This is a genomic window from Pseudomonas sp. X4 (assembly GCF_040784925.1).
In the GTDB taxonomy this organism is placed as follows: Bacteria; Pseudomonadota; Gammaproteobacteria; order Pseudomonadales; family Pseudomonadaceae; genus Aquipseudomonas; species Aquipseudomonas putida_Z.
The window spans coordinates 3,779,531-4,009,181 of record NZ_CP160798.1; the positions used below are offsets into that span (position 1 = coordinate 3,779,531).

At 61.6% G+C, this 229,651-nt stretch carries 196 protein-coding genes, 10 tRNA genes and 1 pseudogene (2 of these 207 cut by a window edge); 123 read left to right on the forward strand and 84 right to left on the reverse strand.

Annotated elements, in window-relative coordinates; all coding sequences use genetic code 11:
- The 11 genes from ABX298_RS16865 to ABX298_RS16915 all read left to right on the forward strand — a co-directional run.
- On the forward strand, positions 1-118 hold the final stretch of the coding sequence (locus ABX298_RS16865; protein WP_085721795.1) for a cobyric acid synthase. The gene continues 1,337 nt to the left of window position 1, outside the view; 118 of the gene's 1,455 nt are visible here — the last part of the coding sequence; its start codon lies off the left edge, out of view; the stop codon is at positions 116-118.
- A 1-nt stretch (position 119) separates the two neighbouring features.
- A complete protein-coding gene (cobU, locus tag ABX298_RS16870; RefSeq protein ID WP_039615361.1) occupies positions 120-641 on the forward strand; it encodes a bifunctional adenosylcobinamide kinase/adenosylcobinamide-phosphate guanylyltransferase in 522 nt (173 codons plus the stop codon).
- A complete protein-coding gene (gene cobT / locus ABX298_RS16875) occupies positions 638-1,693 on the forward strand; it encodes a nicotinate-nucleotide--dimethylbenzimidazole phosphoribosyltransferase (protein ID WP_182328617.1) in 1,056 nt (351 codons plus the stop codon). Before cobU ends, cobT begins: the two co-directional genes overlap by 4 nt.
- The gene (locus tag ABX298_RS16880) at positions 1,690-2,256 is read left to right on the forward strand and encodes a histidine phosphatase family protein (RefSeq protein ID WP_367393356.1); all 567 of its coding nucleotides are present in this window, start codon (positions 1,690-1,692) and stop codon (positions 2,254-2,256) included. Before cobT ends, ABX298_RS16880 begins: the two co-directional genes overlap by 4 nt.
- Position 2,257: 1 nt before the next feature.
- Positions 2,258-2,980, forward strand: a complete 723-nt coding sequence (locus tag ABX298_RS16885) for an adenosylcobinamide-GDP ribazoletransferase (RefSeq protein ID WP_367393357.1) — start codon at positions 2,258-2,260, stop codon at positions 2,978-2,980.
- Between the two features lie 223 nt (positions 2,981-3,203).
- Positions 3,204-4,322, forward strand: coding sequence for a glycoside hydrolase family 5 protein (locus ABX298_RS16890; RefSeq protein ID WP_367394484.1), 1,119 nt, complete (start codon positions 3,204-3,206; stop codon positions 4,320-4,322).
- Between the two features lie 213 nt (positions 4,323-4,535).
- Positions 4,536-4,940 carry a MarR family winged helix-turn-helix transcriptional regulator gene (locus ABX298_RS16895; RefSeq protein ID WP_025338032.1) on the forward strand — a complete coding sequence of 135 codons (405 nt, stop codon included), beginning with the start codon at positions 4,536-4,538 and terminating at the stop codon, positions 4,938-4,940.
- 72 nt (positions 4,941-5,012) lie between these two features.
- A complete protein-coding gene (locus ABX298_RS16900) occupies positions 5,013-6,206 on the forward strand; it encodes an MFS transporter (RefSeq protein WP_204249926.1) in 1,194 nt (397 codons plus the stop codon).
- Positions 6,203-6,325: a hypothetical protein gene (locus ABX298_RS16905; protein WP_075044023.1), complete on the forward strand. Its 123-nt coding sequence runs from the start codon at positions 6,203-6,205 to the stop codon at positions 6,323-6,325. The genes ABX298_RS16900 and ABX298_RS16905 overlap by 4 nt, the downstream gene beginning before the upstream one ends.
- Positions 6,326-6,371: 46 nt before the next feature.
- Positions 6,372-6,923: a glutathione peroxidase gene (locus tag ABX298_RS16910; RefSeq protein WP_286101190.1), complete on the forward strand. Its 552-nt coding sequence runs from the start codon at positions 6,372-6,374 to the stop codon at positions 6,921-6,923.
- A 611-nt stretch (positions 6,924-7,534) separates the two neighbouring features.
- A complete protein-coding gene (locus tag ABX298_RS16915) occupies positions 7,535-7,849 on the forward strand; it encodes a hypothetical protein (protein ID WP_367393358.1) in 315 nt (104 codons plus the stop codon).
- Here ABX298_RS16915 and ABX298_RS16920 read toward each other — a convergent pair.
- On the reverse strand, positions 7,830-8,090 hold the full coding sequence (locus ABX298_RS16920) for a DUF2798 domain-containing protein (RefSeq protein WP_317410098.1): 261 nt from the start codon (positions 8,088-8,090) through the stop codon (positions 7,830-7,832). The two genes, ABX298_RS16915 and ABX298_RS16920, sit on opposite strands and share 20 nt — an antisense overlap.
- Before the next feature lie 114 nt (positions 8,091-8,204).
- On the opposite strand from ABX298_RS16920, the gene ABX298_RS16925 reads away from it, so the two are divergent.
- Positions 8,205-9,134, forward strand: a complete 930-nt coding sequence (locus ABX298_RS16925) for a LysR family transcriptional regulator (RefSeq protein ID WP_317410097.1) — start codon at positions 8,205-8,207, stop codon at positions 9,132-9,134.
- Positions 9,135-9,285: 151 nt separating this feature from the next.
- Here ABX298_RS16925 and ABX298_RS16930 read toward each other — a convergent pair whose 3' ends face one another.
- The 3 genes from ABX298_RS16930 to ABX298_RS16940 form a co-directional block, all read right to left on the reverse strand.
- The gene (locus ABX298_RS16930; protein WP_137163195.1) at positions 9,286-10,572 is read right to left on the reverse strand and encodes an OmpP1/FadL family transporter; all 1,287 of its coding nucleotides are present in this window, start codon (positions 10,570-10,572) and stop codon (positions 9,286-9,288) included.
- Positions 10,573-10,719: 147 nt separating this feature from the next.
- Entirely contained in the window at positions 10,720-11,202 is a 483-nt protein-coding gene (locus ABX298_RS16935; protein WP_025338041.1) for a hypothetical protein, read from the reverse strand.
- A gap of 249 nt (positions 11,203-11,451) precedes the next feature.
- Complete coding sequence (locus tag ABX298_RS16940; RefSeq protein WP_003257337.1) at positions 11,452-11,676, reverse strand: hypothetical protein; 225 nt, start codon at positions 11,674-11,676, stop codon at positions 11,452-11,454.
- Positions 11,677-12,628: 952 nt separating this feature from the next.
- On the opposite strand from ABX298_RS16940, the gene ABX298_RS16945 reads away from it, so the two are divergent.
- Complete coding sequence (locus ABX298_RS16945; RefSeq protein WP_025338042.1) at positions 12,629-13,048, forward strand: tetratricopeptide repeat protein; 420 nt, start codon at positions 12,629-12,631, stop codon at positions 13,046-13,048.
- 293 nt (positions 13,049-13,341) lie between these two features.
- Entirely contained in the window at positions 13,342-14,715 is a 1,374-nt protein-coding gene (gene rmuC, locus ABX298_RS16950) for a DNA recombination protein RmuC (protein ID WP_162276782.1), read from the forward strand.
- Here rmuC and ABX298_RS16955 read toward each other — a convergent pair.
- On the reverse strand, positions 14,687-18,163 hold the full coding sequence (locus tag ABX298_RS16955; protein ID WP_025338044.1) for a hybrid sensor histidine kinase/response regulator: 3,477 nt from the start codon (positions 18,161-18,163) through the stop codon (positions 14,687-14,689). The genes rmuC and ABX298_RS16955 overlap by 29 nt on opposite strands.
- 231 nt (positions 18,164-18,394) lie before the next feature.
- Entirely contained in the window at positions 18,395-19,573 is a 1,179-nt protein-coding gene (locus tag ABX298_RS16960) for an MFS transporter (RefSeq protein ID WP_367393359.1), read from the reverse strand.
- Positions 19,574-19,784: 211 nt separating this feature from the next.
- Here ABX298_RS16960 and ABX298_RS16965 point away from each other — a divergent pair, with 211 nt between their 5' ends.
- Positions 19,785-21,662: an MFS transporter gene (locus tag ABX298_RS16965; RefSeq protein ID WP_015269262.1), complete on the forward strand. Its 1,878-nt coding sequence runs from the start codon at positions 19,785-19,787 to the stop codon at positions 21,660-21,662.
- A gap of 9 nt (positions 21,663-21,671) precedes the next feature.
- Here ABX298_RS16965 and sugE read toward each other — a convergent pair whose 3' ends face one another.
- The 3 genes from sugE to rdgC form a co-directional block, all read right to left on the reverse strand.
- Positions 21,672-21,989 carry a quaternary ammonium compound efflux SMR transporter SugE gene (sugE, locus tag ABX298_RS16970; protein ID WP_009686221.1) on the reverse strand — a complete coding sequence of 106 codons (318 nt, stop codon included), beginning with the start codon at positions 21,987-21,989 and terminating at the stop codon, positions 21,672-21,674.
- A gap of 230 nt (positions 21,990-22,219) precedes the next feature.
- Positions 22,220-23,185, reverse strand: a complete 966-nt coding sequence (locus ABX298_RS16975; RefSeq protein ID WP_025338048.1) for a bile acid:sodium symporter family protein — start codon at positions 23,183-23,185, stop codon at positions 22,220-22,222.
- 215 nt (positions 23,186-23,400) lie between these two features.
- Positions 23,401-24,321 (reverse strand): recombination-associated protein RdgC, encoded by a 921-nt coding sequence (gene rdgC, locus ABX298_RS16980; protein WP_013971401.1) that lies wholly within the window; start codon positions 24,319-24,321, stop codon positions 23,401-23,403.
- A 217-nt stretch (positions 24,322-24,538) separates the two neighbouring features.
- Here rdgC and ABX298_RS16985 point away from each other — a divergent pair.
- From ABX298_RS16985 to ABX298_RS17000, 4 genes are all read left to right on the forward strand, one after another.
- Positions 24,539-24,614: transfer RNA gene (locus ABX298_RS16985), tRNA-Val, on the forward strand.
- A gap of 13 nt (positions 24,615-24,627) precedes the next feature.
- Positions 24,628-24,704: transfer RNA gene (locus ABX298_RS16990), tRNA-Asp, on the forward strand.
- Positions 24,705-24,874: 170 nt separating this feature from the next.
- Positions 24,875-24,950, forward strand: a tRNA-Val gene (locus ABX298_RS16995).
- 13 nt (positions 24,951-24,963) lie between these two features.
- Positions 24,964-25,040: transfer RNA gene (locus ABX298_RS17000), tRNA-Asp, on the forward strand.
- Positions 25,041-25,265: 225 nt separating this feature from the next.
- Here ABX298_RS17000 and map read toward each other — a convergent pair.
- Positions 25,266-26,114 carry a type I methionyl aminopeptidase gene (map, locus tag ABX298_RS17005; RefSeq protein WP_084785070.1) on the reverse strand — a complete coding sequence of 283 codons (849 nt, stop codon included), beginning with the start codon at positions 26,112-26,114 and terminating at the stop codon, positions 25,266-25,268.
- A gap of 266 nt (positions 26,115-26,380) precedes the next feature.
- Here map and ABX298_RS17010 point away from each other — a divergent pair, with 266 nt between their 5' ends.
- The 8 genes from ABX298_RS17010 (at position 26,381) to ABX298_RS17045 (ending at position 37,356) form a co-directional block, all read left to right on the forward strand.
- Positions 26,381-30,406 carry a molybdopterin-dependent oxidoreductase gene (locus ABX298_RS17010; RefSeq protein ID WP_367393360.1) on the forward strand — a complete coding sequence of 1,342 codons (4,026 nt, stop codon included), beginning with the start codon at positions 26,381-26,383 and terminating at the stop codon, positions 30,404-30,406.
- A gap of 306 nt (positions 30,407-30,712) precedes the next feature.
- Positions 30,713-33,262 carry a nitrite reductase large subunit NirB gene (gene nirB, locus ABX298_RS17015; RefSeq protein ID WP_367393361.1) on the forward strand — a complete coding sequence of 850 codons (2,550 nt, stop codon included), beginning with the start codon at positions 30,713-30,715 and terminating at the stop codon, positions 33,260-33,262.
- The gene (gene nirD / locus ABX298_RS17020) at positions 33,262-33,624 is read left to right on the forward strand and encodes a nitrite reductase small subunit NirD (protein WP_075044032.1); all 363 of its coding nucleotides are present in this window, start codon (positions 33,262-33,264) and stop codon (positions 33,622-33,624) included. The genes nirB and nirD overlap by 1 nt, the downstream gene beginning before the upstream one ends.
- Positions 33,625-33,775: 151 nt before the next feature.
- Entirely contained in the window at positions 33,776-34,708 is a 933-nt protein-coding gene (gene pcaQ, locus ABX298_RS17025) for a pca operon transcription factor PcaQ (RefSeq protein ID WP_367393362.1), read from the forward strand.
- A gap of 334 nt (positions 34,709-35,042) precedes the next feature.
- The gene (locus ABX298_RS17030) at positions 35,043-35,807 is read left to right on the forward strand and encodes an FKBP-type peptidyl-prolyl cis-trans isomerase (protein WP_003257347.1); all 765 of its coding nucleotides are present in this window, start codon (positions 35,043-35,045) and stop codon (positions 35,805-35,807) included.
- Between the two features lie 293 nt (positions 35,808-36,100).
- Complete coding sequence (locus ABX298_RS17035; protein WP_015269270.1) at positions 36,101-36,541, forward strand: YkvA family protein; 441 nt, start codon at positions 36,101-36,103, stop codon at positions 36,539-36,541.
- A gap of 111 nt (positions 36,542-36,652) precedes the next feature.
- Complete coding sequence (locus ABX298_RS17040; RefSeq protein ID WP_039614580.1) at positions 36,653-36,991, forward strand: helix-turn-helix transcriptional regulator; 339 nt, start codon at positions 36,653-36,655, stop codon at positions 36,989-36,991.
- Positions 36,988-37,356, forward strand: a complete 369-nt coding sequence (locus ABX298_RS17045; protein WP_013971408.1) for a hypothetical protein — start codon at positions 36,988-36,990, stop codon at positions 37,354-37,356. Before ABX298_RS17040 ends, ABX298_RS17045 begins: the two co-directional genes overlap by 4 nt.
- 57 nt (positions 37,357-37,413) lie before the next feature.
- Here the strand turns inward: ABX298_RS17045 and ABX298_RS17050 are convergent, their stop codons facing one another.
- Both ABX298_RS17050 and ABX298_RS17055 read right to left on the reverse strand, forming a co-directional pair.
- Positions 37,414-38,382, reverse strand: coding sequence for an EAL domain-containing protein (locus ABX298_RS17050; protein ID WP_367393363.1), 969 nt, complete (start codon positions 38,380-38,382; stop codon positions 37,414-37,416).
- Between the two features lie 118 nt (positions 38,383-38,500).
- On the reverse strand, positions 38,501-40,582 hold the full coding sequence (locus ABX298_RS17055) for a carboxy terminal-processing peptidase (RefSeq protein WP_162276774.1): 2,082 nt from the start codon (positions 40,580-40,582) through the stop codon (positions 38,501-38,503).
- A gap of 144 nt (positions 40,583-40,726) precedes the next feature.
- On the opposite strand from ABX298_RS17055, the gene ABX298_RS17060 reads away from it, so the two are divergent.
- Positions 40,727-41,689 (forward strand): NAD(P)H-quinone oxidoreductase, encoded by a 963-nt coding sequence (locus ABX298_RS17060; protein WP_350013102.1) that lies wholly within the window; start codon positions 40,727-40,729, stop codon positions 41,687-41,689.
- Positions 41,690-41,812: 123 nt separating this feature from the next.
- Here the strand turns inward: ABX298_RS17060 and ABX298_RS17065 are convergent, their stop codons facing one another.
- From ABX298_RS17065 to ABX298_RS17090, 6 genes are all read right to left on the reverse strand, one after another.
- Positions 41,813-42,466 carry an HAD family phosphatase gene (locus ABX298_RS17065; RefSeq protein ID WP_075044037.1) on the reverse strand — a complete coding sequence of 218 codons (654 nt, stop codon included), beginning with the start codon at positions 42,464-42,466 and terminating at the stop codon, positions 41,813-41,815.
- A gap of 14 nt (positions 42,467-42,480) precedes the next feature.
- On the reverse strand, positions 42,481-43,470 hold the full coding sequence (locus ABX298_RS17070; protein ID WP_025338060.1) for an ABC transporter ATP-binding protein: 990 nt from the start codon (positions 43,468-43,470) through the stop codon (positions 42,481-42,483).
- A gap of 1 nt (position 43,471) precedes the next feature.
- Entirely contained in the window at positions 43,472-44,266 is a 795-nt protein-coding gene (locus ABX298_RS17075) for an ABC transporter permease (protein WP_013971414.1), read from the reverse strand.
- On the reverse strand, positions 44,256-45,107 hold the full coding sequence (locus tag ABX298_RS17080) for an ABC transporter permease subunit (protein ID WP_046616725.1): 852 nt from the start codon (positions 45,105-45,107) through the stop codon (positions 44,256-44,258). Before ABX298_RS17080 ends, ABX298_RS17075 begins: the two co-directional genes overlap by 11 nt.
- The gene (locus ABX298_RS17085; RefSeq protein WP_075044040.1) at positions 45,104-45,910 is read right to left on the reverse strand and encodes an alkaline phosphatase family protein; all 807 of its coding nucleotides are present in this window, start codon (positions 45,908-45,910) and stop codon (positions 45,104-45,106) included. The genes ABX298_RS17080 and ABX298_RS17085 overlap by 4 nt, the downstream gene beginning before the upstream one ends.
- 157 nt (positions 45,911-46,067) lie before the next feature.
- On the reverse strand, positions 46,068-47,132 hold the full coding sequence (locus ABX298_RS17090) for an ABC transporter substrate-binding protein (RefSeq protein WP_075044041.1): 1,065 nt from the start codon (positions 47,130-47,132) through the stop codon (positions 46,068-46,070).
- Between the two features lie 317 nt (positions 47,133-47,449).
- Between ABX298_RS17090 and phnR the strand changes: the two genes are divergently transcribed.
- A complete protein-coding gene (gene phnR, locus ABX298_RS17095) occupies positions 47,450-48,163 on the forward strand; it encodes a phosphonate utilization transcriptional regulator PhnR (RefSeq protein ID WP_075044042.1) in 714 nt (237 codons plus the stop codon).
- 100 nt (positions 48,164-48,263) lie between these two features.
- Here the strand turns inward: phnR and ABX298_RS17100 are convergent, their stop codons facing one another.
- The 7 genes from ABX298_RS17100 to minC form a co-directional block, all read right to left on the reverse strand.
- On the reverse strand, positions 48,264-50,393 hold the full coding sequence (locus ABX298_RS17100) for a mechanosensitive ion channel family protein (RefSeq protein ID WP_317409869.1): 2,130 nt from the start codon (positions 50,391-50,393) through the stop codon (positions 48,264-48,266).
- A gap of 44 nt (positions 50,394-50,437) precedes the next feature.
- On the reverse strand, positions 50,438-50,605 hold the full coding sequence (locus ABX298_RS17105) for a hypothetical protein (protein WP_170929313.1): 168 nt from the start codon (positions 50,603-50,605) through the stop codon (positions 50,438-50,440).
- 196 nt (positions 50,606-50,801) lie between these two features.
- Complete coding sequence (locus ABX298_RS17110; protein WP_025338066.1) at positions 50,802-52,091, reverse strand: M18 family aminopeptidase; 1,290 nt, start codon at positions 52,089-52,091, stop codon at positions 50,802-50,804.
- A gap of 169 nt (positions 52,092-52,260) precedes the next feature.
- Positions 52,261-52,896: an RluA family pseudouridine synthase gene (locus ABX298_RS17115; RefSeq protein WP_011532730.1), complete on the reverse strand. Its 636-nt coding sequence runs from the start codon at positions 52,894-52,896 to the stop codon at positions 52,261-52,263.
- A 156-nt stretch (positions 52,897-53,052) separates the two neighbouring features.
- Positions 53,053-53,307: a cell division topological specificity factor MinE gene (gene minE / locus ABX298_RS17120; protein ID WP_025338068.1), complete on the reverse strand. Its 255-nt coding sequence runs from the start codon at positions 53,305-53,307 to the stop codon at positions 53,053-53,055.
- 3 nt (positions 53,308-53,310) lie between these two features.
- Positions 53,311-54,123, reverse strand: a complete 813-nt coding sequence (minD, locus tag ABX298_RS17125) for a septum site-determining protein MinD (RefSeq protein ID WP_013971423.1) — start codon at positions 54,121-54,123, stop codon at positions 53,311-53,313.
- Positions 54,124-54,224: 101 nt separating this feature from the next.
- On the reverse strand, positions 54,225-54,983 hold the full coding sequence (minC, locus tag ABX298_RS17130) for a septum site-determining protein MinC (RefSeq protein WP_025338069.1): 759 nt from the start codon (positions 54,981-54,983) through the stop codon (positions 54,225-54,227).
- Positions 54,984-55,094: 111 nt separating this feature from the next.
- Between minC and ABX298_RS17135 the strand changes: the two genes are divergently transcribed.
- Together ABX298_RS17135 and ABX298_RS17140 are read left to right on the forward strand one after the other, a co-directional pair.
- The gene (locus ABX298_RS17135; RefSeq protein ID WP_024086430.1) at positions 55,095-56,030 is read left to right on the forward strand and encodes a lipid A biosynthesis lauroyl acyltransferase; all 936 of its coding nucleotides are present in this window, start codon (positions 55,095-55,097) and stop codon (positions 56,028-56,030) included.
- 149 nt (positions 56,031-56,179) lie between these two features.
- Positions 56,180-57,328 carry a patatin-like phospholipase family protein gene (locus ABX298_RS17140; protein ID WP_367393364.1) on the forward strand — a complete coding sequence of 383 codons (1,149 nt, stop codon included), beginning with the start codon at positions 56,180-56,182 and terminating at the stop codon, positions 57,326-57,328.
- Positions 57,329-57,425: 97 nt separating this feature from the next.
- Here ABX298_RS17140 and ABX298_RS17145 read toward each other — a convergent pair whose 3' ends face one another.
- Positions 57,426-58,250 (reverse strand): VacJ family lipoprotein, encoded by an 825-nt coding sequence (locus ABX298_RS17145; RefSeq protein WP_080958529.1) that lies wholly within the window; start codon positions 58,248-58,250, stop codon positions 57,426-57,428.
- On the reverse strand, positions 58,243-59,541 hold the full coding sequence (locus ABX298_RS17150; protein ID WP_025338072.1) for a serine/threonine protein kinase: 1,299 nt from the start codon (positions 59,539-59,541) through the stop codon (positions 58,243-58,245). Before ABX298_RS17150 ends, ABX298_RS17145 begins: the two co-directional genes overlap by 8 nt.
- Before the next feature lie 190 nt (positions 59,542-59,731).
- Here ABX298_RS17150 and ABX298_RS17155 point away from each other — a divergent pair, with 190 nt between their 5' ends.
- Positions 59,732-60,094: a hypothetical protein gene (locus tag ABX298_RS17155; protein WP_084785071.1), complete on the forward strand. Its 363-nt coding sequence runs from the start codon at positions 59,732-59,734 to the stop codon at positions 60,092-60,094.
- Between the two features lie 133 nt (positions 60,095-60,227).
- Here ABX298_RS17155 and ABX298_RS17160 read toward each other — a convergent pair whose 3' ends face one another.
- Positions 60,228-61,793, reverse strand: coding sequence for a beta (1-6) glucans synthase (locus ABX298_RS17160; protein ID WP_367393365.1), 1,566 nt, complete (start codon positions 61,791-61,793; stop codon positions 60,228-60,230).
- A 197-nt stretch (positions 61,794-61,990) separates the two neighbouring features.
- Between ABX298_RS17160 and ABX298_RS17165 the strand changes: the two genes are divergently transcribed.
- The 3 genes from ABX298_RS17165 to ABX298_RS17175 all read left to right on the forward strand — a co-directional run bounded on the left by ABX298_RS17165 (position 61,991) and on the right by ABX298_RS17175 (position 65,066).
- Positions 61,991-62,851, forward strand: coding sequence for a glycine betaine ABC transporter substrate-binding protein (locus ABX298_RS17165; RefSeq protein WP_025338075.1), 861 nt, complete (start codon positions 61,991-61,993; stop codon positions 62,849-62,851).
- Between the two features lie 242 nt (positions 62,852-63,093).
- Complete coding sequence (locus ABX298_RS17170; RefSeq protein ID WP_003260090.1) at positions 63,094-63,405, forward strand: DUF485 domain-containing protein; 312 nt, start codon at positions 63,094-63,096, stop codon at positions 63,403-63,405.
- A complete protein-coding gene (locus ABX298_RS17175; RefSeq protein WP_013971432.1) occupies positions 63,402-65,066 on the forward strand; it encodes a cation acetate symporter in 1,665 nt (554 codons plus the stop codon). The genes ABX298_RS17170 and ABX298_RS17175 overlap by 4 nt, the downstream gene beginning before the upstream one ends.
- A 56-nt stretch (positions 65,067-65,122) precedes the next feature.
- On the opposite strand, the gene ABX298_RS17180 is transcribed toward ABX298_RS17175, so the two are convergent.
- The gene (locus tag ABX298_RS17180) at positions 65,123-65,275 is read right to left on the reverse strand and encodes a DUF3309 family protein (RefSeq protein ID WP_013971433.1); all 153 of its coding nucleotides are present in this window, start codon (positions 65,273-65,275) and stop codon (positions 65,123-65,125) included.
- Between the two features lie 312 nt (positions 65,276-65,587).
- Here ABX298_RS17180 and ABX298_RS17185 point away from each other — a divergent pair, with 312 nt between their 5' ends.
- Both ABX298_RS17185 and csrA read left to right on the forward strand, forming a co-directional pair.
- Positions 65,588-66,397, forward strand: coding sequence for an SDR family oxidoreductase (locus ABX298_RS17185; RefSeq protein WP_367393366.1), 810 nt, complete (start codon positions 65,588-65,590; stop codon positions 66,395-66,397).
- 120 nt (positions 66,398-66,517) lie between these two features.
- Positions 66,518-66,706: a carbon storage regulator CsrA gene (gene csrA / locus ABX298_RS17190; protein ID WP_025338083.1), complete on the forward strand. Its 189-nt coding sequence runs from the start codon at positions 66,518-66,520 to the stop codon at positions 66,704-66,706.
- 114 nt (positions 66,707-66,820) lie between these two features.
- Here csrA and ABX298_RS17195 read toward each other — a convergent pair whose 3' ends face one another.
- The 5 genes from ABX298_RS17195 to mnmC all read right to left on the reverse strand — a co-directional run bounded on the left by ABX298_RS17195 (position 66,821) and on the right by mnmC (position 74,276).
- A complete protein-coding gene (locus tag ABX298_RS17195; protein WP_003252629.1) occupies positions 66,821-67,048 on the reverse strand; it encodes a YheU family protein in 228 nt (75 codons plus the stop codon).
- Between the two features lie 183 nt (positions 67,049-67,231).
- Positions 67,232-68,416, reverse strand: a complete 1,185-nt coding sequence (locus ABX298_RS17200) for an osmoprotectant NAGGN system M42 family peptidase (protein WP_025338084.1) — start codon at positions 68,414-68,416, stop codon at positions 67,232-67,234.
- A 129-nt stretch (positions 68,417-68,545) separates the two neighbouring features.
- On the reverse strand, positions 68,546-70,291 hold the full coding sequence (gene ngg, locus ABX298_RS17205) for an N-acetylglutaminylglutamine synthetase (protein ID WP_075044049.1): 1,746 nt from the start codon (positions 70,289-70,291) through the stop codon (positions 68,546-68,548).
- Between the two features lie 3 nt (positions 70,292-70,294).
- Positions 70,295-72,082, reverse strand: coding sequence for an N-acetylglutaminylglutamine amidotransferase (locus ABX298_RS17210; protein WP_025338086.1), 1,788 nt, complete (start codon positions 72,080-72,082; stop codon positions 70,295-70,297).
- A 229-nt stretch (positions 72,083-72,311) separates the two neighbouring features.
- The gene (gene mnmC, locus ABX298_RS17215) at positions 72,312-74,276 is read right to left on the reverse strand and encodes a bifunctional tRNA (5-methylaminomethyl-2-thiouridine)(34)-methyltransferase MnmD/FAD-dependent 5-carboxymethylaminomethyl-2-thiouridine(34) oxidoreductase MnmC (RefSeq protein WP_367393367.1); all 1,965 of its coding nucleotides are present in this window, start codon (positions 74,274-74,276) and stop codon (positions 72,312-72,314) included.
- A gap of 214 nt (positions 74,277-74,490) precedes the next feature.
- Between mnmC and pap the strand changes: the two genes are divergently transcribed.
- Entirely contained in the window at positions 74,491-75,984 is a 1,494-nt protein-coding gene (gene pap, locus ABX298_RS17220) for a polyphosphate:AMP phosphotransferase (RefSeq protein WP_025338088.1), read from the forward strand.
- 254 nt (positions 75,985-76,238) lie between these two features.
- The gene (locus ABX298_RS17225) at positions 76,239-77,198 is read left to right on the forward strand and encodes a DMT family transporter (RefSeq protein ID WP_367393368.1); all 960 of its coding nucleotides are present in this window, start codon (positions 76,239-76,241) and stop codon (positions 77,196-77,198) included.
- Positions 77,199-77,359: 161 nt separating this feature from the next.
- Here the strand turns inward: ABX298_RS17225 and ABX298_RS17230 are convergent, their stop codons facing one another.
- The gene (locus ABX298_RS17230; protein ID WP_367393369.1) at positions 77,360-78,754 is read right to left on the reverse strand and encodes a class II fumarate hydratase; all 1,395 of its coding nucleotides are present in this window, start codon (positions 78,752-78,754) and stop codon (positions 77,360-77,362) included.
- A gap of 155 nt (positions 78,755-78,909) precedes the next feature.
- On the opposite strand from ABX298_RS17230, the gene ABX298_RS17235 reads away from it, so the two are divergent.
- From ABX298_RS17235 to ABX298_RS17265, 7 genes are all read left to right on the forward strand, one after another.
- The gene (locus ABX298_RS17235; RefSeq protein ID WP_025338091.1) at positions 78,910-79,434 is read left to right on the forward strand and encodes a DUF2059 domain-containing protein; all 525 of its coding nucleotides are present in this window, start codon (positions 78,910-78,912) and stop codon (positions 79,432-79,434) included.
- Between the two features lie 10 nt (positions 79,435-79,444).
- Complete coding sequence (locus tag ABX298_RS17240) at positions 79,445-79,741, forward strand: BolA family transcriptional regulator (RefSeq protein WP_003252644.1); 297 nt, start codon at positions 79,445-79,447, stop codon at positions 79,739-79,741.
- Between the two features lie 219 nt (positions 79,742-79,960).
- Positions 79,961-80,893: a rhodanese-related sulfurtransferase gene (locus ABX298_RS17245; RefSeq protein WP_025338092.1), complete on the forward strand. Its 933-nt coding sequence runs from the start codon at positions 79,961-79,963 to the stop codon at positions 80,891-80,893.
- A gap of 3 nt (positions 80,894-80,896) precedes the next feature.
- Positions 80,897-81,529, forward strand: coding sequence for a DsbA family protein (locus ABX298_RS17250; RefSeq protein ID WP_025338093.1), 633 nt, complete (start codon positions 80,897-80,899; stop codon positions 81,527-81,529).
- A complete protein-coding gene (locus ABX298_RS17255) occupies positions 81,522-83,354 on the forward strand; it encodes an ABC transporter ATP-binding protein (RefSeq protein WP_075044054.1) in 1,833 nt (610 codons plus the stop codon). Before ABX298_RS17250 ends, ABX298_RS17255 begins: the two co-directional genes overlap by 8 nt.
- 237 nt (positions 83,355-83,591) lie before the next feature.
- On the forward strand, positions 83,592-86,048 hold the full coding sequence (locus ABX298_RS17260) for an EAL domain-containing protein (protein WP_075044055.1): 2,457 nt from the start codon (positions 83,592-83,594) through the stop codon (positions 86,046-86,048).
- 30 nt (positions 86,049-86,078) lie between these two features.
- Complete coding sequence (locus ABX298_RS17265) at positions 86,079-86,864, forward strand: iron-containing redox enzyme family protein (RefSeq protein ID WP_317409877.1); 786 nt, start codon at positions 86,079-86,081, stop codon at positions 86,862-86,864.
- 126 nt (positions 86,865-86,990) lie between these two features.
- On the opposite strand, the gene ABX298_RS17270 is transcribed toward ABX298_RS17265, so the two are convergent.
- The 3 genes from ABX298_RS17270 to ubiG form a co-directional block, all read right to left on the reverse strand.
- On the reverse strand, positions 86,991-87,731 hold the full coding sequence (locus tag ABX298_RS17270; RefSeq protein ID WP_025338096.1) for a YciK family oxidoreductase: 741 nt from the start codon (positions 87,729-87,731) through the stop codon (positions 86,991-86,993).
- A 152-nt stretch (positions 87,732-87,883) separates the two neighbouring features.
- Positions 87,884-88,555 (reverse strand): N-acetylmuramic acid 6-phosphate phosphatase MupP, encoded by a 672-nt coding sequence (gene mupP, locus ABX298_RS17275; RefSeq protein ID WP_085617670.1) that lies wholly within the window; start codon positions 88,553-88,555, stop codon positions 87,884-87,886.
- 2 nt (positions 88,556-88,557) lie between these two features.
- The gene (ubiG, locus tag ABX298_RS17280; RefSeq protein WP_025338098.1) at positions 88,558-89,256 is read right to left on the reverse strand and encodes a bifunctional 2-polyprenyl-6-hydroxyphenol methylase/3-demethylubiquinol 3-O-methyltransferase UbiG; all 699 of its coding nucleotides are present in this window, start codon (positions 89,254-89,256) and stop codon (positions 88,558-88,560) included.
- Positions 89,257-89,367: 111 nt separating this feature from the next.
- Here ubiG and mtnA point away from each other — a divergent pair, with 111 nt between their 5' ends.
- From mtnA to ABX298_RS17425, 29 genes are all read left to right on the forward strand, one after another.
- Positions 89,368-90,444: an S-methyl-5-thioribose-1-phosphate isomerase gene (mtnA, locus tag ABX298_RS17285; protein ID WP_025338099.1), complete on the forward strand. Its 1,077-nt coding sequence runs from the start codon at positions 89,368-89,370 to the stop codon at positions 90,442-90,444.
- A gap of 366 nt (positions 90,445-90,810) precedes the next feature.
- Positions 90,811-93,576, forward strand: a complete 2,766-nt coding sequence (gene gyrA / locus ABX298_RS17290; protein WP_085589990.1) for a DNA gyrase subunit A — start codon at positions 90,811-90,813, stop codon at positions 93,574-93,576.
- Between the two features lie 257 nt (positions 93,577-93,833).
- Positions 93,834-94,919: a 3-phosphoserine/phosphohydroxythreonine transaminase gene (gene serC / locus ABX298_RS17295; RefSeq protein WP_025338101.1), complete on the forward strand. Its 1,086-nt coding sequence runs from the start codon at positions 93,834-93,836 to the stop codon at positions 94,917-94,919.
- The gene (gene pheA, locus ABX298_RS17300) at positions 94,919-96,013 is read left to right on the forward strand and encodes a prephenate dehydratase (protein WP_013971453.1); all 1,095 of its coding nucleotides are present in this window, start codon (positions 94,919-94,921) and stop codon (positions 96,011-96,013) included. Before serC ends, pheA begins: the two co-directional genes overlap by 1 nt.
- A 209-nt stretch (positions 96,014-96,222) precedes the next feature.
- Positions 96,223-98,430, forward strand: coding sequence for a bifunctional prephenate dehydrogenase/3-phosphoshikimate 1-carboxyvinyltransferase (locus tag ABX298_RS17305; protein ID WP_025338103.1), 2,208 nt, complete (start codon positions 96,223-96,225; stop codon positions 98,428-98,430).
- Positions 98,427-99,113: a (d)CMP kinase gene (gene cmk / locus ABX298_RS17310; RefSeq protein WP_075044059.1), complete on the forward strand. Its 687-nt coding sequence runs from the start codon at positions 98,427-98,429 to the stop codon at positions 99,111-99,113. The genes ABX298_RS17305 and cmk overlap by 4 nt, the downstream gene beginning before the upstream one ends.
- A gap of 124 nt (positions 99,114-99,237) precedes the next feature.
- A complete protein-coding gene (rpsA, locus tag ABX298_RS17315; protein WP_003252673.1) occupies positions 99,238-100,914 on the forward strand; it encodes a 30S ribosomal protein S1 in 1,677 nt (558 codons plus the stop codon).
- Between the two features lie 89 nt (positions 100,915-101,003).
- On the forward strand, positions 101,004-102,062 hold the full coding sequence (locus tag ABX298_RS17320; protein WP_367393370.1) for an acyltransferase family protein: 1,059 nt from the start codon (positions 101,004-101,006) through the stop codon (positions 102,060-102,062).
- Positions 102,063-102,655: 593 nt separating this feature from the next.
- A complete protein-coding gene (gene ihfB, locus ABX298_RS17325; RefSeq protein WP_013971456.1) occupies positions 102,656-102,955 on the forward strand; it encodes an integration host factor subunit beta in 300 nt (99 codons plus the stop codon).
- A gap of 19 nt (positions 102,956-102,974) precedes the next feature.
- Complete coding sequence (locus ABX298_RS17330) at positions 102,975-103,238, forward strand: lipopolysaccharide assembly protein LapA domain-containing protein (RefSeq protein ID WP_046615541.1); 264 nt, start codon at positions 102,975-102,977, stop codon at positions 103,236-103,238.
- A gap of 102 nt (positions 103,239-103,340) precedes the next feature.
- Entirely contained in the window at positions 103,341-104,768 is a 1,428-nt protein-coding gene (locus ABX298_RS17335) for an MBL fold metallo-hydrolase RNA specificity domain-containing protein (RefSeq protein WP_367393371.1), read from the forward strand.
- Between the two features lie 208 nt (positions 104,769-104,976).
- Positions 104,977-106,041 carry an LPS O-antigen chain length determinant protein WzzB gene (locus ABX298_RS17340; protein WP_367393372.1) on the forward strand — a complete coding sequence of 355 codons (1,065 nt, stop codon included), beginning with the start codon at positions 104,977-104,979 and terminating at the stop codon, positions 106,039-106,041.
- 150 nt (positions 106,042-106,191) lie between these two features.
- Positions 106,192-107,556 carry a Wzz/FepE/Etk N-terminal domain-containing protein gene (locus tag ABX298_RS17345; RefSeq protein ID WP_367393373.1) on the forward strand — a complete coding sequence of 455 codons (1,365 nt, stop codon included), beginning with the start codon at positions 106,192-106,194 and terminating at the stop codon, positions 107,554-107,556.
- Positions 107,557-107,847: 291 nt separating this feature from the next.
- A complete protein-coding gene (gene wbpA / locus ABX298_RS17350) occupies positions 107,848-109,158 on the forward strand; it encodes a UDP-N-acetyl-D-glucosamine 6-dehydrogenase (RefSeq protein WP_286919575.1) in 1,311 nt (436 codons plus the stop codon).
- Between the two features lie 73 nt (positions 109,159-109,231).
- Positions 109,232-110,182, forward strand: coding sequence for a UDP-N-acetyl-2-amino-2-deoxy-D-glucuronate oxidase (wbpB, locus tag ABX298_RS17355; protein WP_003260857.1), 951 nt, complete (start codon positions 109,232-109,234; stop codon positions 110,180-110,182).
- A 67-nt stretch (positions 110,183-110,249) separates the two neighbouring features.
- Positions 110,250-112,142: an acyltransferase family protein gene (locus ABX298_RS17360; RefSeq protein ID WP_367393374.1), complete on the forward strand. Its 1,893-nt coding sequence runs from the start codon at positions 110,250-110,252 to the stop codon at positions 112,140-112,142.
- Positions 112,139-112,714 (forward strand): UDP-2-acetamido-3-amino-2,3-dideoxy-D-glucuronate N-acetyltransferase, encoded by a 576-nt coding sequence (gene wbpD, locus ABX298_RS17365; protein WP_367393375.1) that lies wholly within the window; start codon positions 112,139-112,141, stop codon positions 112,712-112,714. Before ABX298_RS17360 ends, wbpD begins: the two co-directional genes overlap by 4 nt.
- Before the next feature lie 2 nt (positions 112,715-112,716).
- The gene (locus tag ABX298_RS17370; protein WP_367393376.1) at positions 112,717-113,799 is read left to right on the forward strand and encodes a DegT/DnrJ/EryC1/StrS family aminotransferase; all 1,083 of its coding nucleotides are present in this window, start codon (positions 112,717-112,719) and stop codon (positions 113,797-113,799) included.
- A 277-nt stretch (positions 113,800-114,076) separates the two neighbouring features.
- Entirely contained in the window at positions 114,077-115,312 is a 1,236-nt protein-coding gene (locus ABX298_RS17375; RefSeq protein ID WP_367393377.1) for an oligosaccharide flippase family protein, read from the forward strand.
- On the forward strand, positions 115,309-115,917 hold the full coding sequence (hisH, locus tag ABX298_RS17380; protein WP_367393378.1) for an imidazole glycerol phosphate synthase subunit HisH: 609 nt from the start codon (positions 115,309-115,311) through the stop codon (positions 115,915-115,917). The genes ABX298_RS17375 and hisH overlap by 4 nt, the downstream gene beginning before the upstream one ends.
- Positions 115,917-116,672, forward strand: a complete 756-nt coding sequence (locus tag ABX298_RS17385) for an AglZ/HisF2 family acetamidino modification protein (protein WP_367393379.1) — start codon at positions 115,917-115,919, stop codon at positions 116,670-116,672. Before hisH ends, ABX298_RS17385 begins: the two co-directional genes overlap by 1 nt.
- A 142-nt stretch (positions 116,673-116,814) precedes the next feature.
- Positions 116,815-117,948 carry an N-acetyl sugar amidotransferase gene (locus ABX298_RS17390; protein ID WP_367393380.1) on the forward strand — a complete coding sequence of 378 codons (1,134 nt, stop codon included), beginning with the start codon at positions 116,815-116,817 and terminating at the stop codon, positions 117,946-117,948.
- 14 nt (positions 117,949-117,962) lie between these two features.
- Positions 117,963-119,075 carry a glycosyltransferase family 4 protein gene (locus ABX298_RS17395; protein ID WP_367393381.1) on the forward strand — a complete coding sequence of 371 codons (1,113 nt, stop codon included), beginning with the start codon at positions 117,963-117,965 and terminating at the stop codon, positions 119,073-119,075.
- 5 nt (positions 119,076-119,080) lie between these two features.
- Positions 119,081-120,172: a non-hydrolyzing UDP-N-acetylglucosamine 2-epimerase gene (gene wecB, locus ABX298_RS17400; protein ID WP_367393382.1), complete on the forward strand. Its 1,092-nt coding sequence runs from the start codon at positions 119,081-119,083 to the stop codon at positions 120,170-120,172.
- Positions 120,169-121,395: a glycosyltransferase family 4 protein gene (locus ABX298_RS17405; RefSeq protein WP_367393383.1), complete on the forward strand. Its 1,227-nt coding sequence runs from the start codon at positions 120,169-120,171 to the stop codon at positions 121,393-121,395. The genes wecB (ABX298_RS17400) and ABX298_RS17405 overlap by 4 nt, the downstream gene beginning before the upstream one ends.
- Entirely contained in the window at positions 121,392-121,982 is a 591-nt protein-coding gene (locus tag ABX298_RS17410) for a sugar transferase (protein WP_196188391.1), read from the forward strand. The genes ABX298_RS17405 and ABX298_RS17410 overlap by 4 nt, the downstream gene beginning before the upstream one ends.
- A complete protein-coding gene (locus ABX298_RS17415) occupies positions 121,982-122,602 on the forward strand; it encodes an acetyltransferase (RefSeq protein WP_367393384.1) in 621 nt (206 codons plus the stop codon). The genes ABX298_RS17410 and ABX298_RS17415 overlap by 1 nt, the downstream gene beginning before the upstream one ends.
- Before the next feature lie 84 nt (positions 122,603-122,686).
- On the forward strand, positions 122,687-123,865 hold the full coding sequence (locus ABX298_RS17420) for a DegT/DnrJ/EryC1/StrS aminotransferase family protein (protein ID WP_196188389.1): 1,179 nt from the start codon (positions 122,687-122,689) through the stop codon (positions 123,863-123,865).
- 157 nt (positions 123,866-124,022) lie between these two features.
- Positions 124,023-126,020 carry a polysaccharide biosynthesis protein gene (locus ABX298_RS17425; protein ID WP_367393385.1) on the forward strand — a complete coding sequence of 666 codons (1,998 nt, stop codon included), beginning with the start codon at positions 124,023-124,025 and terminating at the stop codon, positions 126,018-126,020.
- Positions 126,021-126,219: 199 nt separating this feature from the next.
- Here ABX298_RS17425 and ABX298_RS17430 read toward each other — a convergent pair whose 3' ends face one another.
- Positions 126,220-127,356 carry an O-antigen ligase family protein gene (locus tag ABX298_RS17430; RefSeq protein WP_367393386.1) on the reverse strand — a complete coding sequence of 379 codons (1,137 nt, stop codon included), beginning with the start codon at positions 127,354-127,356 and terminating at the stop codon, positions 126,220-126,222.
- Positions 127,357-127,868: 512 nt separating this feature from the next.
- On the opposite strand from ABX298_RS17430, the gene ABX298_RS17435 reads away from it, so the two are divergent.
- Complete coding sequence (locus tag ABX298_RS17435; RefSeq protein WP_367393387.1) at positions 127,869-129,059, forward strand: BNR-4 repeat-containing protein; 1,191 nt, start codon at positions 127,869-127,871, stop codon at positions 129,057-129,059.
- 249 nt (positions 129,060-129,308) lie between these two features.
- On the opposite strand, the gene ABX298_RS17440 is transcribed toward ABX298_RS17435, so the two are convergent.
- Positions 129,309-129,890, reverse strand: a complete 582-nt coding sequence (locus ABX298_RS17440) for a hypothetical protein (protein WP_367393388.1) — start codon at positions 129,888-129,890, stop codon at positions 129,309-129,311.
- A 183-nt stretch (positions 129,891-130,073) separates the two neighbouring features.
- Here ABX298_RS17440 and rfbB point away from each other — a divergent pair, with 183 nt between their 5' ends.
- The 5 genes from rfbB to ABX298_RS17465 all read left to right on the forward strand — a co-directional run bounded on the left by rfbB (position 130,074) and on the right by ABX298_RS17465 (position 134,932).
- On the forward strand, positions 130,074-131,144 hold the full coding sequence (gene rfbB, locus ABX298_RS17445) for a dTDP-glucose 4,6-dehydratase (RefSeq protein WP_317409897.1): 1,071 nt from the start codon (positions 130,074-130,076) through the stop codon (positions 131,142-131,144).
- Positions 131,141-132,046: a dTDP-4-dehydrorhamnose reductase gene (rfbD, locus tag ABX298_RS17450; RefSeq protein WP_367393389.1), complete on the forward strand. Its 906-nt coding sequence runs from the start codon at positions 131,141-131,143 to the stop codon at positions 132,044-132,046. Before rfbB ends, rfbD begins: the two co-directional genes overlap by 4 nt.
- Before the next feature lie 8 nt (positions 132,047-132,054).
- Positions 132,055-132,936, forward strand: a complete 882-nt coding sequence (gene rfbA / locus ABX298_RS17455) for a glucose-1-phosphate thymidylyltransferase RfbA (RefSeq protein ID WP_367393390.1) — start codon at positions 132,055-132,057, stop codon at positions 132,934-132,936.
- A complete protein-coding gene (gene rfbC, locus ABX298_RS17460; protein ID WP_286101226.1) occupies positions 132,936-133,484 on the forward strand; it encodes a dTDP-4-dehydrorhamnose 3,5-epimerase in 549 nt (182 codons plus the stop codon). The genes rfbA and rfbC overlap by 1 nt, the downstream gene beginning before the upstream one ends.
- Positions 133,485-133,735: 251 nt before the next feature.
- Positions 133,736-134,932, forward strand: coding sequence for an O-antigen ligase family protein (locus ABX298_RS17465; protein ID WP_367393391.1), 1,197 nt, complete (start codon positions 133,736-133,738; stop codon positions 134,930-134,932).
- On the opposite strand, the gene ABX298_RS17470 is transcribed toward ABX298_RS17465, so the two are convergent.
- From ABX298_RS17470 to wecB (ABX298_RS17480), 3 genes are all read right to left on the reverse strand, one after another.
- A complete protein-coding gene (locus ABX298_RS17470) occupies positions 134,929-135,819 on the reverse strand; it encodes a glycosyltransferase (RefSeq protein ID WP_286101228.1) in 891 nt (296 codons plus the stop codon). The genes ABX298_RS17465 and ABX298_RS17470 overlap by 4 nt on opposite strands.
- A gap of 176 nt (positions 135,820-135,995) precedes the next feature.
- A complete protein-coding gene (locus tag ABX298_RS17475) occupies positions 135,996-136,835 on the reverse strand; it encodes a lipopolysaccharide kinase InaA family protein (protein WP_317409902.1) in 840 nt (279 codons plus the stop codon).
- Between the two features lie 135 nt (positions 136,836-136,970).
- The gene (gene wecB, locus ABX298_RS17480; protein ID WP_367393392.1) at positions 136,971-138,128 is read right to left on the reverse strand and encodes a non-hydrolyzing UDP-N-acetylglucosamine 2-epimerase; all 1,158 of its coding nucleotides are present in this window, start codon (positions 138,126-138,128) and stop codon (positions 136,971-136,973) included.
- A gap of 539 nt (positions 138,129-138,667) precedes the next feature.
- On the opposite strand from wecB (ABX298_RS17480), the gene ABX298_RS17485 reads away from it, so the two are divergent.
- Entirely contained in the window at positions 138,668-139,003 is a 336-nt protein-coding gene (locus tag ABX298_RS17485; protein ID WP_024086485.1) for a ComEA family DNA-binding protein, read from the forward strand.
- Between the two features lie 236 nt (positions 139,004-139,239).
- Here the strand turns inward: ABX298_RS17485 and ABX298_RS17490 are convergent, their stop codons facing one another.
- On the reverse strand, positions 139,240-139,407 hold the full coding sequence (locus ABX298_RS17490; protein WP_010952850.1) for a DUF2897 family protein: 168 nt from the start codon (positions 139,405-139,407) through the stop codon (positions 139,240-139,242).
- 181 nt (positions 139,408-139,588) lie between these two features.
- Here ABX298_RS17490 and pyrF point away from each other — a divergent pair, with 181 nt between their 5' ends.
- Positions 139,589-140,290, forward strand: coding sequence for an orotidine-5'-phosphate decarboxylase (pyrF, locus tag ABX298_RS17495; RefSeq protein ID WP_010952851.1), 702 nt, complete (start codon positions 139,589-139,591; stop codon positions 140,288-140,290).
- A gap of 58 nt (positions 140,291-140,348) precedes the next feature.
- Here the strand turns inward: pyrF and ABX298_RS17500 are convergent, their stop codons facing one another.
- From ABX298_RS17500 to ABX298_RS17520, 5 genes are all read right to left on the reverse strand, one after another.
- Complete coding sequence (locus ABX298_RS17500; RefSeq protein ID WP_367393393.1) at positions 140,349-141,179, reverse strand: undecaprenyl-diphosphate phosphatase; 831 nt, start codon at positions 141,177-141,179, stop codon at positions 140,349-140,351.
- Positions 141,180-141,373: 194 nt separating this feature from the next.
- Positions 141,374-141,649, reverse strand: coding sequence for a DUF3077 domain-containing protein (locus ABX298_RS17505; protein ID WP_075044081.1), 276 nt, complete (start codon positions 141,647-141,649; stop codon positions 141,374-141,376).
- A gap of 473 nt (positions 141,650-142,122) precedes the next feature.
- A complete protein-coding gene (locus ABX298_RS17510) occupies positions 142,123-142,965 on the reverse strand; it encodes an IS3 family transposase (RefSeq protein ID WP_044288731.1) in 843 nt (280 codons plus the stop codon).
- On the reverse strand, positions 142,962-143,270 hold the full coding sequence (locus ABX298_RS17515) for a transposase (RefSeq protein ID WP_004376391.1): 309 nt from the start codon (positions 143,268-143,270) through the stop codon (positions 142,962-142,964). The genes ABX298_RS17510 and ABX298_RS17515 overlap by 4 nt, the downstream gene beginning before the upstream one ends.
- A gap of 239 nt (positions 143,271-143,509) precedes the next feature.
- Positions 143,510-144,511, reverse strand: coding sequence for an NADP-dependent oxidoreductase (locus ABX298_RS17520; RefSeq protein ID WP_367393394.1), 1,002 nt, complete (start codon positions 144,509-144,511; stop codon positions 143,510-143,512).
- Between the two features lie 175 nt (positions 144,512-144,686).
- Between ABX298_RS17520 and ABX298_RS17525 the strand changes: the two genes are divergently transcribed.
- Positions 144,687-145,448: an SDR family oxidoreductase gene (locus tag ABX298_RS17525; protein ID WP_025338144.1), complete on the forward strand. Its 762-nt coding sequence runs from the start codon at positions 144,687-144,689 to the stop codon at positions 145,446-145,448.
- Between the two features lie 59 nt (positions 145,449-145,507).
- Here the strand turns inward: ABX298_RS17525 and ABX298_RS17530 are convergent, their stop codons facing one another.
- Positions 145,508-146,683 (reverse strand): MFS transporter, encoded by a 1,176-nt coding sequence (locus ABX298_RS17530; protein WP_367393395.1) that lies wholly within the window; start codon positions 146,681-146,683, stop codon positions 145,508-145,510.
- A gap of 226 nt (positions 146,684-146,909) precedes the next feature.
- Between ABX298_RS17530 and ABX298_RS17535 the strand changes: the two genes are divergently transcribed.
- Both ABX298_RS17535 and ABX298_RS17540 read left to right on the forward strand, forming a co-directional pair.
- On the forward strand, positions 146,910-148,307 hold the full coding sequence (locus tag ABX298_RS17535; RefSeq protein ID WP_367393396.1) for a PLP-dependent aminotransferase family protein: 1,398 nt from the start codon (positions 146,910-146,912) through the stop codon (positions 148,305-148,307).
- 116 nt (positions 148,308-148,423) lie between these two features.
- The gene (locus ABX298_RS17540) at positions 148,424-150,364 is read left to right on the forward strand and encodes a methyl-accepting chemotaxis protein (RefSeq protein WP_367393397.1); all 1,941 of its coding nucleotides are present in this window, start codon (positions 148,424-148,426) and stop codon (positions 150,362-150,364) included.
- 143 nt (positions 150,365-150,507) lie between these two features.
- Here the strand turns inward: ABX298_RS17540 and ABX298_RS17545 are convergent, their stop codons facing one another.
- Entirely contained in the window at positions 150,508-151,698 is a 1,191-nt protein-coding gene (locus ABX298_RS17545) for a benzoate/H(+) symporter BenE family transporter (protein WP_084785075.1), read from the reverse strand.
- Between the two features lie 145 nt (positions 151,699-151,843).
- On the opposite strand from ABX298_RS17545, the gene ABX298_RS17550 reads away from it, so the two are divergent.
- Positions 151,844-152,446 (forward strand): glutathione S-transferase family protein, encoded by a 603-nt coding sequence (locus tag ABX298_RS17550; RefSeq protein ID WP_025338149.1) that lies wholly within the window; start codon positions 151,844-151,846, stop codon positions 152,444-152,446.
- 130 nt (positions 152,447-152,576) lie between these two features.
- On the opposite strand, the gene ABX298_RS17555 is transcribed toward ABX298_RS17550, so the two are convergent.
- The 5 genes from ABX298_RS17555 to ABX298_RS17575 all read right to left on the reverse strand — a co-directional run bounded on the left by ABX298_RS17555 (position 152,577) and on the right by ABX298_RS17575 (position 155,344).
- Positions 152,577-152,948 carry a glutaredoxin gene (locus ABX298_RS17555; protein WP_003260822.1) on the reverse strand — a complete coding sequence of 124 codons (372 nt, stop codon included), beginning with the start codon at positions 152,946-152,948 and terminating at the stop codon, positions 152,577-152,579.
- Between the two features lie 59 nt (positions 152,949-153,007).
- The gene (folE, locus tag ABX298_RS17560; protein WP_013971502.1) at positions 153,008-153,553 is read right to left on the reverse strand and encodes a GTP cyclohydrolase I FolE; all 546 of its coding nucleotides are present in this window, start codon (positions 153,551-153,553) and stop codon (positions 153,008-153,010) included.
- Between the two features lie 70 nt (positions 153,554-153,623).
- Positions 153,624-154,184 carry a Smr/MutS family protein gene (locus ABX298_RS17565; RefSeq protein ID WP_024086499.1) on the reverse strand — a complete coding sequence of 187 codons (561 nt, stop codon included), beginning with the start codon at positions 154,182-154,184 and terminating at the stop codon, positions 153,624-153,626.
- 163 nt (positions 154,185-154,347) lie between these two features.
- Positions 154,348-154,668 carry a hypothetical protein gene (locus ABX298_RS17570; RefSeq protein WP_024086500.1) on the reverse strand — a complete coding sequence of 107 codons (321 nt, stop codon included), beginning with the start codon at positions 154,666-154,668 and terminating at the stop codon, positions 154,348-154,350.
- 85 nt (positions 154,669-154,753) lie between these two features.
- Entirely contained in the window at positions 154,754-155,344 is a 591-nt protein-coding gene (locus tag ABX298_RS17575; RefSeq protein WP_025338152.1) for a cysteine hydrolase family protein, read from the reverse strand.
- Between the two features lie 180 nt (positions 155,345-155,524).
- Here ABX298_RS17575 and prmB point away from each other — a divergent pair, with 180 nt between their 5' ends.
- A complete protein-coding gene (prmB, locus tag ABX298_RS17580) occupies positions 155,525-156,433 on the forward strand; it encodes a 50S ribosomal protein L3 N(5)-glutamine methyltransferase (RefSeq protein WP_015269350.1) in 909 nt (302 codons plus the stop codon).
- A gap of 47 nt (positions 156,434-156,480) precedes the next feature.
- Here prmB and ABX298_RS17585 read toward each other — a convergent pair whose 3' ends face one another.
- Positions 156,481-157,263 carry a hypothetical protein gene (locus tag ABX298_RS17585; protein ID WP_367393398.1) on the reverse strand — a complete coding sequence of 261 codons (783 nt, stop codon included), beginning with the start codon at positions 157,261-157,263 and terminating at the stop codon, positions 156,481-156,483.
- Between the two features lie 199 nt (positions 157,264-157,462).
- Positions 157,463-158,425, reverse strand: a complete 963-nt coding sequence (locus ABX298_RS17590) for an alpha/beta hydrolase (RefSeq protein ID WP_084785076.1) — start codon at positions 158,423-158,425, stop codon at positions 157,463-157,465.
- A 236-nt stretch (positions 158,426-158,661) separates the two neighbouring features.
- Here ABX298_RS17590 and aroC point away from each other — a divergent pair, with 236 nt between their 5' ends.
- The 3 genes from aroC (at position 158,662) to ABX298_RS17605 (ending at position 161,576) form a co-directional block, all read left to right on the forward strand.
- Positions 158,662-159,753 carry a chorismate synthase gene (aroC, locus tag ABX298_RS17595; protein WP_025338155.1) on the forward strand — a complete coding sequence of 364 codons (1,092 nt, stop codon included), beginning with the start codon at positions 158,662-158,664 and terminating at the stop codon, positions 159,751-159,753.
- 132 nt (positions 159,754-159,885) lie between these two features.
- Positions 159,886-161,040, forward strand: a complete 1,155-nt coding sequence (locus ABX298_RS17600; RefSeq protein ID WP_085617735.1) for an MFS transporter — start codon at positions 159,886-159,888, stop codon at positions 161,038-161,040.
- Positions 161,040-161,576 (forward strand): oxidase, encoded by a 537-nt coding sequence (locus ABX298_RS17605; RefSeq protein WP_367393399.1) that lies wholly within the window; start codon positions 161,040-161,042, stop codon positions 161,574-161,576. The genes ABX298_RS17600 and ABX298_RS17605 overlap by 1 nt, the downstream gene beginning before the upstream one ends.
- Positions 161,577-161,699: 123 nt before the next feature.
- On the opposite strand, the gene ABX298_RS17610 is transcribed toward ABX298_RS17605, so the two are convergent.
- Positions 161,700-161,972, reverse strand: coding sequence for a DUF3509 domain-containing protein (locus ABX298_RS17610; RefSeq protein ID WP_025338158.1), 273 nt, complete (start codon positions 161,970-161,972; stop codon positions 161,700-161,702).
- A 265-nt stretch (positions 161,973-162,237) separates the two neighbouring features.
- On the opposite strand from ABX298_RS17610, the gene ABX298_RS17615 reads away from it, so the two are divergent.
- Together ABX298_RS17615 and ABX298_RS17620 are read left to right on the forward strand one after the other, a co-directional pair.
- The gene (locus ABX298_RS17615; protein WP_025338159.1) at positions 162,238-162,762 is read left to right on the forward strand and encodes an ankyrin repeat domain-containing protein; all 525 of its coding nucleotides are present in this window, start codon (positions 162,238-162,240) and stop codon (positions 162,760-162,762) included.
- 60 nt (positions 162,763-162,822) lie between these two features.
- Positions 162,823-163,353, forward strand: a complete 531-nt coding sequence (locus ABX298_RS17620; protein WP_075044091.1) for a hypothetical protein — start codon at positions 162,823-162,825, stop codon at positions 163,351-163,353.
- Between the two features lie 122 nt (positions 163,354-163,475).
- Here the strand turns inward: ABX298_RS17620 and ABX298_RS17625 are convergent, their stop codons facing one another.
- Positions 163,476-164,414: a ZIP family metal transporter gene (locus ABX298_RS17625; RefSeq protein WP_317409406.1), complete on the reverse strand. Its 939-nt coding sequence runs from the start codon at positions 164,412-164,414 to the stop codon at positions 163,476-163,478.
- Between the two features lie 124 nt (positions 164,415-164,538).
- Here ABX298_RS17625 and ABX298_RS17630 point away from each other — a divergent pair, with 124 nt between their 5' ends.
- The 4 genes from ABX298_RS17630 (at position 164,539) to ABX298_RS17645 (ending at position 167,999) form a co-directional block, all read left to right on the forward strand.
- Complete coding sequence (locus ABX298_RS17630; RefSeq protein WP_012271091.1) at positions 164,539-164,730, forward strand: PLDc N-terminal domain-containing protein; 192 nt, start codon at positions 164,539-164,541, stop codon at positions 164,728-164,730.
- 240 nt (positions 164,731-164,970) lie between these two features.
- Positions 164,971-167,046, forward strand: coding sequence for an LTA synthase family protein (locus tag ABX298_RS17635; RefSeq protein WP_367393400.1), 2,076 nt, complete (start codon positions 164,971-164,973; stop codon positions 167,044-167,046).
- Positions 167,047-167,253: 207 nt separating this feature from the next.
- On the forward strand, positions 167,254-167,490 hold the full coding sequence (locus ABX298_RS17640) for a hypothetical protein (RefSeq protein WP_025338164.1): 237 nt from the start codon (positions 167,254-167,256) through the stop codon (positions 167,488-167,490).
- A gap of 176 nt (positions 167,491-167,666) precedes the next feature.
- Positions 167,667-167,999 carry a ribonuclease E inhibitor RraB gene (locus ABX298_RS17645; protein ID WP_003260395.1) on the forward strand — a complete coding sequence of 111 codons (333 nt, stop codon included), beginning with the start codon at positions 167,667-167,669 and terminating at the stop codon, positions 167,997-167,999.
- A 115-nt stretch (positions 168,000-168,114) separates the two neighbouring features.
- On the opposite strand, the gene ABX298_RS17650 is transcribed toward ABX298_RS17645, so the two are convergent.
- Positions 168,115-168,915, reverse strand: a complete 801-nt coding sequence (locus tag ABX298_RS17650; protein ID WP_367393401.1) for a cytochrome c — start codon at positions 168,913-168,915, stop codon at positions 168,115-168,117.
- 528 nt (positions 168,916-169,443) lie between these two features.
- Here ABX298_RS17650 and ABX298_RS17655 point away from each other — a divergent pair.
- The gene (locus ABX298_RS17655) at positions 169,444-170,175 is read left to right on the forward strand and encodes an amidotransferase (RefSeq protein ID WP_025338166.1); all 732 of its coding nucleotides are present in this window, start codon (positions 169,444-169,446) and stop codon (positions 170,173-170,175) included.
- 132 nt (positions 170,176-170,307) lie between these two features.
- Here ABX298_RS17655 and ABX298_RS17660 read toward each other — a convergent pair whose 3' ends face one another.
- From ABX298_RS17660 to ABX298_RS17670, 3 genes are all read right to left on the reverse strand, one after another.
- A complete protein-coding gene (locus ABX298_RS17660; RefSeq protein WP_015269363.1) occupies positions 170,308-171,279 on the reverse strand; it encodes a magnesium and cobalt transport protein CorA in 972 nt (323 codons plus the stop codon).
- A gap of 64 nt (positions 171,280-171,343) precedes the next feature.
- Entirely contained in the window at positions 171,344-172,063 is a 720-nt protein-coding gene (locus ABX298_RS17665; RefSeq protein WP_075044095.1) for a 1-acyl-sn-glycerol-3-phosphate acyltransferase, read from the reverse strand.
- Between the two features lie 181 nt (positions 172,064-172,244).
- The gene (locus tag ABX298_RS17670; protein WP_367393402.1) at positions 172,245-172,934 is read right to left on the reverse strand and encodes a crotonase/enoyl-CoA hydratase family protein; all 690 of its coding nucleotides are present in this window, start codon (positions 172,932-172,934) and stop codon (positions 172,245-172,247) included.
- A 198-nt stretch (positions 172,935-173,132) separates the two neighbouring features.
- Between ABX298_RS17670 and ABX298_RS17675 the strand changes: the two genes are divergently transcribed.
- Positions 173,133-173,222, forward strand: a tRNA-Ser gene (locus ABX298_RS17675).
- A gap of 184 nt (positions 173,223-173,406) precedes the next feature.
- On the opposite strand, the gene ABX298_RS17680 is transcribed toward ABX298_RS17675, so the two are convergent.
- The 4 genes from ABX298_RS17680 to ABX298_RS17695 all read right to left on the reverse strand — a co-directional run bounded on the left by ABX298_RS17680 (position 173,407) and on the right by ABX298_RS17695 (position 178,469).
- Positions 173,407-175,548, reverse strand: coding sequence for a TonB-dependent siderophore receptor (locus tag ABX298_RS17680; RefSeq protein ID WP_367393403.1), 2,142 nt, complete (start codon positions 175,546-175,548; stop codon positions 173,407-173,409).
- Positions 175,549-175,750: 202 nt separating this feature from the next.
- The gene (locus ABX298_RS17685) at positions 175,751-176,131 is read right to left on the reverse strand and encodes a hypothetical protein (RefSeq protein ID WP_025338170.1); all 381 of its coding nucleotides are present in this window, start codon (positions 176,129-176,131) and stop codon (positions 175,751-175,753) included.
- Positions 176,132-176,289: 158 nt separating this feature from the next.
- Complete coding sequence (locus ABX298_RS17690; protein WP_317409403.1) at positions 176,290-177,477, reverse strand: MFS transporter; 1,188 nt, start codon at positions 177,475-177,477, stop codon at positions 176,290-176,292.
- Between the two features lie 242 nt (positions 177,478-177,719).
- Positions 177,720-178,469, reverse strand: coding sequence for a 3-oxoacyl-ACP reductase family protein (locus tag ABX298_RS17695; RefSeq protein ID WP_075044100.1), 750 nt, complete (start codon positions 178,467-178,469; stop codon positions 177,720-177,722).
- Positions 178,470-178,587: 118 nt separating this feature from the next.
- On the opposite strand from ABX298_RS17695, the gene ABX298_RS17700 reads away from it, so the two are divergent.
- Positions 178,588-179,526 carry a LysR family transcriptional regulator gene (locus ABX298_RS17700; RefSeq protein WP_075044101.1) on the forward strand — a complete coding sequence of 313 codons (939 nt, stop codon included), beginning with the start codon at positions 178,588-178,590 and terminating at the stop codon, positions 179,524-179,526.
- A gap of 115 nt (positions 179,527-179,641) precedes the next feature.
- On the opposite strand, the gene ABX298_RS17705 is transcribed toward ABX298_RS17700, so the two are convergent.
- Entirely contained in the window at positions 179,642-180,112 is a 471-nt protein-coding gene (locus ABX298_RS17705) for a GreA/GreB family elongation factor (RefSeq protein ID WP_075044102.1), read from the reverse strand.
- Positions 180,113-180,114: 2 nt separating this feature from the next.
- The gene (locus tag ABX298_RS17710) at positions 180,115-180,513 is read right to left on the reverse strand and encodes a hypothetical protein (protein ID WP_025338175.1); all 399 of its coding nucleotides are present in this window, start codon (positions 180,511-180,513) and stop codon (positions 180,115-180,117) included.
- Between the two features lie 130 nt (positions 180,514-180,643).
- Between ABX298_RS17710 and earP the strand changes: the two genes are divergently transcribed.
- The gene (gene earP / locus ABX298_RS17715) at positions 180,644-181,771 is read left to right on the forward strand and encodes an elongation factor P maturation arginine rhamnosyltransferase EarP (RefSeq protein WP_075044103.1); all 1,128 of its coding nucleotides are present in this window, start codon (positions 180,644-180,646) and stop codon (positions 181,769-181,771) included.
- Positions 181,772-181,819: 48 nt separating this feature from the next.
- Positions 181,820-182,389 carry an elongation factor P gene (gene efp / locus ABX298_RS17720; protein ID WP_013971530.1) on the forward strand — a complete coding sequence of 190 codons (570 nt, stop codon included), beginning with the start codon at positions 181,820-181,822 and terminating at the stop codon, positions 182,387-182,389.
- Between the two features lie 211 nt (positions 182,390-182,600).
- Here the strand turns inward: efp and ABX298_RS17725 are convergent, their stop codons facing one another.
- From ABX298_RS17725 to ABX298_RS17735, 3 genes are all read right to left on the reverse strand, one after another.
- Positions 182,601-183,029 carry an organic hydroperoxide resistance protein gene (locus tag ABX298_RS17725; protein ID WP_046615485.1) on the reverse strand — a complete coding sequence of 143 codons (429 nt, stop codon included), beginning with the start codon at positions 183,027-183,029 and terminating at the stop codon, positions 182,601-182,603.
- Positions 183,030-183,170: 141 nt separating this feature from the next.
- Positions 183,171-183,626, reverse strand: coding sequence for a MarR family winged helix-turn-helix transcriptional regulator (locus tag ABX298_RS17730; protein ID WP_025338178.1), 456 nt, complete (start codon positions 183,624-183,626; stop codon positions 183,171-183,173).
- A 58-nt stretch (positions 183,627-183,684) separates the two neighbouring features.
- Positions 183,685-184,638: a LysR family transcriptional regulator gene (locus tag ABX298_RS17735; protein WP_367393404.1), complete on the reverse strand. Its 954-nt coding sequence runs from the start codon at positions 184,636-184,638 to the stop codon at positions 183,685-183,687.
- A gap of 114 nt (positions 184,639-184,752) precedes the next feature.
- Between ABX298_RS17735 and ABX298_RS17740 the strand changes: the two genes are divergently transcribed.
- Complete coding sequence (locus ABX298_RS17740; protein ID WP_317409399.1) at positions 184,753-185,502, forward strand: sulfite exporter TauE/SafE family protein; 750 nt, start codon at positions 184,753-184,755, stop codon at positions 185,500-185,502.
- A gap of 138 nt (positions 185,503-185,640) precedes the next feature.
- On the opposite strand, the gene ABX298_RS17745 is transcribed toward ABX298_RS17740, so the two are convergent.
- Positions 185,641-186,492 (reverse strand): LysR substrate-binding domain-containing protein, encoded by an 852-nt coding sequence (locus tag ABX298_RS17745; RefSeq protein ID WP_061552405.1) that lies wholly within the window; start codon positions 186,490-186,492, stop codon positions 185,641-185,643.
- A 96-nt stretch (positions 186,493-186,588) separates the two neighbouring features.
- Between ABX298_RS17745 and ABX298_RS17750 the strand changes: the two genes are divergently transcribed.
- Positions 186,589-186,807, forward strand: coding sequence for a DUF1127 domain-containing protein (locus tag ABX298_RS17750; protein ID WP_013971536.1), 219 nt, complete (start codon positions 186,589-186,591; stop codon positions 186,805-186,807).
- Positions 186,808-186,930: 123 nt separating this feature from the next.
- Positions 186,931-188,151, forward strand: a complete 1,221-nt coding sequence (locus tag ABX298_RS17755; RefSeq protein WP_367393405.1) for a winged helix-turn-helix domain-containing protein — start codon at positions 186,931-186,933, stop codon at positions 188,149-188,151.
- On the opposite strand, the gene ABX298_RS17760 is transcribed toward ABX298_RS17755, so the two are convergent.
- On the reverse strand, positions 188,132-189,478 hold the full coding sequence (locus ABX298_RS17760) for a class II 3-deoxy-7-phosphoheptulonate synthase (RefSeq protein ID WP_003247094.1): 1,347 nt from the start codon (positions 189,476-189,478) through the stop codon (positions 188,132-188,134). The two genes, ABX298_RS17755 and ABX298_RS17760, sit on opposite strands and share 20 nt — an antisense overlap.
- A gap of 116 nt (positions 189,479-189,594) precedes the next feature.
- Between ABX298_RS17760 and ABX298_RS17765 the strand changes: the two genes are divergently transcribed.
- Together ABX298_RS17765 and ABX298_RS17770 are read left to right on the forward strand one after the other, a co-directional pair.
- Positions 189,595-190,350 carry a spermidine synthase gene (locus tag ABX298_RS17765; RefSeq protein WP_367393406.1) on the forward strand — a complete coding sequence of 252 codons (756 nt, stop codon included), beginning with the start codon at positions 189,595-189,597 and terminating at the stop codon, positions 190,348-190,350.
- A gap of 406 nt (positions 190,351-190,756) precedes the next feature.
- Positions 190,757-192,470, forward strand: a pseudogene (locus ABX298_RS17770) (DEAD/DEAH box helicase).
- 151 nt (positions 192,471-192,621) lie between these two features.
- Here ABX298_RS17770 and ABX298_RS17775 read toward each other — a convergent pair.
- Positions 192,622-193,389, reverse strand: a complete 768-nt coding sequence (locus ABX298_RS17775) for a class III extradiol ring-cleavage dioxygenase (protein ID WP_367393407.1) — start codon at positions 193,387-193,389, stop codon at positions 192,622-192,624.
- A gap of 101 nt (positions 193,390-193,490) precedes the next feature.
- Between ABX298_RS17775 and ABX298_RS17780 the strand changes: the two genes are divergently transcribed.
- Positions 193,491-194,141, forward strand: a complete 651-nt coding sequence (locus tag ABX298_RS17780) for a thiopurine S-methyltransferase (protein ID WP_317409395.1) — start codon at positions 193,491-193,493, stop codon at positions 194,139-194,141.
- 169 nt (positions 194,142-194,310) lie between these two features.
- Here ABX298_RS17780 and htpX read toward each other — a convergent pair whose 3' ends face one another.
- Positions 194,311-195,198 carry a protease HtpX gene (htpX, locus tag ABX298_RS17785; RefSeq protein ID WP_003259721.1) on the reverse strand — a complete coding sequence of 296 codons (888 nt, stop codon included), beginning with the start codon at positions 195,196-195,198 and terminating at the stop codon, positions 194,311-194,313.
- Between the two features lie 289 nt (positions 195,199-195,487).
- Positions 195,488-196,699: a pyridoxal phosphate-dependent aminotransferase gene (locus ABX298_RS17790; protein WP_023661072.1), complete on the reverse strand. Its 1,212-nt coding sequence runs from the start codon at positions 196,697-196,699 to the stop codon at positions 195,488-195,490.
- A 167-nt stretch (positions 196,700-196,866) separates the two neighbouring features.
- Here ABX298_RS17790 and msrB point away from each other — a divergent pair, with 167 nt between their 5' ends.
- Together msrB and ABX298_RS17800 are read left to right on the forward strand one after the other, a co-directional pair.
- Positions 196,867-197,262: a peptide-methionine (R)-S-oxide reductase MsrB gene (gene msrB / locus ABX298_RS17795; protein WP_085590101.1), complete on the forward strand. Its 396-nt coding sequence runs from the start codon at positions 196,867-196,869 to the stop codon at positions 197,260-197,262.
- A gap of 13 nt (positions 197,263-197,275) precedes the next feature.
- Positions 197,276-197,764: a glutathione peroxidase gene (locus ABX298_RS17800; protein WP_015269382.1), complete on the forward strand. Its 489-nt coding sequence runs from the start codon at positions 197,276-197,278 to the stop codon at positions 197,762-197,764.
- Here the strand turns inward: ABX298_RS17800 and ABX298_RS17805 are convergent.
- Complete coding sequence (locus ABX298_RS17805; protein ID WP_075044108.1) at positions 197,754-200,111, reverse strand: response regulator; 2,358 nt, start codon at positions 200,109-200,111, stop codon at positions 197,754-197,756. The genes ABX298_RS17800 and ABX298_RS17805 overlap by 11 nt on opposite strands.
- A gap of 200 nt (positions 200,112-200,311) precedes the next feature.
- Between ABX298_RS17805 and ABX298_RS17810 the strand changes: the two genes are divergently transcribed.
- Together ABX298_RS17810 and ABX298_RS17815 are read left to right on the forward strand one after the other, a co-directional pair.
- Positions 200,312-201,199, forward strand: a complete 888-nt coding sequence (locus ABX298_RS17810) for an ATP-binding protein (RefSeq protein WP_075044109.1) — start codon at positions 200,312-200,314, stop codon at positions 201,197-201,199.
- The gene (locus tag ABX298_RS17815) at positions 201,200-201,682 is read left to right on the forward strand and encodes a GAF domain-containing protein (protein WP_003260813.1); all 483 of its coding nucleotides are present in this window, start codon (positions 201,200-201,202) and stop codon (positions 201,680-201,682) included.
- A 127-nt stretch (positions 201,683-201,809) separates the two neighbouring features.
- Here the strand turns inward: ABX298_RS17815 and ABX298_RS17820 are convergent, their stop codons facing one another.
- Positions 201,810-202,577, reverse strand: a complete 768-nt coding sequence (locus ABX298_RS17820) for a hypothetical protein (protein WP_286101250.1) — start codon at positions 202,575-202,577, stop codon at positions 201,810-201,812.
- Positions 202,578-202,954: 377 nt separating this feature from the next.
- Here ABX298_RS17820 and ABX298_RS17825 point away from each other — a divergent pair.
- The 5 genes from ABX298_RS17825 (at position 202,955) to ABX298_RS17845 (ending at position 203,516) form a co-directional block, all read left to right on the forward strand.
- Positions 202,955-203,030: transfer RNA gene (locus ABX298_RS17825), tRNA-Glu, on the forward strand.
- Positions 203,031-203,034: 4 nt separating this feature from the next.
- A tRNA-Gly gene (locus tag ABX298_RS17830) sits at positions 203,035-203,110 on the forward strand.
- Positions 203,111-203,201: 91 nt separating this feature from the next.
- Positions 203,202-203,277, forward strand: a tRNA-Glu gene (locus tag ABX298_RS17835).
- Between the two features lie 3 nt (positions 203,278-203,280).
- Positions 203,281-203,356, forward strand: a tRNA-Gly gene (locus tag ABX298_RS17840).
- An 84-nt stretch (positions 203,357-203,440) separates the two neighbouring features.
- Positions 203,441-203,516: transfer RNA gene (locus tag ABX298_RS17845), tRNA-Gly, on the forward strand.
- Positions 203,517-203,615: 99 nt separating this feature from the next.
- Here the strand turns inward: ABX298_RS17845 and ABX298_RS17850 are convergent.
- The 4 genes from ABX298_RS17850 to ABX298_RS17865 all read right to left on the reverse strand — a co-directional run bounded on the left by ABX298_RS17850 (position 203,616) and on the right by ABX298_RS17865 (position 213,834).
- Positions 203,616-204,695: a fimbrial protein gene (locus tag ABX298_RS17850; protein ID WP_075044111.1), complete on the reverse strand. Its 1,080-nt coding sequence runs from the start codon at positions 204,693-204,695 to the stop codon at positions 203,616-203,618.
- A gap of 29 nt (positions 204,696-204,724) precedes the next feature.
- Positions 204,725-207,232: a fimbria/pilus outer membrane usher protein gene (locus ABX298_RS17855; protein WP_367393408.1), complete on the reverse strand. Its 2,508-nt coding sequence runs from the start codon at positions 207,230-207,232 to the stop codon at positions 204,725-204,727.
- A 218-nt stretch (positions 207,233-207,450) separates the two neighbouring features.
- Entirely contained in the window at positions 207,451-212,601 is a 5,151-nt protein-coding gene (locus ABX298_RS17860; RefSeq protein ID WP_367393409.1) for an RHS repeat-associated core domain-containing protein, read from the reverse strand.
- A 27-nt stretch (positions 212,602-212,628) separates the two neighbouring features.
- Positions 212,629-213,834: a hypothetical protein gene (locus ABX298_RS17865; RefSeq protein ID WP_367393410.1), complete on the reverse strand. Its 1,206-nt coding sequence runs from the start codon at positions 213,832-213,834 to the stop codon at positions 212,629-212,631.
- A gap of 229 nt (positions 213,835-214,063) precedes the next feature.
- On the opposite strand from ABX298_RS17865, the gene ABX298_RS17870 reads away from it, so the two are divergent.
- The 6 genes from ABX298_RS17870 to ABX298_RS17895 all read left to right on the forward strand — a co-directional run.
- The gene (locus ABX298_RS17870) at positions 214,064-215,875 is read left to right on the forward strand and encodes a hypothetical protein (protein ID WP_367393411.1); all 1,812 of its coding nucleotides are present in this window, start codon (positions 214,064-214,066) and stop codon (positions 215,873-215,875) included.
- A gap of 29 nt (positions 215,876-215,904) precedes the next feature.
- Positions 215,905-218,382: a hypothetical protein gene (locus ABX298_RS17875; RefSeq protein ID WP_367393412.1), complete on the forward strand. Its 2,478-nt coding sequence runs from the start codon at positions 215,905-215,907 to the stop codon at positions 218,380-218,382.
- Entirely contained in the window at positions 218,375-221,179 is a 2,805-nt protein-coding gene (locus ABX298_RS17880) for a hypothetical protein (RefSeq protein WP_367393413.1), read from the forward strand. The genes ABX298_RS17875 and ABX298_RS17880 overlap by 8 nt, the downstream gene beginning before the upstream one ends.
- A gap of 53 nt (positions 221,180-221,232) precedes the next feature.
- A complete protein-coding gene (locus tag ABX298_RS17885) occupies positions 221,233-225,033 on the forward strand; it encodes an RHS repeat domain-containing protein (protein ID WP_367393414.1) in 3,801 nt (1,266 codons plus the stop codon).
- A gap of 266 nt (positions 225,034-225,299) precedes the next feature.
- Positions 225,300-227,315, forward strand: a complete 2,016-nt coding sequence (locus ABX298_RS17890; protein WP_367393415.1) for a hypothetical protein — start codon at positions 225,300-225,302, stop codon at positions 227,313-227,315.
- 140 nt (positions 227,316-227,455) lie between these two features.
- On the forward strand, positions 227,456-229,651 hold the 5' portion of the coding sequence (locus ABX298_RS17895; protein ID WP_367393416.1) for an autotransporter outer membrane beta-barrel domain-containing protein. The gene runs 9 nt beyond the window's last position; 2,196 of the gene's 2,205 nt are visible here — the first part of the coding sequence; its start codon is at positions 227,456-227,458; its stop codon lies beyond the right edge, outside the window.

Consider the following 229,651-nt stretch of genomic DNA (forward strand, 5'->3'; position numbering starts at 1 on the left):
TGATGTGCAGGCCGTCGATTACCAGGCCCTGCGCGAACGCGATATCGAGCGCCTGGCCGACCTGGTGGAAAAGCACCTGGACACCGCGCGCCTGCGCCAGCTCTGTGGGGTGGCCTGACATGCTCAACCTGATCCTCGGTGGCGCCCGCTCGGGCAAGAGCCGCCTGGCCGAACAGCTGGCCAGCGCCAGTGGCCTGCCGGTGACCTATATCGCCACCAGCCAGCCGCTGGATGGTGAAATGAACGAACGCGTGCTGCTGCACCGCCAGCGTCGCCCCGATGACTGGGGGCTGATCGAAGAACCCCTGGCCCTGGCCGCGGTGCTGCGCGCCGAAGCGGCCGAAGGGCGCTGCCTGCTGGTGGATTGCCTGACCCTGTGGCTGACCAACCTGCTGATGCTCGAAGACGACCAGCGCCTGACCGAGGAGCGTGATGCGCTGCTGGCCTGCCTGGAACAGTTGCCGGGCACGGTCATCCTGGTCAGTAACGAAACCGGCCTGGGCGTCGTGCCCATGGGCGAGCTGACCCGACGCTATGTCGACCTGGCCGGCTGGCTGCACCAGGCTGTGGCCGAACGCTGTCAGCGCGTGGTGCTGACCGTGGCCGGCCTGCCCCTAATGCTCAAAGGACCTGCACTATGACCCAAGCCTGGTGGCGTGACGCCTGCCAACCCCTCGACAACGCCGCCATGGACCAGGCCCGCGCCCGTCAGCAGCAGCTGACCAAACCTGCCGGTTCGCTCGGCCAACTGGAAGGTTTGGCCATTCAGCTGGCCGGCCTGCAGGGGTGTGAACGGCCGACCTTGGATAACGCCGCAATCAGCATTTTTGCCGGTGACCACGGCGTGGTCGAGGAAGGCATCTCGGCCTACCCGCAAGCGGTGACCGGGCAGATGCTGCGCAACTTCGTCGGCGGTGGCGCGGCAATCAGCGTGCTGGCGCGCCAGCTGCAAGCAAGCCTGGAAGTGGTCGACCTGGGCACCATCGACCCGCACCTGGAACTGCCTGGCGTGCGCCATCTGCGCCTGGGCGCCGGTACCGCCAACTTCGCCCGCCAGCCAGCGATGACCGAGGGCCAGCTGCAGGCCGCCCTGCAGGCTGGCCGCGATAGTGCCCTGCGCGCCGCCGAACAGGGCGCGCAGCTGTTCATCGGTGGCGAGATGGGTATTGGCAACACCACGGCTGCCGCTGCCTTGGCTAGCGTCCTGCTGGGCTGCCCGCCGGCTGAGTTGAGTGGCCCTGGTACCGGCCTGGACCACGCCGGGGTGCGGCACAAGGCCGAGGTCATCGAGCGTGCGTTGAGCCTGCATGGCCTTAGCGCCAACGATCCATTGCAGGCACTGGGCTGTGTCGGTGGTTTCGAGATCGCGGCCTTGGCCGGTGCCTACATTGGCTGCGCGCAGGCGGGTATCGCGGTACTGGTGGACGGCTTCATCTGCAGTGTCGCCGCGCTGCTGGCGGTGCGCCTCAACCCGCAGTGTCGGGCCTGGTTGCTGTTCGCCCACCAAGGCGCAGAGCCTGGGCACAAAGCCTTGCTCGACGCGTTGCAGGCCGAGCCGTTGCTGGCCCTGGGCCTGCGCCTGGGCGAGGGCAGTGGGGCTGCCCTGGCCGTACCGCTGTTGCGCCTGGCCTGTGCGTTGCACGGGCAGATGGCGACCTTCGCCGAGGCTGCGGTGGCGGACCGCCCGGCATGATCCTCGACCTGCTGCGCCATGGCGAAACGGAACAGGGAGGCCTGCGTGGCAGCCTTGATGATGCCTTGACCGACAAGGGCTGGGCGCAGATGCGTCACGCCGTGGCCGAAGCCGGCCCGTGGGAGGTGCTGGTCAGTTCGCCGCTGCAGCGCTGTGCGCGTTTTGCCGAGGAACTGGGCGAGCGGCTGAACCTGCCGGTACAGCGCGAAGCGGCGTTGCAGGAACTGCATTTTGGCGACTGGGAAGGCCGTAGTGCGGCGCAGATCATGGAAGACCAGGCGGACGCGCTGGGGCGCTTCTGGGCGGACCCTTACGCTTTTACACCGCCCAATGGCGAGCCGGTCGAGGCGTTCGCCGAGCGTGTGCTGGGGGCTGTCGAGTGCCTGAGCCATCAGCATGCTGGCAAGCGTGTGCTGCTGGTCACCCATGGCGGCGTGATGCGGTTGCTGCTGGCCCGTGCCCGTGGTTTGCCGAGGGCGCAGTTGCTGCAGGTCGAAGTCGGCCACGCTGCGCTGATGCGATTGGTGCCGGGTGACGACGGCCAGTTGGTCGAGGGGCGCTGAAATGTTGCCGTTGTGGATTGCCTTGCAGTTTCTCAGCAGTCTGCCGGTGAGTCTGCCGGGCATGCCGGCGCCGCGCGAGGTGGGGCGCTCGCTGCTCTGCTACCCGCTGGTCGGGTTGCTGTTCGGCCTGTTGCTGTGGCTGGCCAGCCACCTGCTGGAGGGCACGCCGACGCCGCTGCACGCGGCCCTGCTGCTGACGTTGTGGGTGTTGCTCAGTGGCGCCTTGCATCTGGATGGCCTGGCGGACAGCGCCGACGCTTGGCTGGGTGGTTTCGGTGACCGCGAACGCACCCTGCTGATCATGAAAGACCCGCGTAGCGGGCCGATTGCCGTGGTTACGCTGGTGCTGGTGCTGTTGTTGAAGTTCTGCGCCTTGTGGGTGCTGGTCGAGCAGGGCATTGGCGCGCAGTTGCTACTGGCACCGTTGATCGGGCGGGCGGCGATGCTCGGGTTGTTCCTGAGTACGCCTTATGTACGGCAGGGTGGTTTGGGGCAGGCGCTGGCCGAGCACCTGCCCCGGCATGCGGCCGGTTGGGTGCTGCTGGGCTGTGTGCTTTTTTGCCTGGTCCTGGGCGGGTGGGTCGTGGTGCTGGCGTTGGCGGTGTTTGCCTGGTTGCGACAACTGATGTGCCGGCGCCTGGGCGGGACTACCGGCGATACCGCTGGTGCAATGCTCGAGTTGCTCGAATTGGCCGTGGTGCTGGGGTTGGCGTTGGGCGTCTGAGCCTTGCTCCTACAAGTGACCGCGCAAGCAGGATGTTTCTGTAGGGCGTTTCTGAGCCTAACGTGTTGGTAAATTCCTGAAAAAACTCAGCAAGAACCGGCATCTTTTCACTGGCGTATGCTTGCCCCTCCCGCAAACGTCGAGGAGTGTCGGCACCATGCGTCATGTCATTCTCGCTGCGTTTTTGTTGGCCATGGGGCCTGCTGCCATGGCAGCCGATCTCATGGCTTTCTGGAACACCCCCCGCCACGGTGGCAACAGCTTCAACCGGCTGCCGCCTGATCAAGCCTACTTCGACGCCTTGAGCGGTTATGGCGCGACCTGGGTGCGGCTGTCCTACGACAAATGGCAGCCGGCGGAACGCGACTTCCTCCTCGGCGATGCCGATGCCTATCAAGGCCTGGCTGCGGCTGACCTGGCCACGCTGCGAGCCACCCTCGACCGCGCCCATAAGGCCGGCCTCAAGGTGGTGATCGCACCGCTCTCGCTACCCGGCATGCGCTGGTCGCAAAACAACCAGGGCCAGTTCGACGACCGCCTCTGGCAGGACAAACGCTACTGGTTGCAGGCTGCGGCCTTCTGGCGGGATCTGGCCCGTGAGCTGAAAGGTCACCCGGCCATCGCCGCCTACAACCTGGTCAACGAGCCCGCCCCGGAGAAGCAAGGTGGCCTGGCCGAGCATGCCGACCCTGGGCAAATGCAGCAGTGGTATGCACGGCAGCAGGGCAGTGCGCGTGATCTGCCGGCCCTGTATCGGCAGTTGATAGCGGCCATTCGCGAGGAGGACGCGGACACGCCGGTCATGCTCGATGCCGGCTGGTTCGCCGCCGCCGACGCCTTTGGTTACTGGCCGGCACCTCTGGAAGACCAGCGGGTGCTGTACAGCGTGCACATGTACGAGCCCTATCTGGTGACCAGTGCACCGAACATGACGCGCAAGCAACCCATCGCCTATCCCGGCTCGGCACCGTTCGCGGGGCAAACGCAGCAGTGGGATGGCCAGCGTGTGGCGCAATATCTGCGCCAGCCGCTGGACTGGGCCGCGGCCATGAACGTGCCCCGCTCGCGGTTGGTGGTGGGCGAGTTCGGCTGCATGCGCAGGCTGCCGGGCTGCCGGCAATACCTGGAAGACGTGCTCAGCGTGCTGGATCGCCACCAGTTGCACTGGGCCTTCTACAGCTTCCGTGAAGATAACTGGGACGGCATGGACTACGAACTGGGCTCGGCCAAGGTGCCGTGGCGCTATTGGCAGGCAATCGAGCAGGCCGTTCCAGACCCGCTGGTGCGCAAGGCTACAGCAGAGTTCGAGCCGATTCGCCGGCGCTTGAACCTGGTTAAGTAATTGGGGGCCGCTTTGCGGCCCATCGCCGGCAAGCCAGCTCCCACAGGTACAGCGTTGCTCTCGAGGTTGTCGCTGTACCTGTGGGAGCTGGCTTGCCGGCGATGGGCTGCGTAGCAGCCCCATTAACGCTATCTGACAGGCATTAGGGCTGAGGGGCGTCGGTAATCGTGAAATCTCTTGCAACACACATGACGCGGGTATATACACGTATCCATGTTGACCAGTGAATGCATCTGCACCCACCTGCGTCGTGCCGCCCGTGGGGTGAGCCGGCATTACGACGAGGCCCTTGCCGGCTTCGGGGTCAATGTCGCCCAGTTTTCCCTGTTGCGTCATCTGCAGCGGCTCGATCGCCCGAGTATCACCACCCTGGCGGAGGCCATGGGCCTGGAGCGTAGTACCCTGGGCCGCAACCTGCGGGTGCTGGAGGCTGAAGGGCTGGTGGCCTTGGCTGATGGTGACGATCAGCGCAACCGCGTGGTGCTGCTGACCGAGGCCGGTACCCAACTGCTGCGCGCTGCCCATCCGGCCTGGGAACAGGCACAGGCCGAACTGGTGGAGCGGCTGGGGGCAGGGCAGCGGGATGAACTGGTGCGTTTGCTGAACCAGCTGGCTTGAATTGATACGACTATAAGCGGGTATATACCCGTAAAACCTTGCGATGTGCTGGAGATAACGACAATGACTTCGGTGTGGCGAACCAGCGGGTGGGTATTGGTGGGGGCAGCGCTGATCCTGGCGCTGTCCCTGGGTGTGCGGCACGGCTTCGGCCTGTTCCTGGCGCCTATGAGCGCGGACTTCGGCTGGGGGCGTGAGGTATTCGCCTTCGCCATTGCCTTGCAGAACCTGATCTGGGGGCTGGCGCAACCGTTCGCCGGCGCCCTGGCCGACCGCATGGGCGCGGCGCGGGTGGTGATCATTGGCGGTATTCTCTACGCTGCCGGGTTGGTGCTGATGGGCATGGCCGACTCGGCCTGGTCGTTGTCGCTGAGTGCCGGCTTGCTGATCGGCATCGGCCTGTCCGGCACCTCGTTCTCGGTCATCCTCGGCGTGGTTGGGCGTGCCGTGCCGGCGGAGAAGCGCAGCATGGCCATGGGCATTGCCAGCGCTGCCGGTTCTTTCGGCCAGTTCGCCATGTTGCCGGGCACGCTCGGCCTGATCCAATGGTTGGGCTGGTCCGCAGCGTTGCTGGTACTGGGCCTGATGGTGGCGCTGATCGTGCCCTTCGTCGGCCTGCTGCGCGACCGGCCGCTGCCCACTCATGGTACCGAACAGACCCTGGGCCAGGCCTTGCGCGAGGCGTGCTCGCATTCCGGCTTCTGGTTGCTGGCGCTGGGCTTTTTCGTTTGTGGTTTCCAGGTGGTGTTCATTGGCGTGCACCTGCCGGCCTACCTGGTCGACCAGCACCTGGCCGCGACCACCGGCACAACGGTGCTGGCGCTGGTAGGCCTGTTCAATATCGTCGGTACCTTCACCGCTGGCTGGCTGGGCGGGCGCATGTCCAAGCCGCGCCTGCTGACCGGGTTGTACCTGCTGCGTGCGGTAGTGATCGTGCTGTTCCTCTGGGCGCCGGTGACTGAAGTCAGCGCTTACCTGTTCGGCATCGCCATGGGCCTGCTGTGGTTGTCCACGGTGCCGTTGACCAACGGCACGGTGGCCACTGTGTTCGGCGTGCGCAACCTGTCCATGCTTGGCGGTATCGTCTTCCTGTTCCACCAGCTGGGCGCCTTCCTGGGCGGCTGGTTGGGCGGAGTGGTGTATGACCGCACCGGCAGCTACGACCTGGTCTGGCAGATTTCCATCCTGCTCAGTCTGCTGGCTGCCGCCCTCAACTGGCCCGTGCGCGAACGTCCGGTCGCCCGCCTGCAGGCCCAGGCCGCATGAACCGCTACCTGGCTCGAGGGCTACTGGCCGTCGCCGCCCTGTTGCTGCTGGCGCTGGTGTGGTGGGGCTGGCACAAGGGCGGGATGGCGCTGATGCAGCTGGGCATGAGTGTTTGTTAGGCGCTACCCTGCAAGTTCAGGGATTGTCTTGCGGGAGAAACGAGTCATGCGTGCACATTGGTTGACGGTGCCGGTGCTGGCCCTGCTTGCCGGCGCATCGAGCTGGGCTGCCGATTGCCCGGCGTTGTTGCAGGGTAGCCTGCCAGAGTTGCGGGGCAAGGGGCAGGTGGACCTGTGCCAGCGCTTTGCCGGCAAGCCGCTGGTGGTGGTCAACACGGCCAGTTACTGCGGTTTTGCGCCGCAGTTCGAGGGGCTTGAGGCGACATACAAGGAATATCACGAGCAAGGCCTGGAAATGCTTGGTGTGCCTTCCAATGACTTCAAGCAGGAGGACGCCGACAGCGAGAAGACAGCCAAGGTTTGTTATGCCAACTATGGCGTCACCTTTACCATGACCAAGACACAGGCGGTTCGGGGCGCGGATGCGATACCGCTGTTCGCGGAGCTGGCCAACCAGAGCAGTGCGCCGAAGTGGAATTTCTACAAGTACGTGGTGGACCGCAAGGGCAAGGTGATTGGTAACTTTTCCAGCCTGACCAAGCCGGATGATCCAGCGTTCCGGGCAGCCATCGAAAAGGCCATTGCCTCCCAGCCATAACCTGGCTGCTTTTGCTTTTAAGCGCGCGATAGTTCAGGCGCCGCCGATTGCGACTTCAGGAGGCCGAGCGAAGGGACTGCGGAGGGAGGTGACGGGCATGGATGCCCGTCAAGCGCTGAGGCCCCATGGATGGGGCCTGCAGCGCGTACTCCCGGGAGCAGGCCCGTAGCGAGGGGACCCCGGAGCGCAGCGTAGGGGCCGGATGATAGGAGCCATGTACGGGTCACCCACATGGGTTACATAAAAGTTCACTCACATAGGTGACACCTTTCCGCCGTAAGGGCGGAAAGGTGATTAAGCGCCACCTTCGAAAATGAATGTTGACCTTGTTGTTGATGCCCACGCTTGAAAGCGAAGAGCGAAGAGCGAAGAGCGGAAAAGTACTGGTATTGATCTCGCGCATAGTCCATTTACGATGGCGACGCTTACTCACCTTTTCGCCCTTACGGCGAGTCACTTTTTGTCAAACGCGACAAAAAGTAACCAAAAAACGCTGCGCTCCCATCATCCGGCCCCTCCGCTACGCTACGGGGTTCCCTCGCGCCGGTCTTGCTCCCGGGAGTACGCGCTGCAGGCCCCATCCATGGGGCCTCAGCGCTTGACGGGCATCCATGCCCGTCACCTCCCTCCGCAAGACCTCTGCTCGGCCTCCTGAAGTCGCGAAGATCAAGATCAAGATCAAGATCAAGATCAAGATCAAGATCAAGATCAAGATCAAGATCAAGATCAAGATCAAGATCAAGATCAAGATCAAGATCAAGATCAAGATCAAGATCAAGATCAAGATCAAGATCAAGATCAAGATCAAGAGCAAGAGCAAGAGCAAGAGCAAGAGCAAGAGCAAGAGCAAGAGCAAGAGCAAGAGCAAGAGCAAGAGCAGGGGACTTGTCTGGGTTTCAGGTTACTTCACTTTGCATGCACAGTAATCGCCACCAACCGCACAACCACCGGCCTGACCATCAATACACAAACGAACGCCACAGGCATCGCCAACTGGTAAGCCTTCAGCACGTTGCCAAGGTATTCAGGGTTAATCCCCCCATTCGCTGCCGTGATCACGAAACACATCAATAGCGCCATGATCGACGACATGTAGAAGGCAAAAACGTAGGGCGTGGCCCCCGGGTGCAATTTGCGTCGGCTGCGTGTCTGGGACAGGTTGCTCATGCGAACTCCTGAAAAGAAAGTAGAGGCGCAGGTTAGCAACGCACCCGGCAGCAGCTGTAGACCAGCCGTATTGAGTTCTTTATAAAGAGATTCTTACGAATCCAAGGGCTCAGCATGGACCTGCTCAACGCCATTCGCAGCTTCATCAAGGTGGTCGAAGCCGGCAGCATCGCCGCCGGTGCCCGCAACCTGGGCCTGAGCCCGGCCGCGGTTAGCCAGAACCTGGCACGCCTGGAAGGCCACTTGCAGGTTCGCCTGCTCAGCCGCACCACCCGCAGTATGGCGCTGACACCCGCCGGCACCCAGTATTACGAACGCGTCAGGCACATCGAGCGCGACCTGGCCTTGGCCGAACAGGCCGTCACCGCCCCCGACAGTGAACCCCAAGGGCGGCTGTGCATTGCCTCGACGTCCGCCTTCGGTCGCCATGTCCTGGCGCCATTGATACCCGCGTTCAGTGCCCGCTACCCACTGCTTTCGATAGAGTTGGTAACGACTGATCGCCGGGTCAACCACGCGCGGGAGGATGTGGACGTGAGCCTGCGCATTGCCCCGCAACTCGAAGACCAGTTGCTGGCCCGGCATATCGCCCGTATACCGTTCATTTGCTGTGCCTCGCCCGGTTACCTGCAAAGCGCCGGTGTGCCGGCCACGCCCGAGGCCTTGCGTGACCACCGCTGCCTGGTGTTCCGCTACCCGGTGGATGGGCGCTTCCTGCGTTGGGGGTTCATGCGCGACGGGCTGCGGTTCGAGGCAGAGTTCGGCAGCGTATTGATCAGCGACGACATAGACGCCCTGACCCAGATGGCACTGCATGATGGCGGCATCACCCGCCTGGCCGAGTTCATCGTAAGGCCGCATTTGGCCACCGGGGCGCTGGTGCCGTTGTTCGAATACAGCGATAGCGGCCAGGCCTATGCCCAGACCGAACCGATGGATATCTACCTGTGCCTGGCCGACCGCTTCGCCATGACCGCAAAAGTGCGTGTGTTCATGGGCTACCTGCGCGAATGCCTGGGTGACAGCTGGCAGGTGCAGGCCTGAAACGATATTGGGGCTGCTTTGCAGCCCATCGCGACACAAGGCCGCTCCTACAGCGTCCGCATGATCCCGTAGAATCGGTTTTGTGCGGTCGTTGCAGGAGCGGCCTTGTGTCGCGATGGGCCGCAAAGCGGCCCCGACTTTCTTGAAGCTATCAGAAGCGGTAGGTAAGGGATGCACCGATACCGTGAGCGCTGTTCTCGTACTTGGCCTGGTAGTTGCCTTTCAAGGCACCTTCCGTCGGCGAGTCCGGTTGATTGTTGACCTTGGTGTCCTCTTCCCACAGGTAGGAGTAGGCAACATCGATGGTCATGTCATCGTTCGGGCTCCAGCCGGCACCAAAGCTGACCGCTTTACGGTCGCCGGTAGGAATGCGCGGCGAGCGATCGTGGTTGTTGGTGGGCGACTGGTCGACGGAGAAGCCTGCACGCAGGGTCCACTCCTTGTTCACCTTGTAGGCAGCACCAATGGCGTGTGCCCAGGTGTCATGCCAGTTCTGCTCTTCGGTGATGGTCTGCAGTGGGTAGCCCGCCGGTGCTTCGTTCTTTACAACGATGCTCTCCAGGCGGCTCCAGCGAGTCCAGGTGCTACCCGCATACAGGGTCCAGTGGTCATCCAGTTCATGGGTGACCGAGAAGTCCACGGACTCCGGTGTCTTGATTTTCAGGCTGGCGTCGAATTTGCCGCTGAGACCAGCAAGAGCAACCGGGTAGGAAACACGGGTATCGCCTTCAAGCTTGTAGTCGACCATCGAGTGATAGGTCAGACCCACGCGGGTACGGTCTGTGGCTTGTACGAGGACGCCGATGTTGTAGCCGATAGCGGTGTCGTCGCCCTTGATCTTGACTTCGCCATCAGGGCCACCGCCCAGAAACCCGGGGAAGGCGGCGCTGCTCAGGTTCGAGCCCAGTTCACCCTTGATACGGTTGATGGTCGGACCAAAACCGATCGACACCTTGTCGTTGAAGGCATAGCTGATGGTTGGCTGGAAGGTGACAACCTCGACCTTGCTCTTCTTGCCCCAGTAACGTGCCGCGTCGCCGCTACCGTAGTCGGTGATCAGGCCGTATGGCACGTAAACACCGAAACCGACGCTCCAATGATCATCGATCGGCTTGACGTAGTAACCCATGGGCACGCCCACGACCGGGACCATGTCGCCATCGGTTTCCCCCCCGAAATTGCTACCAGGACCCGAAATATCAGTTTTGGCAATTACGGCCGCACCACCCACGGTGACCTGTTCGCGCTTCAGGCGCGACATGCCTGCAGGGTTGCCATACACAGTGCTGGCATCTTCGGCAGAAGACGAACGTCCCGCAAAACCGGTTCCCATGCCGCTGATGCTTTGCTCGTTCAGCGCGAAACCTGCGGCAAGCAGTTGGCTGGAAGCAAGAGCAACGGCAATGCCGAGGGAGGTTTTGAGCATTACTTTTTTCATTATTAGAAAACTCCTTGGGATCTCCGGGGCGAAAAGCTACCAACAAATCACGCGCCGCGCTATAGCCTCAATCGCAGGAGATAGAGCGGTTTTGTAGGACAATCCGACCAAAATTCCCTTTTTTCCGGGTGCGTTGTAGGACGCGTCTTAAGATGCCTGCGGCAATCTCTGATCTATGCAGGTATGCCAGGCGTGGGTGAAGTCGCGCAGGCGACCTTGTGGGTTGAAAATCTGTCGCCAGATCCGCGCCAGCGCGAGAAGGTCATCGGCGGCAGGCAGTGGCGTGGCCTGCTCTTCGACGAGCATCCAGGCAATGGCGGTGGAATAGCGCAGGTTGACGGTGAGTTCCAGGTGCGGGCCGCCGAGGAAGGCGTGCTGACTGGCCAGGCCGCGGACCAGGCTGGCCAGGTCGGGGTCACGGGCAAGGTAGTCGTCCCAGATCGCCTGGTGACGGTGTTCGCCGATACGGTACAGGCCATGCCCACGACGGTCGTGCAAGGCCGACCCCAGGGCCGACTGGCTGGCGGCGATGCCCAGCAACAAGGCTTCGGCGCTGGCGCAGTGACGGTTCAGGTAGACCAGGGTGGGTCGGATCACATACTGACACAATTCATTCGCCGCGATACCCATGATGCCCTCGAGCAGTTAAGGGCCGGACGGGCACTGGAGCTTGGCAGCTGGTGAGTGATCAGGCCCGCCGGAAGCGGCAAGCACCGCTCGAGTTGAAGTGTAGTGTGATAATCGTGGTGTAAAGGGCTGTTTTTAAATCGATTGCTGCCTGACGTACCGGGCTATATGCCTTAAGGCAATTACGCCACGAACGTTCAGGCAGGCTTGCGATGGGATGATTCAGCGCTTGAATACCGCAGTATTCGCCGCTCACGCGGTGAGCGACTGACGGGTTCGGGCGATGACCGCCTGCAGCGGTTCACTGCGGCTGTACTGTTCGGGGTACAGGCGCTCGGTGTGGCAGGCGACGCCGTGTTCGTCTACCAGGGTAAAGCTGAAGCTGCCCTTGCGAGGGGCAACGATGAGGCACTTCAACGGCGAGAAGGCCTGGGAGAGGGTGCCAATGGCAGCCTGAATCTGATGATGAGTTTGCATATTGTTGGAGGTTCCTGCTTTAAACACGGGGTTATGATCCGTGCATGATAGAAACGTTCCAGTGACGCCTTTATTAAGGGACGAACGAACCTGACTGGAACAGGGCAGCCAGAGGGAGCGCAATCAAAGGTGGGCGCATGGGCTGACTGGTAGGTACTTCAGAAGGCAGGCAGCACGCCGGGGCCAAGGTTCTAGGCCGTCGGTGTGGAATCCTGATCAATCTGTCACGTGATTCGTGCTTGAACAGCGCGTGGCTGGCGAGTGAATCATCGAATGGGCCGGTCTTGGTTTCAGCAGCGCCACCCTTGGGAGGGGCGGGTCTGCAAGGACGCTTGAGGCCAGAATTGACTTTCAGCTTGGTACTAACGAGGCGCACCTTAGCGGAAATACAGGCGCTTGGCAAGCATTTCATGTTTGTTCAGGTGAGCCGAGCAGTATGGCGCGTATTTGCCCTGCTGGGAAGAGGGGGCAAAAGGCCCGCATCCGGCCTGATGTACCGATTTCGTGCACTCAAATGAAGGTTTATGGTGCACTTGTTCACATTCGGAGCAGCGCTTGCAACTGCCTGGCAACACGCCACGACAGCCTCGCCAATGCCTTGACTGGGCGGTTAAGTCAATGAAAAAAAACACTATTTTTAGCTGGTGAAAAAATCGTCAGTTTGAGCGAAAGCCCCAATTCATGGGGGGTTGCGGGGGATAGGAGGGGGTTGTCCACCGAGTTATCCACAGGAACTGTGGATTGTCCCGAGCGCTTGCTCTAGGACGGGCGTGCCAGCAATACATTGAACTGTCCGACAATCGACATGCTCCGGGAGACCTGTTGGTCATCCACTTGAAAACGTCAAGAAAAGATCATTGAAAATTTTTTTCAATCCTCCGGAAATCGAAAGGCCAAGGCGCAAGAAAAAGGGTAGAGTGGCGCGCCTTTCGAGTTGCCAAACCTGTTGCTCATGAAGTTTCGCGGTAAACCCCTCGCCAGCCCCGCTGCATCGACGCCTGCGCCTCCCCCCAAACGTTTCTCTCTCAAAGTGGCCTTGTGGCTGCTCGACAACCCGCGCCTGGGTGACAAGCCGCAGGTCAAGCACCTGGCCGGGCGCCTGTTGAAACAGCCGGCGCGCCAGGGCGTGGTCGTGGCGCAAAGCCGCCTGGGGCAGATGTTGTGCCGCGATTGCGGCAATGCCCGTGACCGTCGTATTGGCCATGAACTGCTGCGCCAGGCCGCCCGCGCTGGTGATCGGCGGGCGCAGCTGGAGTATGCGCGGCTGTGCCAGCACAGCGAGCCGGAGCAGGCGCGGTACTGGCTGGAGCTGGCGGCGGGGCAGGGGTCGCAGGAAGCGCGGCGGCTTTTGAGGCAGTGGTTCCATGCCTGAGGTGTGTTGTCAGCACTGGCCCTATCGCCGGCAAGCCAGCTCCCACAGGTACAGCGTTGCTCTCGAGGTTGTCGCTGTACCTGTGGGAGCTGGCTTGCCGGCGATAGGGCCGGAACAGGCAACACACCTGCCAGGCTGATAAGCTGCACTCAATTTGCAACAGAGCGATCGGGGTAAGCATGACAGTGGATCTGGCCAGCATTCTGCTGGGCTTGGTGGCAGGTGCATTACCTTGCCTGGGTTGGGTCATGCAGGTGCAGCGCCGCCAGGGTGCGCGGCAAGGCGAGCAGGCCTTGCTCGAAGAGCGCCTCAATGCTGCCCAGCTGGCCCTGGCCGGCCTGCAGGCGCAACTGGATGCCAGCCGCGACGAGGTCAGCGACCTCAGCGAAGCCAACACCGTCAAGCAGACCCAGCTGGCCGCCCAGGGGCGTGAGCTGGAACTGCTGCAGATCGACCGCGACAACGCCCGTGACGCCGCCCACGCCTGGAACCTCGAGCGTGCCAACCGCGAAGCCGAACTGCGCCGCCTGGAGGCCCAGACCGCACGCCTGGACGCCGAACTGCGCGAGCAGCAGGAAAGCCACCAGCAGCGCCTGGAAGACCTGCAGGAAGCCCGCGACACCCTGCGCGCCCAGTTCGCCGACATGGCTACCAAGATCTTCGACGAGCGCGAGCAGCGCTTCGCCCAGACCAGCCAGCAGCATCTCGGCCAGTTGCTCGACCCGCTCAAGGAACGCATCCAGGCTTTCGAAAAACGCGTGGAGGAGAGCTACCAGCAGGAAGCCCGCGAGCGCTTCTCGCTGGGCAAGGAGCTGGAGCGCCTGCAGCAACTCAACCTGCGCCTGTCCGACGAAGCCACCAACCTGACCCAGGCGCTGAAGGGCCAGAAAACCCAGGGCAACTGGGGGGAGCTGATCCTCGAACGGGTACTGGAGCATGCCGGCCTGGAAAAGGGCCGCGAATACCAGACCCAGGTCAGCCTCAAGAGCGCCGATGGCGAGCGCTTCCAGCCTGATGTGCTGATCATGCTGCCCGGCGACAAGCAGGTAGTGGTGGATGCCAAGGTCAGCCTCACCGCCTACCAGCAGTTCGTCGCCGGCAACGACGAGGCCGCGCTCAAGCAGCATGTGCAGTCGCTGCGCAGCCACGTCAAAGGCCTGTCGAGCAAGGACTACAACCGCCTCGAAGGCCTGCACAGCCTGGATTTCGTGCTGCTGTTCGTGCCGATCGAGGCCGCCTTCTCGGCAGCCCTGCAGGCGGAGCCGAACCTGTTCCAGGAAGCCTTCGACCGGCAGATCGTGATCGTCAGCCCGACCACCTTGCTGGCCACCTTGCGGGTGATCGACAGCCTGTGGAAGCAGGAACGCCAGGGCCAGAACGCCCGCGAGATCGCCGAGCGCGCCGGCTGGCTGTACGACAAGTTCGTGCTGTTCATCCAGGACCTGGACGAGTTGGGCAGCCGCCTGCAGCAGGTGGACAAGGCCTATGCCGCCGCGCGCAACAAGCTGTGCGAAGGGCGCGGCAACCTGGTCAGCCGCAGCGAACAGCTGAAGCTGCTGGGCGCCCGCGCCAGCAAGAGCTTGCCTGCCGACCTTCTGGAGCGGGCGCTGTCCGACGAGGCGTTGCCGGACGAAGCGCTTACTGAACCAGGCTCAGATGGCGATTGAGCATGGCGCGCAGGGCCGCCGGCTTGACCGGCTTGGCCAGGTAGTCCAGGCCAGAGGCATGCACCATGGCGATGGTTTCCTTGCTGCCGTCGGCGCTGATCACCACGCCCGGCACCGGCTCACCCAGGCGCGCGCGTAGCCAGCCCATCAGCCCGGTACCGGTCTCGCCGTCGTCCAGGTGGTAGTCCACCAGCGCCAGGTGCGGGCGCATGCCCTTGGCCAGCAGGGCTTCGCATTCGGCGCGGTTGCGCGCGGTCCACACCTGGCAACCCCAGCGGCTGAGCAGGCTGTTCATGCCGATCAGGATGCTGTCTTCGTTGTCCACGCACAGTACCTGCAGCCCGGCCAGTGGCTGGCCACCCTGTTCCACCGGGGCGGTGGGCGCCGGGGCGGCTTGGCGGGCAATCGGTACGCTGACGCGGAACACCGTGCCCTTGCCCGGCCATGAGCGCACTTCCAGCTTGTGCCCCAGCACCCGGCACAGGCCGTCGGCGATCGCCAGGCCCAGGCCCAGGCCCTTCTCGGCGCGGGTCTGGTGGCTGTCCAGGCGCTTGAACTCCTGGAAAATCACCTGCAGCTTGTCGTCGGCGATGCCCGGGCCGCGGTCCCACACCTCAAGCCACAACTGTTCACCCTGGCGCCGTGCGCCCAGCAGGATCGGGCTCTTGCCATAGCGCAGGGCGTTGGTCAGGAAGTTCTGCAGCACCCGGCGCAGCAGCTTCATGTCGCTGTCCACCCGCAGGCGGCTGCCGCGCAGGCGGAACTCCAGGCCCTTCTCGGCGGCCAGCACCTTGAATTCGGCGCCCAGGGTGTCGAACAGCTCGTTGAGGGCAAAGGGCTTGGCATCCGGGGTGATCTTGCCGTTTTCCAGGCGCGAGATGTCCAGCAGGTCGCTGATCAGCTCTTCGGCCGAGCGCAGCGAGCTGTCCATGTGCTGCACCAGTTGCCGGGCCTCTTCATTCATGCCCTCGGCCTGCTGCGACAAGGCGGCGGAAAACAGCCGGGCGGCGTTCAGCGGCTGCATCAGGTCATGGCTGACTGCAGCCAGGAAACGGGTCTTGGACTGGCTCACCGCTTCGGCACGGCTCTTGGCTTCGGACAACGCCTGGTTCAGTTGCGACAGCTCTTGGGTGCGTTCCGCCACCCGTTGCTCCAGGCCTTCGTTGGCATCGCGCAGGGCCTGCTCGGCCTCGCGGAACGGGGTGATGTCGGTGAAGCTCATGACGAAACCGCCACCCGGCATCGGGTTGCCGATCAGTTCGATCACCCGGCCATTGGGGAACAAGCGCTCGGAGGAGTGCGCACGGCCCTGGCGCATCCAGTGCAGGCGCCGCGCCACATGCACCTGCGCCTCGCCCGGGCCGCACAGGCCACGCTCGGCGTTGTAGCGGATGATGTCGGCGATCGGCCGGCCCACGCTGATCAGCCCGTCGGGGTAGTTGAACAGTTCCAGGTAACGGCGGTTCCAGGCCACCAGGTGCAGGTTCTGGTCGACCACGCTGATGCCCTGGTTGATGTTCTCGATGGCCCCTTGCAGCAGGGCGCGGTTGAACTGCAGCACCTCGCTGGCTTCGTCGGCGATACGCACCACGTCTTCCAGCTGCATGTCGCGGCCTTCGATGGCGGCCTTGACCACCGCGCGGGTCGACGAGGTGCCGAGCACGCCGGCCAACAGGCGTTCGGTGTGTTCGATCCAGTCGCCGTCGGCGTTCTGGTTGGGGTTGAAGCCCTTGCCCTGGCGGTAGGCGAAGCGGATGAAGCTCTGCCGGGCGCGTTCTTCGCCGACAAAGCGCGAGGCCAGGGTCAGCAGGTCGTCGATCTGCACCGCCAGCAGCGGCTTGCTGCTGGGCCTGGCGCTGGTCTGCTGGCCGATGAAGCGGCCGGCTTGCCAATGCTCGGAAACCCGCGTGCGCGACAGCACCGAGACCCAGGCGAACAGGGTGAAGTTGCCCGCCAGCGACAGCACCACGCCCTGGGTCAGTGGGCTGATCGGCAGGTTCAGCGGGTTGCCGTGCAGCCACGCCAACCCTGGGAACAGCTGCAGCGACCAGCCCACGCTGTGCGCGGCAATCGGCAGCACCAAGGTGTAGAACCACAGGAAAATACCTGCGGCCAGGCCAGCGAACACGCCGCGGCGGTTGGCCTGCTTCCAGTACAGCGCACCGAGCATGGCCGGGGTCAGCTGGGTCACGGCGGCGAAGGCGATCTGGCCGATGGTCGCCAGGCTGGCGGTGGAGCCCAGCAGGCGGTAGCTGACATACGCCAGCAGCAGGATCACCACGATGGTCACCCGGCGTACCGAGAGCATCCAGTGGCGGAACGCCTCGAACGGCCGCTCGGCGTTGGTACGGCGCAGCAGCCAGGGCAGCAGCATGTCGTTGGAGACCATGGTCGACAGCGCCACGGCCTCGACGATGACCATGCCGGTGGCCGCCGAGGCACCACCGATGAATGCCAGCAGGGCCAGGCTCGGGTGTGCCTCGGCCAGCGGCAGGCTGATGACGAACGAATCGGAGATCACCGTGCCCGGCAGCAGCATCTGCCCGGCCAGGGCGATCGGCACCACGAACAGCGCGGCCAGCGCCAGGTACATCGGGAATACCCAGCGCGCCAGGCGCATGTCCTGGGGTTCGATGTTCTCCACCACGGTGACGTGGAACTGCCGTGGCAGGCAGATGATCGCCATCATCGCCACGGCGGTCTGCACCACCATCGACGGCCAGTTGATGGTTTCCTGCCAATAATCCTGCAGGTGGATCGACTGGCGGGCCTGGCTGAACAGGTCGTCGAAGCCGTCATACAGGTTGAAGACGATGAAGATGCCCACGGCGAGGAAGGCCAGCAGCTTGATCAGCGATTCGAAGGCAATCGCCAGGACCATGCCACGGTGGTGTTCGGTCACGTCCAGGCTGCGGGTACCGAAGACGATGGCGAACAGTGCCAGTACCAGCGACACCACCAGCGCGGTGTCCTGCACGCGGGTGCCGGTGGCGTCGGCATTGGCGCCGATCAGCAGGTTCACGCCCAGCACGATGCCCTTGAGCTGCAAGGCGATGTACGGCAGCACGCCGACCAGGCAGATCAGCGCCACGACCACCGCCAGGGACTGCGACTTGCCGTAGCGCGCGGCGATGAAGTCGGCGATCGAGGTGATGTTCTGTTGCTTGCTGATCAGCACCATCTTCTGCAGCACCCAGGGCGCGAAGATCAGCAGCAGCACCGGGCCCAGGTAGATCGGCAGGAATGCCCAGAGCTGTTCGGCGGCCTGGCCGACCGCGCCGAAAAAGGTCCAGCTGGTGCAGTACACGGCCAGCGACAGGCTGTACACCCAGGCACGCAGCTTCGGCGGCAACGGCGTGCTGCGGCGGTCGCCGTAGAAGGCGATGGCGAACATGATGGCCATATAGGCCAGGGCGACCACGGCGATCAGCCCGCTGGACAACGACATGAAGACTCCGAAGCAAAAAGATAACGCGGTCCCGATCAATCAGTCTGGCACGCAGGTGCCGCTTCGTCAGCGCAGACGATGGTCGCAGTGGCAGTTGGTCGCAGGTTTCTCTTTAACCTGTGCCGGCCCTATCGCGGGTGAACCCGCTCCCACAGGTACTGCACAGGCTTCGAAAGCGGCGCTGTCCCTGTGGGAGCGGGTTCACCCGCGAAGAGGCCAGCAGAGCAGACATCATCCTTTGCGGGTACCCAGCCAATAAAACACCCCCGCCAGTATCACCGACAACACCAGCAGGTAGAAGATCGCCCCCGGCCACAGATGTACCAGGGCAAACCCCACCATCACCGGCCCCAGCGCCGCACCGAGGTTGGACAGGTTCTGCGCACCGTAATACACCCCACGCAAGTGCTCCGGCGCGATCAGGTCGATGAACATGTACTCGGCCGGGATCACGATGATCTCGCCCAGGGTGAACACCAGCATCGCCAGGCACCACGCCAGCGCCGAACCGGCCAGGGCAAAGCCCAGTAGCCCTGCGATGAACAGGCCCATGCCGGCCAGCAGCCAGGGCATCAGGCGCTGGCGGCTGATGCGGCGGCCGATCAGGTACTGCAGGGCAATCACCGTCACCGCGTTGGTGGTCACCAGGTAACCGATCAGGCGCGCCGCCTCGGCCGGGCTGCTGGTCACCACCAGGTACTGTGACAGGTAGGCGGTGAACTGGCCGAACACCACCGCGCTCAGCACCCCGCCCAAGGTGAAGCATACCAGCCGCCGGTCACGGGCCAGCCCCAGCGCCACCTGGCCAAAGCCGGCCCCGGGCTTGTCCGGTGCACTGGCCTGCAGGCTGCGGTCACCCAGGCGCCAGTAGGCCAGGCACATGGCCAGGCCGAGCAGGGCAGAGGCGATGAACGGCATATGGTCGTTCAGCTCCAGCATGGCCACGCCCAGCAGCGGGCCGGCGGCGTAGCCGACGTTGCTGAGGGTGTACTTGATGGCGAACACTTCGGCCCGTTCCTCCACCGGCAGCAAGGCGCAGAAGCCCGCCTTGGCGGCGATGTCGACCACTGCCAGTGCCAGATTGATCAGTACCAGGCAGAGAAAGAACAGCAGCGCCGAATTGCTGACGACCGCGCCGACGAAGGCCAGGGCAAACAGCAGGGTGCTGGCGCTGACCAGTGTGTGGTTGCGCAAGGTATCCACCAGGTGGCCGCCATACAGGCTCAGCAGCGAGGCGATGATCAGCGCGCCACCGATCAGCAGGCCGATCTGGCTGATCGGCAGCTGGAAGTTGTCGGCCAGGTACACCACCAGGTAGGGCAGGGTAAGGGCACGGGCGACGGTGAGGGTGAAGGTGGTGGTGAGCAGCAGGCGCACAGTGTGCGGGTAGCATTTGATGGCGGCGAGCATTACACATCCTTGTTGTTCTGTTTTGCCGGGGGCCAGAATATGCCAACAGAGGCCTGCTGCGCAGGCCTTTCGCGGGCACGCCCGCTCCCACAGGGGCGGTACAGCCCTGCGAAATCTACGAGCGCTTGCCAGTCAGTGCATTTCCCATGCAGATTTGTGGCTTGTCGCGCCCGGCGCGCCTCCAATTGAAAAGCCCTCAGGACCAAGGACGATGAGTCACTCCTCGCAATTCACCTTGCTCGGCAAGCGGCGTTTCCTGCCGTTTTTCATCACCCAGTCGCTGGGTGCCTTCAACGACAACCTGTTCAAGCAGTCGCTGATCCTGGCGATCCTGTTCAAGCTCAGCCTGGGCGACGGTGACCGTTCGATCTGGGTCAACCTGTGCGCCCTGCTGTTCATCCTGCCGTTCTTCCTGTTTTCGGCGCTGGGTGGGCAGTTTGGCGAGAAGTTCGCCAAGGATGCGCTGATCCGGGCCATCAAGCTGGCCGAGATCGCGATCATGGCGGTAGGCGCGCTCGGCTTCATCACCAACCACCTGGCGCTGATGCTGGTGGCGCTGTTCGGCATGGGGACCCACTCGGCGCTGTTCGGCCCGGTGAAGTACTCGATCCTGCCGCAGGCCCTGCGCGAAGAAGAACTGGTCGGCGGCAACGGGCTGGTGGAAACCGGTACCTTCCTGGCCATCCTCGCCGGCACCATCGGCGCCGGGGTGATGATGTCGGCCGACAGCTATGCCACCGTGGTGGCTGGTGGCGTGGTCGGCACCGCCGTGCTTGGTTACCTGGCCAGCCGCTGGATCCCGCGGGCCGCTGCCGCTTCACCGCAAATGCCGCTGGACTGGAACATCTTCAGGCAGTCGTGGGCGATCCTGCGCATGGGCCTGGGGCAGCCGCCGGCGGTGTCGCGCTCGATCGTCGGCAACTCGTGGTTCTGGTTCGTCGGTGCCATCTACCTCACGCAGATCCCGGCCTACGCCAAGGACTGGCTGCACGGTGATGGCACGGTGGTGACACTGGTGCTGACGCTGTTCTCGGTGGGGATTGCCTTGGGTTCGCTGCTGTGCGAGCGGCTGAGCGGGCGCAAGGTGGAAATCGGCCTGGTGCCGTTCGGCTCGTTCGGCCTGAGCCTGTTCGGCCTGCTTTGGTGGTGGCACTCCGGCGATGTACCGGCTGCGGCGGCACCGCACGACTGGCTGGCGCTGTTGGGCATGGGCCAGGCCTGGTGGATCCTGCTGTCGATCGTCGGCCTTGGGGTGTTCGGCGGCTTCTACATCGTACCGCTGTATGCACTGATCCAGGCCCGCACCGCCGAAGACCAGCGCGCCCGGGTGATCGCTGCCAACAACATCCTCAATGCCCTGTTCATGGTGGTGTCGGCAGTGCTCACCATCATCCTGCTGGGCCTGGCCGAGCTGACCATCCCGCAGCTGTTCCTGGTGGTGTCGCTGCTCAACATCGCGGTCAACGCCTATATCTTCAGGATCGTGCCCGAGTTCACCATGCGCTTCCTGATCTGGCTGCTCAGCCATTCGATGTACCGCGTGCAGCACCGCGACCTCGAACGCATCCCCGACGAAGGCGCGGCGCTGCTGGTGTGCAACCACGTGTCGTTCGTCGATGCGCTGCTGCTGGGTGGGGCGATCCGCCGGCCGATCCGCTTCGTCATGTACTACAAGATCTACAACCTGCCGGTACTCAACTTCGTGTTCCGCACCGCAGGCGCCATCCCGATTGCCGGGCGCAACGAAGACCTGGCCATCTACGAACGTGCTTTCGCGCGCATTGCCGAGTACCTGGCCGATGGCGAGCTGGTATGCATCTTCCCTGAAGGCAAGCTGACCGGGGATGGCGAAATCGATGTGTTCAAGGGTGGCGTCAACCGCATCCTCGAAGAAACCCCGGTTCCGGTCATTCCGTTGGCCTTGCAGGGGCTGTGGGGCAGCTTCTTCAGCCGTGACCCGGCCAAGGGCTTTTTCAAGCGCCTGTGGTCGCGGGTGACCATCGTGGCAGGCGCCGCCATCCCGGTGGAGGCGGCGCAGCCAGAAGCCTTGCGTGAGCAGGTCAGCCGCCTGCGCGGCAACCTGCGCTAGGGGAGGGCGTCAGCTGGCGCTGACTTTCAGGCCGACCAGGCCGGTAATGATCAGCGCCACGCTGACCAGGCGTACCAGGGCCATGGACTCGCCGAACAGGATGATGCCGGCGATCACCGTGCCGACGGCGCCGACGCCGGTCCAGATGGCATAGGCGGTACCCAACGGCAGCTCTTTCATGGCCAGGCCCAGCAGGCCCAGGCTGATGGCCATGGCGGCGACGGTGAGGACGGTGGGCAGAGGCTTGCTGAAGCCGTCGGTGTATTTCAGGCCTACGGCCCAGCCGACCTCGAACAGGCCGGCGAAGAACAGGATGATCCAGGACATGGTGCGTCTCCATCGTTGTGAATGATGGGGCCGTCCCCGGAATGGTCACGCGGTGCGTCGTGAGGTCGTCCTCACAGTGGGTGCCATGGTGCACATATGCAGCCCTCTGGGCAAGCCTGTGCGGGCCTCTTCGCGGGTAAACCCGCTCCCACAGGGATATCCACAACTTTCAGACTTGTGCAGTACCTGTGGGAGCGGGTTTACCCGCGAAAGGGCCAGTGCAGGCAACATCAATGCCTGGCCGGCTCCCCACCTTCAGCTTCTGCCACAGGTTCCCCCATGCGCCGGAACCAGGTCGACAGCAGCGCCCCGGAAATATTGTGCCAAACGCTGAACAACGCACTCGGCACCGCAGCCAGCGGCGAAAAATGCGCCGCCGCCAGTGCCGCGCCCAGCCCGGAGTTCTGCATGCCCACCTCCAGCGCCAGCGACTTGCGCTGTGCCAGTGGCAGCTTGCACAGCCTGCCGGTCAGGTACCCCAGCAAGTAGCCGAAGCTGTTGTGCAATATCACCACCGCCATGATCAGCAGCCCCGACTCGGCGATCTTCGCCTGGCTGGCCGCCACCACCGCGCACACGATCATCACGATACTCACCACCGATACCAGCGGCAGCACCTGCACCGCCGCCTGCACCCGCGCGCCAAGCAGCCGCTGGGCCAGTACGCCGAGCACGATCGGCAGCATCACCAACTGCAGGATCGACCAGAACATGTCCATGAAGGACACCGGCAGCCAGGCCGAGGCCAGGAACCAGATCAGCGCCGGAGTCAGCAGCGGGGCGAGCAGGGTGGTCACCGCAGCGATCGCCACCGCCAGCGCCAGGTCGCCGCGGGACAGCCAGACCATCACGTTCGACGCCGTGCCGCTCGGGCAGCAGCCAACCAGGATCACGCCCACGGCGATTTCCGGCGGCAGGTGGAACAGCTGGCACAGCAGCCATGCCATGCCCGGCATGATCACGAAGTGCGCGACCACACCCAGCATCACCCGCCAGGGCTGGCGGGCGAGGGCGGCGAAGTCATCGAGCTTGAGAGTGAGGCCCATGCCGAACATCACCAAGCCCAGCAGCGGCACGATGGCCACCTTCAGGGCGATGAACCATTGCGGTTGCAGGAAGGCCAGTACGGCGAACACCAGCACCCACAGGGCGAAGGTATTGCCGACGAAGCGGCTGAGGGCGGCGAGGGCACGCATGAGGGCAATTCCTTTTCTGTTTATAGCGTTATTGATTTCACTGGCCCTTTCGCGGCGGTTCGACGCCTCGATGAACCCGCTCCCACAGGTACTGCACAAGATTCGAAGCCTGTGCGGTTCCTGTGGGAGCGGGTTCATCGAGGCGTCGAACCGCCGCGAAAGGGCCGGCACTGCCAAAAATCATTCCAAGGCCAGCACCGGCATTTCAAAACCAGTCAGACCCCTTGCGGAATCTCTTCCCCACCCAGCGCTTCGAACAGCACCGGCAGGAATTCGGCAAAGGTCATCATCATCAGCTGGAAGCTGGCATCGAACTGCTGCGCAGCCTCATCGCCACCATCCTGTTCGGCCTGCTCCTGCAGCAGCTCTTCGAACTTCAGGCGCTTGATCACCATCTTGTCATCCAGAATGAACGACAGCTTGTCCTGCCAGGCCAGGGCCAGCTGGGTAACCACCTTGCCAGTGCTCAGGTGCAGCTGGATTTCCTCGCCGGTGAGGTCCTGGCGCTTGCAGCGCACGATACCGCCATCTTCGGCGGTGTCGCGCAGTTCGCACTCGTCCAGCACATAGAAGCCTTCGGCAGCTTCCTGCGACTTGACCCACTCGGTCATGGTGGCAACCGGTGCGATTTTCACGGTGGCCGGGCGCACCGGCAGCGAGCCCATCACTTCACGCAGGGTCGACAGCAGGTCTTCGGCACGCTTGGCGCTGGCCGAGTTGACCAGGATCACGCCCAGGCGCGGGGCAATGGCAGCGAAGATCATCGAGCGGCGGATGAACGCGCGCGGCAGGAAGGCCTGGATGATCTCGTCCTTGATCTGGTCGCGTTCCTTTTTATAGACCTTGCGCATCTGCTCGGTCTCGATCTCTTCGACCTTTTCCTTCACCGCGTCGTTGACCACGCTGCTGGGCAGGATGCGTTCTTCCTTGCGCGCGGCAATCAGCAGGTACTCGCCGCTGACATGCACCAGGGGAGCGTCTTCGCCCTTGCCGAATGGCGCGACGAAACCATAGGTGGTCAGCTCCTGGCTGGCGCAGGGGCGGGCCGGCTTGCTGGCCAGGGCCGCTTCCAGCGCTTCAGGCTCGAACGGGACTTCCTGGGTCAGGCGGTAGGTCAGCAGGTTCTTGAACCACATGAGGGGCAATCTCTCCTTAATGCATAAGGCGGGCATTATTCTCCGAGCGGTGCTCTCAGGCCAACCCTGTCGGAGTGCCAGTAGCTGTAGCTGAATGTAAAGATGCACGTGGCAACGCTAGGTCTTTGAAAGGCCTGAGGTTTTTTTTGAAAAAAGTTAAAAAAGTGCTTGCCAGGGTACGGGGCCGTCCGTAGAATGCGCGCCACACCGAGACGAAGGGTGATTAGCTCAGCCGGGAGAGCATCTGCCTTACAAGCAGAGGGTCGGCGGTTCGATCCCGTCATCACCCACCACTCGATGTTTAGCGCAGCGGTAGTTCAGTCGGTTAGAATACCGGCCTGTCACGCCGGGGGTCGCGGGTTCGAGTCCCGTCCGCTGCGCCATATTTCACTTCCAGGGCCTACTGAACACCCGGAAGTAACAGAGAAAGCGACCTCAGGGTCGCTTTTTTTGTGCCTGCGATTTGGTGTTTTCGCGAATTTTGCAAAAAGTTCGATAAGTGCTTGCCAGAGCGCCAAGTCGCCCGTAGAATGCGCGCCACACCGAGAGACATGGGTGATTAGCTCAGCCGGGAGAGCATCTGCCTTACAAGCAGAGGGTCGGCGGTTCGATCCCGTCATCACCCACCACTCGATGTTTAGCGCAGCGGTAGTTCAGTCGGTTAGAATACCGGCCTGTCACGCCGGGGGTCGCGGGTTCGAGTCCCGTCCGCTGCGCCATATTCCACTTCCAGGGCCTACTGAACACCCGGAAGTAACAAAAAAAGCGACCTTAGGGTCGCTTTTTTTGTTTCTGCCTTTGGCAAAAAACTATCTTGTATTGCCTGTCAGGGCCTCATCGCCGGCAAGCCAGCTCCCACCTCGACCGCATTGATCTCAAGCCTTACGCTATACCTGTGGGAGCTGGCTTGCCGGCGAATGGGCTGCGACGCAGCCCCGGCAATCTCAGCGGCGACGCTCTTCTTCCCGTAAGGTGAGCACCTCAACCCCATCCTCGGTCACCGCCACCGTATGCTCCCACTGCGCCGACAAGCTGTGGTCGCGGGTAATCACCGTCCAGCCATCCTTCAGCGTGCGCGTCCCGCGTCCGCCCTGGTTGATCATCGGTTCGATGGTAAACACCATCCCCGGCTTCAACTTCAGGCCCATCCCGCGCTGGCCAATGTGCAGCACCTCCGGCCCTTCATGCATCTGTTGGCCGATGCCATGCCCGCAATACTCACGTACGACGCTGTAGCCCGCCGCTTCGGCATGGGTCTGGATGGCATGGCCGATATCACCCAGCGTAGCCCCGGGGCGTACCTGTTCGATGCCTTTCCATAGCGCGTCATAGGTGGTGTCGACCAGGCGCTGCGCCTCATCGCTGATCGGCCCGATGCTGTACATCTTTGACGAGTCGGCGATATAGCCGCCTTGTTCCAGGGTGATGTCGACGTTGATGATCGAGCCTTCCTTCAGCACTTCATCGACCTTGGGCATGCCATGGCACACCACATGGTCCACCGAGGTGTTGAGCGAATAGGGGAAACCATACTGGCCCTTGCTCGCCGGGCGGGCCTTGAGCGTGCCGACGATGAACGCCTCGGCGCGGTCATTGATCTGCATGGTGGTCACGCCGGGGCGGATGAAGCTGTCGAGGTCGGCGAACACCTGGGCAAGCAGCTGGCCGGCGCGGCGCATCAGGTCGAGTTGGGCGGGGGTCTTGATAATCACCTGGGACATGGGGGGAGGGCAGTGGCTCGTGCTGGAATGTGCCCCAGCATAGCGCCATGGGGTGTGGGGTTGCCATCGCATGGTGCACAGCCTGTACCGGCCCCTTCGCGGGTGAACCCGCTCCCACAGGGATATCGCAAGGCCTGAGGGCAGTGATGTACCTGTGGGAGCGGGTTCACCCGCGAAGAGGCCGGCACAGCTGGCCCATTAATTGCTGATCTACCGCTACCCAGGGCTATCAACGTCGACAGCCCACAAAACTTCACGACAAAGGCGCCGTGTTGCCCCGCTTGCCCAGCAAGCAGGGGCAGCCGGCGCCTTTTTGCGTTCCCTACAGGAGCCCGCCCATGGCCAACAGCGAAGTGCGCAGCGTCTGCCCCTACTGCGGCGTTGGTTGCGGCATCGTCATGAGCGTTGCCGATGGCAAGGTCGGCAAGATCAGCGGCGACAAGCAGCACCCCAGCAACTTCGGCCGCCTGTGCACCAAAGGCCTCACCGCACACCTGCCGCTGACCGCCGCCGGGCGCATGGAGGATGCCTATGTGCGCCAGCAGCGCAGCCAGCAGCCAGCGCGTACCGGCATCGACCAGGCCATCGCCGCCGCCGCCGGGCGTTTGCGCGGCATCATCGACCAGTACGGCCCCGACGCCCTGGCGCTGTACGTGTCCGGGCAGATGTCGCTGGAGGCCCAGTACCTGGCCAACAAGCTGGCCAAGGGCTTTATCCGCACCCGTCACATCGAGTCCAACTCGCGCCTGTGCATGGCCAGCGCCGGCAGCGGCTACAAGCTGTCGCTCGGTGCCGATGGCCCGCCCGGCAGCTACCAGGACTTCGAGCACGCCGACGTATTCCTGGTGATCGGCGCCAACATGGCCGACTGTCACCCGATCCTGTTCCTGCGCCTGCTCGACCGGGTCAAGGCGGGTGCCAAGCTGATCGTCGTCGACCCGCGGCGTAGCGCCACCGCCGACAAGGCCGACCTGTTCCTGCAGGTGCGCCCCGGCAGCGACATGGCCTTGCTCAACGGCCTGCTGCACCTGCTGCTGCGTAACGGCCACACCGACCCCGACTTCATCGCCCGCCACACCGAAGGCTGGGACGAACTGCCGGCCTTTCTTGATGACTACACCCCTGACCGGGTGGCCGCCATCACCGGGCTGGCCGAGGCCGACATCATCAAGGCCGCCGAATGGATCGGCGGCGCCAGCAACTGGATGAGCTGCTGGACCATGGGCCTGAACCAGAGCATCCACGGCACCTGGCACACCAATGCAATCTGCAACCTGCACCTGGCCACGGGCGCCATCTGCCGCCCCGGCAGCGGGCCGTTCTCGCTGACCGGCCAACCCAATGCCATGGGCGGCCGCGAGATGGGCTACATGGGCCCCGGCCTGCCAGGCCAACGCTCGGCGCTGGTAGCGCAAGACCGCGCCTTCGTCGAGCAGCAGTGGCAACTGGCCCCGGGCAGCCTGCGCAGCGAAGGCGGCGAGGGCACGGTGGCGCTGTTCGAGCAGATGAAAAGCGGCGTGGTAAAGGCCTGCTGGGTCATCTGCAGCAACCCGGTGGCCAGTGTCGCCAACCGCCAGCAAGTGATCGACGGCCTGCGCCAGGCCGAACTGGTGATTACCCAGGATGCCTTCCTCGACACCGAGACCAACCGCTACGCCGACATCCTGCTACCGGCTGCGCTGTGGGCCGAAGGCGAGGGCGTGATGATCAACAGCGAGCGCAACCTCACCCTCATGCCACGTGCCGTCGAACCGCCCGGGCAGAGCCTGCCAGACTGGCAGATCATCGCCCGGGTCGCCTGCGCCATGGGCTATGCCGACGCCTTCGACTACCCCGATGCCGAGGCGGTGTACGAGGAGATCCGCCGCTTTCACAACCCAACCACCGGCTACGACCTGCGGGGCATCGGCTATGCCGAACTGCGCGAGCAGCCGCACCAGTGGCCCTGCGCCCCGGGCCGCGACAACCCGCGCAGCCCGCTGCGCTATCGCAACGACGGCAGCAGCCAGACGCTGTTGCACGATGCCCAGGGCGAGTGCCCGGTGTTGGCCTTCCCGACCGCCAGCGGCAAGGCCCGCTTCTTCGCCCGGCCCTGGTTGCCGGCGGCGGAGCTGCCGGATGCCGATTACCCCATGGTGCTGAATACCGGCCGCGTGCAGCACCAGTGGCACACCCTGACCAAGACCGGCAAGGTACCGGCGCTGAACAAGCTGGAGCCCGGCCCCTTCGTGGAAATCCACCGCGACGATGCTGCCCGGCTGGGCATCGCCGAGAAGGACCAGGTGGCCATTCGCTCGCGCCGCGGGCAGGCCGTGCTACCCGCGCGAATCAGCGACCGGGTCATGCCTGGCAACTGCTTTGCCCCGTTCCACTGGAATGACCTGATCGGCGAGCAACTGGCGATCAACGCCGTGACCTGCGATGCGGTCGACCCGCTGTCGCTGCAGCCGGCGTTCAAGAATTGTGCCGTGACCCTGGAGCGGGTTGCCGGTGAGCGCATCGAAGCCCTTGATCTGAACACTGCCAATCCGGAGCCTGCCCGCATGCCGACCGCCACCCTGTCCCGTCTGCTTGGCCTGGACACCCTGCCAGCTCCGGTGCTGGCCGAGGAAGAGCGCCATTACCTGCAAGGCTTCCTGCTGGGCCTGGACCAGGCCCGCGCCGAGGGCGTGCCCTGCCTGCCGGCCAGTGCGCCGCTGGCCGCCAACCGCCGGCTGTTCGTCGATGGCTTGCTGGCCGGGCTGTTCGCCCAGCCGGCGGTGCTGCCCGATGCGGCGTTGATAGCACCGCGGCACCAGGTGCTGTGGGCTTCGCAAACCGGCAACGGCGAGCTGTTGGCCGAACGCTGTGCCGAGCGCCTGCGCGGTGCCGGCCTCGACGTGCAGCTCAGTTGCATGGAAGCGGTCAGCCCGCGCCAGCTGCAGGGCGCCGCCAGCGTGGTGCTGATCGCCAGCACCTTTGGCGATGGCGACGCGCCCGACAGCGCAGCGGCATTCTGGCACGCCTTGCAAGGCGAGGAGGGCGCCCACTGCGCCGAACTGCCTTTTGCCGTGCTGGCCCTGGGCGACTCCAGTTACGACCAGTTCTGCGGCTTTGGCCGCAAGCTCGACCAACGCCTGGCCGAGCTGGGTGGGCGGCGCCTGCTGCAGCGCGTGGACTGCGAGCCGGACTTCGACGACGCCTTCGCCGCCTGGCTGGATGCGCTGCTGCCTACGCTAGGCAGCGCCGCCGCACCGCAACCGGTCACCGAGCCTGCGCCCGTGGCGGGCTATGGCAAGCAGCAACCCTGGGCTGCCACCTTGCTGGAAAACCGCCTGCTCAACGGCCCGGGTGCCAGCAAGGAAACCCGTCAACTGGTGTTCGACCTGAGTGGCAGCGGCTTCACCTATGCCGCCGGTGATGCCTTGGGCGTGTGGCCGCGCAACTGTCCGGCCCTGGTCGACGAGCTGCTGGTGCTGATGCAGCTCGATGGCCAGACCATGGTTCAGCTGAAAGGCCAGCCCGCCATGCCGCTGACCGAAGCCCTGCAAGCGCACCTGGAGATCGCCAAGGTCACCACGCAGCAGCTGCAGGCCTTCGCCGGCAATGCCCCGGACCTGCAGCGCCTGCTGCAGCCCGAGTGCAAGGCCGAGCTGCAGGACTGGTTGTGGGGGCGGCAACTGGTCGATGTGCTGCGAACCTTCCCCCAGCAGCTGCCGCTGGCCAGCTGGCTGGAGCTGCTCAAGCCGTTGCAGCCGCGCCTGTATTCGATCAGCTCCAGCCCGCTGGCGCACCCGCAGCAGGTGCACCTGACCGTTTCCACGGTGCGCTATGGCGCGCGCAAAGGGGTGTGTTCAAGCTTCCTTGCCGACCGTGCGCAGGCGCTGAAGGTAGCCATCTTCCCGCAAGTGTCGAAGCACTTTCGCCTGCCCGAGGACGACAGCGTGCCGGTGATCATGGTGGGCCCCGGCACCGGCATTGCGCCGTTCAGGGCCTTCCTCGAAGAGCGAGAGGCACGTGGGGCGAAAGGGGCCAACTGGCTGTTCTTCGGCGAGCAGTACGCGGCCACCGATTTCTATTACCAGGAGCAGCTGCAGGCCTGGCAGGCTGCAGGGCACCTGCGTCTGGACACGGCGTTTTCACGCGACCAGGCCGAGAAGGTCTACGTGCAGCAGCGCATGCTCGAACAAGGCGCGCAGTTGTGGCAGTGGCTGGAGGCGGGGGCGTACTTCTATGTGTGTGGCGATGCGCAGCGCATGGCCAAGGATGTGGATGCGGCGTTGCGGGCGATCGTCGCCGAGCATGGCGGCATGGATGCAGCGGCGGCTGCGGCTTATGTCGAAGCGCTGGGCAGGGCCAAGCGGTATCGGCGGGATGTGTATTGATGTGCTCCAAGATGGGGAGTGATGCACTTGGAATGTGCATTTGCTGTACTGGCCTCTTCGCGGGTAAACCCGCTCCCACAGGTACAGTACAGGTCTGAAAAATTGTGGAGATCCCCTGTGGGAGCGGGTTCACCCGCGAAGAGGCCAGCACAGGCAAACCAGTTGGCACACTCCCTGCTTTACCTTGGATACAACAAAGCCCACTGATCAACGGCGATCAACCCGGGCCCCCTACCGTGATGAATACAGGCAAAGGCGCCTGGAGCTTCGGCTCCAGGCGCTTTTTTTTTGATCGAGGATCGGCTTATGAAGGCAACAGCGAGCAGCGGGCAACGAGAGCGACTGGTCATCGTCGGCAACGGCATGGTCGGCCACCATTGCGTCGAACAACTGGTCAGCCGCGGCGCCCTGCAGCGCTTCGAAGTGCATGTGTTCGGCGAAGAGCGCCAACGCGCCTACGACCGCGTGCACCTGTCCGAGTACTTCGGCGGCAGCTGTGCCGAAACCCTGGCCCTGTGCGAGCAGGACTTCTACGGTACCAACGGTGTGCACCTGCACCTCGGCGAAGCGGTGTTGGAAATCGACCGTGAGCGCGGTGAAGTGGTCACCGCCGAGGGCCGCTATGGCTACGACCAGCTGGTGCTGGCCACAGGTTCCTACCCCTTCGTACCGCCGATCGAAGGTTCCAGCGGCAATGCCCGCCTGGTCTACCGCACCCTTGACGACCTCGACGGCATCCGCGCTGCCGCAGCCAGTGCCCGCCGTGGCGTGGTAGTGGGTGGTGGCTTGCTTGGCCTGGAAGCAGCCAACGCCCTCAAGTCGCTGGGCCTGGAAGCCCACGTTGTGGAATTCGCCCCACGGCTGATGCCGGTGCAGCTGGACGGCGAGGGCGGTGCCGCGCTCAAGGCACAGATCGAAGCGCTGGGCGTTGGCGTGCATCTGTCGCGCGCCACCCAGTCGATCAGTGCGGGTGAAGACTACCGCTACCGCATGAACTTCGATGGCGGCGAGCATCTGGAAACCGACCTGATCGTGTTCTCCGCGGGTATCCGCCCGCAGGATGCCCTGGGCCGTGCCTGTGGCCTGGACATCGCCGCGCGTGGCGGCGTGGTCATCGACAACCATTGCCGCAGCAGCGACCCACGCATCTTTGCCATCGGCGAGTGCGCCTCGTGGAACGGCAGCGTGTTCGGCCTGGTCGCCCCGGGCTACAGCATGGCACGCAACCTGGCGGCATTGCTGATGGGTGAAGCCGCTGGCGAATTCACCGGTGCCGACATGTCGACCAAGCTCAAGTTGCTGGGCGTGGATGTCGGTTCCATCGGCGATGCCCATGGCGCCACCCCGGGCGCACGCAGCTACCGCTTCATCGACGAAGCCAACAGCGCCTATCGCCGGCTGGTGGTGGATGCCAGCGGCAAGCACGTGCTCGGTGCGGTGCTGGTGGGCGACAACAGCTACTACGACACCCTGCTGCAGTACGCCCAGAACGGCATCGCCCTGCCAGCCGACCCTGCGGCACTGATCCTGCCGCAAGGCGGCGCACCGGCTCTGGGCGCCGATGCACTGCCCGATAGCGCGACCATCTGCTCCTGCCACAACGTCAGCAAGGGCGCGGTCTGCGCCGCCATCGACAGCGGCTGCGGCGACCTTGCCTCAGTCAAGGGCTGCACCAAGGCCGCCACCGGTTGTGGTGGTTGCGCGGCACTGCTCAAGCAGGTGTTCGAGCACGAGCTGACCGCCCGCGGCGTGGCGGTGGACAAGAGCCTGTGCGAGCACTTCGCCTACACCCGTCAGGAGCTGTACGGGCTGGTGCGGGTAGAGGGTATCCGCACCTTCAACGAACTGCTCGAACGCCACGGCAAGGGCCATGTTGGTTGCGACATCTGCAAGCCGGCGGTGGGCAGTATCCTCGCCTCGTGCTGGAACCAGCCGATCATGGACCCGGCGCTGGTGCCGCTGCAGGACACCAACGACACCTTCATGGCCAACATGCAGAAGAACGGCACCTACTCGGTGGTGCCGCGCATCCCCGGTGGTGAAATTACCCCCGACAAGCTCATCGTGATCGGCCAGGTGGCGAAAAAGTACGACCTGTACACCAAGATCACCGGCGGCCAGCGCATCGACCTGTTCGGCGCCCAGTTGCACGAGCTGCCGCTGATCTGGGGCGAGCTGATCGAGGCCGGCTTCGAAACCGGCCATGCCTACGGCAAGTCGACCCGCACGGTGAAATCGTGCGTCGGCAGCACCTGGTGCCGTTACGGCGTGCAGGACAGCGTCGGCATGGCCCTGCGCCTGGAAGACCGCTACAAAGGCCTGCGCAGCCCGCACAAGCTCAAGTTCGCGGTGTCCGGCTGCACTCGCGAATGCGCCGAGGCACAGAGCAAGGACATCGGCGTGATCGCCACCGACAAGGGCTGGAACCTGTACGTGTGCGGCAATGGCGGCATGCGCCCGCGGCATGCCGAACTGTTTGCCACCGACCTCGACGACGAAACCCTGGTGCGCCTGATCGACCGCGTGCTGATGTTCTACATCCGCACCGCCGACAAACTGCAGCGCACCTCGGTGTGGCGCGAGAACCTAGAAGGTGGGCTGGACTACCTGAAGCAGGTGATCATCGACGACAGCCTGGGCCTGGCCAGCGAGCTGGAGGCGCAGATGCAGCATGTGGTCGACCAGTATGAATGCGAGTGGGCCAACGCCCTCAACGACCCCGAGAAGCTCAAGCGCTTCCGTACTTTCGTCAACGACCGCCGCGCCGACCCGGACGTGCACTTCGTGCGCGAACGCGAACAGCGCCGGCCTGCTGCGCCACTGCACCTGATCCCAACCGTCGAGGAGGCTGTCTGATGAACTTGTCCAATGCTGCTGTGAAAACCCACGAGAACTGGCAGGCGGTGTGCCAGGCGGATGACCTGGTGGCCGACTCCGGGGTGGTGGTCTGGCTCGACGGGGCCCAGGTGGCGCTGTTCTACCTACCGGGGCAGGCGCAGCCGCTGTACGCGGTGGACAACCGTGACCCGCGGTCCGGCGCCAACATCATCGGTCGCGGGCTGGTGGGCAGTGTGCAGGGTGAGCTGGTGGTGGCGGCGCCGTTGTACAAGCAGCACTTCAGCCTGGAGAGCGGGGAGTGCCTGGAAGATGGCGGGCAGCGGCTGCGGGTGTGGCCGGTGCGGTTGAACGGGGAGGCGGTGGAGTTGGCTGTGGCCTGATGCTCATCAGTTGCCTGCACCGGCCCTTTCGCGGGTGAACCCGCTCCCACAGGTACTGCACAGGTCTGGAGAGCTGTGGAGATCCCTGTGGGAGCGGGTTCACCCGCGAAAGGGCCGGTACAGGTTAGTTGCATGCGGTAAGCTTGAGCCCATGAACCTCGACACCCGCATCAAGTACCGCCACCTGCTGTGCTTCCTGGAGATTGCCCGGCAGGGCAGCCTGGCCAGGGCTGCCGACATCCTGGCAATCAGCCAGCCAGCCATCTCCAAGACCCTCAAGGAACTCGAAGACCTGCTGGAAACGCGCCTGTTCGCGCGCAGCCGCCAGGGCGTTGAGCTGACCCCGGCCGGTACGCGTTTCATGCGCTATGCCGGGCCCAGCGTGCAGGCCCTGCGCGATGGCGTCAGCAGCCTGCGTGGCGAGGCGCGGGCGCCGTCGCAGGTGCGCATCGGCGTGTTGTCCACGGTCGAAGGCCTGCTCATGCCCGAAGTGCTGTGCCGCCTGCACCAGCGCCATGAGGCGCTGGTGATCAGTGTGGTCACCGGGGTCAGCGCGCAGCTGCTCGGCCAGTTGCGCCTGGGCGAACTGGAACTGGTGGTCGGGCGCATGACCGACAGCCCGCAGATCCAGGGCCTGTCGTTCGAGCACCTGTACAGCGAGTCGATGAGCCTGGTGGTGCGGCCCGGCCACCCGCTGCTGGCCAGTACCCCGGTAGAGCGCGGCCACGTCGGGCGTTACCCGTTGGTATTGCCGCCCGCAGGCACCACCATCCGCCAGCATGCCGACAGCCTGTTCGTGCAATGTGGCATCCAGATGCCCGCCCAGCGCCTGGAAACCCTGTCGCTGGCGCTGAGCCGGCGCTACCTGCTGGGCAGCGATGCCGTGTGGGTGGCGCCGCGCGACGCGGTGTTGCTCGACCTGCGCCGGGGCGAGCTGGTCGAGCTCGACCTGGGTGTGCGCGAACCTGGCGGCTCGGTCGGCATCTGTCGCAATGCCGCCTTGCCGCAGAGCCTGCCCGGTCAGTGGGTATGCGAGGTGTTGCGCGAGGTAGCGGGGCAGTACCGAGAGGGCAGCTACCCCTGAACGCAGGTTTGGCCCTATCGCCGGCAAGCCAGCTCCCACAGGGATAGCACCTGCTTCGGGGCCTGTGGTCAACCTGTGGGAGCTGGCTTGCCGGCGATAGGGCCAGTGCAGGCTTCTCAGCATTCAGCTAAATAAATCCCCCGCAAAACCGGGCAAAGGCGCCGCAACCGGTCAATACTGGCCAGTGGCTGCACATCCTTTGATGAATAAGCGTTTAACTACTGAACTTCCTTACCAAAACCCGCTCCTATGCCGGTAGCCATTGGTCATGGCCGCCTGCTAAGCTCGCGGCTTTACCCTGATTGCCCTTTTGGCGCATGAACAAGGAAATAGCATGAAACAGCATCGTTTGGCGGCTGCGGTTGCCCTGGTAGGCCTGGTACTGGCTGGCTGTGATCAACAGACCAGCAGCCCCGAGCTGAAGACTCCGGCACAGAAAGCCTCCTACGGTATCGGCCTGAACATGGGCAAGAGCCTGGCTCAGGAAGGCATGGAAGACCTTGATTCGAAAGCAGTCGCCCTCGGCATCGAAGACGCCGTTGGCAAGAAGGAACAGCGCATCAAGGACGAAGAGCTGGTAGAGGCCTTCACCGCGCTGCAGAAGCGTGCCGAAGAGCGCCTGGCCAAGGCCAGCGAAGAAGCCGCCTCCGCCGGCAAGAAGTTCCTCGAGGAAAACGCCAAGAAACCAGGCGTGGTCACCACTGCCTCGGGCCTGCAGTACGAAGTGGTCAAGAAGGCCGACGGCCCGCAGCCCAAGGCGACCGACGTGGTCACCGTCCACTACGAAGGCAAGCTGATCGATGGCAAGGTGTTCGACAGCTCCGTCGAGCGCGGCAGCCCGATCGACCTGCCGGTCAGCGGCGTGATCCCGGGTTGGGTCGAAGGCCTGCAGCTGATGCACGTCGGCGAGAAGTACAAGCTGTTCATCCCGGCTGAACTGGCCTACGGTGCGCAGAGCCCAAGCCCGCTGATCCCGGCCAACTCGGTACTGGTATTCGACCTGGAACTGATCGCCATCAAGGATCCGGCCCAGCTGCAAGGCGCCGAGCCGGAAGCGGAAGCTCCTGCCGAGGCCCCGGCCGAAGCGCCTGCCAAGTAACACTGGCTGGCCTACGCAAAACGCCCCGTCCTGACGGGGCGTTTTCGTTTGTGCCGGGTAGTTGGACGAACCTGCAACTGCTGATACTGTCCGAGGAAATGCAGCGTGAAGAAGCAGAATGCTTCTGACGCAAACCGTTTGCGGCGTACGCACCCAAGGTGTGAAACGACTGTGTAAAAAACGCCCGATCTGACCGGGGCCCTTGCCTGGCAGGCACCTGGGGTCGGAAACGTCGCCCTGTTCACAAGGTTATCCACAATAAATGTGGATAACCTTTTCCTCTTGGAGGCTCCATGAGCGCACCCTGGAATTTCGCCCGTTTCCTGCCCTTGGCCGAGCGCCTGCTCAGCCGTGGCCGGTTGCCGGCCTTGCTGTTTGCGGTAGCCCGCAAAGGCCCGCGCATCGGCCAGTTGCGTGAAGATGTGAAGCTGCTGCAGTCGCTGTGCCTGGCCTGGTGGCGCGGCGAGTACCGCGCCATCAGCCCCAAGGCGCTGGTCACCATCGTCGCCGGGCTGCTGTATTTCGTCAGCCCCATCGACGCCATCCCCGACTGGCTGCTGGGCGTGGGTTTTCTAGACGACATCGCGGTACTGGGTTGGGTGCTTAAGACCGTGGCTGACGAACTGGCGCGCTTCAAGGCCTGGCGCGACAGCCAGGCGCCCGAGCGGCTGCGCGTGGTCGAGCGCCTGCCGGCCACCCCCGAAGCGCTGCGGTTGGAACGCAACACGCAGTGAAACTGGCCGCAACCGCAGCGCAACTGCACAGACCCCAGAGTTGGTAATATAATTGGCATAAGGGTTATGCCTACGGATTACATGCTGTAATCCTTTTTAAAGGGGTTTGTAATGGGTATTCAGGTCATCAGCCGGGACGGTCAACCCGAGTACGCCGTCGTTCCCTGGGAACAGTACCAGGCACTGCTCAAGGCCGCAGGGCAGGCACCTGCCGAGGTGGTTGCCAGTGAAGCGCAGGGCGATGCAGCCAGTGCGCCATTGCCGGCCTTCAGCGAAGTGGCACAGATTCGCCAGGCCAAGGGCATTGCACCTGAGCAACTGGCGCGCAATGTCGGGGTAAGCCCGGCTTACCTGGCCATGATCGAATCGGGCGAACGCCAACCGGATGCTGCCATCCGCCGAGCCCTGGCCTGGCATCTGGGGGTGGCTGGCTGGAGCGAGCCATCATGAGCCAGGTCAGGATCAGCCGTCAGCATTGGGATAACCTGCTGGGCGAGCTTGACCTGGCCCGTCGTCAACGTCACTTGCTGACGTATCGAGCGCTGATCGAGCGCTTGCAGTTGCCCAGCCCGGCCATGCAGACGCTGACAGCCGCGCTGGAGTACCTGGCGGTGCTGGATGCCCGCGCCGAGCAGCCATTGCGCAGCTCGCTGGTGATCAGCCAGGGTGCCAGCCGTTTGCCGCGTACCGGTTTTTTTGAGTGCGTGGAGCGCCTGGGGCGTTTCTCCGGGCCGGTGGATGGCATGGAGGCGGCGTCGTGGCATGCCTCCGAAGTCGTCCGGGTATTCGAGTACAGCTACCCCGAAACAGCCTGATTTGCCTGTTCCGGCCTCTTCGCGGGCACGCCCGCTCCCACAGGTACAGCACAAGGCTCAAGACCTGTGGTGAACCTGTGGGAGCGGGTTTACCCGCGAAGAGGCCGGAACAGGCAAAGCATCTCTGTGGATCAGCCCACAAGCCCTGCCATCGGCATCTACCACCGCCAATGACTCCAGGTGCCGGTGCCGGCCAAACAACTCCAGCAACTGCCCAATCGTGGCATTGAGCCGCACCGTCGGCTGTCCGGCCTGCGGAACGTTCATCAGCGCCGGTAGCGGCCTGCTTTCGCGCGCCCCCAGCTCCTGCGGCCGCCCCAGCAGGTAGCCCTGCACCAGGTCCACGCCCATCTCCACCAGCACCGCCAGCTCTTCCGCCAGCTCGATGCCTTCGGCAATTACCTGCGCCTTCGACGCCCGGGCAATCTGCAGTATCGAACCGACGAACTCACGCTTGAGCGGGTCGCGGTGGATGCCGTCGATGAAATGGCGGTCGATCTTCACGTATTCGGGGCGCAGCTCCGACCACAGGCGCAGGCTGGAATAACCCGCCCCCAGATCGTCGATGGCAATCGAGAAGCCCATGTCCCGGTAGTGGTGCAGCGCATTGGACAGCAGCTGAAAGTCGTCGGTCGGGGTGTGTTCGGTCAGTTCGATCACCACCCGGCTGGGTGGCAGGCCGACCTGTTCGAGCAGTTTCAGGGTCTGCCCGGAGGGGTAGTGCGGCTCCAGCAGCGATTCCGGCGAGATGTTGAGAAACAGCTTGCCCTGCAGCTGCTGTTCGCTGAAACGCCGGCAGGCGCTTTCCCGGCAGGCAGCCTCCAGCTCGGTCAGGCGGCCGGCCTGGCGGGCGATGGTAAACAGGTTCAGTGGTGCGTGCAGTGGGCTGTTGGACGGCCCTCGGCTCAATGCTTCATGGCCGAAAACCCGCTGCTCGCTCAGGCACATGATCGGCTGGAACAGACTGTGGATGCTGCGTTGAGCCAGGATGGCACTCAAGGCACTGAGCTGTTCGGCGACGGTCATGACGTATTCCTGAAAATGAAAGGGCCGGGCGTTTCCACGCCCGGCCCCTCTATTTCACGACAGCGCGATGACTGTTTGATGACAAGTGAAACTAATTTGCCATCATTGCCGCAGTGCCTTACTTCTTGGCCACCTTGGTGCTCGCACTCAGGTAGTCGATCAGGATGCGACCGGTTTCCGACAGATAGGCATCGTCTTCCGGCTTGGTGTTTTCATCCTCGGTCGGCAGCGCGTCCTCGTCCTCTTTCTTCAGCTCCTTCAGCGGCTCTTCACCCTTGGCCTTGCGGCGGATGTTCTCCAGCGCCAGCTGCTTGGCCTCGATTTCGTCGTGGCGTGCACGGCGGTCCTGCTCGTTGAGGCTGACGGTCTTCTCGTTCATCAGCTTCTGGGTCAGGGCCAGGCGGTCGCGGATGTAGGTGAACTCCGCGTCCTTGTCGCTGCGCGCTTCATGCTGCGCCTTGAGCTGGGCCAGGAACGGCTTGAACGGGTCGGCCGCCGGCTTGACCACCGGGCGAATGGTGTCCCATGGCATGGCCTCGGGCAGGGCGCTCTCGCCGATTTCCTTGGTGTCGATGATCGACGGGTAGTCGATGTCCGGCAGCACGCCCTGGTGCTGGGTGCTCTGCCCGGAAACCCGGTAGAACTTGGCCAAGGTAAGCTTCAGCTCGCCATGGTTGAGTGGCTGGATGGTCTGCACGGTGCCCTTGCCGAAGGTCTGGCCACCGATGATCAGCGCACGGTGGTAGTCCTGCATGGCACCGGCGAAGATCTCCGAAGCCGAGGCCGACAGGCGGTTGACCAGCAGCGCCAGCGGGCCCTTGTAGAAGGCACCGGGGTTTTCGTCTTCCAGCACGTCGACACGGCCGTCGCTGTTGCGCACCAGCACGGTCGGGCCTTTCTCGATGAACAGGCTGGTCAGCTCGGTGGCTTCCTGCAGCGAGCCGCCGCCGTTGTTGCGCAGGTCGATGACCACGCCGTCGACTTTTTCTTTCTGCAGCTCGGTGAGCAGCTTCTTCACGTCCCGCGTGGTGCTCTTGTACTCCGGGTCACCGGCGCGGTAGGCCTTGAAGTCGAGGTAGAAGGCCGGGATCTCGATGATGCCCAGCTTGTAGTCACGCCCGTCCTGCTTGAGCTTGAGCACCGACTTCTTCGCTGCCTGCTCTTCGAGCTTCACCGCCTCGCGGGTGATCGACACGATCTTGCTGGTCTGGTCGCTAGGTGCGTTGCTGGCCGGGATGATCTCCAGGCGCACCACCGAGCCTTTCGGGCCGCGGATCAGCTTGACCACTTCGTCCAGGCGCCAGCCGACCACGTCGACCATTTCCTTGTTGCCCTGGGCCACGCCGATGATCTTGTCGGCCGGTGCCACCTGCTTGGTCTTGGCCGCCGGGCCAGCCGGCACCAGGCGCACGATCTTGACCTGGTCGTTGTCGCTTTGCAGCACTGCGCCGATGCCTTCCAGCGACAGGCTCATGTTGATGTCGAAGTTTTCCGCGTTGTCCGGCGACAGGTAGTTGGTGTGCGGGTCGTAGGACTGGGCGAAGGTATTGATGTAGGCCTGGAAGATGTCCTCGGCACGGGTCTGGTCCAGGCGCGACAGCTGGTTCTTGTAGCGCTTGGTCAGGGTTTCCTGGATTTGCTTGGGTTCCTTGCCGGCGATCTTCTGGCGCAGCACTTCGTCCTTGACGCGTTTGCGCCACAAATCGTCGAGCTCGGCCTGGTCCTTCATCCATGGGGCGTCCTTGCGGTCGATCAGCAAGGTTTCCTTGGCGTTGAAGTCGATCTTGTCCACGCCCTTGTTCAGCTCGGCCAGGGCGAAGTCCAGGCGTTGCTTGACGCGGTCCAGGTAGCGTTTGTAGATGGTGAAGCCCGGGTCCAGGTTACCGCTCTTGAGGAAATCGTCGAATTGCGTTTTCCATTTGTCGAATTCGGCGATGTCGGCAGCGGTGAAGTAGCTGCGCGCCGGGTCCAGCAGCTTGATGTAACTGTCATAGATGATGACCGAACGGGCGTCGTCCAGCGGCGGCTTGCTGTAGTGGTGGCGCTTGAGCAATTCCACCACGTTGAGGCTGGCGACGATCTCGTCGCGGTCCGGCTGCAGGCTGTCCCATTTGTTGGCGGCCGCCGCATTGCCGCCGAGCGTGAGGCTGCCCAGGCCGATCATCAGCGCCAGGGCGGTGCTTGGGAGGAAATGCTTCATGCTGATTCGACGTGGAGACAATTGATCACGCATAGTAGGCCGTCTTTTCTGTTCACCGGTTGCAAAAAACCGGATGCATACTGCAAAAAGCCTGGGGACTTGGCGTTCCCAGGCTCGGTCATATGATTCAACTATGGAGGCACTGTGAAGGCATTGCAAGGCGTTGACGGACATGTGGCTTGGGTCGAGGCTGAGCGCCCGGCCTGCGACGCGGGTCAAGTGCGCATTCGCGTGGCCGCAGCGGGGCTGAACCGCGCCGATCTGCTGCAGATGAAAGGTTTGTATCCACCACCACCAGGCGCCAGCCCCTACATGGGCCTGGAGTGCGCCGGGGTGATCGAGGAAGTGGGTGCCGGTGCCGACTGGCGGGTGGGTGACCGGGTGTGCGCGCTGCTGGCCAGCGGCGCCATGGCCGAGGAAGTGGTGGTGGATGCCCGCCACGTGCTGCCTGTACCCGAAGGCCTTAGCCTGCACGAGGCGGCGGCGTTGCCGGAGGTGTATGCCACTGCCTGGCTGAACATCTTCCAGCTGGGTGGCGTGAAAGCTGGCGAGAAGGTGCTGGTGCACGCTGGCGCCAGCGGCGTTGGCTCGGCCGCCATCCAGCTGTGCAAGGCATTCGGCAGCCCGGTGTGGGTCAGCGTCGGTTCGCAGGACCGCCTGGCCTACTGCGAGGCGCTGGGCGCCGCCGGCGGTGTGGTACGCAACGAGAACCTGGAGGCGCTGGAAGGTTTCGGCCCGTTCGATGTGATTCTCGACCCGGTGGGCGCCAGCTACGGCGAGCTCAACCTCAAGCTGCTGGCACGTGACGGGCGCTGGGTGATCATCGGCCTGATGGGCGGGCGCAAGTTCGAGCTGGACCTGGCACAGGTACTGGGCAAGCGCCTGGAGATTACCGGCTCCACGCTGCGCAACCGCGACGACGGCTTCAAGGCCGAGTTGCTGCGCGATTTGCAGCAGCAGGTTTGGCCGCTGTTTGCCGAAGGGCGCCTGTCGCCGCAGCTGGTGGATACCTACCCGGTGGAGTTTGCCCAGGCGGCGTATGCCGAGCTTGAGACCAACCAGGTGTCGGGCAAGCTGGTGATGGTGATCGACCCTAGCCTGGTGTAAGCAGGCCTGGCCCCTTCGCGGGTGAACCCGCTCCCACAGGGATTACCACAGGCTTGAAAACTGTGTGGTCCCTGTGGGAGCGGGTTTACCCGCGAAAGGGCCGGTGCAGGCGATGTGGTTACCTCAGGCCCAGCTCAGGATCGGCCACTTGTTGACCTCGGCATGCTCCCGCAACACCGCATCCGGGTTCACCACATGCGGATGATCCACCTTCAACAACAACGGCAAATCGTTCCGCGAGTCGGAATAGAAACTCGCCCCCTCCAGGTTCTCCTGCTCCTGGTCCAGCCACTCCAGCAACCGCGTGATCTTCCCTTCGCGATAGGTCAGCACCCCATGGGTCTTGCCGGTATAAACCCCGTTCACCGCCTCCAGTTCGATCGCCAGGTATTCGTCCACCCCCAGCCGCGCCGCAATCGGCCCGACCAGGTGCGTACCCGACGCCGAAATGATCAGGATGCGATCCCCGCGCTTGCGGTGCTCGGCAATGCAGCGGCAGGCGTCGCCGTAGATGATCGGCTCGATCACCTCTTCGACCCACGGCGTCACCAGGTGCTCGACCTCTTCCAGGGTGCGCCCGGCAATCGGTTCCAGGCTGAAGGCCATGTACTCCTCCATCCGCAGATGGCCCCTGCCGTAGGCTTCCATCAACTCATGGTCGCGGCGCAGGAAGTCCTTGCCGTCGACCCAGCCCAGCCGGGCCATCTGCTCGCTCCACAGCGACGCGCAGTCGCCGTGGATCAGGGTTTCGTCCAGATCGAAAATTGCCAGTGCCATGGTGTTGATTCTCCTTAGGCCACTTCTCGTAGCGCCGTGGGGTCGATCGACAAGCTTACCCGTTGCCCGTCCGCGTGCAGGTCGGACGGTGAGCGGTTGAGCACGTCGACCACCAGTTCCACCTCGCGCACCCGCACCCGGTAGCGGATCACGTTACCCAGCAGGCTGTGGCTGCGCACTTCGGCGTCCAGTTCGCCGTTGATGCCCAGGGTGATCGACTCGGGGCGGATCGCCAGGCGGCTGGCCACCGGGCGCTGCAGCAGGCGGCTGGCGCTGTCGGCGTCGAGCAGGTTGTAGTTGCCGATGAAGCCGGCGGCAAACAGGTCCACCGGCGCGGTGTAGAGGGTTTCGGCATCGCCGCTCTGGACGATGCGGCCCTGGTTCATCAGGAAGATGCGGTCGGACATGGTCAGCGCTTCTTCCTGGTCGTGGGTGACGAAGATGGTGGTCAGCCCCAGCTCGCGCTGGATGGCGCGGATCTGCTCGCGCAGGTGCTTGCGGATGCGCGCATCCAGGGCCGACAGCGGCTCGTCGAGCAGCAGCAGGCGCGGGCGGGTGACCAGCGAACGGGCCAGGGCCACGCGCTGGCACTGGCCGCCGGACAACTGGTGCGGGTAGCGCCCGGCGAAGTTGCCCAGCTCCACCAGCTCCAGCGCCTCGCGTACCCGGGCCTGGCTTTCTTCGGCCTTGACCTTCTGCATGCGCAGGCCGAAGGCGACGTTCTGCTCCACGGTCATGTTGGGGAACAGCGCATAGCTCTGGAACACCATGCCGATACCGCGCTTTTGCGGGCTCAGCGGCACGATGTCATGGCCGTCGAGCAGGATCTGCCCGCTGTCCACCGGGGTCAGCCCGGCGATGCAGCGCAGCAGCGTGGACTTGCCGCAACCGGACGGGCCAAGCAGGGTAACGAACTCGCCGCGTTCGATACGGCAGTCGATGTTCTCGAACACCGGGCTGCCGGCGTAGCTTTTTTGCAGTTTCTGTACGCTGACGAAGCTCATGTCAGGTCTTGTCCTTGTTCAGGCGGTTGGCGACCCAGGTCAGTACCAGCACGAAGGCGAAGTACGAGATCACCAGCGCGCTGTTGAAGTGGCCGCTGCTGTTGCGCATGTTGTTCAGGTAAACCTGGAGGGTCTCGTAGCGGGTGCCGACCAGCAGGTTGGCGAACACGAACTCGCCAAACAGGAACGAGAACGACAGCAGCAGAGCCACCATCAGGCCCTTGCGCAGGTTCGGCAGCACTACCAGCAGCGCCGCCTGCCAGGTGCTGGCGCCCAGCAGCTGGGCGGCGTCCATCAGGTCGCGCAGGTTGATCGCCTGCAGGTTGTTGGTGATGGCCCGGTACATGAACGGCAGGGCAATGGTGAAGTAGCAGCCGATCAGGATCCACGGCGTGCCGACCATGGCCATGGGCCCGCTGCCATACAGCTGCAGCAGCCCCACCGACGACACCACCGGCGGCACCGCGAACGGCAGCAGGATGAGGATGTTCATCAGCGCGTCGAGCCTGGGGAAGTGGTAGTGCACCACGAACAGCAGCGGCAGGATCAGCACCACCGACAGCAGCAGTGCGCCCACGCACACCAGCAGCGACTGGCCGAAGGCAGCCAGGAAACGCGGCTCGCTCCACAGCGCGATGTACCACTTGAAGGTCAGGCCGCTGGGCAGCAGGCTGGCCGACCAGCTGGTGGCCAGCGAGTAGAGCAGGGTGCCGGCCAGCGGCAGCAGCAGGATGAGGAACAGCAGGTAGACCACGGCGCGGTGGTACCAGCCGCCGGAACGGGCGTCAGCGCGCATGGTAGCTCCTTTTCAGCAGCCATTGATGCACCACCGTGACCAGCGTCATCAGCCCCACCAGGACCATCGCCAGGGCGCTGGCCAGGTTGGGATCGAGGCTGATGTCACCGGCCACCAGGCCGGCGATGCGGATCGGCAGTACGTTGAAGTTGCCGGTGGTCAGCGCGTACACGGTGGCATAGGCACCGAGGGCGTTGGCCAACAGGATGACGAAGGTGCCCAGCAGTGCCGGGGTCAGCACCGGCAGGCCGATGTGCCGCCAGAATTGCCAGTGGTTGGCGCCCAGCAGCGCGGCCGACTCGCGCCAGTCTTCACGCAGGGCGTCGAACGCTGGGTACAGCAGCAACACGCCAAGCGGGATCTGGAAGTAGGTGTACACCAGGATCAGCCCGCTCTTGGAATAGATGCTGAAGTCCTCCAGCAGGCCGACCTGCTTCAGCAGCAGGGTCAGCGCGCCGTTGAAACCGAGCAGGATGATGAAGGCGAAGGCCAGCGGCACCCCGGCGAAGTTGCTGGTCATGTTGGCGAAGGCGCTGACGAAGTCGCGCAGCTTCGAGTCCACCTGGCGCAGCGAGTAGGCGCCGAGGGTGGCGATGACGATGCCGAACAGGCTCGACCAGAAGCTGATCTCCAGGCTGCGTTGCAGCGCCTGCAGGTAGAACTTCGAGGCGAATACCTTGCTGAAGTTGTCCACGCCCCAACCTGCTTCCGATTGCAGGCTGTTGATCGCCACCCAGGCCAGCGGGGCGATCTGGAAGATGACGAAGAACACGGCGAACGGTAGCAGGCAGAGCAGGGCCAGATAGCGGCCACGGGCGCTGCTGCTCTTGGGTGTGGTCACTTCAGCAGCTCCCGGCAGACGCTCTTGTCATGCGGTGCGCCGAGCAGCTCGCAGATGGTCCCGCACAGTTCGGTCTGCAGCGGTTTGGCCGCTGGGTCGAGGCTGAAGGCATCGCCGAAGACGAACAGCGGCACTTCGCGCTCCTCGGTCAGCAGGCCATTGTGCGAGCGGTCGTTGTTCATGCCGTGGTCGGCGGTGACCAGTACCTGGTAGCCCTCTTCGAGCCAGCCTGGCAGGTAGTCGGCCAGCAGGATGTCGGCGCTGCGCGCGGCGTTGCGGTACTGGCTGCTGTCCAGGCCGTGATGATGGCCGACATCGTCGATGCTCATCGGGTGCACCAGCAGGAAGTTGGGGGCGTGGCGGCGGCGCAGGTATTCGCCATCGGCCAGCAGGTGCGAATCGGGGTAACGGTCGTCCCAGTAGAACAGCCCGTGCTGGATCGGCAGTTTCGGTGCGTGGGTATGGCGGTCGCGCTGCGGGTCGAAGGGCGAGCGGTTGTACAGTTCGCTCATCCAGTGATAGGCCGCCGCCGCAGTGCCCAGGTTGGCCTCGCGGGCGTAGTGGAACACGCTGCGCTGGTTGGACAGGCGGTTGACGTTGTTGTGCACGATGCCGCTGTCGATCGGCGGCACACCGGTGAGGATGCACTCGTACAGCGGCCGCGACAGCGACGGTAGTTCGCATTCCACGCGGTACAGCGCGGCACGGTCGGCCTCGACGTAGGCGTGCAGGTGGCCCATGGCGTGGTGGGCGACCTGGTAGTTGAGGCCGTCGAGCAGGACCAGGATGACGTTGTGGCTCATTCAATACTCCGCAAAGGAACCGGGGAGGGCTTCGCCCTCCTTTCGCGACACAAGGCCGCTCCCACAGGGACAGCGAAAACCTCTGGGGCGACGCAGGCCCTGTGGGAGCGGCCTTGCGTCGCGATGGGCTGCGCAGCAGCCCCAGGATGGTCCTGCCTTACTCCATCTCGATGATCACCTGCTCCTGCCACATCTGCGGCAGTTTCTTCGAGCTCGCTTCCCAGGCCTCGGCGTTCTTGATCGGCTGCGCGGCCTTGTACTGTTCGTTGGGCAGCAGCTTGGCCTGCACATCGTCCGGCAGCTTCAGGTGCTCGGCACGGATCGGCCGCGCATGCCCCTTGGCCAGGTTGATCTGCCCGGCGTCGCTGAAGATGTATTCACGCGTCAGCTTGGCCGCGTTCGGGTGCTTGGCGTACTTGTTGATGATGGTGGTATAGCCGGAGATCACCGAGCCATCCGACGGGATCAGCACTTCGAAACGCTTGGGATCGATTTGTTCACGGTAGCTCAGGCCGTTGAAGTCCCACACCACGCCCACTTCCACCTCGCCCTTCTCCAGGGTCTGGATGGTCGGGTTGGCCAGCGACAGGCGCTTCTGCTGGGCCAGCTTGGTGAACAGTTGCAGGCCCGGTGCCAGGTTGGACTCGTCACCCTTGTAGGCGATCGCTGCTGCCAGCACGCCGTTGGCGGCCTGGGCTGCGGTGCCGACGTCACCGATGGCAACCTTGTACTTGCCTTTTTCCAGGTCGTGCCAGGTCGTTGGCCGCTCGCCTTCCTTGACCAGGTCCTTGTTGATGATGAAGGCGATGGTGCCGGTATAGGCCAGCGCCCAGTGGCCGTCCTTGTCCTTGGCCCAGGTCGGCACCTGGTCCCAGGTGCTCGGCTTGTACGCCTGGCTCACGCCCTTGCTCACGGCGATCGGGCCGAAGGCGGCACCCACGTCGCCGATGTCGGCGCTGGCGTTGTCCTTCTCGGCTTCGAACTTGGCGATTTCCTGGGCCGAGCTCATGTCGGTGTCGCTGTGCTTGAGGCCGTACTTGCTGGCCAGGTCTTCCCAGGTGCCTTTCCAGTTGGCCCAGGCATCGGGCATGCCCACGCTATTGACGTTGCCTTCCTTGCGGGCGGCGTCTTCCAGGGCCTTGAGGTCGGTATCGGCGGCCATGGCCGTGGTACACAGGGCGATGGCCGAACCGAGCAGTGACGCCATGAACAACTTTTTCATCCGAAGCTCCTTGGGTGGGTGCCTTTAGCGATGGTTGTTATGAGTGAAGCCGTTGTCTGGTGACCGTTGGTCTAGGTCAGCAAACCTTGAGCCAAGGTAGGCTGCTTGCGTGACAGTTTGATGTAGGGAAGGGCCGGTGAAGGCCCTGAAGCTACAGCGTAGACCACGCAGCCGCCCCGGTTCTGCTGGGTTGGCGCGTTTCTGGCAGTGTCTGGCCAAAGCCTTTGTCACAGGATGTTCATCAGCCCTGCCTAGGCTTGCACTATTCTCCAAGTGCCCTGTTCTGGGGCTGGACTAGTCCAGATAGGTAACCTTTGATGCAGTCGATGCCACCGCGTGCGGTAACAGCCATCTGTCACGCTCTGCAGGAGCAGATCGAGCACGGCCTGCTGGCGCCGGGCGGCAAGCTGCCGGCCGAGCGCAAGCTCAGCGAGGTGTTCGATACCACGCGCATTACCCTGCGTGAGGCGCTGGTGCAGCTCGAAGCCCAGGGGCTGATCTACCGCGAAGAGCGTCGCGGCTGGTTCGTCGCGCCCGAACGGCTGACCTACGACCTGATCGAGCGCAGCCATTTCCATGCCATGGTCCGCGACCAGGGGCGGGTGCCCAGTACCGAACTGTTGTCGGCGCGGCAGCAGCCGGCCTCGGCGGCCATCTGTGCGCGCTTGCAGCTGCCGGCGCTGTCCAGCGTGGTACGTATCTGCCGGTTACGGCGGATCGATGGGCGGGCGGTGCTGTATGCCGAGCACTACCTCAACCCCCGGTACTTCCCGGAGATTCTCGAACAGGACCTGGCCCAGTCGCTGACCGAGATTTATGGGCGGGTGTATGGCATCCAGTATGGGCAGGTGTGCTTCGAGATCTTGCCGACGGCGTTGCCGGTGGAGGCGGCCAGTGCCTTGAAGGTGTCGGCGGGAAGCCCGGGGTTGCATATCACCCGGGTCAACAGTGACCAGCATGGGCACCTGATCGACTGTGACCTGGAGTATTGGCGGCATGATGCCATCCGCATCCGCGCCCAGGCTGGATGAAAAGTTGGCTTCTTCGCGGGTAAACCCGCTCCCACAGGGACCGCACAGGTTTCAGCCTTTGCACAGTACTTGTGGGAGCGGGTTCACCCGCGAAGAGGCCCTAACTGGAGGAACCGGCAGTCACTACCTGCACTGACAACCTTGGCGTGGCCAAATCCAGCCCCGCCTCATCCAGCTGCCGCTTCAACGCCAGGTTGAACGCCCGCGAAACCTCCCACTGCTTGATAGGCGCAGTCTTGAACCGCGCCCGCAAGATCGCCGACCCCGACTCGAAGCTCTCCACCCCCTGCAGCTCCAGCGGCGACCAGATGTTGCGGCGCATCAGCGGGTCGTTGCGCAGCTTCTGCCCCACTTCGCGAATCAGCGTGATCGCCTGGTCGATGTTCATGCTGTGCGGGATCGCCACGCGGAAGATCGCGTAACCGAACTCGCGGGAGTAGTTCTTGATGCTCTTGATCTCGCTGAACGGGATGGTATGCACGATGCCGTCGATGTCACGCAGGCGCACGGTACGGATGGTCAGCCCCTCCACCGTGCCCAGGTGGCCACCCACATCGACGTAGTCGTCGATGGCCAGCGAGTCCTCGATGATGATGAACAGCCCGGTGATCAGGTCGGCCACCAGTGACTGCGCACCAAAGCCGATGGCCAGGCCGATCACACCGGCACCCGCCAGCAGCGGGGTGACGTTCATGCCCATGTTGGCCAGGGCGACGATCACCGCGATGATGAAGATGACCACGAACATCACGTTGCGGATCAACGGCATCATGGTTTGCGCGCGGGCGTTGGCCAGGCCTCGGCGCGAACGCACCAGGGCGTGGTGCACGGCGGTGTCGGCAAGGATCCACACCAGCCAGGCGACGATCAGCGTGCCGGCCAGGCCCAGCAGGCGCACGCTTATGTCGTGGCCGTCGCCTTCGGCGAAGCTGATCATCGACAGGCCCCACACGCGCAGCCCCAGCTCGATGAACACCAGCCAGATGAACAGGTGCACCAGCAGGTAACCGAAGTTGCGCAGGCGCTCGGCATACACCGCCTGGCGCTTGTTGGCGCGCTTGGGGTTGGCGGCGTGGCGGCGCACCAGGCCGTTGAGCACCATGCACACCACCACCAGCACCGTGCACATCAGCGACTGGCGCAGGGCGGTGCTGGTGTCGCCGGCCGAGATGAAGGTAGCGAACAGCGAAATCGCCACCAGGATCAGTGCCGGCACGAACCAGAAGCTGCCGAGGATCTCGATGGTGTCGCTGAGGGTGCGCCGGGTCAGGCGCCGTGACAGTGGCTGGTTGCGGATCAGGTGGGCGATCGGGCGGCGGAAGCGCAGGATGAACAGCCCGGTGCACAGCGCCGCAATCACGTTGGCCAGGGTGGCCAGTGCGTGGGCCAGGTGGGTGCCGAGGGCGACCATCAGGCGCGGGTCGCTCATCGCTTCGCCAAACGCGGCGAAGCTGCCGATCAGCCATAGCGGGCGAAACGCCTGGTGGCGCAGGATGTGCAGGGCGCGGTGGCGGTGGGGGCCGTCGAGCAGCGAGAAGGCGATCACGCAGATGGCCGAGAAGCAGGTGCCGACCACCAGTGCGTAGGCCAGCACCATGGCCAGCGACTTGCCCAGCGACGGCGGCAGCACGAAGCTCAGGTACACGGTGAACAACAGCGCAACCAGCCACGGGCCCAGCTTGCGCAGGGCAAAGCGCACAAGGTCCCAGGTGCGCGGGTGCTGTGGCAGTTCCTCGCTCAGGCCAAAACGCAGGCGTACCCGATGCCCGACCCAGTTGAAGACGTAGGCCAGCACGCTCCAGACGGCAATGACGGCGGCAAAGCCGAACAGGATGGCCGGCCACTGGTGCACCGGCACCATCAACTCGGTCAGTTCGGCCTGGGCCTGTTCGATTTCCGCGGCCCAGCGATGGAACGGGCTGGCATCGCCGCTGAACTGCTTTTCGAAGTCATGCAGGGCGCCGCCGATCAGGCCGAGCACGCCCTGTTCGACGGTGGGTTGCGATTGCCTGGTGGCGTCGCGCAGCTTTTTCAGGTCGGCCAGCAGCTTGGCCCGCTGCTGGTCGTTTTCCAGGTTCTTGATCACCTCGTCCAGCGACTTGCCCAGCGGTTCGCTGGCCTCAGGTTGCGCGGGCGCGCTGCCACCCAGCAGGCCTGGCAGGCCCGCAGCCTGTAGCGGGGTGACAAACAGGAACAGCAGCAGGAACAGGCAACGCAGGAGGGCAGGCACTGGCAAAACTACCTCAGGTCAAACGATTGGCCGAGTGTAGAGGTTTATGACGGCAGTTTCTCGAGGATCTTCCAGCAGGTGAGGCCGAAGATACCCAAGGTACCGATCCACATCATCAGTACGCCGATGTTGCGCTCGCGCAGACTGAAACCGATGGTCAGCAACATCAGGAACAGAAACACCGGCACGAACAGGGACAGGAACGGGGACATGGACAGCAATCCTTTTGCAGTGGGGCCATGTAACAAGCATAGCGGGTAGCGGGCGAAGCGGGATTGACCTTGAGCAGGCCCGGCCTCTTCGCGGGCATGCCCGCTCCCACAGGTACTGCACAGGCCTTGAATGCTGTGATGATCCTGTGGGAGCGGGCGAGCCCGCGAAGAGGCCAGGCCTGCTTGCATCAAGACATCAAGGCAACTCGCGGCAACGGTAGAAGGCGCTCAGCACCTTCACCAGGTGCGCCAGGTCATGGCTACCGCACAGCTCGCGAATCGAATGCATGGCAAAGGTCGGCAAGCCGATATCCACCGTACGCACGCCCAGGTGGCTGGCCGCAATCGGCCCGATGGTCGAGCCACAGCCCATGTCGCTGCGTACCACGAAGCTCTGCACCGGCACTTCCTCGGCCATGCACAGGTGACGGAAGAACCCGGCGGTTTCGCTGTTGGTAGCGTAGCGCTGGTTGTTGTTCACCTTGATTACCGGCCCGGCGTTGAGCTTGGGCCCGTGGTTGCCGTCGTGCTTGTCGGCGTAGTTGGGGTGCACGCCGTGGGCGTTGTCGGCCGACACCATCAGCGAGCGCTGGATGGTGCGCACGTAGGCGTCGCCATCCGGCAGCAGGCGTTGCAGGGTCTGCTCCAGCATCGGCCCGTCGGCGCCACAGGCCGAGCAGCTGCCGACTTCTTCATGGTCGTTGCACACCAGTACGCAGGTTTCGTCGCTGTCGGCGGCCAGCAGGGCCTGCAGGCCGGCGTAGCACGACAACAGGTTGTCCAGGCGCGCACCGGCGATGAAGTCGCCGTTCAGGCCGACCAGCGCGGCGTCCTGGGTGTCGTAGAAGCTCAGCTCGTAATCCAGCACCACATCGGCGATCAGTTCGTGCTCGCGGGCCAGTTGCTCGGTGAGCAGGGCGCGGAAGTCGATGCGTTCGTCACCCGCCACCTGGGCCAGGATCGGCGGCAGCTCGTTCTGCGGGTTGATCGCCCAGCCTTCGTTGGCGGTGCGGTTGAGATGGATCGCCAGGTTGGGGATGACCGCGATCGGCAGCTTGAAGTCGATCAACTGGCTTTCGACCTTGCCGTCACGGCGGTAGGTGACCCGGCCGGCCAGCGACAGGTCGCGGTCGAACCATGGCGCCAGCAGGGCGCCGCCATACACTTCGACGCCCAGTTGCAGGAAGCCCTGGCGCTGCAGCTCGGGCTGCGGCTTGACCCGCAGGCACGGGCTGTCGGTGTGGGCGCCGACCATGCGGATACCGTTCAGCAACGGTGCCTGCTTGCCCAGCTTGATGGCGATGATCGACGAGTCGTTGCGGGTGACGTAGTAGCGGCCGCCAGGCACTGTGGCCCAGCTGTCGCGCTCGTCCAGGCGCTGGTAGCCGGCAGCTTCCAGACGCTGGGCCAGGCTGGCGGTGGCGTGGAAGGGCGTGGGGGAGGCCTTGAGGAAGTCGATAAGGCCAGAATTCAGTACGTCGCGCATAGCTCACTCCAGACAGCAGTGGCGCGAGTTTAGCGTATTAGGTCGACAAATTGTGTCTGCCTCTTCGCGGCTGAAGCCGCTCCCACAGGTACTGCACAACCGTCGAAAGCGGTACGGTCCCTGTGGGAGCGGCTTTAGCCGCGAAGAGGCCGGCACAGGCTGTACAAATTCAGAAAGGCGCAGGGCACTCGAACTTCAACCGCTCCCCGGACACCGGGTGGGTAAAGCTCAGCATCGAGGCATGCAGGCACAGCCGCTCGTGGGCAGCCAGTGCCTCGGGGTTGGCATACAGCCGGTCGCCCAGCAGCGGGTGCCCGATCGACAGCATGTGTACGCGCAACTGGTGCGAACGCCCGGTAATCGGTGTCAGCTCTACCCGGCAGTAATCACCGCAGCGCTCGACGATGCGCCAGAAGGTCAGCGCATGCTTGCCCTGTTCGTGGTCCACCACATGCCGTGGCTTGGTCGGCGGGTCGTAGCGCAACGGCAGGTCGATGCTGCCGCTGTCCAGCGCCGGCTGGCCCCAGCACAGCGCGGTGTAGGCCTTTTCGGTTTCGCGGTCGTGGAACTGGCGCGACAGCTCACGGTGGCTGTCGGCATCCCGGGCCAGCAGGATGATGCCGGAAGTTTCCCAGTCCAGGCGGTGCACGATCAGCGCGTCGGGGTAGCCGTTTTCCTGCAGGCGGGTGATCAGGCAGTCCTTGTTGTCCTCGGCGCGGCCGGGTACCGACAGCAGCAGGGTCGGTTTGTTGATCACCAGGATGGCGGCGTCTTCGTGCAGGATCTGGATGTTGGACAGCGGCATTGCTTGGTCTCGGTTATATCGGGGAAAACACTGGGGCCGCCTTGCGGCCCATCGCCGGCAAGCCAGCTCCCACAGGTACAGCGCGAACCCTGTGGGAGCTGGCTTGCCGGCGATGGGCTGCAAAGCAGCCCCAATGATCCAGGCCTGGTCGCGAAATCAGCGATCCGGCAAGGTGATGTTCAGCTCCAGAATCGAACAGCTACCCTGGTTTTCCAGCTCGATATGCACATCATCGTTGCCGATGTTCACATATTTGCGGATCACTTCCAGCAGTTCTTTCTGCAGCGCTGGCAGGTAGTCCGGTTCGCTGCGTTGGCCGCGCTCGTGCGCCACGATGATCTGTAGACGCTCTTTCGCTACCGACGCGCTGGTAGTTTTCTGTCTGCCACGAAAGAAGTCAAAAAGGTTCATGGTTTACTTGCCTCCAAACAGGCGCGCGAAGAATCCTTGCTTCGGCACTTCGATGAACCGCAGGGGCTTTTCTTTGCCCAGCAGACGGTCGACGGTATCGCTATAAGCCTGGCCGGCATCGCTCTGGTCGTCGAGGATGACCGGGATACCCTGGTTGGAAGCCTTGAGCACTGCCTGGCTCTCGGGGATCACACCCTTGAGCTTGATCGCCAGGATCTCTTCGACGTCGGCGATGCTCAGCATTTCGCCCTTTTCCACGCGCTCCGGGTGGTAGCGGGTGATCAGCAGGTGTTCCTTGATCGGCTCTTCGCCGTTCTCGGAGCGGCGCGACTTGCTCGACAGGATGCCCAGCATGCGGTCGGAGTCACGTACCGAGGACACCTCGGGGTTGGTGACCACGACGGCTTCGTCGGCAAAGTACATGGCCAGGTGTGCGCCTTTCTCGATACCGGCCGGCGAGTCGCAGATGACGAAGTCGAAGTCTTTCTTCAGCTCCATCAGGACCTTTTCCACGCCTTCCTGGGTCAGCGCGTCCTTGTCACGGGTCTGGCTGGCGGCCAGCACGTACAGGTTCTCGAGGCGCTTGTCCTTGATCAGGGCCTGTTGCAGGTTGGCTTCGCCGTTGACCACGTTGACGAAGTCGTACACCACGCGGCGTTCGCAGCCCATGATCAGGTCGAGGTTACGCAGGCCCACGTCGAAGTCGACGATGACGGTCTTGTGGCCACGCAGTGCGAGGCCGGTACCAATGGCGGCGCTGGTGGTGGTCTTGCCCACACCCCCCTTGCCGGAAGTAACCACGATAATCTTGGCCAAGGTGTTTCACCCCTAAAATAATCGGGACACAAGTCCCTGCAAAAATACAAATAAACGGCAACGGTAAGAAAAGTTGCACTAAAAATGCTGGCAAGTATCCGTTAAAGACGGGTGATGTTCAACACGTCGCCAGACAGGCTGACTTGCACGCCAGTGCCCCACAGCGGGTCGCGGCGCAGGTCTTCGCATACCTTGTACTGGCCGGCGATGGAAACCATTTCGGCGGTCATCTGCTGGCAGAAGATACGTGCCTTGGTATTGCCTTTGATGCCGGCCAGGGCGCGGCCGCGCATGGCGCCGTACACATGGATGTTGCCATCGGCCAGAAGTTCCGCCCCCGGGCTGACCGAGCCGGTCACCACCAGGTCGCCGCCCTGGGCGTAGATCTGCTGGCCGCCACGTACTGGCGAAGTGATGATGCGGGTCGGGCGCACCTCGGGTTCGAGGATTGGCGGCGGGACAGGAGCCGGCTCGGGCTTCTTCACCTCGGGTTCGGGCTCCAGCGGCCGTTCGCGGGCGCCGGATGGCGGCAGCACCGGCAGGTCGATGGCGATGGCGGCGGCGATGTCCTCGATGCGGTTGGCGCGAATGGCCAGGGTACGCAGGCCGTGGTGGCGGCAGATCCGCATCAAGCCGGGCAGGTCGATTGCCCCCTCGTCGGCCGGCAGCTTGTCCAGCGCCAGCACCAGCGGCGTGTTGCTGAAGAAGTTCGGTGCCTGGGCGACTTTGGCCGCCAGTTGGCGGTCGAGGGCTTCAAGGTCATTGCGCGCCAGTTCCAGCACTGTAATGGCGAGCATGCTGCCCTTGAGCTGGAACACGGAGGCGGTGTCGGGTGTGTGGTTTGGGCTCATGGTCTGCATAGACGGCTTGTTGCGAAAAAAGTGCCCTGACTTATAACGATAAGACCGGTTGCCCGCAACATGCGCTGATCCGTTGTAGAATGCGCGGCCTTTGTCTTTCCGGAAGCTTCAATGGAACGCCCGCGTTTTCGTCCCTATTTCCTTCACCCACGTTTCTGGGGCCTGTGGCTGGGCCTGGGCCTGCTGTGGCTGGTGGTCCAGTTGCCGTACCGGGTCCTGTTGAAAGTCGGTGCCGCGCTGGGAGCGGTGATGTACCGCTTTGCCGGTGAGCGGCGGCGCATTGCCGCGCGCAACCTGGAGCTGTGCTTCCCGGAGCTGTCGGTCGACGAACGGCAGCGCCTGCTCAAGGCCAACTTCGCCTCCACCGGTATCGCCTTCTTCGAAATGGCCATGAGCTGGTGGTGGCCCAAGGCCCGGCTGGCGCGCCTGGCCCATGTCGAGGGGCTGGAGCACCTGCAGGCCGCCCAGCAGGCGGGGCAGGGGGCCATCCTGATGGCGGTGCACTTCACCACCCTGGAAATCGGCGCCGCGCTGCTGGGCCAGCAGCACACCATCGACGGCATGTACCGCGAGCACGGCAACCCGCTGTTCGACTTCATCCAGCGCAGCGGCCGCGAGCGGCATAACCTCGACTCGCTGGCGGTGGAGCGCGAGGACGTGCGCGGCATGCTCAAGCTGCTGCGTTCGGGCCGGGCGATCTGGTACGCGCCGGATCAGGACTACGGCGCCAAGCAGAGCCTGTTCGTGCCGCTGTTCGGCATCCCGGCGGCGACGGTGACCGCCACCACCAAGTTTGCCCGGTTGGGCAAGGCGCAGGTGATTCCATTCACCCAGAAGCGCCTGGAGGATGGCAGCGGCTATCGCCTGGTGATCCACCCGCCGCTGGCGGACTTCCCCGGGGAGAGCGAAGAGGCTGACTGCCTGCGCATCAACCAGTGGGTGGAAAGCGTGTTGCGCGAATGCCCCGAGCAGTACCTGTGGGCGCACCGCCGGTTCAAGTCGCGGCCCGAAGGGGAGCCGCGGCTGTATGACAAGAAGAAGCGCTGAATTTTCTTTTGCCTGTGCCGGCCTATTCGCGGGTGAACCCGCTCCCACAGGTTCTCCACAGGCCTTGAAGGCTGTGCAATACCTGTGGGAGCGGGTTTACCCGCGAAAGGGCCGGCACTGACAGCACACCAACCCCAGGAAGGACTCCTATGGCCCCACCCCCGGTAACCGGTCTTATCCTTTCTGGCGGCGGCGCCCGCGCTGCCTACCAGGTCGGCGTGCTGGCTGGCATCGCCGAGCTGCTGCCCGCTGGCGCGCACAACCCGTTCCCGGTCATCGTCGGCACCTCCGCCGGCGCCATCAACGCCGTCACCCTGGCCAGCGGCGCCACCCATTTCAGCGACGCCGTACAACGGCTCACCGCCTTCTGGCAGAACTTCCGCAGCCACCTGGTCATCCGCAGCGACTGGCCCGGTGTGGTCCGCCAGGCCAGCCGCTTCGTCGCCCACAACCTGCTGGGCGTGGGCGGCCCGGCGCCAGTGGCGCTACTGGACAGCAGCCCATTGCGCGGCTTGCTGCAGGCGCACCTGAACCTGGACGGTATCGCCCACTCCCTGGCCGCCGAGCAACTGCGCGCCGTCGCGGTGACCGCCTTTGGCTACGAGTCCGGCCAAGCGGTGACCTTCTACCAAGGGCGCGGCACCATCGAAGCCTGGTTGCGCCACCGCCGCATCGGCATGCCCACGCCGTTGACCATCGACCACTTGCTGGCCAGCGCGGCCATCCCGCTACTGTTCGCCCCGGTGCGGCTGGGCGACGAATATTTCGGTGATGGCGCGGTACGCCAGTCGGCACCGATCAGCCCGGCCCTGCACCTGGGCGCCAGCCGGGTACTGGTAGTCGGGGTCAGTGGCAACCCGCAGCGGCCGGCGCCACCATTGCCGACCCAGCGGGTGTTCAGCGGCCAGCAGCCGAGCCTTGCGCAGATCGGCGGGCACATGCTCAACAGCACGTTCATTGACAGCCTGGAAGACGACATCGAGCTGCTGCAGCGCCTCAACCACCTGAGCCACCTGTTGCCGGCGCACCTGGACGCCCGGCGCCTGGGCCTGGCGCCAATCGACGTGCTGGTGGTGGCGCCCAGCCAGCCGCTGGACGAAATTGCCGCGCGGCATCGGCGCGAGTTGCCGGCGGCCTTGCGCATGTTCCTGCGCGGGCCGGGGGCGACACGCACCAGCGGGGCGGGGGTGTTGAGCTATTTGCTGTTCGAGGCCAGTTACTGCAGCGAGCTGATAGAGCTGGGGCGAAAGGATGCCTTGACCAAGAAGCGGGAGCTTTGCCAGTTCCTGGGGATTTGATGTTGCTTGTGCCGGCCTCTTCGCGGGTAAACCCGCTCCCACAGGGATCGCACGATACCTGTGGGAGCGGGTTTACCCGCGAAGAGGCCTGGCTTGCCTACTCGGCTATCTGCAACTTGCGCGCCTGGGTATACACATACCGCACCTTCTCGTACTCGAACGGCGAGTTGAGCTGGCCATAGCGGAATTTGGTGCTGTAGCGCTTGTCTACCACGCGCAGCACGGAGATTTCCGGGTGGTCGCTGCTGGCTTCGGCCACGTTCAGGTAGTTGATTGCCTGTTCGCCTGCATAGTCCACCACCAGCCCGGTGGTATCGCGCAGGTTCGACGGCCCCAGCACCGGCAGCATCAGGTACGGCCCGTCCGGTACGCCATAAAAGCCCAAGGTCTGGCCAAAGTCTTCACTTTGCCGCGGCAGGCCCATCTTGGTCGCCGGGTCCCACAGCCCACCCACGCCGATGATGGTGTTGAACATCAGCCGCGCGGTGATCTCCGCCGAGCGCTTGGCCTTCAACTGCAACACGCTGTTGAACAGGTTCGGCACGTCGCCCAGGTTGTTGAAGAAGTTGGTCACCCCGGTGCGCACGAAGCGTGGGGTGACGTACTGGTAGCCGCTTACCATCGGCAGCAGCACCCATTGGTCCAGGCGGTAGTTGAAGTGATAGACGCGCCGGTTGATCGACTCCAGCGGGTCGTACACGTTCAGCGCTTGCAGGGTGGAGCGTTCGAACTCGCGCTGGTCCAGCCCCGGGTTGAATTTCAGCTCGCGCAACGGGTCGACGAAACCATCGGCCTCGGGCGCCAGTGGTGCCTCGGTGACTTGCGGGTCGGCCTCGATCACGCTGGCCCGAGGGGCGGTTTCGGCGGCCAGGGCCTGGCCGGCGGCGAACAGGGCAGTGGCGAAGAGGAGTTTGTTAACCACGGAAGAACTCCAGCATGGCGTCACTGTTGACGCGGTAATTGAGGTTGCCGCAATGGCCGCCATGGGGGTAAAGGGTCAGGCGCTCACCGAACACCTTGCGCAGGAAGCCGATGTCGCCAGGGCCGAGGATGACGTCGTCGGCGTTGTGCATCACGGCGATCTTGTCGCTGCTGCTCAGGTAGTCTTCCAGCGCATACAGGCTGACCTGGTTGACCAGTTGCAGGATGCTGTTGCCGTCGGTGCGGGCGCGCCACATGGGGATGACCTGCTCGGTCATGTAGCAGTCGAAGTCGCACTGCAGGGCACGCTTGAAGAACGGCGTGAGGCTGCTGCCCTCGGTGATCGGGAATTTCGGCGGAATGATCAGGCCGCGGCGGTTGATCAGGTCGGAGGTGAAGGCAATGTCGGCCGCCGAGAAGCGGAACGAGGTGCCGATCAGCATGGCCATCTGCTCGTTGGACAGGTGCTGGCGTGACTGCTGGAAGTCGTACAGCAGGGCTTCATTGAGGTCGATGTAGCCCTTTTCCTGGAAGTAGCGGGTCAGCTTGGCCAGCATCAGCTCGTAGAAGGTGGTGCTGCGGTCGATGCCCTTGACCTGGGTCTGCACCAGCTTGTCCAGGTTGTTGATCGAGGTGTACAGGTTGACCGGCGGGTTCAGCAGCAGCACGCGCTTGAAGTTGAAGCTGCGGCGGGTTTCGTCCAGGTGGCTGACAAAGGCAGCGTCGAGTGCGCCCAGGCTGTAGCCGGTGAGGTAGAACTCGCTGATCGGCAGGCGCGGGTGCTGGGCGCGCACAGCCTGCATCACCCGGTACATGTCTTCGGCATCATCCTGGCTGACGCCTGGGGTGGCGAAGCGCGAGGCTGCGCTCATGAAGTCGTAGCTGGTGGGCGAGGACAGCTGCACCACGTGGAAGCCGGCCTGGTAGAACAGCTTTTTCAGGTATTCGTTGATGCTGCTGGTGTAGGGCGCACCGGTGCCGGCGATGATGAAGATCAGCGGCGCCTCGTGGTCCTGGCGGGCTAGGCGGTACTTGAGCTTCTTCACTGCCCAGAAGTTGTCGGGCAGGGTGAACTCACGGTCCGGGCGCAGGTTGAGGCTGTAGTCGGACTGGCTGATTTCGTCGTCGCCGGGCAGGGTGGGTCGCTGGTCCGGCGGCGTGGTGGCGATGGTTGCCTCGAACGGGTTGGTCAAGGGGTAGCCATAGCTTGCGGCGTCGATATCCCGCGCCGAAGCGGCCACAGCCATGAGCAGGCCGCCGAGCAAGGCAGCGAGGCGCAAAGATCGAAGCATGTAATCCCCCAAAAGAACGCAAGGTCGAGCAGTGTGCAGGCTAGGACCACAACGGGCCGGGCAAAGTTGCCAGGTGCGGTGGTCTTTGGTGTGCTTGTTATCTGCAACATAGCTGCAGGGATGTGATTTTGCCTTACAACTGGGCATAAGCGATCATGGATGCTTTCGATTTCCGCTATTGGAGAACTGGATGTCTCGTTCGCTGCCGGCTGCGCTGCTTGTGCTGTTTCTGGGGCTTTGGCTTGCTGCCAGTTATGGCGTGCGCTACGGGCTGATGGAGGACGGGCAGTGGGTGGGACTGTGCACGGCGCCGGCGGCGTACTGGCAGTGTGAGGTACGGTCGTTGCTGGGGCTGGGCATTCATCTTCAGGTGATGGCCTGGGGCGGGCTGGGGCTGGCGCTGCTGGCGCAGTTGGTTGCAGGGCGTGGCGGCTGGTGGCTGGCAGTGGTGGCGTTGGTGTTCGCGGTGCCGGCACTGGTGCTGTATACCGCCAGTATTGCCGTGTTCGCGCTGGTGCTGGCGGGGTTGCGGCTGGTCAGGTCGCCGGAGTAAGGCTGAAAGGGGCCGCTTTGCGGCCCATCGCAGGCAAGCCAGCTCCCACAGGGACCGCGCCGATTTGATAGGCAGCATAACTCCTGTGGGAGCTGGCTTGCCTGCGATGGAGCGCGAAGCGGTCCCAAGGATATCAGGCCGGGCGCAGGCGCAAGCTCCGCCACAAGGCTGCGGTCATCAGCACACTCACCCCGGCCCACCCCCAGGCCTGTTGGTTCTCCAACCCTTCCACAAACAACTGCGGCGCCACCCCGGCACCGACGATGAAGGCCAGCAACGCCACCTCCGCCCGCCGCGCCGGCACCGGCCACAGTGCAAACACCAGCGCCGGCAATGCCAACGCTGCGCTGGGGAAGCTGCGATAGCGTGGGTCGAACACCATCGCCAGCATGCTCACCGCCGCGGCAAAACCCGCTGCCAGCAACAGCCAGCCGGCCCGCGCCTGCAGCCAGGCGTACAGGCGCTCGCGCCAGCCCGTGCGCCGCGCCAGGGCCAGCACGGCATGGGCCAGCACCAGCAGGTTCAGCCCTGCCAGCAGCACCGCCCACAGCCACTCCCCGGCAAAGCGCGCATGGGTGCGCATCAACTCGCCCCAAAGCCCCAGGCAGCCTGCCCCAAACGCCGCCAGCAACGGCAGCAGCATGGCCGCCGCCGGGGTGGCGGGGCGCCCGGCAAGCATCAGCATCAGCACCATCAGCAGGGCACTGGCCAGCAACCACTGCGGCCAGTAAGGCAGGTTGCTCACCGGCCCTTCGAGTACGCCCTTGTCCTGCCGGTCGGCATCGTAAAGCCCCCAGTAACCGCCGACCGCCCCCTCATTGGCGCGCTTCCATGGCTGGTCGAACGCCTCGATCAGGTTGTAGTGCCAGCCGTTGCTTTCGGCCATGGCCACGAACCCGCGAATGAAGCGCGCCTCGTTGACCCGGCTGGGCTCCGCGGTTTCGCGCTGGCGGCCTTCGCTGGGCCAGCCGGTTTCGCCTATCAGGACGTCCTTCGGCGCGAAGCGCGTGCCGAACACCCGGCGTACATCGGCAACGTGGGCCAGGGCTTCGTCGATGCCACGCGGGTCGTCTTCCCAGTAAGGCAGCAGGTGGATAGTCAGGAAGTCCACCGCAGGCGCCACCTGCGGGTGCTGCAACCAGAACTCCCACACATCGGCGTAGGTCACCGGCACCTTGACCTGGCTTTTCACCCGGGCGATCAGCGTGGCCAGGTGCGCACCGGTCACTTCCTTGCGCAGCAGCGTCTCGTTGCCGACGATCACCGCGCTGACCACGTCGGGGTTGGCATTGGCGGCGGCGATCAGCAGCTCGATTTCTTTCTCGGTGTCGGCCGGGTGGGCGTTGACCCAGGCACCTAGCATCACCTTCAGGCCATGCTTGCGTGCCAGCGCCGGGATTGCCTCAAGACCGGTCTGGGAATAGGTGCGGATGCACTGAAAACGCTCGGCCAGCAACGCCAGGTCGGCATCCATGCGCGCCGGGCGCAGGCGCAACGGCTGGTCGTAGGGCGACTGGTCCTTGTCGAACGGGGTGTACGAGGCGCATTGCAGCTTGTGCGTCGGGCTGGCCGCGTCGGGCAGTTGCACCGGCTTGCCAAGCCCGTACCAGAGCCCTCCGAGCCCGAGCAGGGCGAGCAGGCAGGCAAGCAGGTACAACGGCAGCAGCAGGCGGGTAGAACTGGGCATCGGGCGGTCCATCGTCAGGCGCAAAAGGGTAGATAGTAGCCCGGCGCCAAACCTTTGGCATGCAAGGATCGCGCAGGTCGGCGCAGGCCGATGGCGCTAATGGCATAGTGCTGTCGCATATGGGGCGGCTACAGGTCGTAGCTGGAGCAGGTCGACTATTGTTGCAGGACGATGATGCAAATTCCGAGACCTGACGAGGGGATGCTTTGATGGCTGCTATTACAAGAATGCGACGTTTCCTGGGTGTGGGCACTGCCATGGTACTGGCCATGAGTGCGGCACAGGCAATGGCCAAAGAAGTCAGCATTGGTTACGTGGATGGTTGGGCTGACAGCGTGGCGACCACCAACGTGGCCGCCGAAGTGATCAAGCAGAAGCTCGGCTACGACGTGAAGTTGCAGGCCGTGGCCACCGGGATCATGTGGCAGGGCGTGGCAACCGGCAAGCTCGATGCCATGTTGTCGGCCTGGTTGCCGGTGACCCATGGCGAGTACTGGGCCAAGAACAAGGACAACGTGGTCGACTACGGGCCGAACTTCAAGGACGCCAAGATTGGCCTGATCGTCCCTGAGTACGTCAAGGCGGTGAGCATCGCCGACCTCAAGACCGACGACACCTTCAAGCAGAAGATCGTCGGCATCGACGCCGGCTCCGGCGTAATGCTCAAGACCGACCAGGCCATCAAGGACTACGACCTGACCGGTTACAAGCTGCAGGCCAGCTCTGGCGCGGCGATGACTGCGGAACTGGGCCGTGCCTATGCCAAGCAGCAGTCGATTGCGGTGACCGGCTGGGTACCGCACTGGATGTTCGCCAAGTGGAAACTGAAGTTCCTCGAAGACCCGAAAGGCGTGTATGGCGCCGCGGAAACCGTGAACAGCATCGGCAGCAAGGAACTGGCCACCAAGGCCCCGGAAGTGGCGGAGTTCCTGAAGAAGTTCAACTGGCAGTCGAAGGACGAGATTGGCGAAGTGATGCTGGCTATCCAGGAAGGCGCCAAGCCTGAAGCGGCGGCCAAGGACTGGGTGGCCAAGCATCCTGAGCGTGTGAAGGAGTGGACTGGCAAATAACAACCTGTCAGGGCCAGTTTTGCTGCTTCGCGGGTGAACCCGCTCCTACAGGGATATCACTGCCTTCCGGGCTGGTGATACCCCTGTGGGAGCGGGTTTACCCGCGAATGGGCCATCACTTTGTTACGCAACCGGTAAAACACCGTTGCATCTAAGACTAAGGTCGTCTGGTTGGCGTCCGATAGCCGCATAAAGTAAGGGTCGTGGGTTCCACCCCTATCTGTGCTGCTAGGACAAAAACAATGAACGACAGCATTTACCTCTCGATACAAAACAGCCCCCGCTTCAAGGAGCTGGTCACCAAACGCGAACGGTTCGCCTGGATTCTCTCGGCGATCATGCTCGGCCTGTACTGCGCCTTCATCCTCCTGATCGCCTACGGTCCTCAGATTCTGGGCACCAAGCTCAGCCCTGAGTCGTCGATTACCTGGGGTATTCCCCTGGGCGTCGGCCTGATCGTCTCGGCATTCGTCCTGACCGCCATCTACGTACGCCGCGCCAACGGCGAATTCGATGAGCTGAACAAGGCCATCCTGAAGGAGGCGCAACAATGATTCGCCACGCCAAAGCCCTGGCCGTACTGGCCTGCGGAGCCTTCGCACCCGCCGTGTGGGCCGCCGATGCCCTGACCGGCGAGGTGCAGAAGCAACCGCTGAACGTCTCTGCGATCGCCATGTTCGTGGCCTTCGTCGCCTTCACCCTCGGCATCACCTACTGGGCCTCCAAGCGCAACAAGTCGGCTTCGGACTACTACGCCGCCGGTGGCAAGATCACCGGCTTCCAGAACGGCCTGGCGATTGCCGGTGACTACATGTCGGCCGCCTCGTTCCTGGGTATTTCCGCACTCGTGTTCACCTCAGGCTACGACGGCCTGATCTACTCGATCGGCTTCCTGGTCGGCTGGCCGATCATCCTCTTCCTGATCGCCGAACGCCTGCGCAACCTGGGCAAGTACACCTTCGCCGACGTGGCCTCGTACCGCCTCGGGCAGAAGGAAATCCGCACCCTGTCGGCCTCCGGTTCGCTGGTGGTGGTGGCGTTCTACCTGATCGCACAGATGGTCGGTGCCGGCAAGCTGATCGAGCTGCTGTTCGGCCTGGACTACCACGTGGCGGTGATCCTGGTGGGTATCCTGATGTGCCTGTACGTACTGTTCGGCGGCATGCTGGCCACCACCTGGGTACAGATCATCAAGGCCGTGCTGCTGCTGTCCGGTGCCAGCTTCATGGCGCTGATGGTGATGAAGCACGTGGGCTTCGACTTCAACACCCTGTTCTCCGAAGCGATCAAGGTGCACGCCAAGGGCGAGGCGATCATGAGCCCGGGCGGCCTGGTCAAGGACCCGATCTCGGCGTTCTCGCTGGGCCTGGCGTTGATGTTCGGTACCGCCGGCCTGCCGCACATCCTGATGCGCTTCTTCACCGTCAGTGACGCCAAGGAAGCGCGCAAGAGCGTGCTGTACGCCACCGGCTTCATCGGCTACTTCTACATCCTCACCTTCATCATCGGCTTTGGCGCCATCCTGCTGGTCAGCACCAACCCGGACTTCAAGGACGCCGCTGGCGCCCTGCTGGGTGGCAACAACATGGCAGCGGTGCACCTGGCCAATGCCGTGGGTGGCAGCGTGTTCCTCGGCTTCATCTCGGCTGTTGCCTTCGCCACCATCCTGGCAGTGGTTGCCGGCCTGACCCTGGCCGGTGCCTCGGCGGTGTCCCACGACCTGTACGCCAGTGTATGGCGCAAGGGCAAGGCCAACGACAAGGACGAGATCCGCGTGTCGAAGATCACCACCGTCGCGCTGGGCGTACTGGCGATCGGCCTGGGCATCCTGTTCGAGAAGCAGAACATCGCCTTCATGGTCGGCCTGGCGTTCTCCATCGCGGCCAGCTGCAACTTCCCGGTACTGCTGCTCTCGATGTACTGGAAGAAGCTGACCACCCGCGGCGCCATGATCGGCGGCTGGCTGGGCCTGGTGAGCGCGGTGACGCTGATGATCCTCGGCCCGACCATCTGGGTGCAGATCCTCGGCCACGAGAAGCCGATCTATCCGTACGAGTACCCGGCGCTGTTCTCGATGCTGATCGCCTTCGTCGGTATCTGGTTCTTCTCGGTCACCGACAAGTCCAAGGCTGCCGAAGACGAACGTGCGCTGTTCTTCCCGCAGTTCGTGCGTTCGCAGACTGGCCTGGGCGCTTCGGGTGCTGTTTCGCACTGATCCCTTCCGGCAATTAAAAAACCGCGCTTCGGCGCGGTTTTTTTGTGTTTTCGCCGCTAGATCATGCCTAGTAGCAACAAAACCAGCAGAACTACCAGCACCACGCCGATGATGCCGGACGGGCCATAGCCCCAGCTGCGTGAGTGCGGGAAGACCGGTAAGCCACCAATCAGCAGAAGGATCAGGATGATGATGAGAATCGTGGTCATGACGGAGTCCTTGCGTGGTTGAGGGTCAAGGGCCTCGGACTGCTGGCCTCTTGTATATAAGGACTGGTGGTGAACGTTAAAGATTCCATTTGAATGGTTGCCAGTGCCGGCCTCTTCGCGGGTAAACCCGCTCCCACAGGGACAGCGCAACCCTCAGGCTTGTGATGATCCTGTGGGAGCGGGTTTACCCGCGAAGAGGCCGGTACTGACCACACAGTCATGCCCCTCCATTCACTACCTTGATGAACCCTGCCTGCCCCCCAGGCCTTGATTAGACTGGTTGCACAACCCATCAGAACAAGGCCAGCCACCATGCAAAACCGCATCATGATCACCGGCGCCGGATCCGGCCTCGGTCGCGAGATCGCCCTGCGCTGGGCGCGTGAGGGCTGGCGCCTGGCGCTGGCCGATGTCAACGAAGCCGGCCTGCGCGAAACCCTGGAGCTGGCCCGCGCAGCTGGCGGCGAAGGCTTTGTCCAGCGTTGCGACGTGCGCGACTACAGCCAGCTCACCGCCCTGGCCCAGGCTTGCACCGAACAGTTCGGTGGTATCGACGTGATCGTCAACAATGCCGGCGTCGCTTCGGGCGGGTTCTTCGCCGAACTGTCGCTGGAGGATTGGGACTGGCAGATCGCGGTCAACCTGATGGGCGTGGTCAAGGGCTGCAAGGCCTTCCTGCCTCTGCTGGAGCGCAGCAAGGGGCGGATCATCAACATCGCTTCGATGGCCGCGCTGATGCAGGGCCCGGGCATGAGCAACTACAACGTGGCCAAGGCCGGCGTGCTGGCCCTGTCGGAAAGCCTGCTGGTCGAGCTACGCCAATTGGAGGTGGCGGTGCATGTGGTGTGCCCGTCGTTCTTCCAGACCAACCTGCTGGACTCGTTCCGCGGGCCGAACCCGGCGATGAAAGCCCAGGTTGGCAAGCTGCTGGAAGGCTCGCCGATCAATGCGGCGGACATCGCCGAGTACATCCACCGGCAGGTTGCCGCTGGCGAGTTCCTGATCCTGCCCCATGAGGCCGGGCGCCAGGCCTGGCAACTGAAGCGCCAGGCCCCTGAGCGGCTGTACGACGAGATGGCCGAAATGGCGGTGAAAATGCGGGGCAAGGCTCAGTCGCGATGATTCGTCTGTAAGGAAAATTACCTGAAAATGTAGGGCGCTTCTGAATCACGGCAGAACTATTGAGTAGCCCTATGCCGTCAAGGCAGGCTCCGGTTTTCCCTTTCGCTGGAGGATCGGAGCATGCTGGTAATAGGGCGCGAAGTGGGAGAGATCATCGTGATTGGTGATGACATTCGGATCATGGTAGTGGAGACGCGGGACGGGGTGGTGCGCTTTGGCGTGGATGCACCACGGCAGGTGCCGGTGCATCGGGCCGAGGTGTACAAGCGCATCAAGGAAGGGCAGCAGGCCAAAGCCCGCAGGGTTTGATGTTGCCTGTGCCGGCCTCTTCGCGGGCACGCCCGCTCCCACAGGTACTGCACCGCTCTCAAGACTTGTGAAATTCCTGTGGGAGCGGGCGAGCCCGCGAAGAGGCCAGGCCTGCTAGTCGAGCAGCTCGCGGGGCACATCATGCTTGGCCAGCAACTGGCACTGCTGGCTTTCCAGGTCGAACAGGATGAACGCCTGGCCCTTGGCCAATGCCTGGCGCACCCGCAGCACGCGGGTTTCCAGCGGGGTGTCGTCGCCGTTGTCGGTACCGTCACGGGTGACGAAGTCCTCGATCAGGCGGGTCAGGGTTTCGGCTTGCAGTTGGTCGTAGGGGATCAGCATGGTGGGCGTTGCCTAGGGTGTTGGTGGGGGCATGCTACGCGAAACATTCGGGATTTTGGGGCCGCGTTGCGGCCCAATCGCCGGCAAGCCAGCTCCCACAGGGACAGCACAAAGCCTGGGCCTGTGGTGATCCTGTGGGAGCTGGCTTGCCGGCGATTGGGCTGCAAAGCAGCCCCAGGGCCCTCAGCCCTTGTTGCCAACCAGGCTATCCACCGCCGGCACCCGCGTATCGCTTTCCATCTGCGCATCATGTTCAAGCTGATGGCTGAAGCGCTCCAACGACGCATTGGCCGGCTGCGAATCACTGGCAAACACCGGCGGGCTCAGCAGGTACGCCGACAACAAGCGGCTCAATGCCGCCAGGCTGTCGATGTGTGTGCGCTCGTAGCCATGGGTGGCATCGCAACCAAAGGCCACCAGCGCGGTACGAATATCGTGCCCCGCCGTCACTGCCGAATGGGCATCGCTGAAGTAGTAGCGGAACAGATCGCGCCGCACCGGCAGGTCGTGGTCGCCGGCCAGCTTCAGCAGGTGCCGGGACAGGTGGTAGTCGTAAGGCCCCGACGAGTCCTGCATGGCCACGCTCACCGCATGCTCGCTGGAGGCCTGCCCGGGCGCCACCGGGGCAATGTCGATGCCGACGAACTCGCTGACATCCCAGGGCAGGGCGCCAGCCGCTCCCGAGCCGGTCTCTTCGGTGATGGTGAACAGCGGGTGGCAGTCGATCAACGGTTGGCGGCCGCTTTCCACCACGGCTTTCAGCGCCGCCAGTAGTGCTGCCACGCCGGCCTTGTCGTCCAGGTGGCGGGCGCTGATGTGGCCGCTTTCGGTGAATTCGGGCAGCGGGTCGAAGGCAACGAAATCACCGATGCTTACACCCAGCGCCTCGCAGTCGGCGCGGGTGGCGCAGTAGGCGTCCAGGCGCACCTCAACGTGCTCCCAGCTGATCGGCATCTGGTCGATGGCGGTGTTGAAGGCATGCCCGCTGGCCATCAGCGGCAGCACGCTGCCCCGGTATACGCCGGTATCGGTGAACACGCTGACCCGGCTGCCTTCGGCGAAGCGGCTGGACCAGCAACCGACCGGTGCCAGGGCCAGGCGGCCGTTGTCCTGCAACTGGCGCACGCTGGCGCCGATGGTGTCCAGGTGAGCGGACACGGCGCGGTCAGGTGAGGTCTGCCGGCCCTTGAGGGTGGCGCGGATGGTGCCGCGGCGGGTCAGCTCGAAGGGGATGCCCAGCTCGTCCAGGCGCTCGGCCACGTAGCGCACGATGGTGTCGGTGAAACCGGTGGGGCTGGGGATGGCGAGCATCTCCAGCAGCACGCGCTTGAGGTAGTCGAGATCGGGTTCGGGATGTCGGTCGGACATGGTTGGGGACTCCTTTACTCCTGTGCCGGCCTCTTCGCGGGTAAACCCGCTCCCACAGGTCCACCACAGCCCTCGATACTTGTGGGGTCCCTGTGGGAGCGGGTTTACCCGCGAAGAGGCCAGCAGCGGTTACGCCAAAGGCCGGCTATGCGGAAACAGCAGGTCGATAAAACGCTCGGCGGTCGGTTGCGGTTCATGGTTGGCCAACCCGGCACGCTCGTTGGCCTCGATGATCACGTACTCCGGTTGCCCGGCATCACGCACCATGAAGTCCAGCCCCACCACCGGGATCTCCAGCGCCCGTGCAGCGCGCACGGCGGCGTCGGCCAGCACCGGGTGCAGGCGTTCGGTCACGTCTTCCAGGGTGCCGCCGGTATGCAGGTTGGCGGTGCGTCGCACGGCCAGGCGCTGGCCGGCGGGCAACACATCGTCGTAGCCAAAGCCCGCCGCGCGCAGGGTGCGCTCGGTTTCGTCGTCCAGCGGAATGCGGCTTTCGCCACCGGTTGCGGCCTGGCGCCGACGGCTCTGGGCATCGATCAGCTGGCGGATGCTGTGCTTGCCATCGCCCAGCACCTGCGCCGGGTGACGGATGGCTGCGGCGACCACTTCGTAGCCGATCACCACGATGCGCAGGTCATGCCCGGCATGGAAGCTTTCCAGCAACACGCGGCTGTCGAACTGGCGAGCATGCGCCACGGCGTGGGTGATGTCGTCGATGCAGGTGAGGTTCACCGCCACGCCCTGGCCTTGCTCGCCATCGACCGGCTTGACCACCACCGCGCCATGCTCGTCGAGAAACGCCAGGTTGTCGTCGGCATTGCCGGCCAGTTGCTGCGCCGGCACCTGCAGCCCGGCATTGTGCAGGGCATGCTGGGTCAGGCGCTTGTCCTGGCACAGGGTCATGGTCACGGCGCTGGTCAGGTCGCTGAGCGATTCACGGCAGCGAATGCGGCGCCCGCCCAGGCTGAGGGTGAACAGGCCGCCGGCGGCATCGTCCACTTGTACCTCGATGCCCCGGCGCAGCGCCTCGTCGACGATGATGCGTGCGTACGGGTTGAGGTCGGCTTGAGGCCCTGGCCCCAGAAACAGTTGTTCGTTGATGCCGTTCTTGCGCTTGACCGCGAAGGTCGGCAGGTTGCGAAAACCCAGCTTCTGATACAGGCGCTTGGCCTGGCGGTTGTCGTGCAGCACCGACAGGTCCAGGTAGGCCAGGCCGCGGCTCATGAAGTGTTCGATCAGATGGCGCACCAGCACCTCGCCCACGCCGGGGCGGGTGCAGTGCGGGTCTACCGCCAGGCACCACAGGCTGCTGCCGTGCTCGGGGTCGTCGAACGCCTTGGCGTGGTTCAGGCCCATGACGCTGCCGATCACCGCGCCGCTGTCTTCGTCCTCGGCCAGCCAGTACACCGGGCCGCCCAGGTGCAGAGGGGTGAGCAGCTCGGCGTCGACCGGCAACATGCCGCGCGCCTGGTACAGGGTGTTGATCGCCTGCCAGTCGCCCGGGTTCTGCGCCCGGCGCACGCGGAAGCCGCGGAACACCCGCTGCGCCGGGCGGTAGTCGGTGAACCACAGGCGCAGGGTGTCGGACGGGTCGAGGAACAGTTGCTGCGGGGCCTGGGCCAGCAGCTGCTGGGGCGCGGCCACGTACAAGGCGATGTCGCGCTCGCCGGGGCGTTCTTCCAGCAGGTCGGCGGCCAGGTCGGCCGGGTTGGGGTAGGTGTGGCCGATCAGCAGTCGGCCCCAGCCGCAATGCACGGCGCGCGGCTGGTCGTGGGGCTGGCTGCCATCGCCGGCCAGGCGCGCCTGCAGGCGCTCGTAGGACGGCGCCTGGCCGCGCAGCAGGCGCTGACCGTAAGCGATTTCATGGGCTTTCATCGGTCAGATTCCTTGTTCGCTCAGCCACAGGTTCAGCGCCGCCAGCTGCCACAGTTTGGAGCCGCGTAGCGGTGTCAGCTGGCCGTGCGGGTTGCTCAGCAGGCGGTCGAGCATGGCCGGGTTGAACAGCCCGCGGTCCTGGCTGGGGTCGGTCAGCAATTCACGTACCCAGCCGAGGGTGGCGCCTTCCAGGTGCTTCAGGCCCGGCACCGGGAAGTAGCCCTTCTTGCGGTCGATCACCTCGTGCGGGATCACCCGCCGCGCCGCCTGCTTGAGCACCTGCTTGCCGCCGTCGGGCAGCTTGAAGCGTGCCGGAATGCGTGCCGAAAGCTCCACCAGCCGGTAGTCGAGGAATGGCGTGCGCGCCTCCAGGCCCCAGGCCATGGTCATGTTGTCGACCCGTTTGACCGGGTCGTCGACCAGCATCACCGTGCTGTCCAGGCGCAGCGCCTTGTCAACCGCATCGGGGGCACCGGGGCGGGCGAAGTGTTCACGGACGAAGTCGCCGGCCGCGTCGGTTTCCAGCAGCCAGGGTGCCTGCACGGTGTCGCGGTACTCGGCGTGGCTGCGATCGAAGAAGGCCTCGCGGTAGGCGGCAAACGCATCCTCGGCGCCGTCCACCTGCGGGTACCAGTGGTAGCCGGCGAACAGCTCGTCGGCGCCCTGGCCGCTTTGCACGCCCTTGCAGTGCCGGGCCACTTCCCGCGACAGCAGGTAAAAGGCGATGCAGTCGTGGCTGACCATCGGCTCGCTCATGGCGCGGAAGGCGGCTGGCAACTGCTCGATGATCTCGTGCTCGGCGATGCGCAGCTGGTGGTGACGGGTGCCGTAGTGCTTGGCGATCAGGTCGGAATACTGGAACTCGTCGCCGCGTTCGCCGCCGGCATCCTCGAAACCGATGGAGAAGGTCGACAGGTCGTCCACGCCCACTTCGCGCAGCAGGCCGACCAGCAGGCTGGAATCGACCCCACCGGACAGCAGCACACCCACGTCCACCGCTGCCCGTTGGCGAATGGCCACGGCGTCGCGGGTGGCGTCGAGCACGCGGGTGGTCCAGCCTTCCAGGTCCAGCTCACGTTCATCGGGGTTGGCGCCGTAGTGCAGCTGCCACCAGGTCTGGCGTTCCACTTCGCCATGGCGGTCGATGCGCATCCAGGTACCGGGTTCCAGCTTTTGCACGTTGGCCAGCAGGGTACGTGGCGCCGGCACCACGGCGTGGAAATTCAGGTAGTGGTTGAGTGCCACCGGGTCGAGCATCGGGTCGATGTCACCACCCTTGAGCAGCGCCGGCAGGGTCGAGGCGAAGCGCAGGCGCTCGCCGTTGCGCGACAGGTACAAGGGTTTGACGCCCAGGCGGTCGCGGGCGAGGAACAGGCGCTGGTTATCGCGCTCCCAGATGGCCAGGGCGAACATGCCATTGAGCTTGGGCAGCAAGGCCGCGCCCCAGGCGTGGTAGCCCTTGAGCAGCACCTCGGTGTCGCCGTCGGACCAGAAGCTGTAGCCCAGGGCCTGCAGCTCCTGGCGCAGTTCGGGGAAGTTGTAGATGGCGCCGTTGAAGGCCAGCGAAAGGCCCAGGGTGTTGTCGACCATCGGCTGGGCAGAGCCGTCGGACAGGTCCATGATTTTCAGGCGCCGGTGGCCGAGGGCGATCGGGCCTTGGCTATGGAAGCCCCAGGCATCCGGGCCGCGGGGTGCCAGGTGGTGGGTTATGCGCTCTACCGCAGCCAGGTCGGCTGGGCGAGGGGCTTGGTCGATGGGGGTGAAACGCAACTCTCCTGCTAATCCGCACATAGGTCCTTACCGGTTTTTCCGTTGGGGAGGGGGTGCCCCGGATTAGGGCACCTTAAGGAACTGACCCATGTGGTTTGTGAGAGTTTTAGATCGATCTGTTATATGGGGCTGCTGCTCAGCCCTTGGCGGGCTCGCCCGCTCCCACAGGTTCACCACAGGCCTGGGGACTTGCGCGGTCCCTGTGGGAGCTGGCTTGCCGGCGATTGGGCTGCGCAGCAGCCCGGCCCGATCACTTGCCGCGAATCAACCTGCGCAAGGCAAACCGGTTCGGGTGGCACGCCTCCGCCACCGCCCGTGGCAACGGCAGCGGTTCCCCGCATACCCACGCCGCCACCAGTTCGCCGCTCAACGGCGCCGTGATCAATCCGCGCGAGCCATGCCCGCTGTTCACATACAACCCATCCAGCCAGGGGCAGGCTACATCCGGCACCTGCCGCGCATCCCGGCCCAGCACTGCGTAGGCCTGGGCGAACGCCTGCGCATCCGCCACCGGCCCGACGATCGGCAGGTAATCCGGGCTGGTGCAACGGAACGCCGCACGCCCCTGCAATTGCCCGGGGGCCAGCTCGGCCGTACCCAGGCGCTGGGCCAGGTCGACCGAAATCTCGTCCAGCAATGCCAGGTTGCCCTGGTGCTCGGCCACCGTCGGTGCCAGGTCTGTGCTGTGGAAGTCGAAGCTCGCGCCCAAGGTGTGTTCATCCCCGCGCGGCGGCGCCACATAGCCTTCCGCACACACCACGGTGCGCAGCGCGCGGCTGCTGGCGGTGGCCGGCAGGCGGGTGATCTGCCCGCGGATGCGCTTGAGCGGCAGCTGCGCGCATGGCTCGAAGCGCAGTACGTCGGCGGCACCGGCCAGGACCACCACCGGCGCGCTGGCCAGCAGGTGTTCGCCAGCCCAGGCTTGCCACTGCCCGTCGACCTTGCGCAGTTCGAGCACCTCCTGGTGCGTCAGCAGGCGAATCCCCGGGTGCTGCAACTGCTGCTGGCACAGCGCCGGCGGGTGCACCCAGCCACCTTCGGGATAGAACAACCCACCAGCCGGCAAGGCCACTCCGGCGATGGCTTCGGCCTCTGCACGCTCCAGCGAGTGCAACAGGCCAGGTTCGAAGGCGCCAGCCAGTTTGCCCTGGCGTTCGGCTTCCTTGCTGTCGAAGGCCAGTTGCAGCACGCCGCAGGCATCCCAGTCGCGGCCACGTTGCAGGCGCTGCAGCTGGCGCCGGGTGTAACCGAAACCGGCCAGGATCATCTGCGACAACGCCGTGCCATGGGCGGACAGCTTGAGGTACAGCACCCCTTGCGGGTTACCCGAAGCTTCCCGTGCCGGGGTGTCGTGGCGTTCCAGCACGGTAACCTGCCAGCCACGCCGGGCCAGGCTGGCGGCGGTTGTGCTACCGGCGAGCCCGGCGCCTATCACCAGCGCTTCACGCGGCCCCGCTATGGCAGCCGGGCGCGCGTACCATGGCGCGCCGGGGCTGGGCACGGGGCCGACGTAGGCGCCGCTCATCACTTCCCATTTCTTGCCGATGCCCGGCACCTTCTTCATGGCGAAGCCGGCGTCGACCAGGCTGCGGCGTACCCAACCGGTGGTGGTGAAGGTGCCTAGCACCGTGCCTGGGTGTGACAGCCGTGCCAGTTGCGCGAACAGCTCCGGGGTCCACATGTCGGGGTTCTTGGCCGGGGCGAAGCCGTCGAGGAACCACACATCGATCTGCGCATCGAGTTGCGGCAGCTGTTCCAGTACGTCGCCTATCAACAGGGTGAGGGTGACCCGGCCGTTGTCGAAGGTGAACTGCTGGAAGCCAGGGTGCACTGCCACGTACTGCTCCAGCAGGGGCTCGGCATAGGCGGCAAGTTCAGGCCACAGGCATATGGCGCGGGCCATGTCGTCGCGATCGAGGGGGTACTTTTCGACGCTGACGAAATGCAGGCGGGCCTCGGCGTGGGCGTGTTGCTCGAACAGTTGCCAGGCGCAGTAGAAGTTCATGCCGGTGCCGAACCCGGTTTCGCCGATCACCAGGCAGGCGTGCGGGGCGAGGTTGGCAAAGCGCTCGGCCAGGCGGGTTTGCCCAAGAAACACGTGCTTGGTTTCTTCGATGCCTTCGTTGACTGCGAAATAGACGTCGTCGTATTGCCGCGAATGGGGGCGGCCCTGGTCGTCCCAGTCGATCTGGGCGTGCTGGAGGAGGGTGGACATGGTTGGCTCGGTTGCAGCGGATGGGCGGATTTTATGCCATCTGATGATTTTGCGCTGGCTGTACCGGCCCTATCGCCGGCAAGCCAGCTCCCACAGGTACCCCACAAGGTTTGGGCCTGTGGTGACCCTGTGGGAGCTGGCTTGCCGGCGATAGGGCCCATACAGGCGATACATAAATCCGCTAGTCTTGCTTATCCATTGAAGGAGCCAGTGCATGTTCGAATCCGCCGAAATTGGCCACAGCATCGACAAGGAGGCTTACGACGCCGAGGTACCCGCTTTGCGCGAGGCCCTGCTCGAAGCCCAGTACGAACTCAAGCAGCAGGCGCGTTTCCCGGTAATCGTGCTGATCAACGGTATCGAAGGCGCCGGCAAGGGCGAGACGGTCAAACTGCTCAACGAGTGGATGGACCCGCGCATGATCGATGTGCTCACCTTCGACCAGCAGACCGACGAAGAGCTGGCGCGCCCGCCGGCCTGGCGCTACTGGCGGGCCCTGCCACCGAAGGGGCGGATGGGCGTGTTCTTCGGCAACTGGTACAGCCAGATGCTGCAGGGGCGGGTGCACGGGGTGTTCAAGGACGCCGTGCTCGACCAGGCCATCACCGGCGCCGAGCGGCTGGAGGAGATGCTGTGCGACGAAGGTGCGCTGATCATCAAGTTCTGGTTCCACCTGTCCAAGAAACAGATGAAGGCGCGGCTGAAATCGCTCAAGGACGACCCGCTGCACAGCTGGAAGATCAGCCCGCTGGACTGGCAGCAGTCGGAGACCTACGACCGTTTCGTGCGCTTTGGTGAGCGCGTGCTGCGCCGCACCAGCCGTGACTATGCGCCGTGGCATGTCATCGAGGGCGTCGACCCGAACTACCGCAGCCTGGCGGTAGGTCGCATCCTGCTGGAAAGCCTGCAGGCGGCACTGGACAACAACCCCAAAGGCAAGCACCGGGGCAACGTTGCTCCGCTGGGCCGCAGCATCGACCAGCGCAGCCTGCTCGGCGCGCTGGACATGACCCTGCGCCTGGACAAGTCCGACTACCAGGAGCAACTGGTCACCGAGCAGGCACGCCTGGCCGGCCTGCTGCGCCACAAGCACATGCGCCGGCATGCCTTGGTGGCGGTGTTCGAAGGCAACGACGCTGCCGGCAAGGGCGGCGCCATCCGCCGCGTGGCCGCCGCGCTGGACCCGCGCCAGTACCGCATCGTGCCGATTGCCGCGCCCACTGAAGAAGAACGCGCGCAGCCATACCTGTGGCGGTTCTGGCGGCACATTCCGGCGCGTGGCAAGTTCACCATCTTCGACCGTTCCTGGTATGGCCGGGTGCTGGTGGAGCGGGTGGAAGGCTTCTGCAGCCCGGCCGACTGGATGCGTGCCTACAGCGAGATCAACGATTTCGAGGAACAGCTGGTGAATGCCGGCACGGTGGTGGTCAAGTTCTGGCTGGCGATCGACCAGCAGACCCAGCTGGAGCGCTTCGAAGAGCGCGAGCAGATCCCGTTCAAGCGCTACAAGATCACCGAGGACGACTGGCGCAATCGCGACAAGTGGGACGACTATGTTCAGGCGGTGGGAGACATGGTCGACCGCACCAGCACCGAGATCGCGCCGTGGACGCTGGTGGAGGCCAACGACAAGCGCTGGGCGCGGGTGAAGGTGTTGCGCACCATCAACCAGGCGCTTGAGGCGGCGTTTGCCAGGGACAAGAAATAATCGAAGTTCCTGTTTGCCTGTGCCGGCCTCTTCGCGGGTGAACCCGCTCCCACAGGAATACCACAGGGCTGAATCTTGTGTGATCCCTGTGGGAGCGGGTTTACCCGCGAAGAGGCCAGAACAGGCAGCATATCTGCCAAGCCATGCCGCAGAAGAATGACCTGATGAATTCTTTTCCCGGCACTTGCCACCGTCCCCGCCCTCCAAGCCCGTAGAATTCAACTACCCCCACCACGGGCTTGATCGAGGATTTTATGCACACCATTACCGGCCGCTGGGGCTATGGCCTGTTCCTGGCACTTCTGACTGCATTGCTCTGGGGCGTCCTGCCGATCAAGCTCAAGCAGGTGCTGCAAGTGGTCGACCCGGTCACCGTCACCTGGTACCGCCTGCTGGTTTCCGGTGGCCTGCTGTTTGCCTGGCTGGCCGCCAAGCGCAGGTTGCCCTCCTTGCGCAAACTGGCGCCCAAGGGCAAAGGCCTTGTGGTAGTGGCCGTGCTTGGCCTGATGGGCAACTACGTGCTGTACCTGATCGGCCTCAACCTGCTCAGCCCGGGCACCGCGCAACTGGTCGTGCAGATCGGCCCGGTGCTGTTGCTGGTGGCCAGTGTGTTCGTGTTCCGCGAGCGTTTCAGCCTGGGGCAGGGCGTGGGCCTGCTGATCCTGCTGGCGGGGTTCGGGCTGTTTTTCAACCAGCGTTTGGAAGAGCTGCTGACCTCGCTCGGCACCTATACCACCGGCGTGCTGACCATCCTGCTGGCCACCAGCATCTGGGTGTTCTATGCGCTTAGCCAGAAGCAGCTGCTGACTGTGTGGCATTCGCAGCAGGTAATGATGGTGATCTACCTCAGCTGCGCCGCGCTGCTGACGCCCTGGGTCCACCCGTTGGAGGCGTTGCAGCTGACCCCGGTGCAAGGCTGGCTGTTGCTGGCCTGTTGCCTGAATACCCTGGTGGCCTATGGCGCGTTCGCCGAGGCGCTGGCGCACTGGGAGGCGTCGCGGGTGAGTGCCACGCTGGCGCTGACCCCGCTGGTGACCTTTGTCGCGGTGGCGTTGGCGGCGTTGGTGTGGCCTGAATATGTGCACGCCGAGGACATCAATGCCCTGGGCTATGTGGGGGCGGTGACCGTGGTGCTGGGCTCTGCGTTGGTGGCGCTGGGGCCTTCGCTGGTGGCCGGGTGGCGCGCCCGCAGGGCGCGGTTGGCCCAGGTCTGACAGGCCTGCGCGCTCTTGTGGGAGCGGCCTTGTGTCGCGAAAGGGCTGCAAGGCAGCCCCAGCAATTTCTGCATCAAGGCAGAGATCCTGGGGCCGCTTTGCGGCCCTTTCGCGACACAAGGCCGCTCCCACAATGACCGCGTAATGGCCTGCTGCCCTGGTTAGCCCTTGCCCCCCGGAGCCAGCATGTTCTCCGGCCTCACCCACTGGTCGAACTGCTCATTGGTCAGGTACTTCAACTCCAGTGCCGCCTCGCGCAAGGTCTTGCCTTCGCCATAGGCCTTCTTGGCAATTTCCGCCGCCTTGTCATAGCCAATATGCGGGTTCAGTGCCGTCACCAGCATCAGCCCCCGTTCCAGGTGCGCCGCCATCTGCTCGGCATCCGGCTCGATGCCCGCCACGCAGTGCTGCTGGAAGTTGCGGCAGCCGTCAGCCAGCAATTCGATCGACTGCAGCAGGTTGTGGATGATCACCGGCTTGAACACGTTCAGCTGCAAATGCCCCTGGCTGGCGGCAAAGCCGATCGCCGCGTCGTTGCCCAGCACCTGGCAGGCCAGCATCGACAGCGCTTCGCACTGGGTCGGGTTGACCTTGCCTGGCATGATCGAGCTGCCCGGCTCGTTGGCCGGCAGGCGTACCTCGGCCAGCCCGGCGCGGGGGCCAGAACCCAGCAGGCGCAGGTCGTTTGCGATCTTCATCAGGGCCACGGCCAGGGTCTTCAGGGCGCCAGCCAGGCTGGTCAGCGGCTCGTGGCCGGCGAGGGCAGCGAACTTGTTCGGCGCAGTGACGAACGGCAGGCCGGACAGCGCCGCCAGCTCGGCGGCGATGGCTTCGGCAAAACCATGCGGGGCGTTGAGCCCGGTACCCACGGCAGTGCCGCCCTGGGCCAGTTCGCACACCGCCGGCAGGGTGGCGCGGATGGCGCGCTGGGCATAGTCGAGCTGGGCGACGAAGGCCGACACCTCCTGGCCGAAGGTGATCGGCGTGGCGTCCATCATGTGCGTGCGGCCGGTCTTCACCAGCTTGTGGTGGCGTGCCGACAGCTCGGCCAGCCCCGAGGACAGCTCTGCGATGGCCGGCAGCAGCTTCTCGTGCACCGCCTGCGCCGCAGCGATGTGCATGGCGGTGGGGAAGCAGTCGTTGGAACTCTGCGAGCGGTTGACGTGGTCGTTGGGGTGCACGGGGGCCTTGCCGCCACGGCCCTTGCCGGCCAGTTCGTTGGCCCGCCCGGCGATCACTTCGTTGACGTTCATGTTGCTCTGGGTGCCGCTGCCGGTCTGCCAGACCACCAGCGGGAACTGGTCGTCATGCTGGCCGCCCAGCACTTCGTCGGCGGCCTGTTCGATCAGCCGGGCGATGTCGGCCGGCAAGTCGCCGTTACGGTCGTTGACGCGGGCCGCGGCCTTCTTGATCAGCGCCAGGGCGTGCAGCACCGCGATGGGCATGCGTTCCTTGCCAATGGCGAAGTTGATCAGCGAACGCTGGGTCTGCGCACCCCAGTAGGCGTCCTCAGGAACTTCGACCGGGCCCAGGCTGTCTGTCTCGATACGGCTCATTCTGTACTCACTCCTGTGTAGTTCGAAATCGCAGTTTAGGCCCTGATTCGACCGAGCGGTTCCGTCGCTCGTCGTGCCACTTGAGCACATCGCCACCACGGCGCAGAATGCTCTACTCTGAGGTACCCGCCTCCCTCTCTTCTGAAGGAAATGCAATGACCCGTCTCCGTGTCCTTTGTGCCGCCGTTGCCCTGGCTTGCGCCAGCGGCCAGGTACTCGCTGCCACCGCCAGCCACAACGCTGCTGCCGAGAAATTCCTGACCCTGGCCAACGCCGACAAGCTGGGCACCCCGGTGTACATGCAGGTCCAGCAGATGTTCGCCCAGCGTTTCGCCCAGACCAAGGCCCCGACCACCAAGCAGGCGGTGCTGGAAAGCTACCAGGCCAAGGCCAACGCCGCGCTGGACAACGCCATCGGCTGGAACAAGCTGAAGCCGAAGATGGTCGACCTGTACACCCAGACCTTCACCGAGCAGGAGCTCAAGGACCTGGTCAAGTTCTACGAATCGCCGCTGGGCAAGAAAGTGCTGCGCGAAATGCCCAAGGTCACCCAGCAGTCGGCCCAGCTGACCCAGCAGAGCCTGGAGCCAGCGGTACCGGTGGTGAACAAGCTGCTGGACGACATGACCAAGGAACTGGACCCGAACGCTGGCAAGGCCGCCGCCCCGGCGAAGAAGTGAGTACGCCGCGATGACCATGCAACAGCGTATCGAACAGCAGCTGGCCGCCCTGGCGCCGCAACACCTGCAAGTGCTCAACGAAAGCCACATGCACAGTCGTGGTCAGGAGACCCACTACAAGGCAGTGATCGTCAGCGAGCAGTTTGCCGGGTTGAACAGCGTCAAGCGCCACCAGAAGGTGTACGCCACCATGGGTGAGCTGATGGGCGAGATCCATGCCCTGGCCATCCACACCTACACCGCCGAAGAGTGGGCCAAGGTCGGCGTTGCACCGGCCTCGCCGGTGTGCGCGGGCGGCGGGCACTGAAACCTTGCTGTTGTTCTGGTAGAATCCGCAACATCCCAAAAGGGGGCTGCTGTGCAGCCCATCGCCGGCAAGCCGGCTCCCACAGGTAAAGTGCCCTTCTTGAGTGTGGCGCAATACCTGTGGGAGCTGGCTTGCCGGCGATGGGGCGCGCAGCGGCCCCCTGTTTCTTGTGTAACCCGGTCCGCCCCTTACGAGGGCAACCACTGGAGATCCTGCTTCATGTCCCAACCCATCGTCGTCGCGGCGCTGTACAAGTTCGTCACCCTGGAAGACTACGTCGAGCTGCGCGAGCCGCTGCTCAAGACCATGCTCGACAACAACGTCAAGGGCACCCTGCTGCTGGCCCACGAGGGCATCAACGGCACCGTGTCGGCCACCCGCGAAGGCATCGACGGCCTGCTGGCCTGGCTGCGCAACGACCCGCGCCTGGTCGATGTCGACCACAAGGAATCGTACTGCGACGAACAGCCGTTCTACCGCACCAAGGTCAAGCTCAAGAAAGAGATCGTTACCCTCGGCGTGCCTGGCGTGGACCCGAACCAGGCGGTCGGCACCTACGTCGAGCCCAAGGACTGGAACGCGCTGATCAGCGACCCGGAAGTGCTGCTGATCGACACCCGCAACGACTACGAAGTGGCCATCGGTACCTTCAAGGGCGCCATCGACCCGAAGACCGAAACCTTCCGCGAGTTCCCCGACTACATCAAGGCCAACTTCGACCCCAGCAAGCACAAGAAGGTTGCCATGTTCTGCACCGGCGGTATCCGTTGCGAAAAAGCCTCCAGCTACATGCTCGGTGAAGGCTTCGAGGCGGTCTATCATCTTAAGGGCGGCATCCTGAAATACTTCGAGGAAGTGCCTCAGGAAGAAAGCCTGTGGGACGGCGACTGCTTCGTCTTCGACAACCGCGTCACGGTGCGCCATGACCTGAGCGAAGGCGAGTACGACCAGTGCCACGCCTGCCGCCACCCGATCAATGCAGAGGAGCGCGCGTCCGAGCACTATTCGCCAGGGGTCAGCTGCCCGCATTGCTGGGACACCCTGAGCGAGAAGACCCGGCGCAGCGCCATCGACCGGCAGAAGCAGATCGAGCTGGCCAAGGCGCGCAACCTGCCGCACCCGATCGGTTACAACTACAAAGCCGAGGCTTGATGCATGTCTGCACGCCTGATCTATGTGATGGACCCGATGTGCTCCTGGTGCTGGGGTTTCGCACCCGTGGCCGCGGCCCTGATCGCCCAGGCGCGTGACGCAGGCGTGCCCACCCGCCTGGTGCCGGGCGGGCTGCGTACCGGCGGCAGTGCCCTGGACAGCTCTACCCGCAAGTACATCCTCGAACACTGGCAGGCGGTGGCCGATGCCACCGGCCAACCGTTCCGCTTCGAGGGGGCCATGCCCGACGGCTTCGTCTACGACACCGAGCCGGCCTGCCGTGCCCTGGTCACCGCCCGCGAACTGGACGCCGAGCGCGTCTGGCCGCTGCTGGCGCTGATCCAGCGTTCGTTCTACGAACAGGGCGTGGACGTGACCGTTGCACCGCATCTGGTCGACCTGGCCGAACAGGCAGGCTTCGACCGTGCCGTGTTCGCCGAGGCCTTCGCCCGTGCCGATACCCGCGCCGCCACTGCAGCCGATTTCAGCTGGGCCCAGGACCTGGGCATCGCCGGTTTCCCGACCTTGCTTGCCGAGCGCAATGGCCAACTGGCCCTGCTGACCAACGGCTACCAGCCGCTGGAGCGCCTGCAACCCTTGCTCGGCCGCTGGCTGCAGCAGGCCGCCTGTGCTTGATGTGCCTGGGTCACCCGACCCGGTACCGGGCAAACCTCACACTGTGGCCGATCGATTGAGCTGGGCGGAAATCCGCCGCCTGGCCCTGCATCACAAGAAAAACCTCTGGTCCGCGAACCTCATCGCCGTATTGGCGGCCTGCTGCAGCGTGCCTATCCCGCTGCTGCTGCCGCTGCTGGTGGACGAAGTGCTGCTGGGCCATGGCGATGCCGCGCTGAAGTGGATGAACCACCTGCTGCCGTCCAGCTGGCAGGTGGCCGCGGGCTACATCGGCCTGATGTTGCTGCTGACCCTGTGCCTGCGCCTGGCCGCCTTGGCGTTCAACGTGATCCAGGCCAAGCTGTTCGCCGGCCTGGCCAAGGACATCGTCTACCGCCTGCGTATTCGGCTGATCGAGCGGCTCAAGCGCATTTCGCTTAAGGAATACGAAAGCCTGGGCAGCGGCACGGTGACCACTCACCTGGTCACCGACCTGGACACCCTCGACAAGTTCGTCGGCGAAACCCTTAGCCGCTTCCTGGTGGCCATGCTGACCCTGACCGGCACGGCGGCCATCCTGATCTGGATGCACTGGCAGCTGGCCTTGCTGATCTTGCTGTTCAACCCGCTGGTGATCTACTTCACCGTGCAGCTGGGCAAGCGCGTCAAGCACCTGAAAAAGCTCGAGAACGACAGCACCGCACGGTTTACCCAGGCGCTGGCGGAAACCCTCGACGCCATTCAGGAAATCCGCGCCGGCAACCGCCAGGGCTACTTCCTCGGTCGCCTTGGCCTGCGCGCCCGCGAAGTGCGTGACTACGCCGTGGATTCGCAGTGGAAGAGCGATGCCAGCGGCCGCGCCAGTGGCCTGCTGTTCCAGTTCGGTATCGATATCTTCCGCGCCGCGGCCATGCTCACCGTGCTGTTCTCCGACCTGTCGATCGGCCAGATGCTGGCGGTGTTCAGCTACCTGTGGTTCATGATCGGCCCGGTGGAGCAGCTGCTCAACCTGCAATACGCCTACTACGCCGCCGGTGGTGCGCTGAGCCGCCTCAACGAACTGCTGGCACGCGACGACGAGCCGCAGTACCCGGCTGCCAGCGACCCGTTCGCCGGCCGCGAGACGGTGGGCATCGAAGTGCGCGACCTGCGCTTTGCCTATGCCGACGAGCCGGTGCTCGAGCACCTCGACCTGTCCATCGCCCCGGGCGAGAAGGTGGCGATCGTCGGCGCCAGCGGTGGTGGCAAGAGCACCCTGGTGCAGCTGTTGCTGGGCCTCTACAGCGCCCAGGCCGGCACCATCCGCTTTGGCGGCGCCAGCCTGCAGGAAATCGGCCTGGAAACCCTGCGTGAAAACGTCGCGGTGGTATTGCAGCACCCGTCGTTGTTCAACGACACCGTGCGCGCCAACCTGACCATGGGCCGTGACTGCAGCGACGAGGCCTGCTGGCAGGCGCTGCGCATTGCCCAGCTGGATGCCACCATCGCCGCGTTGCCCCAGGGCCTGGACAGTGTGGTGGGGCGCTCCGGCGTGCGCTTGTCCGGTGGCCAGCGCCAGCGCCTGGCCATTGCCCGCATGGTGCTGGCCGAACCCAAGGTGGTGATCCTCGACGAAGCCACCTCGGCCCTGGATGCCGCCACCGAATACAACCTGCACCAGGCCCTGGCGCGCTTCCTCAGCGGCCGCACCACACTGATCATTGCCCACCGCCTGTCGGCGGTGAAACAGGCCGACCGGGTGCTGGTGTTCGACGGCGGGCACGTGGCCGAGGATGGCGACCATCAGCAGCTGATTGCCGAGGGTGGGTTGTATGCCAAGTTGTATGGGCACCTGCAGCAGAGCTGAATTTGTGGCAGCCTGTGCGGGCCCTATCGCCGGCAAGCCAGCTCCCACAGGATTACCACAGGCCTGAGCATTGTGGGGTACCTGTGGGAGCTGGCTTGCCGGCGATAGGGCCGGGAAGGCCGTGCGAAAATCCCCAGGTTCCCTGTCATAAAAAACCCAACCGCCGGGATGGCAAATGGCCTACGCTGTGCTTGTCTGGGTTGATTTGCGCCTTATCTGCTCTGTGACAGGGACTCCATGAAGGGACATCGCACTCTAGAAGCGCCAAAGTTGCTCGGCATCACCTGGCCCTTCATCGCCGTTGTGGTCTTCCAGGTAGCCTTGGGCAGCCTCAGCCTTTATACGCTCTCGGCCGTGCGTGCCTATGTCGCGGGCGAAAGCCTTTGGTCCAAGGCGCAGAAAGACGCCATCTACTACCTCAACCTGTACGCCGAAACCCGCGACGACAGCACCTACCATCGCTATCGCCAGGCCATCACCGTGCCCCAGGGCGACCACCAGCTGCGCGAAGTGCTGGACCAGCCCAGCCCCGACCTGGACGCCGCGCGCCAGGCCGTGCTGCAAGGCGGCAACCACCCCGACGATGTCGAGCGGATCATCTGGTTCTACCGCAACTTTCGCAACGTCAGCTACATGCAGACGGCCATCGACTACTGGGACATCGGCGACGACTACCTGGGCAAGCTGGATATGCTGGCCATGGAAATGCGCAGCAGCTTCGCCGCTGGCGCGGTGGACGCCCGCACGGTCAGCGACTGGAAGGCGCGCATCGTCACCATCAACGAAGGGGTAACCCCGGCCGCCAAGGCGTTCAGTGATGCCTTGGGCGAGGGTTCGCGCATGCTGCTGCGGGTGCTGCTGATCACCAACCTGCTGACCGCGATGTTCCTGATTGCCATTGCCTGGCGCCGCTCCAGCAAGCTGTTGGCCCAGCGCCAGGCCTTTGCCAGCGCCCTGCAGGAAGAAAAGGAGCGGGCGCAGATCACCCTGCAGGCCATTGGCGATGCGGTGATTACCGCTGACGTGGAAGGCAGTATCGGTTACATGAACCCCGCCGCCGAGCAACTGACCCACTGGCAGGCCGGTCATGCCCAGGGCCTGCCGCTGTCGGCGCTGTTCAGCCTGGTGGACGAGCAGGCCGAGGAAGACGGCCGCAGCCTGGTCGAACAGGTGCTCAGCGGCAGCCTCAAGGGTGGCGCCGAACATGCCCGGCTGATCCAGCGCCTGGACGGTAGCACCGTGTCGGTCAACCTGGTCGGTTCGCCGATCGTCAATGACGGCCAGGTCAGCGGCATCGTGCTGGTGCTGCACGACATGACCCAGGAGCGCCAGTACATCGCCAACCTGTCCTGGCAGGCGACCCACGATGCCCTGACCGGGCTGGCCAACCGCCGCGAGTTCGAATACCGCCTGGAGCAGGCGCTCAATGACCTGGCGCGCCAGGCCGGGCGGCATTCGCTGATGTTCCTCGACCTCGACCAGTTCAAGCTGGTCAACGATACCTGCGGGCATGCCGCTGGCGACGAGCTGCTGCGGCACATCTGCGCCGTGCTGCAGTCCGGCCTGCGCGAGGGCGACACCCTGGCCCGGCTGGGTGGTGACGAATTCGGCGTGCTGCTGGAAAACTGTCCGCCCGATCAGGCCGAGCGCATTGCCGAGCAGCTGCGCCAGCTGGTGCAGAGCCTGCATTTCGTGTGGAAAGGGCGGCCGTTCGTCACCACCGTCAGCGTCGGCCTGGTGCACATGGCCCAGTCCCCCGGCACCCTCGAAACCTCGCTGCGCGCCGCCGACATGGCCTGCTACATGGCCAAGGAAAAGGGCCGTAACCGCGTGCAGGTGTACCATGCCGACGACAGCGAGCTGTCCATGCGCTTTGGCGAAATGGCCTGGATCCAGCGCTTGCACGTGGCCCTGGAAGAAAACCGCTTCTGCCTGTACGCCCAGGAAATCGCCCCGCTGAAAACCTTCGAAGGCCCCGGCCATATCGAGATCCTGCTACGCCTGCACGACGAAAGCGGGCGTACCATCCTGCCCAGCAGCTTCATCCCGGCGGCCGAGCGCTACGGCCTGATGACCGCGCTGGACCGCTGGGTGGTGCGCAATGTGTTCCTGGTCATCCGCCAGTGCCTGGACGAAGGGCGCGAGGGGCCGCTGTCGATCTGTGCGATCAACCTGTCGGGGTCGAGCATTGGCGATGACAAGTTCCTCGAATACCTGCAACGCCTGTTCGTCGAATACGCCATTCCGCCGCGGATGATCTGTTTCGAAATTACCGAAACCAGCGCCATAGCCAACCTTGGCAGCGCCATCCGCTTCATCAACGAATTGAAGGGGCTGGGTTGTCGCTTCTCGCTCGATGATTTCTGCGCCGGCATGTCGTCGTTCGCCTATCTCAAGCATTTGCCCGTGGATTACCTGAAGATCGACGGAAGTTTCGTCAAGGACATGCTCGACGACCCGGTCAACCGGGCCATGGTCGAGGTCATCAACCACATCGGTCACGTAATGGGCAAGCGCACCATTGCCGAATTCGTCGAAACACCCTTGATCGAGCAGGCCTTGCAGGAAATTGGCGTGGATTACGCCCAGGGCTACCTCATCGAACGCCCCCAGGTGTTCACCTGTGACAGTCTGCAGCGCCAACGGATCGCCGCCCGGCCTCTGTTGCAGCGGGCACCTGGCACGTTTCGCTAGCTAGAAATCACAAGGATCAAGGAGCTGAAAGTGATTGACGCATTCGTTCGTATCGGGCCTTTGATGGATCCCGCCAGCTACCCCCAATGGGCCCAGCAAATGATTGAAGACTGCCGCGAGAGCAAGCGCCGGGTAGTCGAGCATGAGTTCTACGCGCGCCTGCGCGACGGCCAGCTGAAGCAATCGACCATTCGCCAGTACCTGATCGGTGGCTGGCCGGTGGTGGAGCAGTTTTCGCTGTACATGGCTCACAACCTGACCAAGACCCGCTATGGCCGTCATCAGGGCGAAGACATGGCGCGGCGCTGGCTGATGCGCAACATCCGTGTCGAGCTCAACCACGCCGACTACTGGGTGAACTGGTGCCAGGCGCATGGCGTGCACCTGCACGAGCTGCAGGCCCAGGATGTGCCGCCAGAGCTGAACGGCCTGAATGACTGGTGCTGGCGCGTGTGCGCCACCGAGAACCTGGCCATTTCCATGGCGGCGACCAACTACGCCATCGAAGGTGCGACCGGTGAATGGTCGGCGGTGGTGTGCTCCACCGACACCTATGCGCTGGGCTTCCCGGAGGATCAGCGCAAGCGGGCGATGAAGTGGCTGAAGATGCATGCCCAGTATGACGACGCGCACCCGTGGGAGGCGCTGGAGATCATCTGCACCCTGGCCGGCGAGAACCCGACCCTGGGGCTGCGCAATGAACTGCGCAAGGCGATTTGCAAGAGTTATGACTGCATGTACCTGTTCCTGGAACGGTGCATGCAGCTGGAAGGGCGCCAGCAGGGGCGCATGCGCCCGGTGTTGGCAGCGGGCTGATCGCTCTCCAGTCCCGGCCTCTTCGCGGGTAAACCCGCTCCCACAAGTACTGCGCTGCCCTCATGGGCGGTGAATAACCCTGTGGGAGCGGGTTCACCCGCGAAAGGGCCGGTACAGGCAAAAGCCTTACTGGGCGTTGAACGCCTGCCCATTCACCCCTTTGCTGTCCGGCCCCATCAGGTACAGGTACACCGGCATGATCTCTTCCGGCAGCGGGTTGTTCTGCGGGTTTTCGCTGGGGTAGGCCTGCGCCCGCATCGCCGTGCGCGTGGCACCCGGGTTGATGCTGTTGGAGCGCACCGGTGCCACGCCTTCCAGTTCATCGGCCAGGGTTTGCATCAGGCCCTCGGTGGCGAACTTGGACACGCCATAGGCGCCCCAGTAGGCCCGGCCCTTGCGCCCGACGCTGCTGCTGGTGAACACCACCGAAGCGTCTTCCGACAGCTTCAGCAGCGGCAGCAGGGTGCTGGTGAGCATGAAGGTGGCATCGACGTTGATGTGCATCACGCGCATGAAGTTGTCACCCGACAGCTGCTCCAGCGGCGTGCGCGGGCCGATGATCGAAGCGTTGTTCAGCAGGCCGTCGAGGCGGCCGAACTGGTCTTCGATCATCACCGCCAGTTCGTCGTACTGGTGGGGCAGGGCGGTTTCCAGGTTGAACGGGATCACCACGGGTTGCGGGTGCCCGGCGGCTTCGATCTGGTCGTAGACCTCGTTGAGATTGGCCTCGGTCTTGCCCAGCAGCAGCACAGTGGCGCCCAGCGCAGCGTAGGCCTTGGCGGCAGCGGCGCCGATGCCGCGGCCGGCACCGGTAACCAGGATGACCCGGCCTTGCAGCAGGTCGGGGCGGGCGGTGTAGTCGAACATGGTAGGTCCTTCGAGTTCGTTGGCGCGGCACCGTCCCCTGTGGGAGCGGGTTTACCCGCGAATGCGTACTATCAGGCGCCGGTGTCGCCTGGGCTGGCGCATTCGCGGGTGAACCCGCTCCCACAGGGGCTGTGCTGCGGTCTAGACGGGGTTCAGCAGCCGCACAGCGCGCTGTCGATCACTTTGCGCAGTTCCAGCGGGTGGTCCACCACCACGTCGGCGCCCCAGTTGTTGGGGTTGTCCTCTGGATGAATATAGCCGTAGCGCACCGCCGCCGTGCGGGTGCCGGCGTCGCGGCCAGACTCGATGTCGCGCAGGTCGTCGCCGACGAACAGCACGCTGGCCGGGTCCAGGCCGAGGGTCTTGCAGGCGAGGATCAGCGGCTCGGGGTCGGGCTTGCTGTTCTTGACATGGTCCGGGCAGATCAGCAGCGCCGACCGCTCGGCCAGGCCCAGTTGCTGCATGATCGGCTCGGCGAAGCGCACCGGCTTGTTGGTGACCACGCCCCACAGCAGGTTGCCTTTCTCGATGTCGGCCAGCAGCTCGGCCATGCCGTCGAACAGCTTGCTGTGCACCGCGCAGTCGCGCTGGTAGCGCTCGAGGAACTCCAGGCGCAGGGCCTCGAAGCCTTCGGCATCCGGGCTCATGGCGAAGGTCGCGGCGACCATTGCCCGGGCGCCGCCGGAGATCACGTCGCGGATCAGCTTGTCATCGACGGCCGGCAGGCCGCGCTCGGCGAGCATGGCCTGGCAGATGGCGATGAAGTCCGGCGCCGTGTCGAGCAAGGTGCCGTCCATGTCGAAGAGTACTGCTTGCAAACGCATGCTTATTCCTCGCGCAGGGTCTGGATCATGTAGTTGACGTCGACGTCGCTGCTGAGCTTGTAGTGCTTGGTCAGCGGGTTGTAGGTCAGGCCGATGATGTCCTTCACCTGCAGGCCGGCAACGCGGCTCCAGGCGCCCAGCTCGGACGGGCGGATGAACTTCTTGAAGTCGTGGGTGCCGCGCGGCAGCATCTTCAGGATGTACTCGGCGCCGACGATGGCCAGCAGGTAGGCCTTGGGGTTGCGGTTGATGGTGGAGAAGAACACCTGGCCGCCAGGCTTGACCATGCGATAGCAGGCGCGGATGACCGAAGACGGGTCGGGCACGTGCTCGAGCATTTCCAGGCAGGTGACCACGTCGAACTGTTCAGGCATTTCCTCGGCCAGGGCTTCGGCGGTGATCTGCCGGTATTCCACCTGCACGCCCGACTCCAGCTGGTGCAGCTGGGCCACGGCCAGTGGCGCTTCGCCCATGTCGATGCCGGTGACCGTGGCGCCGCGCAGGGCCATCGCCTCACTGAGGATGCCGCCGCCGCAGCCCACGTCCAGCACTTTCTTGCCGGCGAGGCTGGCGCGCTCGTCGATCCAGTTGACGCGCAGCGGGTTGATTTCGTGCAGCGGCTTGAACTCGCTTTCGCGGTCCCACCAGCGGTGGGCCAGCGCTTCGAACTTGGCGATTTCGGCGCGGTCGACGTTGCTCATTAGAACAGTCCTCTGAAACTTCGCAAAATTGCGCCGGAGTATACCCGAGCGCTCGGCCCCGAGGGTCGCTATAATCGCCGGCTTTTGATATCCGAACGACGGGGAGAGGCGATGCGCGAGCGACTTTTGGCGGCGGAGAAGGTGACCGGGATCCGCTGGCAGGGCGGCGTCTTGCACCTGCTCGACCAGCGCCTGCTGCCGTCGGAAGAGCGCTGGCTGGCCTGCGACAATGTCGCGCAGGTGGCAGCGGCGATCCGCGACATGGCCGTGCGCGGCGCCTCGGCCATCGGCATTGCCGCGGCCTATGGCCTGGTGCTGGCCCTGGAAGAGCGGCTGGCCGAGGGTGGCGACTGGGAAATGGACCTGGAGGAAGACTTCCTTGTCCTGGCTGAAGCGCGCCCTACCGCCGCCAACCTGTTCTGGGCGCTGAACCGCATGCGTGAGCGCCTGCAGCGCCTGCGTCCGGATGAAGGCGTGCTGGCGGCGCTGGAGGCCGAAGCGGTGGCCATCCACGAAAGCGACCGGGAAGCCAACCTGACCATGGCCCAGCACGGTATCGAGCTGATCCGCCGCCACCAGGGCAACGCCCAGACCCTGCTCACCTACGGCAACGCCGGCGCCCTGGCCTGTGGTGGTTTCGGCACCGCGCTGGGGGTGATCCGCGCCGGTTACCTGGAGGGCATGGTCGAGCGTGTATACGCCGGCGAGACCCGCCCCTGGCTGCATGGCTCGCGCCTGACCGCCTGGGAGCTGGCCAACGAGGGCATTCCAGTGACCCTGTGCGCCGACTCGGCGCTGGCCCATTTGATGAAGAGCAAGGGCATCACCTGGGTGGTGGTGGGCGCGGACTGCATCGCCGCCAACGGCGACGTGGCCAGCAAGATCGGCACCTATCAGCTGGCGGTCAGCGCCATGCACCACGGCGTACGTTTCATGGTGGTGGCGCCGAGCACCAGCATCGACCTGAACCTGGCCACGGGCGAGGACATCCCGCTGGAAGAGCGCGCTGCCGACGAGCTGCTGGACATTGGCGGCACCCGCGTGGCGCCGGATGTCGAGGTGTTCAACCCGGTGTTCGACGTGACCCCGGCCGACTTGATCGATGTGATCGTGACCGAGCGCGGCATCGTCGAGCGGCCGGATGCCGCCAAGCTGGCACAATTGATCTGCCGCAAGCGCCTGCACTGATATTCGTGGCGCCTGTGCCGGCCTCTTCGCGGGTAAACCCGCTCCCACAGGGATAGCAGGCGGCCTGAGGGCGGTGGTGTACCTGTGGGAGCGGGTTTACCCGCGAAGAGGCCGGCACAGGCTATAAAAAATCCAGATTCAACCTCGTGTGAGGCCACCTGCCACATCTCCCCACCGCCCCTGCCTTTGTGATAACATCCGGCAGTTTCCAAGACCGCCCACCACGGCGGCCTTCATTGCGCAGATCCATGGCACAACTCATTGATTTGTCGTAAGTCGTCGCACCCTTATGCGTTGCGGCGGCGAGCTTCGTTCGGCCCTTGATGGAGCTGCGAAGTTTCACCAGAAAAAGGAATCAGGCTTCTCATGGGCGAACTGGCCAAAGAAATCCTCCCGGTCAATATCGAAGACGAACTGAGACAGTCTTACCTCGACTACGCGATGAGCGTGATTGTCGGGCGAGCGCTGCCCGATGCGCGTGACGGCTTGAAGCCCGTGCATCGTCGCGTTCTCTATGCGATGAGCGAACTGGGCAACGACTGGAACAAGCCGTACAAGAAATCCGCCCGTGTGGTCGGTGACGTGATCGGTAAGTACCACCCGCACGGCGACACCGCGGTCTACGACACCATCGTGCGTATGGCCCAGCCGTTCTCGCTGCGCTACCTGCTGGTCGACGGCCAGGGCAACTTCGGTTCGGTGGACGGCGACAACGCCGCAGCCATGCGATACACCGAAGTGCGCATGGCCAAGCTGGCCCACGAGCTGCTGGCCGACCTGCACAAGGAGACCGTCGACTGGGTGCCCAACTACGACGGCACCGAGCAGATCCCGGCAGTCATGCCGACCCGTATTCCCAACCTGCTGGTCAACGGCTCCAGCGGTATTGCCGTGGGCATGGCGACCAACATCCCGCCGCACAACCTCGGCGAGGTCATCGATGGCTGCCTGGCACTCATCGACAACCCCGAAGTCACCATCGATGAGCTGATGCAGCACATCCCTGGCCCGGACTTCCCGACTGCCGGCCTGATCAACGGCCGCCAGGGCATCATCGAGGCCTATCGTACCGGCCGTGGTCGCATCTACATGCGTGCCCGCTCCGAGATCGAAGACATCGACAAGGTCGGTGGTCGCCAGCAGATCGTGGTTACCGAGCTGCCGTACCAGCTGAACAAGGCTCGCCTGATCGAGAAGATCGCGGAGCTGGTAAAAGAGAAGAAGATCGAAGGCATCACCGAACTGCGCGACGAATCCGACAAGGACGGCATGCGCATCGTCATCGAGCTGCGTCGCGGCGAGGTGCCGGAGGTGGTGCTCAACAACCTCTACCAGCAAACCCAGCTGCAGAGCGTATTCGGCATCAACGTGGTGGCCCTGGTCGACGGCCGTCCGCGCCTGCTCAACCTCAAGGACCTGCTCGAAGCGTTCGTGCGTCACCGCCGTGAAGTGGTAACCCGCCGTACCGTGTTCGAGCTGCGCAAGGCCCGCGAACGCGGCCATATCCTCGAAGGCCAGGCGGTCGCGCTGTCCAACATCGACCCGGTCATCGCCCTGATCAAGGCCTCGCCGACCCCGTCGGAGGCCAAGGAAGCCCTGATCTCCACTGCCTGGGAATCCAGTGCCGTGCAGGTCATGGTCGAGCGCGCCGGTGCCGATTCCTGCCGCCCCGAGGACCTGCCGGAGCAGTACGGCCTGCGTGAAGGCAAGTACTACCTGTCGCCGGAACAGGCCCAGGCCATTCTCGACCTGCGCCTGCATCGCCTGACCGGCCTGGAGCACGAGAAGCTGCTGGCCGAGTATCAGGAAATCCTCGAACAGATCGGCGAACTGATCCGCATCCTCAGCAGCGCCGAGCGCCTGATGGAAGTGATCCGCGAAGAGCTGGAAGCCATCCGCGCCGAATATGGCGATGCCCGCCGTACCGAAATCCTCGATGCGCGCCACGACCTCAACTACGGCGACATGATCCCGGAAGAAGAGCGCGTGGTGACCATCTCCCACGGCGGCTACGCCAAGACCCAGCCGCTGTCCGCCTACCAGGCCCAGCGCCGTGGCGGCAAAGGCAAGTCGGCTACCGGGGTGAAGGACGAGGACTACGTCGAGCACCTGCTGGTTGCCAACAGCCATGCCACCCTGCTGCTGTTCTCCAGCAAGGGCAAGGTGTACTGGCTGAAGACCTACGACATCCCTGAAGCGTCCCGCGCCGCCCGCGGTCGCCCGCTGGTCAACCTGTTGCCGCTGGAGGAAGGTGAGCGCATCACCGCCATGCTGCAGATCGACCTCGAGGCCCTGCAGCAGAACGCTGACGCCGACGAAGAGCTGGAGGACGCGGAAGACACCGTGCTCGAAGGCGAAGTGGTCGAGGCCGAGGAAGTGGACGAGGAAGACGGCGACACCCCTGAGTGGGTAGCCGAGCCGACCGGCGCCTACATCTTCATGGCCACCGCTTCGGGTACCGTGAAGAAGACCCCGCTGGTGCAGTTCGCCCGTCCGCGCTCCAACGGCCTGATCGCCCTGAAGCTGAAGGAAGGTGACACCCTGATCGCCGCGGCCATCACCGACGGTGCCAAGGAAGTCATGATGTTCTCCGACGCCGGCAAGGTGATCCGCTTCGCTGAAAGCGTGGTGCGCGAGATGGGTCGTAACGCCCGTGGCGTGCGCGGCATGAAGCTGGGCAAGGGCCAGCAGATCATCTCCATGCTGATCCCTGAATCCGGCGCGCAGATCCTCACCGCCTCCGAGCGTGGCTTCGGCAAGCGCACACCGCTGTCCAAGTTCCCGCGTCGCGGCCGTGGTGGCCAGGGCGTGATCGCCATGGGTACCAAGGGGCGCAATGGCCTGCTGATCGGCGCCATCCAGGTGCAGGAAGGCGAAGAGATCATGCTGATTTCCGACCAGGGCACGCTGGTGCGTACCCGCGTTGGCGAAGTGTCCAGCCTGGGCCGTAACACCCAGGGCGTGACCTTGATCAAGCTGGCTACCGACGAGACGCTGGTGGGCCTGGAGCGTATCCAGGAGCCTTCCGAGGACGAGCTCGATGATGTGATCGAGACGGACGAAGAGGGCGTCGAGGCTGAAGCGCCAGACAACGAAGAAGCTGCTGGTGCCGAAGAGGCCCCGCAGGAGTAAGCAAGCGTAAAACCCGAACGGGGCGACCAAGGTCGCCCCGTTTGACTGATCAGGCCAGGTCATCGTGGCCGCTGTGCGGCCCATCGCCGGCAAGCCGGGCTCCCACAGGTTCAGCGCGAGCTTCGAGGGTTGCGCGGCCCTTGTGGGAGCTGGCTTGCCGGCGATGGCCTGCAAGGCAGGCCCATGACAGGCGACACAGTTTTAGTTGGTCAGCACCGAATTACGATTTTGTACCATTTGGCAGAGCGAGAGTGGATGTGAGCAAACGAGCCTTTAACTTCTGCGCAGGCCCTGCCGCGCTTCCTGACGCTGTTCTGCAGCGCGCCCAGGCCGAGATGCTGGATTGGCGTGGCAAGGGCTTGTCGGTGATGGAAATGAGCCATCGCAGCGACGATTACGTGGCCATCGCCGAAAAGGCCGAGCAGGACCTGCGTGACCTGCTGTCCGTCCCCTCCAACTACAAGGTGCTGTTCCTGCAGGGCGGCGCCAGCCAGCAGTTCGCTGAAATCCCGCTGAACCTGCTGCCGGAAAACGGCACCGCCGACTACATCGAAACCGGCATCTGGTCGAAAAAGGCCATCGAGGAAGGGCGCCGCTTCGGCAACGTCAACGTCGCCGCCAGCGCCAAGCCCTACGACTACCTGGCCATCCCGGGCCAGAACGAGTGGAAGCTGACCAAGAACGCCGCCTACGTGCACTATGCGTCCAACGAGACCATCGGTGGCCTGCAGTTCGACTGGGTGCCGGAAACCGGTGACGTGCCGCTGGTGGTCGACATGTCGTCCGACATCCTCTCGCGCCCGATCGACGTGTCTCAGTACGGCCTGATCTACGCCGGCGCGCAGAAGAACATCGGCCCGAGCGGCCTGGTAGTGGTGATCGTGCGCGAAGACCTGCTGGGCCGCGCCCGCAGCAGCTGCCCGACCATGCTCGACTACAAGGTCTCGGCCGACAACGGCTCGATGTACAACACCCCGGCCACCTACTCCTGGTACCTCTCGGGCCTGGTGTTCGAATGGCTGAAAGAGCAGGGTGGCGTCGATGCCATGGAGCAGCGCAACCGCGCCAAGAAAGACCGCCTGTACGGTTTCATCGACAGCAGCGAGTTCTACACCAACCCTATCAGCCACAACGCCCGTTCGTGGATGAACGTGCCGTTCCGTCTGGCTGACGAGCGCCTGGACAAGGCCTTCCTCGCCGGCGCCGATGCCCGTGGCCTGCTCAACCTCAAGGGCCACCGTTCGGTAGGCGGCATGCGCGCCTCCATCTACAACGCCCTGGGCCTTGAAGCAGTCGAAGCCCTGGTGGCCTACATGACAGAATTCGAGAAGGAGCACGGCTGATGTCCGAGCACGAACTGAAGGCGCTGCGCGTTCGCATCGACAGCCTCGACGAGAAGATCCTCGAGCTGATCAGCGAGCGCGCCCGTTGCGCCCAGGAAGTGGCCAAGGTCAAGACCGCCTCGCTGGCGGAAGGCGAAAAGCCGGTGTTCTACCGCCCCGAGCGTGAAGCAGCCGTGCTCAAGCGCGTGATGGAGCGCAACAAGGGCCCGCTGGACAACGAAGAGATGGCGCGGCTGTTCCGCGAAATCATGTCGTCGTGCCTGGCCCTGGAAGAGCCGCTGAAAATCGCCTACCTCGGCCCTGAAGGCACCTTCACCCAGGCAGCGGCCATGAAGCACTTCGGCCACGCGGTGATCAGCCGGCCGATGGCGGCCATCGACGAAGTGTTCCGCGAAGTGGCGGCCGGTGCCGTCAACTTCGGCGTGGTACCGGTGGAAAACTCCACCGAAGGCGCGGTCAGCCACACCCTGGACAGCTTCCTCGAGCACGACATGGTGATTTGCGGCGAGGTCGAGCTGCGCATCCACCACCACCTGCTGGTGGGCGAGAACACCAAGACCGACAGCATCACCCGCATCTACTCCCACGCCCAGTCGCTGGCCCAGTGCCGCAAGTGGCTGGACGCGCACTACCCGAACGTGGAGCGCGTGGCCGTGTCGAGCAATGCCGAGGCGGCCAAGCGGGTCAAGGGCGAGTGGAACTCGGCGGCGATCGCCGGCGACATGGCGGCCAACCTGTACGGTTTGACCCGTCTGGCCGAAAAGATCGAAGACCGCCCGGACAACTCCACGCGCTTCCTGATGATCGGCAACCAGGAAGTGCCGCCGACCGGCGACGACAAGACCTCGATCATCGTTTCGATGAGCAACAAGCCGGGTGCCTTGCACGAGCTGCTGGTACCGTTCCACCAGAACGGCATCGACCTGACTCGCATCGAGACCCGCCCATCGCGCAGCGGCAAGTGGACCTACGTGTTCTTCATCGACTTCGTCGGCCACCACCGCGACCCGCTGATCAAGGCGGTGCTCGAGCAGATCAGCCAGGAGGCTGTGGCGCTGAAGGTGCTGGGTTCGTATCCGAAGGCGGTGCTTTGATCGAAGATTGCCGGGGCCGCTGTGCGGCCCATCGCCGGCAAGCCGGCTCCCACAGGTACAGCACAAGCCTCCAGGTGTGCGCGGTCTCTGTGGGAGCTGGCTTGCCGGCGATGGGCTGCAAGGCAGCCCCGATGGGCCTCACAGGCTGTCTAGATTTCTGAACAGGGTTCGCACCAGTGGTAAAAGCAGTAACAACCAAACCCGCGCCAATCATCAACCGCCTGGTCGTGGTCGGCCTCGGCCTGATCGGTGGCTCATTCGCCAAGGGCCTGCGTGAAAGCGGCCTGTGCCGCGAAGTGGTCGGTGTCGACCTGGACGCCCCCTCGCGCAAGCAGGCTGTGGCCCTGGGCGTGGTCGATCGCTGCGAGGAAGACCTTGCTGCCGCCTGTGTCGGTGCCGATGTCATCCAGTTGGCCGTGCCGATCCTGGCCATGGAAAAGGTACTGGCCCGCCTGGCCAGGCTTGACCTTGGTGATGCTGTCATCACCGACGTCGGCAGCGCCAAGGGCAATGTCGTGCGTGAGGCGCGTGCCGTCTTTGGGGAACGCCTGCCGCGCTTCGTCCCCGGCCACCCCATCGCCGGCTCCGAGCAGAGCGGGGTAGAAGCCTCCAACGCCACCCTGTTCCGTCGGCACAAGGTCATCCTCACGCCGCTGGCTGAAACCGACCCGGCCGCCCTGGCCCTCGTCGACCGCCTGTGGCGCGAGCTGGGCGCCGATGTGGAGCACATGTCGGTCGAACGCCACGACGAAGTGCTTGCCGCCACCAGCCACCTGCCGCATCTGCTGGCCTTCGGCCTGGTCGATTCACTGGCCAAGCGCAATGAAAACCTCGAGATCTTCCGGTACGCTGCGGGAGGCTTCCGCGATTTCACGAGAATCGCCGGCAGCGACCCGACCATGTGGCACGACATCTTTCTCGCCAACCGCGACGCTGTCCTGCGCACGCTTGATACATATCGCAGCGATCTCGACGCCTTGCGCGACGCGATCGCTGAAGGGGACGGGCACCAGCTGCTGGGTGTATTCACCCGCGCACGCGTTGCCCGCGAGCATTTCAGTAAAATCCTGGCCCGCCGGGCCTATGTGGACGCTATGAACGCCAACGATCTGATTTTCCTGGCCCAACCGGGTGGCCGCCTGTCAGGGCGAATCCGCGTACCGGGCGACAAGTCGATTTCCCACCGCTCGATCATGCTCGGCTCGCTGGCCGAAGGCACCACCGAGGTCGAAGGCTTCCTCGAGGGTGAGGACGCGCTGGCGACCCTGCAGGCATTCCGTGACATGGGTGTGGTCATCGAAGGCCCCAACCACGGTCGCGTGACCATTCACGGCGTCGGCCTGCACGGCCTCAAGCCGCCACCCGGGCCGCTTTACGTGGGCAACTCGGGTACCTCGATGCGCCTGCTGTCGGGCCTGCTGGCCGGCCAGCCGTTCGACGTGACCATGACCGGCGACGCTTCGCTGTCCAAGCGCCCGATGAACCGTGTGGCCAACCCGCTGCGCGAAATGGGTGCCGTGGTCGAGACCGGCCCTGAAGGCCGCCCGCCGCTGACCATCCGCGGTGGCCACAAGCTCAAGGCGCTGACCTACACGCTGCCGATGGCCAGTGCCCAGGTCAAATCCTGCCTGCTGCTGGCCGGCCTGTACGCCGAAGGCAAGACCACCGTCACCGAGCCTGCGCCAACCCGTGACCATACCGAACGCATGCTGCGCGGCTTCGGCTACAGCGTCGACAGCAACGGCCCGGTGGCCTCGCTGCAGTCCGGCGGCAAGCTCACTGCCACCCGTATCGAAGTGCCGGCCGACATTTCCTCGGCGGCGTTCTTCCTGGTGGCGGCGTCCATCGCCGAAGGCTCCGAACTGGTGCTGGAGCACGTTGGCATCAACCCGACCCGTACCGGCGTGATCGACATCCTGCGCCTGATGGGCGGCGACATCACCCTGGAAAACCAGCGTGAAGTCGGCGGCGAGCCGGTGGCCGACCTGCGTGTGCGTGGTGCCAAACTGAAGGGTATCGACATCCCTGAAGAGCTGGTGCCGCTGGCCATCGACGAGTTCCCGGTGTTGTTCGTCGCCGCTGCCTGCGCCGAAGGGCGTACCGTGCTGCGTGGTGCCGAGGAGCTGCGGGTGAAGGAATCCGACCGTATCCAGGTCATGGCCGACGGCCTGATCACCCTGGGCATCAAGTGCGAGCCGACCCCGGACGGCATCATCATCGACGGCGGCCAGTTGGGTGGCGGCGAAGTGCATGGCCACGGTGACCACCGTATCGCCATGGCCTTCAGCGTTGCCTCGCTGCGCGCCAGCGCGCCGATCCGCATCCACGATTGCGCCAACGTCGCCACCTCGTTCCCCAACTTCCTGGCGCTGTGCGCCGAGGTGGGTATCCGCGTGGCGGAAGAGGGCAAGTCGTGAGTACCCTGGCGCCGGTCATCACCATCGACGGGCCAAGCGGTTCGGGCAAGGGTACGGTCGCCGGGCTGCTGGCCCGCGAGCTGGGCTGGAGGTTGCTGGACTCTGGCGCGCTGTACCGTCTGCTGGCGTTCAACGCCAGCAACCACGGCGTCGACCTGACCAACGAAGAGTTGCTGACCAAGCTTGCCGCCCATCTGGATGTGCAGTTCATCGCCGCCGAGCCCGGTAAGCTGCAACAGATCATCCTCGAGGGCGAGGACGTCAGCAACGTCATCCGCACCGAAACCGTCGGCGCCGGTGCCTCGATGGTTGCTTCGCTGCCGGCCGTGCGTGATGCACTGCTGGTGCGCCAGCGCGAATTCCGCGAGGCGCCGGGCCTGATCGCCGACGGTCGCGACATGGGCACCGTGGTGTTCCCGGACGCGCCGTTGAAAGTCTTCCTCACCGCCAGCGCGGAGGAGCGGGCGCGTCGCCGCTACCTGCAGTTGAAGGGCAAGGGTGAAGATGTTAGTCTGTCGAGTCTGCTGGATGAGATTCGTGCGCGTGATGAGCGCGACACCCAACGTGCAGTGGCCCCGCTGAAGCCAGCGGTCGATGCCATTCAGTTGGACTCTACCGAGTTGTCCATCGAGCAGGTGTTGCAACGTATCAGGAGCGAGATCGCACTGCGCGACCTTCTCTGATAGCCAGGAAAGCAGGCAGGGGCACCAGTCAACGTCCTGCCGGCTTTCCTTTACTTAAAACAAACCCACATTGTCTGGAATGTGGCTATGGGCGTCTGTTTCGCCCGAATCTACAGGAATTAAAATGAGCGAAAGCTTTGCAGAACTCTTTGAAGAAAGCCTGAAAACCCTCAATCTTCAGCCGGGTGCCATCATCACCGGTATCGTTGTCGACATCGACGGCGACTGGGTTACCGTACACGCTGGCCTGAAGTCCGAGGGCGTCATCCCGCTCGAGCAGTTCTACAACGAAGCTGGCGAGCTGACCATCAAGGTCGGTGACGAAGTTCACGTTGCGCTGGACGCGGTCGAAGACGGCTTTGGCGAAACCAAACTGTCCCGTGAAAAAGCCAAGCGCGCCGAGTGCTGGATTGTTCTGGAAGCAGCTTTCGCCGCCGAAGAAGTGGTCAAGGGCGTTATCAACGGTAAGGTTAAGGGCGGCTTCACTGTCGACGTTAACGGCATCCGTGCGTTCCTGCCGGGCTCCCTGGTTGATGTCCGCCCTGTGCGCGACACCACCCACCTGGAAGGCAAAGAGCTGGAATTCAAGGTCATCAAGCTGGACCAGAAGCGCAACAACGTTGTCGTTTCCCGTCGCAGCGTGCTGGAAGCCGAGAACAGCGCCGAGCGCGAAGCCCTGCTGGAAACCCTGCAGGAAGGCCAACAGGTCAAGGGTATCGTCAAGAACCTCACCGACTACGGCGCCTTCGTGGACCTGGGCGGTATCGACGGCCTGCTGCACATCACCGACATGGCTTGGAAGCGCATCAAGCACCCATCGGAAATCGTTAACGTTGGCGACGAAGTCGACGTACGCGTTCTGAAGTTCGACCGTGAGCGCAACCGCGTTTCGCTGGGTCTGAAGCAGATGGGCGAAGATCCGTGGGTAGCTATCACTGCCCGTTACCCAGAAGGTACTCGCGTACAGGCTCGCGTTACCAACCTGACCGACTACGGCTGCTTCGCTGAGCTGGAAGAAGGCGTTGAAGGTCTGGTACACGTTTCCGAAATGGACTGGACCAACAAGAACATCCACCCGTCGAAAGTCGTTCAGGTTGGCGACGAAGTGGAAGTCATGGTTCTGGACATCGACGAAGAGCGTCGTCGTATCTCCCTGGGCATCAAGCAGTGCAAGTCCAACCCATGGGAAGACTTCTCCGGCCAGTTCAACAAGGGTGATAAGATCACCGGTACCATCAAGTCGATCACCGACTTCGGTATCTTCATCGGCCTGGACGGCGGCATCGACGGTCTGGTTCACCTGTCCGACATCTCCTGGAACGAAACCGGCGAAGAAGCCGTGCGTCGTTTCAAGAAGGGCGACGAGCTGGAAACCGTCATCCTGTCGGTCGACCCAGAGCGCGAGCGCATCTCCCTGGGCATCAAGCAGCTGGAAGACGATCCGTTCTCCAACTTCGTTGCTGTCAATGACAAGGGTGCTATCGTCAAGGGCATCGTGAAAGAAGTTGACGCCAAAGGCGCCATCGTCACTCTGGCCGACGACATCGAAGCTACTCTGAAAGCTTCCGAAATCAGCCGTGACCGCGTTGAAGACGCGCGTAACGTCCTGAAGGAAGGCGAAGAGATCGAAGCCAAGATCATCAGCGTTGACCGCAAGTCCCGCGTTATCAGCCTGTCCATCAAGTCGAAGGACGATGCTGAAGAGCGCGAAGCCATCCAGAGCCTGAAAAACGCTCCGGAAGCGGCTGCCGACACCACCATGGCTGCGCTGCTGCGCGAAGCAATGGCCAAGCAGAACTGAGTTCTGTTTGATCGGTAAAAAAAGGCGACCTTCGGGTCGCCTTTTTTTTATGCTGAAAGAAGGCCATGTCGGGGGATTGTGCGATGTTGATGTTTGGCGACGTCATGGAAGGTCGCGGGCGCGATAACAATTTCCTGATCATCAGGCTGCTGGCGGCAACTGCCGTCGTGGTGGGGCATTCCTTTGCGCTCTCCTATCTGGAGTGCCTGAGTTGCACCGACCCTGGGCTGCTGCTGGGTATGCCGGTGCCCATTCATAGCCTGGGCGTGGAAGTATTCTTCATGGTCAGCGGTTTCCTGATCGCGGCCAGTGGTGAAAAAAATAGCACCCGGGATTTCTACCTGGCCCGCGCATTGCGGATCTTGCCTGGCTTGCTTGTGTGTCTGCTGCTCATGGCCTTTGTGCTGGGGCCTGTCATTACCTCGCTGCCGCTTGGTGAGTATCTTTCCCAGCGTCAGGTTTACAGGTACGTCTATAGCCCATTGCTGGTTTTCAAGGATGCCCAGTTCCTGTTGCCTGGGGTGAGCTTTACCCCGCGCCCCTATGGGGCTTCGGTCAATGGCAGCCTGTGGACCATCCCATTGGAAATGCGCATGTACGTGGTGCTGTGGCTATTGGTGCTGGTGGCCAAGGTTTGCCGGTGGCCGATGACAGGGTTGACGCTTGCCGCGTTGGTGGTTGCCCTGGGGTTGCACACCCTGCATCCAGCCTTTGCGGAGTACCCGTTCAAGCTGGTGGTGTGCTTCCTAGCAGGGGCGGTGTTCTATTCGTACCGGGCGGTGATCCCGTATACCGGCTGGCTGTTGTTTGCCTTTGTTGCGTTGTTCTTGTTGGCCAAGGGTGGGCGCCTTGAGGTGTTTGCGTTTGCCGTTCTGACGATATACGGCACGTTGTACGTAGCTTATTGCCCGCAGTTGAAGCTTCCTTCGTTTGTGGAGGATTACTCGTACGGTATCTACCTGTATGCATTTCCGATCCAGCAAGTGTTGGCGTGGGCGATGCCATGGGCTGGGCCTTACTGGCTGATGTTGGCGGCCGTGCCGGCGTCCTGGTTGGCGGGGTATGTGTCGTGGGGGCTGGTAGAGAAGCCTGCCTTGGCGATGCGCAAACGCTTTTCCCGAGCGGGCTCCCGGCAGCAATTGGCATAGGCGTCCGGGCTCCAGCAGCTGGTGTGCCCACTTTCACCCAGAAGGTGGTGTAGCCTTCAATGCATGTGCTGCCTCAGTGGTATAACGGTGTGCCCAACTCTCCAGAAACTGGCGCGATCCCCTGTGGGAGCGGGCATGCCCGCGAAGCAGGCGACGCGATGGATGGCACCGGCTATGCCGGTGTTCGCGGGCGCGCCCGCTCCCACATGGGCTGTGCTGGTCTCAAGACAGGTGATGTCCATGCGGGGCGGTGGACCGGCCCATGTTGCCGGTACTTGCACGATCCCCTTGTGAAGCGGCCCTGTGTCGCGAAAAGCCTGCTCTCAACAGGCCGGTACCTGGCTTCGAAGCAGGCAGCATCTCAGCAGGGCCGGCGACCCAAGCCCGATTTCCAAAAGCCTGCACTATCCCTGTGGGAGCTGGCTTGCCGGCGATGAGGCCGGGCCTGCCAGGCGCCGCCAGCTAGACCATTCCTGTAAAACTTCAATCTTGAATTTTTTTATTAAGTCAAGAACCACCCTGTTCAAATCCCTCCCAGCGTGCTACAAACTGGTTAAGCAATGATCTAGCTGCTTGATAACGAAGGGAAAAATATGACGAAGTCGGAGCTGATCGAACGTATTGTCACCCATCAGGGGCTGCTCTCGTCCAAGGACGTGGAGCTGGCCATCAAGACCATGCTTGAGCAGATGTCACAATGCCTTGCCACCGGCGATCGCATCGAGATCCGCGGTTTTGGCAGCTTCTCGCTGCACTATCGCGCCCCTCGCGTAGGCCGTAACCCGAAGACCGGCCAGTCGGTCAGCCTCGAAGGCAAGTTCGTGCCGCACTTCAAGCCCGGCAAAGAGTTGCGCGACCGGGTCAATGAAGAAGAGCATGAGGCCCACACCTGATTCCACAAGGAGCAATCTGATGCGTAACCTCAAGCGCGCCCTGGCGGCGGTGTTCGTGCTGCTGTTGGCGGCTGTGGTGCTGTTCTTCGTGCTGGAGAACCAGCAAACCGTCTCGTTGGTCCTGTTCGGTTGGGCTGCCCCGGCCATGCCGGTCGCTGTGCTGGTTCTGGCCGCCCTGGTCATTGGCCTGGCAGTCGGTCCGCTGTTGGGTGCCTACGGCGTGCAGCGCAGCAAGCGCAAGATCAAGGCTTCTGCCCGCCAGGCAGCATTGAGTGGTAACTAAGGGCATTTCCTACATCCGTTTGGGAAAGTGTCACCTATGCCTGCGCCGGCCGTCATGGAGTAATAACGCACTTCATTTTCGGCCCTGGCGAGTGTGCGCAGCATGGAATATCCCGTCCTTTCCCATCATGGTGGCACCCGCGGCGTCACCGGTTCCTGCCATCAACTGCACCTCGACCCGTCCACCAGTCTGCTGATCGACTGCGGCCTGGAGCAGGGCGCCGAGGCCGCGCCAGGCGCAGCATCGGCACCACTCGGTTTCGGCGTGCAGGGCATCCAGGCCCTGGTCATCACCCATGTGCATCTCGACCATGTAGGTCGCATTCCGGCACTGCTGGCTGCCGGCTACCGTGGCCCCATCCTGTGCAGCGAGCCGTCCGCCCGGCTGCTGCCACTGTTGCTGGAAGACGCCTACAAGCTGAGCATCAGCAGCGAGCCCGCCCAAGTGGCAAGGTACCTGGAGTTCATTCGCGACCTGATCGTGCCCCTGCCTTTCGAGCAGTGGCACACCCTGGTCGAGCAACCAGGGCTCACCTGTCGCATTCGCCTGCAACGCGCCGGGCATCTGCTGGGTTCGGCCTATGTCGAATGCGATGTGCAGTTCGCGCAAGCCAGCACCCGCTACGTTTTCTCCGGTGACCTCGGCGCCTGTGGCAACCCCTTGCTGCGCCCAGTGCAACCCCCGGAACGGGCCGATGTACTGGTACTGGAAAGCACCTACGGCGACCGCCTGCACCCGCCTGCAGGCGACCGTCAGCAGCGGCTGGAAGCGGCCATCGACCGCGCCCTGGCTGACCAGGGCACGCTGCTCATTCCGGCGTTCAGCCTCGGCCGTACCCAGGAGTTGCTGTACGAACTCGAAAGCATTCTTCATCGCAAGGCCTTGCTGAACAAGGCCGGCCCGGCCCCCGATGGCGACCCGCTCGACTGGTCGCAATTGCCCATCATCCTCGACTCGCCCCTGGCCCAGCGCATTACCGGTGTATATCGGGAACTGCACGACTACTGGAATGCCGAAGCCCGGGCGCGCCTTGCCGAAGGGCGCGACCCGTTGGGTTTCAGTCAGCTGATCAGCGTGGACACTCACGCCCGCCACCAGCAGGTGGTCAATTACCTGAAGAGCACCGGGCGGCCGGCGATCGTGATTGCTGGCAATGGCATGTGCTCGGGTGGGCGCATCGTCAATTACCTGAAGGCCATGCTGGGGGATTCGCGACATGAGGTGATGTTTGTCGGTTACCAGGCCAAGGGTACGCCGGGCGCGGTGATACAGGCGAGTGAAGGGGCAGAAGGGTTTGTGCAGATTGATCTGGATGGGCAGATGTATGAGATCCGGGCGAAGGTGATGACACTGGGTGGCTACTCAGGGCATGCGGATCAGGTGCATTTGGTGGCGTTCGCGCACGGCTGTAATGCTCGGCAGATAGTGTTGGTGCATGGCGAGCAAAGGGCGAAGCAGGCGCTTGCGGCTGCGCTACGCGAAAGGCTCGCACAGTCAGGGAGTGAGGTGTGTGTCACAGTCGCGAAATGACCTTCTGGCGGGAAGGTTGATGTCTGTCAGAAAGTGAGGAACTTTTGCGAGGCGGGTCTTTCTACTACTGCTTGGAAGTAATGTTAGAAGCGTGGCGGAAAGAGTGGCAAATAGCCGCTACGCTTGATTCGAAGGGTATTGAGTCGCTTAGGTCGGAAGCGTGCCCCAAGATGATGCAATCAGACAGACCCAAGGAAAAAAAGACTAAATGCGCAATGAACGCGAGCGCCTGAGTGGTAGTGACGAGATTGACCTGATTGAGCTTGTGCAGGGTGTTTGGCGCCAGAAGGTCTGGGTGGGGCTGGTTGCGGTACCGGTGATTGCTTTGGGGTTGGCTTATGTGATGCTGGTTTCGCCGGTATATGAGGCGAAGCTCTATATTCAGCCCCCCTCCCAGAGCGAGATTGCCCAGCTGAACTACGGTCGTGGTGAGGGAACGGGCCTGGCGCCACTGAGTGCCAAGGATGTGTACAGCATTTACCTCAAGTCCCTTCAGTCTGAAGCAGTACGAGACAAATTCTTTCGCAGCGCCTTCCTGCCCATGCTGACCGAAGAAGAGCGGGGCGGTTCTCGTGATGCCTTGTATGCTCAGTTCAACGGCATGTTGAAAGTGGCCGTGGCTAGCAAAGACATGCCGGATCGTTATGTGCTGACGGCGAACCTGGAAGACCCGCGCCTTGCGGCGACCTGGGTGTCGAATTACGCCGAGTTGGCTGCGGAGCGAGCAAAGAACGAGTTGTTGAGCGGTACCCGCAGTGATATATCGATCATGGCTGACAACCTTGATCAGCAAATCAAGGCTGCGCGAGCCACTGCCAGCAATCAGCGTGTGGACCAGATTGCCCAACTCAAGGAGGCGTTGCGCGTAGCGCGGTCGATTGGCCTGGAAAAGCCGCCGATCATTTCCGAGACGCTGTCCAAGGAAGTGTCTGCCGGTATGAATGGGGCTCTTACCTACATGCGCGGTACCAAGGCGCTGGAGGCAGAAATCGCCAACCTGGAAGCGCGCTCATCGGACGACCCGTTCATCCGGAATTTGCGTGAAAAGCAGGAAAAGCTGAGCTTCTTGCGCACGTTGAAGGTCGACCCATCCCTCGTTGCGATGTACCAGCAGGATGGCGCCGTTTCCCAGCCTGACAAACCGATCAAGCCGCGAAAAGCCATCATCATGTTGCTATCGGCGTTGGTAGGGGTAGGGCTTGGTGTGTTGGTTGCCCTGGGGCGGGACATATGGTGTAGGCGCAAGGCGACGAACGGAAGGGAACTTCCCTGATCGCAACGCATCCTCAAGCGTTGTTGTCGCTTGCGGAAGGTGCAACAATAGCCTTTCGTCGCCGATGACATGGAAAGCTGGAAGAGCGAGCACGACACGCTGATCTGCCCTGCCTGTCTTGGTTAACCCCGTTTTAGACAGGGAAGTAATGTGAATAGCGTTGTGCGTTCCCCCTCCATGGCCGCTTCAGGCGAAATCGATCTTTTCAACGTTCTGCGCACAATCTGGCGTAGGCGTTTGCTAATTGTTGCTGTTGGGGGCGTCTGTGCGCTTGTCGGTGCCGCAGTCGCCTACAACATTACGCCTGTATATGAGGCGTCAACGAGTTTAAGGCCTGTCGCCCTCAACCAGCTGGACGCTTTGAATCGAACAAAAATCTATTCTTTGCCGCCAGAGGCAGCACTCAAGAGAGTCGGTGCGACGCTGGACTCTTATAACGCTAGGCTCGACTTCTTTCGTTCCAGGCCAGATCTGATCGATGCTTTTCAGGATGAAGGGCAAAGCGTCGAGCAGGCATTTGAAGACTTCAACCGAGATGCGCTCAGCGTAGTCTTGGCTGACCCGAAAAAAAACGATCTGTTGAGCGATTTTATCGGATTGAAAATGCGCTATGAAAAAGGCGTAAATGGTGCGGCCATCCTCAACGATTTTGTCGACTATGCCATTGAGCGCGAGCGTAGCCAGCTATCCAAGGATATGCAGATTATTTTGGCCAACCGCTTGGCAGAGGTGGACAAAAAGCTCAATTCCGCGGTGTCGGAATATGAGGCAGGGAATGAAAGCAGTATCGCCCGTCTCGAAGAGGCAGATGCGATCAAGCGTGCGCAACTCAATGATGAGCTCAAGGCTTTGCGCGTTCAGTTGAAATTGCAGCGCGAGGCGCGCCTGGCCGAGCTTGATGAGGCTATCAGTGTTGCGCGAAGCCTCGGTTTGAAAAAACCTTCGACACCTTCATTGATGGCTGATGAAAGCGCGACAAATGGCAATATCATTCGTACCGAGGTAAACGGTAGGCCGGTGCCGCTGTACTTCATGGGCACCGAAGTGCTTGAGGCTGAGCGCGCTGCATTGCGCAAACGTACCTCAGATGACTTTGTCGAGCCTAGAATCGGTCAGATCCGCAAAGAACTTATCCTGCTTTCGACCAACCGCAAAGTCCAGGCAATCAAGGCCCGGGCGAGCGAAGCGGCGTTCTTGGAAGGGGTCGAAGCGCTTCGCGTGGAGCGTGCGCGCTTGCAAGCCATCGATACCCAGTTGGAGGGGCTGCACCTGGTGAATATCGATCAGCGTGCGGTGCTCTCCAACAAGCCTTTGAAGCCGCGCAAAGCACTCATCGTGCTAATTGCATTTATCGGCGGCCTGTTGCTCGGAACAGTCGCTGCAGTGCTGCGAGGTGCTTTCAAGGACCATGCGAGGCAGCAACGAGTTCTTGAAATCGAGGGTTCGGCACATCGCGTCATACCCGACGAATTGACAGGGCAGAACCACGCCAGGCTGGGTGATGCGCAAGCTTGAGCCCTCAATTGTATGATGTTGTTTTGGTGGCACTTTGGCGGTTACATGTCTCAGGAAAACTCCGATGGATTGGCGAAGCCTAACCGCATATCATTGTGACGCATCTCATTGGTGGCAGCCACCGGGTCGCTCCCCGGGCAAATGTAAGTGGGCGTTTTTTGCTCGACAGCGTGTGTAATGCGCGCTGTCGCCGAATGGATTCACTCGACTGACGAATGAATCGAAGAAGGTTCAATAACCCGTTGTTCAGCCGTGGAAACGGGCAGGTAAATTCAAGGTGAGTTGGGAAGCATGACAGATATGAATGCGGTGGTAGAGAAGTTCAAAAGCCGGCAGGCCTTGATTGGTATCGTGGGCCTCGGTTATGTCGGGTTGCCGCTGATGCTGCGTTATAACGCCATTGGTTTTAATGTGCTGGGTATTGATATCGATCAATCGAAAGTCGATAAACTCAATGCCGGCCAGAGCTACATTGAACACATCCCGGCTGCCAATATCAGCAAGGCACGTGAAACCGGCTTTGAGGCTACCGTCGACTTCAAGCGTGCCAGCGAGTGCGATGCACTGATCCTGTGCGTGCCCACCCCGCTGAACAAATATCGCGAGCCCGACATGAGCTTCGTGATCAACACCACCGACGCCATCAAGCCTTACCTGCGTGCAGGCCAGGTGGTTTCGCTGGAAAGCACCACCTACCCAGGTACCACCGAAGAAGAACTGCTGCCACGTGTGCAGGAAGGCGGCCTGGTAGTTGGCGAGAACATCTACCTGGTCTATTCGCCAGAGCGTGAAGACCCGGGCAACCCGAACTTCGAAACCCGCACCATTCCCAAGGTCATTGGTGGTCACACCCCAAATTGCCTGGAAGTGGGTATCGCCCTGTACGAGCAGGCTATCGATCAGGTCGTACCAGTAAGCTCCACCAAAGCTGCTGAAATGACCAAGTTGCTGGAGAACATTCACCGTGCGGTGAACATCGGCCTGGTCAACGAAATGAAAATTGTCGCTGACCGCATGGGTATCGACATTTTCGAAGTGGTCGATGCCGCGGCGACCAAGCCTTTCGGCTTCACTCCTTACTACCCTGGCCCGGGCCTGGGCGGCCACTGCATTCCGATCGACCCCTTCTACCTGACCTGGAAGGCGCGTGAGTACGGCCTGCACACCCGTTTCATCGAGCTTTCCGGTGAAGTCAACCAGGCCATGCCTGAGTACGTGCTGGGCAAGCTGATGGATGGCCTGAACGATGCCGGCAAGGCACTCAAGGGCAGCCGTGTGCTGGTTCTGGGTATCGCCTACAAGAAGAACGTTGACGACATGCGCGAGTCGCCATCCGTCGAAATCATGGAGCTGATCGAAGCCAAGGGTGGCGTGGTTGCCTACAGCGACCCGCACGTGCCGGTGTTCCCGAAGATGCGCGAGCACCACTTCGAGCTGAGCAGCGAGCCGCTCACCGCTGAGAACCTGGCAAGCTTCGACGCTGTGGTACTGGCCACCGATCACGACAAGTTCGACTATGCCCTGATCGAAGCCAAGGCCAAGCTGATTGTCGACAGCCGCGGCAAGTACCGCACGCCGACCGCGCACGTCATCAAGGCCTGATCGGCGTCGCCAGCAAATTGATCCGCCTGGCCCTCAAGGGCAGGCGGATTCATTCGTCTTCAAAGGAAGCCTCATGAAAAACTTTGCTCTCATCGGTGCTGCAGGCTATATCGCCCCTCGCCACATGCGCGCCATCAAGGACACCGGCAACCGCCTGGTCTCTGCGTACGACATCAATGACTCGGTAGGTATCATCGACAGTATCTCGCCGCAGAGCGAGTTCTTCACCGAGTTCGAGTTCTTCCTCGACCACGCCCATGGCTTGAAGCGTAACCCGGCTACTGCCCTGGACTACGTTGCGATCTGCTCGCCCAACTACCTGCACCACCCGCACATTGCCGCAGGCCTGCGCCTGGGTTGTGACGTGATCTGCGAAAAGCCGCTGGTCCCGACCCCGCAGCAACTGGACGAGTTGGCCCTGGTCGAGCAGGAAACCGGCAAGCGCCTGTACAACATCCTGCAACTGCGCCATCACCAGGCAATCCTTGCCCTGAAGGACAAGGTTGCCCGCGAAAACAACCCGCACAAGTATGAAGTCGATCTGACCTACATCACCTCGCGCGGCAAATGGTACCTGCAAAGCTGGAAGGGTGACCCACGCAAGTCGTTTGGTGTGGCCACCAATATCGGCGTGCACTTCTACGACATGCTGCACTTCATCTTCGGCAAGCTGCAGCGCAACGTTGTGCACTTCACCTCCGAGCACAAGGCCGCCGGTTACCTGGAGTACGAGAAAGCACGTGTACGCTGGTTCCTGTCGGTTGATGCCAATGACCTGCCAGAGTCGGTGAAGGGCAAGAAGCCAACCTACCGTTCGATCACCGTCAATGGTGAGGAAATGGAGTTCTCCGAAGGCTTCACCGATCTGCACACCACCAGCTATGAAGAGATCCTTGCTGGCCGTGGTTACGGTATCGAGGATGCGCGGCACTGTGTTGAAACCGTGAACACCATTCGTAGCGCCCCGGTTGTTGCGGCGGCGGACAATGAGGGGCACCCTTTTGTTCTGGCGCTTTCGCGTTAAAAGCAGATAGCAATACGGGTGGCTTGCCGCCACCCCTTTTTTATTTTTTGCAGGGTCGCCAGTCAGCGTGTCGAACGATAATTTCAATAAGCCGAACGATGCAGGTGCAAAACGTGTTGAGCGTAGCATCCGCCTGGATGTTCAAGGCTTGCGCGCGGTCGCGGTGCTGGCGGTTTTGCTCTATCACGCCAATGGCAGCTGGTTGAAAGCCGGTTACGTAGGCGTCGATGTTTTTTTTGTTATTTCAGGTTTTATCATCACAGCATTGCTGACCGAGCGCAGCGGCAAGGTTGATCTTGCTGCCTTTTATGCAAGCCGGGTCAAACGCATTGTTCCTGCATATTTCTCGATGCTGGTTGTAGTCGCGGCGCTGTCAGCGGTACTTTTCGTGCCGGACGATTTCGCCTTCTTTTTCGATAGCCTGAAATCTTCCGCATGGTTTACCAGTAACCATTACTTTGCCCACTTTGGTAGTTATTTCGCGCCGCGGGCCGATGAGTTGCCGCTTCTGCATACCTGGTCGCTTGCCATCGAAATGCAGTTCTACCTGTTCTTCCCGATCATGGTTATCTGCCTCCCCGCGCGTTGGCGGCTCCCTGCTTTTGCATTGCTGGCCATTGCGGCGTTTGCCTGGGTTGGCTACCGAACCCTCGGCGGGCAACGAGACGAAATGTATTTTTCGCTGCTGGCACGCGCGCCAGAATTCATGGTCGGCGCTGTTGTTGCGTTGCTGATGCGGCAGAGAGAGTTGTCTCAGACACTCGCCAGTGCGTTGGGCATAACGGGTGCGCTGCTGTTGGGGTGGGCTCTACTGGCAATTGAAAAGCAGCAATTTCCGGGCTTCTGGGCGATCGTGCCTTGCCTTGGGGCAGGGATGATCATTGCTGCTCGCCGCGGCCCTGTGAGTACATTGCTCGCTGCCTCGCCAATGGTCTGGGTTGGTGGAATTTCCTACTCGCTTTACCTCTGGCACTGGCCAGTGTTGGCGTTGATTCGGTATTACACCGGGCAGTATGAATTGACGATCACCTGGTTGCTGTTTTTTGCGATTGCCTCTGTGGCATTGGCTTGGCTGTCCTTCCGATTCATAGAAACACCAGTCAGGAACGCAACAGGCTTGGTACGCCAAATCCCTAAGTGGGCGACGGCTGCAATGGTGGTTGTGCTGGTAGCGTGGGGTGCGGTGCGTATCAATGCATCGCTAGTTGACCCTCTACCTGTAGAACTGACCCGCTACGCGGCGCCAGAAACGATTTGCCACGGTACCCAGGTAGGCAGTTGCAAGCGAGGCAAGGCAGACGCTGATGTCGCTGCCCTGGTCATAGGCGATAGTCATGCTGCTCAACTGAATCACTTTTTCGATCAGGTGGGCAATGAGCAGGGCGTTGCATACCGGGTGCTCACGGCCAGCAGTTGTGTTCCTATCCCCGGTTTCGATGTCGAGCGCCTGCCCACCTGGGCGCAGAAACCATGTCGTGACCAGATTGCAGCGGTAGCGAGAGCGCTGCCGCAGGTAGACCGAGTAATCGTTGCTGGTATGTGGCAATACCAGATGCAGAGCCAGGCATTTACCAAGGCGCTGACTGACTTTCTGAGCGAAACGGCCGGGGCCCACAAAAATGTAGTCGTGCTTGCCCAAGTGCCGATGTTCGAGACAGATGTCCAGCGGGTAAGGCGGTTCACCGAATTGGGGTTGCCGGCGCCACTCACGCTCAATCGTGAATGGCAGGCTGCTAACCAGCAGGTCAAGGTGATTGTCGACCGCACCCCGGGAGTGCGGTTTCTAGATTTTTCCAGCAGTAGCTTCTTTGCTGCTGCGCCCTACGAGCAAGGGTTGCTGATCTACCGTGACAGCCATCACCTCAATGAAGTGGGGGCTAGCCGTTATGGCCACTATGCGGCGCAGCAATTGCAGCGAGCTTTTGATCAACCTCAGTCCAACGTGAGTCTGAAGCCATGAATTACTATCAGCATCCAAGTGCCATCGTCGACGAAGGAGCACAGATCGGGGAAAAATCCCGCATTTGGCACTTTGTCCATGTGTGTGGGGGCGCTCGGATCGGCGCTGGCGTTTCGCTTGGTCAGAACGTGTTCGTGGGCAACAAGGTCGTTATCGGTGACCACTGCAAGGTGCAGAACAACGTATCGGTCTACGACAACGTGACGCTGGAAGAGGGTGTTTTCTGTGGTCCTAGCATGGTCTTCACCAACGTCTACAATCCACGGTCCCTGATCGAGCGAAAGGACCAGTATCGTGACACTCTGGTCAAGAAAGGCGCGACGCTCGGGGCCAACTGCACGATCGTCTGCGGCGTAACCATTGGCGAGTACGCTTTTGTAGGCGCTGGCGCGGTCATCAACAAGGATGTGCCTGCCTATGCACTCATGGTCGGTGTGCCTGCTCGGCAGATCGGTTGGATGAGTGAGTTTGGCGAACAGCTGCAATTGAACGAGCAAGGCGAAGCCACCTGCTCGCACACCGGGGCGCGCTACGTCCTGAACGGCAAACAACTGAACAAGATGGATGTTTGAGCATGATTGAATTCATTGACCTGAAAAGCCAGCAGGCACGCATCAAAGACAAGATCGATGCCGGCATCCAGCGTGTTCTGAGCCATGGCCAGTACATCCTCGGCCCTGAAGTGGCTGAGTTGGAGGAACGCCTGGCTGCTTTCGTCGGTGCGAAGTACTGCATCACTTGCGCCAATGGCACTGATGCTCTGCAAATTGTGCAGATGGCACTGGGTATCGGCCCGGGTGACGAGGTGATTACCCCAGGCTTTACCTACATTGCCACTGCCGAAACTGTCGCGCTGTTGGGTGCAAAGCCGGTCTATGTGGATATCGACCCGCGCACCTACAATCTTGATCCCCAGTTGCTCGAAGCGGCGATTACTCCGCGTACCAAGGCGATCATCCCGGTTTCGCTGTATGGTCAATGTGCCGATTACGATGCGATCAACGCGATTGCGGCCAAACATGGCATTCCTGTGATTGAGGACGCAGCGCAGAGTTTTGGTGCCTCCTACAAAGACAAGCGCTCGTGCAACCTTACAACTGTGGCCTGTACCAGCTTCTTCCCGAGCAAGCCTTTGGGCTGCTATGGCGATGGCGGCGCAATCTTTACCAATGATGAGGCCCTAGCGACCGTGATTCGTCAGATAGCACGGCATGGCCAGGATCGTCGTTATCACCACATCCGTGTGGGGGTAAACAGCCGGCTGGACACCCTGCAGGCAGCCATTCTCCTGCCCAAACTTGAGATTTTCGAAGAAGAGATTGGTCTGCGTCAGCAAGTGGCGGGTTGGTATGACGTTGCGCTCAAGGAGGCTGGGGTCGACTCTACGCCTTACATAGAGGCTGGTAACATAAGTGCCTATGCGCAATATACCGTGCAGGTGGACGATCGGGATGCAGTTCAGAAGCGACTGCAAGCTGCTGGTGTACCGACTGCGGTGCATTACCCGATTCCGCTCAACAAGCAACCTGCTGTAGCGGACGAGCAAGTGTTGCTACCGGTCGGTGACAAGGTTGCCACCCGTGTGATGAGTTTGCCGATGCATCCCTACTTGGACAAGGCCTCCATTGATGCAATCTGCGCTGCTTTGACGAGCTGACGGATGCCTATATTTGCTCGGATCGACGGATCAGCCTTACCGAAGTCTGTTGTGGTATTCGCCTACAGCACCTTTATCTTGTGGGGGGGCATCAATTGCGTGTTTTTTCTTCATGAGCATATGGACGCGCCGAACAAATCTGTCGATGCCGGGCGGTATTTAAACCTGTTGATACTGGCGTTTGCCAATGTGGGTCTGGTGAGCGCAGGGATTTGCAGGCTCTGCGATCCTGTGTGCTTGTCATCCTCCCGTTCTAGATATTTTAGGGTGTGAAGCGATGAGCGCTATTTTCATCAGCCGTGTGGCGCGAGTGCTGGTGGGTACCCTCGGTGCTCAATTGATCACCATAGGCGTTACCCTGCTGCTAGTTCGTCTTTATTCCCCTGCTGAGATGGGCGCATTCAGTGCTTGGCTTTCGTTCGCTACCATTTTTGCGGTAGTGGTGACTGGGCGATATGAGTTGGCAATCTTTTCCACAAAGGATAAAGATGAATTTCATGCCGTAATCAAGCTCGTAGTGCTACTCATTGTCTCTATCTCGATATTGGTTGCTAGTGGCCTCGTCCTGGTTGCGCCTCTGCTGGACGCCCTTCCATCGGTAGTGAGTGACTATTGGTTGGGGCTCACAGCCGTTTCATTGGGGTTGGGCGCAAACAAGTTGGTATTGTCGCTCCTTACCTACCAACAATCGTTTAATCGTTTGGGAGGGGCGCGAGTCAGTCTTGCTGCTTGCATCGCTATCGCCCAGGTTTCGGCTGCTTATCTGGTCGGAGGAGTAGCGGGGCTTGTTTACGGGCAGTTGTTCGGTGTCATGGTAGCCACGGCTCTTGCGGCGATCTGGGTTGGCAAACCGCTGATCAGTGCCAGTGCCACAGCGTCATGGAGCATGGTGAGACAAAGCGCGGTGAAGTACATAAACTTCCCGAAATTTTCGTTGCCTGCTGATTTGATCAATACGATTGCCAGTCAGATCCCAGTGGTGCTGTTGGCGGCAAAGTTCGGCGGAGAAAGCGCAGGCTGGTTTGCCTTGACCTTGAAAATCATGGGCGCCCCCATCTCCTTGCTGGCTGCCTCGGTGCTTGATGTATTCAAGGAGCAGGCTGCCCGGGACTATAGGGATAAAGGAAGCTGTCGCAGCATTTTCATCAAGACATTCAAGCTACTGGCCGTACTGGCGCTTCCCCCGTTCGTGGCGTTCTGGTTCGTGGGCGAATGGGTGTTCGGCTTCATATTTGGCGACGAGTGGGCCGAGTCGGGGCGCTATGCCGTATTGATGATACCGCTGTTCTACATGCGCTTCGTCGTCAGCCCCCTCAGCTACACAATCTATATCGCGCAGCGGCAGAATCTGGACCTGGTGTGGCAGTTGACGCTGCTCGGCTTGACTGTTGCCTGCTTCACCCTTCCGGACACCGTCGATTCGGTGCTGTGGCTCTACTCCATTGGCTATGCAATCATGTATTTCATTTATTTCTGGATGTCCTTCTACTGCACCAAGGGAGATGCCAAGTGATCGTTGTAGTTGATTATGGTGTGGGGAACATTGCTTCGGTATTGAACATGCTGAAGCGAGTGGGCGCCAAAGCCAAGGCATCGAACAGTCGTGAGGATATCGAGCAGGCGGACAAGCTCATTCTGCCAGGGGTGGGCGCTTTCGATGCGGGCATGCAGACACTGCGAAACAGTGGCCTGATAGAGGTGTTGAACGAGCAGGTTTTGAACAAGCACAAGCCGGTAATGGGTGTTTGCCTGGGCAGCCAGATGCTGGGCAATGGCTCGGAAGAGGGTAACGAACCTGGTCTTGGCTGGATCGACATGGACATTGTTCGCTTCGAGAAGCGAGATGGGCGCAAAGTTCCGCACATGGGCTGGAATGAAGTCAATCCTCAGTTGCAACATCCAATCTTGACGGGAATCGATCAGGCTAGTCGCTTCTATTTTGTCCATAGTTATTACATGCTGCCCCGGCATGCAGAAAATACCCTGCTAACCGCCAACTATGACCAGCAGTTTACCGCTGCGGTGGTCAAAGATAATATTTTCGGCTTCCAGTTTCATCCAGAAAAAAGTCATAAGTTTGGTATGCAGCTATTCAAGAACTTTGTGGAGTTGATCTAATGGTCAGGAGGCGAGTCATTCCCTGCTTGTTGCTCAAGGACCGTGGTCTGGTCAAAACTGTGAAGTTCAAGGAGCCCAAGTATGTCGGGGATCCAGTTAATGCTATTCGAATTTTCAATGAAAAAGAAGTCGATGAGTTGGTGTTGCTCGACATTGAGGCATCCAGGCTAAATCGTGAGCCCAACTACGAACTGATTACTGAAGTAGCCGGTGAGTGCTTCATGCCCATTTGCTATGGCGGTGGCATCAAGTCGCTTGAGCATGCCGAAAAAGTATTTTCTCTTGGCATCGAAAAAATCGCTATCAATACGGCTGCGCTGGACGACCTATCTCTTATTCGTCAAATTGCTGACAAGTTTGGCTCGCAAAGCGTCGTAGGATCCATGGATTGCCGTAAAGGCTTTTGGGGCGGCTATTCGGTATATTCGGAAAATGGTACCAAAGATACCAAGCGCCAACCGGTCGAATGGGCCCAGGAACTCGAGGCTGCGGGGGTTGGAGAAATTTTCCTGAACTCGGTCGATCGCGACGGTACGCAGAAAGGCTTCGATATATCGCTGGTGGAAAGCGTTGTATCCCAAGTACACGTTCCAGTCATCGCTTGTGGCGGTGCTGGTTCCACTGCGGACTTGATTGATCTGTTTGATCGTACCGGAGTTTCGGCTGTTGCCGCAGGTAGCCTATTTGTGTTTCACGGCAAACACCGCGCCGTATTGATCAGTTATCCAGACATTAACGTGTTGAGCGCTGGGTAAGAAAATTGAAGTTTTGAAAGGCAGTTTATCCTGTAGCCTATGGCTTTGCAGGCTCTACGCTGTTTTGAATGTCATACATGCTACGTCTGTTGCAGGGTGTCCCCGTCAGACAGACCGATGAAAACGTTTTAGGAGGTGGAGAGTGGTAAAGGTCTGTTCGCGCTGTGTCATGGATACGTCTGACGCTGAAATCGTGTTTGATGACGCGGGAGTGTGCAATCACTGCCATAAGTTCGATAATCTCCAGTCGCATCAGCTTTTTTCAGGGGGGGATGGGGAAAAGCGCCTGCAGCCTATTATTGAGAAGATAAAAAAAGAGGGCGCCGGCAAAGAGTATGATTGTATTATTGGGCTCAGTGGTGGGGTTGATAGCTCATATTTAGCTGTCAAGGTCAAAGATTTCGGCTTGCGTCCTTTGGTTGTGCATGTTGATGCAGGTTGGAATAGTGAGTTGGCGGTTAGCAATATTGAAAAAGTAATTAAATACTGTGGTTATGATTTGCATACGCATGTAATGAACTGGGAGGAGATGCGCGACTTGCAGTTGGCATATATGCGCGCAGCAGTCGCCAATCAAGATGTTCCGCAAGATCATGCGTATTTTTCGAACATGTATCACTTTGCTGTAAAAAATGACATCAAGTACATTCTGAGTGGCGGTAATCTCGCAACCGAATCGGTATTTCCTGATAGTTGGCACGGAAGTGCTATGGATGCAATTAATCTGAAGGCCATCCATAAAAGATATGGTGAGCGTAAGCTTCAGGACTACAAGACTATCAGTTTTGGCGAATATTATATTTGGTATCCATTTGTCAAAGGGATGCGTACCGTGCGTCCGCTGAATTACATGGATTACGACAAGCGTAAGGCTGAGCTTTATCTGCAAGAGGCTATTGGCTATCGTTCATATGCTCACAAGCATGGTGAGTCTATTTTTACCAAACTATTCCAGAATTACTACCTTCCAACGAAATTTGGTTATGATAAACGCAAGTTGCATTACTCTAGCATGGTTCTTTCGGGGCAAATGACTCGAGAGGAAGCTCTCGAGAAATTGGCGGAGCCACTTTATGATCCTGCTGAATTGCAAACAGATATTGAGTATTTTTGCAAAAAAATGCGGATCACAGCCGTAGAGTTTGAAGAGTTGATGGCGGCAAAAGTTAATAACTATACAGATTTTGATAATTGGGATTCACGTAAAAACCTCATGAAAAAGGCACAGGGCATCGTTCAGCGGATGCTGGGGCGTCGCATCAATGTGTATTCTTGAATGGGGGGCATAACGTGGCCAAGATAGTTCATTTGTCGTCAGTTCATTCCAGATACGATGTACGGATTTTTCAAAAGCAATGCCGAACGCTAGCGAAGGAAGGACATGATGTCTATTTTGTCGTCGCTGACGGTAAAGGCGATGAAGTTAAGGATGGTGTTTCGTTTGTTGATGTTGGAAAACTGAACGGGCGGATTAACAGAATTTTTAAAACCACCAAGGCCCTTCATCGACGAGCTGTAGCCTTGGCTGCTGATCTCTACCACCTTCATGATCCGGAACTCATTCCTGTCGGGCTAAAGCTGAAGGCTTGTGGGAAGACTGTGATTTTTGACGCCCATGAAGATGTTCCCAAGCAGATACTTGGAAAGTCATATTTAAATAAGTATGTGCGGGTTTTTATTTCGAAGGTTTTTGCATTCTATGAGGCGTGGGCGTGCCGGAAGTTGGATGCGGTATTGGCGGCCACTCCATACATACGTGACAAGTTTCGCTCCCTTGGTGCTCGTTCTATTGATATTAATAACTATCCAATCGTTGATGAACTGGTGGTTAGGCAAGTTGAATGGTCAGATAAGCAGCCTCAAGTCGTTTATATTGGCGGTCTAGAGGAAATTCGCGGCATTCGGCAGATAGTTCAAGGTGTTGAGTTGGCTTCGGCTGATATACGGCTTGTAATCGGTGGTGTTTTTGCAGATAGTAACTTCGAGTCATCGATAAAGAGCGAGCGCGGCTGGGGCAAGGTAGATTTTCTCGGTTGGCTGGATCGCCAAGGTGTTAAACATCTGCTTGATAATTCGATGGCTGGTCTTGTGACACTACATCCGACACCGAACTACCTGGACTCGTTGCCGGTGAAAATGTTTGAGTACATGGCTGTAGGTCTACCAGTCATCGCATCCGATTTCCCTCTTTGGAGAGATATCATTGACTCTAGTAAATGCGGAATTTGTGTAGATCCTTTGGATCCTCAGAAAATTTCAAACTGCATCGACTATCTTGTGGCTAATCCAGTTGAGGCGGAAAGAATGGGGCGCCATGGCCAGCTGGCCGTACTTGAGAAATACAACTGGGGCGTAGAGGCTAAAAAGCTAAGCCAATTCTATACTGATTTGCTAAAAGGCTGATTTTCATGAAGGTTCTAACTGTTATCGGCGCACGCCCCCAATTCATCAAGGCAAGTGTGGTAAGCCATGTTATCTCCACGCTTTCCGGGGTGGACGAGGTTGTCGTTCACACAGGTCAACACTTTGATTCAAACATGTCCGATGTTTTCTTTGAAGAATTGGGCATGAGTGCACCAGCTTATCAGCTTGACATTCATGGTGGCGGTCACGGTGACATGACCGGCAGGATGCTCATTGAGATCGAAAAAGTACTGCTTCAGGAGCGCCCCGATGTCGTGCTTGTCTACGGTGATACCAACTCTACACTCGCGGGCGCGTTGGCTGCCGTTAAGTTGCATATCCCTGTCGCCCATGTAGAGGCAGGCCTACGTTCCTTCAATATGGTCATGCCTGAGGAAGTGAACCGGATCCTGACTGACCGGGTATCTCGCTGGATGTTTACCCCCACTGTTACAGCAGCGGAGCACTTGAAATCGGAGGGTGTCGATGCGGCCAGCATTATCGCGGTGGGCGATGTGATGTACGACGTCGCGAAGTTCCATGGTGAACGTGTCGATGCAAGCGGTCGGATTATGGCCAAGCTGGGTCTAGAGGAAGCCGGTTTCGTATTGGCAACCGTCCATCGGGCCGAAAATACCGACGATCCTGCACGTCTTGCCGCGATCGTTGAAGCATTTCGCAATTTATCTACCGACCTGCCGATTGTTTGGCCAGTGCACCCAAGAACCAGGGCTGTTTTGCAGAAGCGTGGCCAACTGGATGAAATGCCAGCGGGCTTACACCTCATTGACCCAGTCGGTTACCTGGACATGGTTCAGCTTGAAAAGTATGCCGCACTCATTGCCACAGATTCTGGCGGTGTCCAGAAAGAGGCGTTCTTCTACGGCGTCCCGTGTGTCACTCTGCGCGATGAAACCGAATGGGTCGAGTTGGTTGAATCGGGTTGGAATCGGCTGGTATCGCCGAAATCTGCACAGGAAGTGGCATCAGCCATTCGTCAGGCGCTCGGTAGCAAAGGCGAGGCAGTACAACCTTACGGTGAGGGTAATGCAGCAGAGCTGATCATCCGACGCCTTGTCGAGGACCTTGCTGAATGAAGAACGTCTGGATTCTCAACCACTACGCCCAAGAACCAGGAGGGGCGGGCGGTACCCGCCACTACCAACTGGCAAAAAATCTGCCAACACATGGTTGGGAGGCTTCGATTGTTGCTGCTAGTGTGGAGCACCAGTCTGGTAGGCAGCGGCTTTCTGATTCAGAAACAGTCAGGCTCGATCTATACAGCGGTGTCCCATTCCTCTGGCTTAAAACCTCGGAATACAAAGGCAACGGCACGGCGCGTATGCGTAACATGCTGGAATACACTTGGCAGGTAATCAAACCCGGCAAGCTTTCGCCTTTGAAAAAACCGGATGTCATTATCGGTTCGAGCGTCCACCCGTTTGCAGCGGCAGCCGGTGCAGTGCTCGCGTGGCGCCATAAGGTCCCCTTCGTTTTCGAAGTGCGGGATCTCTGGCCGGAAACGCTGATCGACATGGGCCGGCTGGAGCGTAACAGCTTTATTGCCCGCTCGCTTCGAGTGCTGGAGAAGTGGCTGTACAAGCGCGCTAAACGCATTGTCGTACTGCTTCCCAAGGCACACGAATACATAGTACCCATGGGCATCGATCCGAAAAAAATTGCCTGGATCCCGAACGGTGTCGATCTTCAAGACTTCCCATGCCCAGCGGATAAAGTGTCGGGAGATGAGTTTACGCTGATGTATTTTGGTGCGCATGGGCCAGCCAATGGGTTGGACAATGTGCTACGTGCGCAGCAAATCATCGAGCAAAGACCTGAAATGTCCAATGTCCGCCTTCGGATTATCGGTAATGGCCCGTGCAAAGCCGAGTTGATCACCATGGCTGAAAAGTTTGGTCTCAAGCGTGTCAGCTTCGAAGATCCCGTTCCTAAAAGGGAAATTCCGGCACTTGCGGCGCAAGCGGATGCATTTGTGTTCAATCTGATCAATGCCCCGGTGTTCAAGTACGGCATCAGTTCGAACAAGCTGTTCGATTTCATGGCTGGGCAGCGTCCGGTCCTGTTTTGCTGTGATGCGGGTAACAACCCGATTGAAGATTCCGGAGCAGGATATACCGTTCAGCCAGGTAACCCGGAGGCTTTGGCCGATGCGGTAGCTAGGTTGACCCGGTTGCCAAGTGAAGATAGGGCTGCAATGGGGCGTGCTGGCCGGCGCTACGTTGAAGTCGAGCATGGGTTCGACAAGCTTGCAGGTAGTTTGGCCGGTTGCCTCAACGAGGCTTGTGAGTCCAGCAGATGAAAAGAGTCATTGACTTCGCCGGGGCATTGATTGGGTTGATCGTGTTGTCTCCGGTCATCTTGGTTGTGGCAGTGTTGATCAAGCGCAGGCTCGGTGGGCCGGTATTGTTCCGCCAGGTCCGTCCGGGACTAGGTGGCAAACCATTCGAGATGATCAAATTCCGCACCATGCGCGATGCCTGCGACAGCAATGGTGTGCCATTGCCGGATTCACAGCGCATGACGCCATTCGGTAGCTTTCTGCGCTCTAGCAGTCTCGATGAACTGCCCGAGCTGTGGAACGTGCTCAAAGGTGAGATGAGTCTTGTTGGGCCCAGGCCATTGTTGATGGAATATCTGCCACTCTACAACGAGCGGCAATACTTGCGTCATAAAGTACGACCAGGGGTAACCGGCTGGGCTCAAATTAATGGGCGAAACGCGCTGGGCTGGCCAGAAAAGTTTGAGTTGGACGTTTGGTATGTCGAAAATCGCTCGCTTTGGCTGGATGTCAAAATTATCGCTTTGACCATCAAGAAAGTTATAAAAAGAGACGGCATTAGCGCCAGCGGTGAGGTCACTATGTCGAAATTCACGGGCAACAAGTGATGAAAAGACTTGCCATCCTTGGTGCCAGTGGGCACGGAAAGGTAGTTGCGGATACGGCGGGGGTTTGCGGCTGGACAGAGGTCTTGTTCTTTGATGACGCTTGGCCTTCTCTCACCTCCAATGGTGTATGGGATGTAGTCGGGACGGGCCAAGATTTTTTCGAGAACGCTCATGAGTTTGACGGGGTCGTGGTTGCCATCGGCAATAACGCTATTCGCCAGGCGAAGCTCGCAGCTTTGATCCAACAGGGGGCTACGCTGGCTACCCTTATCCACCCACTCGCTTACGTCAGCCGGTATGCCAATGTTGGAGCTGGAAGCGTGGTGTTTGCCGGTGCGGTCCTAAATGCCGGCTCCTCCGTGGGGCTAGGAGGTATTTTGAACACGGGTTGCAGTGTTGATCACGACTGCTTGCTTGCTGATTCTGTCCATATCAGCCCGGGCGCCCGGCTTGCAGGTGGTGTGACGATAGGTCAGTGCTCATGGGTGGGCATCGGCGCGTGCGTAAAGCAATTGATCAGCATCGGTGCAAACGTGGTGGTAGGCGCTGGAGCTGCAGTCGTATCCGATGTCGCTGAGGGGATGACGGTGGTCGGAGTACCTGCACGGGCCTTGGAATAATTCCACGAAATCAATGATGCGGCTGTAGACTGTGTGGTACAGCCGTTTGCATTCTTGCCAGCTTAATGAATCAGGATCAATTCAATGCTGAACACCCCCTTTTCCCCATGGCCGTCGTTCTCCGAAGAAGAAGCAAACTGCGCGCGTGATGTCATTTTGTCCAACAAGGTCAATTACTGGACAGGGCAGGAATGCCGTCAGTTCGAACGTGAATTCGCTGCCTGGACTGAAACTGATTTTGCAGTCGCTGTTGCCAACGGAACAGTGGCGCTGGACCTGGCTCTGCTGGCCCTAGGAATCGGCACCGGTGACGAGGTTATCGTGACCTCCCGTACCTTCCTCGCCTCGGTCTCCAGCATTATCAATGCTGGTGCTGTTCCGGTCTTTGCCGACGTAAACGCCGACTCCCAGAATATCGATGTGTCGACTATCAGCGCGGTGCTGTCCTCCCGCACCAAGGCCATCATCTGCGTTCACCTGGCGGGTTGGCCATGTGACATGGACCCGATCATGGCTCTCGCGGCTGAACATGGTATCCGAGTGATAGAAGATTGCGCGCAGGCACACGGAGCTCGGTATAAAGGCCGCCCCGTCGGGTCCATTGGCGATATCGGCGCTTGGTCGTTTTGCCAGGACAAAATCATGACCACCGGCGGTGAGGGCGGCATGGTCACCACGAACGATCGCGAGCTATGGTCGAAAATGTGGTCGTTCAAGGACCATGGCAAGAGCTGGGAAGCCGTTTATGAGCGTGAGCATGCCCCTGGGTTCCGGTGGCTGCATGAGAGTTTCGGTACCAACTGGCGGATGCTTGAAGTACAAGGCGGCATCGGCAGGATTCAGTTGAAGCGTATGCCTCAGTGGCATCAGTCGCGAGTGGAAAATGCTCGTCGCATTTGGGATTGCGCCAAGGGCCTGCCTGGGTTGCGGGTTCCTGAAATTCCGTCCGACAGCGTGCATGCGGCCTATAAGTGCTATGTGTTTGTGGAGCCCGATCAGCTCGCCGAGGGTTGGAGCCGGGATCGCATTCTGAATGAAATCAATTCGTTGGGTGTGCCGTGCTTTTCGGGTTCTTGCTCTGAGGTATATCTGGAAAAAGCTTTCGATGACACGGGCTGGCGACCGGAGCAACGCTTGCCTGTGGCCCGTCAATTGGGCGAAACCAGCCTGATGTTCCTAGTCCATCCAACCTTGACGGCGACCGAAATTGAGAAGAGTTGCGATGTCTTGATCAAGGTCATGCAGGACGCTGCTCGTCGATGAAATTCTGGGCGTCCGCCTAAAGGCTATACGCCGAACAGGCGACGCCCATCTTGGATTTCTTGGTTTTGGTCGGATCACCCGTCAAAGGCAAGAAGCTCGTATGGAAAAATGTGATAGGAAGGGATCTGGTTTGGTTCGGAATCAGGAGAGTAAGCGGATGACGGATAAGCTGCGTACGGGGATGCTGTTGTTGCCCCGGCGCTACAAACGCGCCCTTCAGGTCGTAACTGACGTGCTGTTGGTTTGGTTCGCCCTGTGGCTGGCGTTTTTGGTTCGTCTTGGAATAGATGAAATCTATCACCCGCTGCGCTTGCACTACTGGTTGTTCTTGGCTGCGCCGGTCATCGCCATACCTATTTTCATCCGTTTCGGTATGTACCGTGCGGTGATGCGCTATTTTGGCAATGACGCGTTGATTGCCATTGGCAAGGCGGTATCGCTATCGTCCTTGATTCTAGCTTTGGTCGTTTATTGGCACAGTAATCACACAGCAGTTGTTCCCCGCTCCATTGTGTTCAATTACTGGTGGCTCAGTCTGGTGTTGATAGGTGGGCTCCGCCTGATCATGCGGCAATATTTCCTGGGAGATTGGTTCGCCGCCAGACAGCATGTGCCTTTCACCAACCGTGACAATGGTTTGCCGAAAGTTGCGATCTATGGTGCTGGGGCTGCCGGGAATCAGTTGGTCGCAGCCTTGCGAATTGGTCGTATGATGCGCCCAGTTGCTTTCATCGACGATGACGAGAGTGTCGCGGATCGAATCATTTCTGGTCTTCAGGTGTTTCGTGGCAATGATATTCAGAAAATGATCGATGCGACAGGAGCCGAGGAAATTCTTTTGGCCATCCCGTCTGCGAGTCGTGCGCGTCGTCGCGAAATATTGGGGTTGCTTGAAAATTTCCCCTTGCATGTACGCAGTGTTCCTGGATTCATGGATTTGGCAAGTGGCCGAGTCAAAGTTGATGATATCCAGGAGGTCGATATTGCTGACTTGTTGGGCCGTGATGCCGTTCCGGCTCAAGAGGATTTACTTGCCCACTGTGTTACAGGTCAAGTGGTCATGGTTACAGGGGCTGGTGGCTCAATCGGCTCTGAGTTGTGCCGTCAGATCCTCATGCTCGAGCCCAAAGTGTTGCTGCTGTTTGAGCACAGTGAATTCAACCTTTACAGTATTCATGGTGAGTTGGAGCAGCGCATCCGACGTGAGTCACTTCCTGTGCGTCTGGTACCGTTTCTGGGCTCGATCCGAAACCAGAAACACTTGATCGATACCATGACAATGTGGGGCGTGAACACTGTTTATCATGCAGCTGCCTACAAGCACGTTCCCTTGGTTGAGCACAATATCGCTGAAGGTGTTTTAAACAATGTCATTGGCACGTTGAATACGGCGCAGGCTGCGCTTCAGGCTAATGTGGCGAACTTTGTACTGATTTCGACTGACAAAGCAGTTCGACCAACCAATGTGATGGGTAGCACCAAACGCTTGGCTGAGCTCGTCTTGCAAGCGTTGAGCAAGGAAGTCGCGCCGGTATTGTTTGGGGATTCCGGGAATGTTGCCAGAGTGAATAAGACTCGCTTCACGATGGTGCGCTTTGGCAATGTGCTCGGATCGTCGGGTTCTGTAATTCCTCTTTTTCATAAGCAGATCCAAGCTGGCGGGCCGCTGACGGTCACTCACCCCAAAATTACCCGTTACTTCATGACTATTCCTGAAGCCGCCCAGTTGGTCATCCAGGCTGGCTCCATGGGGCTTGGGGGAGATGTATTCGTGTTGGACATGGGCGAGCCCGTAAGGATCGCGGCGTTAGCCGAAAAAATGATCCATTTATCCGGCTTGAGTGTCAGGTCCGAAAAGAATCCTCATGGTGATATCGCTATTGAATTCACCGGTCTGCGACCAGGGGAAAAACTATATGAGGAACTGTTGATTGGCGATAACGTGTCGCCCACTCGGCACCCAATGATACTGACAGCAAGCGAAGATTTTTTGGTCTGGGACGTGCTTAAGGATCGTCTAGCACTATTGTTGAAGGCAGTCGAAACCGAGGATTTTGCAGTTGTTCGCCAATTGCTCAGGGAACTAGTAAGCGGGTACACCCCCGAAGGAGAGATTGTTGATTGGGTGTATCAGCAGCGCTTGAGAGATGTCTAGCGTATTGGGCCTAGTCGTCTGTAAATATTCGACTAGGCCCAATAAGAAAAGCTCTTGCGTCACTGCCTGTACCAAGCCAGATGTGACCATCTTCGCGTAGCTTTTTCGAACTTACCGAAGTGTATCCTGTTCCAATTTTTACTTCAGACCTTCCAGCTTATCTGTGTCCTATGTCGAGCATGTATATGCGCCCTTTCCCTTATTTTATCGGCTTTAGTTTCGATACCGAACAAAGCGCGAGAGCGGTAGGGACGAGCAGATAGGTAAAATACTTTCCGGCAACTAGCAGTAGTATTGTGGTTAATATCAATGATAGTCCAACTGTTGAGAGGTGATCGGACTTGCCTGAAAGTATGTCAGCTATTCCTCTCAATGCTGGAATGGTTATAAGTGCGATAAAGAATAACGCCCCAAGCAGTCCTGTTTCTTGCCATACAGACATTATATTGTGTATGTATCCCCCTTCTTCGTATTGTCCGTATGCTCCAGATATAGGGCTTTCGAATATTTTTTCAATACCTTCCCTTGACATTCTGTCGCGCTCATTACTTGAATTGTCATTTTGGAGGTCTGTTAGTGCGGTGATTCTGCTTTCCGGTAGTTTAACGGCTTCAGTAGTAATTGCTATTAAGGCAAGGCTCAGTATTGTGAATGCCAGTATTATTGGGGTTGATTTGTTTTTGTAGCTCAGGAACTCAAGCAGCGCTGCGAAAAAAATATAACCTGCAAATTCGCTTCTCGCTGAGTTAATATACAGGCAGGTTAATGCAATTATGTGTACTATGTAGCGCAATGCTCGTAATTTAACCTTGGTTGCTATAAATATCGTAGTAACCATGTAGCATAGGGCGAATGTTTGATAGCTAGGTATGATTCCTGCGTCGTCTGATATCTCTCTTAGAGCAAATCTTCCATCTTTGCTGAAGATAAGTATGCATGCTGAGGCGGCCATCCAGGGCAGAGTTATGATCCATGAATTGCTTTTTATGTCAGAAAATGTTTCCTTGCATAATATAAATACCGCAATGCTTTGTGCGATAGAGACTAAGTGCCAGGTCATCAAGGACTTATCTGGGGTTTGTGCTCCGTGCCAAACTACTATTAATGCGAATACGCTAAGGAATAGGAAGAATGCAAAGTCTATCGACTGAATTTTTCCGATGCTAAATGTGTTGATGATGTATGAGGGTAAAATTGTGAGTAAGGATAATGTGCACATTAGGCCGAAAAAACCAGAGTTTATCGGTGGAAAAATGTGTTGTGATATTGCGACGTAATACAGGATAGTTCCTGGGAAGGTTAAAGAAAATACTATATTGGAAATTCTGATGACCATGACCGTCCTGTTCAATGCACCCAACGTTTCAGCGAATCATAACCCAAGTGAGAGCAAGGCTCTATGCATTGCTCGAAAATAAGAGCGAGCAAGTGCGCACCACCAAAACACAGCAGTTGATCCTCCCCCAACGCTGACCAACAAGGCGGCGTTTTGGTTCCGCACTCTAGGGGACTCTGATCAGTTCAGCAACGGCCATCTCTGACCTGCGCAGCCTCGGCAGGCTAGCCTAGTGCGATGCAGGGCCTACACGAAACCGGGAGCCGATAGGTACTGTACTGTGCTGTACCTAACTGAGAGCAGTAGTACGCGAAAGAAGCATCATAGCTGGATTCTCGACACGACACGCCATGCGAGAGAGCGTATAAAGAGCTGACCAAGCCGCGGTAATGGATACTGACGCGACCAGCAGGACTTCGATGTGCTGTATTTTTAAATTAGCATCTCTATAAGACCGCTGCAGTAAGTCGTAATATTAGCCATAATGGCAGTTTTTCCGTGCGGGTAGCCTGATGAAGCGTAGAGATTTCTTGATGTCAGCTGGTGTCATTGCCGCATTTTCCGCGGTCCCATTTATGCGCAAGCTGTCTTCTCCAAGGCCTCTAGTCCTTACAAATGCTTATAGCCTCTGGTATAACCGGCCGGCGGTTGCGGAGTTGGATGGAGGGTTTTGTGTCGGTTACGTCACCTCTTCAGGAGAGGTGACAGTGGCAGAGATAACCGACCTTTTGTTAATCAGAAGGACAGCGCAGCTTCACAAATTTGATGATTCCAGCGATCACGGCTCGCCTTCACTTGTTCGGATCCCAAGTGGCAAATACGCGGGCCATGTCCTGGCGTGCTTCAGTAATCACGCCTCTCCCATGCTCTGTGCTCGCAGTATGAAGCCAAATGATGCATGGTCTTGGGAGACGGCCAATGTAGTTGACTCTGGCCGGGCGACTTACACATCATTGGCGGCGCTTCCCGATGGAAAAATCCTACTCATGTATACGCTGCAAGAGCGGATAGGGCAGTATTCCACTGGTGAGTGGAGACGTGTAGTTTCCAGATGCACTGACGATGGAGGTGATTCTTGGAGCGATCCGATCGTTATTGCTGGGTTTGGGGCTGGAACGTTTCCGTACTCCACGCCTCTTTCTTTGGCTAAGGATGGACGGTGTGCTATGACGTATGCGATCTACTCAAGCTCTTCTAAAAAACATCATGGTTTGACGGTTGTGGTTACGGAGGACGAATTTCAGACTAAGCTAGAGTATCCTGTTAATCTTGGCCGAAATTCCGTGCTCGATACTATTCCGTATGAAACTAGATGGATTTCAGAAAGTGTCATCGCCGTTTCATACACGGAGATGAGCGCTGATGGCTCTCGCGGAATAAGTAGGGTCGTGACTATGGACTTGGCGAGCGGTGAAGTTATTTCTAATCAACCTATAGCAGAGACTGCACTGCATACTTATGCAAGCGGTGCGGCTATTGATTTAGATGGCAAATTAGCGGTCACCTCGCCCGTATCTGGGGGGCTTGTTCGGCATAAGCTTTTAACCGGAGAGATCAATAGACTCGTCGGTTCAGGTCAGTTCTCCTCACCATGGGTGTTTTCCGTGCGAGGCAGGCCGATGCTGATGGCCCTTCGAGATCCAAAAATCACAAATACACGTGACTTTCGAGCAGATATCTACTTCATGGCGCTTTTGCCCTGAGCATGGCCGTATAATGCGATGAATGGGTTGGCTGAAAGATGCTGAACCAAGCGGCTTGAATGCTGGCGCGGCTTAGCGCGAAGAGGCTTACGCGTTGGATGCGTTTCGGAAAGCCCCAGCTCGCTGCATTGAGAGGGGCAGTTGCGCATCAAAGATAAGCAACGGGCGGGCATTCATTAGGCGTATGAGTCATAGGATTGGAATAGCGCTACGGTATGCTCGTTTCATTCAGGCTGGCATCTTATCAGCTTACAAGCTGGGGCTTTCAGTCGCAGGTGTGGTATCAAAGTTACCAACTTGCGTGCCGATCATCGAAGTCGAAAAAGTAACCGAATACCGCCCAAGATCACTAAGGTCTCGGCCAAAATCTACAGCTACCCCTTCAGAGTTCCACTTATAAACCTCAGCCTCATAAGAAGCCCCGGACTTCAACTTCACCCAATGAGTCCCGCTAGTCGCCGGCTGCCCGAGCTTATCAGTCAGCATCTCTTTAACCAGATACAAATTATTAGCATTGCCCGTCAAAACCAACTGACTAACAGCCCCATCATCCACCGTTGCAAACACTTTATACCCCGGCGAAATAGGCAGATAAGGCAACCCCCGCACCTCAAACCGTCCCGCTTTCTCGGTCGCAACCCGGCAAGGCTCACTAGGGCGTAGATCCCCCGCCACACACTCCGGCACCTCCGTCATGAAGTCCCCCTGCAGATCAACCCCCAGGAACGCGCTAGGCGTCATAACCCGCTCAGCAAGCTGCGTGGACTGTGCCCAGACAGGCGCGGAAGCAAACAAGGCCGCAACAGCGACCGAAGGAAAAATAGAAGGCATGGACAATCCCTGTGAGCCCGGATGGCTTTTCCTGAGAAGGGGTCGTATTTTGCCCCGCCAGCAATGACAGAACAACAGTCAAAAGCGTGAACGGCGTCTTACCGCAACACTCCCGCAGCTTTCCCGTCTAGAATTGCGCCCAGTTACCTTTACCCGACACTTACTCGAGAAGCGTTCAACCCTATGACAATCCTGGTAACCGGCGGCGCCGGCTTCATCGGTGCGAATTTCGTGCTGGATTGGTTAAGCCAGTCAGGCGAAACCATCGTCAACCTGGACAAACTGACCTACGCCGGCAACCTGCGGAGCCTGGCTAGCCTGGAAGGTAATCCGCAACATGTCTTCGTGCATGGCGATATCGGCGATGGGCCGTTGGTGCAACGGCTGTTGGCCGAGCACCGCCCGCGCGCCGTGCTCAATTTCGCCGCCGAGTCGCATGTCGACCGCTCCATTCACGGCCCTCAGGCATTCGTTGAAACGAATGTGGTGGGTACCTTCCAGTTGCTGGAAGCAGTGCGGGGCTACTGGCAGGGCCTGGATGAGGCAGAGCGGGCGGCGTTCCGCTTCCTGCATGTTTCCACCGACGAGGTTTATGGCTCGTTGAAAGCTGGTGAACCTGCGTTCACCGAAACCCACCAATACCAGCCAAACAGCCCCTACTCGGCCAGCAAGGCGGCCAGTGACCACTTGGTGCGCTCCTATCACCATACCTATGGCCTGCCGGTGCTCACCACCAACTGCTCCAACAACTACGGGCCGCTGCATTTCCCCGAAAAGCTGATCCCACTGATGATCGTCAATGCCTTGGCTGGCAAGCCGCTGCCGGTGTATGGCGATGGGCAGCAGATTCGTGACTGGCTATACGTCAAAGACCACTGCAGCGCCATCCGCCGTGTGCTGGAAGCAGGGCAGGTGGGTGAGGTGTACAACGTCGGCGGCTGGAACGAAATGCCCAACCTCGACATCGTCCACCGTGTATGTGCGCTGCTCGATGAGCTTCGCCCGCGGGCTGACGGGCAGTCTTATGCCAGCCAGATCAGCTTCGTAGCCGACCGCCCAGGCCACGACCGCCGCTATGCAATCGATGCCCGCAAGCTTGAGCGCGAGCTTGGCTGGAAGCCTGCTGAAACCTTCGAAACCGGCATTCGCAAGACGGTTACCTGGTATCTGGCTAACCAGGACTGGGTCAAAGGTGTAATGGACGGCAGTTATCGTGACTGGGTCGCACAGCAATATGGGGCTGAGAAAGTTTGAAAATCTTGCTGTTGGGGAAGAACGGGCAGGTAGGTTGGGAGTTGCAGCGTGCCCTTGCGCCATTGGGGGAGGTGATTGCGCTTGACCGCCAGGGCGACGGTAGCTTGTGTGGTGATTTGAGTGACCTCGAAGGCCTGGCGGCTACAGTGCGCTCGCTAGCCCCGGATGTGATCGTGAACGCTGCGGCCTACACGGCAGTGGACAAAGCCGAGAGCGAGCCAGAGCTGGCTGCCCGAATCAATGCCGAAGCGCCGGGCGTTCTGGCACGTGAGGCCGCCAAGCTGGGAGCATGGCTGATTCACTACTCTACAGACTACGTGTTCGATGGCAGTGGCCAAGCCCAATGGCAAGAGGATGCTCCCACCGGTCCGTTGTCTGTCTATGGCCGTACCAAGCTCGATGGTGAGCTGGCCATTCAGGCCAGCGGTGCCTCTGCCGTGGTGCTGCGTACCAGCTGGGTGTATGCTGCGCGCGGCCACAATTTTGCCAAGACCATGCTGCGTCTGGCGGCGGAGCGCGATGCGCTCAACGTGGTGGCAGACCAGTTTGGTGCCCCCACTGGCGCAGACCTGATCGCCGATGTTACCGCCCATATCCTGCACCGAATATTCAGCGTGCAGGACGCGCGCCCTTTGGCAGGCACCTACCATCTTGCAGCAGCCGGCGAAACCAGCTGGCACGGGTATGCCCAGTTCGTATTGGCGCATGCCAGCCACAATGGCGTTGCCTTGAGGGTTTCAGCCGAGCAGGTAGGCGCAATCAATACCGAAGCTTACCCGGTGCCGGCGCCACGCCCGCGAAATTCTCGGCTGGCATTGGCTAAACTCGAAGAAACGTTCAATCTCAAGATGCCGCTTTGGCAACAAGGCGTGCAACGCATGCTGGACGAAATCCAGCGCTAGGAATTTTTATGGCACGCAAAGGACTCATTCTGGCGGGCGGCTCTGGCACTCGCCTGCACCCCGCCACGCTGTCGGTATCGAAGCAACTGTTGCCGGTGTACGACAAACCGATGATCTACTACCCGCTCAGTACGCTGCTGCTAGCCGGTATTCGTGACATCCTGATCATCTCGACGCCACAAGACACCCCACGCTTCGAGCAATTGCTGGGTGATGGTAGCCGTTGGGGCATCAACCTTTCGTATGCCGTGCAAGCTAGCCCGGATGGGTTGGCCCAGGCGTTCACGATCGGGGCAGGCTTCATTGGCAACGCCGCGTCCGCCTTGGTGCTGGGTGACAACATTTTCTATGGTCACGACTTCCAGGCGCTGCTGCAGAGCGCTGACCAGCGGCAGACGGGCGCGTCCGTCTTTGCATATCACGTCCAGGACCCGGAGCGTTATGGGGTCGCGGAGTTCGATGACAGCGGGCGTGTGCTGTCGATTGAAGAAAAGCCGAAGGTCCCCAAGTCCAACTATGCGGTCACCGGCCTTTATTTCTACGACAACCAGGTCGTCGACCTGGCCAGGCAGCTGAAGCCGTCGGCACGTGGCGAACTGGAAATTACCGACCTCAACAACTTGTACCTCCAGCAACAGCAGCTGCAGGTCGAGATCATGGGGCGTGGTTATGCGTGGCTGGATACCGGTACCCACGACAGCTTGCTGGATGCCAGCCAATACATTGCCACCATGGAGCGGCGCCAGGGCCTCAAGGTTGCTTGCCCTGAAGAGATTTGCTATCGCGCGGGCTGGATCAATGCTGAACAGCTTGAGCGCCTCGCCCAACCGTTGCTGAAAAACGGTTACGGTCAGTACCTGAAGAACCTGCTTGAAGTGAAGGTATTTTGATGCACGCTATTTCGTTGGCCATCCCTGAAGTCTTCCTGTTTACCCCAAAGGTTTTCGGTGATGAGCGTGGCTTTTTCTACGAGAGTTTCAATGCACGCGTGTTCAATGAAGTGACTGGCCTGCAGCCCGACTTCGTTCAGGACAATCATTCCCGCTCGGTGAAGGGCGTGCTGCGCGGGCTGCATTACCAGCTACCGCCCCACGCCCAAGGCAAGCTGGTGCGTGTGGTACAGGGTGAAGTGTTCGATGTAGCGGTGGATATCCGCCGCAGCTCGCCCACCTTTGGCAAATGGGTTGGTGCGGTGTTGTCGTCGCAAAACCATAACCAGTTGTGGATTCCGCCGGGTTTCGCCCACGGCTTCGTGACGTTGAGCGAGACTGCCGAGTTTGTCTACAAGACCACCGACTTCTACTCGGCCCAGAGCGAACGTTGCATTGCCTGGGATGATCAGCAAATTGCCATCGACTGGCCGATAGACTTCGAGCCCACGCTGTCCGCCAAGGACCAGGTCGGCAAGGCCCTGGCGCAGGCCGACCTGTTCGACTGACGGTACCTGCGGGGGAGGGGGCGGTGAACGTGCATTGCTCTGGTGGCCTGCGTATGATGGCGAGCTGCCATGAATCGCTTGCCAAGCGCAGCGCTGCTGCAATTGGTGACTCCGGTCGTGGCAGGAATCCGCAGCTGAGCCGGGAAAAGAACTTGTTTCAGAAAAGGGCGATTTCCATCAGCTGCAGCATTTTTATAATTATATTCGCATAGGATATGTGATGAAGAACGCCGTTTGCCTGAGGACGCTAGATGTCGATTGATGTATCAATAGAGTCCCCGGCTCAACGATTTGGAAGTCTGGTCAATACCTACCTGTTGCCATTGGGCTGGTTTTTCATCCTTACAGGGATGTTCTGGGCCTGGGACCGTACTACCTACCACAAGCTTTTCTACATTTTTCTTGCCCTGCCCACGCTTGGGATGTTGATCGCACAGCGTAAATGGTTCAAACCTCTCGTTTGTAACCCACTGTTCCTGGCTTTCCTGGCCTTCAGTGCCTACACCCTGTTGAGCATTGCCTGGTCCGACACGGAAAACTCCGTTGGCAGCTTGGTCAAGCGGCCACTGTACATCGCAATGTTGCTGTTCGCTGCCGGTATCATCAGCCTGCGTTCTCCTGGGCAGCTGGAGCAATGCACGCGTCTGGCAGCTATCTTCGCTGCAATTGCGGCAGGCGTTTCATTGGCTTACTTCCTCTACCTGAACCCGTCTTTTGCGGGTAGGCGTTTGGTAGGTTACGGCGCGCTGTACAACCCTTTGCTCTCCGCCCATGTATTTGGCGCATTTGCTGCGTTCTGGTTGGCATCCTGGTTCCAGGCCCGTAGCGCGTTAAGCCCATTGCCGCTTGTGTGCCTGGGGATCTTGGGGCTGGCGGTTTTCGCAACCGGCTCCCGCACGCCATTGATTGGCCTGGCGGCTGCTTTGGGTTGGCTTCTGGTGGTTGGCGACCGCAGGCGTGGGCTCATGGCCGGTGCGGCGATCGTGCTTGTGCTGATCGGCGTTGCACTGGTGTATCCCGAGGCCGTGACTCAGCGTGGCGTTTCATATCGCCCGGCCATTTGGTTGGATGCGCTGCGCCAGGCCAGCGAACATCCATGGTTGGGGCATGGTTTCGACTCACCCATGACGGTGATTATTCCGGGGCTTGGAAGAACACTTGCCGATCCGCATAACATCGAGTTAGGCGTGCTATACGCCGGTGGGATCGTAGGTTTGGCCCTGTGGATGGCGATTTACGGCGTGGCCATGTACTTCTGCTGGGCTTACCGCAAACACCCCGGTGTGACCCTTGCGGCAACCTGGCTGATCTTCGGCTTCGCCTCGGGCCTGACGGAAGGCAGTGCCTTCATGTCACGCCCGAAGGAGCATTGGTTCCTGATCTGGATTCCGATGGCCCTGGTCTATGGCCAGTCACTGGTCCACTGGAAGCGTAGCCGCGCGGCTTAAGACCAGGCCATCCGCCACATACCGCGCAGGGTCTTCTTGTTCCAATACCTGAGCGGGATTTCTGAAAGGACTTCCCGGCTCAGTGCCTTGTCGCGGTTGGCGTACTTCAGCACCATGGAGTTACGGAAGTTCATGCACACCTGCTCGTACTGCGGGTGGTCGCTGAACACGGCAAAGGTGCGCAGCACGTTATCCACCATGAAGCGGCCGTTCTTGAAGGTGTTGGTGGGGTGGTCACGGTACTGCGCCAGCACCTCGCCCAGCACGTCGATGAAGTAACCGGCACGTGCGATCGACAGTTCGATATACACGTCTTCCAGGCGGATATCGGCATTGAAGCCGCCCACTTTTTCCAGCGCCTCGCGGCGCAGCATCAATGTGGCTGCCATGGGGCCAGGCTTGCGGTCGAGAAACAGGTCGTCGAAGTCCAGGCGGCGGAAGGGCAGGTTACGGTTGCGCTGCTCGCGAGCGCCCATCACCTTGCCATCCTGGTCGATGGTTTCGATGTTGGCCGAGCAAATGCCCACTTCAGGCTTGCCGTTCATGTATTCCACCTGGGTGGCGATACGGTGTGGCAGCATGATGTCGTCGGAGCCGAAAGGCACGATCAGGTTGCCCTTGGCGCGTGCGATCGCGTCGTTGAGCGTGCGTGCCAGGCCTTGGTTGGCCTGGAAGCGCAGGTCGAAGCCGTACTGCTCCTGAAGGCGCTTGAGCACTGCAGGGCTGTCGTCCTTGGAGCCGTCATCGATCACCAGAAGCTCGATGTTCTTGTAGGTCTGGTTGATGACGCTGGTGATGCTTGCTTCGATGTAGCGCGCATGGTTGTACGACGCGATGATCACTGTCACCAACGGAGTGTCAGTGACGGCGTGACTCTCAGAACTCATGTGAAATCCCTAGCTTTGATCCGTTTGTATGAAGCTTTGTGCAGGCTGCCTGCTTGCTCTTTTCTAAAGTGATGGCAATTCAGTGTCTTGGGCAGGTAGTCCCCATTCTAAAGGAAGGGGCATCTTGGGGATACGGTAGGCTCGGCGCAGGTTGCCTACCCGTGTAGCAATGGTGCTTACCAACGACTTTCGAGTACGCCACGGGTGAAGATCTCGCGGCGTTTCAGGCGCCCGATTTCCTCATGCTTGGCAAGCGCGTACACCCGGTTGAAGGCAGCACGTTGCACATCAGGGAAGTACTCGGCCAGTGCACATTCAACCGCAGCATCGTAGTCCGCTTCGGTTATGTAACGGTAAATTTCCCGGTAGTAGAAAAAGCCGAACTGAAAGCCCAGGGTTTCGCTGAAGAAATTGCCCGGCTCGGAGAAGCTGTTCTCCAGGTCGATGGCCTGCGCTTTGCCTTGTTGCGGGAGCATCACGTTGGCGGCCCACAGGTCCATGTGGGTGACCCCCCGGCAGTGCAGGGCATGCAACAGTTCGAAGGCGGCCTCGATTACCTGGTGCACCGCTTCGGGCGCCCTGCGGATTCTTGCCAACCCGTCCTCGTGGCCACTGAGCAATTCGGTGATAAGGAAGAAGTCCTGCATCAGGCCGAACCTGGAGCGGCTGTAACCGTAGCCGACCAGCCTTGGCACCCGTGCACCGCGGCGGCCCGCTTCGCGCGTATTGATCAGTTCCTCGAGAGACCAGTCGTACATGCCGTTGCGCTTGGGCCTGCCGCGTTGCATGCGCAGTTTCTTTTTCAGCGAGTCGAGTTTTTCGCGCTTGGTGAACAACTGGCTCTGCACGCAGGCGAGCGGTGCGCTGACCCGTTTGGCGCTGGCGCTTTGCGCGATCAGCTGTTCGAAGGCTTGTCGGGTGTGAGGGGCAATGGGGCCCTGAAGGTGCAGGGTGGTGTCGCGATACCGCAGGGTGTGGGGGTATTCGTCTTGCCAGATCTGTGTGTCGCCAACCACGCTTCGTCCTTGTAGTATCAAAAAGCCATATTTCAATGGATCCAATGTTACAGAACTTTCACGTTTTTCCTACAATTTATTGACGTTCGTTAACCTGATCGTATGGTATAGGGCCGCATCGGCGGCCTCTATTGCTCAAGCCTTGGGCGCTTTCTGCGCATCCTGTGCAACGGCAAGATCAGCAAGCGCCTGCACTATCCGCCCACACGCTTTGCCATCGCCGTAGGGGTTATGCGCCACGCTCATCTCCCGGTAAGCCCCCTCATCCGTCAGCAACCTGGCCAGCTCACCGGCAATGGAATCCACCTCCGTACCCACCAGCTTCACAGTCCCCGCTGCCACGGCCTCTGGCCGCTCCGTGGTATCGCGCATCACCAGCACCGGTTTGCCAAGTGCCGGTGCTTCCTCCTGAATGCCCCCCGAGTCGGTCAAAATTACATACGCACGGCTCATCAGGTAAACGAACGGCAGGTAATCCAGTGGTTCGATCAGGTAGATATTCCCCACATCCGCCAGCAGCCGGTTGACCGGTTCGCGCACGTTGGGGTTGAGGTGCACCGGGTACAGCACATCCACCTCGGGGAACTGGCGCGCCGTCTGTACCAAAGCCTGGCAGATGCGTTCGAAGCCACCGCCAAAGTTCTCGCGGCGGTGGCCTGTTACCAGCACCATGCGGCGGTTGGCAGCCAGGTAATCGAACTGGCGTTCGAACTGGGCCCTCAGCGCCGGGCTCTCCAGTTTGTGCACCACTTCCAGCAGGGCGTCGATCACGGTGTTGCCGGTGGTGAAAATGCTCGCCGGGTCGGTGCCTTCCCTTAGCAGGTTGTCACGCGAGGTGGCGGTGGGGGCGAAGTGCAGGGCGGCCAGGGTGCCGGTCAGGCGCCGGTTGCCTTCCTCTGGCCAGGGGGAATACAGGTTGTTGGTGCGCAGGCCGGCTTCTACGTGGGCGATGGGGATTTGCTGGTAATAGGCCGCCAGGCTGGTGGCAAACGTGGTCGCGGTGTCGCCATGCACCAGCACAACATCGGGCTTGAATTCGGCCAGTACCGGCTGGATACCCTGCAAAATCCCGGTAGTCACGCCGGTCAGGTCCTGGCCGGGTTTCATGATGTTCAAGTCGTAATCGGGGGTGATATCGAACAGTTCCAGTACCTGGTCGAGCATTTGCCGGTGTTGGCCGGTGACGCACACGCGGGACTCGAAGCGGGCATCCTGGGCGAGTTGCAGGGCAAGCGGGGCCATCTTGATGGCTTCTGGACGGGTGCCAAATACGGTGAGGGTCTTGAGGGGCACGGCGGTGATCCTCTTGCTGGACGGGGGCAGTACGGGTGGGCCGAATGGGCTGGGCAGGCGCGCGAAGGCTGGCCTGATGGACGGGCTGGGTGCGAGGGCAAGCGGCGGGTGAATGGGGGCATGCAGCTTGGGTCCTTCAAGCAAACGGCTGTCCATTGCTCAAAAAATCTAGCAGTTGGTTCATGTGATGCCAGTTGGCAGGTGGTGTGTTTGCCAGCTACAGAGTGCGGTTGTTTGTGATCAGGCCTTGTTCACCGGGGGTTGTAGGAATGTGGGCAGGTTTTGCTGTGAATGCGGCATCGGACAAACGGGTATTCGGCTACAGGCCATAAGGGATGGCGCCAATGCTCTAGGGCCGGGGTGGTTGAGGGGGGAAAGGCCATTGTTTCTGGGTTGGCGAAGTTGGGTTGGTGATTGATCGATTTGGTAACCATTCGCCGATGATGGTGGCTGTTTCGGTGTGGGGTTTGCCGCTAGGGTTGATTGCGCGGCCGAAGGAAAGCGGCTGCTGGAAAATGACCAACCCAGGAGTATTCACCATGCGTAACAACGTTCTGTCGTACTTGCTGCTGCCGCTGTTCGCCAGCCTGTCCTTTTCCCTTAGCGCTGCCCCGGCCAGCACTACGGCGGTGGCCGAGCCGGTGCCGGTGGTAACCCAGCAGCAGGCCCAGCAGCCGCAGCGGCTGGACCTGAACACGGCTGATGCGCTTACTTTGCAGAAGGAGCTGAACGGGATAGGGAAGGCCAAGGCTGAGGCCATAGTGGCCTACCGGGAGGCCAATGGGCCGTTTGCTTCGGTGGATGAACTGCTGGAGATCAAGGGGATTGGTAATGCGTTGCTGGAGCGTAACCGGGACAAGGTGATGGTGGAATAAGGGGGAGGGGCTGGGGTTTGTGTCCTGGCCCTGACTTTCATGAAGATTCAATTGAGAGAACTGAATTCGAAAGCGGTCCGCGTACCCTGTGGGAGCGGCTTTAGCCGCGAAGAAACAAACGCGGTGCATGGCACCGGCTGCGCCGGTATTCGCGGCTAAAGCCGCTCCCACAGGGACCCTGCTGACTCAATGAGTTATGTATCAGCCGGTCAGATCGTGCCAGCGACCGGCGGGCGCTAGCGGTCCTGCGCATCCTTGGCATCCGCTTCGGCATTGCGCTCATGCACCTTGCGCAGCTGTTCTTCGGTCAGTGGCAGTTTCTTTGCCGTATCGCGCAGCAGCATCAGCCCGCCGACGATCGAGCCGAGGGCTATGATGAGTATCAGCCAGGCATACCAGGGCATTGTCGTTCTCCTTTGCTGGTGATGGGCAGCGCTTGTACAAATGTTGAGCAATTGCCCGTTCCGTTGGTTCAATTATAGGAGCCAGCCACTGTCGGGCCAATTCCGTGACCCGCGGGCCCCAAAGCTTGTGCCACTTCGTTTACAATGCGCGCCGTTTTCGACTTGCCAAGAGACCCTGCCCATGTCCGCCTGCCAGACGCCCCTGATCGTCGCCCTGGATTTCCCTACCCGTGAGGCCGCCCTGAAGCTGGCTGACCAGCTTGACCCTGCGCTGTGCCGGGTGAAGGTTGGCAAGGAGCTGTTCACCAGCAGCGCTTCGGGCATTGTCGAAACCCTGTGCGACAAGGGCTTCGAAGTGTTCCTGGACCTCAAGTTCCACGACATCCCCAACACCACCGCCATGGCGGTGAAGGCCGCGGCCGAGATGGGTGTATGGATGGTGAACGTGCATTGCTCCGGTGGCCTGCGCATGATGGCGGCCTGCCGTGAAGAGCTGGCCAAGCGCAGCGGCCCGCAGCCGTTGCTGATTGGTGTGACCGTGCTGACCAGCATGGAGCGTGAAGACCTGGCCGGCATCGGCCTGGATGTCGACCCGCAAGAGCAGGTGCTGCGCCTGGCGGCGCTGGCCGAGAAGGCTGGCATGGACGGTTTGGTGTGCTCGGCGCTTGAGGCCCCGGCACTGAAGGCGGCGCACCCGTCGCTGCAGCTGGTGACCCCGGGCATTCGCCCGGCAGGCAGTGCGCAGGATGACCAGCGCCGTATCCTCACCCCGCGCCAGGCACTGGATGCAGGTTCGGACTACCTGGTGATCGGCCGCCCGATCAGCCAGGCCGCCGACCCGGCGCAAGCGCTGGCAGCGGTAGTCGCTGAAATACGCGGCTGAACCTGACCAATGAAAAAGGGCTGCGGATGCAGCCCTTTTTCATTTTTGTGTCGTGCTATCAGCCCTGAGCTGTCGACCAGTCGATCCAGCCGAACTGCCAGGTAGCCAGGATCAATAAACCGAAGGCGATGCGATACCAGGCAAACGTCGCGTAGCTGTGGTTGGCGATGAACTTGAGCAGCGCACGCACGGCGATCATGGCGAAGATGAACGAGGTCACGAAGCCAATGGCGAACACCGGCAGGTCGCCGGGCTGGAACAGCTCACGGTACTTGTAACCCGAATACACTGCTGCGCCGACCATGGTCGGCATCGCCAGAAAGAACGAGAACTCGGTGGCCGCCTTGCGCGAAAGGCCGAACAGCAGGCCGCCGATGATGGTGGACCCGGAACGCGACGTGCCCGGGATCATTGCCAGGCACTGGACGAAGCCGATCTTCAGGGCATGGCCCCAGCGCATGTCATCGACGTGGTCGACTGCCACGCGGTGGGTACGGCGTTCGGCCCAGAGCATGATTACCCCGCCAACCACCAAGGCCGTTGCCACGGTGATCGGGTTGAACAGGTAGTGGTGAATCAGGTCGGCGAACAGTACGCCCAGCACCACCGCTGGCAGGAACGCCAACAGCAGGTTGCCGGTGAAGCGCCGCGCCGCGGGCTGACTGGTCAGGCCGAACACCACTTCCAGGATCTTGCCGCGAAACTCCCACACTACCGCCAGGATCGCCGCCAGCTGGATGATGATGTTGAACGCTATCGCGCGTTCACCGCCGAAATCTATCAAATCGGCAACGATGATCTGGTGCCCGGTACTGGAGATCGGTAGAAACTCCGTGAGCCCTTCAACCACTCCCAGGATGATTGCCTGGAAGGCAGTCCATAAATCCATTGATCCCCCCGTTGGAGCCGTGCTGCTTGCACGGCCCATGCTCTTGATTTACCTATGATTGCCGGTTGAGGCGGCGAAGATGTTGGTGCGCGCCGGATGCTACCAGAGCGACGGTGCGAAGACTTGTGCGGGGTTGTAACGGTGTGGAAGCGTCTGCTGTGCCGGCCGCTCCCACAAGGGGCTGCGTTGACCTGTCAGTGCAGCTTGTTCTTGGCCAGTTCGATGTCGTTCATCAGGGCCTTGGCCATGGCCAGCAGGTAATCGGCGGAGCCCAGCAGCTTGTGGTCATCCTCCATGTCGCCTTCGCGCACAAGGTGCTTGATGTAGCCCAGCAGGACTGACACGTGCTCGTAGGCATCATCGATCGGTATGCCGGGTTGTACGCGGAGCAGGTCGAGGGTGGGGTTGCCGGCTTCGAGGAAGGTTTCCAGGCCTGCGGTTAGGATGGGGGAGGGGGTGTACTTTTTCATGGTAGTAGCTCCTGACAAGTGGAACTGCCACGCGGATCTTTCTCACGGACCTGGGCGGCAGTCGTACACGGGGTGAGAAACCGAGGGAGCTTCAAAGCTCGGCCAGACCGAGGTCTGCCCGCGTACGACCGCCATGACAGGCAAGCCAGCTAACTCGCAACAGGTTCTCACACCCGGTCACCAACATGGCGACCCGGTGAAGTTATCCCTGAGGGATTTCCCCGACAATTCAGCTGCTTCCGACCGCTGCGTAGGATAGTTCGCTTGCTGCTTCAAGCTGAAGCGGTGAGAGCAAGGTTCAGGAAAATCTGACGCGCTGCGAACGCGGTGCTGCAGTTATCGCCGGGGCCGCTGTGCGGCCCAATCGCCGGCAAGCCAGCTCCCACAGGTACAGCGTCGGGCTCAAGGGTGGCGCTGTACCTGTGGGAGCTGGCTTGTTCTGGTCAAGTTTTGCCGGACACCGATTACGGTGATCAAGCCGCCTGCTGCTCCATAGCTATTGGCGACAGATAGTTGTTGTAGCTATGGAGCCTGATTCGGTTGTAGCGCATGAAGAAGCTGGTCATGTCCCTCCTGGCTTCTTCAATCTCCTTGTAGCCCTGAGAGGGTACCCACTCTGACTTGAGCGTCCCGAAGAAGCGCTCTGTTGGCGCATTGTCCCAGCATTGCCCCCTGCGACTCATGCTTTGGGTTATCCCATGCTCAAGCAGCTCGGACTGGAAGCGCTGGCTAGTGTATTGGCAGCCTTGATCTGAATGAAACATCAAGCCTGCATGCTTGCCTCGAACCCCCACTGCCATCCTCAGCGCCCTGCTAACCAAGTTAGCATCATTGATGAGAGAAAACGCCCAACCAACGATCCGCCGGGCGAACAGGTCAATCACTACTGCCAGGTGGTACCAGCGCTTCCCGACCATCAAGCTGGTAACGTCGCCGCACCAGACCTGATTGATTGCAGTCGGCTCGAAGTTACGTTCGAGCAGATTCCTGGCCACAAAGGCTTCGACGCCTCTGGAGCGGTACTGATGCCGGCGGCGCTGCCTGCTGGCCAGATTTGCCTCCTGCATGAGTTTTCCGGCCAGATACCGTCCTACTTTGAGCTGCTGAGCCTTCAAGTGCTCAGAGAGCATCCTCGCACCAACGCTTCCCCGGCTTTCAGCGTGCAATTGCACGACTTTTGCTCTGAGCGTGTCACGTTTGGTATTCGGCGTTGAACGGCGATGAAGCCAGTCATAAAACGCGCTGCGGGATACGTTCAGCGCGCTACAAAGCAAGCTGGTCGGATACGCCCCAGACTCCCTCAGTTCCTCGATCAAGAAAAACGATCGGGATCCGACATCAAGAGAGCCGTAGCCTTTTTTAAGATTTCGGCCTCGGTCTCCAGACGTTTGATTTTGGCGCGTAGTTGCTGGAGCTCGCGCTGCTCATCGCTGATCGCCTTGGTGCCAGCCACGGGCTGGCCTTTCTGGCGCTCTTTACGAACCTGATCCACCCAGCGGCGCAGAGCCGTTGGACCGACATCCATCGATGCGCAGACGTCGGGAACCGAACAGTTGTCGTCAAGAACCATGCTGGCAGCACGTTGCTTGAACTCGCGGGTATAGGTCTTTCGTTCTTGCATGGAACCTCCTGAGTGGGCGAATCATATCGCCCTTAAGAGGTGTCCGGGATCATTAGGCCAGTTCAGCTTGCCGGCGATGAGGCCAGTATTGACTACCTCAATCTCGAACCTTGAGCACCAACTTGCCAAAGTTCTCCCCACTGAACACCTCCCACAGGTACAGCATCGGGCTCAAGGGTGGCGCTGTACCTGTGGGAGCTGGCTTGCCGGCGATGAGGCCAGTGTTGGCTACCTCAATCTCAAACCTTGAGCACCAACTTGCCAAAGTTCTCCCCACTGAACAGCTTCAGCAAGGTCTCGGGGAAGGTCTCCAGCCCTTCCACCACATCCTCCTTGCTCTTCACCTGCCCGCTGGCCAGCCACCCGGCAATCTCCAGCGCGGCCTTGCCGTAATCCTTGGCGTAATCCATCACCACGAAGCCTTCCATGCGCGCACGGTTCACCAGCAGCGACAGGTAGTTGGCCGGGCCTTTCACCGCTTCCTTGTTGTTGTACTGGCTGATCGCGCCGCAGATCACGATACGTGCCTTGAAGTTGATGCGGGTCAGCACGGCGTCGAGGATGTCGCCGCCGACGTTGTCGAAGTACACGTCCACGCCTTTGGGGCATTCGCGCTTCAGGCCGGCCAGCACGTCTTCGGCCTTGTAGTCGATCACCCCGTCAAAGCCCAGTTCGTCCTTCAGGTACTGGCACTTCTCGGCGCCGCCGGCAATGCCGACCACGCGGCAGCTTTTGATCTTGGCAATTTGCCCGACAATGCTGCCCACCGCGCCGGCCGCGCCGGAAATGACCACAGTGTCACCGGCCTTGGGCTGGCCGACGTCCAGCAGGGCGAAGTAGGCGGTCATGCCGGTCATGCCCAGCGCCGACAGATAGCGCGGCAGGGGCGCCAGGCTGGGGTCGATCTTGTGCAGGCCCTGGGGTTCGCCAGTGAAGTAGTCCTGCACGCCAAGGGCGCCGCTTACATGGTCGCCCGGCTTGTAGGCGGGGTGGTTGGAGGCAACAACCTCGCCAACGCCCAGCGCGCGCATCACCTGGCCCAGGGCCACGGGCGGGATGTAGGACTTGCCTTCGTTCATCCAGCCGCGCATGGCCGGGTCCAGCGACAGGTACAGGTTGCGCACCAGCACCTGGCCTTCGCCGGGTTGTTCGGCGGGCACGGTCTCGAAGCTGAAGTCGTCACGGCGCACGGCGCCGACCGGGCGTTTGGCGAGCAGGAAGCGGCGGTTGGTGTTGGTCATGGCGGGTCCTTGTGGGCAATGGAAGGGGGAGGCGTCAAATCTACCCTGTTGATGTAGGCAGGTCCTTAACATCACTGACAAGCATGGTAGCCCAACCGGTGGGGTGATGATGCTGCCCGGGCGGCTGGTGGCTGACTATGCTCTGAACCCCACCAAGCACGCTTTGGAGCACGCGATGAGCATGACCTTTTCCGGCCAGGTAGCCCTGGTCACCGGCGGTGCCGCCGGCATCGGCCGGGCAACTGCCCTGGCTTTCGCCCGGGAGGGCCTGAAGGTGGTGGTGGCCGACCTCGACCCGGCCGGTGGCGAGGCAACTGTGGCCCTGATCCACGCTGCGGGCGGGGAGGCGCTGTTCATTGCCTGCGACGTTACCCGTGACGCCGAGGTGCGCCAACTGCACGAGCGCCTGATCGCCGCCTATGGCCGGCTGGACTATGCCTACAACAACGCAGGTATCGAGATAGAGCAGGGCCGCCTGGCCGAGGGTAGCGAGGCGGAGTTCGATGCCATCATGGGCGTCAACGTGAAGGGTGTGTGGCTGTGCATGAAGTACCAGCTGCCGTTGCTGTTGGCCCAGGGCGGTGGGGCCATCGTCAATACCGCTTCGGTGGCGGGCTTGGGCGCGGCGCCGAAGATGAGCATCTACAGCGCCTCCAAGCACGCGGTGATCGGCCTGACCAAGTCGGCGGCCATCGAGTACGCCAAGAAGGGCATCCGGGTGAATGCGGTGTGCCCGGCGGTGATCGACACCGACATGTTCCGCCGCGCCTATGAGGCCGACCCACGCAAGGCCGAGTTTGCCGCTGCCATGCATCCGGTGGGGCGCATTGGCAAGGTCGAGGAAATTGCCAGTGCCGTGCTGTACCTGTGCAGTGATGGCGCGGCGTTTACTACTGGGCATTGCCTGGCGGTGGATGGTGGGGCTACGGCGATCTGAGCCGAAACCGCGTGGCCTTCTTCGCGGGTAAACCCGCTCCCACAGATACCCCGCTGCCCTCAGGTCCTGTGATGTCCCTGTGGGAGCGGGCAAGCCCGCGAAGAGGCCCTGGCAGACCACCTCAATGCCAGCCCAACCACCACACATCCCACCACCAGCACACCACCAAACACCAGCAACGCCAACTGTGACCCCAGCCGGTCGCTCAACAGCCCGGTAAAGATCACCGGCAGGCTGAACCCCAGGTACGCCAGCAGGAAGAACCCGGCACTGGCCCGTGTCTTCTCGCTGCCGGCCAGCTCGTTCACCGCCGCCAGCCCGCCCAGGTAGATAAACCCGTAGCACGCACTACTGGCCGCCACCGCACCCAGCAATACCGCGCCCAGCTGGCCGCTGTCCGCACCCCAGGCCAGCACGGCATAGCTGCACGGCAATATCACCAGCCCCAGCAACGTGGCCGTACGGCTGCTGAGGCGCCGTGCCATGGGCTGGAACAACAACCCGCAGCTGATCACGCAAAAGGTCGAGAACCCCGACCAGGCGCTAAGCCCATGCTGGCGCAGGATGCCCGGCAGCAGGGCGATCACCAGCCCCACGCAGGCCCACGCCAGCAAAATGGCCAGGCCATAGGCCACGCTGCCACGGGGGTAGCAGGGCAGGCGCAGCATGGGGTTGTGTTGTGCCGGGCGTGGGTCCGGCAGGCGCCACACCAGCAGCATGGCCAGCGCCGCCAGCAGCAGTTGCAGGTGGAAGCTGCCCGGGGTCAGGCTGGGGCCGCGCAGCAGGAACAGGCTGGTCAGCGCTGCACCCAGGCCAAAGCCCAGCGAGGTGCTGGCGGTAACCCAATTGGCGGCGCGGGTGTTATCCGCGCCGCCCATCAGTTCACCCATGTAGGCGGTGGCCGTGGCCGAGGCCAGGCCGGTGCCCAGGCCGAGGAACAGTCGCGCCAGGCCCAGGGTTTGCAGGCTGGGGGCCAGCAGCATCAGCACGGTGGCGACCATCGACAGGGCCAGTGCGGCGAGCACCAATGGCCGGCGCCCAACCCGGTCGGCCAGCCCGCCCAGGGCCAGCAGCACGGGTAGCACGCCGAGCACATAGCCGGAGAAGGCCACCGCGGTGGCGGCGGCGCCTTGGCCGGAGAGGTCGGCGTAGGTGATGTACAGCGGGGCCTGCAGGTTGACGGCCAGGGTGATCAGGCAGAGGGCGAAGGCCAGGCGGGCCGGGGCGGAGGGCATGGGTAGGGATCCTGGTTCTGTAGTGGCTGTACCGGCCCTTTCGCGGGTGAACCCGCTCCCACAGGTACTGCACCGCTCTCGGGTTGGGTGCTATCTCTGTGGGAGCGGGTTCACCCGCGAAAGGGCCGTGCCTGCCAACTCTGATGCCAGCCCATTCCCATCACCAGGCACACCGCCAACCCTTTTATGCTTAACTGTTCGCTCAAAACCAGCGAACACTTGCCCCATGCACTTGCCCCTCGACCGCACCAGCACCACCCCGCTGGTACAGCAACTCACCGACCACCTGCAAATCTGGATCGACCAGCAACGCCTGCGCCCCGGCGCGCGCCTGCCGTCGATCCGGGCCTTGGCCCGCAGCCAGTCGGTCAGTGCGTCGTGTGTGATCGAAGCCTACGACCGCCTGGTCGCCAGCGGCTGGCTGGAGGCCCGCCACGGCACTGGCTTTTTCGTCGCCGAGCGCAAACCCGGCCTGGCCGTGGAAGACGCCCAACCCTGGGGCGAGGCCGGCGACGGCAGCTGGCGGCAGTTTCGCGAGGGCCATGACGAGTTGCTCAAGCTGGGCTGCGGCTGGTTGCCCAGCAGTTGGCGCGCCGCCACCGAACTGGCCCAGGCAGTGCGCCAGGTCAGCCGCGGCAACCCACAGGACCTGTTCGACTATTGCCCACCTTTGGGCCTGGCCAGCCTTCGCCAGCAGTTGCACAAGCGCCTGGCGCAGCTGGGCATCGCCGCCGGCCCCGAACGTATCCTCACTACCCACGGCGCCAGCCACGGCCTCGACCTGCTGGTGCGCACCCTGCTGCGCCCGGGCGACACGGTGCTGGTGGAAAACCCCGGCTACTACAACCTGTACAACCTGCTGCGCCAGCACCAGGTGCACATGCTGCCGGTGCCGCGCACCGCCGAAGGCCCGGACCTGGCCACCCTCGAAGCCCTGCTGGCGGCGCACAAGCCGCGCTGCCTGCTCATCAACAGCCTGTACCAGAACCCCACCGGCACCAGCCTGACACCCAAGGTGGCGTATCGCCTGCTGGAGCTGGCCCGCGAGCACGACTTGCGCATCATCGAGGACGATATCTACGCCGACTTCCAGGAAGGCCCGGCCACCCGCCTGGCCACCCTCGACAGCGAACAGCGGGTAATCTACATGGCCAGCTTCTCGAAAACCCTCAGCAGCTCGCTGCGGGTCGGCTACCTGGTCGCCGACCCGGCATTGCTGGCGCGCCTGGCCGAGTTGAAGATGGTCAGCGGCATCGGCACCTCGCGCTTTGCCGAGCAGGTGGTGGGGCAGATGCTGGCCAACGGCAGCTACCGCAAGAGCGTGCAGCGGCTGCGTGTGCGCCTGGGGCAGCACATGGCCAGGCTGCTCGGCCAGCTGGAGCAGGCGGGATGGCAGGTGTTCTGCGAGCCCTACGGCGGCATGTTCGTCTGGGCCTGCGTGCCGGGCCGGGATTTCGCCAGCCTGGAGCGCCTGGCGCTGGAACACGATGTGCTGCTCACCCCCGGCAGCGCCTTCGATTACCAGGGCACGGCCAGCGCCTGGCTGCGCATCAATGTCGCCTACGGGCAGGACTCTCGCGCCCAGGCCTTCCTTCAGCACGCAGGGCGACCTCTGGCAAGCTGATAGCGACACGCTCATAGCTATTTGACACTATTCTGACGCCAGGCCCTTGTTCATCGGCTGGCAACGTTGCCACCCTTGGCCTTCGGGATAACCTCGCACGCAGAAGGGGAATCGGCATGGGCGCGAGCAAGCACGGTGTGCTGGCCAACCTGGGCATGGCCCGCAAACTCGGCCTGGGCTTTGCCTTGGTGCTGGTGCTGACCCTGGCGGTGGCGGCCATTGGCATTGCCGCGCTGCACAGTGTTGGCCAGCGCTTCGACAGCTTGCGCCAGCTGGCCCAGTTCAATACCGACCTGCTGCGCTTGCGCCAGCACGAGCAGGCCTTTGCCCTGCGCTCCGACCTGCAGCAGGCCGAGGCCTTGCGCAGCGGCCTGCAGGGCCTGGCCGAACGCGCCCGTGGCCTGCCGGCGCTGGCGGCGGCGGAAACCGACCTGGCCGCCTATGGCCAGGCATTCGAGGCCTTTGTCGAAGCGGTGCAGGCCAAGGAGCTGGCGCTGGACATGGCCAGCTGGTCGGTGTCCAGCGTGGCCAACAACCTCGACGTGCTGCAGGCCGGCCTGGCTGACGACGGCGTGTATACCCTCAAGCAGTCCCAGGGCCAGCAGGGCGGCGCGTTCCTCGAGCAGGCCGGGCAGGTGGCGCAGGTGTCGCGGCTGATGCTGCAGGCCATGGACGAAGCGCGGGTACGCCTGGAAAAAAGCCGCAAGGGCGAAGAGGGCGTCAGCCAGGACCGCATCGCCCAGACTGTCGAGGCCGCCAGCCTGGTCAGCCAGTTGCAGGGCGCCGTCAGCGATGCCGGCTACCAGAGTGTGCTGGGCGAAGTGGCGGGGCACATCGGCAGCTTCTCGGAAAAGCTCAACGAATACACTGACCAGCTGGCCCGAGAGCAGGGCTTGAAGGCGCAGTTGCAGGCCCGTGCCGAACAAGTCACCAGCCGGGTCGACCAGGCCTACCTGGGGCAGGAGCAGGCCCTGCAGGGCGAATTGCAACGCAATGCCCTGGCCATCGGCCTGGCTACGGCATTGGCGCTTCTGGTAGGTGTGCTGGCCGCCTGGCTGATCACCCGCGCCGTGGTCGGGCCGCTCAAGCATGTGATTGCCCGCGCCCAGCGCATCGCTGCCGGCGAGCTGAGCTTTGACGCCCAGGCACCACGGCGTGACGAAGTAGGGCAGCTGATGCAGGCCATGCAGCAGATGGCGGCGGGCCTGTCGGGCATTGTCAGCGGTTTGCAGCAGGGCATCGAGCAACTGGCCGGCAATGCGCAGGCGCTTTCGGCGGTGACCGAGCAGACCAACCGCGAGGTGGGCAGCCAGAAGGAAGAGACCGAGCAGGTAGCCACCGCCATGCAACAGATGACCGCCACCGTGCACGATGTGGCGCGTAATGCCGAAGAGGCGGCGCAGGCGGCCCAGGCTGCGGACGAGAAGGTTGATTCCGGGCAGCAGGTGGTGCGCCAGAGCATGCAGCGCATCGAGCAACTGGCGGCGGCGGCGGAGACGGCCAGCGCCGGTATCGACAGCCTCAGTGCCGAGATCCACACCATTGGCGACGTGCTGGAAGTGATCAAGAGCGTGGCCGAGCAGACCAACCTGCTGGCGCTGAATGCTGCTATCGAAGCCGCCCGGGCTGGTGAGCAGGGGCGTGGTTTTGCCGTGGTCGCTGATGAGGTGCGTGCGCTGGCGCGGCGTACCCGGCAGTCTACCGAGCAGATCGAGACCCTGGTCGCCAGCCTGCGTGGCAATGCTCAGCAGTCGGTGGCGCAGATACGCGGCAGTACCGAGCTGGTGCGTTTGGCGGTGGCTGATGCACTGCAGACCGAAAGTGCGCTGGGCAGCATCGCGGCGGCGGTGTCATTGATCCAGCAGATGAACCAGCAGATTGCCGCGGCGGCCGAGCAGCAGAGCTCGGTGGCGGAAGAGATCAGCCGTAGCGTCACGCAGATCCGCGGTAGTGCCGATCAGGCGGCGTTGGCGATGCAGGACAATGCCCGGTCGAGTATCGAGCTGGCGCAGTTGGGTACCGACCTGAAGGGGATGGTGGGGCATTTCAGGTTGTGATCTGGGCTTGGGCGTTGTGTTGCCTGTACTGGCCTCTTCGCGGGTAAACCCGCTCCCACAGGAATACCACAATGCTGAATATTGTGTGATCCCTGTGGGAGCGGGTTTACCCGCGAAGAGGCCGGTACCGGCAACAAATGCCTTCAGGCCCTGCGCGGGTTGAGGATCATCAAGGCCAGTACCCCCGCCACAATCCCCCAGAACGCCGAGCCGATCGAGAACAAGGTCAGCCCCGAAGCGGTCACCATGAAGGTAATCACCGCTGCCTCCCGCTCCCGCGCTTCGCTCATGGCCACGGTCAGCCCGTTCATGATCGAGCCGAACAGCGCCAGCGCCGCAATCGACAGCACCAGCTCTTTCGGCAGCGCCGCAAACAGCGCCGCCAAGGTCGCGCCGAACACCCCGGCAATGCCATAGAAAATCCCGCACCACACCGCCGCGGTATAACGCTTGGCCGGGTCTTCATGGGCATGCGGCCCGGTGCAGATCGCCGCGCTGATCGCCGCCAGGTTGACCCCGTGCGAGCCGAACGGTGCCAGCAGCAGCGAGGCAAAGCCGGTGGCCGAGATCAGCGGCGAGGCCGGCACCTGATAGCCGTCCGCGCGCAGCACGGCCACACCCGGCATGTTCTGCGAAGTCATCGCCACCACGAACAGCGGGATGCCAATGCTGATGGTCGCCGCCAGCGAGAAGCTTGGCGTGGTCCACACCGGCGTGGCCGCTTCCAGGCGGAAGCCGCTGAAGTCCAGCAGGCCCAGGGCGCCGGACAGCACCGTGCCCACCAGCAACGCGGCCAATACGCAGTAACGCGGCGACAGGCGCTTGACCAGCAGGTAGCTGAAGAACATGCCCAGTACCAGCAAGGTGCGGTGCTGGGCGGCAACGAATATTTCGCTGCCGATCTTGAACAGGATGCCCGCCAGCAGCGCCGAGGCCAGCGAGGCCGGGATGCGCTTGACCAGGCGCTCGAAGCTGCCGGTCAGGCCACAGATCAGCACCAGCACGGCGCAGGTGATGTAGGCGCCGATCGCCTCGCCATAGCTGACTCCGCCCAGGCTGGTGATCAGCAGGGCGGCGCCGGGGGTGGACCAGGCCACTGTGATCGGCGTGCGATAACGCAGCGACAGGCCGATGCTGCACACCGCCATGCCGATCGACAACGCCCAGATCCATGACGAAATCTGCGCGCTGGTCAGCCCGGCAGCCTGGCCGGCCTGGAACATCAGCACCAGCGAGCTGGTATAGCCGGTGAGCATGGCGATGAAGCCGGCGACTACCGCCGACGGGGAGCTGTCTGCCAGGGGCCGCAGGCGTGCGGAAGTGGCATCGGTCATGAACAAAATCCTTGTAAAGGTGTAAGCAGTTTTTTCAGACTACAGCGAGCAAGGTTGATCCTTGCCATACAGCGGCCATTGCTTTTAGCCGTACAGTCGCCAACTATTGGGCGCAAATGCAGAACTGCTTGGGAGTGGAGGGGCGATGTACAAGGTCTATGGCGACTACCAGTCGGGCAACTGTTACAAGGTCAAGCTGATGTTGAGCCTGCTGGGCCGGCCATATGAATGGCACCCGGTGGACATCCTCAAGGGCGAGACCGAAACGCCCGAGTTCCTGGCGATGAACCCTAACGGCAAGGTGCCGGTGCTGGAGTTGGAAGACGGCAGCTACCTGTGGGAGTCCAATGCCATTCTCAACTTCCTGGCCGATGGCAGCGAGTTTCTGCCCACTGAGCCACGCCTGCGCACCCAGGTGTTGCAGTGGCAGTTCTTCGAGCAGTACAGCCATGAGCCGTACATTGCCGTGGCGCGTTTCATCCAGTTCTACCTGGGGTTGCCGGACGAGCGCCTGGAGGAGTACCGCAAGCTGCACAAGGGCGGTTACAAGGCCCTGAGGGTGATGGAGCGGCAGCTGCAGATGACGCCGTACCTGGTCGGCGAGCAGTATTCGATTGCCGATGTGGCGTTGTATGCCTACACCCATGTGGCGCAGCAGGGCGGGTTCGACCTGGCCGACTACCCGGCGGTGAGGGCCTGGCTGGAGCGGGTCAGCAGCCATCCACGGCATGTGCCGATGGTGGGCTGATCTTTAGCCTGTACTGGCCCTATCGCCGGCAAGCCAGCTCCCACAGGTTCACCACAGGACTGAATATTGTGGGATCCCTGTGGGAGCTGGCTTGCCGGCGATAGGGCCGGTACAGGAAACCTGCAAACTGTCAGGCCGAAGCGAACCGCTCATCCAGGTAGGCAATGATCGCCTTGGACTCATACATCCAGGTCACCTTGCCCGCTTCTTCAATGCGCAGGCACGGCACTTTCACCCGGCCGCCACCTTCCTGCAGGGCCTGGCGGTGCACCGGGTCGTTCTTGGCATCGCGCAGCGCCACCGGCACGTTCAAACGGTGCAGGGTGCGGCGGGTCTTGACGCAGAACGGGCAGGCGTGGAACTGGTACAGCGCCAGGCCCTGAGCCGCTTGCTCGACGCGGGCCTGGGCGGCGGCGTCGCGCTTGCGCTTGGCCGGGCGGCTGATCCAGTCGCCGAACACGATGAGCTGGCCGAGGCCAACCCGCAGGGCTTTGACGATCATGGGCAACTCCTGAAATGAAAAAGCCGACCCGGCAGGGTCGGCTCGGGGTCAGCAGCCAATCACTTGATCAGGCTGAGGAACTCGCTGCGGGTGGCGGCGTTTTCGCGGAACTCACCCAGCATCACCGAGGTGATCATGGTCGAGTTCTGCTTCTCGACACCGCGCATCATCATGCACATGTGCTTGGCTTCGATGACCACGGCAACGCCGGCGGCACCGGTTACCTGCTGCACGGCCTCGGCAACCTGGCGGCTGAGGTTTTCCTGGATCTGCAGGCGGCGAGCGTACATGTCGACGATGCGCGCCACCTTCGACAGGCCCAGTACCTTGCCCTTGGGCAGGTAGGCCACGTGCGCCTTGCCGATGAACGGCAGCATGTGGTGTTCGCACATCGAATACAGCTCGATGTCCCGGACCAGCACCATTTCGCTGTTGTCAGAGCTGAACAGCGCGTTGTTGGTGACTTCTTCCAGTGTTTGCTCATAACCGCGGCAAAGGTACTTCATCGCCTTTGCAGCCCGCTTGGGCGTGTCGAGCAGGCCCTCACGGGAGACGTCCTCGCCAATCTGGCTGAGGATCTCGGTGTAGTTCTGTTCCAGGGACATGGATCTACCTGTGGGAAAAAATCGCAAAAACGAAGGGTACGGCGGTGAGGGCGGCGCTGCAAGCGCGGCGTTACTCGTCGCGGCCTTCGAGCATGGTTCGCTTGAGCATCACATACACCGCGCCGGTGCCGCCGTGGCGGGCGTTGCACGAGGCAAAACCGAGCACCTGCGGGTGCTGGCGCAGCCAGGTGTTGACGTGGCTCTTGATCATCGGGCGCTTGCCGTCCAGGCGCGCGGCCTTGCCGTGGGTAACCCGCACGCAGCGCACTTCCAGTTTGGTGGCTTCGGCGATGAAGTCCCACAGGGTTTCGCGGGCCTTTTCCACGGTCATGCCATGCAGGTCGAGGCTGCCCTCGAACGGGATCTGCCCCAGCTTCAGCTTGCGCAGCTGGCCTTCCTGCACGCCATCGCGGCGCCACAGCAGCTCGTCTTCGGCGCCAACGTCGATGACGAACTGGTCGGACATGCCGTCGATCACCAGCGCCTTGTCACTGCGCACGGTCGCCGCTTGGCGCAGGCCGGCTAGCTTCTGGCGGTCGGCCTTGGGCTTGCCGACTTCGGCGCGGTCGTGCGTGATCGGTTTGACACCGCGCACTTCGGCCTTGAACAGGGAAAAATCGTCGTCTTGCATGATGCCTCCACGTGGGCGGCGTAGTTTACGCGACTGTGGGGCCTTGTGCAGCCTGTGTGGGCCCTATCGCCGGCAAGCCGGCTCCCACAGGATTACCAAGGGCCTGAGGACTTGTGGGGTACCTGTGGGAGCTGGCTTGCCGGCGATAGGGCCGGTACAGGTTTCAGTCATGCTTCTTCATCAGGTGCGGCGAAAGGTTCAGTTCCCGCCCGCGGCGCAGGCGAATGCGGCTGCGCCGCCAGAAGCGCACGCCCAGCCACAGCAGCAGCAAGCCGGCCACGGTGAGGATACCGGCCAGCGGTTTGTTGGCATTGAGCTCCGCCAGGGCAGGGTAGTTGCCCAGCAGGCCGGCGACGCCGGCCATTGCCAGCAGCACGCCAAGGGTCGCCAGCATGGCCGACAGGCCGGCCGCCAGGCGGGCGCCCCAGTTACGCGGTTCGCGCGGGCGCAGGCGCTTGGCGTCGAAACTGCCTTTGAGCTTCATTCCGCTCTCCTCTGTGGATATCCGGAATTCGACCTGGAGCCGCCCATCGGGTTCCGCCCGGCTGCCGGGCGGTTGTACCAGCCGATCAGATCAGGCTGGCGGTGGGGGCCACGCAAGCGAAGTTGTCGGCCATCACGGCCATTTCGCACTGGTGGATCTGCGCGGCCGGGATCACCCCATCCTTGAATGCCAGGTCGCGGGTCGCCGAAGCGTCTTCCACCAGGGTGCAGCGGTAACCATAGTCCTTGGCGCGGCGTACCGTGGTGCTGACGCTGGAGTGGCTCATGAAGCCGCAGACGATCAGGTCCAGGTGGCCCAGCGCCTGCAGGGTCTCATGCAGCTGGGTGTTCTTGAATGCATTGGGCATGCGTTTTTCGATGACGATTTCGCCTTCCAGCGGCTCCAGCCCCGGAATGAACTGGCCGGCCGGCCCTTGTGGGTCGAAGCGGCCACCGACAGTGCCCAGGTGGCGAACGTGGATGATCGGACGGCCGCTCTTGCGCGCGGCGTCGAGCAACCTGGCGATGTTGGCCACGGCCTCGTCCATGCCCGACAGCGCCAGGGGCCCGCTGAGGTACTCCTTTTGCGCATCGATGATGATCAGGCTGGCGTGGCTCAGCTTGGCCGGCGGGTAGTCGCGGCCAGTGAGGCGAAACATCGTGGTTGGAACGGACATCAAGGGCTCCTTGGATAGGGCTTTTGTATACCTATTCTCCCCTGCCTTGGCGCCAATGGGAATGGTTGACAACGCAAGCGGCATGGTTACTGGCTTGTGGCTGGCCATTGGGTAAGGCAAAGGAACAAATGTGCGGGTGGGGCTGTTAGACTTTTGTCCGGTCTGAATTAGGAGTACCCCGTGATCACATCCCGCCTGCGCACGCTGCGCGACTACATCCGCTGGGCGGTCAGCCGCTTCCACGAGCACGACCTGTTCTTCGGCCACGGTGCCGACAACGCCTGGGACGAGGCCCGCCTGCTGGTACTGGGGGCGGTGCACCTGCCGTGGGAGGTGGCCGACAGCTACCTGGACTGCATGCTCGAGGACGACGAGCGGGTGCGCCTGCAGCACCTGCTGAAGCGCCGTATCGAAGAACGCGTGCCGGCCGCCTACCTGCTGGGCGAGGCCTGGTTCTGCGGCATGTCGTTCATCGTCGACGAGCGCGTGCTGGTGCCGCGTTCGCCGATTGGCGAGCTGATCGAGAAACGCTTCGAGCCGTGGCTGGCGAGCGAGCCGGCGCGCATTCTCGACCTGTGCACCGGTTCTGGCTGCATCGGCATCGTTGCCGCCGACGTGTTCCCCGAGGCCGAGGTAGTGCTGGCCGACCTGTCGTTCGAGGCGCTCGAAGTGGCCAACCAGAACATCGAACGCCACGGCCTGGACGGGCGCGTGTACACCGTGCAGGGCGACGGTTTTGGCGGTTTGCCGGGGCAGCGTTTCGACCTGATCCTGTCCAACCCGCCATATGTCGATGCCGAGGACTTCGACGACATGCCGGCCGAGTATCACCACGAGCCCGAGTTGGGCCTGGCCTGCGGCAACGATGGCCTGGACCTGGTGCGGCGCATGCTGGCCGAAGCGGCGGATCACCTGACTGACAAGGGCTTGCTGATTGTCGAGGTGGGCAACAGCCAGGTGCATGTCGAGGCGCTGTACCCCGAGGTGGACTTTGCCTGGCTGGAGTTCGAGCGCGGCGGGCACGGGGTGTTCATGCTGACTGCCGAGCAGTGCCGCCAGCATCAGGAACTGTTCAAGGCCCGGGTCTGACTTCAGGGCCCCTTCGCGGGCAAGCCCGCGAAGCAGGCAACGCGGTGTCAGCGCGTGGCAATCCAGATCAGCAACCCCGCCTGGAACACCGCAAACGCCACCAGGCAGGTGATGGTAAAGCGCAACCCGCTGTCTTCACGCTGGTACTTGGCAACCCGTTCATCCCGCTCACGCAGTTGCCCTTCCTTCTCCTGCAACTGCTGGTCAGCCTGCTGCAGCAGGCCGGCAGCATCCAGTATCCCTACTCGCTGCAAGCGCTCGCTGTTCCACGCGCCCTTGAGCTGGCCCACCGTCATTTCCACGGTACGGCCCTTCAGATGCTGGCTGTCCTCGTACTCCACCTCGATACCCATGCCGCGCAGGCAGTGGTCACGACGCAGGCGTGAATCTTCGTTCAGCGCATCCTTGCTCGGCAGCGCCATGCCCTCGATCTGGTAGTGCGACCACTTGCGCTGCAGCCACTGCGCGGCCTGGGCCAGCAAGAAGCGGCCAATGCCACGGTTCAGCGGCTCCAGTTGCAGGCCATGTTCATTGCCGATGCGCACTAGGCGCGCGGTGTGGTCGACGCGAATGTCCAGGCGGTTCTGTTCCTTGTGCACCTTCTGCCCGGGCAGCTGGATTTCCATGCGCAACAGGCTGTGGGCCTTGTCGTGGCGTTCGGCATAGCCGAACTGCACAAAGCGCAGCGGCCGTGCGCCGGTGTTGCGGTCGGTGGGCAGGGCGGCCAGGCGCAACAGCTGGAAATGTTCGGCGGCCAGCTCGGCCCAGGGGAGGGCGGTGCTTTCCTCGAGCTCTTCGGCCGGCTCTACGGCGGCGGGGGCGGTTGTCATCAGGGCTTGTCCTTGGGTACGGGCATACGGCAGGGGCTGCTGCGCAGCCCATCGCCGGCAAGCCAGCTCCCACAGGGACCGCAGGGCGTTCAGGCCTGTTGTGTTCCTGTGGGAGCTGGCTTGCCGGCGATGGGGCGCGCCAGCGGCCCCAAGTTCCGCTAATACTGAAATATCGGCCGTACCGGCCAAGACCTGAGGGTCAGGCAGAAGGCAAATGCTGGATAAACGTCACAATCTGCTCGCCAAGCTCCCTTGCCAGCGGCAACTCAGGGTTGAGGTAGCTGTCGCGCTGCTGGCTCATCGCCTTGGGGCTGATGCGCAGCATGTGGTTCATGCCATCGATCAGCACCAGTTGGGCATCCGGCTTGGCAGCCTTCAACCGTTCGGCGTCGACCACGCCCACCTGCACGTCGTTGCGCCCCTGCACGATCAGCGCGGGCATGGGCAGGCGGGCAAAGGCCGCCGCCGGGTTCTGCTGGAACAGCGAAATCAGGTAGGGCTGCACGCTGGGGCGGAACACCTGGCGCAGCGGCGCCGGCACCTCCAGGCTGGTCTGCCCGGCCTGCAGGCGGTCGAGCAGGGCGCTGCCACCGGCCAGTTGTGCCGGCGGCAGGCGCTGGGCCAGCTGTTCGCGCAGCACCTCGGCCAGCGGCCGGCCGCTGCCGGCGAGGGTAATCACCGCGCTGGCGCCGGCCTGCTCGGCGGCCAGGCTGGCGATCAGCGCGCCTTCGCTGTGCCCGATCAGGATCAACGGGCCAAAGCGCGGGTCGGCCTTGAGCTTGTGGCTCCAGGCGACCACGTCGGCCACGTAGCGCTCCACGCTCAGGTCACGCTCGTCGGGCGTGGCCGGCTGGCTGGCGGCCACCCCGCGTTTGTCGTAGCGCACGCTGGCGATGTGCTCGTTGGCCAGCAGCAGGGCCAGGCGCTTGAGGTTGTCGACCCGGCCTGACGCCGGGTTGTTGCCGTCACGGTCGGTGGGGCCGGAGCCGGCGATGATCAGCACCACCGGTGGCGGGGTGGGCTGTTGCGGCAGCAGCAGGCTGCCGTGCAGCACGCCCTGGCCGGTGTCGAGGTCGATCGGGCGTTGCAGCACGGTGGGGGCGGCGGCCTGGGCCAGACCGGTGCACAGCAGGAAGAAGAGGGCGACGAGGCGCGACATCATGCGGTACTACATGGGGAGATGAGGGTTTGACCCAGTGTTTGCGGGAAGGTTCGAAGGGGAGGTTGCCTGTACTGGCCTCTACGCGGGTAAACCCGCTCCCACAGGTACAGCACAATTTTCGCATCCTGTGACTGCCCTGTGGGAGCGGGTTTACCCGCGAAGAGGCCAGCACAGGCGATCAATCCATCTGTATACTGCCGCTTTCGTTCACTTCAGGCAGATCTCGCGGAGCGTCCATGTCCGGCAATACCTACGGCAAGCTGTTCACTGTCACCACCGCTGGCGAGAGCCATGGCCCGGCGTTGGTCGCCATTGTCGATGGATGCCCACCGGGCCTGGAAATTTCCCTCGCCGACCTGCAGCACGACCTCGACCGGCGCAAGCCCGGCACCAGCCGGCACACCACCCAGCGCCAGGAAGCCGACGAGGTGGAAATCCTCTCCGGCGTGTTCGAAGGCCGCACCACCGGCTGCTCGATCGGCCTGCTGATCCGCAACACCGACCAGAAGTCCAAGGACTACTCGGCGATCAAGGACCTGTTCCGCCCGGCCCACGCCGACTACACCTACCACCACAAGTACGGCATCCGCGACTACCGCGGCGGTGGCCGCAGCTCGGCCCGCGAAACCGCCATGCGCGTGGCCGCCGGTGCCATCGCCAAGAAATACCTGGCCACCCAGGGCATTACCGTGCGCGGCTACATGAGCCAGTTGGGCCCGATCGAAATCCCGTTCAAGACCTGGGAGTCGGTGGAGCAGAATGCCTTCTTCAGCCCAGACCCGAGCAAAGTGCCGGAGCTGGAGGCCTACATGGACCAGCTGCGCCGTGACCAGGACTCGGTGGGTGCCAAGATCACCGTGGTCGCCGAAGGCGTCATGCCGGGCCTGGGCGAGCCTATCTTCGACCGCCTCGACGCCGAACTGGCCCACGCGCTGATGAGCATCAACGCGGTCAAGGGCGTGGAAATCGGCGCCGGCTTCGCCAGCGTGGCCCAGCGCGGCACCGAGCACCGTGACGAACTGACCCCGGAAGGCTTCCTCAGCAACAATGCTGGCGGCATCCTCGGCGGTATTTCCTCGGGCCAGCCGATCGTTGCCCACCTGGCGCTGAAGCCGACCTCCAGCATCACCACCCCGGGCCGCTCCATCGACATCGACGGCAACCCGGTGGACGTCATCACCAAAGGCCGCCACGACCCGTGCGTGGGCATCCGCGCCACGCCGATCGCCGAGGCGATGATGGCCATCGCGCTGATGGACCACCTGCTGCGCCACCGCGCGCAGAATGCCGATGTGAAGGTGAATACCCCGGTGCTGGGCCAGCTCTGATTCGCTTGCACTGGCCCTATCGCCGGCAAGCCAGCTCCCACAGGATTACCACAAGCCTGAACATTGTGGGGTACCTGTGGGAGCTGGCTTGCCGGCGATAGGGCCAGTACCGGCAACCCCATAGGCCACCCCATGCAACCAATCCCCTACTGGCGCCTGTCCAGCTTCTACCTGTTCTACTTCGCCCTGCTCGGTTCCACCGCCCCGTTCCTGGCGCTGTACTTCGACCACCTGGGCTTCTCTCCAGCACGCATCGGCGAGCTGGTGGCCATCCCCATGCTCATGCGCTGCATCGCCCCCAACCTGTGGGGCTGGCTGGGTGACCGCACCGGCCAGCGCCTGCTGATCGTGCGCCTGGGCGCATTGTCGACCCTGGCCACCTTCGCCCTGATCTTCCTGGGCAAAAGCTACGCCTGGCTGGCACTGGTCATGGCCCTGCACGCGTTCTTCTGGCATGCGGTGCTGCCGCAGTTCGAGGTCATCACCCTGGCTCACCTGCACGGGCAAACCGCGCGCTACAGCCAGGTGCGCCTGTGGGGCTCGATCGGCTTCATCCTCACCGTGGTCGGCCTGGGCCGGCTGTTCGAGTGGCTGAGCCTGGATATCTACCCGGTGGCGCTGGTCACGATCATGGCCGGCATCGTCGCCGCCAGCCTGTGGGTACCCAATGCCCAGCCGGTGGAGCAGGGCGAGCGCAGCGGCGCGGGCGGCTTCCTGCAGCAGCTGCGGGCGCCCGGGGTGATCGCGTTCTACGCCTGCGTGGCACTGATGCAACTCAGCCACGGACCGTACTACACCTTCCTCACCCTGCACCTGGAACACCTGGGCTATGCCCGGAGTGCCATTGGCTTGCTGTGGGCACTGGGGGTGGTGGCCGAAGTACTGGTGTTCATGGCCATGAGCCGCATCTTCGCGCGATTTTCGGTGCAGCAGGTGCTGCTGGCCAGCTTCGTGCTGGCGGCGCTGCGCTGGCTGTTGCTGGGCAACCTGGCTGGTGAGCCGGCGGTGCTGGTGTTCGCCCAGGTGCTGCATGCTGCCACCTTCGGCTGCTTCCATGCCGCCAGCATCGCTTTCGTCCAGGCAAGCTTCGGCGCCCGCCAGCAGGGCCAGGGCCAGGCGCTGTATGCGGCGCTGTCGGGCACCGGCGGTGCGCTGGGGGCGTTGTATTCGGGTTACAGCTGGAAACTGCTGGGCCCCACCTTCACCTTTGGTATGGCCAGTGCCGCAGCCTTGGCTGCAGCCGTTATCATTGCCCTTTGTTCGCAACCGACCAGGACCCGCCCCTGATGAGCATTCTCAGCGTTTTCCACCTCTCCAGCCCGGAACTGCCGAACAAGGTGCTGACCCACCACGACGACATCGCCGCCACCCTGGCCGAGCAGGGCGTGCGCTTTACCCAGGCCGAGCATGGCCTGCGGGTGCGCCCGGGTACGGCCCAGGACGAGGTGCTGGAGGCCTGCCGCGATCACCTGGACCAGTTGATGACAGCGCATGGCAGCAAAGCCTTCGTGGTGCTCAACCGTGACGGCGAGGCCCCGGCGCAGGTGGACGTGCGCGATGAGCATGTGCATGACGCCGACGAGGTGTTTGCCGTGATCAGCGGGCGGGCGCAGGTTGGCCTGCGTTTGGGGGATTGGGTGTATTCGGTGCTGTGCGAGAAGGGCGACCAGCTGGTGGTGCCAGCGGGGACCCGGCGCTGGGTCGAGCTGGGCGATGCGCCGTTTTGCCTGGCGTTGCGTTTGTATGGCAGCGAGCAGGGGATGCAGCCGAGGTTTACCGGGGATGTGACTGCGCGGGCGTTTCTGGGCATTGATGAGTTGTGATGGCTTTGCTGGCCTCTTCGCGGGCTCGCCCGCTCCCACAGGTATATCGCCGAGCCTGAGGGCCGCGCTATGCCTGTGGGAGCGGGCGAGCCCGCGAAGAGGCCAGATAATCCAACACAAAACTCAGCGATAAGTCGGCAAGGCAAACCGCTGCTGGCTCTGCAGCATCGAAATCACCGGCAGTTCACTGGCCTGTTCGGCCAGATCCCGGCGAATCGCACTGATCGCCCACGAAAGCTGTTCGGCACTGTGCAATTGCGTATAGGTCAGTACCCGGCGGGTGACCTTGCCATCAGCAGCGCGCAGGGTCAGCAGCACACCGCCGTCGGGTCGGGCCTGGGTATTCACCTGGTAGGCCGAAAATACCGAAACAAACTTTTCCTGGATGAGGTCCATATCAACTCCTGGCTGTTGCGTGGCAGACGTGAGTTGATTGTTGCAGTGACCGTGCCAGGAATTTTTTTCTGAAAAATCCCTTTAAATTCAGTTGTTTACGCATTTTTTTCCGAGGCGCTGTCGTGCAAGCTGCACGGTCGTGCATTTTGCACAGTGCATATTGCACGACCCGTCGCCAGCTATCGGCCCGATAGAATCTGAACCTTTGACCCGGCAGCCTTGCCTGACAAAGACTTGGGCAACGATTTCTGCCAGGAGGTTCCAAATGTCCAGCCAACCCACGCCTGCCACCATGACCGACGACGAAACCGCCGCCTTCGCCGAGCAGGTGTTCGAACGTGCTCGCCAAGGCGATGCCGAGATGCTCGGGCGCCTGCTTGCCAGCGGCCTGCCGGCCAACCTGCGCAACCACAAGGGCGACACCCTGCTGATGCTGGCCAGCTACCACGGCCACCACGACGCAGTGCGCGTGCTGCTGGCGCATGGCGCCGACCCGCTGATTGCCAACGATAACGGCCAGCTACCCATCGCCGGTGCCGCATTCAAGGGCGACCTGGCCATGATCCGCCTGTTGCTGGAGCACGGCGTACCGGTGGACGCCGCCGCGCAGGATGGCCGCACCGCGCTGATGCTGGCGGCCATGTTCAACCGCAGCGAAATCCTCGACTATCTGCTGGCCCAGGGGGCCGACCCGGCCCGTCAGGATGCCCGTGGTACCACCGCGCTGATGGCAGCGCAAACCATGGGGGCCGTGGACGCCGCAGCGCGCCTGCAAGTGCTGGCCGGCTAACCGCAAGGGGGCATTTGCGGCTATCCTTGGCGACTTTTCACCCGTCGCAGGCCCCCTTTCATGAAAACTCAGTTGCTCGAATTCATCAGCCTCATTGGCGCTGGCTGCATGCGCGAGGAAGACATCGAGCGCATCGCCGACGAGGCCGCCCAGGCCTACGCCGACCCCGCCGCCTTCCTGGCCGCCAACCCCGACATCAACTACGACGACAGCTTCCCCATCCCGCTGGGCGAATGGGTGGTGCTGGGCAGCCTGCCGGACACCGTGGTGTTCCAGGCCGACAGCTACCAGGACCTGTTCCAGCAGATCAGCGATTCGTTCGACCAGAGCGTGCCGTTCACCCTCAAGCCCAAGCAACTGGCCCGCACCGAGCCGCTGACCGCACTCAACCGCATCCAGGTGCAGATGGGCGCGCTGAACAAAGAGGCGGGTGGTTATGTGCTGCTCAACTTTAGCCAGTTGCTGGATGACGAGCTGCAGATGGTGATGGTGGGGCAGAAAGACCTGGCGCGGGTGCTGGAGCTGGGGGCAGAGGTGGGGATCAAGGTCGAGCCGGCCCTGGAGGCATTGAAAGTGGCTGTACACATCTAAAGGCTGATGGCCCTATCGCCGGCAAGCCAGCTCCCACAGGATCACCACAGAGTTCGAAACCTGTGCTGTACCTGTGGGAGCTGGCTTGCCGGCGATAGGGCCGGTACAGCCAGCCCAGAACTTCAGCCCAGCGCGGTATCCAGGAACATCATCACCGCAAACCCACCCATCAACCCCAGGGTCGCCGCTGTCTGGTGCCCATTGCGGTGGGTTTCGGGAATCACCTCGTGGCTAACCACAAAGATCATCGCCCCCGCCGCCAGCCCCATGCTCACCGGGTAGGCCAGGGCAAAGCCGGTCGAAATCCCCAGGCCGATCACCGCTCCCAGCGGCTCCATCAGCCCCGACCCGATCGCCACCAGCGCAGCCTTCAGGTTCGACAACCCGGTAGCGCGCAAGGCCAGTGCCACGGCCAGCCCCTCGGGGATGTCCTGGATGGCGATGGCGCTGGTCAGCGGCAGGCCGATGTTCATGTCGCCATTGGCAAAGCTCACGCCAATGGCCATGCCCTCAGGCAGGTTGTGCAGGGTAATCGCCAGCACGAACAACCAAACCCGGCTGATGCGCTCGGCCTCCGGGCCGCACGGGCCGGTGCTTTCGTGTTCATGCGGGGTGAAGCGGTCCAGGCCCAGCATCAGCAGCACGCCCAGGCCCATGCCCAGCACCACGGTAAAGGCCGCGGCCGGGCCGTTGCCGGTAATTTCGCGGGCGGCATCCAGGCCCGGCAGTATCAGCGAAAACGAACTGGCCGCCAGCATCATGCCGGCGGCAAAACCCAGCATCACATCCTGGGTGCGCGCCCTGACATCGCGCAGCACCACCGCCAGCACCGCGCCCAGCGCCGTGGCGCCAAAGCCGGACAACCCGCCCAGTGCGGCCAGATGCAGGTTTTCGGCGTGGTCGCCGTTCACTGCGTTCCACAGGCTTGCCCCCAGCAGTACCAGAACCACCAGCAGGCTCAGGGCCAGGCCGGCACCTATCCATGGGTTGTCGTGCATCTGTTGGCGCCAGGCGCTGACGGGCGAGGGCAGGGTAACGGGGTGGGTATGAGCGGGGGGCATGGCAACCTCGAAATCAATGGATACAGCAGTTTAAGCAGTGACCCGCGCAAACGGCCAAGGATTCCCTTCTATCGATGTGATAGCTGGCTATGCTGTGGCAAAGCCTCTGGACAGGAGTTTAGGCATGGGGTCGACGTTCAACAGCCTGGTCGGGCTGATCATCCTGGCGCTGGATATCTGGGCCATCCTCAATGTGATCAAGAGTGGCAGCGAAGTGGGCATCAAGGTGTTGTGGATCCTGCTGATCGCCTTGCTGCCGGTGGTGGGGCTGGTGATCTGGGCGATCGCCGGGCCGCGGGGGAATGTGCGGATCTGAGTGCCTGTACAGGCCCTATCGCCGGCAAGCCAGCTCCCACAGGTACCCCACAATGCCAGGGCCTGTGGTGATCCTGTGGGAGCTGGCTTGCCGGCGATAGGGCCGTAACAGACAAAACCCGCAACACCCCCGTGACAAAATTTTCACATTGGTTTAAACAGAATCCGCACCCGCACAATGCTGCGTTGGTATACACCTGCGCCATCTCCGCAAACCCGCAATCCTAGGACCTTCCCATTCATGGCTAACCCGGACGCCTTGAAGCAACGGGGCGCGCGAGCGTCGTTCTCGCCCACCCTGAAATCCCACCTGGCCTACACGCTGCTCAGCGGCCTGGTGATCATGCTGATGCTCAGCCTCGTGCGCCTGGCGCTGCTGGTCTACAACAGCGACATGATCGGCGACACCCCCAATGCGACCGTCGCCGAAGGCTTCCTCAACGGCTTGCGCTTTGACCTGCGGGTGGTGGTGTACATCAGCATTCCGCTGCTGCTGGCCATCCTCAGCCCCTGGGCCATGGCCCGGCGTGGCCTGTTCCGTTTCTGGCTGACCATCACCTCGAGCGTGGTGATGTTCCTCGGCCTGATGGAGATGGACTTCTATCGCGAGTTCCACCAGCGCCTCAACGGCCTGGTGTTCCAGTACATCAAGGAAGACCCGAAAACCGTGCTGAGCATGCTCTGGTACGGCTTCCCGGTGGTGCGCTACCTGCTGGCCTGGCTGTTCGGCACCTGGCTGCTGAGCCTGCTGTTCAAGGGCATCGACCGCATGACCCGTGGCAATGGCGACGGCGAGGTCACCCTGCAGCGCCGCGCGGCGCCGTGGTACAACCGCCTGGCGGTGTTCATGGTGATCCTGCTGGTGGCCGTGGTCGCTGCCCGTGGCACCCTGCGCCAGGGCCCGCCGATGCGCTGGGGTGATGCCTTCACCACCGATTCCAACTTCGTCAACCAGCTGGGCCTGAACGGCACTCTGACCCTGATCGATGCTGCCAAGAGCCGCTTCGGCGAAGACCGCGCCAACATCTGGAAGCCGGTGCTGGAGCAGGATGTGGCCACGCAGAGCGTGCGCGAGCAACTGCTGACCGCCAACGACACCCTGGTCGATGCCGACGAGGCTGCAATCCGCCGCGACTTCGTGCCGCCGGCCGAGCGCACCCTGCCGATCAAGAACGTGGTGGTGATCCTGATGGAAAGCTTCGCCGGCCACTCGGTGGGCGCGCTGGGCAGCCCCAACAACATCACCCCGTACTTCGACAAGCTGGCCAAAGAGGGCCTGCTGTTCGACCGCTTCTTCTCCAACGGCACCCATACCCACCAGGGCATGTTCGCCACCATGGCCTGCTTCCCCAACCTGCCAGGCTTCGAATACCTGATGCAGACCCCGGAAGGCGGCCACAAACTGTCCGGCCTGCCAGCCTTGCTCAGCGCCCGCGATTACGACGACGTGTACGTCTACAACGGTGACTTTGCCTGGGACAACCAGTCCGGGTTCTTCGGCAACCAGGGCATGACCACCTTCATTGGCCGTAACGACTTCGTCAACCCGGTGTTCTCCGACCCGACCTGGGGCGTGTCCGACCAGGACATGTTCGACCGCGGCGCCGAAGAGCTGGCCAAGCACGATGGCAAGAAGCCGATCTACGCGCTGCTGCAGACCCTGTCCAACCACACCCCGTACGCGCTGCCCAAGGACCTGCCGGTAGAGCCGGTAACCGGCCAGGGCCGCCTGGACGAGCACCTGACCGCCATGCGCTATTCGGACTGGGCGCTGGGGCAGTTCTTCGAGAAGGCGCGCAAGGAGCCGTACTTCAAGGAAACTCTGTTCGTCATCGTTGGCGACCATGGCTTTGGCAACCACCAGCAGGTCACCGAGCTGGACCTGGGCCGCTTCAACGTGCCGCTGCTGCTGATTGCCCCGGGCATCCAGGAGAAGTTCGGTGCGGTCAACCACACCGTGGGCACCCAGGTCGACATCGTGCCGACCATCATGGGCCGCCTGGGTGGCCAGGCCCGTCACCAGTGCTGGGGTCGCGACCTGCTCAACCTGCCTGAGGGCGACCAGGGCGTGGGCATGATCAAGCCATCGGGCAGCGAGCAGATCGTCGGCCTGGTGCAGGGCGACCGCATCCTGATCGAGTCCAAGGACATGTCCCCGCGCATGTACCGCTACCAGTTGGGCAGCGAGTTCAAGGCCGAGCTGATCGAAAGCCCGGACCAGCCGGAAATGCTGAAGAAGCTGGAAGCGTATATCCAGACCGCGACCAAGAGCTTGCTGGATAACACTGCCGGTGTAGTGCACGGCACGCCGAAGTAGATCGGGGCCGTTTCACGGCCCATTCGCGGGCACGCCCGCTCCCACAGGTACAGCAAAGGTTTCGGACCTTGTGGTGGCCCTGTGGGAGCGGGCGTGCCCGCGAATGGGCCCAACACAAATCCCTCAGACTGAACATTCTCCCCACCTCAAGGTCACTTGTTTCAGGCATCACACACCCGGTGTTCGTTGACTTAGAGGGTTCGTTCAATGAAAGAGTGGGAAGTCATCTTTGCCGACCAGAAGGGCGTGCTCACCACCCTGACGCTGCACGGCGACCAGTGCCCCAGCGAGGAGGACGCCGCGCGGGCCATCCGTTCGCACCTGTTCCCGGTGATGGACGAGCTGGACCTCAACGACTTCCAGGATCGCACTGTTTCACCCACCGCACGCTGGCTCAAGGAACAGAGTGGCGTGACCATCACCAGCATCCACGAAACGCCCTGAACCACACGTTTGCGTGGTGCCCTGGCAGGCACTACGCTGCAAGAAGGTGCCGGCCTATTCTGCGGGTTGGCACCGCATCCCTTCGCGTCTTGCATCAGCTCGAACTGCCCGGCCGCTGCCGGCAGGTGCGTAGTGCACGGAAAGTCTATCCATCGCATTATTCAGGAGGACGTTTCATGAGCAGCCAGAACGACGATATCAGCAGCAACGTCCTGCGCCAGATGAAGGCAGGCGGTTTCGACTTCACCCAGATCCACCCCATCGAGTTCTACGCCATATTCCCCGACGAAGCAGGGGCCCGCCGCGCGGCCGGGCAGTTTCGCGGTGAATCGCTGAATGCCCAGGTCAAGGAGCTGGGCGACGGTGCCTGGCATCTGGAGCTGAGCAAGGTCATGTATGCCACCCATGGCGGGATTGGCGACTTCGAAGAGGCCTTCGAGCAGCTGGTGACACCTTATGGCGGTGAGGTGGAAGGGTGGGGGGTCAAGCAGGAGCGGCCCATAGCCTGAGAGTTTTGTGTTGCCTTCTTCGCGGGCTTGCCCGCTCCCACAGGTATCTCACGGCCTTCAAGCCTGTGGTGATCCTGTGGGAGCGGGCAAGCCCGCGAAGAAGCACACACGGCCCTCAAGGCCTGCGCCCAGCCATATGCCTCAAATAGGCCAGCAATTCATCCAGCTCCGTTTCACTCAAGACACTTTCTGCAAACCCCGGCATCTTCGCCTGCGGCCACTGCCGCAGGCTCTGCGGGTCCCGAATCAGCTGGCGTAGATATTCCGGCCGAAAATACTCGGTCGGGTTATGCGGCACATTCAGGTCCGGCCCCACCTGCGCATCCCCCGCGCCATTCAGCCTATGACACGCCAGGCAGTTCTGCTGGAACAAGGCAAAGCCCCGGCGCACCGGGCTGTCGGCCGGCAGCTTCGGGTCGGGCAGCAGCGCCGGAAAACGCGCCTCGACAGAAGCCAGCTTGCGAATCGTGGAAATCTGGAACGGCCACTGCTCCGGGCGGATGCCGCCTGCCTGCGGTGCAGTCCACACCAGGTAGAACGGCCCCGCACTTGGCTTGCCCTGGCCCAGTGGTGGCCACGGCCGGCCCGGCTCCTCCACCGCCAGCCAGGCCTGTGCCGGCCCGTGCTGCAACAGTGGCGCCGCCGGCATTTCGGCGGCAAAACCATCCAGCGCCACCGCCTGCAGGTGGTCGCTGGCGCTCACGCCATCCAGCAGCGCGGCCAGCGGCACCGCCCGATAATGCATGGGCTGCTTGTAGGAAACGTCCTGGTCGATGCTGATGTCCCGGGCCTGCGGGTGGTCGAGCAGGTCTGCACTGCTCCACTCGTGCGTCGTGGCGCCCAGTTCAAGGTGCAGTTGCGCCGCCGACAGCGGCAGACTCAGAAGCAACACTAACAGTGCAAGGCAGTGGCGCATGGGTAATCTCCGACCATCAAGGCCAGCAGGTTACCTGTGCGTTGCCTGTTGGCGCCACAGCGGCAGTCAGCCGAACAAACGTGTGAGGTTCGGCAGGATCAGCAGCAAAGTCGTGGCGAAGAGAATGAGCCCAGCTTGGCGAATTTTCGATTGTCTGAACATGGCGGACCGCCTTCTTGTTGTTATTCCTGAATACCCGTTGGCTTCCCTGTCTCGCTTCGGGTCGATCGCAGTGGCGTTGCGTGACGCCTGAACTGCCTGCCTCTTGAAAGTGGATATACAACCAACAGTAGGGTGTGCGTCATCCATGTTTGAGAACCCTTTGTTCTAATGCTGTAGTTCGTTGATTTCGTCTGGCTATGAGGCCAAGTGCCAGCCGGCTGGCATGCTCTGGCTAGACGGTGGCGCAAGTGCCAGCAGGGCACCGACGAAATGTGACCGTTCGTCAGTGCGGCCTACTTGCTTGTACGTGCCTTTCGCGTCAGTCTCTACAGCAGATTCCCACCCATGTCGTTCAGGACTACCCCTATGTCGTTACGCATCTGCATCCTTGAAACCGATGTCCTGCGACCGGAGTTGACCGCGCAGTACCAGGGCTACGGCAGGATGTTCGAGCAGCTCTTCTCGCGTCAGCCGATCGCCGCCGAATTTCGTGTGTACAACGTGATGAATGGCGATTATCCCGCCGACAACGAAGTGTTCGATGCCTACCTGGTGACGGGCAGCAAGGCCGACTCGTTTGGTACCGACCCGTGGATCCAGACCCTCAAGGCCTATCTGCTGAAGCTGTACGAGCGTGGCGAGAAGCTGCTGGGTGTGTGTTTCGGCCACCAGTTGCTGGCGTTGACCCTGGGTGGCAAGGCCGAGCGTGCCGAGCAGGGCTGGGGCGTGGGTATCCACCGCTATTCGCTGGCGGCCCATGCGCCGTGGATGGACCCGGAGGTGTCGGAGCTGACCTTGCTGATCAGCCACCAGGACCAGGTGACCGAGCTGCCGGAAGGCGCCACGGTGATCGCCTCCAGCGATTTCTGCCCGAACGCTGCGTACCACATTCGTGACCAGGTGCTGTGCTTCCAGGGGCACCCGGAGTTCGTGCACGACTACTCCCGCGCACTGCTCGATGCGCGCCAGCAGTATCTGGGTGATGAGGTGTACCACAAGGCCGTGGCCAGCCTGGCCACCGAGCACCAGGGCGACCTGGTGGGGGAGTGGATGTTGCGGTTTATCCAGCAGCCGGTGAGCAAAGATACCGCAGCGTGATGGCTGGGGGCTGCTGTGCAGCCCAATAGCCGGCAAGCCAGCTCCCACAGGGTCATCACAGGCCTGAGACTTGTGCGGTCCTTGTGGGAGCTGGCTTGCCGGCGATTGGGCCGCAAAGCGGCCCCGACAATCTCAAAGCCAGCCAGACTTCTTGAAGCTGGCATACAACGCGGTACAGCCCAGCCCGATCACCCCCAGCACCCCGAAGTACCCATAGTGCCACCCCAGCTCCGGCATGTTCTGGAAGTTCATCCCGTAAACCCCGGCAATTGCCGTGGGGAACGCCAGGATCGCCGCCCAGGCCGCAAACTTGCGCTGCACGATGCTCTGCCGTGACGACTCCAGCAGCATGCCGATCTCGATGGTCTGGCTGGCGATGTCGCGGATGCCTGCCAGGTCCTCCATTTGCCGCGTCACGTGGATCTGTACATCACGGAAGTACGGGCGCATGTTCTTGTCGATGAACGGGAAGCTCAGGCGCTGCAGTTCCTCGCTCACTTCCACCATCGGTGCCACGTAGCGGCGCAGGCGCAGGATGTCGCGGCGCAGGCTGTGCAAGCGGCGGATATCGTCCTCTTGCAGCGAACCGCCAAGCACGCTCTGCTCCAGCTCTTCGATCTCCCCATGAATGGCCTCGCTGACCGGCTGGTAGTTCTCGGTGACAAAGTCGAGCAGGGCATACAGCACGAAGTCTTCGCCGTGCTCCAGCAGCAACGGCCGCGCCTCGCAGCGCTGGCGCACCAGGGCATAGGATTTGGAGTGGCCGTTGCGGCAGGTGATGATGTAGCCGTTGCCGGCGAAGATGTGGGTTTCGATGAACTCCAGCTTGCCTTCGTGGCGCACCGGCGAGTAGGTGACGATGAACAGGGCGTCGCCGAAGGTTTCCAGCTTGGGCCGGCTGTGCTTTTCCAGGGCGTCTTCGATGGCCAGTTCGTGCAGGTTGAACTGGCACTGCAGGTTGGCCAGCTCCTCTGCGTTGGGCTCTTCCAGGCCGATCCATACAAAGTGCCCCGGCTTGCGCGCCCACTCGCTGCCTTCATCGATGCTGATGTTGGTGACCTTTCTGCCGGCGCTGTACACCGCCGATGCCACGACTCGACCCATGGTTGTTCGCTTATTCCGGTTGGACACGGGTTACAGCTTGGGCTGTAGTGGGCTCAAGAGCAACCTAGCTCTTGGCCAGTTCCCCTTCCATGCGGTCGATGCATTGTTGCATCTGCCCCCGGCACTGTTCGATCAGCGCCGGCAGGTCCTGCAGGGTCATGCCCGCCGTGGCGATCGGTGGCAGCGAGCGCACGATCACCGTGCGCTGGCGCCAGCTGTTCAGGCTCAGGCGCCCGGCATAGCGGCTGACGCATACCGGCACGATCGGCACACCGGCCTCGATGGCCATGTGAAACGCGCCTTTCTTGAAGGCCAGCAGGTGCTCGCCGGGATTGCGCGTGCCTTCGGGGAAAATCCAGATCGAGGTATCGTCCTGCAGCACCCGGGTGGTCTTCTGCATGGCCTTGCGTGCCTGGTAGGCGTTCTTGCGGTCGACCAGCACGTTGCCACCCAGCCAGAACAGCTGGCCGAACAGCGGGATCCAGCCCAGGCTTTTCTTGCCGATGGCGACGGTGCGCTGCGGCACCACCTGGCCTAGCACGAACAGGTCGAAGTTGGACTGGTGGTTGGCGACGATCACGCAGCCTGGCGGCTGGTCCCACAGCGGGCCGACTTCGGCCTTGACCCTGATGCGCATCAGCCAGGTGGCCGGCAGGCTGTAGAGGCGGGCGAACAGGCGGCTGTTGTCGGGGTTGAAGGGGCGGCATAGGCCAATGACCAGGCCCAGGGTGCCAACCACAAGGAAATGCAGCGCCAGCAGGAACATGCGCAATGAATAAAGCATGGTACGACTCACACCAGACAGTCGCCGGGCAGTGTACGGATGTGCACTGGTTGGGGCAAACCCTGGTGCAAGCCTGTACTGGCCCTTTCGCGGGTGAACCCGCTCCCACAGGTACCTCATTGCTCTTGAGGCCTGCGATATCCCTGTGGGAGCGGGTTCACCCGCGAAGAGGCCGCTACGGTCAACCTGTATAGTGCTGATCCAGCTCGATCGCCTTGTCCAACGCTTCCAGCAGCCCTTTGCGCACCTTCAGCTTGGTGTTCTTGTGCGCCAGCATGTTCAGCTTCTTCAGCTCCCGCGCTTTCTCCAGTGCTGCATCCTGCAACTGCTCGGCCGGCACTACCTTGTCGAGGAAGCCTGCGTCCACCGCGCCCTGCGGGTCAAACACCTCGGCATTGATCACCGAGCGGTGGAAGGCCGAGCGGCGCAGGCGGTCGCGGGCCAGTTCTATACCGGCATGGTGCATGGTCATGCCGATCTGCACTTCGTTCAGGCACACCTTGTACGGCCCTTCGACGCCGATGCGATAGTCGCCCGACAGCAGCAGGAAGGCACCCTTGGCCACGGCATTGCCCGGGCAGGCGACTACCACCGGGAACGGGTGCGAAAGCAGGCGGCGGGCGAGGGTGGAACCGGCAGTGACCAGGCTGACTGCTTCCTTGGGGCCGCTGGTCATCACCTTGAGGTCGTAGCCGCCAGACAGGATGCCGGGCTGCCCGGTGATGATCACCACCGCGCGTTCTTCAGTGGCGCGGTCTAGCGCGGCGTTGAAGGCGGCGATGACGTCTGGCGAGATGGCGTTGACCTTGCCGTTGTTCAGGGTCAGGGTAACGATGCCGTCTTCGGCGTGGTAGGTAATCAGCTCGCTCATGGCAGAGTCCTTTTGTTGGCGTGGCGACGACGTTACCCAGCGCCAGGGGCGAGGTAAAGCAGTAAGGCTGACTGGTCGGTCAGCGTTCGCCGGGGCTCAAGTGCAAATGCATGAAAAAATTGAAAAAAATGCTTGCCAAAGGGAAAGTCTTTCACTAAATTAGCGCACCTCGACAGGCTGCAAGGCTTGAAAAGAAACGGTGAAGTGTCCGAGTGGTCGAAGGAGCACGCCTGGAAAGTGTGTATACGAGAAATCGTATCAAGGGTTCAAATCCCTTCTTCACCGCCACATTCTACGAAGAGCCCCCGAGCTGAGAAGCCGGGGGCTTTTTGTTTTCACGCCATTTGGGGCCGCTTTGCGGCCCAATCGCCGGCAAGCCAGCTCCCACAGGGGTTGCGCATGGCTTGAGGTCAATGCGGTCGAGGTGGGAGCTGGCTTGCCGGCGAAAGGGGTGCAAAGCACCCCCAAAATTCTAGAAGGTGACCGAAGCCGACAGCCGAGCCGTCCGCGGCGCCCCCTGGAACAGGTAGTTATCCCCCAGGTAATCCCCCACATCGCGCCAATAACGCTTGTCGAACACGTTATCCACAGTCAGCCGCAGCACCGTGTCATACCCCCCGATACGCGTGCGGTAGCGGCTACCCACATCGAACACCGTATACCCACCAACTTCCACATTCCCCGCCTGGCTCGCATATTTGCTGGCGCTGTAACGCGCCCCGCCCAGCAGTACCAACCCCGGTACCGGCAGGGTGTATTCCGCCTGCAGCGCAGCTCGGAACCTGGGCACGTTGATCGCCTGGTGGCCTTCATAGGCATCGGTATCGCTGTTCTGCACCCGCGCCCGAATCGCCGCAGCGCTGGCCTGCACCTGCAGGTTCGAGGTCACCCAGCCGCTGGCGCCCAGTTCCAGGCCGGTGTTTTTCTGCTGGCCTTGCTGCACGTAGGTGAAGTGGCCGGCGCCGTCCGGGCGGGCGTACTGGTATGCCTGGCGTATCTGGAACAGTGCGGCGCTGAAGCTCAGGCCTTGCCAGTCGTGTTTGAGGCCCAGTTCCAGTTGGTGTGAGGTCGTCGGTGCGAGGATTTCGGCTGCGTTGCGGGCAAACCAGGGGGCCGTGCCGCCGGCTGAAAGGCTTTTGGCGTAACTGACGTACAAGGTGGTATCCGGTTGCGGCTTGTAGATGAGCGCGGCATTGGGTAGCAATTCGTATTGCCGGGTATGGCGGCCGGCCGCCCCATTTTCGTCCCAGGTCCTTTCATCCAAGCGCACTTCACGAGCGCCCAGCACGGTCTGCCATTGTTCGTTGAAGCTGATACGGTCGCTGAAGAACAGGCCGTACTGGCGGCTGTCCAGGCGCCGTTCGCTAGACCCTATGGGTCTGTCGGAGGGCGGCTGGGCTATCGATCCGGTGTAAATGTTGCCGCCATGCTCCAGAAGTTCGTTGTAGTACGTTCGTTGATCCACCGTGCGGCGTTGCGCGCTGGTTCCCACGGTCAGCTCATGGCTGGTGTTTGCTACGTCAAACTTGCCATTGAGCATGGCCTGGGTTTCATCGATGCGACGAGTGTCGTCTGGGCTGCGAAAATCGTAGATGTCGTAATCGCCTTCTGGGCTAAAGTGCGACTGCATGCCTTTTTCGCTGCCCCAGGCAAACGAGCTGTAGTCATCGATCACCACCTTGCTGCGCGAGGCGCTCAAGGTCCCGGTCCAGGCTTCGTTGAAACGGTACTCGAAGCGCCCACCCAGGTTCAGCGAATCGTTCTGCACCGGCTTGGCCCAGTGCTGGTAGGCCAGGCGGTCGTCGGGGTCGATGCCATGGGGTACTTCGCTGCCACCGAGCAGCTGGTAACCCGGCACCGAGCGCTGTTCGCGGTGCTGGTATTCGGCATCCAGCTGCAGGGTGGCATCCTGGTTGATCTGCCAGTCGAAGGCCAGCGAGGCGAAGTCGCGCTTGCCGTCGGCGTGGTCGACGTAGGAGCGGATGTCTTCATGAGCCAGGTTGGCCCGCAGGCCGAACTGCCGCTCGCTGCCGAACCAGCCGCCCAGGTCGGTGGCCAGGTAGCGCTCGCCTTGTTCGTTGGTCGACACCGTGACGCTGCGCACGTCTTCGGCGCGCTTGGTCACGTAGTTGACCAGGCCACCCGGTTCCGACACGCCGCTCTGCAGCCCGGACAAACCCTTGAGCAGCTCCACCTGCTGCTTGTTCTCCAGGGCCACGTTCTGCTCGCCGGCGATGGTCTGGCCATTGATGCGGTAGCTGCTGGCGGCATTCAGCTCGAAGCCGCGCACGTTGAAGTTTTCGTAGTAGCCGATGGGGGCGTAGCTTTCGCCCACCGAGGCGTCGCTTTGCAGCACCTCGCTGAGCTGGCGCACCTGGCGGTCTTCCAGCAGTTGCTGGCTGAACACGCTGATCGAGGCCGGGGTGTCGAGCAGGGGCGCGGGCTGGAAGCCGCCTACTGCTGCCTGGCGTGCCTGGTAGCCGTCGTTGGTGTAGGTGTCGGACACCTGCAGCGGGGCCAGTAGCACGCTGTCTTCGGCAAGCACATGGGGGCAATGCAGGGCCAGGCCCAGGCTGAGCAGGCTCAGGGGCAGGCGGGGGTGACGCGGGGGCATGCGGTGGGGCTCCTGGATGCGCGACACCTGAGCCGGCCTCTTCGCGGGTGAACCCGCTCCCACAGGAAAATCACTATCCTCAGGTGCAGTGATATCCCTGTGGGAGCGGGTTCACCCGCGAAGAGGCCGGCACAGGCCATGAAAAAGGCGGCATCTTACAGCCGCCTTCAACATAAAACGATCCGGGCCCTGCGATATCCAGTCAGCCTTTGCGGGCCGGCCGCCTGTGCTGCCGCCAGTTGTCATCGATCTTCGACCAGGTCTTGCCATCGGTAATGGCCATGAGCTTGCGCCCGTCCTTGAAGGTGGCCAGGAAGGTGGCCTCCTCTTCTTTTCCACCCAGCCACAGCCCGGCCAGCAACCCCACCGGCCCGGCCACCAGGGCCCCGGCCACGCCCCAGCCCAGGGCACTGCCCAGGCTACGGCTGGATTCCAGGCTGGCCAGCCGCAGCTCGCTGATGCGTGCCAGGGAAATCCGCTCGCCCGGGGAGGGGCTGCGCGGGGTCTTGAGTGTGAGCGATCCATTGCGATACTCGCCTTCGCCTTGCAAGAAATCGCCGGATTGCACCGTGAGTCTTGTCATAACGTCGTCCTGTCAGGGAAAGGGCATTGACCAGCGCCTACTGAGCGCTGCCCGGGCAGGCAAGTCAACGGCCATGCGACGGAGGGTCGTGCGGTGCATTGTCGCCATGGCTGATGGCCTCTTCGCGGGCGTGCCCGCGAAGAAGCCAACAAAAATTTTCAGGCCGCTTGCAAAGCGCTCCTGCGCTTGCGCTCCGCCAACCCCCACGCCAGCAAAGCCAGCCCGCCAATCACCAACCCGGCCACCACAATCCCCATCCAGCCCTGGCGCTGGAACAACTGCGTGCCCAGCAACGAGCCCAAGGCCCCGCCAATGAAGTAGCAGGTGATATACCCGGCATTCAGCCGCGTGCGCGCTTCGGGCCGCAGGGCAATCACCGCGTTCTGGTTGCTCACGTGCACCAGTTGTACTGCCAGGTCGAGCATCAGCACGCCCAGCAGCAAGGCCAGCAACGATTGCTCGGCAAAGCCCAGCGGCACCCACGACAGCAGCAATACCACCAGGCCCACGGTGGTGCCCAGCGAACCCTTGCCACGGTCGGCCAGGCGCCCGGCCCAGTTGGCCGACAGCGCACCCGCTGCACCGGCCAGGCCGAACAGGCCTATCACCGCGTCTGAATAGTGGTATGGGCCTTTCGCCAGCAGGAACGCCAGTGGCGTCCAGAACAGGGCGAACAGGCTGAATGCCAGCAGGCCGAGCAGCGAGCGCAGGCGCAGCACCGGTTCTTCGACGAACAGGCGGAACACCGAGCCGATCAGCGCCGGGTATTTCAGCCCGGCATGGCTGTGGTGTTGCGGCAGGCTGCGGTTCAGCGCCACGGCGGTGATGGCCATCAGCACTGCAGCCAGCACGTAGATGCTGCGCCAGCCACCCAGTTCGGCCATGAACCCGGCGGCGGTACGTGCCAGCAGGATGCCCAGCAGCAACCCGCTCATCAACGTGCCGACCGCGCGCCCGCGCTGGTGTGGCTCGCTGAGGGTCGCGGCCATGGGCACGAGGATCTGCGCCACCACCGAGAACAGCCCGGTCAGCGCCGTACCAAGGATCAGCCAGGGCAGGCTCGGTGCGCAGGCGCTGATGATCAGGCCCAGGGTGGAAATGGCGGTCATCACGGTGATCAGCCGGCGCTGCTCGAACAGGTCGCCCAGCGGTGCCAGCAGCAACAGGCCGGCGCCATAGCTCAGTTGCGCGGCAATGACGATGCTGCCGGCACTGGCGGTGCTCAGGCCGAACTGCTGGGCGATGCTGTGCAGCAGTGGTTGCGCATAGTAGTTGCTGGCCACGGCCAGGCCGGTGGCGGTGGCCATCAGCAGGATCAGGGCGCGGCTGAGAGTGGGGGCGTTCATGCAGTTCTCGTGGCGGGCAGGAGTAAAGGGGGGATTATCGGAAAGTGTCGGGCACTACATCAATGCATTGTGCGGCAGAGCAGGGCAGGGGGAGGGGGCTGGAGGTTGGGGATCGGTTGAGCCTGTGCTGGCCTCTTCGCGGGTAAACCCGCTCCCACAGGTACACCACTGGGCTCGGGGCCTGTGATATCCCTGTGGGAGCGGGTTTACCCGCGAAGAGGCCGGAGCAGGCAACCCTTCAATCAGGCAGCAAACCCGCCATCGACCGTCAGGCTGGCCCCAGTGACATACCCCGCCTCAGGCCCCGCCAGGTAAGCCACGAAGCTGGCAATCTCATCCGCCTCGCCATAGCGCCCGATCGCCATCAGCGGGATCAGGCTGTCAGCGAACTCGCCGCTGGCCGGGTTCATGTCGGTGTCCACCGGCCCTGGCTGCACGTTGTTCACGGTAATGCCTTTCGGCCCCAGGTCACGGGCCATGCCGCGGGTCAGGCCGACCAGCGCCGATTTACTCATGGCATAGGGGGCGCCGCCGGCAAACGGCATGCGCTCGGCATTGGTGCTGCCAATGTTGATGATGCGCCCACCTTGGCCCATGTAGCGCGCAGCGGCCTGGCTGGCGACGAATACGCTGCGCACGTTCACCGCCAGCATGTGGTCGAAGTCGGCCAGGTCGAATTCGGTCACCGGTGCTACCGCCAGCACACCGGCGTTGTTGACCAGGATATCCAGCCTGCCGAAGGCCTTCACAGTGTCATCCACGGCCAGTTGCACGGCCGCCGCGTCGGCGCTGTCGGCCCGCAGGGCCAGGGCCTTGCCGCCGTTTTCGGTAATTTCCTCAGCCAGCGCTTGCGCCGGGCCGGCGGAGCTGACATAGGTGAAGGCCACCTGCGCGCCTTCGCGGGCCAGGCGTCGCACGATGGCTGCACCGATGCCGCGGGAACCGCCCTGTACCAGTGCTACTTTGCCTTCGAGGGTGTGTTGTTTGGACATGCTGATCTCCTGCTGGAAGCCAGGCCGGAATGCCTTGGATGAGCGCAGTATCGGCGCTTGATTACCTGCTGATAAGATGGCAATCACTATCAGCAGAGTAAACCTTTGGTTGCCAATCATGGCCATGGAGTCGTTCAACGCGTTGGAATGCTTCATCCGCAGTGCCGAAGTCGGCAGCTTTGCCGAGGCCGCCAGGCGCCTCAGCATTACCCCGGCTGCCGTGGGCAAGCATGTTGCCCAACTTGAAGCGCGCCTGGGGGTGCGGTTGTTCCAGCGTAGTACCCGCAAGCTGACCCTGACCGAGGCCGGGCAGCGATTTCTGGGGGAGGTCAGTGACAGCTTCCGCACCATCCAGTACGCCGTGGCCAATCTGGCCAGCAGCGAAGGCCAGCCGGCCGGGTTGTTGCGGGTGAGCATGGGTACGGTGTTCGGGCGCTTGTATGTGTTGCCATTGCTGGCCGAGTTCCTGCGTCGCTACCCGGCCATTACCCCGGACTGGCATTTCGACAACCGCCAGGTCGACCTGATCGGCCAGGGCTTCGATGCGGCGATTGGTGGCGGCTTCGATCTGCCGCCGGGGGTGGTGGCGCGCAAGCTGACCCCGGCGCACCGGGTGCTGGTGGCGGCGCCGGCGTACCTGGGCCGGCACGCGCCGATTGACGACCCGCAGGTATTGCAACGGCATGACGGTATCCTGATCCGCTCGCCGCAGACCGGGCGGGTGCGTTCATGGCCGTTGACCAGCCGTTGGCAGGTGCAGCAGCCATTGCAGTTGCGCCAGACGATGACCATGAGCGATTCGGATGCGGCTTGCGCGGTGGCCGAGCAGGGCTTGGGGATTGCCTTGGTGAGCCTGCCGTTTGCAGTGCCGTACCTGGAAGGCGGGCGGCTGCAGCGGGTGCTGCCGGACTGGTACGTGGACGATGGGCATATCAGCCTGTATTTCGCCGAGCACAAGCTGTTGCCGGGCAAGACCCGGGCGTTTATCGATTTTGTGGTGGAACAGTTCGAAGAGCAGGGGTTGGCGCGGCGGTTCGATGCCTTGCAAACCCTTTAGAAGTGTATTGCCTGTAGCGGCCCTATGGCCGGCAAGCCAGCTCCCACAGGTACAGCAACAACCTCGAGATCAACGCTGCACCCGTGGGAGCTGGCTTGCCGGCGATAGGGCCGGCTCAGACAACATCAACAATGAACAATACCTGTGCCCCCAGGCTCACTTCATCATCAACCTTCTTGCCGAGCAACTGCTGCCCCAGCGGCGAGCGCGGGGTAATCACCGTCACCAGCCCATCCCCCTCGCCAATCTTCAACCCCGCCGCCTCGGGCCCGAGGAACAGTCGGCGCTGCCCGCCATCTTCATCTTCCAGCGTCACCAGGTTGCTCACCTGCACCCCGCGTGCCCGGTCGTAATCGCGCAGCAGCAGTTGCTGGTAGGTCACCAGCGCCTTGCGGATCTCGGCGCTGCGGCGGGCTTGGCCGGTGGCCAGGTACGAGGCTTCCAGGCCCAGGGTGTCGTACTTGTTCTCGGCGATGTTCTCTTCGGCAGTGGCGGCTTCGTACGCGGTTTGCGCCGCGCGGGTCAGCACATCCAGGTCATGCTCGAGGGTGGCGACGATCTGCGCCAGCAGGCTGGGCTTGTCCATGGTCAGTAACAGAACTCCAGCACGTTGGCCTGGCTTTTGTCGGTGGGCGCGGTGCGGTTCTGCTGCAGCCAGAACTGGCACTTGGGGCTGTTGAGGTTGCGCGGGTTGCCCTGGGCGGCCTCGGCGGCCTGTTGCACCTCCTGCTTGTGCAGGATGTCCTTGTAGCGTTCGAACATTTCCGCCTGGGCATCCGCCGCAGGGGCTGGCGCCGGTGGCGCGGCAGGCCGGTACGCGGCGGGGGCCACGGCCTGGGCCAGTGGCTGTACCTGTTGTGGCCACAGTTGCAGGGCCAGCCACAGGCTGGCGGCGATGGCCACGGCGCCCAGCCACAGGCCAAAGGCAACGCACACGATCAATGGCAACGGCTTGAGGGTGATCTTCAGTTCACGGTGGCGCGGCATGGCAGCCTCCTGGCAGGGTGTTCGGGGTGCATTGTCGCATGCGCCTGGGCATTTTTCCGCGCAGGTGCTTTTGTCAGCGACAATTTATGCGCAGAATGCGCGGTTTTTCCGCTGGGCGAGGGCAGGGCACATGAAAGCCACCTGGGACATCTTCTGCAGCGTCGTCGACAACTACGGCGATATAGGCGTGACCTGGCGCCTGGCCCGGCAGCTGGTGGCCGAGCACGGCCTGGCAGTGCGCCTGTGGGTGGATGACCTCAATGCGTTCACGCCCATGTGCCCCGGGGCCGATGCCACCGCCCCGCAGCAGTGGCAGCACGGTGTGGACGTGCGCCAGTGGCCGGTGACGTGGTTGCCGGTGGCGCCGGCTGATGTGGTAATCGGTGCCTTCGCCTGCCAGTTGCCAGCAGCTTATGTAGAGGCAATGCGTGCTCGTGCCACGCCGCCGCTGTGGTTGAACCTCGAATACCTCAGTGCCGAGGACTGGGTGGAGGGCTGCCATGGCTTGCCTTCGCCGCAGCCCAATGGCTTGCGCAAGGTGTTTTTCTTTCCCGGCTTTACCGAAAAAACCGGTGGCCTGCTGCGCGAGGGCTCGCTGCTGGTGCGGCGTGATGCGTTCCAGCAAGGCGCACGGCAGGCCTTCTTGCAGGGGCTTGGCGTAAACCCTGAAGCGGGGACATTGCTGATTTCCCTGTTCGCCTACGAAAACCCGCAACTGGGCAACTGGCTTGATGCCTTGGCCTCAGGCGAGCAACCTTGCCACCTGCTGGTGCCGCAAGGGCGCGTTGTCGCGGGGCTCGGCCAGTGGCTTGGCGAGGCGGCCCTGCAAGTGGGCAGCGTGCGCAAGCGAGGGGCGCTGACCGTGCAGGTGCTACCTTTCGTCAGCCAGGATGACTACGACCGGTTGCTGTGGAGCTGTGATTTCAATGCCGTGCGCGGCGAAGACTCGTTCGTGCGCGCGCAGTGGGCCGGGCAGCCGATGCTGTGGCACATCTACGTGCAGGACGAGAATGCCCATTGGGAAAAGCTCGAAGCGTTTCTGGCGCATTATCGACACGGGTTGTCAGGCGATGCCGATGCCGCCCTGCTTGGCCTGTGGCGTGCCTGGAACATGGACCGCGACATGGGCCAGGCCTGGCAGGCGGCCCGCCAGCACTGGCCGGAACTGCAGCAGCATGCCCGGCTTTGGGCAGCGCGACAGGCCGCTCAGCCGGACCTTGCCACAGCGCTAGTACACTTTTACCGAAATTCGCTATGATACGCGGCCTCGATTTTTATAAATCCATCCAGATTCGGATACTTCGTAATGAAAACTGGTAAAGAACTGAAACCCGGTACCGTCCTGCGGATCGACAACGACCCGTGGCTGGTTCAAAAAGCTGAGTTCACCAAGTCGGGCCGTAACAGCGCGATCATGAAGACCAAGCTGAAGAACCTGCTGACCGGCTACAAGACCGAAACCGTCTACGGTGCAGACGACAAGCTGGACGACGTGATCCTGGATCGCAAAGAAGCGACCCTGTCGTTCATCAACGGTGACGAATACACCTTCATGGACACCACCGACTACACCATGTACGAACTGAACGCCGAGGACATCGAAGCCGTTCTGCCGTACATCGAAGAAGGCATGGAAGACGTCTGCGAAGCCGTGTTCTTCGAAGGCCGCCTGGTATCGGTTGAACTGCCGACCACCATCAGCCGCCAGGTTGTCTACACCGAGAACGCTGCACGCGGCGACACCTCGGGCAAGGTGATGAAGCCTGCCAAGCTGAAGAACGGTACCGAGATCTCGGTTGCCGACTTCATCCAGATCGACGAGTGGATCGATATCGACACTCGCGACAACAGCTTCAAAGGCCGTTCCAAGAAGTAATCCTTCTTGTGAAACGCAAAAAACCCGGCCTTGGCCGGGTTTTTTGTGCCTGCGATTCCTGCAGATCTCGATGCGTGCTCTTGCTCTTGCTTTTGTGGGAGCGGCCTTGTGTCGCGAAAGGGGCGCAAAGCGGCCCCGGCAATATCAAGGTGTACCCGAGATTCCGGGGCCGCTTCGCGCCCCATCGCGACGCAAGGCCGCTCCCACAGCCTTACACGGTCACGTGCAGGCGCACATCCACATTGCCGCGGGTGGCGTTGGAGTACGGGCACACCTTGTGCGCCTTTTCCACCAGCGCTTCGGCATCGGCCTGGGCCAGGCCCGGCAGGTTGATGTGCAGGTCGATGTCCAGGCCGAAACCACCTGGGATCTGGCCGATGCCCACCTTCGCGGTGATCGAGGAGTCCGCCGGCAGGGCTTTTTTCTCCTGCCCGGCCACGAACTTCAGGGCACCGATGAAGCACGCCGAGTAACCGGCGGCGAACATCTGCTCGGGGTTGGTGCCGTCACCGCCAGCGCCGCCCAGTTCCTTGGGGGTGCTCAGGCTGACCACCAGCTTGCCGTCGCTGGAACGGGACTTGCCATCGCGCCCACCGGTGGAGGTAGCTTCTGCGATGTACAGCGGAGTGACCTTTTGCATCTTGAGCCTCGCTAATGTGCTGTGCGCTCCCCGTCTGGAGGAGGGCGCGGGTTGGTGTGGGATTTAAATTAGCGCGCAATTAGTTAGTGCGCAAGATAAATCGTCACCGCTCATCCGAACGGCCATTGCACAGCATAGCTGTCAGAGGGTTTTCTGCAGGTTCTCGCGCAGCGCCAGCAGGTCGGCCTGCAGCTGTTGCAACTGTTCCAGGCTGCGCCCGCTGGCCTTGAGGATGCACTGCGGCACTTCTTTGGCCTGCTGCTGCAAGGCGCGGCCCTTGTCGGTCAGCTGCACCAGTACCACCCGTTCGTCCTCGCGGCTGCGGTTGCGCTGCAGCAGGCCTTCGCTTTCCAGGCGTTTGAGCAGCGGTGTCAGCGAGCCGGGGTCGGTGAGCAGGTGCTGGCTGATCTCGCCTACGGTCAGGCCGTCGTGCTCCCACAGCACGAGCATGGCCAGGTACTGCGGGTAGGTCAGGCCCAGGGCCTGCAGCAGCGGTTTGTAGACCTTGGTCATCAGCAACGAGGTGGAGTGCAGGGCGAAACAGACCTGGTTGTCCAGCAGCAGCTCGTCACAGGAGGCTTGGGTGTTGGCGTTCATGCAGGTCCTTGAAGGTAATCAATGGGAAAGTCTGGCACGCGGATCGTTAGTGCGCGCTTTATTCGCGCAGTTCACTGCGCAAGGCCAGGTCCCAGGGTGGAATCGGGCTGAAGCGGCTCTTGAGAAATTCGAGCAGCAAACGGCTGCGAGAGTTCGTTTCATGTTCCAGGCGAAGCGCGTAGATACCGCTGGTTTCCGCTTGGGGCAAGCCACCGTCGCAAAACAAAGGTATCAGCTCGCCACGCAGCAGGTATTCGCTGATCAGCCAAGTGGGCAGGTGGGCTATGCCTAAACCGGCGAGGGCGCCGAACAGCAGGGTTTCGGCGTTGTTGGCGGCCATGCGCATGCGTGAGGGGCGGTACAGGCGGGTTTGCCCGGCCACGTTGAAACGCCAGGCAAATGGCGGCGCCAGGCCGTCCCAGTCCAGGCCGTCGTGCCCGGGCAGTTCGCTGGGGCAGGTGGGCATGCCGCGGCTGGCCAGGTAGGCCGGGCTGGCGCAGGCGATGCGCACCATGTAGGCCAATGGCGTGGCGACCAGCCGGGTGTCGGCCAGCGGGCCGGCGCGCAGCACCAGGTCGACTTCGCCCAGGTGGCTGCCATGCAGGTCGACGAAGCTGTCGATCAGGCGCAGTTGCACATCAAGGCCCGGGTAGGCGACCAGGAAATCGGCGATGGCCGGGGCCAGGTGGCGGCGGCCGAATGCGGCGGGGGCGTCGACGCGGATCAGGCCTTCGGGGGCATTGCTCAGCGACACCGCTTCGGCGCGGGCCAGGCGCAGCTCCTCGATGATGCGCCTGGCCCGTTCGGCAAAGGCGTTGCCGGCAGGTGTGGCGCGCACGGCGTGGGTGCTGCGGGTGAACAGGCGGCTGCCCACGGCGCTTTCCAGATTGTCGATGCGCCGGGCCACGGCGGACGGGGTCAGCGGGTGGCGGCGGGCGGCGGCAGAAAAACTGCCGGTTTCCAGCACATCGAGGAACAGGCTTAGCTGGTCGGTCAGGGTATCTGGGCTCATGGCTGCCTTGTTTTTGCGAAAAACGCACAGCCATTGTGCGCTGCTGTGCGTTTCCCCGCCAGCCCGCAATCGTTAGCATGCTCGCATTATGTGTACAGGCGGATGAGGCCCCTGATGATCGAGTGGTTGTTGTATATCGTGCTGGGCGCAGCCCTGGGGACCATGGGTGGCCTGTTCGGCATTGGCGGCGGGCTGATCGCGATTCCGGCGCTGGGCGTGCTGTTCGGCCTGGACCAGCAACTGGCGCAAGGAACGGCGCTGGTGATGGTAGTGCCCAATGTGCTGCTGGCGCTGTGGCGTTATCACCAGCGTAACCGCATCGAGTTGCGCCATGCGGTGCCGTTGTCGCTGTGCAGCTTCGTGTTCGCCTGGCTGGGGTCGATCTGGGCGGTGGGGCTGGATGCGCAATCCATGCGCCTGGGCTTTGTCGGCTTCCTGGTGGCCCTGGCGGTGTGGAACGTGGCGCGGATGTTCATGAAGGTGACGCCGCCCAGCGCCGAGTTGCGCTATGCCTGGCCGTGGCTGGGTGTGCTGGGCAGCGTTGCCGGCACCATGGGCGGCTTGTTCGGGGTGGGTGGGGCCGTGGTGGCCACGCCGATCCTGACCAGTGTGTTCGGTACCACCCAGGTGGTGGCGCAGGGGCTGTCGCTGGCGCTGGCGGCGCCGAGTACCTTGGTAACCCTGGTGACCTATGGGGTGCACCACAGTGTTGACTGGGGGGTGGGGGTGCCATTGGCGGTGGGCGGCCTGCTGAGTATCAGCTGGGGGGTGAAATTGGCCCATGCGTTGCCGGAGAAGGTGTTGCGGGCGATGTTCTGTGTGTTTCTGGTGGGGTGTGCGGTGATGCTCGGGTTCGAGCTTTGAGATTTTGGGGCCGCTTTGCGGCCCATCGCCGGCAAGCCAGCTCCCACAGGAATTGTGCAGGCCTGCCATGAAGGAACAGGCTTGCACGATCCCTGTGGGAGCTGGCTTGCCGGCGATGGGCTGCGCAGCAGACCCAAGTTACTTGAACCCTTCGACAATGTAGTCGGCCATGCAGTCGGTAATCGGCGAAGGGTTCTGGGTACTGCGCACCAGCATCACATTGGCCACCGGCAACTGCGGCAACCCTTCGCTCTCGCCCAGAATGCGGATATTCCCGCCAATCAGGCTCTGCAACTGTGCGGTCACCGCCAACCCAGCGGTGACAATGGCGAAGATCGCTGCCAGGCTCGGGCTGGTATAGGCGATGCGGTAGTCGATGCCCTGGGCCTCCAGGGCATTGCAGGTCCAGGCCCGGCAGAAGCAGTCGGTGTTGAACAAGGCTACAGGCATGGGGCGTTGCTCCTGCGGGCAGAAGCCTTCCGCGGCGGCCCAGACCAGGCGTTCCTGGCGCAGCAGCTGGCCAATCTCGTTACCTGGTTCACGGGTGACGATGGTCAGGTCCAGGTCCTGGCGCAGCATCAGTTGTTTGGAGGAGTCGCAATGCACCTCCACCTGCACCAGCGGGTAGGCTTGGGCAAAGCTCGACAGGATGGTCGGCAGGAAACGCATGGCATAGTCGTCCGGCGTACCGATGCGTACGACCCCGACCATGTGCGGCATGCGCAGGGTGTTGAACACTTCCCCATGCAACTTGAGGATGCGCCGCGCATAGCCGAGCAGCACCTGGCCTTCGGCAGTCAACCGCACCTGGCGGCCGTCGCGCTCGAACAGCTGGCGCTGCAGAATGTCTTCTTCCAGGCGTTTCATCTGCATGCTCACCGCCGACTGGGTGCGGTTGACCACCTCGCCGGCGCGGGTGAAGCCGCCCTGCTCGGCGATGGCCACGAAGGTGCGCAGTACGTCCGCATCGAGGCTCTGGTACTGGGACATTGCATCAATCTCCGAGATGCATGGCATCAGAAACATTCGTTGGATTGATCTTATGCCTGGCAGGAGACTGGAGCCATCAACACGGAGGGCTTCACGATGAAAGGTCATGTCAGCAGCATCCAGCAACCTGCCTTTTCCCTGAACCACCTGTGGCATGCCGCCCTGCAGCGCCCGGCGCGCTGGCTGCAGCTGTACCGCCAGCGCCAGGAACTGGCCAGCCTGAGTGATGCGACCCTGCACGACCTGGGGTTGAGCCGGGCGGATATCCAGCAGGAGGCCGAGCGGCATTTCTGGGATGACCCGCTGCGGAAATAGGCTAAGTTTGTCGGTGGGTTTACCGGCCTCTTCGCGGGCAAGCCCGCTCCCACAGGTACTGCACAATGTGGGAGCGGGTTCACCCGCGAAAGGGCCGGAACAGACACTACAAGGAGTTCAGGCTTGCCCCTCAAGCTGTCCATCAACCAGGCCCGCCGCCTGGCCCTTTCTGCCCAAGGTTTCGGCAAACAGCCGGAATCGGTGCCGACCCTGCCAGCACTCAAGCGCATGCTGCAACGCCTGGGCGTGTTGCAGATCGATTCGGTCAACGCCCTGGTCCGCTCCCACTACCTGCCGCTGTTCTCCCGGCTGGGCAACTACTCGCCTGCCACTCTCGACCAGCTCGCCTGGGGCAGTGGCCGCCAGCGCCTGTTGTTCGAGTACTGGGGGCACGAAGCCTCGCTGCTGCCGCTGAGCCTGTACCCACTACTGCGCTGGCGCATGGCCCATGCCGCCGATGGCCGTGGCATCTATCGCCAGCTCGCGCAGTTTGGCCGTGAACGCCAGGATGTGATCGCCCGGGTACTGGCAGCGGTCCGCGAACAGGGCGCCCTTGGCGCGGGCAGCCTGTCCACCCGCGAGGAGCGGGCTGGCCCCTGGTGGGACTGGAGCGAGGAAAAGCACGCGCTGGAATGGCTGTTCGCCGCTGGGGAGGTGACGGTCGCTGGCCGGCGCGGCTTCGAGCGGCTCTACGATGTACCGGAAAAGGTCCTGCCGAGGTCGATCCTCGACCAGCCACTGCCCAGCGAGACCGAGGCGCATCAGGGCTTGATGCTGCACGCCGCCACCGCCCTGGGCGTAGCCACCGAGCGCGACCTGCGCGACTACTTCCGCCTGGACCCGGGGCAGGGCAAGGCGGCACTGGCCGAACTGGTGGCTGATGGCCGCCTGCAAGCGGTCGAGGTGCAGGGTTGGAAGCAGCTTGCCTACTGCGCCGGCGCGCCGCGTATCCCCCGGCGCATCCAGGCCAGCGCGCTGTTGTCGCCGTTCGATTCACTGGTCTGGGAACGCAACCGTACCGAGCGCTTGTTCGACTTCCGCTACCGCCTGGAAATCTACACACCGGCGCACAAGCGGGTGTACGGCTACTACGTGCTGCCGTTCCTGTACCGCGAACACATCGCCGCGCGCGTGGACCTGCGCGCCGAGCGCGCCCAGGGGCAACTGGCAGTGCACGCCGTGCATGTCGAGGCAGGCGGCCTGGACGAAGAGGGTTACCAGGCCCTGGCCAGCAACCTGCTGCGCCTGGCCAGCTGGCTGGGGCTGGAGAGGGTGCAACTGAACTGCCCGCGTACCGAGGGCAGCCAGTTGCGCCAGGCGTTGCTCAGCGCCGCACCTGCTTGAGGGTTTCGGCAATCAGGAACGCCAGCTCCAGGGACTGGTCGGCATTCATCCGCGGGTCGCAGTGGGTGTGATAGCGATCGGACAGCGCATCCTCGGTGATCGGCCGGGCACCGCCGATGCATTCGGTGACGTTCTGCCCGGTCATCTCGATGTGGATGCCGCCGGCATGGCTGCCCTCGGCCTGGTGCACCTGGAAGAACTGTTTCACCTCATCCAGGATCTGCGCAAAGTCGCGGGTCTTGTAGCCGCTGCTGGCCTTGATGGTATTGCCATGCATCGGGTCGGAGCTCCACAGCACCTTGCGCCCTTCGCGCTCGACCGTGCGGATCAGCCCCGGCAGGTGGTCGCCGACCTTGCCGGCGCCCATGCGCACGATCAGGTTCAGGCGCCCGGGGTCGTTGGCCGGGTTCAGCGTGTCGATCAGGCGGATCAGTTCTTCGGGGTTCATGCTCGGGCCAACCTTCACCCCGATCGGGTTGTGCACGCCACGCAGGAACTCCACATGGGCTCCGTCCAGCTGGCGGGTGCGGTCGCCGATCCACAGCATGTGCGCCGAGCAGTCGTAGTAGTCGCCGGTCAGGCTGTCCTGGCGCACGAAGGCTTCTTCATAGTTCAGCAGCAGTGCTTCGTGGGCGGTGAAGAAGCTGGTTTCGCGCAGCTGCGGCGCGCTGTCCAGGCCGCAGGCGCGCATGAATGCCAGGGTTTCGTCGATGCGGTTGGCCAGCTGGTGGTACTTGTCGGCCAGCGCCGAGTTGGCGATGAAGTCCAGGTTCCACTTGTGCACCTGGTGCAGGTCGGCAAACCCGCCCTGGGCGAAGGCGCGCAGCAGGTTGAGGCTGGCAGTGGCCTGGTGGTAGGCCTGCAGCAGGCGCTCCGGGTCGGGGATGCGGCTTTTCGCGTCGAAGCCGATGCCGTTGACGATGTCGCCACGGTAGGCGGGCAGGGTGATGTCGCCGATGGTTTCATCGCCCGATGAGCGCGGCTTGGCGAACTGCCCGGCCATGCGCCCGACCTTGACCACCGGGCAGCCGGCGGCGAAGGTCATGACGATGGCCATCTGCAGCAGCACCTTGAAGGTGTCGCGGATTTTCGCCGCCGAGAACTCGGCGAAGCTCTCGGCGCAGTCGCCACCCTGCAGCAGGAAGGCGCGGCCTTCGGTGACCTCGGCGAACTGCCGGCGCAGCTCGCGCGCCTCGCCCGCGAACACCAGCGGCGGGTAGCTGGCCAGGGTCTGTTCGACCTTCAGCAGGTGCGCGGCATCGGGGTAGGTCGGTTGCTGCTGGATCGGCAGGGCGCGCCAGCTGTCGGGGCTCCACGGTTGGTTCATCTCGGGCTCGGTCTTGTCGGTTGTAGGCTATGGGCCATGGTAACAGTTGGCGCTGCGCTTGTTGCATCGAGGGTGTTGACGGACAATGCGCGTTTTTGCGCGGGTGGGTGGTGAGCATGACGGCGGAACGGGAAGAGCGGCTACTGGCACGGGTGGAGGACGCCTTTGGCGTCATCAGCGTGTATGAAGTCGACGACTACCGCTTTCTGGAATTCGGCGATGCGATCGAGCAGAGCTGCGTGTTCACGGCCGACCCCAGTTGGCTGGAGTATGACTATACCCGCGCCATGCTGGTGGGGGCGCTGTGCCACGAGCAGCCGGAGAGCGCGCTGTTTCTCGGCCTGGGTGCCGGCACGCTGACCCAGGCCTGCATGAAGTTCCTGCCGCTGGACGACATCGAAGCCATCGAACTGCGCCCGGACGTACCGCGCCTGGCCATGGAGTACCTGGGCCTGGACGACGACCCGCGGCTGTATGTACGCATCGGCGATGCCCTGGAGCTTTTGCCCACGGCGGAGAAGGCCGACCTGCTGTTCGTCGACCTGTACACCGACCATGGGCCGGGGGTGGGCCACCTGGCGTGGAACTTCCTGGAGAACTGCCAGCAGCAGCTGAACCCGGGTGGTTGGCTGGTGATCAACCAGTGGGCCACCGACGATGGCAAGCCGCTGGGCGCGGCGTTGCTGCGCGGGTTGTACCACCGGCATTACTGGGAGCTGCCGGTGAAGGAGGGCAATGTGATCCTGCTGGTGCCGGCGGACCTGGAGCAGACGCTGGACCTGGATGGGCTGAAAGCCCGGGCCCAGGCGCTGGCGCCGCGCCTGGGGTACAGCCTCGAGGGGCTGATCCGCGAGATTCGGCCGGCTACCTGATGAATCTGTGGCGAGGCTGCTGGCCCTATCGCCGGCAAGCCAGCTCCCACACCGACCGCGTTGGCCTCAAGCCATGCGCTGTCCCTGTGGGAGCTGGCTTGCCGGCGATGAGGCCGATACAGGCAATAAAGAATTATCGATTCAGCTCCAGGTGATTGATGGCCCGACACTGGCCAGGCACCCTGAAAATATTCCTCACGTCTGCGCACGATTTCGGGTATAGTACGCGCCGGTCTTTTAGCGGACCGCAAAATCAGGTGGTGCAAACCCTCCGAGTCCAGCTTCGGCTGCACGTCCGCTAGGCGGACTTTCCCACGTTTTCTTTTTCAATCGTTTTCGCAAATCCCCGCCGCCAAAGCTGCCTGGGTGACCTGTCGGTCTTTCATGGCTTGTGCAGCTTTGGAGCATGGGTCTTTGCGGATGCACCTAGAGGCAGACCCATGACCCAGGAAACCGGCGGCTTCGCCGCTCTCGATCTCAATCCGAATATTGTTGCTGCCGTTCTGGCGACCGGCTACGAAGAGCCGTCCGCCATTCAGCAACAATCGATCCCGATCATCCTCGCCGGTCACGACATGATCGGCCAGGCGCAGACTGGCACCGGCAAGACCGCTGCCTTCGCCCTGCCGATCCTCAACAAGATCGATGTGAGCAAGCGCGAACCGCAAGCCCTGATCCTGGCGCCAACCCGTGAGTTGGCGCTGCAAGTTGCTACCGCTTTCGAAACCTACGCCAAGCAGATGCCGGGCGTGAACGTGGTCGCCGTCTACGGTGGTGCCCCGATGGGCCCACAGCTGCGTGCGATCCGCAACGGCGCGCAAATCGTCGTGGCCACCCCGGGCCGTCTGTGCGACCACCTGCGTCGTGACGAAAAAGTCCTGTCGACCGTGCAGTACCTGGTACTGGACGAAGCCGACGAGATGCTCAAGCTGGGCTTCATGGACGACCTCGAAGTGATCTTCGATGCCATCCCCGCCAGCCGCCAGACCGTGCTGTTCTCCGCCACCCTGCCGTCGTCGATCCGTTCGATCGCCGAACGCCACCTGCGCGAGCCCAAGCACGTCAAGATCCAGAGCAAGACCCAGACCGTTACCGCGATCGAGCAGGCCCACCTGATGGTCCACGCCGACCAGAAGATCCCGGCTGTGCTGCGTCTGCTGGAAGTGGAAGAGTTCGACGCGCTGATCGCCTTCGTGCGTACCAAGCAAGCCACCCTGGACCTGGCCTCCGCGCTGGAAGCCAAGGGTTACAAGGCTGCCGCGCTGAACGGCGACATCGCCCAGAACCAGCGTGAGCGCGTGATCGACTCGCTCAAGGATGGCCGCCTGGACATCGTTGTCGCTACCGACGTCGCTGCCCGTGGCCTGGACGTACCGCGTATCACTCACGTGTTCAACGTCGACATGCCGTACGACCCGGAGTCCTACGTACACCGTATCGGCCGCACCGGCCGTGCCGGTCGCGATGGCCGTGCACTGCTGCTGGTCACCCCGCGTGAGCGCCGCATGCTGCAGGTGATCGAGCGCGTAACCGGGCAGAAAGTTGCCGAAGCCCGCCTGCCGAATGCCCAGGCCGTGCTGGACGCCCGCATCAAGAAGCTGACCTCGAGCCTGGCGCCGCTGGTTGCCGAAGCGGAAGCCACCCACGGCGAGCTGTTCGACCGCCTGACCGCCGACCTGGGTTGCAGCGCGCGTGCCCTGGCTGCTGCCCTGCTGCGCAAGGCCACCAATGGCCAGGCGCTGGACCTGGCTGCGGTAGAGCGTGAGCAGCCGCTGGTGCCGAGCTTCGCCCCGCGTGGTGAGCGTACCGAACGTGGTGAGCGTGGCGAGCGGCCGGAGCGTGGTGACCGCGAGCGCCGTGCGCCGATGCCGCTGGCCGAAGGCCGTGTGCGTTGCCGTACTGCCCTGGGTGCCCGTGACGGCATCGCTGCCAAGAACCTGCTGGGCGCGATCCTCAACGAAGGTGGCCTGGCCCGTGACGCCATTGGCCGCATCCAGGTGCGCGACAGCTTCAGCCTGGTCGAGCTGCCGGAAGATGGCCTGGAGAAGCTGCTGTCCAAGCTCAAGGACACCCGCGTGGCTGGCAAGCAGCTGAAGCTGCGTCGCTACCGCGAGGATTGATCCTGGCGCAATGAAAAAATCCCCGGCTTTGGCTGGGGATTTTTTTTGCCTGTGCGATCTCTTCGCGGGCTTGCCCGCTCCCACAGGTGCATCACAGCTCTCAAGACCTGTGGAGGACCTGTGGGAGCGGGCAAGCCCGCGAAGAGGCCCTTCAGTCGAACCGATAAATGTCCATCCCCAACGCCCCCAAGGTAAACCCTTGGTGCACCACCCCGAACTTGCCCCCAGCCCCCAGGGCAAAGAACAGCGGCAGGAAATGCTCATCACTGGGATGGTTACGCACCGCAAACGGCGCCTGCTGCCGATAACCCAGCAACGCTTCCTGATCATCGGCCCGCAGCTTTTCCACCACCCAATCCCTGAACGCCAGTGCCCAAGGCTCGATCACATCCGGCCCGGCATGCCAGTCCAGTTCGCCCAGGTTGTGGGTAATGCTGCCCGAGCCGATCAGCAGCACGCCCTGGCCGCGCAAACCCGCCAACGCCTGGCCTACCTTGACCTGCAGCGCCGGCCCCATGTGGCTGGGCAGTGAAACCTGCATCACCGGAATATTCGCATCCGGGTACATCAGCGACAGCGGTACCCAGGCGCCGTGGTCGAACGGCCGCTGCGCGTCCAGCCGGGCAGGCAGCCCGGCAGCCTTCAGCAATTCACTGACCTGGCCGGCAAGGGTGGGGTCACCCGGCGCCGGGTACTGCACCGCATACAGCGCCGGTGGGAAACCGTAGAAGTCATGCCAGGTCTCTGGTCGTGCGCTGCCGGTAACCAGCAGTTCGCGGCTTTCCCAGTGCGCCGACACCACCACGATCGCTTTCGGCCGGGGCAGGGCGTTGGCCAGCCCGGCCAGCGCCGGCCCGCTGGCGCCGGGTTGCAGGGCCAGAATGGGGGAACCATGGGAAATGAACAGGCTGGGCAGCATGGCAGGGTCCTGACGGTTAAGATGCACTCATCTTCGATCAACTACAGATCGAAATCCAAACCAACTTTTACCGACAAACCATCTAAAAATCGGGAGTGATCATGGAGCCAGCGTTCTGGCAGCAGCGGTGGGCCGACAACCAGATCGGCTTTCACCAGGCGCAGGTGAACCCCTATCTGCAGAAGTATTGGCCAACGCTTGGCCTGGCGCCGGGTAGCCGCGTGCTGGTGCCGTTGTGCGGCAAGAGCCTGGACCTGGCCTGGCTGGCCGGGCAGGGGTACCGCGTGTTGGGCGTAGAGCTGTCGCGGCGGGCGGTGGAGGCATTCTTCCGCGAGCATGGGCTTGAAGCCGAGGTGCAACAGCGCGGGGCTTTCGAGGTTTGGCGCAGTGGTGACGTTGAGCTCTGGTGTGGGGATTTCTTTGCGTTGCAGGCAGAGGATATCGGCGACTGCGCGGGGCTGTATGACCGGGCGGCGCTGATTGCCTTGCCGCCGCAAATGCGTGTGGCTTACATGCAGTTGTTGTCGGGCTTGCTGCCGGCGGGTTGCCAGGGGGTGGTGGTGACTCTGGATTATGATCAGGCTTTGTTGGGCGGGCCGCCGTTTTCGGTCGGGGATGAAGAGCTGCGGCAGGGGTTTACCGGGTGGCAGGTGGATGAGTTGGAGGCTGTGGAGGTGATTAAGGAAAGCCCGAAGTTCTTGCAGGCCGGGGTATCGAGTTTGTTGGAGCGGGTGTACCGGGTTAGCCGATGACAGGTGTGTAGCCTGCAGCGGCCCTTTCGCGGGTGAACCCGCTCCCACAGGTACTGCACAATCCTCAAGGTGTGTGGTGAACCTGTGGGAGCGGGTTTACCCGCGAAGAGGCCGGCACAGGTGTACAAAAAAGGGCGACCGAAGTCGCCCTTTTGTTTTACCGGTTGGATCAACCGCGACGGCGCAGGGCCTCGATACGGTCTTCCAGCGGCGGGTGGCTCATCAGCAGCCCGGCCAGGCCGTGCTTCAGGCCACCATTGATGCCGAAGGCCTTCATGGTGTCGGGCATGTGCACCGGCAGGCCTTGCTCCACGCGCAGGCGCTGCAGGGCGCCGATCATCGCCGCGGTACCGGCCAGCTGTGCACCGGCTTCGTCGGCGCGGTATTCGCGGCGGCGCGAGAACCACATCACGATCATGCTGGCCAGAATGCCCAGGATCAGCTCGGCAACGATGGTCGCCACGTAGTAGGCAATGCCCTGGCCTTCTTCGTTCTTGAAGATCACCTTGTCGACGAAGTTGCCGATGATGCGTGCGAAGAACATCACGAAGGTGTTCACCACGCCTTGCACCAGCGCCAGGGTGACCATGTCGCCGTTGGCCACGTGGCCGATCTCGTGGGCCAGCACTGCCCGCACTTCATCGGGCGAGAAACGCTCCAGCAGGCCCTGGGATACGGCGACCAGCGCGTCGTTGCGGTTCCAGCCGGTGGCGAAGGCGTTGGCCTCGTACGCCGGGAAGATACCCACCTCGGGCATCTTGATGCCCGCTTCACGGGACAGCTCTTCGACCGTTTGCAGCAGCCACTGTTCGTGGCGGGTGCGCGGCTGGCTGATGATCTGGGTGCCGGTGGTCATCTTCGCCATCCACTTGGAGATGAACAGCGAGACGAGGGAGCCGGCAAAGCCGAACACGGCGCAGAACACCAGCAGGCTGCTGAGGTTCAGGTCGACCCCGTTGGCGGCCATGAACCCGTTGAAACCGAACAGGCTCAGGGTAATGCTTGCAACCAGCACCACCGCGAGGTTGGTGGCTACAAACAACAGAATGCGCATCATGGTTGTTACGTTCTCCTGACGGATGAGTTGTCGCTTACTGCGGGGTATATAAGGGGCCTGCCGTGCCGATTCAATCGGGCGACTATTTCAAACTGTGTACGGCGGAGTATGGCAGAGGATGGCGCGGGGGCTGTGGGATAGAGCGTTGCAGGATGTAAGAAACATCCTGTGGGAATGTTGGGGCTGCGTTGCAGCCCATCGCCGGCAAGCCAGCTCCTACAGGGGACCCCACAATCTTCAGCCTGTGGAGATCCTGTGGGAGCTGGCTTGCCGGCGATGAGGCCGGTACTTACTGCGAATAAGTCCGCAGGAAGTTGCCGATCCGGCCAATCGCCGCCTCCAGGTCATCCACCCGCGGCAAGGTGACCACGCGGAAATGGTCCGGCCACGGCCAGTTGAACGCCGTGCCCTGAACGATCAGCAGCTTCTCCGACAGCAGCAGGTCGAGCACGAACTTCTCGTCGTTGTGAATCGGGCAAACCTTCGGGTCGATCTTCGGGAATGCATACAGCGCACCCATCGGCTTGACGCAGCTAACGCCCGGGATGTCGTTCAGCAGTTCGTAGGTGCGGTTGCGCTGCTCCAGCAGGCGGCCCGGTGGCAGCACCAGGTCGTTGATGCTCTGGTAGCCGCCCAGCGCGGTCTGGATGGCATGCTGGGCCGGCACGTTGGCGCACAGGCGCATGTTGGCCAGCATGTCGATGCCTTCGATGTAGCTTTGCGCGTGGTGCTTGGGCCCGGAGATGATCAGCCAGCCGGAACGGAAGCCCGCCACCCGGTACGACTTGGACAGGCCGTTGAAGGTCAGGCACAGCAGGTCGGGGGCCAGCGAGGCGGTGCTGATGTGCACGGCTTCGTCGTACAGGATCTTGTCGTAGATCTCGTCGGAGAACACCACCAGGTTGTGCTGGCGGGCCAGTTCCAGCATGCCCAGCAGCAGCTCTTTGGAGTACACCGCGCCGGTCGGGTTGTTCGGGTTGATGATCACCAGGGCCTTGGTGTTCGGGGTGATCTTGGCCTTGATGTCCTCAAGGTCGGGGAACCAGTCGGCCTGCTCGTCGCACAGGTAGTGCACCGGCTTGCCGCCGGCCAGGCTCACGGCGGCGGTCCACAGCGGGTAGTCGGGGGCCGGGATCAGCACTTCGTCGCCGTTGTTGAGCAGCGCCTGCATCGACATCACGATCAGCTCGGACACACCGTTACCCAGGTAGATGTCCTCGATGCCGACGCCTTCGATCTGCTTCTGCTGGCAGTACTGCATCACCGCCTTGCGCGCGCTGAACAGGCCCTTGGAGTCGCTGTAGCCCTGCGCGGTGGGCAGGTTGCGGATCACATCCTGGAGGATTTCGTCAGGCGCCTCGAAGCCAAACGGCGCCGGGTTGCCGATGTTCAGCTTGAGGATGCGGTGGCCTTCCTCTTCCAGGCGCTTGGCGTGCTTGAGCACTGGGCCGCGAATGTCGTAGCAGACATTGGCGAGCTTGTTCGATTTGCTGAACTGCATGATGGGATCCCGATTGAGAAAACGCGCTACGCCCCGCCGAAAGGTTTGAAAGGGCAGGAAGCGGGTGCCAGACTGAACGCCTGGCACACGAAGCCAACTAATATACGTGCCACCCGCGCCCCGGAAAAGACGGTGCGCAGTGAAATTCAGCCTGCCGAGGTCCCTACATGCAAAAGATCGAGAAAACCCTGGAACAATGGCGGTCGATGCTCGACCCCGAGCAGTACCAGGTGTGCCGCCTCAAGGGCACCGAGCGGCCGTTCAGCGGCAAGTACAACAGCGAGCGCCGCGACGGCATCTACCATTGCATCTGCTGCGGCCTGGCACTGTTCGATGCGCAGACCAAGTTCGATTCCGGCTGCGGCTGGCCGAGCTTCTACGCCCCCATCGAGGAGAGCGCGATGATCGAGATCCGCGACACCTCCCATGGCATGATCCGCACCGAAGTCACCTGTGCCCGCTGCGATGCGCACCTGGGCCACGTGTTCCCCGATGGCCCGCCACCGACCGGCCTGCGCTACTGCATCAACTCGGTGTGCATCGACCTGCGCCCGCGCGACTGACCGGAGCCCGACCATGGCTGGATCGATACTGGACATCCCCTGCGTGACCCTGGGCGGCGAGCACAAGAAACTCGGCGACTTCCCCGGCAAGGCGTTGCTGGTGGTCAATACCGCCAGCCAGTGCGGCTTTACCCCGCAGTACAAGGGCCTGGAGCAACTGTGGCAGGCCTACCGCGCACGCGGCCTGGTGGTGCTGGGCTTCCCCTGCAACCAGTTCGGCAAGCAGGAGCCGGGCGATGCACGGGAAATTGCCCAGTTCTGCGAGCGCAATTTCGGCGTGAGCTTCCCGCTGTTCCGCAAGGTCGAGGTCAACGGCCCAGGCAGCCACCCGCTGTTCGTCGAACTCAAGCAGCGCGCCCCGGGCATTCTGGGCAGCCAGAAGATCAAGTGGAACTTTACCAAGTTTCTGGTCGACCCGGCCTCTGGCCAGGTAACGCGCTACGCCCCCACCACCAAGCCGCAGGCCCTGGAAGCGGACATCGAGCGCCTGCTCAGCCGTTGACCGGCACCCAGTGGTCGACCAGCGCCAGCAGCTCTTCACGGCGGAACGGCTTGGCCAGGTAGTCGTTCATGCCCGCTGCCCGGCAGCGCTCGCGCTCTTCGGGCATGGCGTTGGCGGTAAGGGCAACGATCGGCAGGTCGGGCCAGCGGCCGCTCTGGCGGATGCGCCGGCTGGCCTCGTAGCCATCCATCACCGGCATGTTGCAGTCCATCAGTACCAGGTCGAACTCGTCCTGTTCCAATAGCTCCAGGGCCTCGGCGCCCTGGGTGGCCAGTTGTACCTGGCAGCCGAGCTTGGCCAGCATGCCCTTGGCCACCAGCTGGTTCACCGGGTTGTCCTCCACCAGCAGGATGCGCGCGCGGCCTTGTTCCAGGGTGATGGCCGGGGTGTCCAGCGGGTGTTCGGGCTCGTGGCCCTGCAAGGTGCGGCGCAAGGTCTGGTACAGGGCGTTGCGCGCCAGCGGCCGGGCCAGCTGGTGCAGGGGGGCGAGGGTGACCGACTGTTCGCTGGGCAGAAAGTTGCCGTAGGCGGTCACCAGCAGGATCGGTGTCTTCAGTGCCGGGCGCAGTTCGAACAGCTGGTCCAGGCTGTCGGTGATCAGCAGGTCGATGGCCGTGGCGTCCAGCCCCGCGCTGCTGTCATGGTGCTGATAGGCAAGGCCCCAGGCGGGCAACAGGTCCTGCAGCAGTTCATCGAGCCCGCTGCCGGCCGCGCTCAGCGCCGCCACGCGCCCGTGCAACGGTGCCGGCGGGATGGCTTCGGTGTGCACCGCCAGCGGCAGCTCGGCGGTGAAGCGGCTGCCGAAGCCCGGGTCGGACTTGATATGCAGGTGGCCCTGCATGGCCTTGCACAGGTTGCGTGTCAGCGCCAGGCCCAGGCCGGTGCCGCCGTACTGGCGGGTGATGCCGGCGCCGGCCTGGGTGAACGGCTGGAAGATCCGCGCCTGGGCTTCTTCGGGGATGCCGATGCCGGTGTCGCGCACTTCCAGGCGCACACCGCCGACGATGGTCGCCAGGCGCACATCCACGCGGCCGAAGCGGGTGAACTTGAGGGCGTTGGACAGCAGGTTGCTGACGATCTGCCGTACCCGCGTGGGGTCGCCAAGCACGCTGCTGGGGAAGTCGCGGGCGATCAGGCAGGTCAGCTCCACGCTTTGCGCGGTGTTCTGCGACAGCAGGTTGGCGGTGTCCTCGACCATCGAGCCCATGTCGAACGGAATGCGCTCCAGCTCCAGCTGGCCGGCATCGAACTTGGACAGGTCGAGAATATCGTTGAGCAACTCCACCAGCACCTTGCCCGAGTCATGGGCTATCGCCAGCTGCTGGCGTTGCTCGCTGGGCAGCGGGCTGTCGAGGGCAAGGGCGATCATGCCGAGCATGCCGTTGAGCGGGGTACGGATTTCGTGGCTCATGTTGGCGAGGAAGGCGGCGCGCGCCTGGGCCATGTCCAGCGCCCGGCGGCGGGCTTCTTCCAGCTCCTGGTTGGACAGGCTCAAGCTGCTGTTGCTGGCCCTCAGCTCGTTGGTGCGTGCCGAGACGATATCTTCCAGCTCGTTGAGGTACTGGGTAAGGCGGTTTTCCGCGGTGCGCCGCTGCTCGATCTCGGTGGCCATGCTGACGAATTGCTGGTTGGCGACCTTCACCAGTACGCCGATCTCGTCGTGTTCGTGGCCGTGCGGGCAGGCCACGCGGGTTTGCCGGGGCTTGCGCGGGTCGCTGCCGCTGAGCGCGCCGATCACCGTCACCAGCGGCTTGGTCAGCATCATGTAGAACAGCGCCAGGAGAATGCCGGTCAGCACCAGGCTGCGGGCGAAACCGTTGAGCAGGGTGATGCCGGCACGGTCGAGAAAGCGGCTGCCGAAGGCGTAGGTGTCAACCTCCAGGTACAGGGTGCCGAGATATTCCTCGGGCATGTGGGTCAGGTACAGGCGTTCCTTGAACTGGCGCTGGTCGCCGAACAGGAAGTCGCTGAGCGGCCGGTAGCGGTCCTGCAGGCGCGGCCGTTCGACGTCGGCCAGCACTGTTTCGTTGTTGTCGATCAGCCGCGCACGGATGATCGCCGGCGATTGCAGCAGGCCGCGGGTCAGCTCCAGGGCCAGTTCCGAGTCGATGTTGTAGGCGATGCGCGAAGCCGGGTTGTGGCTGATTTGCAGCAAGGCGCGCACTTCACGGTTGATGGACGCGTCTTCGCTGGCATAATCGATGCCGATCTGGATGAGACTGAGCAATGTTCCCAGGATGAAGCCGACCAGGACTGTCAACCGGGCTTGCTTGTATGACAGGCGATTGGTGAACTTGATATCCATGTGTCCCGAGCCGGTTTCACGTCCCTTGCGCTGCGCAAGCATAGCCGAATAGCCCCGGCTGCTGGTGGGTCTGTCACACATTCAGCCTTGATTGTTCTACTGGCTGTGCCGGCCTCTTCGCGGCTAAAGCCGCTCCCACAGGTACATCACAGGTCTCAAGGGCGGTGGTAAACCTGTGGGAGCGGCTTTAGCCGCGAAGAGGCCGGCACAGCAGCCCCGAATCTGAATTTGCAGGAGCCCTGATGGACGCTCGCTTGATTGCTTTCCTGGACCGCGCCGAATCGGTACTGGCCCGCCTCGAACCCCTGTTGCCGGCCCAGCGCCCGAACATCGACTGGGCCACCACCCTGGCCGCGCGCTGGCAGCGCGATGGCCGCAGCGGCTACCTGCTGCCGCTGGAAGTCAGCCTGGACATCCGCCTGAGCGACCTGATCGGCGTCGACCAGCAGCGGGACCAGCTGGGCCGCAACACCCATCAGTTCATCAACGGCATGCCGGCCAACCATGCACTGCTGTGGGGGTCGCGCGGCACCGGTAAGTCGTCGCTGGTACGTGCCCTGCTGGCCGAGCACGCCGGTGCCGGCCTGCGCCTGATCGAAATCGAACGCGACCACCTGGCCGACCTGCCGCGTGTAGTCGAGCAACTGCAGAAGCTGCCGCAGCGCTTCATCCTGTTCTGCGACGACCTGTCGTTCGAAGCCGGGGAGGGCGACTACCGGGTGCTCAAGAGCGTGCTCGACGGCTCGCTCGAGCAGGCCCCCGACAACGTGCTGCTGTACGCCACCTCCAACCGCCGCCACCTGGTGCCGGAGAAGGAGAGCGACAACGAGAACTGGAAGCGCGTGGACGGCGAGCTGCACCCCAGCGAAGCGGTGGAAGACAAGATTGCCCTATCCGACCGTTTTGGCTTGTGGCTGTCGTTCTACCCCTTCACCCAGGAACACTTCCTGAACGTGGTCGAGCACTGGATCGGCCAACTCGCGCAGTCTGCTGGCCTGGCCTGGCAGCGCAGCGAAGAACTCGACATCCTCGCCGTGCGCTGGGCCACCGGCCGCGGTAACCGTAATGGCCGTTGTGCCTATCAGTTCGCCCGCTACTGGGTCGGGCTGCAATTGCTGGAGCAAAAGTAAATGATCGACCTCAATGCCAGTGGCGCCGGCCTCGACGGCTACAACCTGCTGGCGGCGCAAGTGCAGGCGCTGTTTGCCGACGAGCGTGACTTCATCGCCAATGCCGCGCAGTTTTCGGCGTTCCTCTATAACCAGGTGGACGACCTGAACTGGGCGGGGTTCTACCTCAACCGCAACGAAGAACTGGTGCTGGGCCCATTCCAGGGCCAGGTGGCGTGCGTGCGCATCCCGTTCAGCAAGGGCGTGTGCGGGGCGGCAGCGGCCACCCGGCAGACCCAGCGGGTAGAGGACGTGCATGCGTTCCCGGGGCACATTGCCTGTGACAGTGCGTCCAACAGCGAGCTGGTGATCCCGCTGGTGAAGGAGGGCAGGTTGATTGGTGTGCTGGACCTGGACAGCCCGAAGCTTGGGCGCTTCAGTGAGGCGGATCAGGTGGGGCTGGAGCGGTTGGCGGCGATTTTCCTGGAGCTGACCGACTGCTGATGGTCGTTGCCTGTACCGGCCTCTTCGCGGCTAAAGCCGCTCCCACAAGGATGGCATCAAGCCTGAAGGCAGTGCGGTCCCTGTGGGAGCGGCTTTAGCCGCGAAGAGGCCAGTACAGGTTAAAGCATCAGTCGTACATCACCTTCTTCTTCCAGGTCTCTTCCTCATCGGTCTTGAGCCCCTGGGTCAGTTCATTCTGCTCGTCCTCCGCCGGGGCCATGCGGTCCAGCACCTGGGCGTTGGCCCGGGCCAGCAGCTTCTCCAGGTACGTCAGCTGCTCTTCATAAACCTTCGGTTCCGGCTGCTTGCGCAGGTACTGCACGCCGCGCTCGAAGGCCAGGCGCGCCTGGCCTGGCTGGTTCTGCTGCAGGGCCTGCTGGCCGAGGTTGTTGAAGAACTCGATATGCAGCAGCACCAGGATATGGCGGATTTCCTTGATCCATTGCTTGGCCTCGGGCGTGGGCAGGAAGCCCTCCTGGGCGGCGCGGGTCACCTGGTTATGCAGCGCCTCCAACAAGAAGCGCACATCCTTGGCCTTGATCTCGGTCTGGATCGGGTTGGGCGGGTTGTTTACCGGAATCTGCCCGCCCTGGGCAATCAGCCTCTCCAGTTCGGCGATGCGCGCCTTGATGTCGGCATTGTGCTTGTCCATCGCCAGTTGACGCTGGTTGAGGTTGAGCTCCAGGCGGGTCAGCAGCAACTTCAGCGCCGGGGTCATGAACTGGCCGGGGAAGGTCTCGGTGATTTCGCCACAGCGGCGCAGGCGGTCGGCCAGCTCGACCTTCATCCGGGCGCGCTCGAGCTTGCCGTTCTCGACCACATTGTTTAGGTAGCCGATCACGATCAGCAACGCGATACCCGCCACGATGAGCAGGGTGATCAGAAGTGGTGTCACCGTTAATGCCTCATTGAAGAAGAATTACAGCTTTGAGTGTAGTGAGTTTGCCGGGGGGCGAATAGCGGCTACATGCCTGTACCGGCCCTTTCGCGGCTAAAGCCGCTCCCACAGGTACGGCACTGCCTTCAAACTGCGCACGGTCCCTGTGGGAGCGGCTTTAGCCGCGAAAGGGCCGGCACAGGATTGCCTCTCTCTATATCGGCAACCCATCCCGCAACTGCACCCCAACTCACCCGGAAGTCATTGATTTAAATAAATTTCTACAAAGGGGTTGACGCCTGTCCGAACCATCCATAGAATGCGCGCCACTTGCAGCGTAAAGCACACAGCGAAACGCAGCAGGGAGTGAAAGCAGGCAGTAATGCCAGCAGCGTGTCCCCTTCGTCTAGTGGCCTAGGACACCGCCCTTTCACGGCGGTAACAGGGGTTCGAGTCCCCTAGGGGACGCCAAATTGCGGGAATAGCTCAGTTGGTAGAGCACGACCTTGCCAAGGTCGGGGTCGCGAGTTCGAGTCTCGTTTCCCGCTCCAGTTTCTCCGGCAGCGCCTAAGGGCGGGGCAGGAAAAGAAAATCCAGGCTGAATCGTGAGGTTCAAACCTGGTGCACTGAAAAGTGTCGTGTGTCCCCTTCGTCTAGTGGCCTAGGACACCGCCCTTTCACGGCGGTAACAGGGGTTCGAGTCCCCTAGGGGACGCCATTTGCGGGAATAGCTCAGTTGGTAGAGCACGACCTTGCCAAGGTCGGGGTCGCGAGTTCGAGTCTCGTTTCCCGCTCCAGTTCAATACTGTGGCGTCTATGCGGTGCAGTGGTGGTGAAGGTCTTCAAGGCGCTTCACGCCGATAGCGGTAAAGCTTCACAATGCGGGAATAGCTCAGTTGGTAGAGCACGACCTTGCCAAGGTCGGGGTCGCGAGTTCGAGTCTCGTTTCCCGCTCCAAACATGTAACGCAAAAAGGGACCTTCGGGTCCCTTTTTGCGTTACATGTTTGGCTCCCCAAGCCCCAGTGGGCGCGTCCTGCGCCCTTGGCATAGGGCATCAGCGATAGCTGATGGTGAATTTCAGTGCCCCGCTGGCAGGCCCTGCCGAAACCTTTGGGTCAATCTGGTAGTAACGTGCCTTGAAATCCAGGCGTGTGTCGCCGAGCGTCAGCCAGGTTACCGGCTCGTCTTGCTCAAGCGTCATGGGTGAGCTGTCACTGCGCAGTAGCTGGATGGCAATGCCTTGTGCCGGAGCGCTGTCATTGAGGCTGAATAACCCGAGTCTGGGGTCGATCACACTTGAACCCAGTGCGCCTTCGAGGCGAATGTGCGCGCGTGCCACGCTGCCGGCCGGGTCATCATCGCAGTCGCTCAACGTGATGTGGAAGTTGACCGGCGGCGAAGCATCACCGGGCGTGGAGAAGGTGGCGGCATCGTGGCTGCCCAAGCGAACGGGGGTGTCGCTCACCGCATCGGCTTTGAGCGTGCATTGCGCCTGGTTTACGCCTGCTCCCACGCTCAGCTGAAGTGCCGGACCGAGGTCGGTGACGGTGCCTGTTGCAACTCGTGTGTTGAAGTGGGTACGGCCTGCCGGTATGGGGCCAGTCTTGATCAGGTAGTAATTGGCGCTCAAGGCGTTTATCAACAGCGGTGTTGGCGAGATGTTTACCGTATTGCGGCCTTCATAGGGTATGGCCACATCGTCGACGGGTCGAAAGCCGTTGTTGGCACCCGTATAGGGGTGGTTGAGGCGGATGTACAGGCCGACCCCCGTAATGCCGGTTTCCAGGACTTTACCGGTGACGTCCCAGCCGTTGACGGGCGGTAGCGGTTTGCCATGCACCGGTACGGTGGCAGGCATGAGGAACGTCAGTACGCCGGTGCCGTCGTTGTCGCAGCGGATTTCCCGATTCAAGGGGTCTTGGGAAACCAGGCGTTGGACGGAGCCGATGACGGTGCCGGGCTCGGCATCCCTGGGCACCCAGAATTCGCCCAGGTTGACGCTGTGGCTGACCGGGCCGCTCGCCCCTTGCCAGGTGCAACCTGAAATGGCGTGGGCCTGCGGTAGGCTGATGAGCTGTGTGCCAAGGGCAAGCCCCAAGGCAAACAAGCTTGGCAGGTATCGTTGAGGTCGCATGAATAGGTTCCGTTGTTGGGCAAGAGTCATCAGGCTTCAGTGGCGGGGCAGGTCAGGGTTTGCAGGTAGAAGCCCTGCTGCTGACGCATGCTGGCAGGCTTGATCGACAGCTGACATTGCTCGGCCGGTTGCTCGCCCCATCGCACGTTCAGTACCTGACTGGTTGCTTCGGTAGCCACCAGCGCTTGGCCACCTTGTCCCACCACCGCCAGTGTCTTGCCCTGGGTATCCTTGACCTGGGTACCGAAAGGCAATGGTTTGCCCTCGGTGTTCAGCAGGGTCAGCACCAGGCGTGCAACGCGACGTGCGGCGAACGTGCGCTGCACGATTGCGCCTCGTCTCGGTACGGCCTGGGCCGTGCCATTGTCGATTTCCACATCCGGTTCGAGCTGGTCGGTGGTGAGTGTCAGGCGGTTGATCCGATAGGGCTGCAGGTGCGGTGCCAGGGCATAACCCTTGGCGTTGGTGCGTGCTGCGGTTGCGTTTTCCATGCCCGCGCCGGGGGTGTCGGGTACATGGATCAGCGCGTTGGTCTCGCCGAAATTGGGGCTGAACACCAGGCCATCGCCGTGCACCAGGGCAGAGCCGCTGGCGTTGACCGACAGACTGCGGTACTCGTTGCCTTCAAAATAGCCGGCACCGAAGTTGGCATGCGGGGTCAGGTAGCCGGCCGATAGCTCGGCACTCTTGTTCTGCTGGCCATCATTGGCCAGAGCCGCCTGATAATTGAGGCGGTTGTCCAATGCTCCGCCACTGAGGCTGGCGCGCTGGCTGAAACGCCCCGCCTGATGCTGGGTGTCCAGGGTGACGCTGCTGCCCAGGCCGAAGTCCAGAGGGAACGACAGACTGAGGCCGAGAATGCGGTCGTTCTCGTGGGTCTTGTTGAGCGACTGCGAGGCGAACAGGCTGTAGTTGATGCCTTTGTAATGCGTGTTGAAGTAAAACTGGTACTGGCGGCGTTGGCGCTGGTCTTGCCAGTAGTCATCCTGGCTCAGGTTGAAGCTGAGCGAGCTGCTGCGGCCCAGTTGCTGGTAGATCGAAGCTTCCAGGCGGCTGCGACGGCTGCCTAGCCAGTGGTGGTCGTTGTTCCGTTGCGCCACGGCTTCGTCAAAGTCGCGAAAGCCCTCGGTGGAGTAGCGATAGCCGGCAAAGCGCAGGTGTGTACGGGTAGGGAATGCCTTGCCATAACGGGCGGCGTAACTGTTGCCGCTGACCTGGCCAAGTGCTGTGCCCAGGTCGCTGCGGGCATGGGTGACATCGAACGACAATGCGCCGGCCGCGCCAAAGTCCTTGCCCAGCCCCAAGGCGTTGGCGCGGTAGTTGTCGCTGGTCAGTACGCCGCCATACAGGGTGCTGCTCCAGCCGATGCCGCGGGCCAAGGTGCCCTGCAGCAGCTGGGGTGTTTCGTCACCGTTGGCGGTGTTGTAGCGCCCGGCCGCGAGGTTGTAGCGCCAGATGCCATCGCGCAGCAGGTTGCTCAGGGTCGAGTAGGGCTGGGTGAAGCGGCGCACCTGGCCGTCGGCCTCGGTCAGCACCACTTCCAGTTCGCCGCTGCCGCCACCGACACTGAGGTCGTCGATTTCATAGGGGCCGGCGGCTACATAGGTGCTGTAGATGGGAAAACCGTTCTGCAGCACTTCCAGCTTGGCGCGGCTCTGGGCCACGCCGCGGATCACCGGGGCATAGCTTTGCAGGGTATCTGGCAGCATGCCAAGGTCGGAGGCCAGTTGCAGGCCTTTGATGGGTTGGCTGCGAAACACCTCGCCATTGCTGTAGGTCTCGCCCAGGGTCAATGTGCCCCAAGTGGCGGGCAGGTCGGTCTGGGCGTAGGTATTGCTGTGGCGCCAGCGTCGGTGCCCTTGGCCATCCTCGCGCAGGCTCTGGCTGCTGCGCAGACGCCAGCCGGCCAGGTTCAGGCCGCTGTTGAGCAGCAGGTCGTGCTGGCTGCGGCTACGCCCGTCGCGCTGGCTGCTGTGCATGGCCGAGGCCTGGTAATTGACGAATGCAGCATTTATACCCTGCTCCCATTGGTCCGGGGCGACGCTGCCGGCCTTGTCGCGTTGCAGCGCTGCCTGGGGAATGGACAGGTCGAGGCGCAGGCGGCTCGAATCGAATTCCACCTGGGCACCTTCCACCAGGGCGGGCAGGTCGCTGCACGCTGCCTTGGCCAGTTCCGGTTTAGCCAGGCTGCGTTCGCGCAGCCCAAGGCTGAACAGCAGCCCAGGGGCCAGGCATGGGTTCAGTGTTGGCTGGCCTTGGCGTTGCTGGAATTCGATGTCGTGTTCGCCAGCGGGGGCCAGGTTGACACGGACCTCCACGCGATAACGCCCGGGGGCCAAGCGTTGCTCGTTTGCCAGGGCATGCAGGGCAGGGGCGGCGCTGCCGGCGGCGTGGCCGCTGGATTGGTGCAGGAAGCCGGATTGGAATTGCAGCGGGGGTTCGTTGGCCAGTGCCAGGCAGGCAGGCGCTGCCAGGTAGCTGCCACCGAGGGCGAGCAAGGGCGTGATGCCCCGCCAGCGCTGGGGAAGAGGGCACATAGGTTATCTCGGTTATCTACTCGGTGGCGGGCCACCGCGCGCAGGTGTGGGCTCAAGGCCGGTGCCGGGAGGGCCGGGGATATGAGCGGTGAGCGCGTGAGATTAAGGAGAGCGTCGGGTAGGAGATGTAGGGGGTGTCTGAGAGGTTGGGGGATAAGTCGTTTGGTAAATAGCCTCCATTACTCCCCTTTGTTAGCGAGAGTAATGGAGGCTAGAAGTTAGAAACGATCGGGGGGTAAGAAGGCGTGGGGGCCTGGATTCATATAGTGGCTAGTCGTTATCACCTTGTCTTTAATCGGGCCGCTAGATGGCCCTGGGGATTGACGGTTGAGGGTACCAGGCGGTGTTTCATTGACCGACGACCCGCTTGATACGCTCCGAACTGAGTTTACAGTTCCTGTTGATGCGGTATCCCCTAACAAAGATCCGTTTGATACAGAATCTCTCCCCCCGTTTGTCCCGCCTGTAATGCTTGTCCCGCCTGTAATGCTTGCCCTGTTTGCCCCTACCGACTCTGGCGACCCTACCGACTCTGGCGACCCTACCGACTCTGGCGGCCCTATCGGCTCTGGTTCCTTCCTTGCCAACCTTTTCAATCCCGCCTCCTTGGGTGAGCGAAAGAACCAATTCTTATTGCGCGTTACAAGATCCTTGTTTGCGGGGCTTATTGATGCGAACTTTTCAATATCGCGGGCCAGGCCAGTTTTGGTAAGACCCCTACCCAAACCTGCCAAACCACCCCCTACGAGAGACGCCCCAAGACTAACCCACGAATAAGTAGCGGCCTTCTTCGGATCTTCCTCCGTGATGCTAGCAGCACCAAAACCTATGCCTGACAATACGAAGAGGTTGCCAGAAGCCCCTAGAACCAACCCGGTGACGGTTTTGCTGCCCAGGACGACCCCGGTAGCCACTGCGGAGGCTGCTCCGAGCGCGGCATGTGCGAAAGTGCCGAGGGTAACTGCGGCGATGGCTACTGACACACCAAACATGATCCAGGCGACTAACTTACTCCCCTTCTTGGGCTTGCTTGCAGGCTGGTCGGGAGGCGCCATGGGGCTGGCGGCATGCCCAGTAGGGTCGCGCCACATGACCGGGTTGCCATTGCAGTACAGGTATGGGTTGATACCGACGTCTTCCTGGTCAAGCTCATCCGGGCTGTGGAAGCGCATCAGGCCAGGGTTATAGGCCCGATAACCGCGGCCCAGCAGGTACCAGCCCATGAGCCATTCGCGGACTTCGCCGTTGAAGGCCAGCAGCCCGGTCAATGCAAGTGACTCTGGGGTATCGCCCCACGCGGTGTAATTGGCATCCTTAAGGTCGGCCTGCGCGCTTTCGGCGATCACACTGTTCGCCATATTGGTCCAGTACAGTCGCGGCGCAGCAGGGGCTTTGCCGTGTTGCAGGCCCAGTGGGCGTTCGCCATCGTGCAGGTAGTACAGCTCGGTCGTGCCTGCCCGGGTACAGACCAGTCGGTTGCCCTGGTAGCGCCGTAGTTCTTCATCCTCGCCGGCCGCTTTCGCGCCGATCAGGTGGCCATGGCCATCGTAGCGGTAGGTCAGCAGCGTTTGCTTGTCGTCTTGGCTGCGCACTTCCTGCAAGCGGCCAGATTCATCGTAGCGCAGCTTGTGTCCCAGCTCATCATTGAGCATGTTGCCATCATCGTCGTAGGCGAAATCCATTGAAGGCAGGTAGTCGGGATGGGTATGGGTGGCGTTCTTCAACTGGAACCCTTCGCAGGTGAAGTAAGCCTTGTCCTTCTCGCCGTCAGCGAAGTCGGTACGGCTGTAGATCAGGTTGTCGAGGTCGTCGAATTCATAGGACTGTTCCTTGATCGGCCTGCCTTTGGCATTGCGCGGGTAGTCACCCGTTTCGCTTTCGCAGACATAACCGATGAGCCGGTCGAGGGCATCATAACTGAAGGTCTCCAGCAGCAGTTGTTGGTCCTCACGCCAGAGAGACCTGCTGTGCAGCATGCCGTCGTCGCGCCAGCGTTGCTTGATGATCTTCAGTTCGCCGGGTGTTTTACCCTTGAACAGCGTCAGGATGCGGGTTTCTTCCCGACCGCGGCTGTCATACTGTTGCTCGCACTGCAGGGTGTAGTCGCTGTCAAGGTCGCGCGTACGGGTAAATTGCAGGCGGCCATTGTTGTCGTAAGTGAAATCGGCGCGCAGTCGGCCTTGCGTGGTCCATATCAGGCGTCCATGAGCGTCATAGCCGTGGCGCGTCGGCATGCCATTGCTGTCGTCCATTGCGAAGGTGCGGCCTTGCAGCGAATTGCGGTATTCGCGGTGGTAGGTGTCCGGCGTCTGGGCGTCCGTCCATTCCTCGCGGAGCAGGTAGCCTTGGTCTGTGTAATCGTATTTGCGTTTGCCTTGATCGTTGTCGGCGTTGTTGAGCGCGGCACTGATGGGGTCGAAGGTGAATGCGCTGCGCTTCCCGCCCGCAGTGACGGCACTTGGTGTGCTGGTCAGGTCCAGCAAGTACTCGTAGTCGAATGTCCGCAGTTTGCTCTTGCGTCGGGAAGGCACCATCTGGTCATTTTTTTCACCATAGGTGTAATGCTCGGTGCGCGGCCCTGCCACCAGGCTCTTCAGGCGGCTGAGGTCGTCGTATTGGCGCTGGCAGACTACCGTGCCTTGCTTGTCACCTGCGGCGTGCAGGCGCAGTTCCTCGGTCAACTCCTCGGCGGAATGGGCGGCAAATTTGCGACTGAGTGCAGTCTGGTTCGGCCGTATGGTTTTGGTGACACGGTTATAGGCATCGTATTCAAAGCGTGTGATGCGCAGCAACTCGGCGTTGCTGTCTGGTTCACGTACCCGGCTCTCCTCGCGGGTGCAGCGGCCACTGCCGTCATAGTAGTAGTCATAGCGATCGAGCGCTTTATTGGCTGGCCCCAGGTTCTTCACCTGTACGGGTTTGTTGAACCGGTTCCCTTTTTTGATCTGGTGATTGAGCCGTATATCGGGGGTGTCCGGGTTGGTCTCCCAGGTGGCGGTGAAGTCGTAAAGGTAACGGTCCGGGTCATTGACTTTGCTCAATGGGAGGTAGGCACTGTGCAGGCAAGTCTTGTCATGGTAGGTGGTCTTGGTCAGCTCGCCCCAGGGGCCATAACTGAACAGGGTGGTCATGGACAATTGCTGGCCTTCAAAGCCATCACCATGGTCGAAGTCGGTTTCCTCGACCAGTTGGCCCAGGGCGTTGTACTTGGCCAGGTAGGTTTGCATCTCGGGTAGACGCTGTGTCGGGTTCTGTGGGTCGCTGATTTCGCGCCATTGTTCCACGACTTGGTTGGCGCCATTGAACACCGTGCGAGTGAGCACTTCATTGGCATCCTTGGTGGTCTGAGTCAAACGTTCGCCAGCAGATGTTGCCAAGTGGTAGCTATAGCTGCGCTTTGCCTTGTTGCCCGTCGGTGACACGATTGCCTGCGTCTGGCGGTTCAGGTCGTCATATTCATAGATTGTCTGTGTGCCGTGCAGGTCTTCACTTGAAACGACAGCGCCGGATACTGCAGACAGGTAATGTGTTAATTTTCGTTCGCTAAGCTCGAAACCTTTGATCGTCTCAGTGACGCCGTAATCGGCGTACGGCTTGTTTGGATCGCGTGGCAGGTAGGTCCAATCCGTGCGCGTGGTCATCTGCTTGAGCAGGTTGCGCAAGGTGCCTGCAGGTTCGTCGATTGGGTAAAACGTTTGTTCTTCGTAGGCCTGGCGACCATACAGGTAGGGCGAATTTTCGTCCTTGTAGATGTCCTTGTTGATGCTGTACAGCAGGCGTTCACCCTCGCTGATCTGTTCATACAACGCCTGTTGTGTCAGCCCAAGCCAGTGATCGGTAACGCCATGAGGGCGTGTCGCGTCGGGCAGCGCATTGTACAACGTATAGGTGTATCGCTCGATCAATACCGGGGCAGTGCTTTCCAGTCCGGGCATTTCGCTCGGCGTGACGGTGCTCGACTTGAGGCTGCGCTGGAACCCTTGCGGGTCTGGCGGGCAACCGTCCTCACCGTCCTTGTCGTAGTATTCATAGGTGGTGACGATGCCGTTGGGCTGTTTTTCATAAATCAGGTTGCCATGCTCGGTATCGTACTCGGTGATGGTAATTTCTTCGCGCAGGACGGTGCTGTCGCTTGCCAGCCGCCAGCGCTCGGTCACGGTGTGGGGCAGCTGGAAGTTGTTCAGCTGATCGTCGAAACTCACGTCCGGGGTTTCGTGGTAAACCGTCTCGATTTCCTGGATGTGCCAGTCCTGCTTGCGCGCATCTTCCGTCACATCCTCGATGACATCGCCGTACTGCGCGGTGGTTTGCAGAGTCAGCAGGTGATGACGGTTATAGCGGTAGCTGGACCTGCGCAACTCTTTGTCTTCGCTGGCCTCGCTGAGGTGGACTTCATAGAAGTAGTCGCTGCCTGCCCGGTACAGGTTGTCCTTGTCCTTTTCCCAATTCAGCCCGCTGCCAAAGCCCAGGAAGTTGCGGTCGTTGGGGTAGCTGTAGGTGGTGGTCAAGGCCGGCTGGTTGGTCCCGGGGTCGACCGTGTGGGTCTTGACTCGTGGGATGCGGAGCACGGGGGCGCCGGAGAGGAGCTGGTGACCGGCATCGTCGTAAGTGATCGTCTCGATGCTGCCCTGGGGCGTCTCGACCCTTGTCAGGCAGGTCATGTTCTGTGTCGAGGGGGTGCTCTCATATTTGAACCGCCAGCTACCACGGTCATGGCTCGGCAGGGTCACGCGCTCCACCCAACGGTCCTTGAGTGCTATCTCGTAGCGGGTTTCGCCGAAATTGGGGTGCAGATGGTAGGTGATCAGGTTGTTCGTATAGGTGACGGAGAGCAGCTTCAGGCCGTTACGGTCAACGATGCTGGACAGGCAGCGATGTTCGCCGAACCGGCCTTCATGGCGCAGCTCGATCCAGCGGCCCGAGGGCGCATAAATCCGATGAGGCACGGCAATGTCGAGCCCGCCCGAGCGGATGACTTTCAGGTGTTCCACCATGCCCGTGCGGTGCACGACCCAGTACTCGCCGTTGCCATCGTCCAGGAAGCGGAAGCTCTTTAGCTTCTGCTCTCTGATTGTCGGTTCGGCGCCACCGCCATCGACATGGAACTGCTCGCCGGTGTGTATCTGCAGCGAGCTGATGGTGGGGATGTAGCGGGTGAGATTGAGGGTCCAGCCCTTGCCAAAGCCGGTGTCTTCCGGCGTCAGGGCGTTGAAGGCCAGGCGCAAGGGCAAGTTGGGGCCAAGCAGGTAGTTACCGACCACTGCCATCAGGTCAATGCCAAGCGTGTACTGGCAGGTGCGTGGGTCGACGCTGTGATTCACAAAACTGAGGTTGTTGTACGCATTGGAGTGGGCCGCTGAAAGCGTCATGATAAGCTCCTGTATATACCGATTGGCTTAATTGGCAGGCTTTGGCGCTTTCAGGCTCGCGCATCGCCACTTGGTATAGCCTTCTTCGTCTGACCGGTGAGCTCTACCAATCAGAACCTGGTTGGCAGGGCAGGTATAATCGCTTTTGTGTTCCTCCACGGGGCCCTGCCACGAAGACGGTATTACCTGTAACTGGTTTTCTGGTTTTTTGCTGCCTTTGTAAAGTTTGCTGCATCGAGTTTGCGATAATTCATTTTCATCGCCTTCATGGAAGCGCCCCACCATGACTTCATCTGGGTTGCAGGAAGCATAAATGTATTCTTGCTTTGTTTTGTCGTATTCGCGGGCGTCGGTGCAGGTTGTAAAGTCATCGTCGCCGTCATCTTTTAGTCGGTAGCCACATTCCGGGAATTTGACGGACCACTCGGATTCTTCCTGCACTATGTCGCTGCCAAGTGTGGCGCATTTGTAATATGTTTTTTCTTGCTCATCACCCAGGTGCTTGCGCCCCACCATTACGGTGCCTGCAGGGCAATTGAAGTATTTGCTTTCGTGTTCTTTGCCTGCGTCGATCAAGTCTGAGGGCGTCGTAAATTCGACACCGACCGTTTCAGGGGTGCCAGGGCCTTCTGAGACAGTGACCTGCACGCAGGAAAGGTTGTAGGTGATTCGATCATTGGCCATGGCGCGAGCTTCCTCGACCCTGAAACCCTTGCTGCGATTGTTCATGTTGTCCGTGTTGGTGACGAACTTGCCTTTATAGGCCATGAGCCCGCTGAGGCTCTCCAAGACGAGCGTTGAACCAGCAACCGTTGTTTTAAGTTCAATGAAGAAGTTTCTATTGCTCTCCGGGTCGCGACGCGCATGATGTTCGCTGCCCAATGTGGTCGAGCAGTGATAATCATCTGTCAATAAGATGTTTACGGCAGAAGGCGCCCTCTCAATTTCTATTTCGTCAACTCGAAGCTCGTAGCAAGGGGAGGCGGGGCTATTGATCTGGTATTGAATCGTGCGCCCCGCGGCGACACCGGGGATAGAAAGTTGACACGAACCACGGCTGTCATTTTCTGGGTCTAGAACATCACCTTTCTTGCCTCTGAGCGTAATTGTGCCTTCCCCCGCAGCCAGGGCGGAACTGGTATGGGTCAATATGCCCATTGAAACGATGAAGACGGAGGAAAACAAGAGTGCACAGCGCAGGTGCCGTGACGAATTTTTTATTCCGAATGCCATGGATTGTGCTCCTTTGATAAGCGCGTGCCCTAGAGGCCGCAGCATATGAATAACGTACTGTTGGGGCGCGAATGCAGGTGAGATAGAGACCTGATGCAAGGCTAACGAATGCGGAGGGTGTTGGCACCTGACAGTTTTGATAGGTGGCTGACCTAGCATTTCTGACAGTAGGCAAGCCAGTGGATGCCTTGAATAATCAAGCGAAATCACTACCGCTCAGGGCGTTGGAATGAAAACGACGAACAGTAAGCCTGTGAGGGCAGAACGCCTCCCGATGCCGGATATTCCTGGCCTGACGGCCGACCATGAAGTGGATGTCGTGGGGCTGGGGGGGGAGGATCTTGATACTTATATAAAGTATGACGGCATGGTGGAGAACGATGAAATTCACGTGAGATGGGTGGGGGCCAACCCTGCAGGGGAACCATTTGACGACATTGAGCAGATCATACCGGTCAGATCTCCTGGCCCGCAGGGACAATTAGTCCAGATCAGCAATCGCATTTTGAGCGATACGCTGGGCGGGACGGCCTACTATTCTTATTACATTAACGGCGACGAGCAGAATGAGTCCCTTCGGGTTTTTTGCAACATTGGCTTGCTCCCACCCGTTGAGCCGGCGCTCTCAGTGCCACTCATTCTTGAATCGCATAATCGAGTTATCGCGGTAAGCGAACTGGATGGTAGTGGTGCCAATATCTGGATCGCACCCTATCAGAGTATGGGCGAGGGCGATACCGTAACGTTGTGTGCAGAAATTCATGACGAAGAGGGTGATCCCATGCCGCCAGTACCTACGAAATATACGTATGTCTTGGAAAAGGATGATGTAGGGAAAGTTCTGCGTTTCAGGGTGCCGAAGAGTAAGTTTCGCGTTGGGGGGCGTGCGCAATTTTACTACCTGCTGAAACTGGATGGGCATACCGATGAGTTGAGGTCTTCGTCTCAAGATTTTGAGATACGTGATAACTACCCTGCCTGGAAGGACGATGAGGCACTACTTGCCCCTCCAAAAATCGACAATTACGACAGTGGCCCCCTCGATCCTGAGCGTTTTTCACAAGGTCTGACCGTTCGCATTCGGCAAGCGCTGGGCGTGAAGGCTGGAGATGTCGCGCTGTTGTACTGGTGGAGTGGCGAAGTCGATAGCACTCAGGTGCAGAGCATGCACTTGGATGCCAGCAGTGTCGAAGGCAGTGAGATGCAGTTTGTGATACCGCCCGATTTGGTGCTTGCCAGTGTTGATCTTGAGGTAAGCCTCTTTTATCAGATTGCCCGCCAAGGCCGCGCGGTGACATCCCAGCGACTGCAGGTGAAGGTGGCAAAATCCCGTATATGGGGGCTTCCTACTGTGGTGGGTGCGAACGCGGAAACTGATGGTGCTGTTATCCCAGCCAGTCAAGTGACGTTCGGGATGCTTGTCGACGTGCCGGAAGAGTTTGAGTTGCGTCCAGGCGAATCACTCAGTGTGAATGCTGACGGTGACCCGGTACGTGGAAAGTCCATTGTCCTTGAACATGAACCTGACAACCCTCGGCGATTTCGGGTACCCACAACTGCCTTGGGCGCAAACTTGGGGCGCAACGACGCTGACACGAGCAAGCGCTTCCCGGTGAGATATCTAGTTGACGGTACTTTGGATTCTCCAGCCTTGGAGTTGCGTATACAGCCATTGCCAAGAGAAAAGTATTCGATGATTAGATGTCCTGAAGTGGAAGGGAGCGGCCTTTCGATCAGCAAACTTGCCGGGCGCAATGCCACGTTGCTGCTACGGCGATGGACGTTCATAGCCGAAGGGCAACCGCTGACTATTTCACTGAGGGGGTTGGCAAAAGACGAATCGCCTTATGCATTTACCCTGCGTGCGGGGCAACCGGTAAGCAGTGAGGAGATCGAGAAAATAGATTTTATCTTGCCGCTGCCGCTGGATGAATTAAAAAAATTGAAGACGCCTAGTCAGTTGTTCATAGAGGTGAGTGTACGGTTTGATGATGTATTGGAAACACCATTCCCAACGCTAGACTTCGAAATTCGCGCGTGATCGGCGACGGCTCTGTGCCTGGAGGTATCATGAAAAAGCAAACTGTAGAAGAATTTGTAACAGAAATGAAGAAAGGGCCCCAGACATTTGGCTGGGATGTGGTGCTGGCGTTCGCCAGGGGTAAGACTAACCAGATACTGCAGCAAGACTATATCGATCGTTTCCACGCTAACGAGGCTTATCTGCCGTTAATCGACGATGAGATCCCAACGACTGCTGGCAAAATTTTTCACTACCTCGAGAGGCTGCAGGTCACTACGCCAGTATTGTCATTCATCAACGCCTCGATTGACGATTCGATGGCGCGTTTGCAGTTGCGTAGTATCGCGGGGAAAATGATCGAGGCTGAACAACCGACGGGCACCACTCGGCGAGAAATCATGCGTGTCGCGATGGTTGATGGATTGGTTGGGCCGACGCTAGAAATGGATATTCGTCTCGCAGCGGTTACGGGTGATGTGGGCGAAGCGGGTGAAGTCGTACTCGATATGAGTGAGAAGAACGTATTTCGAAGCTATTTCAATGGTGTTGATACTGAATTTCAGGCTGATGTTCTTGCGACGCACTTGAAAAAATATATCGACGAAAATTTTAAACAATCAGAAAAGGTCTACCCTCTGAGCAAGTTGAGGCTCAACGACGAGGATGCATTACAGCCTGGTGACTTCATCATTCGCACCCATGCAAGTGACGAGGCAAATGTCTTGGATAGCGACGGCTATGAAGATGGCCTGGTCTTGATATTCGTCGCGCTGCAAGGGAACAAGGCGGGTTCCTATCCCAATAAAGACATGATGTACCTGTTGCCCAAGGGGGGGGAGTATACGACCAACTTGGTACTTTCCAATGATCTGATTCTCAGGCAGCTACTCCTCCCGGAGTTGTACAAGCGGGAGCAGTTGAAGGAGGCAAAGTTCGTTTCCGAGACTGATCAAGGGAAGTTGGTGTTGGCCTATTATGCCAGTAAAAGCGGTTTGCGTTATGAGTGGCAGTCCCCGGAATTTAGTAATGATGGAGGGTTCAAGGTAGAAAATTTTTTATGTAGTTTTGCACAGAAGGAGGAAGGATATGAGTCCCGCATGCGCGCCGAGATTGCTGATGATAGCTTTTACATACGTTGGAATGCTACGGCTAGAGATTGTGTAGGCCTCGGCCACTGGCGTGCTTGGGGTGGCGCTCCATTAGACTACTGGTATGACGGTTATTACAATTCAACGTGGGAATTTAGCCAGCGACTGCATTGGGAATTGAGCACTGTTGAAAACCGTAAACATATTAGGATGCGCTCGGCTGAGGGCAATTACAATTTCGAAACCAAACATGTGAGAGGCGGCGACCGGCAGGATACCGGTGCCGAGCGTTATTATAAGGGCGGTCTGAACGATGTCAAAGTCGACATGCGCGAAAAGTTCGAATGGCTGCAGAACGATATCAAGGACCTGGGTTTTGAACTCGATGCCTTCCGGCTCAACGGGTTGCTATTCAGTGATGAAAGTGTTGTGGAGCCTGAAGTCTTGCGGGTGCCCGGTGATATGTGTGTGTTGGGCAAACTGTCGGCTGCACGCACTGAATACACACTGACGCCCGCGATGCCCGTTGTCGCAGCGGGGGTGCCTTTCACATTCACGATTGAACCCGCCTCCAGCGGATTCGACTGGGATGTCGAGAATGTGCCTGGTGATACGGGATACGTGGGAACGATCAAAGACGCTGTGTATACACCACCGTCTGCCGAAAGTTTTGGGCACACGTTCAAGCGCGCGATTGTAACTGCCAGTAAAGGGGAGTGGACTGGCAAGGCCTTGGTCAACGTGGTAGCAACCCCGCTCTCGGTGTTCCCGTTGGTGGCGACTGTCGGTACGGGTGCCGAGTACACCCTGTGGGCTGCGTCAGTTGATGGAAAGCAATTGACGGCAACAGTCGAAGGTAATGCTGAAGGCGATGTGGTTGAGGGCAGTGATCCTCTTGTGCAACAGGTCTGGAAGTATAAAACGGAGATCACGGTGCCTGCCGACGGCTGGAAACCCCCTCTGAAGAACCTGCTGGATTATGTATTACGTGTGGACAAAGTGGTGGTCAAGAGTGCGTCCCACGGTGTTTTGAATGAAATAGCCATGATTGTCCCCTTGGCGTCGGCAGGACAATACTTTGTCAAGGTGCTGGAGGCTAAGTCGGGAGGGGAAACGGCTGCGCTGAAAGTGGAACTTTGGTCTAAAGGGTTCAGCAGCGGTGTTTACCCGATAGATCCTGAGGAAGTGGAGTGGCATTTGTTGGTGGGTAAAGGGACGCTTGACAAGAGAACGGGAATTTATACGCCTAAGGCAGGTGTGCATGAGCATTATTTCGCCGTTGCGGGGCTACATCTTGCGTGGGGCGAAAATGAAGACGGCGAACCGGAAATTGTCGTGAAGGCCTTCGGCTACAAGATCATTCCGGTGCCATTTGTTTCGCTGGAAAAATTGAACAGTATTCTCGGTGACGCAGTTCAGGAGGTGTCTCATGGCTAATGATACCGCGCAGGGTTCAAGCGCCAATATTGAAGTTGATTCAACGTTGGGCTGGGGTGCGATCTTTGGCGTGAGCAAAGCTGCCCTGGATCTGCAACTGCAAGAGCGGTTTCTTGAGCGCTATCGCCTGCAAAGCTTTGAGCCTGCGTTCAATGATACATTTGCCATCCATAATGGCGGCCGGCAATGGGCTGAGTTTTCCGGGCTGGTCATGGGGCCGCCAGAGCTGGACTTCAGCAGAACAAACCAGCTGGACGACTGGGTCAATGCGCGCCTGGAGTTGATTACAGGCGACTTCACAGTGGTTACCAGGCTGCCCGGTGATCCGCCGTTGATCGAGTCCAGTTCAAACATCGTCAAGGGCATGGGGCTCTATCTACAGGCGCGGGTTCAGGTGAGCACGGCTATCGATAGGGATAACGGCTACCTGACCGTGAACATTGACTGGTCCAGTGCCGAGCAATTCAGCTGCAACCTGGGGCGCACGGAGTATGCCCAGCTAGTCATAGCGAATGCATTAGGTAAGTGGCTCAAGACGATGCCGGTCAGCGAATTGCTTGGCTGGGATCTTCGCGGTTACGGCGCTTTCGATCCTCATCATGTGAAGGTGCTGACTCAACCTGCCCCCTGGACGGCGGAGCCTGATGCCGAGGGTGATGGCGCGGTGCTGTTGCTCATGCAATTGGGTAGTGATGTCAAAGAGGGAACCCTGCCGTTGCCCAACGCTCCGTTACCCTATTGGTTGACGCGTGATGCGGGCCCGCAAGTGGCCATATTGGGGGCGGACTACATTGACAAGTGTGGCTACCCTGCCACTGTCGTGGCTCAAGCGCTGAGCCTGCGAAACCAGCGGCAACTTGCCTGGAAGGCGAGAGGCAGGAATGGTGTAACGCTGGGTAGTCTGGAAGACACCGCGGCGACACGTCGAGTCGAGCCTGCCTTGGTAACTCTTACTGCGGGCAGCACTCAGGCCTTTACTTTGAAGGGTGTCACCAAAGCCGACTGGAGCGCTACGAATACCTACCTTACCAGCGCCAGCGGCAGCATGACCCTGGAAGGAGGTTACACCAGCAGGGCGTCGACGGAGTTCGTCAAGCAAACGCAACTGGTCCTGGTGAATGGGCAGAAAACTGAAGAGGAATCATCCGGTACAGCCTTGGTGGTGGAGACCCGTGAGGCGATTCAGATCTACCCGCGGCTTGCAGTGTGGGAACTCGGTCAGCCGGCGATCGAGATGCGAGCATCAGGAGGGAATGGCAAAACCTTGAAGTGGAAGGTGGTGGGTGAGGTATGGGGCGAGTTCAGTGCCTCGGAAGGTGCAGAGAATAGCTTTACGCCGCATACATCAGACACTTTTCTACCAGTGGTTCGGCTGCAGCAGTTTGAGGTTACCGATGGTGAGGTGACGGGCAGCGCCTGCGTGGTCATGATTGTCTGGCCGGCGGCCCGGGTGGTAACCCCGCATTACGTGCGCAGGGAACACACTGCCGGCCCAATAGACTTCAAAGTCAGCTGGGGAGCAAAACCAGGCGTCAGCCTTGACGGCTATAAATGGGAGGTCTTCGGAGACGGCGATATCGATGAAAACAGTGGGCACTATACGCCACCCGCAGCTTCGACAAGGTCCTGCAGTGTGGTCATGGCATCCCAGGACGATACCCTTACCGGTTACGCAATTATCGAGCACGGTACACGCACGGCCAAATCCGTACAGCCGCCCAGTTGGGTGGATTTGAACAAGTTCTATGTGACGGCAACAGGGGCGGGCCGGGGGTATGCCAATGGTCTGCAGCAGATCGAGGTATTGGTAACCATTGAGACGAAGGCGGCTGAAGGATATCCGGACGTTAAAGTCAGCCCGGAAGACCTCAATACGCTCAGGTTTTACGCGAAGGGCGGCAGCGAACTGCCTGTCATTGAAGGCGATGTGGGCTTCCCCCCCCCTGAGGATAGTTCTCAGCCAGGTACCTGGAAAGTCAACTTGCTTCATAACCCTCGCTATTCAATGTTGACTGGCTCGGGCGCGGTGCCAGTTGCCGAGCCTCATAATGAACAGGCTACGGTGTATAAGCGATACTATTTGCAAACGACCAGTGTGCTGGCGCAGGAGTTTTATGCTGTTTTTACCCGAGTGGAAGATTCTTCGCCTTTTAATTCGCAAGTCGAATCCGGCATGAATGGTGTAGTCAAGCTGCAAGGGGTGGATCGTCCGGCTTATTCAGTTGAGGCTTACACTGTCGGGGTCACTCGCGTTGATCAGGACCCGAATGGTGAAACCTTTGACGGTGATACGTTCAGTTACATGGACTGGACGAAAGATAGCTACCGACTCAACCTGCAACGGCAAGGCGTGCGTATTCCATTTGTCAGTGTGGTGCTGGACCCCGATGATAATAAATCCGCCGTACGCTGGGAGTCAGAGCAATTCTCTGAGGGAGGTGTAAGTTATACGGGCTTTGCCTTGGGGGGCAGTAAATCATATGAGAAGTTTACGCTGTCTGGGCGGTTGCAGCGGTTGAATGCACAGCGCCGTGTTCAGTTGAAAGATGATGTTGTAGACAATCAAGGGCCTGCACGGGGTGAGTTCATGGTGGGCCTGGTTCGGCTGTCGAATTTTTTGTACCGTCACCCGGATGATAGTCCTGAACTCTATGAGATACCCGAGGGGTTGGACCTGCCATTCAAGTTCATGCTTGTGGATAATGAAGGTAATCGCCACTACCTCCAATTCAGTTACGAAGTGGGTGCTCATCGGCGCAACAAGCTGTTGCTTCAATTGCAGCCAGGTGTGAAATAGAAAACTTCGCTCCGCGCTTCGGCGCGGGCTTCCCACAGAGCAGAGTGATTTGTATGAATAGCCAACCGATCGTTCATTCGAATGCGTTCAATTTTTTAAGTTTCCTGAATCACAGCGTCGACCCACGCACCGGCCAGTACACCCTTGGCATCGAACTGCTGTCACTGATCGGTAACTACCTGATCGGCCCCAACCTCCCCTTGCGCCTGGCCTTCAACGCCCTGACGCCGGAGGACACCGGCTTTGGCAAGGGCTGGGCCCTCAATCTCACCCGCTACATCCTCTCCACCAGCTCGCTGCAGATACACACCGGCGAGCAATTCCATGTCGATGGCGGTGGCGCCGAACCGAAAATCAGCGAGCAGAAGCTCAAGAGCTTCCGCTTCCTGGACGATGGCAATGGCGAGTACTGGGTCGTGCACCGCACGGGCATGGTGGAACAGCTGAAAGTCATCCGCTCGGGCGGGCTCGACATTGCCGTGCCTCATCGGATTTATGCGCCCTCGGGCCGCTGGATCGAGCTGCGCCATGAAGGCCGGTTCGGCGAACATCGCTGCCTGTCCAGCATTGTTGACCGTAACGGCCTGAAGCTGCTCTCCGTCACCTATACGAACAACCTGATCACCTACCATCTGCACCCCGATTTCGGCGAAACCCGCTACGAGATAGCGCTCAAGGACCGTTGGGTGGAGCGCGTGACCCTGCCGAGCCGTGACCGTGGTAGCTGGCGGTTCAAATATGAGAGCAACGCCTCGACGCAGAACATGACCTGCCTGACCCGGGTCGAGACGCCCCTGGGCAGCATCGAGACGATCACCTACGACGATGCCGGTCACCAGCTCCTCGCCGGCGCCCCCGTGGCCCGCATCCCACGGGTCAAAACCCACACGATCAATCCTCTTACCAATCAGCCGGCCTTGACTACCACCTACAGCTACCCCGGCGACCGCAACTTCCTGGGCTTTGGCAGCGGGCTGAACTGGCAAAAGGACAAGGACAACCTGTACCGGGCAGGCAGCGGCTTCTTCTATGAAGTCCAGCTTAGCGAGGCCAGCGAAGGCAAAGAGTTGCGCAGGGCCAGCTACCGCTATAACCGCCATCACCTGCTGACCCTGCAAACCACCGCGCAGTACGGCGATGTCATCGAAGATGTGGCGGAAGATGCGCGCAAGCAGGACTGGCATATCCAGGAAACCGAGACGGTTTACCACGAAAACCCGGATGTGAGTTTCGAGTATCAGCTGAACAACTTCCAGCTGCCCTACACCGTGACCGAGCGCTGGCGGCTGGCAAGCGACAGCACAGCCCTGCGCGAAGAAATTACCACCACCAAGTACGATACCGAGCACGGCAACCTGATCTATGAGGAACAGCCCACCGGTATCGTCACCACCCACACCTATTACGACAAGGACGGTGAGGACGGTTGCCCGCCAGACCCGCAAGGGTTCCAGCGCAGTGTCAAGTCGACTACCACTACGCCGAGCAAAAAGCCGGGCGTAGAAGGGCAGGCCAGCGTGCAGGTCAAGCATTATCGTTACACGCCTATAGACAGCATCGTCTCCAAACTTGATCGGACGCTGCGGCGCAAGCTGGGCGAGTACTGGCTGGAAGTGGAGCGCGAGAGCCTGTACGAGGGCAGCATCCAACCCGGTGCGCTGTTGAGTGAAACAAACTACGTGTATATCAGGTCGACATCGGACAGCTTGCGTCATGGTCGTATTGAATTCCAGACGGTTGTGCGAAATGAACAAGAGACATTGACCACGTATGACTATGAAATTTTGACTCCACAGACACATCCGATACTTGAAGAGACTCACATGGTTATCGGCTTTGACCATGGTGAGGTGATGGATGGCGGGCAGCTACGCGACTCGAGCAAGGAGATAACGGTTCAGCATTCCGTACTGATCGGTGAACCCATGCTGAGCCACGATGATAACGACGTGAAAGTTGCCTATGAATATGATGAGTTGCGTCGCGTCGTCAAGGAGACCGTGGCACCCGATGATCCCGAGTATGACGCGTATCGCCGTTATGAATACTTCCTCACCTCCACCTTGGGCCAGCAAGCCAGCCAGATTGAGTATGACGTCAAGGGTGTGGCCACGCAGACATACGTCAATGGGAACAACAAAGTCGTCAAGACCGAGCGGTATGACGCCGATGCGGCGCAAGCCTCGCGGCGGGATAAGTTCCGGACCAATTATGAAGCTTACTTCGATCCGCTGGGCAATCTGATTGCCGAGGATGAATATGACTGGCTAGGGGATAAAGACCTGGTGCTTTCCAGTACAATGCTGTTCGATTCCTGGGGCCAGCAATATTGTGAAATTGGCCCTGACCATGTCTGGCATTACGAGGTGACGGACCAGATTGGCACAGCGGCATCGGGGAAAAGGCCGATCCAGACCAGCTGGACGCAGACGGAAGATGGCAAATTCAAAAGTGGCAAGAGCATCACTTGGCTGAATGTGTTCGACAAACCCGTGCAGGTTCAACGAGTGCGGCTGAATGGCGATCGTGAAAGCCTGCATCGCTATTATTACGATGGCTTGGGGCGGACGGCGCGAGAGGTTGATGCGCGTCAAGCGATCACACGCTTTGAATATGATGCGTTTGATCGGCTTGTCAAGCACACCCTGGCAGACAACAGCGTGGTATTGCGCGACTATGCGCTTTATACCGATGAGGATAAGCCGGTCAAGATATCGGTGAATGGAAAACTGCTGGGCGAGCAAGTATTCGATGGGCTCGGTCGCATGATCAGGTCTATAACCGGCGGCCGCCCCAAGCACTACTTTTATAAAAAGGGCCAACTTAAGCCTAGCCAAGTGAAGACACCCAAGGGGTTGCTGATCGACTACGATTATGTTCCGCAACTGTCTGAGGAGCCCATCGTCCGGCGTTCAGTAGGGGTGGATGACAGCTTTGTTTACGACCCGAAGAATGCACGACTGATGAAATGTGTTGAAAACGGTCTGGTCATTGAGCGCGACTACTTCAGTACCGGCGAGCTTCGCTATGAAAGCCGCTCCGACGGAGGCAGCGAGTTATACGAAATGCACTATGAAAAAAGCCTGCGTGCGCGTGATCTGGGCTATATCGATGTCCTGGGTGCCAGGCAGCATTATGAATACGATGAGGCGGGTCGCCTGAAAGCGACGTCGCTTGGCGGCACCCATGCCGTGTTCACCTACGACGAGTTGGGGCGTATGCGTAGCTTCAAGACCACTGATGGTGAGCAATGGCTAGAGACTATTTTGAGTTACGACGATTTTGATCGGGAGTGTCAGCGTACCTTCCAGATGCCGGGCGAGTTTCAGGTCCTGATGCAGCGTCATGATGGGTGTGACGCACTGGTGGAGCGAAAACTGCTGGGTAACAAGGTCACCCTGCGTGAAGAACACTATGGCTATGATCCTCGCGCTCGGCTGACCAGTTATACCTGCAGTGGGCCCTTGTCGCCGAAGGACCCTTACGGCAAGACCATCAATAGCCAGGACTTTGAGTTTGATGAAGTGGACAATATCACCTTTGTCACCACACGCTTCTTCGATGCGACAGGTACGGTCGAACTCAAGAATCTGGCGAGTTACTACTTTGAAAATGAGCTTGACCCTGCACAGCTCACATCCATGCGCAATTCTCATGAGGATTATCCGTCATATATTGAATTTACGTATGACGAGGATGGTAACCTCACGCGGGATGAGCAGCACCGGGCTCTGGACTACGATGTCTTTGGGCGATTGAGTCAGGTGTCACTGTCTGATGGTCGTGTCAGCGATTATGGCTATGATGCGACAGATCGTTTGATCAGTCAGTCAGGCACTGATGCGGCCGGGTGAAATGCGCCCATCCTGACGCGGTGTGAAAGCGTTAGTTAAAAAGTTCTGAATGTGCCGCTATTTCGCGACTGCACGGTGCCATCGTTGGATGCATCGGCTGGCGTGGAGTAGCGGTTTTTTATTGTGTGATCGTGCACGCCACCGAGAAGTGGTGTGTTTGCTGTTGTCCGGTTTGTCAACCTGATAGAACTGCTAGTTGTAGTGCGCGCGCGATGGGATCAGAGTCGGGTACGTGTTCCTTCAACTCTCACCATCGGAGCAATACCATGAGTCGATTGGGCAGAATCTACAGTGATGCGGAATTGAATCGCCGTGATTGTCGGAAACAGAAGCGAGATGGAATGCAGCCCAGCGCCTGTATCCTGGCTGCTCCGGCACCGGGTGTGGACGAGGATGTTTTCGCGGACCCGGATGATGGAACGGTCTGGGCAAATATTTTGAAGGACCCAGCTAAAGATCTAGTCATCAAAGTCAACAAGTGGAACCTGTCGCCAATTCCGGGTGACTTGGATGCGCTGTATGTTTATCATCAGATCGGCACTTCGGGGCCAAAAGAGGAAATTTTTCGCGGGGCATATTGGGCGGGTGATGTAGATAAGTTTCCGGTTGGTATCAAGCTAAACAAGCATGATCAAGCTTACCTGACCGATGGCGATCATCTGTTTTTCTATGAAGTCGAACCCTTTAACAATCCACCCAGCGGTCCGTCAGATGCCCTGACGCTGCATTTTGATCGCATGGGGCCGAACAAGGGGGAGCCACCTAAAGAAGTGCCAGCTCTCCCGGTCATCACTGACGCCAACGTGAATAGTGTTGAGCTGACTCTGCCAGAGTATTCCGATAGGGCAAGGGCCGATCATGTTTATTGGTGGATCAGCAAGGAAATCCCGGAAGGCGAACCTGGCCTGCCGTGGGAAGGTGATGCGCCAGTGACCCAAGGGGACCAAAAGCTCCCTGTGCGTAAGGAGACCCTCGAAACGCTGGGCGATGGCGAGGCCTGGGTGGTCTACCTGTTGATCGACAAGGCAGGGAACAAGGGTGCGCCATCGCTGCTGAGAAAGGTATCGATAACACTCGGTGCCTTGCCTACCGTCTTGCAGCCTCCGGAGGTGCCATTGGCCAAGGACGGCCTGGTCGACCGTGAAGATGTGATGGCGGGTATCATCATCGAGATTCCCGAAATCAAAAACGCGAAACCTACCGATGAGTTCAATCCACGTTGGGGGAATCAAGATCTGGGGTGGAGACCCATTGGTCGTGAAGGCTCCCAGATTCCCGTTTCGGTCGATCCAGCCGTTGTCCGCGAACAATACGGTAAGCCGGAGGCGGGCACAAAATCGGTCAACGTCAGTTACCAGGTGCGGCGCGGTATCGAGATTCAAGGTAATGCCGCAACCAGCGTGGATGTGAACTTTGAAATGATCGGGCCTGGTAACCCCGGGGGGGGGGATCCGGACCCGGAATGGCCTGATCCTGTGAACCCGCGTTTGCCATTGCCCAATGTGTATGGTCAAAGCTCGGCAACACCTAACGTCCTGGGCCCGGAACATGATCTGTTGGACGCAGAGTTGCGCTTCGAACTCTATGAAGGGCTCATGGAAGATGATGTGGTGCAGTTCTTCTGGGGCGGCGAGTATATCGTGGGCGCCGATTACACGGTCCTCGACACTGATAAAGTCGGTGATGAAAGGACGATCGTAATTCTCTGGGAGTATATCAGTCGAACCGGTAATACTACTGTGCCGGTTCATTATGAGATCAGCCGCACCTCAGTACCCAACAAAGGTATCTCAAAGAGTCAGGACGTTGTGGTCAATGCAGTTGTCATCCATCCCGATGCGCCCGAGTTCGTAGGCGTCAATGAAAAAGGTTGGATGACATGTTCTGCACTGGATATACCCTCTGATCCTTTGATTCCTCCCGCTGTCCTCGTCAACGTTAAAGACCTGAGCCAATATGGATTGAGGGACGGTGACACGGTGCATCTGTACTGGTGGGCGTTGCACAGTGTTTCAGGGGATGAGGATGTTATCGACTGGGATGAATCGATCCAGTTGGGTAAGGAATACCCTGTCACAGGTTTCACTTGGCGGATCCCCTATGAAGATTACGTCCTGCCTATCTACGACTTTGATTCCGTTGACCATACTGGTCGGGGCTTTGTGCGCTATGAATTCGAGTCAGTCTTGACGGGCTCGGAGAGACGAGTGCCGGTCATTTCGGACGTGGGGATGGAGATGTTTGCAATGCATGAGCTTTTTACTCCTTGCGTCTTACCCTAGGTGCACGTTGCATAAGGGTAGCTAGTTACAATCAGATTATTCCTACATCAATATCGGAAATAGAAGCGTAATTTCGCGCACTTCATTCGCCATGAGCGGCCACTGCGACACAGTGGCCGCCAGATTGAGGTAATTGCCCCATGCGCTTTCGCATCCTTGACAACAACATCCGGCCGCAAACTGTCATGGCCTGGGCATTGCTGGCGCCGTTGACGCTGGCAATCGCTACCCATGCCCAGGCGCTTACCCAGGTTGAAGGGCAGCGCACCATTGGTGCGGGTACCCCGACCGATGATTACGAACTGAAGCCTGGCGCCACCTTGAATGCCATTGGTGCTGATATGGGATTTGTCCTCCTGCGCTCCGGTGCCACCTTCAACATGAATGGCGGCACCGTGAACTCTGGCAGAGTGCGCAGCGGGGTTGACCTGATGGCCAGCAGCAGCGCCAGCATCAGTAACGGTGCCACGATCATCGCCGACTCCTACGGCGTGCGGCTCAACCACGATGGCAATGGCAACGGTGCGAATGCAACCGTTGCTGATAGCCATGTAGAGGGCAGACTTGGCGCTGCCTATATCAGCCAGGACTCCACGTTGAATGTCGCCCGTAGCACGCTGGTCGCTACCGGTGAAAACCGCGCAGCGGTGGATATGTTCAAAGGCGGTACCCTCAATGCTCAGGACAGCACTATCACCGGCACCGACGCGGGGCTGCGGGTGAATGGCTCGACGTCCACGGGCGCCGCCAGCATCAACCTGCAAGGCACACGCGTTGAAGGCCAGCAGGGCCCGGCGATTCTGGTCGGGCGTGCAGAACTGCCAGGTGCAGCCGCCGACATTGTCGTGGGGCCGGGTTCCAGCCTGGTCGCGGGCAACGGCAACTTGCTGGAAGTGGTTGGCAGCTCACGGGCAGACATGCGCGTCGAGGGTAGCCACTTGCAAGGTGACGTGCGCGCCGAAGCAGGCTCTACCGCCAATCTGACCTTGGATAACCAGGCAAGCCTGACCGGTCGGCTGGAAAACGTAGCCGGGCTTACCCTCAACAACCAAGGGCGCTGGAACATGGTCGAGGACAGCCAGGTGGGCAGCCTGGCCATGAATGACGGCGTGGTCAGCCTGGGCGAGCCGCGGCAGTTCCTTACCCTGGAACTGGGCACGCTCAGTGGCAATGGCACGTTCATCATGGATGCTGATTTTGCCACGGGACAGACCGACTTCCTGAAGATCGGTACCGCCACCGGCAGTCACGGTTTGTTGGTAGGAAGTAGCGGCAACGAGCCGGCAAGCGAAAACTCATTGCATATCGTGCATGCCGATGCGGGTGATGCGCAGTTTTCGCTGGTCAATGGCCCGGTTGACCTGGGTGCATTTTCCTATGAGCTGCAACAGCGCGGTAACGACTGGTACCTGGATGGGTCGCGCAAGATCATCAGCCCAAGCACTGGCGCTGCACTGGCACTGTTCGGCACCGCCCCGACCGTTTGGTACGGCGAGCTCAGTTCGCTGCGTAGCCGCATGGGCGAATTGCGGCTGGATGAGCGCAAGTCTGGCGCCTGGATGCGCAGCTACGGCAACAAATACAACGTATCCGAATCCTCTGGTGTGGCCTATTCGCAGAACCAGCAGGGTGTTTCGCTGGGAGCGGATGCGCCCTTGCCGTGGGGGGATGGGCAGTGGTTGGCAGGCGCCTTGGCAGGCTACAGCACGTCGGACCTCAACGTTGCGAGGGGTGCCTCTGGCGAGGTGAAAAGCTATTACCTCGGCCTTTACGCGACCTGGTTGGATGCCGCTAGCGGCTATTACTTCGACGGTGTGGTGAAGCTCAACCGTTTCGACAACGATGCCAAGGTCAATCTGAGTGATGGTACGCGGACCAAGGGCAACTACGACAACATGGGCGTAGGTGCTTCGTTGGAGTTCGGCCGTCACATTCCCCTGGATTCTGGTTATTTCGTCGAGCCCTTCACCCAATGGTCGGCGGTCAATATCCAGGGCGACAGTTATCGAATGAAGAACGGGCTGAAGGCCAGCAATGATGATACCCAATCCCTCTTGGGCAAGGCGGGTGCCACTGTGGGGCGCAACTTCGATCTGGGCGAGGGGCGTGTGGCCCAGCCCTATGTCCGCATGGCGTATGTGCATGAGTTCGTTACTGACAACCAGGTCAAGATCAATCAGCATCGCTTCGACAACGACCTTTCCGGCTCTCGTGGGGAGCTGGGTGTGGGGGTTGCCGTTTCGCTGATGGAGCGTTGGCAGGTGCATGCCGATTTCGATTACAGCAATGGTGACAAGCTCGAACAGCCCTGGGGGGCCAACATCGGCGTGCACTAC

Excerpts from the sequence above, each read along its gene's own strand:
- ABX298_RS16960 (WP_367393359.1), bottom strand. The coding sequence starts at position 19,573 with ATGCTCGCCGCCATCAAATGCTACCCGCACACTGTGCGCCTGCTGCTC.
- ABX298_RS16945 (WP_025338042.1), top strand. The coding sequence starts at position 12,629 with ATGAAGTTTCGCGGTAAACCCCTCGCCAGCCCCGCTGCATCGACGCCT.
- ABX298_RS17330 (WP_046615541.1), top strand. The coding sequence starts at position 102,975 with ATGCGTAACCTCAAGCGCGCCCTGGCGGCGGTGTTCGTGCTGCTGTTG.
- ABX298_RS17565 (WP_024086499.1), bottom strand. The coding sequence starts at position 154,184 with ATGCAAGACGACGATTTTTCCCTGTTCAAGGCCGAAGTGCGCGGTGTC.
- ABX298_RS17490 (WP_010952850.1), bottom strand. The coding sequence starts at position 139,407 with ATGCCCTGGTATGCCTGGCTGATACTCATCATAGCCCTCGGCTCGATC.
- ABX298_RS17195 (WP_003252629.1), bottom strand. The coding sequence starts at position 67,048 with ATGCTGATCCCCTACGACCAACTGCAAGCCGAAACCCTGACCCGCCTG.
- ABX298_RS17155 (WP_084785071.1), top strand. The coding sequence starts at position 59,732 with ATGTCTCGTTCGCTGCCGGCTGCGCTGCTTGTGCTGTTTCTGGGGCTT.
- pap (WP_025338088.1), top strand. The coding sequence starts at position 74,491 with ATGTTCGAATCCGCCGAAATTGGCCACAGCATCGACAAGGAGGCTTAC.
- ABX298_RS17335 (WP_367393371.1), top strand. The coding sequence starts at position 103,341 with ATGGAATATCCCGTCCTTTCCCATCATGGTGGCACCCGCGGCGTCACC.
- ABX298_RS17690 (WP_317409403.1), bottom strand. The coding sequence starts at position 177,477 with ATGAACGCCCCCACTCTCAGCCGCGCCCTGATCCTGCTGATGGCCACC.
- earP (WP_075044103.1), top strand. The coding sequence starts at position 180,644 with ATGAAAGCCACCTGGGACATCTTCTGCAGCGTCGTCGACAACTACGGC.
- ABX298_RS17465 (WP_367393391.1), top strand. The coding sequence starts at position 133,736 with ATGTCGATTGATGTATCAATAGAGTCCCCGGCTCAACGATTTGGAAGT.
- ABX298_RS17685 (WP_025338170.1), bottom strand. The coding sequence starts at position 176,131 with ATGACAAGACTCACGGTGCAATCCGGCGATTTCTTGCAAGGCGAAGGC.
- ABX298_RS17055 (WP_162276774.1), bottom strand. The coding sequence starts at position 40,582 with ATGAAGCATTTCCTCCCAAGCACCGCCCTGGCGCTGATGATCGGCCTG.
- minE (WP_025338068.1), bottom strand. The coding sequence starts at position 53,307 with ATGAACCTTTTTGACTTCTTTCGTGGCAGACAGAAAACTACCAGCGCG.
- ABX298_RS17635 (WP_367393400.1), top strand. The coding sequence starts at position 164,971 with ATGGCTAACCCGGACGCCTTGAAGCAACGGGGCGCGCGAGCGTCGTTC.
- ABX298_RS17550 (WP_025338149.1), top strand. The coding sequence starts at position 151,844 with ATGTACAAGGTCTATGGCGACTACCAGTCGGGCAACTGTTACAAGGTC.
- ABX298_RS17065 (WP_075044037.1), bottom strand. The coding sequence starts at position 42,466 with ATGGCACTGGCAATTTTCGATCTGGACGAAACCCTGATCCACGGCGAC.
- ABX298_RS17890 (WP_367393415.1), top strand. The coding sequence starts at position 225,300 with ATGAGTCGATTGGGCAGAATCTACAGTGATGCGGAATTGAATCGCCGT.
- minC (WP_025338069.1), bottom strand. The coding sequence starts at position 54,983 with ATGCAGACCATGAGCCCAAACCACACACCCGACACCGCCTCCGTGTTC.
- ABX298_RS17660 (WP_015269363.1), bottom strand. The coding sequence starts at position 171,279 with ATGGGTCGAGTCGTGGCATCGGCGGTGTACAGCGCCGGCAGAAAGGTC.
- ABX298_RS17605 (WP_367393399.1), top strand. The coding sequence starts at position 161,040 with ATGAGCATTCTCAGCGTTTTCCACCTCTCCAGCCCGGAACTGCCGAAC.
- ABX298_RS17415 (WP_367393384.1), top strand. The coding sequence starts at position 121,982 with ATGAAAAGACTTGCCATCCTTGGTGCCAGTGGGCACGGAAAGGTAGTT.
- map (WP_084785070.1), bottom strand. The coding sequence starts at position 26,114 with ATGCGATGGCAACCCCACACCCCATGGCGCTATGCTGGGGCACATTCC.
- pcaQ (WP_367393362.1), top strand. The coding sequence starts at position 33,776 with ATGAACCTCGACACCCGCATCAAGTACCGCCACCTGCTGTGCTTCCTG.
- ABX298_RS17850 (WP_075044111.1), bottom strand. The coding sequence starts at position 204,695 with ATGCGACCTCAACGATACCTGCCAAGCTTGTTTGCCTTGGGGCTTGCC.
- ABX298_RS17885 (WP_367393414.1), top strand. The coding sequence starts at position 221,233 with ATGAATAGCCAACCGATCGTTCATTCGAATGCGTTCAATTTTTTAAGT.
- ABX298_RS17725 (WP_046615485.1), bottom strand. The coding sequence starts at position 183,029 with ATGCAAAAGGTCACTCCGCTGTACATCGCAGAAGCTACCTCCACCGGT.
- ABX298_RS17110 (WP_025338066.1), bottom strand. The coding sequence starts at position 52,091 with ATGCGCGACGTACTGAATTCTGGCCTTATCGACTTCCTCAAGGCCTCC.
- ABX298_RS17790 (WP_023661072.1), bottom strand. The coding sequence starts at position 196,699 with ATGCAGTTCAGCAAATCGAACAAGCTCGCCAATGTCTGCTACGACATT.
- ABX298_RS17410 (WP_196188391.1), top strand. The coding sequence starts at position 121,392 with ATGAAAAGAGTCATTGACTTCGCCGGGGCATTGATTGGGTTGATCGTG.
- csrA (WP_025338083.1), top strand. The coding sequence starts at position 66,518 with ATGCTGGTAATAGGGCGCGAAGTGGGAGAGATCATCGTGATTGGTGAT.
- ABX298_RS17555 (WP_003260822.1), bottom strand. The coding sequence starts at position 152,948 with ATGATCGTCAAAGCCCTGCGGGTTGGCCTCGGCCAGCTCATCGTGTTC.
- efp (WP_013971530.1), top strand. The coding sequence starts at position 181,820 with ATGAAAACTGGTAAAGAACTGAAACCCGGTACCGTCCTGCGGATCGAC.
- ABX298_RS17650 (WP_367393401.1), bottom strand. The coding sequence starts at position 168,915 with ATGCGCCACTGCCTTGCACTGTTAGTGTTGCTTCTGAGTCTGCCGCTG.
- ABX298_RS17050 (WP_367393363.1), bottom strand. The coding sequence starts at position 38,382 with ATGACCGTCGCCGAACAGCTCAGTGCCTTGAGTGCCATCCTGGCTCAA.
- ABX298_RS17515 (WP_004376391.1), bottom strand. The coding sequence starts at position 143,270 with ATGCAAGAACGAAAGACCTATACCCGCGAGTTCAAGCAACGTGCTGCC.
- ABX298_RS17765 (WP_367393406.1), top strand. The coding sequence starts at position 189,595 with ATGACGGCGGAACGGGAAGAGCGGCTACTGGCACGGGTGGAGGACGCC.
- ABX298_RS17865 (WP_367393410.1), bottom strand. The coding sequence starts at position 213,834 with ATGGCATTCGGAATAAAAAATTCGTCACGGCACCTGCGCTGTGCACTC.
- ABX298_RS16935 (WP_025338041.1), bottom strand. The coding sequence starts at position 11,202 with ATGGGTATCGCGGCGAATGAATTGTGTCAGTATGTGATCCGACCCACC.
- ABX298_RS17525 (WP_025338144.1), top strand. The coding sequence starts at position 144,687 with ATGAGCATGACCTTTTCCGGCCAGGTAGCCCTGGTCACCGGCGGTGCC.
- ABX298_RS17270 (WP_025338096.1), bottom strand. The coding sequence starts at position 87,731 with ATGTTCGACTACACCGCCCGCCCCGACCTGCTGCAAGGCCGGGTCATC.
- pheA (WP_013971453.1), top strand. The coding sequence starts at position 94,919 with ATGTCCGAGCACGAACTGAAGGCGCTGCGCGTTCGCATCGACAGCCTC.
- ABX298_RS17740 (WP_317409399.1), top strand. The coding sequence starts at position 184,753 with ATGATCGAGTGGTTGTTGTATATCGTGCTGGGCGCAGCCCTGGGGACC.
- ABX298_RS17530 (WP_367393395.1), bottom strand. The coding sequence starts at position 146,683 with ATGCCCTCCGCCCCGGCCCGCCTGGCCTTCGCCCTCTGCCTGATCACC.
- ABX298_RS17805 (WP_075044108.1), bottom strand. The coding sequence starts at position 200,111 with ATGCTTGCGCAGCGCAAGGGACGTGAAACCGGCTCGGGACACATGGAT.
- mupP (WP_085617670.1), bottom strand. The coding sequence starts at position 88,555 with ATGCGTTTGCAAGCAGTACTCTTCGACATGGACGGCACCTTGCTCGAC.
- wbpD (WP_367393375.1), top strand. The coding sequence starts at position 112,139 with ATGAATTACTATCAGCATCCAAGTGCCATCGTCGACGAAGGAGCACAG.
- ABX298_RS17375 (WP_367393377.1), top strand. The coding sequence starts at position 114,077 with ATGAGCGCTATTTTCATCAGCCGTGTGGCGCGAGTGCTGGTGGGTACC.
- ABX298_RS16955 (WP_025338044.1), bottom strand. The coding sequence starts at position 18,163 with ATGTCGTTGTCCAGCGGGCTGATCGCCGTGGTCGCCCTGGCCTATATG.
- ABX298_RS17745 (WP_061552405.1), bottom strand. The coding sequence starts at position 186,492 with ATGTCCCAGTACCAGAGCCTCGATGCGGACGTACTGCGCACCTTCGTG.
- wecB (WP_367393382.1), top strand. The coding sequence starts at position 119,081 with ATGAAGGTTCTAACTGTTATCGGCGCACGCCCCCAATTCATCAAGGCA.
- ABX298_RS17500 (WP_367393393.1), bottom strand. The coding sequence starts at position 141,179 with ATGGATTTATGGACTGCCTTCCAGGCAATCATCCTGGGAGTGGTTGAA.
- ABX298_RS17405 (WP_367393383.1), top strand. The coding sequence starts at position 120,169 with ATGAAGAACGTCTGGATTCTCAACCACTACGCCCAAGAACCAGGAGGG.
- ABX298_RS17730 (WP_025338178.1), bottom strand. The coding sequence starts at position 183,626 with ATGAACGCCAACACCCAAGCCTCCTGTGACGAGCTGCTGCTGGACAAC.
- ABX298_RS17585 (WP_367393398.1), bottom strand. The coding sequence starts at position 157,263 with ATGACAACCGCCCCCGCCGCCGTAGAGCCGGCCGAAGAGCTCGAGGAA.
- ABX298_RS17235 (WP_025338091.1), top strand. The coding sequence starts at position 78,910 with ATGACCCGTCTCCGTGTCCTTTGTGCCGCCGTTGCCCTGGCTTGCGCC.
- ABX298_RS17435 (WP_367393387.1), top strand. The coding sequence starts at position 127,869 with ATGAAGCGTAGAGATTTCTTGATGTCAGCTGGTGTCATTGCCGCATTT.
- ABX298_RS17470 (WP_286101228.1), bottom strand. The coding sequence starts at position 135,819 with ATGAGTTCTGAGAGTCACGCCGTCACTGACACTCCGTTGGTGACAGTG.
- cobU (WP_039615361.1), top strand. The coding sequence starts at position 120 with ATGCTCAACCTGATCCTCGGTGGCGCCCGCTCGGGCAAGAGCCGCCTG.
- wbpA (WP_286919575.1), top strand. The coding sequence starts at position 107,848 with ATGACAGATATGAATGCGGTGGTAGAGAAGTTCAAAAGCCGGCAGGCC.
- ABX298_RS17810 (WP_075044109.1), top strand. The coding sequence starts at position 200,312 with ATGGACGCTCGCTTGATTGCTTTCCTGGACCGCGCCGAATCGGTACTG.
- ABX298_RS17430 (WP_367393386.1), bottom strand. The coding sequence starts at position 127,356 with ATGGTCATCAGAATTTCCAATATAGTATTTTCTTTAACCTTCCCAGGA.
- rfbA (WP_367393390.1), top strand. The coding sequence starts at position 132,055 with ATGGCACGCAAAGGACTCATTCTGGCGGGCGGCTCTGGCACTCGCCTG.
- ABX298_RS17620 (WP_075044091.1), top strand. The coding sequence starts at position 162,823 with ATGAAAACTCAGTTGCTCGAATTCATCAGCCTCATTGGCGCTGGCTGC.
- ABX298_RS17040 (WP_039614580.1), top strand. The coding sequence starts at position 36,653 with ATGGGTATTCAGGTCATCAGCCGGGACGGTCAACCCGAGTACGCCGTC.
- ABX298_RS16975 (WP_025338048.1), bottom strand. The coding sequence starts at position 23,185 with ATGCGTGCCCTCGCCGCCCTCAGCCGCTTCGTCGGCAATACCTTCGCC.
- ABX298_RS17010 (WP_367393360.1), top strand. The coding sequence starts at position 26,381 with ATGGCCAACAGCGAAGTGCGCAGCGTCTGCCCCTACTGCGGCGTTGGT.
- ABX298_RS17185 (WP_367393366.1), top strand. The coding sequence starts at position 65,588 with ATGCAAAACCGCATCATGATCACCGGCGCCGGATCCGGCCTCGGTCGC.
- ABX298_RS17140 (WP_367393364.1), top strand. The coding sequence starts at position 56,180 with ATGGCCCCACCCCCGGTAACCGGTCTTATCCTTTCTGGCGGCGGCGCC.
- mnmC (WP_367393367.1), bottom strand. The coding sequence starts at position 74,276 with ATGTCCACCCTCCTCCAGCACGCCCAGATCGACTGGGACGACCAGGGC.
- ABX298_RS17600 (WP_085617735.1), top strand. The coding sequence starts at position 159,886 with ATGCAACCAATCCCCTACTGGCGCCTGTCCAGCTTCTACCTGTTCTAC.
- ABX298_RS17655 (WP_025338166.1), top strand. The coding sequence starts at position 169,444 with ATGTCGTTACGCATCTGCATCCTTGAAACCGATGTCCTGCGACCGGAG.
- ABX298_RS17705 (WP_075044102.1), bottom strand. The coding sequence starts at position 180,112 with ATGGACAAGCCCAGCCTGCTGGCGCAGATCGTCGCCACCCTCGAGCAT.
- ABX298_RS17505 (WP_075044081.1), bottom strand. The coding sequence starts at position 141,649 with ATGAAAAAGTACACCCCCTCCCCCATCCTAACCGCAGGCCTGGAAACC.
- ABX298_RS17045 (WP_013971408.1), top strand. The coding sequence starts at position 36,988 with ATGAGCCAGGTCAGGATCAGCCGTCAGCATTGGGATAACCTGCTGGGC.
- ABX298_RS17875 (WP_367393412.1), top strand. The coding sequence starts at position 215,905 with ATGAAAAAGCAAACTGTAGAAGAATTTGTAACAGAAATGAAGAAAGGG.
- ABX298_RS17610 (WP_025338158.1), bottom strand. The coding sequence starts at position 161,972 with ATGGACCTCATCCAGGAAAAGTTTGTTTCGGTATTTTCGGCCTACCAG.
- ABX298_RS17115 (WP_011532730.1), bottom strand. The coding sequence starts at position 52,896 with ATGCCGCTGTCCAACATCCAGATCCTGCACGAAGACGCCGCCATCCTG.
- ABX298_RS17420 (WP_196188389.1), top strand. The coding sequence starts at position 122,687 with ATGCTGAACACCCCCTTTTCCCCATGGCCGTCGTTCTCCGAAGAAGAA.
- ABX298_RS17320 (WP_367393370.1), top strand. The coding sequence starts at position 101,004 with ATGTTTGGCGACGTCATGGAAGGTCGCGGGCGCGATAACAATTTCCTG.
- ubiG (WP_025338098.1), bottom strand. The coding sequence starts at position 89,256 with ATGAGCAACGTCGACCGCGCCGAAATCGCCAAGTTCGAAGCGCTGGCC.
- ABX298_RS17545 (WP_084785075.1), bottom strand. The coding sequence starts at position 151,698 with ATGACCGATGCCACTTCCGCACGCCTGCGGCCCCTGGCAGACAGCTCC.
- rfbB (WP_317409897.1), top strand. The coding sequence starts at position 130,074 with ATGACAATCCTGGTAACCGGCGGCGCCGGCTTCATCGGTGCGAATTTC.
- ABX298_RS17570 (WP_024086500.1), bottom strand. The coding sequence starts at position 154,668 with ATGAAGCTCAAAGGCAGTTTCGACGCCAAGCGCCTGCGCCCGCGCGAA.
- msrB (WP_085590101.1), top strand. The coding sequence starts at position 196,867 with ATGCAAAAGATCGAGAAAACCCTGGAACAATGGCGGTCGATGCTCGAC.
- ABX298_RS17105 (WP_170929313.1), bottom strand. The coding sequence starts at position 50,605 with ATGTCCCCGTTCCTGTCCCTGTTCGTGCCGGTGTTTCTGTTCCTGATG.
- pyrF (WP_010952851.1), top strand. The coding sequence starts at position 139,589 with ATGTCCGCCTGCCAGACGCCCCTGATCGTCGCCCTGGATTTCCCTACC.
- ABX298_RS17035 (WP_015269270.1), top strand. The coding sequence starts at position 36,101 with ATGAGCGCACCCTGGAATTTCGCCCGTTTCCTGCCCTTGGCCGAGCGC.
- ABX298_RS17245 (WP_025338092.1), top strand. The coding sequence starts at position 79,961 with ATGTCCCAACCCATCGTCGTCGCGGCGCTGTACAAGTTCGTCACCCTG.
- ABX298_RS17860 (WP_367393409.1), bottom strand. The coding sequence starts at position 212,601 with ATGACGCTTTCAGCGGCCCACTCCAATGCGTACAACAACCTCAGTTTT.
- ABX298_RS17710 (WP_025338175.1), bottom strand. The coding sequence starts at position 180,513 with ATGCCGCGCCACCGTGAACTGAAGATCACCCTCAAGCCGTTGCCATTG.
- rdgC (WP_013971401.1), bottom strand. The coding sequence starts at position 24,321 with ATGTGGTTCAAGAACCTGCTGACCTACCGCCTGACCCAGGAAGTCCCG.
- ABX298_RS16965 (WP_015269262.1), top strand. The coding sequence starts at position 19,785 with ATGAGTCACTCCTCGCAATTCACCTTGCTCGGCAAGCGGCGTTTCCTG.
- ABX298_RS17750 (WP_013971536.1), top strand. The coding sequence starts at position 186,589 with ATGAAAGGTCATGTCAGCAGCATCCAGCAACCTGCCTTTTCCCTGAAC.
- ABX298_RS17230 (WP_367393369.1), bottom strand. The coding sequence starts at position 78,754 with ATGAGCCGTATCGAGACAGACAGCCTGGGCCCGGTCGAAGTTCCTGAG.
- ABX298_RS17485 (WP_024086485.1), top strand. The coding sequence starts at position 138,668 with ATGCGTAACAACGTTCTGTCGTACTTGCTGCTGCCGCTGTTCGCCAGC.
- ABX298_RS17030 (WP_003257347.1), top strand. The coding sequence starts at position 35,043 with ATGAAACAGCATCGTTTGGCGGCTGCGGTTGCCCTGGTAGGCCTGGTA.
- ABX298_RS17090 (WP_075044041.1), bottom strand. The coding sequence starts at position 47,132 with ATGAAAAAGTTGTTCATGGCGTCACTGCTCGGTTCGGCCATCGCCCTG.
- ABX298_RS17385 (WP_367393379.1), top strand. The coding sequence starts at position 115,917 with ATGGTCAGGAGGCGAGTCATTCCCTGCTTGTTGCTCAAGGACCGTGGT.
- ABX298_RS17800 (WP_015269382.1), top strand. The coding sequence starts at position 197,276 with ATGGCTGGATCGATACTGGACATCCCCTGCGTGACCCTGGGCGGCGAG.
- aroC (WP_025338155.1), top strand. The coding sequence starts at position 158,662 with ATGTCCGGCAATACCTACGGCAAGCTGTTCACTGTCACCACCGCTGGC.
- ABX298_RS17070 (WP_025338060.1), bottom strand. The coding sequence starts at position 43,470 with ATGAGCTTCGTCAGCGTACAGAAACTGCAAAAAAGCTACGCCGGCAGC.
- mtnA (WP_025338099.1), top strand. The coding sequence starts at position 89,368 with ATGCGCGAGCGACTTTTGGCGGCGGAGAAGGTGACCGGGATCCGCTGG.
- sugE (WP_009686221.1), bottom strand. The coding sequence starts at position 21,989 with ATGTCCTGGATCATCCTGTTCTTCGCCGGCCTGTTCGAGGTCGGCTGG.
- ABX298_RS17250 (WP_025338093.1), top strand. The coding sequence starts at position 80,897 with ATGTCTGCACGCCTGATCTATGTGATGGACCCGATGTGCTCCTGGTGC.
- ABX298_RS17200 (WP_025338084.1), bottom strand. The coding sequence starts at position 68,416 with ATGTCCGACCGACATCCCGAACCCGATCTCGACTACCTCAAGCGCGTG.
- ABX298_RS17160 (WP_367393365.1), bottom strand. The coding sequence starts at position 61,793 with ATGGACCGCCCGATGCCCAGTTCTACCCGCCTGCTGCTGCCGTTGTAC.
- wbpB (WP_003260857.1), top strand. The coding sequence starts at position 109,232 with ATGAAAAACTTTGCTCTCATCGGTGCTGCAGGCTATATCGCCCCTCGC.
- ABX298_RS16890 (WP_367394484.1), top strand. The coding sequence starts at position 3,204 with ATGGCTTTCTGGAACACCCCCCGCCACGGTGGCAACAGCTTCAACCGG.
- ABX298_RS17630 (WP_012271091.1), top strand. The coding sequence starts at position 164,539 with ATGGGGTCGACGTTCAACAGCCTGGTCGGGCTGATCATCCTGGCGCTG.
- ABX298_RS17085 (WP_075044040.1), bottom strand. The coding sequence starts at position 45,910 with ATGAGCCACAACGTCATCCTGGTCCTGCTCGACGGCCTCAACTACCAG.
- ABX298_RS17855 (WP_367393408.1), bottom strand. The coding sequence starts at position 207,232 with ATGTGCCCTCTTCCCCAGCGCTGGCGGGGCATCACGCCCTTGCTCGCC.
- ABX298_RS16930 (WP_137163195.1), bottom strand. The coding sequence starts at position 10,572 with ATGAAAAAAGTAATGCTCAAAACCTCCCTCGGCATTGCCGTTGCTCTT.
- ABX298_RS17165 (WP_025338075.1), top strand. The coding sequence starts at position 61,991 with ATGGCTGCTATTACAAGAATGCGACGTTTCCTGGGTGTGGGCACTGCC.
- folE (WP_013971502.1), bottom strand. The coding sequence starts at position 153,553 with ATGTCCCTGGAACAGAACTACACCGAGATCCTCAGCCAGATTGGCGAG.
- ABX298_RS17815 (WP_003260813.1), top strand. The coding sequence starts at position 201,200 with ATGATCGACCTCAATGCCAGTGGCGCCGGCCTCGACGGCTACAACCTG.
- ABX298_RS16880 (WP_367393356.1), top strand. The coding sequence starts at position 1,690 with ATGATCCTCGACCTGCTGCGCCATGGCGAAACGGAACAGGGAGGCCTG.
- ABX298_RS17440 (WP_367393388.1), bottom strand. The coding sequence starts at position 129,890 with ATGCCTTCTATTTTTCCTTCGGTCGCTGTTGCGGCCTTGTTTGCTTCC.
- ABX298_RS17880 (WP_367393413.1), top strand. The coding sequence starts at position 218,375 with ATGGCTAATGATACCGCGCAGGGTTCAAGCGCCAATATTGAAGTTGAT.
- ABX298_RS17625 (WP_317409406.1), bottom strand. The coding sequence starts at position 164,414 with ATGCCCCCCGCTCATACCCACCCCGTTACCCTGCCCTCGCCCGTCAGC.
- ABX298_RS17735 (WP_367393404.1), bottom strand. The coding sequence starts at position 184,638 with ATGAGCCCAGATACCCTGACCGACCAGCTAAGCCTGTTCCTCGATGTG.
- ABX298_RS17780 (WP_317409395.1), top strand. The coding sequence starts at position 193,491 with ATGGAGCCAGCGTTCTGGCAGCAGCGGTGGGCCGACAACCAGATCGGC.
- ABX298_RS17370 (WP_367393376.1), top strand. The coding sequence starts at position 112,717 with ATGATTGAATTCATTGACCTGAAAAGCCAGCAGGCACGCATCAAAGAC.
- ABX298_RS17760 (WP_003247094.1), bottom strand. The coding sequence starts at position 189,478 with ATGAACCAACCGTGGAGCCCCGACAGCTGGCGCGCCCTGCCGATCCAG.
- ABX298_RS16885 (WP_367393357.1), top strand. The coding sequence starts at position 2,258 with ATGTTGCCGTTGTGGATTGCCTTGCAGTTTCTCAGCAGTCTGCCGGTG.
- ABX298_RS16910 (WP_286101190.1), top strand. The coding sequence starts at position 6,372 with ATGCGTGCACATTGGTTGACGGTGCCGGTGCTGGCCCTGCTTGCCGGC.
- cobT (WP_182328617.1), top strand. The coding sequence starts at position 638 with ATGACCCAAGCCTGGTGGCGTGACGCCTGCCAACCCCTCGACAACGCC.
- ABX298_RS17700 (WP_075044101.1), top strand. The coding sequence starts at position 178,588 with ATGGCCATGGAGTCGTTCAACGCGTTGGAATGCTTCATCCGCAGTGCC.
- ABX298_RS17340 (WP_367393372.1), top strand. The coding sequence starts at position 104,977 with ATGCGCAATGAACGCGAGCGCCTGAGTGGTAGTGACGAGATTGACCTG.
- ABX298_RS17680 (WP_367393403.1), bottom strand. The coding sequence starts at position 175,548 with ATGCCCCCGCGTCACCCCCGCCTGCCCCTGAGCCTGCTCAGCCTGGGC.
- ABX298_RS17150 (WP_025338072.1), bottom strand. The coding sequence starts at position 59,541 with ATGCTTCGATCTTTGCGCCTCGCTGCCTTGCTCGGCGGCCTGCTCATG.
- ABX298_RS16905 (WP_075044023.1), top strand. The coding sequence starts at position 6,203 with ATGAACCGCTACCTGGCTCGAGGGCTACTGGCCGTCGCCGCCCTGTTG.
- nirB (WP_367393361.1), top strand. The coding sequence starts at position 30,713 with ATGAAGGCAACAGCGAGCAGCGGGCAACGAGAGCGACTGGTCATCGTC.
- ABX298_RS17520 (WP_367393394.1), bottom strand. The coding sequence starts at position 144,511 with ATGACCAACACCAACCGCCGCTTCCTGCTCGCCAAACGCCCGGTCGGC.
- phnR (WP_075044042.1), top strand. The coding sequence starts at position 47,450 with ATGCAGTCGATGCCACCGCGTGCGGTAACAGCCATCTGTCACGCTCTG.
- nirD (WP_075044032.1), top strand. The coding sequence starts at position 33,262 with ATGAACTTGTCCAATGCTGCTGTGAAAACCCACGAGAACTGGCAGGCG.
- ABX298_RS17665 (WP_075044095.1), bottom strand. The coding sequence starts at position 172,063 with ATGCTTTATTCATTGCGCATGTTCCTGCTGGCGCTGCATTTCCTTGTG.
- ABX298_RS17135 (WP_024086430.1), top strand. The coding sequence starts at position 55,095 with ATGGAACGCCCGCGTTTTCGTCCCTATTTCCTTCACCCACGTTTCTGG.
- ABX298_RS17175 (WP_013971432.1), top strand. The coding sequence starts at position 63,402 with ATGATTCGCCACGCCAAAGCCCTGGCCGTACTGGCCTGCGGAGCCTTC.
- ngg (WP_075044049.1), bottom strand. The coding sequence starts at position 70,291 with ATGAAAGCCCATGAAATCGCTTACGGTCAGCGCCTGCTGCGCGGCCAG.
- ABX298_RS17775 (WP_367393407.1), bottom strand. The coding sequence starts at position 193,389 with ATGCTGCCCAGCCTGTTCATTTCCCATGGTTCCCCCATTCTGGCCCTG.
- ABX298_RS17225 (WP_367393368.1), top strand. The coding sequence starts at position 76,239 with ATGCACACCATTACCGGCCGCTGGGGCTATGGCCTGTTCCTGGCACTT.
- ABX298_RS17615 (WP_025338159.1), top strand. The coding sequence starts at position 162,238 with ATGTCCAGCCAACCCACGCCTGCCACCATGACCGACGACGAAACCGCC.
- rfbC (WP_286101226.1), top strand. The coding sequence starts at position 132,936 with ATGCACGCTATTTCGTTGGCCATCCCTGAAGTCTTCCTGTTTACCCCA.
- rpsA (WP_003252673.1), top strand. The coding sequence starts at position 99,238 with ATGAGCGAAAGCTTTGCAGAACTCTTTGAAGAAAGCCTGAAAACCCTC.
- ABX298_RS17670 (WP_367393402.1), bottom strand. The coding sequence starts at position 172,934 with ATGAGCGAGCTGATTACCTACCACGCCGAAGACGGCATCGTTACCCTG.
- ABX298_RS17170 (WP_003260090.1), top strand. The coding sequence starts at position 63,094 with ATGAACGACAGCATTTACCTCTCGATACAAAACAGCCCCCGCTTCAAG.
- ABX298_RS17535 (WP_367393396.1), top strand. The coding sequence starts at position 146,910 with ATGCACTTGCCCCTCGACCGCACCAGCACCACCCCGCTGGTACAGCAA.
- ABX298_RS16895 (WP_025338032.1), top strand. The coding sequence starts at position 4,536 with ATGTTGACCAGTGAATGCATCTGCACCCACCTGCGTCGTGCCGCCCGT.
- ABX298_RS17210 (WP_025338086.1), bottom strand. The coding sequence starts at position 72,082 with ATGTGCGGATTAGCAGGAGAGTTGCGTTTCACCCCCATCGACCAAGCC.
- ABX298_RS17590 (WP_084785076.1), bottom strand. The coding sequence starts at position 158,425 with ATGATGTCGCGCCTCGTCGCCCTCTTCTTCCTGCTGTGCACCGGTCTG.
- ABX298_RS17575 (WP_025338152.1), bottom strand. The coding sequence starts at position 155,344 with ATGTCCGTTCCAACCACGATGTTTCGCCTCACTGGCCGCGACTACCCG.
- ABX298_RS16925 (WP_317410097.1), top strand. The coding sequence starts at position 8,205 with ATGGACCTGCTCAACGCCATTCGCAGCTTCATCAAGGTGGTCGAAGCC.
- ABX298_RS16940 (WP_003257337.1), bottom strand. The coding sequence starts at position 11,676 with ATGCAAACTCATCATCAGATTCAGGCTGCCATTGGCACCCTCTCCCAG.
- ABX298_RS17870 (WP_367393411.1), top strand. The coding sequence starts at position 214,064 with ATGAAAACGACGAACAGTAAGCCTGTGAGGGCAGAACGCCTCCCGATG.
- ABX298_RS17240 (WP_003252644.1), top strand. The coding sequence starts at position 79,445 with ATGACCATGCAACAGCGTATCGAACAGCAGCTGGCCGCCCTGGCGCCG.
- htpX (WP_003259721.1), bottom strand. The coding sequence starts at position 195,198 with ATGATGCGCATTCTGTTGTTTGTAGCCACCAACCTCGCGGTGGTGCTG.
- ABX298_RS17425 (WP_367393385.1), top strand. The coding sequence starts at position 124,023 with ATGACGGATAAGCTGCGTACGGGGATGCTGTTGTTGCCCCGGCGCTAC.
- ABX298_RS17640 (WP_025338164.1), top strand. The coding sequence starts at position 167,254 with ATGAAAGAGTGGGAAGTCATCTTTGCCGACCAGAAGGGCGTGCTCACC.
- ABX298_RS17260 (WP_075044055.1), top strand. The coding sequence starts at position 83,592 with ATGAAGGGACATCGCACTCTAGAAGCGCCAAAGTTGCTCGGCATCACC.
- ABX298_RS17645 (WP_003260395.1), top strand. The coding sequence starts at position 167,667 with ATGAGCAGCCAGAACGACGATATCAGCAGCAACGTCCTGCGCCAGATG.
- ABX298_RS17075 (WP_013971414.1), bottom strand. The coding sequence starts at position 44,266 with ATGCGCGCTGACGCCCGTTCCGGCGGCTGGTACCACCGCGCCGTGGTC.
- ABX298_RS17180 (WP_013971433.1), bottom strand. The coding sequence starts at position 65,275 with ATGACCACGATTCTCATCATCATCCTGATCCTTCTGCTGATTGGTGGC.
- ABX298_RS16915 (WP_367393358.1), top strand. The coding sequence starts at position 7,535 with ATGCCCGTCACCTCCCTCCGCAAGACCTCTGCTCGGCCTCCTGAAGTC.
- gyrA (WP_085589990.1), top strand. The coding sequence starts at position 90,811 with ATGGGCGAACTGGCCAAAGAAATCCTCCCGGTCAATATCGAAGACGAA.
- ABX298_RS17695 (WP_075044100.1), bottom strand. The coding sequence starts at position 178,469 with ATGTCCAAACAACACACCCTCGAAGGCAAAGTAGCACTGGTACAGGGC.
- ABX298_RS16920 (WP_317410098.1), bottom strand. The coding sequence starts at position 8,090 with ATGAGCAACCTGTCCCAGACACGCAGCCGACGCAAATTGCACCCGGGG.
- ihfB (WP_013971456.1), top strand. The coding sequence starts at position 102,656 with ATGACGAAGTCGGAGCTGATCGAACGTATTGTCACCCATCAGGGGCTG.
- ABX298_RS17540 (WP_367393397.1), top strand. The coding sequence starts at position 148,424 with ATGGGCGCGAGCAAGCACGGTGTGCTGGCCAACCTGGGCATGGCCCGC.